The organism is Chryseobacterium sp. FW101-FHT12H09 (genome assembly GCF_058790395.1).
This window is the reverse complement of record NZ_JBYTCP010000001.1, coordinates 481,258-711,943: the sequence shown is the minus strand read 5'-3', so window position 1 is coordinate 711,943 and position 230,686 is coordinate 481,258. Positions and strand designations below refer to the sequence as shown.

Genomic DNA, 230,686 nt, shown 5'->3' with positions numbered 1-230,686 from the left:
CTTTCCATTTTGAAGAGGTGAAAGACAGCATTGGTACTAAGCCAGATTTATATGAGAGAAAGATCGAATTTGCTGTTTATGAAGAAGGGAAATTTACCATTCCTGAACTCGAATTTAAAGTAGGAGATAAAATATTAAAAACCATTCCTTATGAAATAGACGTCATTAATACGGCCCAAAAAGGGGATCAGATTAATGATATCATGAAGAATAAAGAAGTAAAACTGGGAACTAAAGATTATTGGGAGCTTTATAAATGGTATATTTTGGCTGCCTTATCGGTTATTGCCCTTATCATTGCAATCATTATGTATCTGAAGTGGGGAAGGAAATCAAAAAGCTCTCCTGTCGTAGCTACCAATCAGACACTGAAGGAACTGGACTCGCTTAAAAAGAAAAAATATATAGAAGAAGGAAATTATCGTTCTTTTTATGTTGAATTAATTGAAATTTCAAGAAAATTTATCACTAAACAATATCATTTACCGGCGGATGTATTGCTTACAGATGATCTTGTACATTTAATGAAAGAGAATAATACAATATCATTGGAGAATGAAAAGGTAGTTGAAGAGGTCTTTCTAAGGGGAGATTTAGTGAAGTTTGCCAAAACTTTCCCTGATCAGAAGACCATGGAAAATGACTTTGCAGATATCAGAGAGTTTGTAAAAAGATCATCAAAAGATCTGGAATTTGAAAACTTAAGAAAGGATGTTTAATTTCGAATTTTATAGCCCCTGGTTTTTTCTGCTTTTTCTGTTGTTTATTCCTCTTTTGTTTAGAGACATAAGCAAGCAGAAGAAAAAAGGTATAAAAGTACCTACAGTAAAAAGTATGGATAGCAGCAATGGAATTGTGGCTGTATTATTTTTACTTAAAATATCAAAGTATATTATACTTTCTGCACTTATTATTGCGATGGCAAGACCAAGAACCTTTACGATCTCTCAAGACAGAGATGATACAAAAGGAATTGATATTATGCTTTCTGTGGACGTATCTTTAAGTATGCTTGCTAAAGATTTAACACCCGACCGATTAACGGCTCTTAAAGATATTGCAATAAAATTTGTTGAAAAACGACCTAATGACAGATTAGGTTTGGTGACCTACTCAGGGGAGGCATTTACAAAGGTTCCTGTGACATCTGACCATCAGGTGGTGATAGATGAATTAAAGAATCTTAATCCACTGGAACTTCAGCCGGGAACAGCTATTGGCGAGGGACTTTCTGTAGCGGTAAACCATTTAAAGAATAGTAAAGCAAAAAGTAAAATTATTATCCTTATGACAGATGGTGTAAATACCATTGAAAATGCGATGCCTACTCAGGTGGGTGCAGAGCTGGCAAAGAATAATAACATCAAAGTATATTCTATTGGGATTGGAACAAATGGATACGCTCTAATGCCAACCCAAACCGATATTTTCGGAGATCTTGTCTTTACGGAAACAGAAGTTAAAATTGATGAGCCTATTTTAAGAGAAATTGCTCAGACAACGGGAGGTAAATATTTCAGGGCTACCTCAAACAGCAGTCTGGAAGAAGTATATGACGAAATAAACCAATTGGAAAAGTCTGATGTGAAAGTTTCCAAACTGTATAATTATCAGGAATATTTTAAAATTTTCCTGTGGATCGCTTTAGGGATGCTCGTTATTGATGCATTTCTAAGATGGTTTTTTTATAAATTTTTGAGTTGATGGATTGGTATTTAGGGAATTATTGGTATTTGTTGTTGCTGTTGCTTTTGCCGCTGCTCGGTTTTTTATTGGTTCGTTACCTGAACTGGAAGGATAAAAGAAAAGTGATTTTTGCGGATAATCAGTTTCATGAAGATCTTTTTGAAAAAAAATCAGGATTTACCAAAGTATTTCCCGTCTTATATCTTTTGGGAACCCTCTTTTTAATTTTTGCAATTATTGATTTATTAAATGGTTCTGAAGAAATTAAAACCAATCAAAAATTAAATAATGTCATTTTTATGCTTGATGTTTCCAATTCGATGAATGCGGAGGATATCAATCCAAATCGGTTGAATGAGGCAAAAAATCTAATGATCAATACGATGCAGAAGATGAAAAGTGATAAAATAGGAATTGTGATTTTTGCAGGTGAAGCTACTTCTATAATGCCTTTGACAACGGATTATACTTCCGCTGAAACGTATATCAACGCAATTGAAACGAATTCTATGCAAATCCAGGGAACCGATTTTCTTAAAGCCATGCAGGCAGCGGTCAGTAAGTTTAAAAATGTAAGCAAAGGAGCCCGGAAGGTTGTCTTATTAAGTGATGGAGAAGATAATGAAGGGAATGATAATGCAGCAATAAAACTTGCTAATAAGGAAGGTATTATGGTTACTTCTGTAGGAATAGGTTCGGATGAAGGAGCGCCAGTCCCGGAATATGTATTTGGCCAGTTAATGGGATATAAAACCGATAGAGCGGGAGAAACTGTTATTTCAAAAAGACAGACCGGAGCACTAAAAAAAATAGCAGAATCTACAGGTGGATCATACGTTGATGGTAATAATATCAATGAAACACCAGACCGAATTATTGATGCCTTAAATAAAAAGATGTCTACCTCAGAAACACTGGTAAAATCTCAAAACGCAAATCATTATTATCAATACTTTTTAGCAGTGTCCTTATTGTTTTTTTTCCTAATTTATATTTTCAATCCAAAAAGAGATTTTAATGTGTGATTTTTCTAGTTTTTTTCCTATTTTTTCACCAGATACTTTAACCCAATTTTAACAAATAAAAGCCTGTTTATTAACATATAAAGGAATAATTTTGCATATAATGAATACTAAAATCATTTTTTTATCGTTTATAATTGCTTTTCTAGTGTCAGGGACGTTGTTTGCTCAGGAAAACTACAAGACTTTGGTGTATGAAGGCAATCAAAAATTCAATGGTAAAAACTATGATGGCGCATCTTCTAAATATATGGAAGCTATAAAATCCAATGAAAAAGATTTTACAGCACATTACAATTTAGGAAATGCATTGTATAAAAATAAAAAATATGAAGAGGCCAGGGCTGAATTTGAAAAAGCACAAAAGCTATCTCAGACCTTGCCGGATAAAGCAGCGGCTCTTTATAATTTAGGGAATACTTATATGCAGATGAATCAACCTGATAAAGCTGCAGATTTTTATAAGCAATCCTTAAAACAGGATCCCTATAACGAAGCTACGAGAAAGAATTATGAAATTGCTAAGTTGAAGGAAAAAGAAAGCCAGCAAAAGAAAAACCAACAGAGTAAATCTGGAAAAGGTGGCGGTGGTAAAGACCAACAACAAAATGATGATCAAAAAGGCAATCCAAAAGATCAAAAACAAGATCAGGGCAAAGGCCAGCAAAATCAAGGTGAAAGTCAGCAGAACAATAATCCTGACCAAAACCAGAATAATGAAGGTAAAATGCCAAAAGATCTTGAAAATGCAATATTGAATAAAGTAAGCGAAAAAGAAAAAGAGACCGCCAAAAGAATTTTAAATAAAGATTCTTACTCAATGCCTGAAAGCAATGAGAAAGATTGGTGATGCAATATAAACTGTTTTACATACTGGTTATCCTTACTTCCGTAATTTCTTACGGACAGGTAAATATTTCCGTAACCCCAGATAAAACAGATTACAGCAGCAAGGACATTGTAAACCTTACCATTATTCTTGAATTGAATGGGAGTGAATATAATCAGCAAACACCACTTCGTTTACCCGATCTATCAAAATTTAATATGGTGGGTAGTGGATCTGTAAGCAGTGGCTATATGGATCCTGAAACCAATACTGTGATTACTCAATATGTAACCAGAGTAGCCCTTGAACCTAAACAGAAAGGAAAAGTAAAAATCGGGTCTGTACTTGTTACCATAAATAATAAAATTTATAAAACCGAACCTTTCGACATCTTTGTGAAAGATGTTGAAAAAAAATCTGTTGCTAATGCTTCAAATGATGTCTATCTTAATATGGAGATTGAAGACAGAGAGGTTTATCAGGATCAACCAACTATTGCCGTTTTAAAAGTTTATTCTAAAAATATAGACAACTTCAGAAAGGTGAAAAATATTCATCTTCCGGATCAGGATAATATCAATGTTCATCCCATTAATTTCAACAGATCAGAAATTGATCCTTCAGGTTACGGAAATATGGCTTCGCAGGTTTTAGCTATGTTCATGGTTTTTCCAAATGAAGCAGGATATGTCGAAGTTCCCTCTGTTTCAGCTTCTGTAAGTACATATGCGAACAAGAATAAAATTTTGTCAAATAAGGTTAAGCTTAATGTAAAAAAACTACCCGAAGGTTCACCAGAGTATTTTAAAAATGCAGTAGGAAATTTCAATGTGAGCGTTTACAATACTTCCAACGAAAAAGTAGAGGTTAAGAAACCATTGAATATCATTGTAAAGGTTTCCGGTGTAGGAAATTTAACAGATATGATTTTGCCAAAAATTGTTGAATCTCCGGATTATGATTTATTTGCACCTAAGATCACTTCGAAAGTAGTTCCTGATATGACTGGAATAAAAGGAGAGGTTTTAGCAAACTATGTTGTGATTCCCAAGAAAGCAGGTCCTATATCAATTAAAACTGAACAGTTTGCATTCTTTAATCCTAATAGTAAGGAATATATAGATCTGGGTCAGGAAACATTAGCCGTAAACGCTTTTTCACATGATCAGATTATGGAAGCCCGCTCTACGGTTGAAAGAGTAAATGAATATACCAATACTCTCCTGGAAACGGTAGATACTCCGGTATTAAAGACTACAACATTTAAAGTTAAAGAGAAAAACAAGTTCCATTGGAGTATCCTTTTAACGAATATTGGAATTCTTTTAGGCTTATTTATTGCATATATTCTATTTAAGACTTGGCAAAAAAAACGTAAATTAATTAAAGAAACTGTACCGATGAAACCTCTTGGATCAGTTGCTGAAACAGAAAATGAAATAAGACAAAGACTGAAAACTGATGTCAATGATTATTTCAGTTATTTAGAGAATCTTAAAGATAGTGAAGATTATCAAAAGTTCTTTCAGACGGTTGATGAATTAGATGAAGAAGTTAGAAAAGAGTATTTTCAGAGCTCTACAAAAGATTTTGGAAAATTTTTAGAAAGTTATAAAGGGATTGCTATTGCTGAAGAGTATAGAACACTTTCACAAAAGATTCAGATTGAAAAGTTCTCACCTGTGAAATCTTCAGAGGGAATTGATGAACTTTTAGTTGCTATTGTTAATTTGTATTCTAAGATTAGCAAATAGTCAATTTTTTTTCATATTTTTGCGAAATTTTTAATTACAAAAGATGGAAGTTTTTGATCATTTTTCTTTAAAAGAAGTTCTAACCTGTTTTATGGTTCTTTTTGCTGTAATCGATATTATAGGCTCTGTTCCCATTGTTGTTAGTTTGCAACAGAAATTCGGGCAAATAGAGGCTGGAAGGGCATCGATAACGGCAGGAGTAATTATGATGGTCTTTTTATTTGTGGGAAATAAAATTTTGAAATTCATCGGAGTGGATGTTAATTCTTTTGCTATTGCCGGTGCTTTTGTAATTTTTATTATTGCTTTGGAAATGATCTTAGGAATTGAAATTAATAAAACAACAGAGGCTAAATCGGCGTCTATTGTTCCTATTGCTTTTCCTCTTGTTGCCGGAGCAGGAACGCTAACTACCACATTATCGTTGAGAGCTGAATTTCATGATATTAATATTATTTGTGGAATTATTCTCAATACAATTTTCGTATATTTGGTGCTGAAATCAGCTAAATGGCTGGAAAGAAAAATGGGCGAGGCCACATTGGCAATTTTGCAGAAAGTTTTCGGAATCATCCTTTTAGCAATTTCAATTAAATTATTTACCGCTAACTTTGCCCAATTGGTGCAGAACTATATTAATTTTTAAGAATCATGCAGAAGTTTTATAAAGTATTTTTAGTACTATTTATCGTTTTCATCGCAATTAATCTTTATGCGTTAGACTGGCAGTCAGAAGTTTTATCAGAAGATAATCTGAAGTTTGTTTTTTCAATTGCTTCAGCGGTTATCGGATTGATCTTGCTTTTTGTATTGAATACCTGGAGTAAAATTGGAATAAAGAAGTAATCTTAATATTACAATCAATTATAAAACCTCTTTAAATTTTTTTGAAGAGGCTTTTTATTTTAAGATAATGAAAAATAAGACAGTAGAAATAAATAATTTTATTTAGATCATTCAAAGGGAAATAATTAGATTAACGGACATTTTTCCACCATTCCTTAAATGGCTGTTGAGGATTATCTAATTCTACCAACTCACCGATCATAGGGGTTGCTAAACGATAGGGTTGATTTTTAGACAGGGCAGAGATTTTTTCCAAAGGTTCTTTCCAGGGATGATTTGCCAGAGTGAATTTAGAATTATGTACAGGTAATAGGTTTTGTGCTTTAAGCTCTTTTGTAGCCAGAGCAACTTCTTCAGGGAGTTCATGTACCGACTGCCAGGCTTTGTTATATTGGCCACATTCCATAATTGCCCAATCTATTTTTCCATATTTTGAACCGATTGTTTTAAAGCGGTTATCACGTCCGCCATCACCGCTGTAATAAATATTCGTTGAGGGTGTCTGAATGAAATACGATAGCCACAAAGCCTGTCCGCTTGTAAAACCGCGACCGGAATCATGGTGGGTAGATTCTATCAGTATTTTAAATCCGGGTTTTACATCAACGGATTCATACCAGTCTTTCTCAATGATCTGCTTTGGTGTATAGCCCCAACGCTCAAAATGAGCCCCATTTCCAAGTCCGCAAACGACGAATTTTACTTTGTTTTGTAGTGCTTTTATAGTTTCAAAATCCAGATGATCATAGTGATCATGGGATAAAAGTAAATAATCGATGTCTGGTAAATCATTCACTGTGTAAATGTCACTTCCTTTATAGGCTTTTACACCGCCCGGTAAAGGGGAAGCTTTTCCACTGAATACAGGATCTGCAAGAATCTTTATGCCATCCAGTTGAAGGAAAAACGAAGAGTGTCCAAACCATACTAACACATTTTTTTGAGGATCAATTGTTTTTAAATCCGTTTTCACAGAAGGAAGGGAATCAATAGGATATCTATTGGGGAATTCTGTAAACAGTGTTTTATACAATACGCCCATCATGTTGTATCCTTTAGTAATTGTAGGTCTCTCCACCAAATTCCTGAATCGGCCATTTTTATAATGGGGTGAAGATTTCACGAGCTCCAAACGTTTTCCTTCAGGTAAAGATCCAAATTCCGCTCGCCTCATATAGAAAAAGATGGTTACACTAAGAACCACCAGGATAACTGCTAATACAACAAATATTCTCTTAAATATTTTAATCACTTTCTTCATTTTAATAAAGTGTTAATATTTTTTATTTCAGAAATGTTCTCAACCATGGAATCTTTATTGTCTTTGATGGCTTTGTTATTCTGTGGACATTCTGGCAAAAGATCTTTGTTTACCATGCTTTTTGCTCTGGCAATAATGCTATTCATATGGGTGTTTTTATAATTTCCAAGTTACAATATTCAATCAAGAAATGAAAGATCTTGGTCAAGTTGTTGTAGTGAATTGTATTGAACTAAGCTTTTTACAGTGGCCAGAATAGTATCTTCATTAGTCTGAGGTTGCCAACCCAATACCGTTTTAGTTTTTGCATTACTGGTCTTTCTATTGACTCCCGGTAAAGGAACAATTGCTTTAGCTTTCTGATACAAATTTCTGCCAAAATCTTAACATTCTATTTTGTTGAAAGGTTCAGACTAACTTTGTTTAAAAATCCTTTTCCTAATCTAAGAGATCGCGTATATACATAAAAAAGCCCCAAAAATGGGGCTTATGAGTGATTTGATATTATCTTATTGAAATATCTGGAAAACTATGCAAGTTTTACGTTTACTGCGTTTAATCCTTTTTCACCTTTTTGTACTTCAAAAGTCACTTTATCATTCTCACGAATGATTCTAGTGCTTAATCCTGAAGCGTGTACAAAAATATCCTCTCCTCCGTTTGATGGAGAAATAAATCCGAAACCTTTTGTTTCGTTAAAAAATTTTACTGTGCCTTCTTGCATTGTAATTGTATTAAAATTGTTGTTGTTATTATTATTTATTTGACCAATTGAATATCAATAGCAGAAAATCCTTTCGGAGATCTCTCTTTTTCAAATGATACTTTATTTCCTTTCTTTACTAGTTCCGTGCAGTTGTTGGTGTGGAAAAATACATTTTCCTTACTTTTATCTTCAGTAATAAAACCATAACCCTTATCACTGAAAAAAGTGATAATTCCTGTCTTACGGATTTCTTCTTCGGGAATAGGTGCAGCTCCTAACTGGATATCATCAAGATTGATTTCATGTGTTTCTTCAGGTGGAGTAGAGGTAAGTCTTCCATATGAGTCAACATATGTTAACATCTCATCAAGTCCTTTTCCCTTATTGTTATTAGTTTTACGGTCTTCACGACGTAAAGCCTTTTCTTTTTGTTTTTGAATTTTTTTCTTGAAATTTTCTTTTTTAGAGAAAGAATCTGCCATAAATTAATTTTATTATTTAGTTATTGTATTGAAATATTTTTTCGGACTGCAGGCATTATATAGCCTATCCGTTTTTTCTTTTTTTTCAACAAGAAATACTGATTGATCAACAATTTTCGCTGTAGAAGAAATAGGACTTGCCTTAATTTCTATAGGATTGTTTAAGAGCATGTCAGCAAATTTCCGAATATTTTCTGATATTGTTGAAGAAAAAAGTAAGGTCTGTCTTTTTTGAGGAATAAGTTTAAGAACTTTCTTCACATCATTTATAAAACCCATATCAAGCATTCTGTCTGCTTCATCCAAAACCAAAATTTCGATCTTGGAAAGATTAATATGTCTTTGGTTAATTAGATCGAGTAGTGCAGCAGGTGTTGTTATAAGAACGTCCACTCTTATCCTTAAAGCGGCAAGTTGATTTCCTTGTGAAGTTCCATCATGAATAGTAAGTTGGGACAATGGAAGGTATTTGCTGTACACTCTGAAGTTTTCTTCGATCTGAATACCCAGTTCCTGAGTAGGTGTTAATATAAGAGTTCGTACTTCTTTATGTTCAGGAGAACTTTTTTTCAGTAATTGAATAACCGGCATTGCAAATGCAGCCGTTTTTCCCGTTCCCTTCGGAGCATAACCAAGAATATCTCTACCAATCAGAATTTGTGGAATAGCACCACTCTGTATTTCTGTAGGTTTTGAATATCCTGCTTCTGTTGCAGCGCGGATAATGGGATTTATTAAATTTAAATTCTTGAAATTCATCTATAAGGGTTGCCGAATCTTCGACCTTTTATCAATTCTTTATCAGAAATTGAAATATTTATTTTACTATTGGTATATGGTTAAAATAAAGAATTAATTCTTCGTCTTTCCATTATTTTATTTTGCTTTGTTCACCAATAATCTGAATATATAAAGATCGTTGCTGAGTTTGCAATAGCGTGTCATGCCTCGTGTTAGTTGAGCACTTCTATACGCCCGTAAACCCTTGAGCCTGCGGAATGGTCTTCTTTTGTAATTTCTACTGAGAGTAAATCTCCTAAAGGAGTAAAAGGATGTTCAAATTGTTTTTCTATTGTTTGAGTTTTAAAGTTGCCGATATAAATATTCATTCATGAAATAAATAAGGGTTAATTTTTGGCAGCTGAAAAAGCAAAAACTGAAAGAAAAAAATAAGTATTCTAAACTGTAACAGAAAGCAAAGGCAGAGGCCTGTTTATTTATTATATGCAAATATACAAAAAAATATGGAATAAACTATGTTTTAAATGATTGATTTTCAAAAAATTGTTTGTAACTTTATATGTAATCTAAGTTGTTTGCAGGTGCAGATGATTTTAATCTTCTAACCATGCGACCATATCCCATCAACCAGCCCCAAGAACAATCTTTCAGAAGTCTTTCTCCGGAATCAGTGAAGATTGCTTACTTTATTATGGTTCATGATAAACCGGAAAGATTTGTTAACTTGTTTCACAAGATATATTCCAGGGATCAGTTTTATCTTATTCATATCGATCGAAAGGCTAGTGCAGAGGTAACTGAGGAAATTCAGTTGTTTCTGGTACAGTTTCCAAATGCCTATATTCTGGAAAGTATGAATATTACTTCCGGGGGATTCAGTATGATCCAGGCTGAGCTGGATGCAATGGAGTTTTTGTTGAATGTAAGTAAGGATTGGGATTATTTCATTAATTTAAGTGGTGAAGATTATCCTTTAAAATCACAACATATCATTCGTCAGTTTCTCAGTATCCGTAAAGGTAAAAACTATTTATTCTATTATGATCAAAAATTTTACAGACCGGATACCCTGCAGAGGATACAAAATCATTTCACAGAACTGGCGCACAAGATATCTTCTTTAATCTATAAAAGAGAATTTATGAAAGGAGTTGTTCCTTATATTGGGGGCAAGTGGGTCATTCTTACCAGAGACACTTGCGCTTTTTTAAGTAATAATAAGAAAGTAATGGATTTTGAAGATTATTATCTAAACACTCTTTTACCAGGAGATTCTTTTTTTCAAACTGTTCTAATGAATACTTCTTTTCATGATATTATCGTAAATGATGATAAGAGGGCTGTAATTGGAAAGAAATTTTGTACAACCGAAAGTCCGGAAGAATTTATTGAGTATTTAAAATCAAACAATCAACTTTTTATAAGGAAAATAGATGACGCCACGGATGAGAGTATTATCCAGTACATTCATGAAAGTTATCATATTCCATTACCTGATGTTAATGAGATCGAAAGGGAACTCAGAGCTGGTGGTTGGCAAAATAACTGAATCTAATGCATTAACAAAGCATCACATACTCTGGATCCCTGCACATTATTTACAGGGATTATTAAATTATCGTAAAAACATATTATGAAAAAGCCATCCAACTGCTTTTTTCATGGATATCATCCAATGCGTTAAGGTTTTTATGGTGGTGCATGGAAGCGAGAATACTTACAATTTCATGTCTTATCATCTGAATGGTATGATCTGTAAGGTCTTGATTAAATCCTGAATTATTTAATTCTAATAAATCATTTACAGTAATAATTCGCGCAATTACTTTTCCTAAATCGATCATTTTTCTCTGTGATATTACTGCATCGATCTTGAAATTCAACTCTTTGCTGTATAATTTAGAAGCATTTTGTGTTAACTCATTTACAGCCAGATAATCTCCGAAATGTTCCGTTTTCTTTTTCTTCATGTCTTTCAGAATTCCTTCTGATATCTGAGTGTATAGCATTTCATTGGAACCCTCAAAGATCTGAAAAGGACGACTGTCCATAATTCCTCGACCTCCAATATGGGAAGTTCTGTATCCTTTTGCTCCGGAAAGCTGAACATATATTTGAGCGGATTCCTGCATCATATCAGTGACCAGAGCTTTCATACTGTTGGCATGAATACCACTTCCGGAAACATCATTATCAATGCCACTTATTTTACAGCTTTTTGCACACATTGCAGAGCAAAGGGTAAAAAATGACTGCATTTTTGACAGCTGATACTGAACCTGATCCAGACAAAAAAGGTTAGAAGTTCCTACAATCCTATCTTTGCAGTGTTGGGTAGCCTCATCCAGCATTCTTTTCAGAAAACCCATTCCCATTCCTGGAAACTGAAACCGACTGCGGTGCAAAGTATCTAACATTATTTTTAAGCCCGTAGATTCCGGAATAAGCTTATAATGTTCCGGGACTTTAATATCAATCTTATTAAGGCCATAAGGAATCATGTATAATCCAGCATTGTCATAATATTCAAGAACCTGAATATTCTGATCTTTTTGATGAGTGTCTGCAATAAAGAAATCAACATCTCTTGACAATTTTCCTTCAGCATTTAAATTTCGTGAAGTAATCAGCCAGTAATCAGCCATTCCTGTTAATCCCTGCCAATGTTTTGTTCCTTTTACATGATAATAATCTCCTATCAGCTCATTCTGTGTCCTCATATTGAGTGCATCACTTCCATAATCAGGCTCTGTGATCATTAATCCTCCCATCGCCTTATGATTTAAAAAATCGTTGAAAACAGGGCCTTTTGCGGATTCACTGCCATATTTTGCCAGAGGCTCAAGAAAAAGGGCGATGTTGATTCCAAATGTTAAGGACAGAGAGAGTGATTCATAAGATGCAGCCGATAGGACTCCCAGACATTCTTTTACGTGTAATCCCCGTCCTCCAAATTCTTCCGGAATTGCAACAGAGAGTGGTTTTAAATTCATGATCTCCTTCCATACATTAGGAGGTAGACCCCGCGAAAGGCTAAGCTGATCTATATTTTCTTCCTGAAAAAGTGTATTTAATGAAGTTTTGAAATGGTCAAGAAATTCCGGGTATGTTTTTTGGGGTTTATCAAAAGCGAATCCATTCATAGTAGTATTGAAGTTTAAATGCTGCACGCCATCTATACAACAATATCATAAAGCGAAGCGAATGGCAACAGAACTTAAAAATCAAAATATCGGCAGCTCCACGTATATTTATGTAAGGTACAATTAATTAAATGGTTCTATTTAAACTGGGTGTGAATTATTCTTTTTTTAACGAAGTTCATCACACTGCCCTGAGACTGCTTTAAGTTTTCTTTATATCCAATTCGTAAATATGGCCAGGAAGGGAAAATGCTTTTAAAATGATATTTTCTTTAAAAATAAATCCATGATCCTTTAAAAATGAAATAATAGGGCTATTTTCAGCAATACTGATCCATATACTATCGGTAAATGTAATAGCTGATCTGCTTTTGCTCCACAATGACTGTCTTACCTCGGGTTGATCATATTCCGGAAGTATGGCAAAATCTATAATCTCCGTCATTCTTTTTCCTTCAGAAGAGCCGGAATAAGTGGAGCCACTTTTAAAAAGGCAGTAGCCAACGGGTTCATTGTCCGCAAATACCATGATAAGCTGAGTTGACAGATCGTTTAAAATATTGATCATTTTTCTATACTCAACATGTTCGCTAAGGTATTCTTCTATTTTTTCCGGTGAAATATTTTCGTGATAGGCATTTCTGATATAAGGTCTCATAACGGCAAAGAGATTGTCGATCCCCTGATCTGATCCTACTGTGAATTTTGAAATGATCTCCATTTAGATTCTTTTTTTATTCAAAGCTACAGGATTATTAAACTAAAATGTGGGTACAGTTCGCGACAATTGAGTCGGTACAGTTTATTATTTTATGCCAGTACATTTGTACATTTGTTCTGAAAAAGATGAATCCTTATGCAGACGTACAGATATGAGATTTTTACTTCTATCATTGAAAACAAAATAAAAAAAGGAATATTAAAACCGGGAACCCGATTACCTTCGGTCAGGGAAATTAAGGCGGACTATCATTTAAGTATAAGCTCCATTCAAAGCGGTTATGATCTTTTGGTTATTAAAGGATTGGTTAAAAACGTTCCTCGTTCCGGGTATTATGTCGCTTCGGATGTGCATCAAAGCATTTCTGAGCCTTTATTAGAACCATATGCTGTCGCGAAAAATGGGGCTTTCAATAAAAATATTGCGTTGACCTCTGTCAGAAATAAACCTTCTGAATATAGCTCTTTTAATGCAGCAACCCCAACCGATCTGTTGATACCACAAAAGCTTATTTTAAGAAAGATGCAGGAAGTCATTCGTGAAAAAGGAGCTTCTCTTCTTCGCTATTATCCATCCAATGGTCTACCAGAATTGAGGAGTCAGATAGCTGACAGAGCCTTACAATATGGATGTAGATTCAATCCTGAAGAATTGATCATCACAGATGGTGCATTGCAGGCACTTTATATTGCTTTGGCAAGTGTTACCAATGCGGGTGATCTTATTGCTGTTGAAAGCCCATGTGTTTTTTCTGTTCTGGAGGTGATCACTAATCTTAAGCTTAAAGTCCTGGAAATCCCTATTCATGGTGAAGACGGATTTGACACAGAATATTTGAAAAAGGTTTCTGCTGCCAATGATATCAAAGCACTTGTTGTTACCCCAAATTTCCATAATCCAACAGGGAGGTTAATGACTGATAATACCAAAAAGGAGCTGTTATCCATTGCCATGGATCATCAGTTTCCGATCATTGAAAATGATCTGTATGGAGATCTTTATTTTGGTGATGAACGTCCTTCCAGCATACGCAATTTTGATGAATATGGCTGGGTGATGACCTTTTCTTCTTTTTCTAAAACATTGGCACCGGGTATTCGTCTCGGTTGGTTACATTCAGGGAGGTACCATGCAAAGGCAGAGAGGCTGAGGTTTTCTCTGGGAAGATCGGTAGCTCCAATATATCAGGAGTTATTGCTTAAATTACTTGAAGATCACAGCTATAGTAAGCATTTACGTTCGTTTCGTAAACAATTGTATGATCAGGCTAGAGATGTTTTACAGGCGTTACGTACTTCTTTTCCAGAGGGTTCATATTTTGAGGATCCGCAAGGGGGATACAGCATTTGGGGAAGCTTATCAAAAGCAGTTGATATGAAGATGTTTTATAGGTATTGCGATGACCAGAGGATTTTATTTACCCCAGGAGAAATCTTTAGTTTGACAGATCAGTTTAGTCATCATTTTCGGATTGTTTTTGCTGACCGTATTACTTCTCACAGTTTAATATCTTTGAAAAATGCAGGCGAGAAAGTTAAAGAGCTTTTATAGCTGTTTTTTGCAATATAGTATACTTTTAACCTGACTTTTTTCAAAATGAAACAGGAAGAGGTGATTATGAATTTTAGTTTTCTCTCAATTCGCATGAGATCTTTTTTGATATTTATAGCATATGTTTTTTCTAAAAAACGTCCTTAGCATTCCTTTTCGACAATTTATTTTTATATGATTTTTGTCATTTAGTTATTTTTTTAAAATTTTGAATTACTTTTAATTGTCATATTTACAGGCTGTTGTAAAATCCTAACGCTTGTTCGTGAATTAATATATTAACGTTTCAATAAAATAGTTATATTTACCACCAAGGAGTTCATTTAAACTTCTTTATCAACCGAAACTGGTTACACTTAGCTGTGAATTAAAAGGGAATCGTGTGTAAATCACGAACTGTCGCGCAACTGTAAGTAACACTCAAAAGGTTTTTATCAATCAAGGTCCACTGTTCGCTCTTGTGAATGGGAAGGACGATAAAAATCGTTACAAGTCAGGAGACCTGCCTATTTCGAATTGACGATGCTTTCGCGATCTGAAGCTTATAGTCAGGTATGATACGTTTTGATAATCGTGCACAACTTTTTCTGGGTACATTATCATAATTTAGAGATAGTTTGTAGTATTAGCTTTTAAAGTTATGCTGTATCTATAACTCTGGCGTATCACCCCTTTCCATAATTTTCTCTCTTACAAAGTATTGTGAAGTTTATCACCCTCTTTTTATAATGATTTATAAACATTAAAAAGATGATTGTATACCCATTCAGCCGTTCGCTAAGGTTTATAGGTCGTTTGATTAATTTAACAGAATTTAAAAAAGATAATTTTTTAAATTGTTGATGGTATGTGAGTTAAATACATTAAAACGAACAATAATATTAAAGATGAGTAAAAATGTTAGTTTAGAGTCTGCCGGATTACGGTTTCGGGAGGCGATGCAAAAAGAAAGTCCTCTTCAGATTGTAGGAGCGATCAATGCTAATCATGCATTGTTGGCACAGCAGGCAGGTTTCAATGCCATTTATCTTTCAGGAGGAGGGGTTGCTGCAGGTTCTTTAGGAGTTCCCGATCTGGGAATAACAACCCTTGAAGATGTATTAATCGATATTCAACGGATAACCAACGTATGTGATCTGCCATTATTGGTGGACGTGGATACGGGCTTTGGTCCTTCAGCATTTAATGTGGCAAGAACTGTAAAATCCTTAATTAAAGCTGGAGCTGGGGCTTTACATATTGAAGATCAGGTAGGAGCAAAACGTTGTGGACACCGTCCTGGTAAAGAAGTAGTGAGTAAAGATGAAATGGTAGACCGCTTAAAAGCTGCGGTTGATGCAAGGACAGATGAAAATTTCGTTATCGGAGCAAGAACAGATGCTTTTGCGAATGAAGGATTAGAAAGAACATTGGAAAGAGCAGTTGCTTACAAAGAAGCCGGGGCAGATTTTATATTTGCGGAAGCTGTTCCTGATTTAAGCTATTACCAAAAATTTGTCGATGCAACAGGTATTCCCGTATTAGCCAATATCACCGAATTTGGAATGATCAGAATGTACACTGTTGATGAACTTAAAAATGCTGGAGTAGGTTTGATTTTATATCCACTTTCGGCCTTCCGTGCAGCGAATAAAGCTGCTCAGAATGTTTATGAACATATCCGAAAGGATGGCACTCAGGTTAATGTACTTGATACTATGCAAACCCGCGACGAGCTTTACAAAAGTATCGGCTATCACGACTATGAACAAAAATTAAATAACCTATTTCAAAAGAACAAAAATATCAATGAATAATGAACCTATTTTTAAGCCCAAAAAAAGCGTAGCGCTTTCGGGTGTAACAGCTGGTAATACTGCTCTCTGCAGTGTTGGTAAAAGCGGAAATGATCTCCATTACAGAGGTTATGATATTTTGGATCTTGCGGAAAAAGCACAATTTGAAGAGGTAGCTTACCTTCTTATTTATGGACAATTACCAACAGGAGCTCAATTAAAAAACTATAAAGCCAAATTAAAATCATTGAGAGGACTGCCTCACTCTGTAAGAAATATCTTAAAAAGTATTCCGGCAGCTGCACACCCGATGGATGTCATGCGTTCAATGGTTTCAGCGATTGGAAGCATTCAGCCTGAAAAAGATGATCATAATGTAGCAGGAGCAAGAGATATTGCTGACAAATTATTGGCATCATTCAGTTCCGGGCTTTTATATTGGTATCACTATACTCATAATGGGAAAGAGATTGATGTAGAAACTGATGATGATACTATTGGTGGACATTTCCTGCATTTGTTGCATGGTAAAAAGGCTCCTGATTCCTGGGTAAAAGCAATGGAGATATCCCTTAATCTCTATGCCGAGCATGAATTTAATGCTTCTACTTTTACTGCTCGTGTTATTGCTGGTACATCTTCGGATTTCTATTCCTGTATAACAGGAGCAATCGGAGCATTAAGAGGCCCTAAGCATGGCGGTGCTAATGAAGTTGCTTTTGAGATCCAAAGCCGTTATAATTCTCCTGATGAAGCGGAAGAAGATATTAAAAAACGGATTGCCAACAAGGAAGTAATTATTGGATTCGGACATCCGGTCTACACCATATCAGATCCAAGAAATGTAGTGATAAAAAAAGTAGCTAAAGAACTTTCCGAAGAAGCCGGAGATATGTTGCTTTATAATATTGCAGAAAGATTGGAAAAAATCATGTGGGACGAAAAGAAAATGTTCCCTAATCTGGATTGGTTTTCAGCGGTATCTTACCATTTAATGGGAGTTCCCACCTTAATGTTCACTCCATTATTTGTCGTTTCGAGGGTAACAGGATGGAGTGCTCATATCATCGAGCAGAGACAGGATGGAAAAATTATTCGTCCAAGTGCCAATTATACAGGGCCTGAAAACAAAGATTTCGTTCCTATCGGAAGCAGATAATAAATTCAATTCAAATAAATAATAATTAAAATCAAAATAATAAAGATGTCATCACACATTTCAAATGAAAGACCACAACCGGATCGTGTATTAACCGATATTGCAGATTACGTATTGAACTACGAAATTAAAAATGATTTAGCCTGGAAAACGGCTCATTACTGCCTTTTAGATACTATTGGATGTGGGCTGGAAGCTTTAACCTATCCTGCCTGTACCAAATTGTTGGGACCAATCGTAAAAGGAACTGTTGTTCCGAATGGCGCTAAGGTGCCGGGAACTCAATTTCAGTTAGATCCGGTTCAGGCTGCTTTTAATATTGGGGCCATTATTCGTTGGCTGGATTTTAATGATACCTGGTTAGCCGCAGAATGGGGGCATCCTTCAGATAACTTAGGCGGTATTTTAGCAACTGCAGACTGGTTATCAAGGACCAATATTGCGGAAGGAAAAGCACCTTTGAAAATGAAACAAGTGTTAGAGGCAATGATTATGGCTCATGAAATTCAGGGTGTTATAGCTCTTGAAAATTCATTTAACAGAGTAGGTCTTGATCATGTACTATTAGTAAAGCTTGCGTCTACTGCCGTTGTAGGGAAATTAATTGGACTAAGCCGTGATGAGTTGATCAATGCTATTTCTCTTGCCTTTGTAGATGGACAGTCTCTAAGAACCTACCGTCATGCTCCAAATACCGGAAGCCGTAAATCATGGGCTGCAGGAGATGCTACTTCAAGAGCGGTGCGTTTAGCATTAATTGCTAAAACAGGAGAAATGGGATATCCTTCAGTGCTTACTGCTAAAACATGGGGATTCTATGATGTTTCATTTAAAGGAAATGAATTTAAATTTCAGCGTGAATACAGTTCTTATGTGATGGAAAACGTATTATTCAAGATTTCTTTTCCAGCAGAATTCCATTCACAGACTGCAGTAGAGGCCGCTATGACCTTGCATCATAAATTAGAAAACTTGGGTAAAACTACAGACGATATCAAAAAAATTACCATTCGTACGCATGAAGCTGCGATCCGGATTATTGATAAAAAAGGACCATTAAACAATCCTGCTGACCGTGATCATGCGATTCAGTATATGGTAGCAGTGCCACTTATTTATGGAAGACTGACTGCAGCAGATTATGAAGATAACATTGCTTCAGACCCTAGAATTGATATACTCCGTGATAAAATAGAATGTGTTGAAGAAGTTCAATTTACTCAGGATTATCATGATCCTGAAAAACGTTCTATTGCTAATGCATTAACAGTTGAATTAAATGACGGAACTGTTTTGGATGAAATAGTGGTAGAATATCCTATCGGACATAAAAGAAGGAGAGATGAGGGTATTCCTGAGTTGATTAAAAAATATAAAGTTAATCTGGCTCGTATTTTCCCTGAGAAACAACAAAGACAAGTGTTAGAAAACTCTTTAGAATACGATAAACTAATCAGTCTCAATGTTAATGAGTTTGTAGATCTATTGGTTATTTAATTAATGCAAAGTTGAAAATTGAAAGTTGAAAAATGGAATCCAGTTCTCAACTTTCAATTTCTACCTCTCAATTCACTAAAATAGTATATCAGAAAAGTGAAAATATTAATCGATGGAGCTTTTATAGAAAGTAAAGCTATCGAACACTTACCTGTTGAACATCTAACTACACGAGAAGTACTGCTGAAGTACCTTTAACATGCTTATCAGAAATTGATGAAGCGATAGAGGCTGTAACATAGGTGTTTAAGACTCCAGCCAGGTTTGTCTTTTTGTGTAATTCTTTTTTTTGTTGCGGGAATAACACAGCTAATTGAAGAAGAAAAAGCAGGAAAGCCGCCAAGTGTAAAATCAGAATACTATTGAATAAATCATGATATTAAAATTTTATGGTTTTTTAAATAATAGAATCCACAGGACAGACAAATGATAACGGCGATTAGATGTGAAATTAAATGGCCTGTTTTAAAGTCGGGATGAGATAATACCACACAAAAATCCATTGCAGGAATTATTGTTCCCAAATGAGAATTAAGCCAAGGGCAAATAATTGTTTCTTCCATAAAAGAATGATAATAATTAATCCAAAGAAAAAATCCCGCACACCTTTAATATACTGAAAAGAAAAATCTCCATTGGTTACGGTATGAATGCCATAATCGATTTCTGCACCTATCGGGTTAATAAAAAAACGGATGCCGATGTAAAGAAGGCCAATCCCTGAAAGAAGGCTAAGCCAAAATGCTGTTTGTTGTTGTAAACGTTTCATAAGAATTTTGTTTTTGTTGATACAAAATTCTTCAACTCTTGATAAATATTAATGCACCTGGGTTAATAAATCAAAAAAGGGATATTCTTTTTCTGATCCGGCTTAGAGATTGTGGCTTTACACCTACATAAGAAGCAATGTAATATTGAGATAACCGTTGTTGCAAATCAGAGTGTTCTTTAAGAAACTTCTCATAACGGGATTTTGGAGAATCAGTATAGAATGAGTTTCTATCTTTTAATGTTTGAATGAAAACCTGCTCAATAACAATCCTTCCAAATCTTTCCCCGAGCTCTATTTCTTCATAAAATTTCTGCAGATTTTCATAAGAAATTGTCCAGATTTCAGTATCTTCTAAAGCCTGAATAATCTGATTTGATGGGGTTTGTGGGACAAAACTTTCATAATTACAGGTAAACTCATTTTCTTTTGAAAAGCCATAGGTTTTTTCCTCTCCATCATCATTGATGTAATAACGTACAATACCATTTTTGATAAAGCCCACATACTTACAAACTTCGCCTTCTTTAAGAAAGAAATCTCCTTTTTTATATTCTTTTAATTTGAATAAGTCTTGAATTATTTCTTCTTCATCCGAACTTATTTTTATTGTACTTTGTATGGCTAGAAGTAGTGTGTTATTCATTTTAAAAGCAAGTTAATTACAGCTTCTAAGGTACTGCTTTTACTAAAAAAGGAAGGAGATTACTCCTTTTGTATTTTACCTTTTCACTTTTTACTTTTTAGAGTGCCTTGTAATCATATTCAATATTACTCCATAAAACTTCATCACCTGGTTCGGTCATTTCAGATGGTGTAGTAAATGAACTATTTCCGAATATGGTGGTGTATTGAGAAATTCCAAAAGTACTATTACGAGAAACAAATAAAGGAGTAGAATTATTCCTGGGAACTTTTTTTACATATTGAAAAGTTCTTTTTAGAGTAAAAGATGACTCTTTTTGATTGAAAGTTCCTATATACTTCAGTTCATTATTGTTAATGATAAACAAAGAATCTTTTGAAACTTTAATCGGATACGATACATCTGCAGATGTCCCGGAAAGCAATTTTATCAAATTGCTTTTTGTATCTACACTGATCTTTTTCCAAATCGGCTCCTTATAAGAATTCCAGTAATTGTTTAGATATGACTCCCCGGGATCAGATTCATGAGCGATGGGTCCTTTGTAAAGGACAATATTTTTCAAATGGTAATTTTTATACTCGAAATTGTGTACATTCTTTTCTGCTGGCTGTGGATTTTCGGAAGTGTCATCATTTCCGCTGCATGAGACTGCTAATACAGAGGCTAAAAGGATCGTGAAAATAGTCTTCATTGTGCTGTTTAGATTTCTCAATCTGAGATTGGTTTTGTTTATAAATAATTCACTATAAAGGTACATATTATTGTTTGAAATCAGTGCTAATATAATGTAGAAAGGCGATTAGAAATATATTTATTGATGCAATGAGCTTGATTTTAGCTATTTAAAATTTATTTATTTTTATTAAATTTTGTTAATGAGGTTATGTTATTGAATGTTGAGTTGTTCTATTAATGAACGCTTAAGTTAGCACTACGATATATTATTAAACTATTTCCAAAAGAACATTTTATGAGAAGAACAGTCTCTACTTACATTTTTTGCTTGGTACCATTATTTATATTTTCTTTTATCTCTGGTCAAAGAAAGGATGTTGTCACATTTTTTAAAGAATTACACGCTGACCAACAATTTAATGGCAATGTATTAATTGCTGATAAAAACGGTATTGTTTATCAGCAGTCGCTGGGTTTTGCTAACTTAACAACGCAACTACCTCTTTCATCAGATTCTAAATTTCCAATAGCTTCTATTTCTAAAACCTTTACATCAACGGCTATATTGCAGCTTAAACAAAAAGGAAAGCTTAAACTTAGTGATCCTGTCCAGAAATATCTTGCCGATTTTCCATATAAAGAGGTTACTATAAAGCATCTGCTCAGTAATACTTCAGGTTTGGTAGATTATTATCACCTCTTTGATTCTGTAATGGAACAGAATCCTGATAAGATTATAACCAATAGTGATATTATTCCGACATTGATTCAGTATAAAGTTCCACTTAGCTTTGCTCCCGGAGAAAAATGGGAATATAACAACGTGAATTTCTGCATTGCGGCACTGATTGTTGAGAAAGTTTCAGGAATACCATATTCCAAATATTTACAGGAAAATATCTTTAAACCAGCTGGGATGAAAAACAGTATACAGCCCTTTGATAGAAGTGTTTTACAGGAAGGAGAGGTTGAGCGTTATAGTTTTAGAAATCTTTATACAACAAAGCTTGAGAATGTTCACAGCATGCCGGAAAATTTCAAAATAAGTGAGCATAGCAATTTTTATGGGAATGGAGGAATAGTAAGCACAGCGGAAGATCTTTATCTTTTTGACCAGAGTCTTTACAGTGGTGTGTTGCTGGGACAAGAGGAACTCGATGAAGCATTTACCCGGGTAAAACTTAATGATGGAAAAACAGCAGTATATAAACTTGATGAAAAAGAAGTAGGATATGGATTGGGATGGGAGATATATTTGGATGAAAGTAATGGAAAAATTGTTTTTCATGATGGGTCTATAACGGGTCTTACAAGTATATTAGTGAGAAATATTTCTCAAAAACAGTCCGTTATTCTACTGGAAAATAATGGAAGCAATGCTGTTTTTTCTGCATCAAATGCCATGATAGCATTATTGAATCAGAAACAATATGATCCGGTTCGACAGGCTTTTTCAAGGATATACGGAAGTACACTTGTAGATAAAGGAGTAAAAGAAGCCAATCAACTGTTGAACAAATACAATAAAAACCCTCAAAAATATAGGGTCACCGAAAGAGAATTGATTCGAATGGGTTATGAACTTGCCCGACAGAAAAAATTAGCTTCAGCACTTCATGTTTTTAAAACCACGACTCAAATATTCCCGGAAAGTTGGAATGCATTTGATAGTTATGGAGAAACTTTATTACTAAATAACGAAAAGGATGAGGCGATAAAAATGTACAAAAAATCAATAGAACTCAATCCTAAAAATGAAAATGGGAAAAAAGTTTTGAAGGGATTGGGTGAAATTTGATAGTGTAAAGAATAATATCTTAAAACGATACGAAAGTGTTTTTAAAAAAGGTGAAAAAAAAACCTCTGAATTTTTCAGAGGTTTTTTTGGGAGATTATACTAAGTAATGACTTAATCGAAAAAAGGTAATGACAGTATTTTTTAACAAATGGTAATTGTCAACTCAATGACAACCAGTAACTTTACAATTGTAAAACGGAGTACCTGTTCTCGAAATAGAACTTTTGTTATAATAATTTTAAAAAATAACAGTACGGAAATTTTATATACACGAAACTGGGAAACAAATGATTTAAAAATTATTTTGTATTCAATTAAAATATCATAAAAGAGATTGCTATTTTACTCTTTTTTGAAATTATTATTACTGTATTTCTAATGATAATGATTAGAGTTTTTCATTAAAACATTAAACATTAAAAAAAAGATCATGAACAATAAAAGAGTTTTATTAACAGGGGTGTCTGGCTTTTTAGGTCTACACACAGCAATCCAGCTTTTGGAAAAAGGATATACAGTTATCGGGACATTACGAAACCTCGAGAGGGCAGGTGCCATTAAAGCAATCATTGAAAAACATACCTCAAATGCTCAAAATATTTCTTTTGTTGAAGCAGATTTGAAATCGACAGATGTTTGGTTTCAATTGACAGAAAATATTGATTTTATTCAACATATTGCATCACCATTTCCTCGTGTTTTACCTAAAAAAGAAGAAGAACTCATAGAACCTGCAAAATCAGGTACTTTAAATATACTAAAAGCGGCATCAGCAAATGGTGTAAAGCGTGTGGTGATAACTTCGTCCCTAGCATCAGTAATGTATGGCAAAACAAAAAATGAACTTGCTTCAACATTAAATGAAAACCACTGGACCGATGAAAATAATAAAAAAGATACAACACCTTATATCAGAAGTAAGACAATTGCAGAAAAGTCAGCATGGAAATTTATTCAAAAAGATAGATCTGGTTTAGAATTAACTACTGTTTTACCAGGAGCTATATTAGGACCTGTATTAGAAGATGATTTCGGTACTTCTGCAAATATAGTGATCAAATTAATGGATGGAAGCACACCAGCATTACCTAAAATAGGATTTGATATCGTTGATGTTCGTTCTGTTGCAGACTTATTAATAAGGGCTATGGAATTGCCACAGGCAAAGAATCAGAGATATATAGCTTCATCAGGATATTTGACTTTTAAAGATATTGCAGCAATACTAAAATTACATAATCCAGACAGGAAAATACCATCTAAAGAGCTTCCAGATATATTTGTAAAATTACTTTCTAATTTTGATACCGCTTTAAAGCCAATTTTAATAGATTTGAGAATAAAAAGGAAAATAGATACTTCAAAAGCAATAAATGAACTACAGTGGAAACCATTATCTTTAGAAGAAGCTGTTTTATCCTGTGCAAAAAGTATCAGTGAATTGGGAATTATAAAATAAAAATGGAAAAGTTAAGATCATCTTTAAGTTTTGGAGGTATTTTATCACAAGAGAGCATAGATCATGTCTCATTGTTATTCAAAAAAAATGAACTCAAAGCTAATGAGCATTTTCAACAGATTGATGGAGTTTCAAATAAAATTGGGTTTGTAGAAAATGGGATAATAAGGGGTTATTCTATTGGTAAAAATGATACAGAGGTTACAAAATACTTTGTTCGTGAGAGTCAATTCTTTGTTGATCTGGAGAGTTATTATGCATCATTACCAAGCAAGGATGCTTTTCAGGCGGTTACAGACTCAACAATTTATTCGATCCAAAAATCGGTTATTGAAAAACTGAGTGAAGATCTTCCCAACTTTTATATTTACCTGAAAAGTATAACCGAAGCGCAACTTTTAAACAAATTAAAAGACAATGATTTTTTAAATTATGGTGATGCTAAAACGAAATATCTTGAATTTATTAGCCGTTATCCAATTTTAGCATTACAAGTACCACAACAATATATTGCTTCTTATTTAAAAATAACACCACAGTCTTTAAGTAGGATTAGAAATATAATTTCGAAAAAAAGCAAGTGACTTATTATATGTATAGCTTGTTATCATTTTCGGCTACTGCCTTTTTGCAATTGTGATTTCCTCATAGGTATCACCCATTACTGTATTGAATTGTGAAACGGTTAATTCATCTCCTTTAATTGAAGCATTATAAATAACCCCATTGAATATCATACTTCCATTGCCAAATGTTCCTTTTTGTGTAGTGTAATGATCACAGGTAGAGTAGGATACAAAAGTAGCATCACTAGGCTGAGTGATTTCATAATATGACTTTGCAGTGCAGGTGCCTTCATGTATCACAGTAAATGTTACGATATTATTTTTTCTGGTTAGTGATTTGTAAACAAAATATTTTGTAGATTTTTTGATTTCAGGAGGAGGAGCATCATAATCACCCAGGCATGAATTTAATAGGAGAATTGAAGATAAAATAAATACTAATAATTTCATTTTAAAACACTGATAATTGTCTTACGTTAGTTCGCTGATTTCTTTTTTTCCAGCCGTAAGTCTTTTAAGAAAAGCCCATTGTTTTAGAGTAGTGCGTGCTTCGGCAGCAGGATAACCAAGATAGGTTTTACCAGCAGGTACATCGCCTACAACACCAGACCCCGCACCTATAGTGGCGCCATCGCCAATAGTAGTATGGTCTTTAATAGAGGCGCTTCCACCAATAATAACACCATTACCCAGAGTAACACTCCCTGCAAGTCCACTGTTACCAGCCATAATACAAAACTTACCCAGTATACTGTTGTGACCGATTTGCACAAGATTATCGATCTTACATCCATCGCCAATAATGGTAGAGCTAAATTTACCACGGTCAACACAAGTACCGGCACCAATTTCTACCCAATCCCCAATGATAACATTACCAATTTGTGGGACTTTTGCCAATCCCCTTTCAGGGCATGGTCTAAACCCAAAACCATCTGCACCAATAGTTGCATTGGGATGAATTATTGTGTTTTTACCAATATGACAGTTTTCTCTAATAACAACACCGCTCCATATAGTACTGTTTTTACCAATAGTGCTTTTGTCTAAAATCGTAGCATTTGGGTAAATGGTTACATTGTCACCCAATTCTACATTAGGGCCAATATATGTACCTGCACCAATACGTACACCTACACCAATAATAGCAGAAGGGTGTACCGAAGCTGTAGTATGAATATCTGTATCGAATTGTGGATGAAGGGGTGCAAACAATTCCAGTATCTGCGACATGGCAAGGTCAGCATTATTAACCTTTATAAATGCTCTGTTTTCACCGGGCTCAATAGATATATCATTATTTACAACAGCTACCGATGCTTTACTGCATGCCCAAAGTTTTTCGTATTTTTTACTACCTATAAAAGTAATTTGATGATTTCCGGCGAGCTCTATTTGCTCAGGAGAGGAAACAGAATGCGACGTACCGCCTACTATGTAACCTTTTAATAACGTATTAATTTCTAATGCTGAAAATGATTTCATAAGTAGTTGTTTTTGCTGTTTTTGCAGTAATCAAATGTTAGTGAGGGGATTACCATAAACTAAAAAGGAAAGTAATGACATTTAATTGTTGGTTTATGGGCATATATTAGTAAAACGCAAAAAAAAGAAAATTATTTTAATAAACAAGTATTTTTATTGTTAAGTTTTTAATAACCAGTCGTCAATATAAATTATTTCGATAAAATTTATGATGAATTTTTCATTTTTTGTTAATTGGAGATGGTGGGAATCTTCCCTTCTGTACTGGTGTGAGAGTCACTTTAGGGATAAAAAATAATCCTGAAAAACTGATTGATAGGCTTTTACGGCTGTATTTTGTGAACTGATATACTATGTGACAGTTTGATAATTGGGTCATTTTTCCGAAGGAAATACAAGTTGTAAAGCTATTTATATTATTGCAGTATAATTTTATAGTATCCTTTTTCTTCTTTAACATCAAAACCTACTCCCGTAAATGTCAGTTTGTTTATTTGGAACCCATCACAGCCTCCTTTGAATTCGGACGACTGTATTGAAAAATTAAAAGTTTTGACTGAAGAATAGAATGTGTAATTTTTTGTGCCATTATATTCACCTACATTCTCTAAAATAATCTTGTCATCATCTGTTTTGGAAGCCTGTATCACAACTTGATTTTCGTCTTTGACTGAAAAGTTATTAAGAGTTCCGTTGGTAATTAGGTTTACATTATCAACATCAACGAATTCAAAAATGATAGGCAGAGGAGCATTATAACAATCGTTTCCACAGGCTGTCAAAACAAAAGTCATTAAAAGAAATAGTATTATTTTTTTCATGTGAGAGATTAATTCGGTGAAATGTGAAGTTAATCATTAAACGAATGTGGTCAAAATTATAAATAATATTCTTTACATCTCGGATCTGCAAAAATTGAGTGGTATAACGAATCACCAGAAGCAATGTTTTTCGGACGTATATTCTCTAAATTAACAATCGGTTACTAAAAAATAAAGCCGGAAAAGCATCGCTTTTCCGGTTGAGTACCATAACCGAAAATGTAGTTTGAAAAAAAACACTGTTAATCAGTGATAAGTCTTATTAACTTTCATTTTTGGAGTTGCGATTTTAAAAACCATACATACCACCCGAAACGGAAATTTGCTCACCCGTAATCCAGGCTGCATCATCTGAAGCCAGGAATACCGCAGCTTTTGCAATATCTGCGGGCTGTCCTCTGCGGCCAAGTGGTGTTTTTTCGATAAACATTTTTTCATACTCACTGCCGGCGGTAACGCCTGCACTGGTTGCACCTTCTGTTTCCGTAGCGCCGGGCAAAATAGAATTGATACGGATATTTTTTCCACCCAGTTCTTTAGATAATGCAATGGTGAACGCATCTATTGCGGCCTTGGTTGAAGAGTATAATGATGCATTTGGAAGTGGGTATTTACTTGCACCCGAACTAATATTGATGATGTTTCCGCCCTTATCTCCAAAAAGTTTCAGAGCTGCCTGGATAGTCAATACAGTTCCTAACACATTGACGTTGAAACTTTGGTGGAAATCCTTTACCGAAATTTCTTCAATAGATGCATATCCCTGAGATACCGCATTATTGACTAAAATATCCAGGGTGCCGAAAGCATTCTCGGTTTCTTTAAACAACCTGATCACATCTGCTTCGTTCGATACATCTGCTTGTACTGCAATGGCTATTCCACCATTATTTGTTATTGCTTTAACGACTTTGTCTGCTCCTTCTTTGCTGGAGGCATAATTTACAACAACCTTTGCACCTGCTGCTGCAAAATGTTTGGCAATAGCTGCACCAATTCCTTTGGAAGCACCGGTAACTATCGCTACCTTGTTTTCTAATTTACTCATGATTTCTATTATTAATTGCATTGAAATTCTTCAGGTTTTTTTCCTTCTGAAGTATATGCAAAGTTGCTGCATCATAACGAGCTGCACGTTGAGATGGATCATTGATTACAAGTGACAAATATCAATTCAAAGTGATGATTTAAATCAAATAGATATGTTAAAAGGTTGTAAAAAAGCGACTTATGGAAAATGTGAAAATGAAAAAAAGAGAATGCTAAAGGATCACAAAGGCATAAATTGCATCATTAAGTACTTTTTCATTGGGGGAAGGGACAAAATTGCATAATCCAAATTGGGGTATCCGGCGGAGGTAATTTACAAATTATACAAATCCGGGCATTGATTTATAGGATGTTTATGTCAGGTGGGTAGAAGATCCTTAGGTGATTCAATCTAACAGGCGTAAAATGATAGCGAATCCTAAGATAGTTAAAGGATCTATTTTAAAGCGTTTTTCTTTATCCTGCTCAGAGTTTCAGATGTTAATCCAAGATAAGAAGCGATCATGTTTTGCGGAAACCGCTGAAGAAAATAAGGATAATTTTTGACGAATTCCTCATAGCGCTCTTCAGCGGAATAGTTAATAGCCAGCATCCTTTTCTGAGCTGCAATAGTATTGTTTTGGCTAATCACGTTCGACATCGCAGAAAAAGCAGGGATATGCTTGAGAAATTCTTCAATTTCCGCGTTTGTTGATTGTAGGATCTCAAGTTCCTCCAACGCTTCAATATTAAAGCGGCTTGGTGTTAGAAGGTAAAAGCTTTCAAAATCTGTCAGCCACCAATTTTCTATAGACAATTTTAGTATATTTTCATGTCCTTTCTCATCTACTGTAAAGGTTCTGGCGGAGCCCTTTACAATAAATCCAATATATTTGCAAACGTCTCCTTCCTGTAAAAAATATTGTCGTTTTCGAAGTTTTTTGGGTTTGAAATGTACTGTCAATAATTGCTTATCATCTTCTGATAGCAATTTTCCTGATATTTCTTGAATGTAATCAAAAAACGTTTCAAAATTGGACATTATAAAAGTATCTTAATGGTTTGCAATTTACTCAATTTAAAACATATCTCTATAATGCAGAAAACATATATTAGGGTACTGCCTTTTGTAATTTGTTGATTATCAAAGTGTGTTAAATAAAATGGCACTAACTGTTTTTAGTTAGTGCCATTTTTCTTTTGTACCCAGTACCAGAATCGAACTGGTACATCTTTCGATACTAGAGTTTGAGTCTAGCGCGTCTACCAATTCCGCCAACTGGGCTTGTTTTAAATTGGTGTGCAAATATAGAAACTTTTCTGAAAATTTAAAAATTTTTTATGAACTTTTCTTTAAAATTTTATTTCCAAACCGTCGTAAGCAAGGTGCATTCCGGGTGGAAGTAGTTTATCTTCAACATCATGCAAACCTAGGTGATGGCTTATATGAGTAAGAAATAATTGTTTAGGTTTTAGTTCTTCATGGAGCTGAATAGCATCTGGAAGAATAAAATGAGCCGGATGGGGATCAAATTTTCGGATGACATTTAAAATTAAAACATCAAGATCTTTTAATTTTTCTTTTTCAGTTTCAGAAATAAAGCTGGCATCCGTGATGTAGGCCAGTTTTTTGAACTTATATCCAAAGATAGCTATTTGATGGTGCATTACCTCGATTGGAGTTATCTCTGCATCTAAAATATGAAAAGATTTATTTTCAATTTCATGAAGATCAAAAGCTGGGGCGCCGGGATATCTCACGTCGGCAAAAGCATAAGGAAAGCGCTCTCTAATTTCATTTCCTACTCTTTTATTACAGTAAATAGGCATGTTTTCGCCACTTTTGAAAATAAGTGGCCGCATATCATCTAGCCCGATGATATGATCATTATGCTCATGGGTAATTAGAGCGATATCTACTGTATTTTCGTGGTTTGCCAACATCTGCTGCCTGAAATCCGGGCCGCAGTCGATGAGTATTTTTCTGTTTTCTTCTGTAGAGATCATTACGGAAGATCGCAAGCGATTGTCTTTTGGATTATCCGAAGTACAGACCTCACAAGTACAGCCAATAACGGGTACGCCCTGAGAAGTACCAGTTCCTAAAAATTTCAACTTCATTTTGTTTTGAGGTTGGTATTATTTTGGTAAATTTACAAAAAATTTAATGTCCTAATGTATCAGAAACTAACTCCTAAACAAAAAGCATTAACAATTAATCTAGATCCTACTATTTATGGTACTTTCGCGGAAATTGGAGCAGGGCAGGAGACTGTTCGACATTTTTTTAGAGCAGGTGGGGCTTCCGGTACAATTGCTAAGGCGATGTCTGCATATGACAAAGATTTTAGTGATGCCATTTATGGGAAAGAGGCTAAAAACAGGTATGTTACTCAGAACCGACTTCGCAAAATGCTTCGATATGAAGTTGCATTGATAGAAGAAAGGATTTCCAGAGAAAACAGTCCAAACAGAAAGTTCTTTTCCTATGCTAATACGGTAACTACCATTAATTTTGATAAGACCCTTAAAGGGCACGGTTGGGTAGGAATCCGTTTTCAGGTAAAAGAAAATGAGGACTATAACGAAATTGTTATCCACGTAAAATTCAAAGAGAATGATGCTACTTTACAGCAGGAAACTCTTGGAAATTTAGGGGTAAATCTTATTTTCGGAGCCTTTACTTATTATGACAATCCACGAACATTAATTGAGTCTTTATATGATGATGTAGCGACTGACAATCTTGAAATTGATATGATCGATTTCAGTGGTCCTGCCTTCGACTATGTGGATAACAGATTGATGTCTTTACAACTGGTGAAAAATAACATGACTGATGCTGTTATTTTCAATAGCCAGGGTAATAATATGTTACCGGCAGATATTCTTTACAAAAAAAATATTTTTGCGGTAAGGGGAAGTTTCAGACCGGTAACCAAAGTAAATATTGACATGCTGCAAAATGGTATAGATATGTTTATGAAAGATGCTGCTTGTACCCAGGAACAAACCGAAATTTTAATTGAAATTACAATTTCCAACCTTCGGGCTGATGGTGATATCGATGAAAGGGATTTTATGGATAGGGTGGATATCTTAGGGAAATTAGGATATACGGTAATTGTTTCGAACTTCTCAGAATACTATCGATTGATCGATTATTTTGCTTCCTATACTACCGGAAATATTGGAGTGGCAATGGGAGTAAATAATCTGTTGATGGTGTTTGATGAGAAATACTATAAAAACCTGTCAGGTGGAATTCTCGAAGCCTTTGGTAAGTTTTTCCGTAACGGAATGAGAGTGTATCTTTATCCATATAAAGATCCGGAAACACACGAATTACTGGATGCTTCTACGCTTAAGGTAGAAGAAAATTTGAAAGAGCTTTACAAATACTTCAAATTGAACAATCGTATCGTAGACATTAAAAATTATAATCCGGAGTTCCTGGAAATTTATTCCAGAGAAATATTAAGAAAAATTGCTTGTAATATCAAAGGCTGGGAAACTCAGGTTCCTGAAGGTGTTGCGGAAATGATTAAAGAACGTGGGATGTTCGGATATAAAGAAGAATTTTCATTAAAACAACTCTCTTAAAACAACAATATAATGTCAGAATTAAAGAAAAGGCTTTCTTCTATTCTTGAAAGCCCAAAACATAATACAGAAGAAAAACTTCAGAAAGTTTGTCACCTGCTGGATCAGGAAATTTCCTATTTCAATTGGACGGGTTTCTATTTTAAAAATGGAGATAAGGAGGAATTGATTTTAGGTCCTTATGTAGGAGCTGAGACGGATCATACTATTATTCCATTTGGAAAAGGTATTTGTGGTCAGGTTGCAGTTTCTAATGAAACCTATGTAGTCCCTGATGTTAAGCAGGAAAGTAATTATTTGAGCTGTTCAATTGATACCAAGGCAGAAATCGTAGTTCCGATTTTTAAAAATGGAGAAAATGTTGGACAGATCGATATCGATTCTCATAAAATAGATCCTTTTACGGATGAAGACCGTGAATTATTAGAATGGCTTTGTAAAGAAGTTTCCAAAATTTTATAATCCATCTTAAAGAAAATACAACTCCGGTCACAAGCCGGAGTTTTTTTGTTTGTATGGTCTTAGCATTTATTCTAAAGTATCTGCGGGCAATAAAACATATTCATTTATTTAATAGAAATGGGCATAGTCATAAATTATTTAGAATCTGAATCTATCTCAGCAATCAATTCTTTAAAATAATCTTCACATTTTGCAATGTGTGTTCCATACCAGGAAAATGCTTCCCCATCAACAATCATCATTTTTTTATCGGGATAATATTCTTTTAACTCTGCAATATGTTTTTCTTTAAATGGAAAGGGTTCAGAAGAAAGCATGATAACATCAGTATCAGCAAGATCTTCAATGGTAACTTCCGGATATCGGGTTTTATCTTTAAAGCTATTCTCAAAACCAATTTCAGTTAAAATTCTATGGATAAAAGTATCAGAGCCAATAGTCATATAAGGGTTTTTCCAGATCAGGTAAGCTGCTTTTATTTTTGAATTGATTTTCGCTTGGTTTAGAACTTCATAGATCTTCAGATTGTAAGTTTTTGCTGTTTCTTCTTTATGGAAAATATTTCCTAAATTTTTTAATAGATAATAGTTGTCTTCAATGGTTTCGACGTTTGTTACAACAACTTTGAAATCTTCCATTAGAGCTTCTACCTGTTCTTTGATATTCTCTTCTTTATTGGCAAGAATAAGATCTGGTTTTAAGCTTTTAATCTTTTCAATATTCAGGTTTTTTGTTCCACCGATAATGGGAACATTTTTTACTTTTTCCTGGGGATGAATACAAAATTTTGTTCTTCCAATAATCTCATTTTCAGTTAACCCTAAATCAAATAATGCCTCCGTTATAGAGGGTACCAGAGAAATAACTTTCATTTTTAGACTTTGCCTAAAATTACAAAAGTTTTTTAAGTAATGAAATATTACAATATTTCATTACTTATTGTATTAATAAAAATTAAAGTTGCTGATTAAGTGATCAGTAAGGGATTTGTTACTATTTAATTCATTTAAAAGTGTGTTATTTTTTTCTCAATCTATATATTTGCAAACTTAAATAGTTTAATTTATGAAAAAGACATTAATTCTTTTAACTTCTTTGATGCTTATTACATCATGTTCTAATAACGATGATATAGTAGATGCAGTAGGGAACAATGCAAAAACAAATAATGATGGTTTAGCCGTAAAATCAAAATCAGGATTGGAAGCGAAAGGAGCTCCTATTGCACCTTGGATTGCTTTTAATGGTGACTTTGCAAGAGTAATAGACAATGGTAATGTGATGTATTATGTGAAGTTTACAGGTAAGTGGAGGCATATTGATAAACAAGCTACTTGGGATGGTCTTTTTATTGATAAGGTTTTTAAATATGATCGTCCATCAATAAAAAGCTTGGTTGAATATACTCAAACAGCGGTAGCAAATCCTATCTTTTTAGATAATGGGCTTTTGCAAAATCCAAATAACGGAAGGATATACTTTAGAGAAGGTAATACATTAAAATGGATTCCTTCAATGAATTTATTTGAACAATATCATTTTAATCCAAATGCTGTTGTTCAGTCAACAGAAACAGAGGATCCTTTTAAATATACTCAACTACCAGATTTGTCTAACGATCTATATTAATAATTTAAGCCTCATATTTTGAGGCTTTTTTATGCTTGTTAATTATAATAAATTACTTTAAAAATTCTATAAAAGTTTACCGGTTAAGAAAAGTCCAGCCACGGAAAAATATATAATTAATCCGGTAACATCCACCAGAGTTGCTACAAAAGGAGCAGATGATGTTGCAGGATCGAGTTTTAATTTCTTCAGGATAAATGGAACCATAGAACCTGAAAGAGTTCCCCAAAGTACGATTAGCACTAGAGAGACCGCGACACTTAAGCCTACATATACCCAATGTGCTCCATAGCTGAAGAAACCTGCTTCATGCCAGATCATAATTCTTAAGAAACCAATAATTCCCAGGATTCCTCCCAGAAATAATCCTGTAAAAATTTCCTTTTTCATGACATACCACCAGTCTTTTAGACCGATTTCCTGAAGTGCCATAGCTCTAATGATAAGCGTTGCAGCCTGTGATCCAGAATTTCCACCACTGGAAATAATTAAGGGAACAAATAACGCCAATACCACTGCCTTTTGGATCTCGTCTTCAAAATATCCCATAGCTGATGCGGTGAGCATTTCAGAAAAGAATAATATGATCAGCCACATTCCTCTCTTTTTTACCATTTCAATAAGAGAAGTTTGTGTATAAGGTAAATCTAATGCTTCAAGACCTCCAAACTTCTGAATGTCTTCCGTATTTTGTTGTTCAATCTGGTCAAGGATGTCATCAATCGTTACAATCCCTACAAGGACTCCTGATTCTGTAATAATAGGAAGTGCAGTACGGTCGTATTTTTCAAAATACGTAACAGCATCTTCTTTTGAGGTCATTGTGGTAATGGCAACAAAATGGTTATCTGTAAGATCAGATACTAAGGTGTCTTCTTCGGCTAATAATAAACTTCCGACTGCTAAGTCATCAATTAAACGGTTTCTTTCATCCACCACATAAAGATGGTTCATTGTTTCAACCCTTTTTCCAACCTTCTTGATCTGTTGCAGACATTTCTTTACTGTCCACTCCTTACGGATCTGGATGTAGTAGGGGGTCATTAATCGGGCAATGGAATCAGAATGGTATCCCAAAAGTTTCAATGCAATCCTTCTTTCCTGTGGGTTAAGATGATTGATGGAATATTTAATAAGTTCATCCGGAAAATCTTCAAACAGTGCCGTCCTGTCATCTGGAGTCATCGCATTCAGGATCTCTGAAACATCATCACTTCCAATACTTCTGATAGTTTCTTCCTGGAAGTCCGGATCGAGATGAGAGAATACCTCTGCTTTGTATTCTTTGGGAACTTTCAAAAATGCCAATAGCCTCTCATCAGCAGGAAGATCGCTAAGAGTTTCGGCAATGTCGGCAGGATTTAAGATAAGTTCGTCAGTATAATTCAAAACGTGAGATTTTTGGATACGCAAAAATAATTCAATTTTTTAGAATTGCCCAATGATGTGGCAAAATTAAGGATTTATTAAAGTTTTATTCTTGTGATCTGTGGTAATTAGCATTGATCTATAGGGGATATTAATGAAAAAACATCTGTGGGGGACAGATGTTTAAATTAGTTTTAAAAAAAATAAGTTTTTTATTCAAGCGGTTCGCAAACAGGAAAGGGAGATACCATACAAATTCCTCCACTGCAGCATTCTCCAGCCCAGCATTGAGTTGAATCTTTGCACTTTCTGATAAGCCCGCTGCCATTTATTTCTTTTTGCATCAGCCTGTCCAGTTTTTTTAAATTTACATTTTTCATGGTATTTGATTTAAATTAATCTTCAATACAAGCTTGCGGTACACAGATTCCATTGCAGCACCATGCTCCAAAACATTGTGCGTGGCTGGTGCATCTTTTAAGAGCTCCGCCATTAATTGCTTTTTGTTCTTGTCTGTTAAGTTTTTTTAGATTTTTCATAAGGTTTTAATATAAAGTTAAACTAATAGGTGTTATTAATCTTCAAAGCACGCATCCAGAACGCAAACCCTGTGGCAGCAAAATCCTCCAAAACACTGTGAGTTGTCAGTGCATTTTATAATTCCCCCTCCATTAATTGTTTTTTGTTCTTGTCTGTTGAGTTTTTTTAAATTTTTCATAGTGTAAAGTATTTGGTTTTAATGTGTTACTAAAATAATGAAAATATTTATATTATTCACTCATTTGTAGAGTTAATTGTTTCCTGCTAATCTTTATCAGATGAGAATTATGGTATAAAAAACAAAACACCCGCAAAAATTGCGGGTATAATAATGAATTTAAAAAATGAAGAGATTTATTTTGTTTAATTAAACTTCGGGTAGGTGGTGAGTACGATATACTCTTTTTCGACATGATCTATCAGTACATCTAAAATGCTTAGTTACATCTCAAGCTGTAACACTAGGGTTTCAATGCTTGCTTCGGGTTGGTTTTTGATTTTTCATGGTCATTAGTTTGTTAGTATGAAACTAAATTAATCAAAATATTTGAATTATTCACAAATAAATTGAATTATTTTTATCAAAATTTATTAAAATTTTGATTTCTAATGAGATGTGTGAAATGTAGTGATAGTGATGTAAAACTAAAAGCCAGATTCTGAAGAAGGTTTTAGTTTTCTTAATTTTTTCAGAATACTTTTTATTGCTCCGTTGGTTCCTATCTTGATAGAGTTCTCTGCTGAACCTAAAAGACGCATATTTTTACGGTAAGTATCATAATCCGATTCTGTAATAAAATTCCCCGATGCATCAAAAAGTTTCATACTTACAATAACCTGATTGGAGAAAACATACTTTCCAATTCCTACTTTGAAATATTTTACCTTAGGAACGATCGCAAAATCAGCATCATTGTTGATGCAGTAGTCAGCAATGGTTTGGGTATCTACACTATCAAAAGGGATCTGGACTTCAGTTCGAAGCATTTTATTTTTCTTATAGCCGCTTAAATGATCTGAGACAGCACTAAAAAATGCATGATTGGTAGGCTCTTTTATTTCTTCAATATCAGGTTCTACTTCAGGATTAAAGTATAGAACTTTTTTTATTTTGTCCTCTGAAGCACCTTTTTGTGCTTTTACTGAAGCGATACCGATCAGTAAAAGAGTAGAAGCCGTGGTAAAAAGTAAAATTTTTCTCATTTGTATTCGTTTGCAAAATTACTGTCTTTTAACGGGATGGCATAAAATTTATTAAGAAATTTTTAACATTTTTTTCTATCATTTTTGATATATGAAATCAATAATGTTTTGCTGACTTAAAAAATAGTTGTACTTTTGCACCCGTTACATAATAATCATTAAACAATATTGGAATGTACTTAACAACAGAAAAAAAGCAGGAAATTTTCTCAAAACACGGGAAATCTGCACAAGACACAGGAAGTGCTGAAGGACAAGTAGCTCTTTTCACTTTCAGAATCAATCACTTATCTCAGCATTTAAAGGCTAACCGTCACGATTTTGCAACGGAAAGATCTTTGGTGAAATTAGTAGGTAAAAGAAAAAGTTTATTAGATTACCTTAAAAATAAAGATATCGCAAGATATAGAGCAATTATTGCTGAACTAGGTTTAAGAAAATAATCTACAAAGATTTTCAAAATAAAAAGCAACTTCTTTCGAAGTTGCTTTTTTGTTGGTTTAATAGTAATTTGAAATTTAATTTAAATAATTATTAATTTATTGTGAATGAATGGTTAGATTTGCCAGTCTTTAAACTAAATTGATGTTTTTTAGGTATTTCTGTCTGATTGTACTTTCTTTAATTTTTGATTTTTGCATTGCGCAGGAAAAAGAAATCATAGTGCCATCTTCTTTGGCATTCTCTGGTGGAACGGAGTACGGAAATTTTTTTCGCACCAATGACCCCCTGAAAAGTTATCAACGAAGTGACTATATGGGATATTCTTTTCAGGTTTTAAAACAGACCAATGGTAAGAAGGATTGGGAAAAGGCTTATAATTATCCTCAATATGGTATTGGATTTTTCGCTTTTGACTTTCTCAAAAACAAGGAAATGGGAAGTCCATTTGGAATCTATGGTATTTATAATGGAAAGCTCAAGCAGTGGGGTAAGCTGAAATGGTATCATAGTGTTAACTTCGGAATTTCATTTAATTCTAATCCATTTGATGAAGATCATGGCTATTACAATACATCTGTAGGTTCTAAAACGAATATGTTTATCAGTTTAGGAACCGGAATGTATTATGAATTAGGAAAGCATTTTGATCTAGGATTAAATCTCAAGTTTAATCATCTTTCCAACGGATCATTAAAATTCCCGAATAAAGGTCTTAATACTTATGCTCCTCAGCTAAGTCTTGTTTATTATCCCGAGCGGGCAGTATCTCATGTACGAGATACCGTTTTTGTTGATCGTAAAAGGTATAATACACTGGAATTCTCAGTTTTTGGAGGACGGAAAAATATCTTTTATCGAGGTGGACAGCGTGATGAGTTAAGAAAACGGTATGATGGGTTTAATTACTCAGTATATGGTGCAGAAGCTTTTTATATGCGGCAATATTCTCCAAAATCAGCTTATGGAATCGGTATTGGTGTTACTCATGATGAGCAATATAATCACACCATGTATATATCAGATAGTACACTGTATCAGAAAAAACGTTTCTCGAATGATCGGTTGCTATTCAGTGTTATTCCTACTTATCGGTTAATGATTGGTAAATTGTATGTAAATATTGGTGCAGGATATTACATTTTTAGAAAAGAACGGAAATATGACAGTCCAGCTTTTTTTCAAAAAATAGGCTTGCATTATCAGATCACCGACCGGCTTTTTGCTTCATTTGGAATTAACGCGTATGATCTACATATTGCTGATTATCTTGAATGGAGATTAGGATATACATTTTCTAAAAAAGAAAGAAGATAGATCCGAAATCGAATTTTAAAAATTAAAGAGGCTTCATTAAAACCAGTTCTAATCATTCAGGTGATCGATTTTAATGAAGCCTAAGCTTTTATAATATAATAAATTAGTTTAATGTCCTGACTTGGCTTCTGTAGTTTCTACATGTCCCAGATATTTAGTGCAATAGGCTCCGAAGATCAGAATGACCAGATAACAAAATACTGGAATAATAAAGGAGTGCTGCACGCCAAACTGATCAGCAAGGAATCCCTGGAAAATAGGAACAATAGCACCACCTAAAATGGCCATAACCACTAGAGATGATCCCTGGCTCGTATATTTTCCTAATCCTGAAATAGCCAGTGTGTAGATATTAGAGAACATGATAGAATTGAAAATCCCGATTCCTAAAATACTGTACATGGCCAATTCACCATGATTCACCATAGCGGAAATCAGCAATACGACATTTACTGCAGCGAAAATAGACAATGTTCTTGCAGGAGCTGCCTTACCAATGAAGAAAGCAATAAAATTAAGTACGATAAATACAAGGAAAAAGCTAATCTGAGAAAAGGTAAGATTAACGATACTAAAGATGACTAGAAAGACAACAGTAGCAGCTCCAAGCATGTAAATAGCCTTTTTTCCCTGACTGATCGATTGGTTTAAAGAAATAGCTCCTAAAAAACGTCCGATCATAGCGCCACCCCAATATAAAGAAAGATAGTTCTTGCTGATGATTTCATTAAAGCCCATCACTTGTGGCTGCTCCAGGAAGCTGATGATAAAACTTCCAACAGCTACCTCCCCACCTACGTAACAGAACATAGCAAAAACGCCAAATTTCAAATGGCTGAATTCCAATGCTCCCCAACCTTTTATAATTTCTTCTTCATTAGTCTGAAAAGAGGGAAGTTTTACTCTTGAGATCAATAAAGCAACTAACAAAAGGATTCCTGCAAAGATTAAATAAGGGATTCTTGTTGCTACTGCACTGAATGATCCGTCTGGTGCTGAGAAAAATTCGAAAATTAAATGTCCGCCTAATACCGGAGCAATAGTTGTCCCAAAAGCATTGAACGCCTGAGTCATATTTAAACGGCTGGAAGCAGATTCTTCACTTCCTAATAAAGAAACATATGCATTCGCTGTAATCTGTAATACGGTGAATCCCAGGCCTAGAATAAACAGGGCACCCAGAAATAAAGGGTAGTAAGAAAAAGTAGCGGCTGGATAGAATAGAACACATCCAAAGGCAGCCAGGAAAATACCAAATATAATTCCTTTTTTATAACCAACTTTATTAATAGGATCTCCACTAGAAATAGAAATGAAAAAGTAAATTAATGAACCAATAAAATAAGCTCCGAAGAAACAGAACTGTACCAACATAGATTCGAAGAAGGTGAGATTGAAAAGCTGCTTGAGATAAGGGATCAAAATATCATTCATACAGGTAATAAATCCCCACATAAAAAATAACAAGGTGATGGTGATCAAAGGAACCGTATAATTCCTGCTTTGCGACTTTACTTCTTTATTTTTAATCATAAACATTTATTTAAAAGAAAGAGATGATGATATACTCTTTCAACGAGTTATAAAAGTTGGAACTTTAAAACTGTTTTATCATACATAAAACAGACTTTAAAAAGCAAGGCAAATATAGGGGAACAACTTTTTTTTCTGCAACTTTTCTTAACCTTTTTATGTTAATTTTATCCTTAAACACAATTATTATCTCTGATTGAGACAAAAATAGACCAAGAAAATTTTTATAGATAAATAAAAGAGTGAAAAAGTGGAGTTAACTTTAATAGATATACTTTTGAATTGCTCAATATGATAAGCTTCACAGTTTGAAATGGGCAGTGACTTTTAAAAGTCTGACTAAGTTGTTGCTAGATAGTTATTTAATGACTGGATCTCTTTTCTTTTTTATACTGGCAGTTACCGAGAAAATAGCTTATATTTGCAAACGAAATTTTAGACGAATTTATATCAATCACACTCAATACGGAGTGTTTAAACAAAAATTATTTATGAGTATACCTCAAGCGTTTACAGAAACGATTACTCTTGCAGACGGCAGAGAAATCACAATTGAAACAGGTAAATTAGCAAAACAGGCTGATGGTTCTGTAGTAGTAAAAATGGGTGGAACAATGCTTTTAGCAACTGTTGTAGCCAATAAAGAAGCTAATCCTGGAGTAGATTTCTTGCCATTAACAGTAGATTACAGAGAAAAATTCTATGCAGGAGGAAAGATTCCTGGAAACTTTTTCCGTAGAGAAGCAAGACCTTCAGATCAGGAAATTTTAACAATGCGTTTGGTGGACAGAGTTCTTCGTCCGCTTTTCCCTGAGGATTTTCATGCTGAAGTTCAGGTTATGATTTCCCTTATTTCTTATGATGGAAAATCTATTCCTGATGATTTAGCAGGTTTAGCTGCTTCTGCTGCAATTGCTATTACTGATATTCCTTTTAACGGACCAATGTCAGAAGTTAGAGTAGTAAGATTTGACGGAAAACTTTCTGTTAATCCAAGTTATGAAGATCTTAAGAACTCTGAGCTTGATATTATGGTTGGAGCTACTAAAGATTCAATTGTAATGGTAGAAGGAGAGATGAAGGAGATCTCTGAGCAGGAAATGCTGGAAGCGATCATCTTTGGACATGCCGAAATTAAAAAGCAGATTGAAGCTCAGGAAAGATTAGCTGAAAAAGTTGGTAAATCTTTACCTAAAAGAGAATATAACCACGAAAATCACGATGAAGCAATCCGTGAAAAAGTGTGGAAAGAAACTTACGATAAAGTTTATGAAGTTGCAAGAACTCCATCTGGTAAAGAAGAGAGAGGAGAAAAATTCAAAGCGCTTCGTGAAGAGTTTTTAGCTCAATATGTTGATAATGCTGAAGAATTAGAAAGAGTAACACCTTTCGTAAAAGTATATTATCATGATGTAGAGAAAGAAGCAATGCGTCAGATGATCTTAGAAGACAATATCCGTCTTGATGGTCGTGATCCTAAGACGATCCGTCCTATCTGGTCAGAAATTGATTACCTTCCGGGAGCTCATGGTTCAGCAGTTTTCACAAGAGGTGAAACTCAGTCTTTAACAGCTGTAACTTTAGGATCTGTAAAAGATGCTAATATGGTAGACAGCGTTATGGCAAACTATGATGAGAAATTCTTCTTACATTATAACTTCCCTCCATTCTCAACTGGTGAAGCAAGACCTTTAAGAGGAACTTCAAGAAGAGAAGTTGGACATGGAAACTTAGCTCAGAGAGCTTTACAGGCGGTTATTCCTGCTGAAAATCCATATACGATCAGAATTGTTTCTGATATTTTAGAATCTAACGGTTCTTCTTCTATGGCAACAGTTTGTGCTGGAACATTAGCATTAATGGATGCTGGGGTACAGATTACAAAACCAGTTTCTGGTATTGCAATGGGTCTTATTACAGATACAAAATCTGGAAAATTCACCGTACTTTCTGATATCTTAGGAGATGAAGATCACTTAGGAGATATGGACTTTAAAGTAACAGGAACTGCAGATGGTATCACAGCTTGTCAGATGGATATCAAAATCCAGGGACTTTCTATGGATATCATGGAGCAGGCTTTAATGCAAGCTAAAGACGGAAGATTACACATCTTAAATAAAATTACAGAAACTATTGCAGCACCAAGACCAGACGTGAAACCTCATGCTCCGAAAATGGTAGTGTTAGAAATTTCTAAAGACTTTATTGGTGCGGTAATCGGACCTGGTGGAAAAATCATTCAGCAGTTACAGAAAGATACAGATACAGTTATTGCGATTGAAGAAGTTGGTGAAATCGGACGTATTGAAATTGCAGGAACAGACAGAGAGAAGATCAATGCTGCTATTGCAAGAATCAACGAAATTACTTTCGTACCTGTAGTAGGTGAAGTATATAAAGGAAAAGTAGTGAAAGTAATGGATTTTGGAGCTTTCGTAGCAATTGCGAAAGGTACTGAAGGTTTACTTCACATTTCTGAGATCGAATGGTCTCGTTTGGATAAAGTTCCTTATGCAGAAGGTGATGAAGTGGAAGTGAAATTTATGGGTTATGATGACCGTAAGAAAATGAAGTTGTCTCGTAAAGTTTTGTTGCCAAGACCTCCAAGACCGGAGCAGAAGCCAAGACAGGAACAACAAGCAAGACCTGAAGGTGACAGACCTGCAGCTCAAGCTCCAACAGAAAATCAAAATCCTTCTTCTGAAGCATAAGATTTTAGTCTTACTAATATATAAAATCCCTCTTTATGAGGGATTTTTTTTTGGAATAGAGCTATTTCTTTTAATAGCTTTTCATAATGACTATACTTGCTATATCATTTTAAATAATCTATCGATTTCTTTTTTAGTAGAGTCATTTGGGCTCACTTTGTAAAATTCTTTAAGTAAATCTAAGCTTGTGGGCTTTTTCGGATATTGATTATTTAAAAGAAAGTTTTTCAAGGCTATATTTACCTTTTCTTCTCCAAGCAGTTCACTTAGTTTTACCATTGCGACGGCCCCTTTCGAATAGGCAATATGTGGGTTATCTCCTGATACCTTGTAAATAGGTTGGTTTTCGGATAAACCTTTTTCATTATCATAGATCTGCTGATGCATTTTTATTCGATCCAGCATTTTTTCTTTTCCATGCATTTTTTTATAAAGCATCATTTCAGTGTACATGGCAACTGTCTCTGTCAGCATTACTGAGCCTTCTCTGTCGTCAGGATCGATCTGGCTATTTCCCCACCAGAGATGGGAAAGTTCATGACCCGCCAGTTCATTGATAACATCCTGCTCTTTATCTGCATGAATATTAGCATGAAAAACCATGTCTTCGGGCATAAAGATCGCTGAAGGATAAGCAGTAGCAGCAAAGCCTTTAGTAAAAGAGGAAATTTCCGTAAAATTAATTGATTTAAAAGGATATTTTCCAAAATTCCTGATACAGTAATCTAAGGTGATTTTGGCATTTTCAATAAGATGATCTACGTTTTCAATATGTTTTTGATGGTAGTATAGATTGATAGCAATTCCTTTATAGTTAGTACTTTTATGCATATAGCTTGCTGAAGAAACGGCAAATCGGAATGGGATACTATTGACCTTATACTGAAAATAATTTCTATTGCCATTTGTCCATTGTTTTATTAAATCTCCAGTTCCGATCGCTGTTTGATCCTTCTCTGTTGAAACAGTCATATTTAAATTAATAAAATCCTTTTTAAATACTTCCTGAGCTTCAAGTCTTTTGAGCTTTGAAGCTTTTCCCAGTTTGAAGTCTTTTCTTCTTTTTTCATCCTCAATTTCATAACTTTTCTGATAGCCAATACTTGGATAATATCGGCTTATTCTCATAAAAGAACCATTTTCAATAATAGCATTAAAAGATTCATGGCCGTTTACAGCGACCCATTGATAGGATAATCTGAAATTTAAAGTTGCTGTCTCATTAGGTTGTAAAGATCGTTTTAAATGAATTTCTGTCACTTCCGCACTCATTTTCTTTGATTCGAAAGAGGTTGCAAAAACGGCTGATTGTATCTTTAAATTTGGATTAAAATTAATTAAAACCTTTTCCATCATTTTATCCGTATCATTGATAAGTGTATACTTTCCTTCAATTATATAAGAGTTTTCTGAAGGATGCAGCATAATTTCCGTAACAACATCCTTTATCGTAGGTTGAGGCAGATTTTCGTAAACTCTGAATTTTTTTTCATAATGAACCGCTTTTATAATCGTTTCTTCATCATCATGAGGAATAAAACCCCTCATAAAAAGAGATCCGCTGATCATTCCTGTGACTAACATGATGAAAGCGAAAATTGTTTTTTTAATCGTCCATTTTTTAGTTTTAATTAATGGAAGGATTATCCATAAAAATATGATCAAACCCGCTCCAAATAAGAGTCTCCCGGCAAAAGAGTTCTCATAGATCCCATAACCGTTGAAATCACTGTATACACCTTTGAAATCAGAAAATATTCTTAACAAAGGATAAGTGATGACTTTTTTTGATATTGGGCCGGTCAATAGGAAAACAGCCAAAACAGAAATTCCCAATGCTACAAACCTGTTTTTAATACTGTCATTGATGAGTAATAAAAAACCGGAAAAAAGAATTAATGGTAAAGTATTAAAAAGGATAGTACCAAGATATGCACTCCAATCAATATGAAAATAACGGTATCCCAACTGAAAGATCAATCCTTCAATAATATGGATCCCCGTGAAAAAGAAGATCAGAATACTTGCTGAAAGGAAATGTCCACCCAATTTATTACTTGAAAAATATGTGCTTTTTTCAATCATGTAAAATCCTGAAGACTGACTTCTCCAATAAAGATCGTTAATGAAATAGGTCATAATCAATAGACCTATAAAATGAAAATTTTCAGAAATAGTTGTTGCCATCAATCCCGAACTGGCATATTTTTGTGGCAGTCGGATTCCCTTTTCGATTTCAGCATACATTTCCATACCTACAGCAAATAGTAACAGGATAGAAATAGCTATGATGGTAATACTCTTAAAAAGGTAGATCAAATCAATTTTCGCAAATGATAAAACAGATTTAAAAGAGGTTATACTTCCGAAGTCTGATTGTGTAATATGATAATCTGATATAATCGTTTTAAGGGAAGCAAAGGATTCATTTTTCTTTTTGGATTTTTTGTTTGAAAGACCTCTAAAAGAAAAGAATCGATAGGAGAGTACTAGGAATAATATGGACAGGATGATGAAAATAGATCTGTTAATCAAAAGATATCCTGAGAATGGGACGACCAATTTGTTTTTCTGATGAATTGTATATTCTTTAGCATCAAAAAAGTAAGATGATATACCAAACGGATCAAGTAAAGCCGACAGTTGTTGTGCTTTTTCTGATTGGGGCAGACTTCCTGCCATAAAAGGGGAATTAGAAAATAGCAGGACTACCATATACAGAACATAAAGCAGTAAACCACCGACTACGACCAAAAGTTTTCTTTTAGTAGAAAAGGATATGAGGAATAAAAGACTACAGACTAAAAAACAATTGATAAAACCTAAAATAAATAGAGGATATATATAATACCAAAGATTAAAATAAGGCTGTATTTCTGTTCCTGTTCTTATATTTTGACCGATTATAAAGCCTGATATCAATAATACAAAACTGAGAAAAGTCTGTAGAAAATAGGATATAAATTTTCCTGTCAGGTAAGTCCATTTTGAGAATGGGAAAGAAAAAAGGATACTATCAAATTTTGAATCCCAGTCTTTAAAAAGCTGTTGGTTCGCGTAAATGATTGCCAAAAAAAGTATGGAAAGACTTAACATCCCAATCATAAAACCTATTGTATATGGTGAATTGAGATAAATCCCTTCCCCAACACTAAGATTGAACTGATTTCCACAAAAGACACCAAGCATTACGAGGGTTATGGCAACAAGATAACTTAGCCAATGCTTACTGCTGCGCTTGGCTTCGAATAAAAATAATGGATTCATGATTAAGGTTTTTGTCTGAGAGTATGGAAGTAAACGTGCTCCAATAAGGGAGAAACAGAGTTAAAGCCATTTGGCTGCTCTTCGGAAAATGTCGTGATATACAATTCCCTTTCAATCAGCTGCTGACTGATGATATGGTGGCTCAGCTGATAGGTTTCCCATTCATTTTTATCAATAGGTTTTGACCAGATTCTGTTTTCGAGTTCAGAAATAAGATCATTGGGTTTTCCTTTTCGGAGAACCTGACCCTTATCCATAATAGCCATTTCAGAACATAAATTTCTGACATCTTCTACAAGATGAGTAGAAAGGATCACGATAACCTCTTTACTGATGTCGTTTAATAAAGAATTAAAACGGTTACGCTCTTCCGGATCTAAGCCTGCTGTTGGCTCATCAACGATAATGATCTTAGGATTTCCCAGTAAGGCCTGAGCAACTCCAAAACGCTGTTTCATACCGCCGGAAAAAGTATGGACTTCTTTATTTCTGAAATCAGATAAATTAACTTTTTCCAATAAATTAAAGACCTGATCCTTACGCTCAGAATGCTCTTTAATCCCCTTTAGAATAGCTATATGATTCAATAGATCATAAGCTGAAATTTTTGGATAGACTCCAAAATCCTGTGGTAAAAATCCTAGATTCTGTTTTATGCAATCAGGGTTTTTAGAAATGTCGTTTCCATTAAAAAGGATATTTCCGGAACTGGGCTTCTGCAGACCGACAATTGTTTTCATTAAAGAAGATTTTCCGGCTCCATTCGGGCCAAGCAAACCGAACATGCCGTTTCCGATCTCCAATGAAATGTCTTTAATTGCCTGAGAGCCATTTTTATAGGTCAGGCTGAGATGGTTGATAGATAATGTGTTCATAATCTTGAGTTTGGGTAATAAAATAGCTGGCAATGTTTCCATTGCTTTTTGAAAATGATATGTGGTTGTGATTAGTTGATGATGATGTAGGAGGGATTTATGATTTTTAGAATAAAGAATAAAGAGAAATAAAACTTTAGAGGTTCAATTTTAAACTTTTATTCCAGATCCTTACTACTCTCTATACTCGAGAATATCTCCGGGTTGGCATTCCAGGATTTTGCATATTGCTTCCAGCGTATCGAAACGGACACCTTTGGCTTTTCCTGTTTTTAGAATAGATAAATTAACAGGTGTAATTCCTAATTTTTCTGCCAATTCTTTACTCTGCATTTTTCGTTTGGCAAGCATCACATCTAAGTTGACTATAATCGGCATATTATATAAATAGGTCTTGTTCGTTTTGCAAATGTAGTCCTTGCTTGAAGATATTAGCAAGAAACAGACAGAAAATTCCTAACATGAAATGGATAAAAACCAGTCCCCATATCATACTTTCCACTTCCACGAAAAAACTTGCTATAATCACAATAGGCAAAGGAAGGAAAATATTGTATATGTAAAATCTTTTAAGCTGTATGATATTTTTTTCGTTGAATAGCTTTGGTTGAAAAAAAACTTTAAAAACTCTCGCCGAAAACCAGAAGAAAATACCATATGTAATTAAAACTGTCATAAATGAAAATAAAATGTAAGGATAATTATTCTCAATATTGAGAAAAGGCTGATCCGTAAAAGGAAAATTGATATGAAGAAATTTGTTTTCCTTGTATGGAGTAGTAGCAAAGCCTGTAATAAGACAGAAAACAGAATATACTGCCGTCAACATATAACCTGCTGACAATACAAGGCACAGATAGTAAAGAATCCTTGAAATAATTTTAGTCTGGTTCATAGCACGATTAATATTAATAATGCAAATGTATAATTAATTATCGTAAAACAATAATTAATTTATTTTTTATTTTTTGCTAAAAAGATAAAAGCGAAAAAACCTCCGAGAAATAGGAGGTTTTTTCTAATTACTACAAATTAAAACGAACAACTTTTTATAAAGTTATTTTTGCGGTTGATGAATTTGGATTATCCTTTCCAAACAATATCTTTATAACATCTCAACATGTCAATTTAGCATTACTTAAGTGATCATTTTCTGTGCAGTTACTTTAGGGATTATAATTAAATAATCATAGCCACCCAGTAAATTTTTAAGAGTACCTGATTTAACAGAAGTATTTTGTTTCTTTATCTCTTCGTTAATTTTAGTGAGGTCAAATAAGAGCCATTGATTTTCCTTATTGACCAATCGATAAAAGGGTCTTAAGAATAAAACATATTCAGCGTCATTGCTTTCCGAAAGAAAAGAGCCGGTTTTACCAGATTTTTGTATAATAGCGATATGTAAAGATTTTTCCTTTTCTGAATCAGCTAAAGCAGAAGCTAGATTTCCAATATCAGAACTGTTTTGTAATAAGCTTTTATCTTTAGCAGCATGGTTTGCTCCAAACTTAAACAAATTTCTTTTGCCTTTAATTTTATCAAGATTTTCAAGAAAATTCTCTTTCATCGACGAGCTTCTCAAAAAGTTAGATTCTGCTTCTTTTTCTTTATTTTCGAGGATGTATATCTCGTTGCTGGTTTTCAGTTTATTGATAGCACGATATTCGTAGTCTGACAGTTTTAATTTTTGAAGCTCTGCAAGATTCTTACCCAGATCATCAGAAAACAGATAAGGGCGATTGGAACCATCCTTAAGCGGAACCAGGTTTGATTCTTTTTTATATCTATCCCATCGGGTTGTGGATTCTTTTAATAAAGCTTGATATTTTGTTTTTGCTACTTTATTGGTTGTTATTTTAATAAGTTCCTGGAAAATAACTGCATCAGAATTGTAATAAACCTGATCAAGACCTATCACAGTCTTATTGTTTTCGAAAAAATAATCTAATAGATTATGATCTTTATTAAATGAGAAAAAAGAAAATTTATCATTAGAGTTAGGTGCAATAGACTGGTGGTCTTTATTTTTTTTACAATCTTTTTTAAGGATATCAATAGTGAACTGATCAGTTTCTGTGATATAATTGTCGAAGTTGATATGATTAGTAAGGTAAGTTGTAAAATCCAGGACTTCATTATTAAGATGATCCTCACCAATTAGAACATATTTATGCTTTGCAATAGTCTGAGTAAGGTTTGTAATTCCTTCACCCGAAAAATGGTTATTCTCGAAATTTATAATTTGATAATGTTGTGACGCAATCTTAGTAACTAAAGAATCCTGTGCCTGGATGGTGAAGCTAAGCAAGAATGCAGTTAAAAAATATACTACTTTCATTATTTTTTTTACAAATTTAGATTACTATCAGCGCCAAAAATTGTAAAAATGTAAAGCATATCTATACACTAAATCTGTCATTGCGATGAATTAATCTCTAAGTCAACTCTTAGTACTTTCAATTTTAACCATACAATCTTTCTCTTATTTCAACCAATATCTTTGTTGTCTTTTCCAGATCCGGTTCTTCAGGAAGTGTAGAAACTGAGTGGTATTGATCAATAGACTTTACCAGATCTTCAGCTTTTTTCATTACCTCATCATAAGACCAGTTTCCAGCTTTAATATCTAATAATTCATCTCGATTTTCAACACGGATATGCATCGATCCAGTTTTAAAAATATGTTCACAAGACTGCAATAAACGGATGGTATGCATCATGTTTTTGCTGTCATAGTTTTGTCCATGATTTTGATTCACGTTATAACGGTCTTCATTTCGTTCTGAGACCCATTTCCAGTATTCTTTATAATCTTTACAATACACAGAGTAGGCATCAAGATTGCAAAAGAGATAGGCAGCGGTTTTTTCTCCTTTAGGAACAGAGGATACTGAAACCTGATTAGCTTCCTCATTCCGGATAATTCCTTTATAACCTAATGTGTGGGTATTATCATAAAATAAAGCAAACATTCCTTTAGTATGATCGATGCTGACCAATCCACATTTCTCCTGAACTTTTTCATTTCTGAAAAGCCATTCTTTCAACGGTACTGAGCGGTGATCTTCAAGAATAAAACAGAAATCAAGAAGGGATTTCCTTTCTTGATCTATAGGATTTAGGATTTTCTTATTTAATCCTTTAGCCTTTTTGATCTGTGAGATAGCATATCCTGCAAAGGTGTCTTTGCATAATTTTGACAGGAAATCTTCGGGTTTTAGAAGATCCATCAGAGGGTGTTTCTCTAAAATACAATCTTCCGGACTGGCCAGAATCTCAAGAATGTTCGGATTGTTTTTTTGCAGTAGCTCTATGAGCCTTCCGATTTCATAGTAGGTAATATCATTAGTCTCATTAGAGATTTGCGGAACATAATTCAGTCCAAAAAAATCTTCTTTCGGTATATAATATATCCCTCGGATATCGGTGTCAGAATTTTCCGTCGCCAATCCGAAAGCACGGCTTCCGGAAATGGCTTCGAAAAGGATTAGTTTTTTATTTTTAAGATCCTGGATCGTCATATTGAATTGTTATTATTACTGAAATTCTATGTTTTTCAAAAGCTTTAATATATTGAAATACTTATCATCTTTTATCTAGTCTGCTAATATTTCCCTAAATACTTTTTCCATCTCAACTTTATCCGCTTTTCCAGCAGATAAACTCTTTGCTCTATCCTCAGTCTCAGTAACTACACTTTCAAGAAATCCGAAAAGTTCCCAATCGTTGGCGTGATAATAAGATTCTCCTTTAGTCGCTTTTAGAGCAACAAGGTTTTCTATTTTAACTCTCGTAAAGTCATCTACTAAAACCAATAGATCACTGAATAAAACCGGAGGTACAGTTCCTTTTTCTAATATCCATTTTCCGGTAAGCGCCGTTCTAAGACAGTAGAAATAACTTTTTAATTTTACCTCATCATGTCTGCAGGCTTCCAGATATTTCTTACTCATACTTAAATAGTGATAAGAAACGGCTACGGGAGAAAAACACGCGTCTGCCAATGGTGTAAATAATTCCACAAATTTCTCGTTTTCCATATAAACGATAGGCGAGTAGGACCAGCTTAATAATGCAGCATTGGATTTCAACAAAAGATGAAAAGTCTTTCGGAGGTCCCAACCAGAACCATCTAGATCATCTTCTGTCATAAATTCTATCGTTTCATCTTTATCCCAGGGAGAAAGATACCAGTCTTTTTTATGTCGGTATATAAACCGTATATCATAATCACTGTCCGGAGAGGCAAAACCCCAGGCTCTGCTTCCTGATTCTACGGCAAGAAGTATTTCTATACCACGTTTTTCTTCAACTTCTTTTAGTTTTTCTAATATTCTATCTTTCATTGTTGTTGTTTTATGATACAAATTAATAAATGATTTGCGCAGTCTTTTTGCGCAGTAGATTTTATTTGCGGATTAGAATATTATTGAATAAAAAATTGGAGTTGTAAGATTTACAGTTTTAAATAATTTTAATGCATCAATGAATGTTTTTACCAAGGCGATTACATTTTTTGTAATATTGTAATTTAAACAAGAAATATGACATTAATAGGTGATCTGGGCAAAATTATTGCTTTTTTGTTTTTGCTGCTTGTGATCTTTTTGATAACAGCAAAAAGTAAAAGAAAATTACCTAATTATTTATTTGCTTCATTTCTTCTCGTTTCTTCCATTGATTTATCGGGTCTTTTTTGGTCTCCTTCCAGCACTTTTTTTAGAAGCTTTAAATCTGCCAGTGTCTTATTACAGATGCCTCTGTATTATCTGTATGTAAAATCAGCCTGTTATTATAATTTTAACTTAAACAAAAAACACCTTTTACATGCATTACTATTCTTACTTTCCTTTGTTTTATTTATTTCAACAGACATTTCAAAACAAGGCTATCGGTTATTTGATATGCTATTGACAGTACAATATTACTATTATATTGTTGCCGTATTTCTTGTGCTGAGAACATTTAAGAAACTATACCGGGAAAATTACTCGAGCAATCATCAACAAGTTTATCAATGGTTGTTAAGAACTACAATTTTATTTTTAATAGGTAATTTTTTTGTACTGCTCAGGGGTTTCATTAAGAATAACGACCTTCTGTTGTATTTGTATACATTTACAGGGTTCTTTGCATTATTTATGATCAGTTGGTTTGTGTTAAATTGCTTATACAGACCGGATTTATTTGCTGGAATAGATAAAGATTTAGTTCCGGTAAAGAAAGCTCCTGACTTTAAGGAGGAACCAGAACAGTTAAAAGATCTCCTGATTCTGATGGAGATGGAAAAGCCTTACTTAGATGATACGTTAACGTTACAAAAACTGGCAGAGAAAATCAACTTGCCGGAAAAACAACTATCATTGTTGATCAATCAGTCAGTGGGAAAACATTTTTTTGATTTCATTAATGAATTCAGAATTAACAGTGCTAAAACTCTTTTAAAGGAAAATCCACAGCTAACAGTCTTGGAAGTATTGTATCAGGTGGGTTTTAATTCTAAATCTTCATTTTATACAGCATTTAAAAAAGAAACGGGTGTTACCCCTACAGATTACAGAAAATCAATCAGTTAAATACTGTTCGACTTTAAGTCGGACTGATTTTTCTAAACAAAAGAGTCCGATTTTCGGTATCCGGATATTTATTTCAGCGCAAAGTTTCAGATTTGTTTCATTAAAAATTTAAAAATGAAATCACACATTAAACTTGCGTTATGTATTTTCTTTCTAATGGGCTTTGGATTATATTCCAGTCAATTCACTCCAAAAAATGAAATCAGAAAAGCCGATTCGCTATTAAATACATATGCTAAGGCGAATGCTCCCGGAATGGCCATAGGGATCATAAAAGATGGGAAAGTAATCTATAAGAAAACATATGGGCAGGCCAATCTGGAGGATCAAATTTCCGTAACAGATTCCACTGCTTTCAATATAGCATCAGTTTCCAAGCAGTTTACAGCGTTGGTTGCACTTATGGCCGTAAAGGAAGGAAAGCTTTCTTTAGATGATGATATCAGAAACTATCTTCCTGAGCTTAGCAGTTTACCTTATAAAATCAGCGTCCGCCAATTGGCGAATCATACCCATGGCTTACCCAATTTTACGGAAATTAATGAATTACAAGGTTTTGGTGATGAGTTCAGACTGACAAATAATGAAGCTGTACAGACCGTTTTAGGAATTAAAAGTATTAACTATACTCCGGGAGAACAGTATCAATATAATAATACAGGTTTCATGCTGCTTGCGGAAATCCTCCGCAGAGTATATAAGAAGGATTTTGCCCAGATACTAAAGGAATTCATTTTTAATCCACTTGGTATGAAGCATAGCGTAGCAATAGATGATCCTGAAAAAATAATCCCGAATAAGGCAGAACCATACCTGCAAAAAGGAAATATATTTTTAAAATTTCCAATCGGACAAATGGTTTATGGAGCATCTAATATTTATATTACTTTAAATGATTTATGTACATGGGCCATCAATTTTCAAAAGCCAACCGTTGGCAGTCGTGAACTTTTTAATACCATGCAGAAAAATACAATATTAAATAATGGAAGTCATATCGAATACGGTTTAGGACTGCAAACAGGAACGTATAAAGGGTTGAATTTAGTTTTTCATGGTGGTGGTACTGCAGGTTATTGCTCTTATATTCTTCATATTCCTTCTCAAAACTTCTCTCTGGTTGTATTAGGAAATAAGAGGGCTTTTGACGGTTTCTTAATTGCCTATCAGCTGATTGATTTATTTCTTGCCAATAAGCTAACTCCAGATATTAGACCACAAAAAACAACATATACACCATCAGAATTAAAGAACTTTGAAGGAGTGTATGAACTGAGTCCGGGAAACTATCTTGAAATTTCAGCAGATGGGAAAGATCTTTATGTAGGGACCTATAATCATAAAGGTAAAGAAGTTTTACCAGGAGTAGGGGACGGTAAATTTAATATTAATTCTATTCCTACCGCAAGTCTTACATTTAATGGAGGATTAGTGACCTTTAGAATTGGTGATTTTACATACACCGCAAAAAGAGTAACATTGAATCCGCCTAAAGCAGAGACCATGGATTTGAAACAGTTTGTTGGATTTTACAGAAATGACGAGTTTAATACAACTTATCAACTGGTTATTGAAAATAATAATCTGGTAGCAAAACACCCTATAAATGGTGATATTCCATTATTTCCTCTAAAACAGATGAGTTTTTATTCGACGCAATCCTATTTTGGACAGCTTGATTTTAAAGTGGGAAAAGGAGGTGATATAAGCGGATTTATGCTGTCGGGTTCCAATCTTGTCAATATAGAATTTAAAAAAATAAACTAACAGTTTTATTGTCTTAAATGATTAATACCCTTGTACTTATAAAGCGCAAGGGTATTTAAAAAATATACTTGTAATTGATTATAATTAAATTTTTTTGAATTACATAATTTAATCTCTTGCAGGTTTTACAATTGTGGCAGATTAATATTATAAAAAATCTACGTGATCTGCTTAATCTGCGAGAGTAAAATATATTCAATAATCAATCAGGCTTAGTATCAAGCCTTTTTAAATTTCCTTTTCTTTTTCCATGGGGCATTTTTTCCGACATCACCTGCCATGATACATCCGTAAGGCATCACCTCGTCCAGTACTTCACATAATCCATATTCCTCGATTTGAGCTCTTACGTTTTTAGCGCTCTTATAGGCGGTAGGTAATTCAGAAATGTCAATTTCATTCGAGAAGAATCGGATATCCAGCCCTTCGGTTTCTTCAGCAAAAACTTCTTCAATGGTTTTATGAGCCAATGATCTTTTATGCTGACTTCTGCTGAAATTTCTTCCTGCTCCGTGAGGGGCAAACCCGAGATTTCTCTCATTGGTTTTTCCCTGAACGATCAGAACGGGTTCTGCCATATTTAGTGGAATCAATCTTGGTCCCGTAATATCAGGCATAAATTTATCATCCAATGGAGTAGCCCCTTTTGCATGGTAGAATAAATCTCCATCCTTGAATACGAAATTATGCTCGTTCCAGAATCTGTTTTCTTTTTCAACTTCCATCTTATTTAAAACAGCATCATGAATAGATGTATGGTTTTCTTTCGTCCATGTTCTGATCAATTGAAGTGCTTCCCAATATGATTTTCCTTCTTCTGTATCATATGGGATCCAGGAATTCTCTTTTAAAGTTTCCGGTGAAATATCCTGTCTGAAACGGTTTGCAACTTTCATTCCTTTATCATACAAAGCAGCACCCGGAGCTCTTGATCCGTGATGGGTTACCAACATTGTATTTCCCGTATTTTTAGAAATTCCAACGAATAAAAAATGATTTCCATCTCCCTGGGTTCCCATATGAGAACGGGCAATACTGATCAGTCTTTCATCATTCAAAAAATAGTTTTCCCTGAACGCATCCATTAGTTCCTGAGACATTGGCATTTGCTCACCTCTTGGTCTTCCACCGTATCCGAAATGTGTTATTGAATGTGCAGCATCCAGTACTTCTTTAGGATTCGCCTTTCCAAAGTCTGTCAACATAACGGAACAACAGATATCTGCGCTATGAAATCCTGGATGGATAGCATTTTTAGCGACAACAACTCCGCCAACGGGAATATGACCTTCCGGACCAGTAGGGCAGGCATCAGGCATTAAAGCTCCATCCACTAATGTTGGTGTTTTCATTAAAACCTGCATTGTTCTGATTACTTTTTCTACATTGTCAAGTTCACTTTCGTTCTCAGCTCTGATGTTAATAATGAAATCTTTTGGAGTTTCATGCAACGGCATCTGATCCGGTTGTTCGAACTGTTCCAGATAAATTTTAATCTCAGATTCATCCAGATTGTTAATGTTGATATATTCGATTGCTTCTTTAAACCATTTTGCTGGTCTATAACCTAATTCTATTAAGTGATTTCCGTTAAATTCCATGTGTTCTCTCATTTTGATAATGCAAAGTAATTACGCAAGTGTGCAATGTTTTTGCGTAGATGATTTTTTTTTGATTATTTTTACATCAATCTTTTTAAAAAATAAATATTGTATGTTATTGGAACAATTAAAGAACTCACCTGAAGAGATTCATTTCAAGGACGTTATTACTTATATCGATGAGAATTATAACTTTACACCAACAAAATTTAAAAACGGAACTACAGCGAATGAAGCAGATCAAAATAATGGATCTTGTAAAGTATTTAGTTTTGCAAAGCTGAATGATCTGTCAAAAGGGGATGTTTTAAATCTTTTTGGAGAATTTTACAGAGAAGATGTTCTTAAAAATCCTGAAGGGGTTGATCATCAGAATATCAGAAACTTTATGGAGTTCGGATGGGACGGGATTGTTTTTGAAGGGGAAGCGTTAAGAAAGAAATAATTCTGGCACAGCGATAGTAAAATACGATGAATGAGATTGCTTCACCTTCGGTTTGCAATGACGATGCAGCATAAGCCAGCCAATACCCACTAAACACAAGAAAAATGTCATCCAATAAAAACGCTCTGATCCGCTATAAGACTCTGGATAAATGCCTTAAGAACAAATACCGCCAATACACATTAGAAGACCTGATCGATGAATGTTCCGAAGCGTTGTTTGAGTTTGAAGGAAAGGAATCCTTTGTAAGCAAACGTACCATACAGCTGGATCTGCAGAATATGCGCAGCGAAAAGTTCGGTTATGAGGCTCCTATTGAAGTTTATGAGAGGAAATATTACCGATACAGTGATCCTGAATACAGCATTCATAATATTTCGGTGAATGAAAGCGATCTGAAAGCAATGAACAATGCCGTTCAGATCTTGAAGCAGTTCAAAGATTTTTCTATGTTTAAAGATATGAATGGGGTGATCCAGAAACTGGAAGATTCAATTCATTCAACCAATCAGAAATCCATTATTCATCTCGATAAAAATGAACGGCTGAAAGGATTGGAACATATTGATATTTTATATGAAAGTATTTTAAACAGGAGGGTATTAAAGATTCTGTATAAAAGCTTTAAAGCAAGGGAATCTGACTATTACATCGTTCATCCGCAGTTACTGAAAGAATATAATAACCGTTGGTTTCTTATCTGTTGGTATAAAAATAAAATGTATAATCTGGCATTAGACAGGATGGAAGAAATCTCTATTGAAGAAGCTGTTACATACATCGATAAGGAGTTTGATTCTGATCGTTATTTTGGAGAAGTGATCGGGGTTACTGTTTCAGATGGGCAACGTCCTCAGAATGTTATTTTTAAAATCAATGCCAAGCACGCTCCGTATGTTAAAACAAAACCTTTTCATCATTCTCAGGAAATTATAAATGAAGATGATAGTGGGACAACATTTAAAATATGTGTGCAGCTTAATTTCGAATTAGAAAGGATGATCCTGGGATTGGGTGAGTTTATTACTGTTTTAAAACCGGAACGGCTTAAGAGAAGAATCCAGGCCAGCCTGAAAGAGGCTTTTCAGAATTATCAGAATCTTAATGAAGGGGTCTGATTTAATAAATGGCGCAAAAATTGTAATTGTTAATCAAAATAAATAAATATGAAATCAAGAATTCTTAAAGCAGTCATTGCTATAGTTGCCCCACTTGTTATCGAGTATATCGTAAAAAAAGTGAGTGAAAAATTAGATAAAAAGGATGAGGCTAAAAAAAAGCAGATTACAGCTTAAGTTAGACATCATTCACTATGATAAAAAGGCTGTCTGTTATGGACGGTCTTTTTTATATAAAATCATAGACACCGTTTTTCCAGCCCAATACTTTTGAAGAATCTGCTTTTAGCCAGTTCCTGAGGATCGTAGCATATACTTTCCTGAAATCTTCAGTATAGATCAGATCACCCTCATTCAGGTTTTGTAAATCGGGAAGGGTATTTAGAAATCCTTTCTTTTTAAGCCCACCACTGATAAAAAACATTTGATTTGCTGTTCCATGATCGGTTCCATTACTGGCATTCTGAGCAACACGACGTCCGAATTCTGAAAAGGTCATTAGAAGGATGTTGTCAAAGAGCCCGTTCTCCTTCATATCGGCCACAAAAGATTTTACTGCTTCATTGATATCTGTGAATAGCTTTTGTTGTCTTTCATTCTGATTAACATGGGTATCGAAACTTCCTACGGAAAGATAATAGACCTGTGTATTAATGTCTGATTTGATCAGTGATGCTATTGTTTTGAAGTCTTTACCCAATGTTGAATTTGGGTAGGTTTGATCCGTTTGTTTGGATTTGCTTTTTTCAAAAATGTAACTGGCATTATTGATCGTAGAACCTAAGGTCTGATAAAGATAAGAGACAGTTTCATCTTCGTGATGGTGGTCATAAAGTGATTTGAAATATTTTTCCTGACTGGTTTGATAGAGTCTCTTTGGATCTTTGAAAGCAAATGCCTTATTATTTTTACCTTTTAATGCCAGGCTCAGCATATCATCAACTTCCAGAGCCTGAGTAGGGTGTTCACAACGGTAACATTCTTCATCGAGAAAACGTCCCAACCAACCAGTTTCTAAGAACTCATCACTTTTACTTGCGGACTGCCAGATATCCATGCTTCTGAAATGTGATTTGTCAGGATTCGGATAGCCGACATTGTTCAAAATAGCCAATTCTCCATTGTCGAAAAGATCTTTGAAAGAAGAGAGAGCAGGATTGATTCCTGTTTCATCATTTAATCTTAGAGAATTATTGATCGCAATATTTTTTCTTTCCCTGAAGTACACATCATTTTTTATCGGAATAATTGTATTTAATCCGTCATTCCCTCCTGTAAACTGTAGCACGATCAAAATATTTTGACTGGGTTGTAACGCGTTATCCAACGTCATGGATCTCAGGAAGTTTGGAACTACCAGTGAAGCTGTCGCTAACGAACTTATCTTTAAAAATTCTCTTCTTTTAATTAACATCTTACTGCTTTTAAGGAGGTTACATCAATTGATACTCTGGTGTGGACATCAGATTAATTATATTCATTTTTACACTCTGATCAGAAAAGTTTTTCACAGAACTCATATCCAGGGATTTCGAGTTTTGGAGAAGATAGTCCTCCCCTTTTTTATTCTGAAAAACCTTTTCTACACGATTCCAGTCGATGGTGATATTTGGATTTTTAAACGCTTTATTTAATGCTGTTTCACGGGACTTCATTCCCATATCAATATCATCATCCTGTCGGGGGCTGTATTCTAAAGGTCTTAATCCGGACCAGATCTGAGGGATCTGAAGTCTTAGCATCAGTGTAGAACTGTCGATCCAGGATTTCCCACTCGGCCATCCCGCCACATTGGGTGGATAAAGAAGCATCTGTCCTAACAATTTTTGATAGACGATGAGATTTTCAGGAGCTTGAATATTCATAGGTAAAACTCTCATCATTCCTACCATGAGCTCAATAGGGGATTTTATTTTTGTTCCGATATTTTTTGGATCATAAAACCATGAACCTGAAAAAATGTGCTGCAAAAGCTTTTTTATATCGTAACCTGAATGGTAAAAATCCTCACTTAATCGATTGATAATGGTATTGTCAATGTTTTCGTTAACGAAAAATTTATAAATTTTAGTTGTTATGAATTTGGCCGTAGCCTTTTGTTCCAGAATAATATTTAAAATATCATCGCCTGTGAAATTTCCAGTTTTTCCTAAAAACGTTTTGGTTCCTGTATCGTGAAGTTTTTTTCTTTCATTAAAATTTCCATCCTTATCATATCCCCATCCTGTAAAGGCTCTGGCGGCTTCTCTGATATCTTTTTCATTATAATTTCCCCGTCCCATGGTAAATAATTCCATAACCTCGCGGGCGAAGTTTTCATTGGGATGGTCTTTTTTATTCTGTTGATTGTTGAGGAAACTCAACATAGCAGGAGAGCGGCTGACATCAAAAAGCAACTCTTTAAAATTACCCAATGCATTTTTTCTGATACTGTTTAATAACTGTCTGTTGAATTTTGAATTATTAATTCTTGTAGCGAAATGGCCATGCCAGAAAAAAGCCATTTTCTCTCTGAGTTGATCTGGACTGTTGATCATGCTATCGAGGAAATTGAGGTTAAGCTCATTATTCTGCTCCCTGTTGATCTTCTGATTTTCTTTTCTCTTTTCGGCAGGTGTTGGCGAGTTCATATAATCAACAGCAGCTACATCCGGGGTATTATAGGTCAGTTCAGTAAAAGCTTTTTCTTTAAACAATTCATCGATCAAAGTTTTATTTGATAGAGTTTGTATGTCTTCAAACTGGCTAATGCCGGGACCAAAGCCTGCACGCCAAAGTAAGTGCTTGTTATGAAGTATTACAGGAAATGCCATGAATAGATTTGTATTTTGGATATCATAAACTTAAAGAGGTTAAAAATTAGAACGTTTAATACGTTCATAGATTGTTTTTTTAACATTAATTAAACATTTATTTAAATTTTAACAAAAATTAACTATTTGATTTTCATGCGTTTGTGTTTCTTGTAGATGTTAAAACAGTGAAAAAGTGCTTGGTTGGCATGATTTTTACATCATACTGATTAGTAAAATTTAAAGATCAGAAATTATGAAAATGTTTAAACAAGCAGTTTTATTAGCTGGAATTTTAACAGCAGGTATTGCAAGTGCACAAAGCGTACAAATGAATAATATGCTTAAAGTAGGAGCAAATGTTGGATTAGCTGTTCCTTCAGATAATCTTTCCGCTGCTGTAGGGGTGGATGTGGCTTACCAAAATCTGATTACTCCGGGATTCGGATTAGGTATCGCAACTGGTTATTCCCATTATTTTGGAAAAGAAAACAATGGATATAAAAATAATGATGTGGGAGTAATTCCTGTTGCAGCATTAATAAGAATTTATCCAAAACAAACTGGTTTCTATTTTGGAACTGACTTAGGGTATGGTTTCTTGGTAGGTGATGATAAAGTAGCTTCAAATACTTTGGTTGACAGACCAAGTGGAGGTTTTTATATCAAACCTGAAATTGGATACCATAACAAAGACTGGAATTTCTTCGTACAATATCAGAAGGTATTTACAGGAAGTAAAGGCGATTTAGTGAATCAAGACTACAATGTGGGTAACATTGGTGTTGGATTTTCTTACAATATTGCGTTAGGAAAGTAGTTAGATTTATATATAAACAATTATTAGCCAAAACCTTTTCATTTTTTTGAAAAGGTTTTTTACTACCATATACGATTTCCGAAAACTATTATTATATTTGATAAAATTTGTGATTATGAACTTAAATCCAAAATTTCCCCTTTATTTACCGGGTGTAAAAGACAGTAATAATGATGATGTTTCTATCATTGGAGCAAACTTACGTGAAGATATTACTACATTGGGTTATTACATATCTGGCAACGGAGGACTCGATATAAAATTACAAACCAGCTATCCGACAAAAGAGTTTTCCTCTTTTTCGGCGATCCTGAAAAAGTTTATTCAGGAGAATCAGCTGAATAATGTAAAACGTTTAGGAATAGCTGTTCCGGGACCTGTCCTTAACGGGAAAAGTAGTCCTGTAAGATTGGGCTGGAATTTCGATGTTGAAGAATTTAAAAATGAATTCGGTTTCGAAAAAGTTGATATGCTTAACGATCTGGAGGCGTCTGCATATGGAATGGGACTTCTAGAGGATAGTGAACTGGACGCAATTTATACAAGCGGGCATCTGGAGAAAGGAAATGTAGCTATTTTAGCACCAGGAAATGGGCTTGGAGAAGCGGGGTATTTCTTTGATGGAAAGTATCTAAGACCATTTGCAACAGAAGGTGGTCATTCTGAATTTTCTCCAAGAACAAATGTTGAAGTGGAGTTTTATCAATTCTTAAATAATATTTATGGAATTGTAAGTTGGGAAAATGTTCTTTCTAAAACAGGATTATTTAATATTTACAGATTCTTAAGAGATGTAAAAAGACACCCTGAACCGGAGTGGCTGGCAGATCGTTTGGCAAATGGAAACTTCTTACAGGAAATTTATAAAGCCGCTGTAGAAGAAGATGTGCTGATCTGTAAAATTGCTTTGGATACATTCCTTGAGTTTCTTGCAAGGGAAGCTAATAACCTTACTTTAAAGGTTAAGGCTACCGGAGGTTTATTGATCTCAGGAGATATTCCTCAGATGCTGATCGACTATATGGATAAAACGAAATTCTATGAGAAGTTTAAGATAAGCGACAAAATGGAGGATATGCTCAGAAATATTCCAATCTACCTTATTAAAAGTAAGCTGACAGGATTACATGGCATAGCGCTTTATACCGCCTACTATGAATAAATAAATATCAACTCCGGAATTTCCGGAGTTTTTTTATGCCTGATATTATTCATGAAAATAATTGATTTTATTGATCTACATCAATAAAATCTATCGAATAAGATAGCTACATTTGTATCGTTAAATAAACAATTAAATAACTTTATTCAATGAAAAAAATATTATTATTAGCAGTTTTAGCTAGTGGATTGGTTTTCGGACAATCAAAAAAAGTAGTAGCATCTGATGTACACTGGTGGGGATACAAAGTAGCAAAGTCTGAGGCTAGTTCTCACGATGGTACTGTAAAAGTGAAGTCAGGAAATCTGGTAATGAAAGGAAATAACCTTGTAGGTGGATCTTTTGTTCTTGATATGACTTCTATTACTTCTACAGATCTTACCGGAGAATATCAGACTAAATTAAATGGTCACCTTAAAACAGGAGATTTCTTTGAGGTTGAAAAATATCCTACAGCTGCTTTTAAAATTACTTCTGTAAAGAAAAACGATGACAAAGTATATAACTCTTTAGTAACTGGAGATCTTACAGTAAAAGGAAAAACAAACAGTATTTCTTTCCCTGCAAAAATTGCTTACAGCAAAGGAGTAGCAAGTTTAGTATCTAACAAATTCTCTTTCGACAGACAAAAATTTGATATTGCTTACAAATCAACAATGCAAGATGTTTTTGTGAAAGATGACATTGATATGCTTGTAAAAGTGACTGCTAAATAATTTAATCAAAAAAAGATTGTTAAAAGTGTAGAAGTTCTACACTTTTTTTTATTTTTGTTGAATTGTAAATAAAAAAGAATGAAAAGATTACTATTGTTTGCTATGATGTGTGTGAGCATATCATTTGTTTCTGCTCAAAGAAAATTTGATAAGGTTTCTAAAGTTACTTCTTCTGAGATAAGATGGACTGGCTATAAGGTTGTAAAAACCGTGGCATCATCACATTCGGGTACCGTAAAACTGAAAAGCGGAAAATTCAATTTTGATAAAACAGTTTTGGTAGATGGTGAATTTGTAATTGATATGAGAAGTTTGATGGCTGGAGATGTTTCCGATGAGGATCAGATCAAGCTAACCAACGATCTTAAGAGTACTAATTTCTTTGAAGTTAAAAAATTCCCGATCGCTCTATTTCATTTAACCAAAATTATTCCTTTGGCAAACAGTGAGTACAATTCAACAGTATATGGAGATTTTACATTAAAAGGGGTTAGAAAGACAATTACTTTCCCGGCTAATGTTTATGTTACTCAGTTTACTGTTGTTGTAGAATCTGCTAAGTTCTCGCTAAACAGAAGAGACTTTAAAGTATTCTATCAGTCTTCATTAAAAGATTATTTCATTAAAGACGAAATGGACATTCAGTTCAAAGTTTCTACAGAGAAATTGGATAACGATAACAGAATTCCTGTAAAGAAAAAATAAAAGGAATTACTTTTAACAATAAATTAGATATGGGCAGCTTTAAATAGTTGCCCATATTTTTTATTTTAGCAATATGAAAATTTACATAGTAAGCGGACTCGGTGCAGATTTTAAAGTGTTGGAAAAATTACAGTTTCCAGATCACCTTGAAGTGGTGTTTATTGATTGGCTGATCCCGGGACTGAATGAGAGTTTTCCGGAGTATATCAACAGAATGGCATCTAAGATTAATGATTCTGAACCTTTTTACCTTTTAGGGTATTCGTTTGGTGGAATCATGGTACAGGAGATCAATAAAATAAAGCCTGCTGAAAAAGTAGTGATCCTGGGAAGTATAAAATCTGATAAAGAAAAATCCAAATTAATAAAAGCAGGACAGATTACCGGAATCCCCAAGATTCTGCCAGTTCGTTTCTTTAATGAAAGGAGCGCAACGGCTTATTCTGTTATGAGAAAATTTTTCGATCCTAAGAACCCGAAGGTGTTGCAGTATTTCAGAGTTAAAGATCCTTATTACCTAAAATGGTCTATAGAGAAGATATCAGATTGGAGTTTTGAAGAAAATCCTGATGTAATTCAGATATTGGGAGATCGAGATATTGTTTTTCCTGTGAAAAACTCAAAACCCAATTATATCATCAAAGGTGGGACGCACCTTTTTCCAGCCACAAAACCTAAAGAAGTTTCAAGAATTCTAAATGAAATATTTCAGTAAAATATTATTATTTTGATTTTGCCTTGAAATTTTTAGGGGTATTTTTGTTTTAAAATATGTTTTTATAAAATTTATCTCTATTTTTGATAGGGTTAAAATTAAATTTTATGAAAATTGGTTTAAAATGGAAGATCTCCTTTGCTGTGATCACAATTGTAGCGATTGGAGGTTTATTCTGGACTCCGGCAGCAGATCTGCCTAATTCGGGTGAATTTTTAAGCGAGGATAAAATCGTTGGCGCCGATGTCGCATGGATCTTAGCGGCCGCAGGTCTCGTCTTGCTTATGACGCCGGGATTATCATTCTTCTATGGTGGAATGGTAGGTAAGAAAAATGTTATTTCGACCATGCTGCAAAGTTTTATTGCTTTAGGAGTAATTTCTATTTTATGGGTGGTCGTTGGATTTTCGTTATCATTTGGTGACTCTCTGGGTTTTGAAATGAATGGAGAACATTATGGATTAATAGGTAATCCTTTAAGCTATCCATTTTTCAACCATGTCGGCGTTTTACCGCATAAGGCTATGGCTTCTACAATACCGTTTATTCTGTTTGCCTTATTTCAGATGAAATTTGCTGTTATAACCCCCGCGCTGATTACCGGTTCTTTTGCAGAAAGGGTGCGTTTTATTTCCTATCTGTTGTTCATGGTTCTTTTCAGCATCTGTATTTACACCCCACTTTGTCATATGGTCTGGCATCCAGATGGCCTTTTGAATAAATATTTTGGAGTCAAAGATTTTGCGGGTGGAACAGTCGTTCATATGAGTGCCGGATTTGCGGCATTAGCTGGTGCGATGGTTGTTGGAAACAGGAAGAATCCTCATCACGAACCTTCTAATATTCCTTATGTTCTCTTAGGTACAGGAATGCTTTGGTTCGGATGGTTTGGGTTCAATGCGGGATCTGCTTTAGGAGCTAATGCAACAGCTGCCACAGCCTTTGGAACCACTACCATAGCATCTGCTTCAGCAATGATGACCTGGATATTTTTTGACAGGATCAATGGACGGAGTGTTTCTGCATTAGGAGCATGTATCGGGGCAGTAGTTGGATTGGTAGCCATTACACCGGGTTGTGGTTTCGTCTCCATTTCGGAAAGTCTTTTCATAGGTTTTATAGCTGCGATCGTTTCCAATATGATGATGAACTGGAAAAAACTCAAAAAGATCGATGATACACTGGATGTGTTTGCCTGCCATGGAGTAGGGGGAATCATGGGAATGATCTTAACAGCTATTTTTGCTCATGGTGAAAAAGCCAGTCTTCTGCATGGTGGTATTGAGGTTTTCGCCCATCATATGATGGCTCTGGTTTTGGTTTCTGCATTTGCCTTTTTTGGATCTTTAATTTTGTATAAGATTACAGACATGATCATTACTCTAAGAGTATCAGAAGAATCGGAAAATATAGGTCTGGATATCTCTCAGCATGAAGAGAGTTTGAAGTGGTAGAGGGTGTTTAAATATTTATTTAATCCTTAGCTGAAGAGAAGTAAGATAAAGATTTATCATGTATCTTTGTTATGAGGAAAAATGATGAATCTTTTATGGAATCAATATCAGTATTTGAAATTATTAAAGTAGGGATAGGTCCGTCGAGTTCGCACACGATGGGACCTTGGAATGCAGCTTCTGCATTTATCAGAATTATAAAAAGGGAAAGATCAATCGCAGAGGTGAAGGAAGTTTTCCTTGAATTTTTTGGGTCTTTAGCGAAAACCGGGATTGGACATGGAACAGATATCGCCGGAATGCTGGGACTAAATGGTGAAGATTTTAAGACCATCAATACTTCAAAAATTGATGAAAAAATAGAGAAAATAAAAAAAGACCAGATTATTAACCTGGGTGGAGAAAAAGAAATTCCTTTTATCTATGGCTATCATTTGATTTTAAATATGCAGAAATCTCTGGATTTCCATCCCAACGGAATGATTTTTAGAGCTGTTTTTGAAGATGGAACCGAGCTTGTTCAGGATTTTTATTCTGTAGGCGGTGGGTTTATTGCAAGTCAGGAAAAAAACTCTATAGAAAAACACTGTATCCGAACGCTGTATCCATGTCATCATGGTTCAGATATTATAAAATATTGTGAAAAGTTGGGATTTCAGAAGTTTTCAGATCTGATCCTGATCAATGAAGAAAGCTGGAGAACTCAGGAGGAAACAAGACAAGAGGCACTGAATATCTGGAAACAGATCAAAGAATGCGTCTATAAAGGAGTAAACAAAGAAGGAATTCTGCCGGGTGGTTTAAATGTTACCAGAAGGGCAGCCGGGATCAACAGAAAACTTTTAGGAGATAAGATCTATAAAAATATCGATGAATGGTTTCAGCAGGTAGTTGACGCCGAAGAAAACTTCACCAATATCAATAAATGGATCGCCTGTTTTGCATTAGCCGTGAATGAGGAGAATGCGAGCTTCGGAAGAATTATCACAGCTCCTACGAATGGGGCAAGTGGTGTTATTCCTGCTGTTTTAATGTATGCTCAGGCTTTTACCCCTTTTACAAGTGAGGATGATATTGTAAGATTCCTATTGGTTGCCGGAGAGATCGGAACCTTATTTAAAAAGAATGCCACTATTTCCGCTGCAATGGGTGGATGTCAGGCTGAGGTAGGCGTTTCTTCTGCAATGGCAGCAGCGGGCTTAACTGAGATCTTGGGCGGAAGCATAGGCCAGGTATTGATGGCTGCTGAAATAGCAATGGAACATCATTTAGGTTTAACCTGTGACCCTATCAAAGGACTGGTACAGATTCCGTGTATTGAAAGAAATACAATGGGTGCTATGAAAGCCATTACTGCAGCCAATATCGCTCTTGAAAGTGATCCTGCAAAAGCAAAAGTAACTTTAGATGAAGTTATTCAGACCATGTGGGAAACCGCACAATCGATGAGTGACCGATTTAAGGAAACTTCTGAAGGTGGATTGGCTATTGCAGTGAATGTTCCTGAATGCTAGGTATATATATTGCTATTTTTCTCTGTCATTCCGACGAAGGAAGAATCTCAATAAATTATAAAATTAACATTTAGTAATTCCTTTTCTTTTGTCTTGAAACAAAAGAAACAAAAATTCAAGACTGGAAACTACGACTAAAAATAAGATTCTATTCTCTAAAAACTCTAAAACTCATGCGGATTTGAAGTATGTTTATTATTAACTATTTATCCCGCACTCAGACAGTAGAATTTTTTATACGTTCATAGAATTTATTTTTTTAACGTCTCCGCTTCCTAGGTCGTTATTTAAAAATATAAAATAAGAGGACTACTTATCAAGTATTCCTCTTATTTTATTAGCATTGGAAATTAATTCCGTCAAATATTCATAATTCTCTTTTTCTAACGCGGCTTTAAACTTTCGAAGCTGAGAAATATGTTCATTAAGGACATCCAATACATTTTCTTTATTCTGCTTGAAAATAGGAACCCACATTTCAGGATGTGATTTTGCCAATCTTACGGTACTGGAGAAGCCAGAACTCGCCAGCTGAAAAATAGTATCTTCCTCTCTTTCTTTCTCTAAAACCGTATTAGCCAAAGCATAAGACGTAATATGGGAGATATGGGAGATATAAGCAGTATGTACATCATGATCTTCAGCATTCATATAGATGAGGTGCATATCAAGACCCGCTACAATTTTTTGAACAAGCTCCAAAGCATCGGCTGCTGATTCTTCTTTATTGCAGATCACCCCGGCTTTTCCTGAAAAACTCTCGGCAATAGCGGATTTTGGACCACTATTCTCGGTACCCCACATCGGGTGAAAAGCTACAAATCTTGATCTTTTCGGATGGTCTTTTACACCATTCACAATTCCGGCCTTTGTAGATCCGGCATCCATTACGGTTTGATCATCAGAGATCAGATCCAAAACTGCAGGTAAGAGCTTTCTTGCCGAATCCACAGGAATAGCTATGATAACAAGATCTGAGTTTTTAATACCATACTCCAGATCTACCTTAGCATCAATGATCTTTAAGCTTAAGGCTTCATCAAGATGCCTGCTGCTGTTATCTATTCCATATATAAAATCAGCAATCCCTTTTTCTCTTAGTTTTAAAGCGATAGAACCTCCAATGAGTCCTACACCAATAATACTTATTTTCATCTTTTTAATATTTAAAATAAAAAACCCCGTCCTAGGACGAGGTTGTATATCATTTATAAGAATCCCTATCCCAGATCTGAGCTAAATATTCTATAGTAATATGTTCCGTTATTTGTAATCACGAAGCGAAGGTATAAAATATTTTTTAAATGATAAATATGATTTTTATGTAAAGTGACTGAATGTTGAGTTTCACTTCAAATAATGACCCTCTACTTATTCTTCCCCAGAACTTGCAGATAGCTTTCGAAAATGCCGGTCAGTTTTTCTTTAGATTCACTAAACGATTGCAAATTTTCTTTTTCTTTTGAAGCTATTTTGGGATTAGCAGTGAGTGATATGAATTGGTTCGGCATATCTCAGTGTGATGCACTCTCCGGTTTTTAATTCTTTGTTAAAAATAAATTTGTATCTGGCCATTCCAGTTTCTCCCATAACCTCACTTTCTAAAATAGAATCGTTAGTCTTTGTATTGACAAATAGTTTGACATTTTCCCCTTCTGAAGAACCTATGAAAAAGACAGTATCTTTTACCTCCTCCAATGAATTAATCTTCGTTTCAGCCGTTTTCTGATTTTTAGACTGATCTTTTTGAGATGTTTTAAATTCAGCTTTTTTTGCAGGAAGATAAATGAGGGTTGTGTTGGTGAATTTAAGGTTAGTCATTTTTTATTATTTCATTAATATCCATTTGTGATTGGTGGCTTCACCACCTATTCCTTTAATGTAAAATTTACTGTTTTCTTTTTTAATAATAAATTTAGGATTAATAGATACGCAAGGTAGTTGATCTCCTAAATAGTATACTTCTAATTGTTTACCATTTACAATACCGATATAGTTGCCTTCACAAATGGTAGGCTCTTTATAAGTGTTTAGTGATAGCAAAATATTTTCTCTATTAATTATGAAATCATAGAAAATAGACGCCATTCCTGTTGTTGTAGCTTCTGTTTCTACTGAAGTAGTATGTTGTCCTTCGTAAATTTTTAGATCATCTTTAAAATTTCTGAATAGTTTTTTTTGAATCAAATTAGTTTCGAAAGCCAATATATTCTCTGGTATATCTAAAGTTTTTTTTTCCCCAATTAGTTTCCAACTATTATTTTCCTTTAAATAGAAAAAAGTCGTAGCATTTTGTTTTGGCTCAAATTCTCTATCTTCTGCCTCAATATAATTAATAAACTTGCTGGGAATATAAGATGCTACAATGTAATAATCATCTTCACTAATTAAGCTTTTTATTACTCTTGAATTTTGTGCTGCACTTTCCAAATCAGTTTTTTTTGAAAAATAACCATCACGGTTATTAAAACTCCAGTAGTATTGAATTTCATTTCTTTTCCCAATAAAGTCAACACTGATCATTCCTATTTTTTTGTCCGAGAAAGAATATGTTGGATATGGGTTTGGATTATCTGGAATAAAGAAACCATTTATTTGGTATTTTTTATCCAGGAAATTGATTGACGTGTCATTCGTATTTTTATCTATGGCAATTTGAGATATTGTTATTACATCTGACTTTTTAGCTTTTCTATTTTCTTGTCCATTGCAATTTTGTACAGAAAGGAATACTAAAATGAAGATGACTATGTGTAAAAGTTTATGCATTTATTTTTCTTAATATAATTATGGAAGAATATTTTCAATTATTAAATTTCTTGAAAATATAAGGTGACCTTACTCTGATCCGTATTGCATTGCTCAAATTTTCTGACTCTGTAATATCATCAGATATACCATAAAATTTCTTTCCATTTTTATATAAAGTTAAAACTGGGCTAATGTTAATTCTATTCATTTCTTTTGGTTGTTTATCTGTATTATTAGTTTTCTCAAATAGACTTATCGTGTCTCCGGTGATTTTATAATTACATTTATAATTAATATATAATCCCCCTGGAGACTCTGTAGGGAATTCTGATTCCATTCTTTTATCACTTTCAAAAGTTATTTCATCTGCTTTTATGGTCAGTTTATACCAACCTACTCTTTTTATAATAGAAGCATATGATTCCATTTTTTCTATATCTGTATTTAAATATACACCATGCCATGCATTTAAGCTCTTTTGAATTTTAGAGGAATCATCAAAAAACAAAGTATATTCTTTTTTAAAATTAACTAAGTCTACATTTTTAAATTTTTTATTCTTGTATAATATTGAATACCAGCTACTATTAAATTTTGGGATAGTTTTTATTTTAAACCTATCTATATAAGCTATTGTTATGTTTTCATATTGGTTTGAATATTTTCCATGTAACGAATCCATAAATTCTATTGCATTGGCATAGTAGTAATTGGCATCATCTGCGATAATGTAAAAATCTTCTCCATGTTTTTTTTTCAATTCTTCAATTCTTTTGCTACTAGGTAATATAAACAAAACAGTGTTCTCTTTTAATAATAGAGTGTCTTTATTTGTAAGACTGATTTTGTCTACATTTTTTTTACAAGAAATTGGAAAAAAAAATATTGATATGAATATTATTATAAATATATTTTTCATAAATATTATTGTTTTATTTCGATGTGATAACAGCGATTTTCATCTAGTACTTTATACGCTTTTAAAGTAATCTCGTACTTGAAATCTTTTGGATTACTCATCGTTTGAGCTACGTCAAATACATTCATTATTTCTGGATCTTCACAATGTTTAGATACAGTTGTCGGACCCAATTCACGTATTTTAGCTTTCATTTCTTTTATTGTTCTTGAGTACAATCGATTTTAATTGATTCCATTTTTTTAATACTTTATCATTTTGATTTGCTTTTTCTATTAATTTTTCACTTCTTGAAATAGCTTTGCGAGTTATCGACATTGTAAAAATTATAATAATAAGTTATTAATATGCTTAAGTAGTTGTTCATTTCTAAATTTTCAAAATGTCATTTCTTAACGATTTTCAACCAACCTGGATTTTCAAATCTTTTACTTTTGATAAAATAACTTCCATCTGAATACTTAATATAAAAATCATTAATATTATCTTGGTCGCATTTTCCTTTAGCGTGAATTATATTATTTTCAATAGTTAAACTATAATTTCCTTCGCACCAATAATCTTCACTATGTTTTGCTTCAATACTTAGTACAGCAAAAGTTTCTGACTCAATATTGATATTATAATAAAGATTAAATTGTTTATTATCATAGTCACTAATAGCCTTTGTTGATATTTCATAACTCCCTTTCCAAGTATTTGGTTTTATGTTTTTGTTATTTTGATGTTTTTGTTTATCTATTTGATCCAATCCATTTTCTGTTTGATTTTCTTTTGAAAATACAATTACTATTTTTTGATCAGAAGTGGTTGTTATGTCAATAACTAATGATCTGTAATCTAAATCAGTCGCAAGATCATCTTCTAAATTGAGTGATCCTATTTTTGAAATAGGAATGTTTTTTATTCGACTGAAATTTAAGTAGTCTGATATGCAGCAATTTTTTAAATCATTTTCTGGGATGTTTTTGAAATAGTTTATATATGTATTATAAGCCAGCTTTTTTATGAATGCATTATTTTTATTTAAAAATTTATTTAGATGCTTGCTTTGCTTAATACTTTCAAAGTTGGGAAGTAAGTTTTGAGAGTTTAAACTTGTAGAGTAAATGTAATTGAAGTTCAAATATTTATTTTCCTTCTCTGTACCTTTAAAAACATAATCTATGATGTACTTAATCTTGATGTTTTTTATTTTATTTCTTTAATGTAATCTCTTTCCCATCAAAATCATCTGACTCCAAGAAGTTTTTAGTAATAAATAAGGTGTCTTTTTTTTTGAAAATATTATAATCTTCTTTTATATTTTCACTAATAGAATTTAATTTTCCTATAAATACACTGTTATTTTTTAAAGATATTTCAAGATAGTCTGTAATATATTTTTGTTGGCTACTTTTATTGTCCTGTTTTTTTTGGGAGCAAGAGAATAAAATTGAAAATATGCTAAAGGTAATATATGTTGAAAATTTCATTAGTTTATTATTTTTATATTTAACGATATAACAGTTTTTAAATTGATGTCTGATAATCCCAGATGGCCATGGTCATAATGTCCACCTATATTTGGATTAACGCCATATTTTTTGTAGACAATTATTCCAGAAGCATAGTTTTTGCGAAAACCATATTTGTATCCTAGTTCAAAAACTATTTCATTTTTGGTTTTATCAAAATTACTAGAGGTATTCAGCCCTTGAAAACTTATTCCATTATTATTCAAATATCTAAAGTCTAAATCTAAACCTTTCCTGGCTCCCATATGCCCATGCCCAGCATGATGTTTACTGCCATTTTGCCAAGGGTCACTGCCATTTTCAGATGACATATCTCCAAAGTGTATTTCCCAACCCCTATTATATAGTTCATTTACAATTCCAAATAATGAGGCAGCTGTTTTAGGTAATAAATAATGATCCCCTTTCCCTACAATTTCTTTTCTAGAATTTCCACCTTTGTCTATATTACCATATCTATTGAATCCCTTTCCTGAATCAGGAATCTTTACCATTCCATAGCTGTTTTTCTTTAGAGTGGTAAATTTTTTAAATTCGTTGCTATTTTCTTTAGCTTGTACATAGTAGTTTATATTATCCTCACATTCTATATACTTTATGCTACCATCAAGGTAAATGAAATATCCTGATTTAGGTTCAATTTTGTTTTGTAATGAATTTTCTAAACAACTAAATAAAATTGCTCTATTTGCTTCCCCCTCTTTTTTGCTGTCATAATATCTTTCTAATATTTCGGATCGTTGTATTTTGTTGTCTGCCTTATATTTACCAGTGCTTTTTGTATCAACACTTTTATTCGCATTGTAATTTTTTGTGCTATTTTTTTCTTGTGAATTGGTGGTGTTTTCATGTCTTTGATATAATATATAATCATTATCTTTTCCAATGCCTATTGGTGCAAAAACAGCTAAATAAATATCTTCAGCAGATTTTATATTATTCCTCTGCCTTTCGAAGTATTTTTTGACTTTATCTAATTGTTTTATTTCGCCCATCTGAGCGTATTGCAATTTTAATTCGTTTAATATGTCAAATCTTTCTTCAATGGGTAACTGAGGATTATTTTTATATTCATTTAAGTTATTTTGTAATGCATCTTGAGTAAATTGAATTAGACCAACAGCTCGTGATGATTTTCGATTTCCTTCTTTCCAAAAGTCTTTAATTACCATTTCTTTTGGTTCTTTAATAGATCTCCAGCCCTCTAGTTGTTGTGCTTTAAATGTTCCTCTTGTTTCCACATTTATAACAGTCATTAAGCCACTTGCCATTTCCATTTTTCTACTCTCACCCCAAAGTTCAGCACATATCTGCACAACTTTTTTTCTAAACTCACAATCAACCTTTGCTCCCCAAACCAGATCTTTATATTGCTCTTTACAGACACAAATCGTTTTATCTATTTTGCTATCCTCCTTCTTGACTGGCGATCTTCCTGTATCCAGTAGCTTCGGTTTTTCCAGTAACCCTACATCAATAATCTGTGATTTTGTAGAGATACTATGAAAGATTACTTCTGCAAAAATTTCCTGCCACCTTCCGGTCCAGTATTCACCGCTCTCTGGATTTTTTGGATCTTTACCTACTTCACCTATTTTACGCATTTCATCAGTTAGAGTAATTAGTACTTCTTGCTTATCTGCGTTAAAAATATGGGTATTATTGTATACCAGATCATTGTCTCCGGTGTTATCATGTTCCCAGAGTTTGAGAGTGTATTTCTTGCCAGTAACATCTTTACCTTCTATAATGAGTTTTATGGTTTCTCCGAAGTTCGGTTTTCTGGAAAAAGCTTTCCCGTTTTTATCTACGAGTTTTATGTTGTGGATATTTCCTTTTTGGTCAGGCTTATTATTTGTTGAATTTGGGTTAGTAGATCCTTTAGGGGTTTCAGGTTTGGGTTGAGGCTTTTTAACGGATGGGGGAGGAACTTTGTATTGTGGATTATTGGTATTTACGTTATCGGAAGCTTGTATCTTTCCATTGTATTCTGCGGTTACGTAATATTCCTGATATTTTTTATTGTCCTCTCTTTTAAGGGATAACGTTACAAAAGTTGGTATTAGATTGAAATTCCACCGGGCATAGCCTTTAGTATCGACCAAAATAGGTGGGGATTTAATAATCAGTTTGTTCTTTTTATTGTGACCATTACCTTTTTCATGATCTTCCCAAAGCCCTAAATTAATGAATTGTCCCTCTAAGTTTTTGCATTGTGCAATAGCACGAAGTCTATCCCTATAACTTAGTGGTTTGGTCACTCTCGAGCCATCTTGGTAAGTAATTTTCACTCCTGTAATGGCTTTTTCTTTTGACAATTTTTCGTTGCTTAGCTGAGGCTGAACGATAATCGCCATTGGTTCTTTACCTTCAGGTCTATGCAGGTAGCCTTCTACTTTGAAAGTAAATTGATGACTTTTTCTTCCAAAAGTAAATTCACCGATCCCTCTTTTTTTGATACCCGTTGTTATAAATCTGCCATCTTTATTTTTCCTGAATAACTCCCATACAATCATTGATTCTTTGCGATCGGAAGAAGGGGTATCAGGATACCATTCTGTAACTTTGTACAAAGTTTTATCTCCTGTTTTAGGTTTACTGTTGCCTGTGATTTTATAAACTCCTTTTTTAGCCATACCAGTTTGTATTAAGGTTACCAAGCATCGGCTTCATTTTCTTCCATTTCCTCTTTGAATTCATCAAAATTGACCACAGGATTGTAGATTTGTTGCTCTAGGCACTGGGCATTACCGATCTGCATATTGGTTACCTCACTTTGTTGTCCATGTTTAAAAATACTTATCTTTCCTCCTGTACAGCACGTCAGTTCAGAAATTTCAGTAAGGCAGCTTTTCCCCATTATTTTCACTTTTTCATATGTTTTCTGCCATTTTCCTGAAGGGATATAGGTGCAAGGTAAATATCCTCCAGAAGCTGGTTTTAATTTACATTGTCCAAATGGCTGTACACTAGGATCAAATTGCAGGTCATCTTCTGTAACAGCAAGATAATCGGCTTTACCTTCCGAATCATTCCAGTAGTGTTTTTGGTGGCTGGTTACTTTAAATTTTGGAAATTTAAAACCCTGATTGCATTGAACCAGTCCTTTTTGTACAATAAAATATTTGCTTTCATGAGAACTCTCTTTCTTTTCATCTTTTTCTAATGTCGTTTTTTCTTGTCCCGGATCATTATAGCGGCTATTCATATGATTAACAAGAAATGGAGAATTGTTTTTTACCCTTTTACTTTCTTCTAACAGGAACTGCGGATCTTGGGGGATGAGAATACTTTTACCGGGAATAGGTTCCTGCATGATATATTCCTGACGGCAATAAAGATTATGGTAGGTCTTTAATGTTCCTTCATTCTTGATTTTGAATAGTTTTGAAAGCGAACTGAAAGTATCACCTTTCCGGATAACATAATTTTTCATACGATTTGTGTTAGAATTAGATTGTGTTTTTGATATAGTATTCCTTCATGAGAGATCACCATAGTAGATTCTGCTTCAAGTAGGTTTTTATTTATTTTGTCGGTTTTATACTTTATGCATATTTCTGCATTTAAAGCTTCCTGGGAGTCTCTGTCGGGATCTCTTACTCCTCGTTTTAATTCCTGTAAACTGTAAGATTCTTGTAAATTTCCTTTAATCATTGTTTCTACAAAATCAGGATGATTATGATCTGTTTCAGTTTTTAATACAAATGGAACGGAAAATGAATTTTGGAAGAGATAAAAATTCTCTATCCAGGAATTTTTTCGATGGAACCAATCCATTTTTGGAAATAAGGTTTGAAAAAGAAAAGTGGATTGGAGTTGCTTAAAAAAATACTTTTCATCACAAATAGATTTTTCAAAAGAATCGATATAAATTTTCGAAGCTTCACCGGTATAAAACTCTTCTAAATCAAAACGTAGGTCTTTGAACCTCTTAAGAATCTGATCATAATCATGAAATCCTGCTATTTTCCCTGTAGGTGTTAAAATGATGGAAATAGGAGAGATGTTTCGCATACAAGCCAGAGAAAGATCACTCATTTTATCATCAGGTGATTCCCCATTGGTTTTAAAATCTTGTCGATCAAAATTTACAATCTGATATTCATTAATTTTATCAATCCCTAGCTTTACAATATAATTTATGAAAAAAAACTTTTTAAATGGATCTTCAATGGTTTCCTGAGCAGCATATTTCTTAGAATAAAAGGAATCAAACAATTCTAAATATGGAAGCTCATTCTTTCTATCACTTTCTTTTTGATTTTCTGTTTTAAAATGAAGTGGGATAAGAAGAAAATCAACATAATTGAGATTGGAAAACCAGATAACATCCATTTTTTCGCAATGGGTATTATGGAACAGCTTAAGTTCCTCTTCAGTAATGCCTAACCGAAGGGATATAGAGTTGAGTGTATCACCATTTTGTATTTTGTATTTTAAAAATTCCATTTCTTTTGAAAATGAATTCGAATAAATCTATAAAAAAAAATTAAAATGGATTTTTGGATGATTATAATAAGCTTTTGTATTGCTGCAGAATTATTTCCTTATAAAGATTTATAATACGACAATTTTTGTCGCATTAGAGGGATAACTTTGTAAAAATGAAAGAGATGAGGCTCATTATTTTTAATGATTTTTTTTTGCTGTGACGTAAAAAGAGTATTTTTGCGGAATTATAAAATAAAACTAAAACTCATTAAACATAAGGCATGAAAAAACTCTATATGAGTGCACTTTCCCCCTGCTGGCGCGAGCGTCACGCTCGTGTCCGAATAAAGAATAACTTCTAATTAGATCCTAGAAAATACATTTTCTCGAATCTTTATTTATGGTATTTAAAAGTTAAGTGGGTTTGAAAGTGGTTTTTATAACAGAACCATTATGAATGGAAATATAGTAGTGCAAGAAATTACTATAATGATGATCAGGAAATTTTGGAAACAGATTTAAATTTGTAATATGAGAATGGGCAACGAGCGTGACGCTCGCGCCAGCGTGGGGATACTAATAATAATACACAAACCAATAGAACCCAAATTAATGTTTATACAACTGACGGAATGCCTCAGGATGCAAATGGTAATTTACTCTTCGATAAAAGGGATAGTAAACAATTAGCTAAAACAGGGGCTCATGAAGACATCCATACGGCAGGACAGAAACATGACAGTAAAGTCACTTTAGCCTCACCTCCGGATAATTTAATGCGAGTGGGAGGTCCTGGTACAAAAATGACTCCAGAATAAAGGACGGAGTCCATAAAACTAATAGAAAAACAACAACCAAAAACAAGATAATGAAAGCTTTTAATAGAATAATAATTTGTTTTTCATTGGCTGTTATAAGCTGCTCTACTATAAAGACAAATGAAGTATATGGTAAAGAGATGGAGATTGTTGATAATGTACGATCAAGAGTTATGATTAAAAAATTTAATGCTCATGACCAAAACAAGTCGTTTTTAGATTTTGCATCGCAGTTTGATAATCTTATAACAGTTAAAAATGGAGATAGTATAATTCTCAATGAAAAAAGTAAAACATTGCCAATGTTAGGATATACAAACTCTTGTGTAATTTATAATAATAAAGATGTTAAAATTATTATTGATAATAAGCATAAAATAAAATTAAATAAAGAACAATTACCAAAATATAAGTTTATATATATATGGAAGGATAGAAATAATTACAAAATTGAATATACAAATGAAGCAAAGTCTTTTCTATAAAAGAAAACAATATATAATGTTTCCCCCTTGCTGGCGCATTCTATGACAAAAACAAGTAAAAGACTAAAGGCTAAGCTGCAAACTTATAAGTATTGATGAAACGGAGTATTGCATGATGTAAGATTAAAAAATAATGTAATGAAAAAAATATTTCAAATACAATTCCTATTAATATTATTGTTTAATATAAGTTGTAGTTCTCAAAAAATATTAAATCTTGGTCAAAAATCAGAAGTGCTGAATGTCGAATTGAATACTATCTATGAAAATGATAAATATTATATTTTTCTTACCAAAGAAAATGATATCATAGAATCTTCAAAATTAGGAACTTATAACTTAAAATGTGACAAAATTATTATTGGACAAAAATATAAATTTGAAGTTATTCCAGTTAGTGGTATGATCCAAGGGAATAATCATTTTGATCGAAGTTATGATGTTAATGATACATTAACATTAAATTATAGAGAATATTATTTTGCTAAGACGATAAAAAAATATTGCTATAAAAAATAACTCAAGCTAATCCCTGCTGGCGCATTTATGGTAAAAAAGCAAATAGAATATCAACATCTATAAATAGATCGGAGAGAATATATTTTCTCCGATCTTTCATTATAGTTTCGTTTAAATTTGTAATATGAGAATGGGCAACGAGCGTGACGCTCGCGCCAGCGTGGGGAATACCAAACAGTGCATTGCAAGAATTAATTCAAGCAAATAAAACAATGTACCCAAATGCATTTATGAAATAGTAATTATAAAAATATAAAATATGAAACCAGAGGAATTGGTGAAAATTCTCAATAGAGATGTTATTAATGGAAATTTACAACTATATGAAAACTTATTAGACACTACAAATGAAGCGACAGACCCTATTTGGAAAGGAATTTTACCTATCTACATAAATTTATCTAAAGAAGAAAAATATTTTTTTTTAAAGTTTTTGAAGATCGTAGAAATTAATACTTTGTCACATGTTCTTGGAGTACTAGACGGATCAACATTTGCTGATGGAATTGAAGAGGAATTTATTTTAAGCACTGAAAATAGTGGTATAAAAATTAATGAAGATTTACAGAGCTTATTCTTGGAATTAATAGAAGAAGAATAATTTCTGATTGTTATCATAGTAAGAGTATTGAAAATTTCTTTACTCTTACTTTTATTAAGTGAGTCCATATCCGAAGGGGCAAAAGGTTTAAACAAAAGTAGAGCAACAAGTTGGGAATTATTTCAGTTATACTCAAACCCCAATGCATTACAAAGAACTACTTTTTATTTTAATGGAAATGTGATACTATCTCCCCTGCTTGCGCGAGCGTCACGCTCGTGTCTGAATAAAGAATAATTTGAATTAGATCCGAGAAAGTATACTTTCTCGGATCTTTCATTATATTTTCGTTTAAATTTGCAATGAATGAATGGGCAACGAGCGTGACGCTCGCGCCAGCGGGGGGAGCCTGAAGCTATTGGATCAGCACTTGTTATGGTTGCGGCTGGGAAAGGTTTATCTAAAGCTGGAGGAGCGACAGCTGCTGCTGTTGAAACTGAAGGAGCCGCAATGAAAGGAGGCATTCAACTTTCGAGATCACAAATGAGCACTATTGTTGGAGAAGGTGCGATGGATGGCAAAAGACTTGGTCATACATTTACTAAACATGGAATTGAAAATACTGAACAATTGAAAATGCAGGCAGAAAATGGGAAAATGGCTCAAGGACAATGGACAGCAGACAATGCAACAGTAGAACAGATTATTTTTGATAATCTAGATAATTTAAAAAATGGAGCTATAAATGTCCCAATTCCAGAAGGAGTTGGAAGAGTAATAAATACTGATGGAACTTTTTCACCAGCATCTCACGCAAGGCTTGTGCCCAGTGGTTCAGGAGTAAAATCAGCCTATCCATTAAATCCAGAATAAATATAAACCTTTACAATGCAAAAATCAGAAATATTAAAACAAATTTCTTTAGAATTAAATTTAGCTTATGAACCCCAAGATTGGGGGATTATAAATGCGGATCCAAATAGAGTAAAAGAATTTATATCCTTTTATAATGACCTAAATTACCAGGACAGTATAAAATATGAATTATTTGAGCTAATAATAGCATCTTTTAATGACCTAATTTTGGAAAAAAAAAATGAAGAAGTGGAAAACAATCTATTTCTTAACTTCATAAAGAATAATTTAAGTTTACCCTTTATTAATATTTTGGATTATTGGAGTAAAATTTGTAATAATGATGAGTTTCCTGTAGCAAAATATTTTCCAAAATATTAAATTGAAATGTCTCCCCCGCTGGCGCATTCTATTACAAAAGCAAGCAAAAAGACTGAAATTTAAGATGCAAATTTATAAGTATTTACGAACGGAGTATTACGGCTTATTACAGCAGATGCTCGGCTTATAATTTTACACTTTATCTATGAACAGGAGGGAATTTTTCCTTCCTGTTTTTTCATTATAATATTTAAGGTGTATGTGGTTGATTATAAAGCAATATATTGATAAGCTAGAAATTTAGGGTATAAATTTTTGGAAGACAGTATTGTTGCTAAAATTCCTTTTATCAAATAAATTTATTAACAATAGTATTTTTTTGTTCTCTGTAGATTTTCGAATTAAAAGAAATTATAAAATAACATTAAAAGCAAAGAAGGAATTACTGCTTTTGTTTTTAATGTTATATCAATGAAAATATCAATGATAAGCAAAAACAGTTCTTTTAGATTTAGAAATAAATTTACCATCCAAACTTATGGTAGAGTAATTAATATAACGGAAAATGCGCTATTTTTCTTTTAATTTTTAACTATAGATTTAATGGCAGAACAGAATTTTAAAATCGTCGAAACAAATTATAACCTTAATGATTTTGAGTCAATAAGAAAAGATCTACTAAATTTTGAATTTTTTGAGCAAAATCTAAATACCCATAGAATTTGTACTAAACACAAGGCAAAAGATGAATATAGAGTTATGTCGGATGACAACAAGAAATTTTTTTTAATATTAGATAACAAGGAAAGTGCTCTAGCTTTTTTAAATGCCTATGAAAAACTTGATCATAGATTATTGGAAACAGACTTTCAAGAAGAGATAGAACAAATCACTTCAGAAAACATTGAGAAAAAAGCTGAAGAGTTTTTGGATAGATTTAACAAAAAATTCAATCTCGATGTAGTTTATAATCCAAGCGAAGCAGATATTGAGGAAATCGACAGGAGAGTAAAAAAAACTATTTGGGATAAGGAAAACCTTTTTCTATTGAATTTTTATATGATGGCGGTAACCAAAAGAAAGTTCAATTTTTCTGAATGGAAGTTTGAAAAAATAAATACTTTTAATCCTTTTTATGTTCCTCAATATGTTGGAAGGAATGACTCTGTTAACACTTATTACAGTATTTTAAATCCAAAGACCAGAAAACACTTTAATTTCAAACTGTATATAGGGCTATAAAGGATATTAATTGCCATAAAATATGGAATAATATATTACAGAAGAGTGGCGAGAGTTTTAAAGACAAACCGAAATTTAAAAGTATGTATATACAAAATACAGATAAGAAATATGAGGTAATTACTATTGATTAATGCAAAAAAAGGAGCCCACGCCGTTGTATATGCTATTAGAGTATTTAGTGAGTGTTCATGACCTCACCTTACGGGTGTACAAGCACCCTCGTTATTTTTTTTAGCTATCCAATGATCAATTCGATACCAGCTTTTTCTGCTTTGTATCTTATTTTGGTTTGCAATTCATAATAACTCCAGTTGCGTAGCACAAATTTCTGTTCTTTTGCAATACCAATTTTATCTTCCTGATTTTTAAGAATAAGTGTTCCCCCCCTTGCTGGCGCGAGCGTCACGCTCGTGTCCGAATAAAGAATAACTTCTAATTAGATCCGAGAAAATACATTTTCTCGGATCTTTATTTATGGTATTTAAAAGTTAAGTGGGTTTGAAAGTGGTTTTGTAACAGAACCATTATAAATGGAAATATAGTAGTGCAAGAAATTACTATAATGATGATCAGGAAATTTTGAAAATAGATTTAAATTTGTAATATGAGAATGAGCAACGAGAGTGACGCTCGCGCCAGCGTGGGAACATATGAAAAATACTAAAAAAGATAAAGATAACAAATATGACAGTAAAGAAGAAGAAAGAGCAATCACTAAGGGTAAGCAGGAAACAGCTGAAAAATTAGGATTGGTAAAAAAAGGACAAAAAACACGAACTAATCATAATGGAACTGATTATGATGCTAGTCATGTAAATCAACAAAATACTGAAAAAAAGAAAGAAGATGATGCATCTAAAAAGAAAAGTAGTTCAAATTAAAATTTCTTTAATTTTAATTCTGTTTGCAAATATATTATCAGGGCAAAAACTTAATACAATCTATATAGTTGATTCTTCTGTAAGTGTTTCAAGATCTGTTTCTTGTGATAATTTCGAATCTAGCTTTGTGGATATAGTAAATAAAATTGAGCTTAAAAAACAAAAAGTAAAAAAAATTTTTAATATCCTAAAATCACTACCCAAATTAGAAAAAAAACCTTTTGTTGATGTACGGTATAAAGGAGTTATTCAAAGTAAATCTGATACATTATCGTTTTGCGGTGACCAAGGTTCTATAAATATAAATGGAATTTTTTATGAGTCAACTCCTATCTTGAATAAGTATTTTAACAATTTAATAAGACGTAAAAATAAATAGTGATTTTTTTGTGTAGCAAATATTGGAGTAACCTTGCAGATTGCGAGGTTACTTACAATTACAAGTACAATGGTAAGGAGCTGCAAGAGACGGGAATGTATGATTATGGCGCTAGGATGTATATGGCTGATATTGGAAGATGGGGTGTTGTGGATCCGTTGGCGGAAACCTCTCGTCGTTGGTCGCCTTATACCTATGCTTTTAATAATCCTATCCGTTTTATAGATCCTGATGGAATGCAAAATAAGGATATAACATTTGGGAAAAGTATTTCAGTAGATACACAAAATAAAATTGTAGGTGATTTAGAGAAAGAAACTGGTTTAACTTTATCTGTTGGAGATGATGGGAAATTAAGTTATAAAGAATCTGCTGATGCAGGAGGAAGTAAAACAGCTCGCGATATGCTGAAAGGAGCTATTGATAACCATAGAACAGATTATCAGGTTAATTCTGATAACACAAAAAGTACATCAATTGATACTGTAGGTTCTCGTGGAGAAACAATTGATGGGGTTTATGGAGCAACCATAACATATGATTTAAATATTAATACTAATCAAATTGATAAATTTGTTGCAGGAACTAGCGAGGCTCTAAATCCACTAACTATGGGATATGGCATATCTACTTTACATGAAATAAGTCATAAATATAATAACTTGGAAGATCAAAATGTAATTTATGGTTCAGCTGGTCCGAATGAAAAAGTTGTTAATACTATTAGAAGAGAGCTAGATGCTTCTGGGCAATTTAACTTGCCATTTGGCCAAAGAAATTCATATAGTCCAATGGATGTCTTATATAAAGGAAAGGTGAATAATTTTACACCTTTTGAAAGAGAGCCTGCTGTTATGGATGGTAATTTTAATAAAATTAATATAAAGAAAAATTTATTTATGCTAACACCAAAAACTAAATAATGAAATATTTAATAATCATTTTATTCTTATGCTTTAATCTTTTAACATATGGACAATGTGTATGTGAGAGATATGAAAAAGGGATTGAATATATAAAACAAGATTTTAAAAATAAAGGGACGGAAAAGTATTATGAAGATATTTTAAATTCTGGAGCTTATGGAATATCAATTTATGAGAGTATTTTTCCATTATATAAGTCTGATAGTTATTTTAGTTGGTTAAATATTGAAAAAACTAAACCGATGAAAAAAAGTAACTGCTTATCTAAATTAAATAAAAAATATTGGGGTAAATCATGGAAATCATCGGATTACTATAAAAGCCAAAATGTTTTTACTAAGGATAAATTTAAAGGACCTTCCCATATAGCATTTTTTAATGAATTCAAAAATGATTCTTTAAGAGTTGATGTTATATCAAATTCGCGTGAAGGGTTAAAATATTGTGGCAGTATTAATAAATACTTATTGATTTTTGATAAAAAAAATAATATCAAAGAAACCAAAACCTGGACTGATCATTACGAGTGTCTGTAAATCCCCAGCTGGCGTGAGCGTCACGCTCGTGTTCGAATAAAGATTAACAATCTATAAATAAATCCGGGAAGGTATACTTTCTCGGATTTTTATTAGCTATGTTTTTAGAATTATACAAATACTATTTCTTTAGAATTAAGTAATATTAAAGGTTTTTGAACAAAAATTAAATTACACCCATCAGAATCCTATTGAACGTGGTTTTGTAACAGAGCCTTATGCATGGAAATATAGTAGTGCAAGAAATTACTATAATGATGATCAGGAAATTTTGGAAATAGAGTTAAATTTGTAATTAATGAATAGGCAACGAGCGTGACGCTCGCGCCAGCGTGGAGAAATTCTACTAATACAGATTTGATCAATGCCTATCCTCATAACACAGCTGGTCTGACTGGCTTGCCTAGCACTTATACTATTAAAAATGATTTTCCAAATTTAAAAACCAAGTAATGAAAAAATTAAAAATATATTATTGTTTATTATTCATAATAAGTTCTTGTATTGCAAAGAAAGATGTATATGGTAATTATCAATATAAAGGAGTTTCGTATGGATTCTCAAAAGAATATAATCTCTTAATAAAAAAAGATAGTTTTAGTATGTCATACAAATCGCAGGATGCTTCTCCAAAATGTATAGGGAAGTGGAACATTTTTCAAGATACTCTATACTTAAGATGTAATAAAGAAAAATTAGTCACTAATATGTTATCTAGAGGATATATGAATCAAAGAGATTATAAGCTTAAGATTATTGGAAGTAAAAGACTTAAAATGTTAAAAGAAAATATTATTTTAAGCAAAAAATAATTCCGCTGTGCAAAGTCTATTACTTTGATTGAATAAACAACAAACCCACTCCCTGAGGTTTTGTTGTTTATCTAAAAGCCTGTTTAGTTTTAAAATTTTGGATATAGGTATCAATAACATTAAAGAGAATACTTCTGTATCAGGATCCATTTTTTGGATATCGTTAATGCGCCCCTAGTTGGCGCGAGCATCTCGCTCGTGTACGAATAAAGTAGGTTGACAACTCATAAATAGATCCGAGAAAGCAAAATTTCTTGGATCTTTCATTATATTTTCGTTTAAATTTGTAATTAATGAATGGGCAACGAGCGTGACGCTCGCGCCAGCGTGGGGGGGTTCCAGATCAAGAAGAAGAATATACAACAACAAATTTAGGGAATCAAATGAATGTGAAACTTGGGGAAGATAAAAGAACTAATTATGGAATAATACCTTATATGGTAGAAAGTGTCACATCAACAAAAATTAAACCGCCTTCAACTCCAAAATAATCATGAAAATTAAATATTTATTACTAATGTTGTTGATTGTTGCTACATCGTGCAGTAATCAAGGGATTGCATTATTTTATTATAATGGCACGGCTAATAATGGCAAATATGTCTTAGGTTCTGATTTGAAATATTTCTTTCTAAAGGATAATGACATAACGAAAACTCTTATTGAAAGTAAAGGGATTAGTAAAGAATTTTCAAAAATTAAAGAAGAAATTATTGCAAAAAATAATATTGTCATTCCTGATGATAGCTATTATGTATTTGCATTTCTTACCAAGAAAGATACATTGTTTGCAGATAACAGATTAGAATTTTGGAGATATAAAGATAAAGGCATTTCATATAAGTTGAATGATTCTTCAAAAAAAGTCATATTGAAGCATTATAAGCTGAATCCTAACCAACAATAATACATTTCCTCGCTCCCGCACGATTTTATCGTGTAGCAGAAAATAAAAAAACCACTGCAATTTTGCAGTGGTTTTCCCCTCAGCTGGCGCGAGCGTCTCGCTCGTGTCCGAATAAAGTAGGTTGACAACTCATAAATAGATCCGAGAAAGCAAAATTTCTCGGATCTTTCATTATATCTTCGTTTAAATTGTAATATGTGAATGGGTAATGAGCGTGACGCTCATGCTAGCAAAAAAACTTATAAAGTTCATACAGAAAATAAAGGACGAAAGTATGAAAAAACAAAATTTTTGAAGCTGCTCAGTGAGAATCTTAATTAGGTATTTGAAAATGAGATAGAATAATTCTGTCTCCAATATTTACTAGAATAAATATCAATAGGAGCATATTCACGTAAGAGCTTAAGAGACAAAAGATGGATTCTAATTTTAGAATCCATCTTTTGCAGTTTTAATCTTCAAATACTTTTAAGTTCTTAGCTTGATGTTTTTATTGCTTTGTCAAAATAAAATCTTGAGGGATTAAAATTGCAGGATCATAACCCTGACCCGGCACGCTGACTTGCATCCCTGTTCTATTTTCAACTTTTACAAGTCTGATGTGTGTTGCATCGATGAATTCTATTACAGAGTTAATTGACTTTCTTTTTGATATATGTTTTATTCCTAAATCCAGAAGATTGGAATTTTCAGATGACCCCATTGTAAAAAGAGTATTGTTATGCGCAGAATAATTGTCATTAACATGTGACATGGAGCTTTCTAAAATAGCATTGTTCTTATTCTTTAATTCATGGTATCCATATAAAACATCTCCATGCAAATTTATGTTGATGGGTATTTGGATATTTTCTTTTCTAAGTACAATGGTTAGAGTCTTAACCCCTGATTCTCCTTGCCAGGTCCCAACAAATTTATCCAAATTGTTATTGGTTAGATTGTCTCCGTCATGTGGTATATTCTGAGCCTGACAATTGAATGACAGAAAGGATATTAGTATTATCAAGCAGGTTTTAATTATATTTTTCATAGATATTAAAATTTTTAGTTACAATTTTTGGCAGAAACAGTTCCATTGTCATTTTGCTGTAATACGCTCCAGTTATTAAATGTTGAGTCACCCTTCATCACTTTTAAACCTGTTTTATAGTGATCCAGATACTTAACAAAAGAAATTTCATTATTTGTAACGGTATTGTTTGGTCTGATGCCGAAAGAATTAAACATCATTTCATAGGACGTTAGTGCATCATTGCTATAAGAATCTCCTGTAAATAGCCCATTAGCAAATGTCTCAAATTTAGTAATGTCATCAATAACCATTAAATACTGTGTTCCTGAAGAAGTTACCACTCCAAAAACAAATGTATCCACATTTTTAATTTTACCCTTTTTATAGACTTTAGCCAGTGCAAATAGATCTGCTACGGAAAATACTGACAAAAGGCCCTGATAATGCGAATGGATTATTCCATCAATCGGTGCGTCAACACTGAAATTTAACTGCGGATTTGAATAATCTCCATGAATTTCTGTTTCTTCAATACCAGCCCCATTATCAGTAAGTAAATACCCGTTTTCAACCGACGTGCTTGTTGTCTTGCCTTTTAGGATTGAAAACAAATTCTTTGTTTTGTCGTTTTTTCCAATTTCCTGTATCTTATCACAAGGTTTTTTCTGTAAGTCTTCTGGTATCTCACCCCCACCTGGATAATCATAGCCGCCATCATCACTGCCGCCACCTTCACATGATCCATCCGGAAGCACTACTCCCAAACACGTTTCATAATCCGCAGGTTCATTTACGCATTCAGTAATATTGTGTGAGCCCCAATAACCAGGGCCATCTGGATTACTTTCACTATCAGGGTACCACATTGACTCTGTTCTAGTATGACATACAAGCTTTCCTGCTTGGGTCACCCCGTTGCTGGTTGCTTTTTTTCTATTGGAGGAAATTAAATCTTGAAAAAAACTAATATCTTCTCTTGAATTCGTGTAAATAAAATATACTTTTTTACCGTGTCTGGGTACCTTAAGAACAGAAATTACTTTTCCGCCTTCTACCACAGGTGCCATTAGGTATCTTTCATCAAAATAATCCATGGTCATTGAATAGTCCCAAAATGGGGTGCCATTTGTCTTTTTTATTTTAGCTTCATTTTTTTGATAAATGTCCATGACATTCTTAATGTATTTTTCATCTTCTTTCCAGAGGCTTTTGTTCGTGTAAGTGTTTGACTCGGATTTTACTCCCATATCATCATGAATACATGAGGATAAACTTAGAAAAAATAATAAAAGCAGCATAAGCTGCCAGCTTGTTTGTTTTTGCATCGGTTACTTAGTTTTTTACTGTTAATGTTGCATAATTAATAATATATCAATGTAATAAGTTAATTATAAATTTGTATTAATTCATTTGAAGTAGTGGTAAAATGAGGCTTACACCTATACTACACCTTCTTAAGCTCTTTATCAGTAGGCATCAAATAGTGTTAGGGTATCAGTTTCTATAAAATATTTAACAAGGTTGGGTTTGGGAGGTTCTATGATTAATTACAAAAAGTAAAGTATAGATGAACTCTTCATGAGTTTAAGTGCACTTTTTAAATACAAGTGATTTTGATAGATTAACATTTCGCATTGAGCTCATTAAAAAAGTCTTCAAACTCTTGAAGGTTTTCTTTATTGATCATTGATTTTGTAATTCTTAATATTTTACGTGGGGTTCGGTATATATATTGATCCACATAAAAGCTTACCCATAATATATCTTTAATATTGGTTTTATTTTTGGAAATGTTATTGATGATAATTTCTTCATTCGTGATTTCTATGTATTGGTTACTTAAGTATTTATTCTCATAGACATACGATGCAATAAGTAACAAAATCAAAAGTGTGCTGGCTATAAAGTACCAATAGGCATTTATCTTATATAAAAAAAAATACATGCCTAAGTTGATGCAAAAAATTTCTGCTAATAGTTTAGGTGCTAATTTTTGGTATTTATAATAGATTTTCATCGGGTAATTTTATCTAACAATGTGTGTTTTGCTTATTTCAAAAATACAAAATTGTTTTAATTAAAAAGCATTTATTTTAATAATAATATATTATTTTAATTTATTCACAACTAGGAATAGATATATTATTGATTTATTTATATTTTATATAGTTTTTAGTTGTTAATAATTTAATGTTGTGTTTATTTAGGGTAAAATAGTTTAACAGTTGCTCTACTGTAAAGACAACTGAAGTATATGGTAAAGAGATGGAGATTGTCAGTAATATACGATCAAGAGTTATGATTAAAAAATTTAATGCTCAGGATAAAAACAAGTCGTTTTTAGATTTTGCATCGCGGTTTGATAATCTTATAACAGTTAAAAATGGAGATAGTATCTGGCTCATAAATGGTAATAGCAAGGCGACTTTGCTATTGATAGAAGTTCGTCTTTCAGTAGGGAGAAAAAGAAAGATAAAACGACAAACCACAATTTTCTTTATATTTGTACAAAGCACATTTAAGATCACTATGGAAAAGCTAAAAAGTCTAAGAAAGCAAAGAGGATATACTCAGGAATACATGTCGAACATCTTATCAACAGATGTTTCTAATTACTGCAGAAAGGAAAATGGAGATGTGAAAATATATGATGATGAATGGGAAAAACTGGCTAAAGCTTTAGAAGTTCCAGTGGAAGAAATTAAGGAAGAAAGAACTCCTGCCGTAGTGCAGAATAATGACAACTTTAGTGATAATGCTGCAGGGATAAATTACAATTACTATAACGTTCCCAATCAGATCATGGATAACCTACAGGATTATATTAAAATGCTGAAAGAACAGGTTGAATTTCTGAAACAGGAATTGGAGAAATCGAGATCTGAAAAATAATTTGTTATTAAAATAACTGATCATAAAACAAATGCTGCTTCATCATGGAGTGGTATTTTTTGTTAACTATATTAATGTGTTTTAATTATAGCAAAATAAATCGATTCAAAAATTTTCCTCAATTTATTGCTCGGAATAATAAAACGTAAAGTTGGTAACAGTTCAAGAAGTCTTTAACCTCATTAAAGAAGAAAGAAAATTTCTAGGCAATTACGGATATTAAAAAAGCAACGTAAAAAACAAATAATTATGAAATATTCAATCTTTTTTTTACTGATTTTACTAATGAGTTCCTGTGCTTCATATGTAGATATATCAACGAACAGTATACATAACGACAGTATGATATTTGAGTATGGTAATAAAGAAAATAAGTTTAGGTATACAAGTAAGGTAAATGCTTCCACAGATAATGAAATATATTATACAACTAATTTTTCAATAATTTTACCCAAAGGGATAATAAATTGGACAATGAATAATAATAATTTTTTCTTTGAATATGATAATAAGCAAATCATATACATATATTCTGCTTATAAAAATGAAGGAAATGAATCTGATAATTGGAAATTATCAGAAGTTGAGTTAGGTGAATTGAAAAATTATTTAAGCGATTACTGGGATAAGAGAGGGTATAAAGAAAAATATCTATTGAAAGAGCACGTTGGAAGAATATCCAAAGTTTATACAAATAGGAAATATAAAATATTGCTTTATAATATAAAAAGTGAAAGATTCTCTATATTTATTCAGAGCGCAAAAACATTTACTACAAATTTATAAATATTAAGAAACAATCTCGTTTTAGAGCAATTCCTCTACGTCACTAAGCAGTCTATCATAACCAAACAAAAAAGACCAGCTTTCAAAGGCTGGTCTTTTAATACCTGTATTCTCATACAGGTAACGATCAAACAAATTATGGATTAGATATAATAAGAGCTGAAGGAATATCGGATAACCAGATACTTTTGGTATCAATCAATCCTTTCCAGCTTTTACTGCTGATGAGCATAAGATCCTGGGAATTTAAAAATTCTTTTTCGATCTTTTTCTCGTTATATAAAGTGATGTGATTGGGTGCAACCTGTTCGATGCTTCTGATGAGTTCTTTCACTTCAATATTATTGCGGATCTGTCCTGCTACATCCAGAATAATGATCTGTGAATTGTTATTGTTGATCAGTCTTTTAGCATATTCCAATAAATAGAAATCGCTAAGGTTGAAGATCGGAACAAATACTTTATCAGCGCTTTTGAAATCTTTTTCTACAAGGACACCGACTGGAATGTTGGTCTTGTCTAAAATCTGTAAAGTAAAATCGTCAAAAGGAGAGTTGTTGAAAATATAGCCTTTTCCTTTTACGGTATTCAATAACTTTTCAGGGTTAATGATTTTCGTTGTGAAACCTAATAACCTGCCCAATAAACTTCCTTCGTACATCGATTTCCCAAGCATGATCAGAAGAAGGTCATAATTGCCTTTGTTGGAGATGCTGGTAAGGTCATTTTCAATATCTGTAGAAGCTTTGAAAAGGGTAGTTACTTCCAATTTCAGGTCATGGGAGGTTTCTATGACATTTTTAAACTGTTCATTCTCATATTCATTGATCTCATAAGCGTGCATTTCTTCCACCGGAGCGATATTCATTGCGGTAATACTTTTGTTACCATTCATTTTATTGGTGAAATCGTGGGCAAGCTTCAGTAAAGTACTTCCTGATTCAGGATTATCGAAAGAGAGTAAAACACGATACTTGGAATCATTATGCTCCTGAGGTATTACTTCATCTTTTTTAGATTTAAAAACATAATTGATGAAATCCAATGCCGGACCAGTCATAAAAGTGGTAAATAATGCCATAATGACTAGCATAGCGAAGATCTCAGGACCTAATACCCCAAGGTCATATCCAATGTTCAGGACGATTAATTCCATCAATCCTCTGGTGTTCATTAATGCCCCGATCGTTAAACTTTCCTTCCAGTTGATGCCGAGGAATTTAGCAGCCAATGCACTTCCTGCAAACTTACCGGCAACGGCAATCAGAATAATAAATCCTGCAGTCATCCAAAGGTGACCATCGTTTAATAATCCTATTTGCGTACGAAGTCCCGTAAATACAAAGAATAAAGGCAGTAAAAGAACCAAAGCAACATCTTCTACTTTATCGATAAACATCGTACGGAATTTAGCATTTTCAGGCATGATCGCTCCCGCCATAAATGCTCCGAATAAAGCATGGATTCCAATAACTTCCGTCACATAGGCAGAAAGGATAAGGGTTAAAAAGAAGATGGCAACCATCGGCTTATTGATGGTGTTTTTACCGGCCTGTAAATCTCCTATCCTTTTAAGGAAAGGTCTTACGATTTTGATCATGAAAAATACATATCCGATCGCCATTAAGATCACATAGATGGAACTGGCAAAAGAACCAGCTTTTACAATTGCGATCACTGCGGCAAGGATACACCATGCGGTAATATCATCGGCTGCAGCACAGGTAATAACGATGGTTCCCAGTTTTGTTTTCTGAAGGTTTCTCTCCTGAACGATCCTTGCCAATACCGGAAAGGCCGTTATACTCATCGAAATAGCAATGAATAAGGCAAAAGAGGTAAACTGAATACCATCCGGAGCGAACTCCTGATAGATATAATAGGAAAGACCGATACCCAATGCAAACGGAATAATGATACTCGCATGACTGATCACAACAGCATCGTGAGCCTTTTTTCTCAGAACGCTAAGGTCAAGTTCCATTCCAACGATATACATAAACAGGATCAATCCGATCTGACTTAAAAACTGTAAGTTACCCAATGATTCTTTTGGGAAAAGGAAACCTGAAAAATCAGGAAAATACATTCCCAGTAATGAGGGGCCTAAAACAATACCTGCAATCATTTCTCCGATTACGGTAGGTTGTTTTATTTTCATACAGATCCATCCGAATAATCTGGCTACCAGGATAATGGTAACGATCTGAGCCAGCAGAAGGGCTAATGGATGATGAAGATTTGTTTTAAAGGCTTCTACAAAGTTATCCCAGGTAGATCCTGTATTGGTTTTTACAACAAGGTTTTCTTTTACCTCCAATGTCTGTCCTTCAATAATGAAGTAGTACATCAGGCAAGAGAAAACAGCAATCGTGGTTGCATAAAAAATTATATTTCTGTATTTCCCCCAATTCATAGTACCGTTATTTTAGTGTAAATTTCTAAAGAATATATGGATAGTAGATATTTTTTTTCGCAAAATGTAATAAATGCCATAAATAATGTAATGAAAAATCTATTTTAAAGAATATCCTAAGCCCATGCCCACTTTCCAGCTTCCATTTTGTGTGGAGGTCTTGGTGTTATAATACACAGGAATCTGAAGGGCTATTTTTTTATAGACAAAGGTAAGACCTGCTCCAAGATTGGGAGTGATCAAATTGTTTTTTGTGCCTTCTGACTTGTCTTCTTTTATTCTCAGGGATGGAAGCATTCCCAGGATAAATTTTGTGTTGCGCCAGGTAACATTGATATTAGGCCCTGTAAAGTTGATGAATGCCCCATGATCTACATATCCTGCTACTGCCACTCCGTCAAAAAATGCTGCTTTAACTTTAGGAGCAGATTCCTGAGAAAAGCAAAAGCCGGATATGAGAATTCCACATGCATAAAGAAGTCTTTTCATTATCAAATCATTTAATCAGATGCAAAAATACATCGACAAAACGTTTTAAATAGGGACTTGTAATGAAACGGCTGAATTCTGCAGTGAAAACCAAATTCTTTGAAAGATCTACTTTCCAAACATTTCCATTAAAGAATTTTTGTAGGTATCTCCAATTTGTAGCTTAAGGAAATTATCGTCTTCTGTTTGCATCGTTGTAATAATTTCGTTGGTTGAAAATACTTTTATGGCAGACAGTGCAATGATCTCTTTTTTGTTAACCTGGGCAAAACCTTTAGGGGGAAGCATTTCCAGGAGATTTTTGAAATTAAGGTTTTTCAAAACGATATTCGTACCGTCATTGAGGACAATATCCTTATCGCGGCTGTCAATCTCGGACGTTTTGATATAAGCGATCTGTTCCGTGAAAATAATGGTTTTCCCAATATTGGTATTCCATTCGATAAAGTCTTTTTTCTGTGGAGAGGCAACCAGTTCTTTTGCTTTTTCAAAAGCCTGTATCAGCCTTTCTTTTTTGATCGGTTTCCGTACATAGTCCACCACATTAAGGTCAAAGGCTTCAGCAGCATATTCCTTATAAGCAGTGGTAAAAATGATTTTTTTTGAATCAGAGATGAGTTCCGCTACCTGAAGACCTGTCATTCCAGGCATTTCAATATCTAAGATGCAAACATTGCAATCGATGGAGTTGATTTCACTGAGAAAGATCTTAGGGTCGTTGAACGCCTTTACGACCTCTACATTATCGATCTGTTCGCATAGAAGTTTTAAATAACTTATTGCCAGCAATTCATCATCAAGAATAACGCATTTTATCATAGAATTCTCCTAAATTGATTTGTAATTCTGCGGTGAAGATACCGTTTTTTGAACTTTTATGAAGCTGATAGTGGGTATTGTAAATCATTTTCAATCTCTGATCTAAAGACTGACTTCCAAAACCGCTTTTTTCTTTTTCTAAAACCGTTTTCAGGGAAGCTTTATTGCTTACCTTCATTGTATAGATACCATCTTGAAGCTCCAATTGAATGGATATAAATGAATCCTGAGCTAAGAAATCGGTGTGTTTAAAAGCGTTTTCAATAAGATCAACAGAAATGAGCGGGGCAAAAACCTTCTCCTCAAAAATACGATCCGATTTATCGATTTTAGATTTAATTCTAAAGTCAAAAAGAGGGTTGATTTTGATCTTATTGATTTCAATAAGGCTTAATGCAAAAGTGAGCTCTTCCTTCGGGCTTACAAATTTGTTGTTGCTTTCATATAAAATATAATCCAGGACGTTCGCCAACTTGTCCAGAGACATGTAGGTCTGATAAGCATGTGACTGAACTGAATTAAGGATGTTTTTAAACAGGTGCGGATTAAGCTTGGTGCCGATATGTTCCAGCTGGACCTCATTTAACCGTTGTTCGATTAATTTATTGGTTTCAGAAAGTTTGGTATTCCGCTGTTTGTATTTTTTATTCTGACCAAACAGATAAATGCTTACCGTAAGAAAAAAGAAAATGGCAAAAACTCCAATGAATATCAGATAATCATGAATCATATAGTAGTTGCCGTCCATTACCGTTTTCTTTGAATATAAATGTTTATTTCAATTTTTTCAGGCCGTTCAACATAAGGGTTTCCTCACATTTTTCGTACTCTATTTCGTAGGTAGGATTCGTTTCAGGATAAACCAAAATATAGCTCGGACAAGGTTTCTTCTGAGCGTGGCTTCTATCAAAATCCACCTTTCCTTTAGTGATGATGCTGTCTTTTAAAAACTTTTCATCAATCTTATAGGTTTTCATTTCAGTGGTGAAACTTTCAGAATACTTAAAATCCTTTGAAAGTGATTCAGCGATCACACGGCTGTTGGGTAGATAACCTGTACAGCTTGCGCCTTTCTTGTTTAAAATAAAAAATACAATGATAAGCCCCGGAATAAGGCCTACTAAATAGAACTTCAGTTTTTTCATTAGAAAATTAAAAGATTGATATCATGATAAGTAAGTCCGAAACGGTCGCAGATAATTTTTTTGGTGTGTCTTCCTTTATACATATAAAGACTCTGCTTCATTTCATTTTTGCGGATCAGCATGTTTTCGAAACCACCTTCTTCGTCGTAATTTAAAATATAAGACAGGAAGAAATTAGAAATAGCCTTTGTCGTTGTTCTGGGCATTTTTGAAGTCAGGTTAGGAAGTCCGCAATGGATAACACCATGTTTGATAATATAAGGCTCTTCCATAGTAGTAAGCTCTGATGTTTCGATTACTTTACCATTATCAATCGTAATATCAATGATCACACTCCCTTTTTTCATTTTCATCACCATATCTTCGGTAACGATAGGCTGCATATTTAATCTTGGAAGCGCTCCGATCACTACATCGGCACGTCTTAATGCTTTACCAAGTTCTTTAGGATCGATAATAGAGGTCGGAACTCTGCTGTCAACTATCGTGTGAAGTCTTCGTAATTTTGAAAGTGAGTTGTCAAAAACCCTTACACTTGCTCCAAGTCCGATGGCAGCTTTTGTAGCAAATTCACCTACGATTCCTGCACCAAGAATAAGAACCTCTGAAGGTCGCACCCCAGTAATTCCACCTAACATTAATCCATTGGACAATGCCAGTAATTCTGAAGCATATAATATAGAAACAGTTCCGGCAATTTCACCTACCAATCGTACCAAAGCAAGCTGTTTATATTCATCAATGATAAACTCGAAAGCTATAGCATTGATTTTTTTCTCAGCCAGTTTTAAGAAATATTCTTTTTCTCTTAAATTAATCTGAAGAGCAGAAACCAGATAGGTATTAGGCTTCATAAAATCAATTTCCTCCTCTGTAGGTGGATTGATTTTTAAAATTAAATCCTGTCCGAAAGCTTCTTTAGGATCCGTAGTGATCTTTGCCCCTGATTCAGAATACTGTAAATCTGTAAAAAAAGAACCTTCTCCGGCTCCGGCCTCAATGATGATCTCATGACCGTGATCTACCAATACCTGTACTGCATCTGGTGTTATACAGGTTCTTCTTTCGTGAAGACACGTTTCTTTAGGAATACCAATGCTAAATTGTTTGCCCTTTTTTATAACTTCCAATTTTTCCTCTTTCGGCATTAATTCTTCTTCAGTAAAAGGAGTGAAAATATTTGTAGTACTCATTCTTTACATTAATTATGTCTTACAGATAATTGTTTTACAATGAAATTTAGTAAGCAAAGATACATAATATTTACTCGAATGTAATTTCTCTGTTTTCTCCGGTATTCAGAATGCTCATACTATGATATTTTAAACCATACAGCTCTTCTTCATACACTTCAGGCCATTCTATAATACATAAAAAAGCATTGTCAAGATATTCTTCAATACCAATATCGTAAACCTCTTCAATATTTTTTAACCGGTAAAGATCGAAGTGATATACCTTACCTTTCGGTGTATTGTATTCATTAACGATAGAGTAAGTAGGGGAGTTAACCTCATCCTCACTTCCCAGGTTTTTAAGCAAAAACTGAGTGAACGTTGTTTTTCCGGCTCCCAGATTTCCTTTTAAAAGAAAGATGTTATGCTGCAACTGAGGGACGATCTTCTCGACAATGCCCTGCCAGTCTTCGAGACTTTTTATATGAAATTCCATGAAAGTAATTTGTTGCAAAAATAGGAATTTTTGGATTGTTTAGATGTGATAGAATGACAGCGTTTTAAGGTTTGAAAGCAGTAGATAATAATGGAAAGTTAATGACAGGGTTTAAAGATTGAATTTCGATTAAACTAAGTCTAACATCTAACTTCTGATACCTAACATCTACTTAAATTTCCTTATTTTTACATCATGATTTCCAAACAGACCATAGATAAGATATTTTCCACGATCAGGGTAGAAGAGATTGTAGGAGAATATGTGCAGTTGAAGAGGGCAGGGTCGAATTACAAGGGGCTCAGTCCCTTTCATGAAGAAAAATCTCCCAGTTTTGTCGTTTCTCCCAGTAAGCAGATCTGGAAAGATTTCTCAACCGGAAAAGGAGGAACTGCGATTTCTTTCCTTATGGAAATCGAAAACTTTACCTATCCTGAAGCACTTCGCCATGCAGCAAAGAAATATGGAATTGAAATTGAAGAAGATCAGCGGGAGTTTTCTGAAGAAGCTAAAAATGCACAGTCTGAAAGAGACCTGCTGTATAAAATTCATGAAGTTGCGAATGATTATTTTCAGAATTTTCTTTGGGAAGCTGAAGAAGGTAAATCAATTGGTTTTGCCTATTTTAAAGAGCGTGAGCTAAAGGATGATATCATCAAGAAATTCCAGCTTGGATATTCTCCGGAACAGAAAAATGCTTTTACAGCGTATGCTTTAGAAAAAGGATATGCTAAAGATATTTTAGAGAAATCAGGACTTTCAATTTTCCCTGAAAATGCTCCGAATGGTATTGACCGCTTTCGTGAAAGAGTAATTTTTCCTATTCATAGTTTTTCAGGCCGGGTACTGGGTTTTGGAGCAAGAATTCTTAAGAATAATGTTAAAACAGCCAAGTACCTCAACTCTCCGGAAACCGAGATCTATCACAAATCAAATGTTCTTTATGGTTTAAATCAAAGTAAACAGGCGATTTCCAGAAAAAATATCTGTCTTCTGGTAGAAGGATATATGGACGTGATCTCACTTCATATGTCGGGGATTGAAAATGTCGTGGCGAGCTCAGGAACTTCTTTGACGACGGAACAGATCAAACTGATCAAAAGGCTTACAGAAAATGTAACCATCCTTTTCGACGGAGATAACGCAGGGATTAAAGCCAGTTTCCGAAGCATCGATATGTTGCTTACGGAAGGAATGAATATTCGTGTGTTGTTATTCCCGGAAGGGGATGACCCCGATTCTTTTGCCAGAAAGCATCCGCAGGATTATGTGGAAAAGTTCATCGAGAATGAAGCGATGGATTTTATTGATTTTAAAGCTGAAATACTTTTAAAAGAAGCAGGAAACGATCCCATTAAAAAGGCTGAAGCAATCAGGAATATTGTAAAATCAGTAGGATTTGTTCAGAATGCTCTTAAAAGAGAAGTTTATTTAAAAGAGGTTTCCAATAAGTTCGGACTTTCTGAACAGAGTTTATTTAATGAGCTGGATGTTCAGCGTCAGATCACTCAGAATCAAACCCAGCACGTTCAGCAACAGAAGGAACATACTCCCATAAAGATGGATCTTGTGCCTCTTGATGAAGACAAAGGTGATCCCTTTTTATATGATGTCCTGTTTATGGAAAGTAAACTTGTTGATCATATGCTGATGTTTGGCGATATTGTTTTAAAACGAACTGATGACAAGGATCAGGAGTACCAGATTACAGTGATTGAAGAGATTCTTCATCATTTTGAGGAAGAACAATATGAGTTTTTAGTGAAGGGAAATGAAATCATCATTAATCAGGTAAGAGAGGGGATTCAGCAGGATGAGCTTAGAAGCGGAAACTTTTTTGTAACTTTTATGAACGAAGAAATTACGGCTAAGGTTGTAGATGCATTGATTCCTTTAGATGAGCTTGAAGATTGGGCCTCCAGAAATATTTTTCCACCCAATTATGGTGATAAAGTGGCAGAGCAGATCAAAGGAGACGTGTTATTACATAAATACAGATATATCGATTATCTGATCAAAGAAACAGCAAAGGAACTTGATCAGCATAGTGGCACTGATGAAGAGAAATATTTTGAGTTGATTAAAAAGATCACCTTACTGAAACAGGCTTCAATGAAACTCAGCGATATGATCGAGTATTCACCTATTAAAGGTATTTATAGAGACCGAAAGAAGTAATATTCAGACAAACTGTAGATGGATAGATGAGGTATTCCTGACAAAAAGTCCTATAAAATTTTAGGAATAAAAGTTGTAATTTAAACTTTAGAAAAATTTAAAATAATACCAATAGAAATATGGACATTAAAAAAGAATTCAGAGATTTCTCTGTAAAGCATTTAGGAAACAGCGGTTTGGTTACCGATCAGTATATGGGAATGTATGGTCCAACAAATCTTACACCTTATATTATGGAAGAGAGAAGATTAAACGTTGCTCAGATGGACGTTTTCTCTCGTTTGATGATGGACAGAATTATTTTCCTGGGAACTGGAATTGATGATCAGGTGGCTAACATCGTAACAGCACAGCTTTTATTCTTAGAAAGCGCTGATCCTTCAAAAGACATTCAGATCTACATCAACTCTCCTGGTGGTAGTGTATATGCCGGTTTAGGTATTTATGATACCATGCAGATCATTAAACCTGATGTAGCAACGATCTGTACAGGTATTGCTGCTTCAATGGGAGCTGTATTATTGGTTGCAGGAGAAAAAGGAAAGCGTTCTGCTCTTAAACACTCAAGAGTAATGATCCACCAGCCTTCAGGTGGCGCACAAGGTGTTGCTTCTGATATGGAGATCAACTTAAGAGAAATGTTGAAATTAAAGCAAGAGCTTTATGACATCATTGCCGAACATTCAGGACAAACGTATGAGTGGGTTGAAAAATCTTCTGACAGAGATTACTGGATGACTTCTGAAGAAGCTAAAAACTTCGGAATGGTAGATGAGGTTTTACAAAGATCTAAAGAGAAGAAATAATTTTCTTTAAAATACTAATGAAAGCGTGCCAATAGGTGCGCTTTTCTTTTTTAGGGTTTCAATTTACTGAGAGATATTCGATTTACCGTCAGTTCGAGTGTTTTTCGTAATACAGGATGTAATCCTGCGAACGTAGTTCAGGAGAAAAATATATCGAGAACATTATTCTACTCAAACCACCAAAGCCACAAAAGTTTTTAGAATCTTCTATTTTCACTGCAGAATACTGCATAAGAAGTATATACATAAGTTTCTAAAAAATCTTTGATTTCAAGACAAGGAAATTAAGCAATATTTAAAATACAATTATCATTCAATTCAAGATAAGTTTACACTTGCTGTTTACATTCGCAACCATAAAAAGTAAACATGAAAAAACTTCTTCTTTCATCTCTTATCCTTGGTGCTTTATGGTCTTGCAATGATAGTGACGATATTGTAAGCAATCAGGATATCAATTATTCTAAACTACCTCAGGAATTTCCTTTTACCACAGTAGCTACGGTAAATGGAGTAGCGGTTATTAACGGCGGTTTTGGTTCTGGTGCCACAGCCCACCCAACCAGAAAAGGAGAATTTTATGTGATTACGGATCGTGGTCCCAATACAGCCTATTTGGATGGGATAAAATTTCTGATTCCCAACTTTACACCAACAATAATGCATTTTAAGATCAATGCTGAAGGAAATATTGAGGTTATTAAATACATCAAACTTAAGAATCCTTCCGGGCAGCCTATCACCGGGCTTCCAAATCCTCAGGGAATGGGAAGTACAGGTGAAATTGCTTATGGTGTTAATGGTAATGTTTTAGGGACGGATAATTATGGATTAGACAGTGAAAGTATTGTGGCTGCGCCTGATGGTACATTCTGGGTTTCTGATGAATATGGTCCTCACATTGTGCATTACAATGCAGATGGTGTTGAAATGGAGCGAATCAGCCCGATCGGAGTGAATACAGGAAACAGAAAACTGCCTGCCGTATTTGCAAAAAGAAGACCCAACAGAGGGATGGAAGGCATGTGTATGACACCAGACGGAAAAATGTTGGTGGGCACTATGCAGTCAACGATGTATGTTCCTACAAAAGTTTTAGCGACCAATACTACTTTAACGAGAATCGTAACGTTTGATCTTGCAACGGGACAGACAAAACAATACTTATACAAACAGGATGGCGGAGCTTCTGATTCTGTATGCGACATTACAGCAATTAGCAATACTGAGTTTCTAGTCATCGAAAGAGATGGAAAATTTGGATCACAGGGCGGGTTGAAAAAAGTATACAAGATTAATCTGACAGGTGCATCAGATGTTAACGGACCTGATCTTGCAGCTGTTGATGGATTGAAAATTAATGGAAAAGCTCTAGAACAGTCAACGTGGGCTGAGATTGCATCTGCTGGATTGCAACCTGTTTCTAAAGCACTGGCGGTAGACCTGGTTACAAAAATAGGTTATGAACATGATAAATTTGAGGGAATAGTTTATTTGGGAGGAAACAAGCTTGCTGTTTTCAATGATGATGATTTCGGTGTTACCGATGATGGAAACGGAAATCCAAAAGCTAAGATTCTACCAAAAACAGGAAAAGTAGATAAAGGAACGATGTATGTTGTCGATATTCAATAATTAGATTTTTTAAAAAAGAAAAGCGGCGGAATGAAATTCCGCCGCTTTTTATTTCTGTGATATTTTTCAATAAGAGTGGGCTTTAGCCCTTTTTTAATTATATATTCCAATGGCTTTATTCAGGACATATAATCTTACCTAATATCTAATACTAGTTAAAAGCCTCAATAATTTTAGAGAAATCTTCTAGCTTTAAAGCGGCTCCACCAATTAATCCACCATCAATATCCGGTTGAGAGAAGATCTCTTTTGCATTATCAGGTTTTACAGAACCTCCGTAAAGGATAGAAACTTCATCAGCTACTTCCTGTCCATATTTTGCTGCAATAATACTTCTGATATGGGCGTGGATCTCCTGAGCCTGTTCAGGGCTTGCTGTTTCTCCTGTTCCAATTGCCCAAACAGGTTCGTAAGCGATGACTACTTTTTTGATTTCTTCAGCAGAAAGTGTAAACAAAGCAACTTCAGTCTGGTTTTTAACCACTTCAAAATGTTGTCCTGCTTTTCTTTGCTCAAGAGTTTCTCCGTTGCAGTATACAGGGATTAAACCTTTATCTAGTGCTAATTTTACTTTTCTGTTACAGTGTGAATCAGTTTCCCCATGGTATTGTCTTCTTTCAGAATGTCCGATCAAAGAACCGGTTACATCAATAGATTCCAACATATCCGCAGAGAGTTCTCCCGTGTAAGCGCCACTTTCATATTCACTCATATCCTGGGAGAAAACACCTATTTCATCCTTTTCATAGATGTCCTTTGCCATCATAAGATACAAAGATGGTGGTGCAATCCAAATCTCACAATTGGTCGTATTAGTGTTTTTATAGCTTAGTAATTGGATCATTAATTGCTGAGCATCAATTACATTTTTGTTCATTTTCCAGTTTCCTGCAACTATTTTTCTTCTCATAATTATTCTTATTTTAATCTTCTTCTATTTTAGTATCAGTGAATGTATAAGTAGTATCTTTTTTACCCATTAATTCGATTGATTGAAAGTTGACGTCACCATTATCCAGTACCTTATAATTATATACATCAGTGACATTGTCATATTTATGAAGCTCATAATATTTACCATCTTTAGTCCACCAGCTCCCATTTTCGGTCTCCTGAGTTACATTGCCATCTTTGTCAATGGCAACAAACATAAGTATACTTTTTCCTTTTTCAAGTCTGCATGAAACCCAATATTTTGAAAAACCTTCTACTTGTTGATTGCTCTCAGAACCTTTATAGCATCCTATCATGTTAGGATCAAAATCCTTTTGTTGGGCTGTTATCCCTATTCCCACTAAAAGTAGAGATAAGGTAATTAATTCTTTCATAAATTATTTGTTAATTCCTTCTAGTTTAAACATAAAAGCATAGACCAGAGCAGTATCCTTCAGGTAATCAAACCTTCCTGATGCACCACCATGACCATAAGCCATATCTGTTTTTAAGAACAGTATATTTTTATCGGTTTTCATATCCCTTAATTTAGCTACCCATTTTGCAGGCTCAAAATATTGTACCTGAGAATCATGCAAACCGGTTGTTACCAAAAGATTAGGGTAATTTTTCTTTTCTACATTTTCATATGGAGAATAAGATTTCATGTAGAAATAGGCTTCCTTATTGTTAGGATTTCCCCATTCATCATATTCATTGGTTGTCAATGGTATGCTTTCGTCAAGCATTGTGTTCACTACATCTACAAACGGAACATGAGCAATGACGCCATTCCATAAATTCGGACTCATATTAGCGATAGCTCCCATTAGCAAACCTCCTGCACTTCCTCCTTGAGCATACATATGTTTTGGAGAAGTGTATTTTTCTTTAACTAAATATTCTCCGGCATCAATGAAATCAGTAAAAGTATTTTTCTTTTTCATCATTTTACCGTCTTCATACCATTGTCTGCCCATTTCCTGACCTCCACGGATGTGTGCCATCACATAAACGAAACCTCTGTCTAAAAGACTTAGTCTGGGGCTGCTGAATGATGCATTCGAAGAGTTTCCATAAGAGCCATAAGCATAAAGCAATAAAGGACTGTTTCCGTCTTTCTTAAATCCTTTTTTGTAAACAATGGAAAGAGGGATCTTAGTGCCGTCTTTTGCTGTAGCGAAAAGTCTTTCAGTTACATAATTTTCTTTATTATAACCTCCCAGAACTTCCTGTTGTTTCAGTAATGTTCTTTTTCCGGTTTTAAGATCCTGCTCAAATTGAGAATTGGGTGTGATCATAGAGGTATATCCGAAACGGAAATTGTCTGTATTATATTCTGGATTTCCTGAAGGAGATACTGTATAAGTAGGCTCATCAAATTTCACAAACTCCTTTTTACCGGTTTTTCGGTCATGGATCACCAGTTGGGAAAGTCCATTCTGTCTTTCGCTGAAAACCAGATAGTTTTTGAATTCACTGATTCCCTGCATCAGTACATCTTTTCTGTGTGGGATGAAATCTTTCCAGTTTTCAACACCTGTTTTGTCTAAAGGTGTTTCTACGACTTTAAAGTTTAAAGCATCTTTATTCGTTGTGATCAGGAATTTATCTTCTAGAGGAGTTACATCATACAATACATCCTTTATTCTTGGCTGAAAAACTTTAAATGTTCCATTAGGATCATCAGCGTTCAGGTATCTTGTCTCAGATGAAGTGGTTGCTGCAGAGTAGATCATAATGAATTTTTCATTCTTTGATTTTCCTACTCCGATATAATTGGATTTGTCTTTTTCTTCATAAACCACGACGTCCTTGCCTGGATCCGTCCCCAATGTATGTCTTTTAATCTTTTCAGATAATAAGGTTACCGGATTGTTTTCAGTATAGTAAATGGTCTTATTGTCATTAGCCCATACGGCATCACCTTCGGTATTTTTAATGCCAAGATCTACAGTTTTTCCTGTTGAAAGGTCCTTTAAAAACAATTTATACTGTCTTCTTGAAACATCATCTACACCGTAAACTAATTTAGTGTTGTCCGGGCTTATACTAAAACCTGAAGCAGAATAATAAGGATGACCTTCTGCTAGCTGATCTACATCCAGTAGAACTTCCTCAGAGGCTTTTAGATTTCCTTTCTTTCGGCAATATTTGAAATACTGTTTTCCTTCTTCAGTACGGGTATAGTAATAATATCCGTTTTTGAAAGAGGGAACAGACTCATCTTTTTCTTTGATCCTAGATTTCATTTCCTGAAAAAGCTTATCCCTGAAAGGTTCTGTATCTTTCATCATCCCCTCCCAATAGGAATTTTCTGCCTTTAAATAATCAACAACTTTCGTTGAATCTTTTCCTTTCTTGAAATAGTCGATCATCCAGTAATACGGATCATTTACTTTATCACCATGTATAGTCCTAATATGTTCCTTTTTTTCGGCAATAGGAGCTTTAAGGTCAGGAAATTTTTGAGATTGAATTGTGGAAGCACTCATGATTAATAATCCTAGATAAAATTTTTTCATGTTAATATTTTGTTTTTTTTGTGTGTCTTGGTGCTTAGCTTAAATGCCACATATTCTTTAAAAGCTTATAGAAAGTATGCTCTTCGTCGGTTACTTTGTTGTCAGCTTTTATAAGTGTTTTGGCAAATTTCGCAAATTTTACGCGCTCCTCTTCCGTAGAATCATCATGAAAACAACGTGCGTGGAATTCGAAATGATCTTTCCATTCTTCAGGTTGAAGTAGAGCAATCGTTTCCAATTCATTGTCTAAATTCATTTTAAATGGAAATTCATCAGCTAAATATTGTTGAACAAGCATTCCTTCTTCAGGAGCAAATTCTCCGTCTACAGAAGATAGAATCATTAACAGGTGGTATCCGGCGATTGATTTATTTGATTTTTGCATTTGTTGAGTTAAAGTTTAGTGTTTAAAGTTGAATGTTGGTGATGAACACTTCATGTATTTCATTATTCATCATATTATTTATTTAATATAATCTTTTGCAGGCTGTTTGTCTACAATTTTTCCGTTTTCTAATATCAATACGAATGGATTACTTCTGGCAATCGTTTTGATGGCTGTTCCATCCATCATTACATTCTTAATTGTTTTGAATGTACTGGGCTCTGTTGAAACACCATAAATTAATGCGCCTTTTTGAGCGTTCACTTTGGCTTCAATTTTTTGAAGTAATTCCGAAGAAACTTCTTTTGGATGATAAGAGAATACTAAAATTGCTTTAGGAGCTTTAATAATTTCATCCGTAACCTCAAGTCCTGTCGGGTCTTCAATTTTAAATTTAACAATTTCAGATTTATAACCTTCTTTTACAAGAATAGATTCGTTCTTTCCTTCCTCAATTTTCCACGGCGAACCTTCAGCCCAATATTTTGTTTCTTTAATGTAATCATCCTGATTTACCTTTAAAACTTCTCCCGTCTTTTGGTTTTTAAGAGAGTAGAACGTTTTGTATTCAGAAGGGTTTTTATTGATTTTTTCTTTTTCACTCTTGAGATCTGTATCTATTTTATAATCCCGGAAATCGATCGTAGGCTCATGCATAAGTCCTTGTGCCATAATATAGATCATAACAAGAGCGAAAGCGCCTAAAATATAGTATTTATATTTTGCAGGAGATTTTTTTACAGTATTGCTATATTCATCTTTTTTAACGAACTCTTTTCTGTATAAAACAAACAGAATAATAAGTCCTACCAGAAGTACAACGTCCTTAACAAAGCTCTGCCAAGGAGTAAATTTTATAGCATCCCCAAAACATCCGCAATCTGTTACTACATTAAAGTAGGCTGAATAGAATGTAAGGAACCCAAAGAATATACAAAGTACAATTAATGCTGATAAAGTGAACTTGAGTTTTAATTTTATTAAAAGCATAAATCCAAGGAAAAGCTCCAGGACGACCACAATGATAGAAAAGAGTAAAGCAAACTTTTCCAGAAAAGGCATATTGAAAACAGAGGGTGAAAAGTATTCTTCCATTTTAAAGGAAAAACCTACCAGATCCACTGCTTTTACAAAACCTGAAAGGATGAAAATAACAGCAATAATAAAACGAAGTACACCTTTGATCATTTTAAATAGTTTTAGGTTCGAAATTGTTTTCTTTTTCAGAGAATTTTATAAGGCAGAAAACAGCATAATTCAACATGTCAAAATAGTTCGCATCCAAGCCTTCAGAAACAATCGTTTTTCCTTGATTGTCTTCAATCTGTTTAGTTCTTAAAACCTTTTGATAAATCAGATCCGTAATTGAAGAAATTCTCATATCTCTCCATGCTTCACCATAGTCATGGTTTTTTCTTTCCATTAATGCCTGAGACTCAGATGAATATTTATCATAAAGACTTAGAATTTCTTCATTGTTTTCGTTGAAATCATTAGAAAGACCTTTTTCAAGCTGAATAAGTCCGATAATGGAGTAGTTCACGATCGCGATAAATTCATCTTCTTCACTTTCCTCTATCATTTTTTTATCAGTCATCTGCAGGGTACGGATCCTATTGACTTTAATATAAATCTGATCCGTAATTGAACTTGGTCTTAAGACCCTCCATGCTGCACCGTAATCCTGTAGTTTTTTACTGAAAAGATCGCGACACTGACTGATAATTTTCCCGAACTGTACTGAAGTTTTTAACATAAATTCTCTTAATAGCCCAAATATACAAAATTAGGTATTAGGTTGCAGGAATTAGGTTTTAGTTTTTACTTTTGTACAACATAAAATAGTGTGTGATTATTAATGTTTAAAATATGAAATTTTAACAAAATACAACTGATAATCAGACATCATATCAACTATAACGTATCAATTATCATTTATGAACAATCACTCCATCAACTGTAACGGTAAACTTATAGATTTAACGAGCCCTAAGATTATGGGGATTTTAAATCTTACTCCAGATTCTTTTTCTGATGGCGGGAAATTTAATAATGAAAAATCGGCTTTAGAACATGCTGAGAAATTGCTAAAAGATGGTGCAGAATTAATTGATATAGGTCCTCAGTCGACTCGTCCAAATGCAGAGTTTCTTAGTAGTGATGAGGAGATTAAAAGATTAGGAAACCTGATTTCTAAGATCAAAAAAGAATTTCCGGAAGCATTGATCTCACTGGACACATTTTATTCTGAAACCGTAAAATTTGGCTTTAATGAAGGAATTGATTTGATCAACGATATTTCAGGAGGTCAGTTTGATGGGAGGATGTTCGACACCGTAGCAGAAACTCAACTTCCTTATCTACTAATGCACGTAAATCCTTCTTATGAAACAATGCATGACAAAAAGAAATTTGAGGATATTACATTGGAAGTCAATAGATATTTTAGTGAAAAGACAAATGAACTTCTACAAAAAGGGGTAAAAGATATTCTTTTGGATCCAGGTTTTGGTTTTGGGAAAACGGTAGCAGATCAAATGAAAATGCTTGATGAAGTAGAATTTCTTGGATTTGGAAAATTCCCTCTGTTAATTGGTATTTCAAGAAAGTCTTTTATTTATAAACCACTTGGAAAATCTCCTTTGGATATCAATGAAGAAACACAAAAACTACATTTAAAAGTTTTAAAACAGGGAGCTAAAATCCTCAGGGTACATGATGTTGCGGAAGCAAAGAAAACACTGGAGGTGTTCTTGCATGGAAATTACTGATAAAAGATTTGGTTAATCGCAAAGGTGCAAAAGTTTTTTTAAAGGCGCCAGAATTTTAGTGTCGTCATTGCGAGGAGTGAAGCGACGAAGCAATCTCTCACAAATTGAAGCCGTTATTGTAAGGGATTGCTTCGCCTTTAGCTCGCAATGACGAAATCTGAATGATCTATAGTTAAAAATAAAACCACAAAAGTCACAAAAGTTTTTAAACACTTGAGTTATTTTAAGTACCAGAATGCTGCATAAGAAGTATACCTAATTTTTTTTAAAATCTTTGATTTTTATGATTGCTTGAATTTTAAAAGGTGTTATAAAAAAAACTTTGCGTTGAAAAAAATCCAGCGCAAAGTTTTCAAGCTCTATTTTCAAGCCAGTATTTTATCTTTCCAGTGTAAAATTCGGGATAAGCTTAGGGCGTTCAGTTTCATTGGCAACTTTCCAAGAAGTTCTGTACATCCATTCCGTCATTTTATATAGTTTTTTGTAATTAATATTTTCCGATTCATCCTGTGGTGTGTGATACTGATCATGTAAAACACTCGTAAAGAATATAGCCGGAATTCCAACTTTAGCATACGGAAGATGATCACTCCTAAAATAGAAATATTCCGCATGGCTGGGAGAGTCCCAGTCTTTAAGATATCTGAATTTTGTGCTTTCATTATTGGCATCTTCAGCCATTTTTACCAATTCTTCAGAGTTTTTGTGTGGAGCATTTCCGCCTAATAAAGCAGCTTCTTCAAGGCTGTTTCTTCCGATCATATCACCATTTAATACAGCAACAATCTGCTCTTTTGGAACAACAAGATGCGATGCATGCCATCTCGATCCCAGCAAACCTCTTTCTTCGGCACCATGGAAAACAAAAAGAATACTTCTCTTACCAGGTTGTTTTTTATAAGCCCTTGCCATAGCTAATATAGCGACACACGTGCTGGCATTATCATCGGCGCCATTGTAAATGGAGTCGTTTTTTACAGGATGCCTGATTCCATCATGATCCTGATGTCCACTCATTAAAACATATTCATTTTTCAATTTAGGATCTGTTCCTTCAATTTTCCCGATTACATTAACGGAAGGGTATTTATAAGTTTCAGTGATCAGGTTTATGGAGATCTTAGGGTTGTTTTTCACCCAGTTTGCATTTTCTCTTTTGATCCATAGAACAGGAATATTATTAGTGATGGTTTCTCTCAACCCCTCAACTCCGTAGGAACCTCTCGTCATTTGAGGAAGAATTTCTACCCAACTTTTTTCCGAAGTATCATCAGTGATGAAGATAATGGCTTTAGCACCAAGGCTCAGTGCTGTGTTATAATATTTTGTTCTTACAAATCCGGGATACCTTCTTACAAAAAGGGTCATTTCCTTTTCAATATTTTTATCAGATGCATTTACAGCAAGAACTTTACCCTTAAGATCGAGTTTTGATAAATCTTCAGGTTCTGTATTTCCGGCATATACAATATCAGTATCCAAATTAGCATTTACGGGCTCAGCAACGAGGAAATCTTTCCATAATTTTAAAGTCGTGTTACCTATTTTTACAGTACTTTGAGGAATGACCTGATGTCTGTACATATCAAAATACTGGAAAAAAGTTCCATTGTCACCCGCAGGAGCCATTCCTGCCTCTTTAGCTTTGTCAGCAAGCCACATCGAAACTTTAAGCTCATTTAAAGTTCCTGCCTCACGTCCCCAAAATTGGTCAGCAGCCATTTCGTACATATCTTTTTTAATATCCGACTCTTTAATAGCTGATACCAAAGGTTTTTTGTAATTCTGGCCGTTTGTGAAACTGATGATAAATAAACCCAACAGTGAAAGAAGATAGTTCTTATTCATAACTTTTAATGTTAATTCAGATTGGATAATTTCTCAGAAAACTGCTTCGAAAATTCTTTTCTGTCCTCTTCCAGTTTCTCTTTTTCTGCAGGTAGAATATAGTTAAATAAGACCTTTTCTTCACGGTCGATAAAAATGATTTCTTTTTCTTCTCCATCGATCATTTGTAAGAATATCTCCCACATAGAAACGTCTTTTAATCGTAATAACTCAAAAAAATCGTCTGCTTTTATTTCTATTTTTTTCATGTCTTAATTATTAAAATTCCAATAGCTTTAATTTAAACTGTACCGCAAAATTTTGCTTAAAATTGGAAGTTGTATAATATCCAACTCTATAAAATACTCCTAAATTAAAATAACTCGAAAGGAAGTTATTCCATTCCAAACCTACTTCCTGATACAAATGGTCCAGCTTTTTGAATCTGAAATCATGATATTCAGGATGTTTCATATCTCCGATAGTTCCTCTTAATACAAAGTCGAAACTGGAAACATTTTGTCCGATACTTTTTAAATAAAACGGAAGTTTATGGGTAAAGTAATAGGCAATAAATTTATCGTTGTAATATTTTCCACCTTCCAATGTGGCAAAGCCCAGATATGAAGTAAGGTTAAAATTGATATCTCTGCTCGGAGAGGCAAGACCATTCATGGTGAAATTTTTCCAGATCGGAGCTTCTCCCAAAACCAATCCACCATATAACCTTACGCCAGTTGTTCCTAAAACAGTTTTAAAGTTGTGAACAAAAAGCGCATCAAAACGGGTGTAATTGAAGTCACCACCTAAAACTTTATAACTCTGTTCATAATTAAAATAAAGTTCAGGATATTTCTGATCGATAATAGATTTGCCTTGAGGCGTCATAATATTCGTGGAATTCGGAGAAAACTTTAAGGTAAATAAAGTATTGAAATTTTCAAACGAGGAACCGCTATTTCTGAATTGATAATCGAACATGGCCTGCTCAAAATTTCTTCTCGCGGCAAAAACCAGGGTAAGACCATTGGTGACGTCATTTAAGTAAGATAGGGAAGCTCCTCTAAAATGATAATACCTGTCATTATTAAGGTTGTTCCCGTAGTTCATCATTCTCATTTTGAAATTCCAGAGCCTTCTGTAGAATTCGCCTGAAGCTGTTACATCATTGTAGTATTCAATTCTGAAAAATGAGTTTTTTTCCAATGTGGTCTTCATATCAAGACCAATTCCGTATTTCCATTTATCATCCTTGAATCCATAGGCAAAATAATAATCCGGAGAAAAATAAGGATTAAAAGTTTCGTTCAATTTAGCTTTTAATCCCAGTCTGAAACCTTCATACAAGTTATAATTTACAATTTCGTCCACCGCAAAATCAACAATACCAACTCTGATTTGCCCATTGATAAGTCCTGTTAGTATTTTCGCTTTGTTATCGATATTATAAATTTTCCCCAGGCTGTCTATCGTCGTATAAGTATTCCTTTCCCGTTCTGTTAAAGGATCTGTCCTGTATTGATCCAATGATGTTCCGTCAGAATTTTTTACAGAGAAAGTATAACCTTTAAAATCTTTGGAATTTTCCTCAATAGGAGAGTTGAAGTCAAAATATTTTGAAGTCAGAAAAGCATACGTTCCAAAACTATTTTTAGATTTTTTGAGGGAATCATTATCATCATTTTCTTTACCTTCATCTTTCATCGCCATTTTACTCATTCGAAGTTTTACCTTTTCATGAGCTAAAAACCACTTGTTATTATAGAAGACCCATGTACTCGTAATAATCCCATCGTTTTTATTTTTACTGATATTTTCAATTTTCTTAATACCATATGTTTCGGTATCTACATAAATTGCTCCGTTATACTTTCGCTTTTTATCCGATTTCTTATAATTCACTTCACGAAAACGGATCACAAAATTCTTTCTGCCATCCAATTCGATCGTATCAGTAAGAAAATACCTGTATAAACCTCTGTTTTCCTGTTTGATCTGATTCGGAATACGGTCCCTGTTACTTTGTTGTAGGGCGATCATTTCATAAATAGGTTGCTTAAGGCCCGAGATCCTGTTATCCAGAATATTGATCTTCTCCCCATATTTTTTTGAATACATAAATTCCTGAGCCCTTTCCCAAAGGAACAGTTTGCTTTTTGAGAATATCTTTCTTGCAGAAATGTTGTTTAATGAATCTTTCTCCCTTTTCTTTTTGAAAAAATTGGTGTCATTAAAAAATTCATTAAACTGAGAAATGCTGTCTTCATCAATATCCAAAGAGACCTTCTCATAGGATTTGTAAGCATAGGAACTTAGACTTTTCGGAGAATTGTCTTTGAAATATTTATTGACCTTATTAAGGATTTCCAATGCCCTCGGATCACTCTTGTCTTGTAGAATAACGGTTTCAATAGCCGTAGTTTTTGAAGAAGTTTTAAGAAGTGAAACCTGCATACGATCTTCTACCAAAGCAATCTCATTCTGGTAGTGATTTGCCTGAATTTCGACACTCTTGCATTTAGTTTTAAATTCAAAGGTACCCTTTGAGTCTGTTTCTCCCAGAAGCTTATTGTCACAAAATACTTTTGCATTGGAAATAGGGAGTTTGTCTACTTCGTCTATGACCTGGATTTTTGATTGTGAGTAACCAAAAATAAACGTCCAGAAAAATATAATAAATAGAACCCTTTTCATGAAATAAATGTAATCCAAAATTAATGATATTTCTTGTTCCGAAAAAGTTTTGTTATAGTTATTAATATAATTTTCATCTTGATTTACAGGACTGTTTTAGTAGAAATGCAACTAAATAATATTATACAGGTTATAGCAAAATAAAAACTCCCAAAATTTTTGGGAGTTTTTATTATTATCTATAAAATATTGCTATTTAAATATTTTAAAGGATACTTAATTTTATCTTTATGCCAAAGTTGTCTTTAAATTGAGATGTTTGATAATGTCCTAATCTGTAGGATAGTCCTACACCGAAACTTGTGCCCAAAAATCTGTTCCAGATAAATCCAACTTCCTGATAATAATGATCGAGTACCTGAAAATCAAACTGATGGTCACCTCTGTTTTTAAAGTTTCCTATAGCAGATTGATATTCAATTTCTATGTTGGAATACTTTGTACCTAAAGTTTTGAATCGGAATGGCAGATATTGGGAAATTTTAAATGCAACAAATTTATCCGCAAAGAAAGTCCCTGAAGGCATTGTTGTAAATCCTAAATTAGATGGAGTATTAATATTTGAATACCACTTGTCAGAATTTTGATCTTTTTGCCCGGCTATTTCAAAATTCTTCCAGATAGGAGCAGTTCCCGAGGATATTCCCCCGAAAAGTTTAATGTTGGTATATCCTAATTTAGATCTGAACTGGTGAATAATCAACGCGTCTAACCGGTGATAATCCAGATCTCCACCTAAAGCATCAAATCCTTTTTCATAATTTACAAAAAACTGAGGGTAACTTTTTTCATAGGTGTATTTTCCACTGGGAGTCATGATGTTTTTGTCGTTGGGAGCATATTTTAAAGATAATGTTGTACTTACATTGTCAAAGCTATTACCCAGATTTTTATACTGATAGTCGAAAAGAGCCTGTTGTTTTTCTTTATTTACAGCAATTTTCATGCTTAATGAATTTGAAATATCATAAAGAAATGAAGCTCCCCATTTTTGGCTTTTATAAAAAGTTTCGTTATGAAGATCTAAATTGATATCTGAAACTTTCATCATCATATCCCACATATTGTTGCTAAATCTACCCGCTGCAAAGACATCATCTACATAATCAATACGGAAAACAGATGTCCTTTTGTGGGATAATTTCACATCCAGGCCTAATCCATATTTCCAGTGGTGATCTTTAAAACCATATCCGACATATCCATCAGGAGAAAATGTTTTGTTGAATTTTTCGTTGAGTTTTAGACCTGCTCCCAAACGTAAACCCTGGTACTTGTCATAACTCAAAAATTTAGTAAGATCAAAATCAATCATTTTGTAACGCAGATTTCCTCTCATTAACTGTGTTAAAAAACCTAGTTTCTTTTCAAAATCATGCTTTTGAACAAAACTATCGATTTTAGCATAGGTAGCACTTTCTCTTGTAGTAAGACTGTCGGTTCTGTATTTCTGAAGCAAACTTCCATCGGAACTTTTCATTTCAAGAGAGTAGCCTTTGAAGTCGGATGCTTTCTGCGCTTCGTTGATTTCAAAATCAAAAAATCGGTTTTTTACATACAGATAGCTGCCAAATCTCTTTTTGTTATATTTTACCTTTTCTCCTTCTTTTAAACTGTCTTTTTTAGACGTATTAAAGCTTTGGCTGCTCATTTTTAATTTAATGTCTTCATAATCTAAAAACCATTTGTTATTAATCGGTTTCCAGACAGAAACGATGTTTCCTTCGTTCTGTTTTTTATTAACACTTTCAAACTTTTTTAATGCAAAACTTTCCGCATCTACATATATTTTTCCGTTGAATTTTCTTGGATTCTGTTTTTTCTTATCAGTAATTTCTTTGAATTTGATGACATAGGTTTTTCTTCCATCAAGCTGTAAAGTGTCAGAAAGATAAAAATTAAACAATTCCCTGTTTTCCGGTCTCAGTTGTCTCGGGGTTCTGTCTAAGTTCGAAATATTAATTGCCAATGCTTCATAAATTGGATTTTTAAACCCTGACATTCTGTTGTCTATAATATTGGTTTTTTCGCCAAACTTCTTAGAATATTTGTATTCTGTAGCTTTTTCCCAAAGGAACATCTGACTTTCCTGGGATGCATTAAGGAAATCTTCGTTAATCAGCGAATCTTTCTTCTGACCTTCTTTCTGTTTAAAATTCTTATGATCTACCTTGGAAAGAGAATCTTTTCTTATCGCTAAGAAATTTTTAAAGGTTTCGACGGAGTCTCTATCGACATCAATAGAAGATTTACTATATGATTTAAAACTGTAAGAATCTAAAGACTTCGGAGCATTATCTTTAGCTCTCTTATTAACTTCATCCAGTATTTTTAGTGCTCTCGGATCACTTTTATCATTAATAACAACCCTGTCGATATTGTCCATTTTTTCAGACAAAGGCTGAAGTGATATCTCCATCGTTTTTTTTACGTCAACCGTAGCATCTTCAAAATTGCTGGCTAGAATTTCTACTTTTTTACATTTTGTTTTAAAAGATAATAAGCCTTCATGATTGGTTTTTCCAAGGAGATTATCATCACAGTAGACCGCCGCATTTTGAATAGGCTTATTATTGGTTTTACCAAATACCTTCAATTGTGTCTGACCGAAAATTAATACCGTAAAAAATAAAAATAATAGAGATGAAAATTTTGCCATTAGCTTTTTATAGATAAGACAACGCGATTGAAAAAAAGTTACAAAATGATGTAAGAAAATAATATTCGGTCAAAAATAAAGCAGCTGTTAAAAAACAGCTGCTTTATTATATTTTGATTTTAATTGTAAAATTAAATATTCAAAGCTTTTTGATAAGCATTTTCTAAACCATCAAGATTTTTCCCACCAGCCGTAGCAAAACCAGGGTTTCCGCCACCTCCGCCTTGGATCTCTTTAGCTAATTCTTTTACGATAGCTCCAGCCTGATAATGAGCAGCCAGGTCATCAGAAACACCTACAGTGATCATCGGTTTATCATCAGCATTGGAAAGAACGATCGTTACAGAAGTTGGGATCTCTTTTTTCAGCTGGAAAACAATATCTTTTACTGAACCCGCATCTAACGAAGTTTTCTTAACCAATAATTGCTTATCTCCTTTCTGTTCATAAGCACTTTTCCAATCACCAATCTCCCCTTTAGCTTTCTCTTTCTTCAATGATTCAACTTCAGATTTCAGAGACGTATTTTCTTCGATTAACTTTTCGATAGATCTTACAACATCTTTCGATTTTAATAATTGAGAAAGTTCTGTAATCTGTTGCTCCAGATTTTTAAAATATTCAGCAGATTTATCTCCGGATATCGCTTCAATTCTCCTGATCCCTGCAGCTGCAGAATTTTCAGAAGTAATCTTGAAATGACCAATTTCACTCGTGTTCTTAACGTGAGTTCCACCACATAGTTCCTTTGAACTTCCAAACTGGATCATTCTCACGCTGTCACCATACTTTTCACCAAATAAAGCCATCGCTCCTTTGTCAATCGCTTCCTGGATAGGAATATTTCTAAACTCCTGTAAAGCAATGCTGTCTTTGATCTTTTGATTTACTTTTTCTTCTATTACAGCCAATTCTTCTTCTGTCATCTTGTTGAAATGAGAGAAGTCAAAACGCAAATAATCGGGTCCTACATAAGAGCCTTTTTGTTCTACGTGAGTTCCCAAAACTTCTCTGAGAGCTTCATGCAAAAGGTGAGTAACAGAATGGTTTGCCTGAGAATTTTTTCTCTCTGTAGCATTTACCTTAGCATAAAAAACCGCTCCGGCATCTTTTGGAAGACCGTTGATCAGTGAAATGATCAATCCATTTTCCTTTTTCGTTTCTAATACTTCAAAACTTTCTGTAGCGTTTTCTAAAACACCTTTATCGCCGATTTGTCCACCTCCTTCAGGATAAAAAGGCGAGTTGCTTAAAACAACCTGATAGAATTCGCCATCCTTGTTTTCAACTTTTCGGTATCTTGTTATATAAGTTTCAGCTTCAAGCTCGTCGTATCCAACAAAAGTTTCAGGCTTTTCTTCCAAAACTACCCAATCGTAAACCTTAGAAGCAGAGTCTTTTTTAGAACGTTGCTTTTGTTTTGCCATTTCAGCTTTAAATCCTTCCTCATCAATAGTCAGCCCTTTTTCTTCAGCGATAATTCTTGTTAAATCGTCAGGAAAACCATAAGTGTCGTACAACTCAAAAACCTCAACGGAAGGTAATACCTTTGAATTGTCAGCGATAGTTTGCTGAATCAATCTTTCAACTCTTACCAGACCACTTTCAATGGTTTTTAAGAATGATTCTTCCTCACTTTTAATTACTTCGGTAACCAGATTTCCTTGTTTCTCCAATTCAGGGAAATAAGGTCCCATCTGATCTTTAAGTACCGAAACCAATTCGAAAAGGAAAGGTTCTTTCATTCCTAAAAATCGATAAGAATAAGAAATCGCTCTTCTTAAAATTCTTCTGATCACATATCCAGCACCTCCGTTTGAAGGTAATTGTCCGTCTGCAATAGCAAAAGAAACGGCTCTGATGTGATCTACCACCACACGGATAGCAATATCTTTTTCGTCTTCTAAAATTCCCGTATACTTCTTGCCTGAAAGTTCTTCAACTTTAGCAATAAGCGGAGTGAAAACGTCTGTATCATAGTTGGAAGATTTCCCCTGCAATGCCATACAAAGACGCTCAAATCCCATTCCCGTATCAACATGCTGTTGTGGGAGTTTTTCTAAGCTTTTATCCGCTTTCCTGTTGAATTCCATGAAAACCAGATTCCAGACCTCAACAACCTGCGGGTGGTCATTATTTACTAATTCCAGTCCTGAAACTCTCGCTTTTTCTTCAGGTGTTCTAAGGTCAACATGGATTTCTGAACATGGTCCGCATGGTCCACTTTCACCCATTTCCCAGAAATTATCTTTTTTATTTCCATTGATAATTCTATCTTCAGAAATGTGAGATTTCCAGAAGTCATAAGCATCCTGATCTCTTTCAAGATTTTCAGAAGCATCACCTTCAAAAATAGTTACATATAAATTTTCTTTAGGAATTCTATAAACTCCAGTCAACAATTCCCAGGCAAAAGCAATAGCATCTTTTTTAAAATAATCACCAAAAGACCAGTTTCCTAACATTTCAAACATGGTATGGTGGTAGGTATCTCTACCTACATCATCCAGATCATTGTGTTTCCCTGAAACCCTCAAACATTTTTGAGTATCGGCAATTCTAGGGGCTGTAGGTACTTTATAACCCAGGAAAAAATCCTTGAATTGAGTCATTCCCGAATTAGAGAACATGAGTGTAGGGTCGTCTTTCAACACAATAGGTGCTGAAGGAACGATAAGGTGGTCTTTACTTTTAAAATAATCTAAAAATTTTTGACGTATCTCTTGTGATGTCATAAGTATATGTATTGCTTTGCTTTTTTATGATAAGATGCAAATTTAAGATTTTTGAGTGATTTTCTACCAAATATTTGATAGTGTAGTTTGGGTGTATTAAAAAATAGTTGTGCTTCCGATTTTGTGTCGATCAAAAAGACACGAAGAATCTTTATCCTAATAAAACTTTGTGTCTTTCCATTTAACTTATTATCTTCGTTAGTATCTGGAAAGATAAAGATTACTATGACAAAAAATGAAGCGCTGAAAAACTGGGTTGAAAAATACTCAGAATCTCTTTTGAAAAGAGCAATGTATCTGCTTTCAGACAAAGATGATGCGAAGGATGTAGTTCAGGAAGTTTTTCTTTCGGCGTTGTCATCCTATGATTCATTTGAAGGAAAAAGCCAGCCACTTACATGGCTGAATGCGATTCTTCAAAGAAAAGTTGCTGATTTTTATCGCAAGAAATATAAGTCAGAACCTGAAATTAAGCTTGATCATTTTTTCGATGATACCGGTTCGTGGAAAAATAGTGATGTACTGAACGATTGGAATGTTTCAAACAGGGAATCCGAACTTTTGGATGATCAGGACTTTAATAAAACTTTGGAAAATTGTATTGAAGAACTGCCCTCCAGGTGGAAGATTCCATTAAAAATGTATTATCTTCAAGAAAAAAAAGCACCGGATGTGAGTCAGGAATTAGATATTTCTACGACTAACTTATGGAAGATTTTACAAAGAAGTAGAATGCAGCTGCGAGAATGTCTGGATTTTAATTGGTTTGCAAAATCATAAAGTATTTAAAAATGTTGAAAAAATTGATTCATTTGATATTCCTTCCATGCAGCACGGCCACATTGCTTATGGAAAAGAGAAACGCCGGATCCATTTCCCAGAAAGAGGACCGGAAGCTTTCTATGCATCTTAGAATTTGTAAATGGTGCAGGGCTTATCAAAAAAAGCTGGAGATCCTTGATGAGATTATGAAAAAAACTTTTGTACAAAAGGAAAATGATAAAATAAATGATTCTGATATTCAAGGATTTAAGAATGATGTGATTAAAAAGATAAATTTTTAATAAAAATTCTGTCAGGATTTTGAAGCTGTTCCGACTATACTTTTGAAAATAATAAAGTATATATTCAAAATCTTAAAAATATGAACGGAACATCACAAGTACTGACCAAGGAACAACCGACGTATAAACTTGGTTATTACATTTCACTTTTCGGAGCAGCGCTTATCCTACTATGGATAGGAATTTTCAAATTCACTCCTACCGAAGCGCAGGGAATAAAAAGCTTAGTCGAAAACCATTTCCTCACCTTTTTCGTATATAAAATAGCAAGTGTACAAACGGTGTCAAATGCTATCGGAGCGATAGAAATTATCATTGCATTATTACTGATATTTAGTGCGAAATTTGTATTTCTAAGACGATATGCAGGAATAGGTATGATCATTACTTTTCTAGTTACCTTAAGTTATTTATTTACAACACCGGGAATATGGAAAGTAGTGGATGGAATACCAATAACGGATTTTTTCATTCTGAAAGACCTAATGTTTTTGGGATTTGGATTGATGATATTTCAAAAAAATAAATAGTGAATAAAAAGATAAAAATGAAAAGTATATTAATATTACTCGGAATTATTCTGGGGATTGCAGTATTTGCAAGAAGTTGTGGAGATTCAAAGAAATCCACAGAAGTAAAAAAAGAAAATGAGACCATTATGGATAGTAAAAATGTAAAAGAAGTTTATTTTGCAGGTGGATGTTTCTGGGGAACAGAGCATTTTTTTCAACAAATTCGTGGAGTTGTAGGAACGGAAGTTGGTTATGCCAACGGAAACAAAACAAATCCTACCTATGAAGAAGTAGTAAGTCATTCTACAGGTTTTGCAGAAACGGTAAAAGTGAAGTATGATCCTGAGCAAGTGGATTTAAAACTATTAATTGACCTGTATTTCAAAACCATCGATCCTACAAGTTTAAACCAACAAGGAAACGATAGGGGAGACCAATACAGAACGGGGATTTATTCTACTGATAAGGCTACAGAAGCCATTATAAAAGAAGAGGTGCAAAAGCTAGCTAAGAGTTATAATAAACCTGTTGTAGTAGAAACAATTCCATTGAAAAATTTCTATAAGGCAGAGGATTATCATCAGGATTATTTGGATAAAAACCCAGGGGGATATTGCCATATAGAGCCAGGACTTTTTGAAATGGCTAAAAACGCGAATCCACTTCCAAAAGCTAAATATCAAAAACAGGATAAAAAGGTTTTAAAAGAAAAACTTACTGCTGAACAATACAGCGTAACGCAAGAAAATGCTACTGAAAGACCTTTTCAAAATGAATACGATAAAGAGTTTCGTGAAGGGATTTATGTAGATATTACAACAGGGGAACCGTTGTTTATCTCAACAGATAAATTTGAATCTGGTTGTGGATGGCCAAGTTTTTCCAAACCAATTACTAAAAATGTAATTGATGAGAAAATAGACAAATCTGTAGGAATGACCAGAGTTGAAGTTAGAAGTAAAACAGGGGATGCTCACCTCGGACATGTTTTCACAGATGGGCCTGCAGACAAAGGAGGATTACGTTACTGTATCAACAGTGCTTCATTAAAATTCATTCCCAAAGATGAAATGGAGAAAAAAGGATATGGTGAATATCTTCCTTTACTGGATAAAAAATAATTGACAAAAGGTTGCTGAAAAGCAGCCTTTTTTATTTTTGTGTCATTCGGAACAGAGCATAGTGAGGAATCTTTTTTTAATTTAAAATAGTTGATTTAGATTCCTACGGAATGACACGGTTAGTCGATTACTTTAGCTCAATTGATGTACTTGACGGGATTCTTGTTGATTTGAAAGTTTTCTTTAAAACTTAACATCGACATATGAAGTAAGATTAAAAATCCAAAAATAAGCAGGAAAGTTTGTTTGGGAAGTTTTATTAAGATATCAGTAAACTTATCATAACCTTTTGGTTCTATATATTTTAAGTAAGCTTCCCAATTATTTTCTACTCCTGAATCAATTGGAATTGCGATAACATCACCACATAAAAAGCATTCTTCTTTTTCTGGGTTTATGTAGGTATGAATAGCGAAAAAGTGTCCTGTTTTATTTAGGTCTAAAGCATATTCTTCATTTTTTGTAATATGCATGTCATTAAGTAAAGAAGCGAAATCTCCATATGTATTATGATCGTCCAGAATAAACTCAATTCCTGTTTCTTTTTCATTCCTTTTCTTAAGGTTTTGAATTTCCGATACATACAATTTTGAATTTTCCTTTGCAGTATTTGGAAGTACTCTTATTTTTTTATAATTCCAATTTCTTATCGATTCGAAAGAAGCTCTATTATTTTCATCTCCCGATTTGGCCTTGACAGGAAGGCCAATATCAATAACATTGAGGTTAATTTCTTCAAACTTTTGATTTCCATAATACCAAAACAAAAGCGGAATGAGAGCAGCGCTTATTAATCCGGGAACATAATATATCTTTTTCATATCAATACTTTTCTGTTGATTTGAAAATTTTCTTTAATACTCAACATTGAGATATTTAAAAATAGTAAAAAGCCGAAAATGATATAATATGCATTTTTTGGAAGCTTCGCCATATTGTTAAAGAAAAATTCAATATTTATTTCACGTATGAAATCCAGATTAAAGTTCCAACCTTTCTGATCATTGGGGTCTACACTTATTATATGATCGTTGCATAAATAACATTCTTCTATTGGACTTTTAGTAATAGGCGAGGTGTATGAAACAAAGAGGTGTCCGGTGTCATTGAGATCAAAACCGTAAGTGTCCACCTTTGCAATACTTAAATCATTTAAGAGAGAAACGAAATCGCCATAAGAGTTCTTTTTATTTAATATAAATTCGATTCCGGTTTCTTTTTCATTTCTTTCTTTGAGTTTCTTTATTTCTGAAACATAAAGATTTGAATTCTTTTTAGCTCTATTGGGGGGAACAATTAACTTTTTATAAGTCCAGTTTTTAGGAGGTATGAAACGTCCCATTTCACCACTGTTTTCGTTTCCTATTTTAGATGGTAACCAAACATCTATTACATTGATTACTGTTTTATCAATCCGAAGACCCGCATAGTACCAAAACAAAAGCGGAATAAGAATAGCGCTTATCAATCCGGGAACATAATATATTTTCTTCAAGACTGGCATTTTGATAAAATTAGAGAAAAATTGTCAAAGATTGATTGATGAAATGTTTTAATTATAGATCCACATCAAAACCGGTTTGGAAGAATTTTTCAGTAAAGGATCTATTGCTCTTAGGGCATCATTAGACACCGTTGGACATCCCCATCCCTCAGGAGAGCCATTGGGATATATTTCTTTATTACTCATTTTATTCCAGGAGTGGAAAACGATTGTTCTTTTCAATGCATTATCATTAGTTTCATCTAATCCATGCATTAAGTACTTGATATTAATTCCCCATTCACTGCTTCCTCTTTCTCCGATTCTGTATTTTCCCAATGAAGAAAGATGACTTCCGTCCTCATTGCTAAAAGTCGGATTGTCTTTTGATTCATCCGAACTCCACGAATTATTTCCACACCCATGACCAACCAAATACTTCTGAGTGACTTTTTTTTGATTAAAATCATACACGAAAAATCTGTTTAAACCAGAATGTAAACTCATGTCTATTAAAATACAAAAGTCTTTATTAAAGTTATTTTTCTTACAGAATAATTGAGCTTCTTCAGCCTTTCTATCTGTTTTTTCATCATCAGCGATAGGTGGTTTTGCTGTATTGATTGCAGGATTTGGAATAATGGGCTCTGTTTTTTTTGAACATGAAATACCTATGGATGTTGCCAGAAGTATACTCAGAATCAGTTTCATCATTGTTGATAAGGGGGAATTTTAATAAGAAAAAGTGATTCAAAAAATGAACCACTTTTAATATTTTAATTTTAAATCTTTTAATTAAAAAAACTACCAGTCTCTCTTTCGTAAGATCCAGTAAGAACCGAAAATAAAGATCCCACTCCAAACGATACAAGCAATTAAGCTTTCTGTAGGATAGGTAAACTCATACTTTAATCCCATCATTTTTGCCATATTTAGCCTCATCATGGGATTAGGAATAAGGTTGGACATACTGTCTAATGGTAAAAGGTGAGTAAAGAAGAAATCGTCTTTCAGGATTTTCATCCTTTCCAGTTCCTGTGTACCACGAACTTTTAAAAATACTTCGATGGCTGTTAATATTCCCTCTCCGATCCAATACACAAAGAAGCCAAGGAATACAAACATCGATTTTCTCAGTAGTATGGAAAGAAACATCAGGAAGCAGAAAAAAGCAAAGAGTTTAACAAAATAGTTTCCAATAAAGAACATTTCCTTAAAAACCATTTCAGAGCCGGTCACCTTAGAATAACTTTCTCCTAAAAGAAGTGTAATAATAAAGACAATAACGGTTGAAACAATAGTGAAAACACTTATCGTTAAGAGTTTAGAGGCAATAAATTCCTTTCTGCTTAATCCATCAATGGTATTTTGCTTGAACATTCTGTTACTGAATTCCTGAGAGATCGAAAATACAATGATCAGACCCAGGAAGATCTTTAATAATGCTACGATCCATGTGGTGAAATTCCAGATCTCCGGGAAGTTATAAATTCCCTGTTCTTTTAAATTGATGGTCGCTCCAAAAACATCCAGATCTACTAATCCAATAAAAAGGAGTGCCACCAGTATCGCAAAATATAATATCGTAAAAACCTTGAACGGTCTGTAATTCAGGTTTTTGTAGTACTCGAGTTTTAGTAATTTAAGCATTGGTATTGGTGTTTTTTACAAGTTCAAGGAATTGAGTTTCAAGAGATAGTTTTTTCTTAGATAAGTGAGACAAGAAAATACCTTTTTCTGCTAATTTTTGATTTAAATTAGAAGCAGAGATAGAAGCGTCTTCACGAATCTGAGCTTTTATGATATCATTTTCCAGGGTTACAGAAGTAAACCATTGAAGCTCTTCTAAGGCATTTAATAATGCAGTATTGTTGTCAGCTTTCAATTCGAAAAAGCCTTTGTTACTTGTAATTTCATCTACTCTTCCGCTATAAATTGAATTTCCCTCTTTTAAAACAATCACATGACTGCATATTTTTTCAATCTCATCCAGAAGGTGGCTTGCAATAATAATGGTAATACCTTGTTTGGCAATACTGGAGATGATATCCCTGATCTGAATGATACCTTCAGGATCAAGTCCGTTGGTAGGTTCATCTAAGATCATAACCTCAGGATTATTTAACATCGCTGAAGCTATAGCCAGACGTTGTTTCATTCCCAGGGAAAAGGTTTTAAAAGTATCTTTTTTTCTTTCGAAAAGATGAACGGTCTTTAAAACTTCATCTATCCTTTCGTAAGGAGCGCCCTTGATTTCGGCAACGATCTTTAAGTTCGTTTCAGCACTCAGATAAGGATAAAAATTAGGCTGTTCGATAATCGCGCCTATTTTTTTTAAAGTATCTGAATCAGTGCCTTTTTTTCCAAACCAATACCAGTCGCCACTTGTGGGATTTATGGTTGAAAGCAACATTCCGAATGTAGTGGATTTTCCACTTCCATTGGGGCCCAGAAGGCCATAAACATTACCTCTTTCTACATCAAATGAGATATTGTTTACTACGACTCTCTTGAATTTTTTAGTTAAATTCTTTACTGACAAAACTTTTTCCATGTAATTTGTTTTACATAGTAGTAGTCTTAGTTTTAAACAAAATGTTACAATATTTAATCAAATTGTCTGATATTTTATGAGATTAAAATATTAAATTTGATCGTACAATTCGTGAATATGAAGTTAATTGAACTTGCCAAAGAATTAAATATTTCCGCAGAAGCGATCAAACAATTTATACAGGATTTTGATCTGGAATTAGGAGTGTGTATGAGTACTAATTTTGAGATCAAACAGGATTTTGAAAAATTTGCCCGGGAAAACATAGATTTTTTAAGACGCTATGAAAAAGATCTGGATAAGAATAAGACACTCGAACAGATTGCTGAAACCATCAACCAACCTAAGGAAAAGATAGAAAAAGCAATACAGGATACCACGCCTAATATTTTTGATAACGGATTATTCCGTTCTTCGATTTCAAGTTATGGAATTGATAATAAATTGGGTGGAAACTATCAGTTTGTATATGATTACTTTGGACAGAAGACGAGTCTTCAGCATCGTGATTTTATAGGCTATCGTGATTTATTTTTTTATATATCTAGTGTTTTAGAACCTTTTTTAAATAAACAACAGATTAAGGACTGGGGGATTAATAAGCCTGCAGGAATTATTCTTTATGGACCTCCTGGAAGCGGTAAGATTTTCTGGGCGAATAAAATTGCCGAAATTATCAGCTATAAGTTTAAGGAAGTTAAAAAACATTATCTGGGAACTTCTTTAATAGATGGGAATAAAACCAACTTCAATGATTTTCTCATGAATATGATGAAAGAAGATAAGGTGCTTCTTTTTATGGATGATTTTGATGATATCATGATGGAAAGGAGTGCGGAAAATAATGTAGCATCCTGTAATCTGGAAACCCAGGAAATTATTCTCCATTATATAGGAAAGTTCCAAAAAGAAGATATTCTGATGGTAGGATCAGCTAATTCTGTTTCTGAAATTGATGAAGAGATATTGGCTCCGGGGAGATTTGATGTGATGATCCCAGTATTTCCACCCAATGCAGCAGAGCGTTCAGAAATTATTCTGTATGGGATGACAAAAGGATTGGAAAGTGATTCCTTATTGTATAAGATCCTTAAAAATAACAAAGCAGATAAAATCCCTTTCTGGAATGAGAGTGCTTCTAAAATGAAAGCCTTTAGCAATACCATGTTAATGGATTTTACACAGAGTCTGAAAAAAAGAATCAAAAATCTATACCAACGAACAAAGAATGAAAAGCTTATTATTGATCAGACTCTTTTAAGTGGAGCTCTGAGAGATGCAGCTGGTAAACTTACAGAAGAATATTTAGAGCAAGTTGAACGATTTTTAAATGATGCTATTATCAATAATTTCGATGATTTTCAGTACAGAATAAAATCTTTAAGAACCGAACTTGAAACTTATAAAGTAGTGGAAGAACCAACCAGAGAGATCGGTTTTCATCATAATGGGGAAGAAGGAAACGGAAAAGACAAAGGATAGTCACTTTAGTCGTCAGTCTTTGGATATGTTTTAATAATTCATTACTTATCAACGATAATTATCCACCATATGATCAATTCTAGCATTTGGGAACTTGAAACTTTTTATAGAAAAAGAGATGTCATCATTATTGGTGCTGGTTTCACCGGACTATGGACAGCTATTTCTATTAAAGAAAAATATCCCGAACGATCTGTTTTGATCCTTGAAAGGAATTCTATTCCTTTGGGAGCTTCGACGAGAAATGCAGGTTTTGCCTGTTTTGGAAGTCTAACGGAGATTATTGCAGATCAGGAAAAGATGGGTTGGAATAAGACCTTAGAATTAGTTAAAATGAGGTTTGAGGGGCTTCAGAAAATTCAGACTTATTTTAAGAGTTCAGAAATTGATTTCGAACTGAGTGGGGGATATGAAATATTGAATAATGATCATCCTTTGCAAAAATTGGATGAGGTGAATGAAAATCTTACATGTATCACCGGAATCCCAAATACCTATTCTTTACAACAAAATAAAATACAGGATTTTGGATTAGGGAAATCTAATTTTCTCATTGAGAATCCATGTGAAGGAAGTTTACACTCTGGAAAACTTCTGCATAAGCTACTTGAAAAATGTTATGAACTTAAAGTGGAGTTCCTTTTTGGAACAGAAGTAACAAATGTTGATGAAAATGCTGATGTGATTCTGGTTCAATTATCAGATGAATTATCTATTCAGGCTCATCAAATTATATACTGTACCAACGCTTTTAGTTCGAAATTTTTAGAGAATGAAGAAATTATTCCGGCACGTGGTCAGATTTTGCTAACGGAACCTATTGAAAATTTGAAATTAAAAGGAACTTTCCACTACGATGAAGGGTTTTATTATTTCAGAAACCTGGCAGATAGAATTTTACTGGGCGGGGGGAGAAATCAGGATTTTAAAACTGAAGAAACAACTGATTTTCAAACCACAGAATTCCTACAGATTCACCTCGAAAACTTTTTAAGAGAAGTGATTTTACCCAATCAGGAATTTCGAATAGCTCTTCGCTGGTCTGGGATCATGGCAATGGGTTCCGAAAAAACTCCGGTTGTAAAGCAACTTTCAGAAAGGCAATTTTGTGCTGTAAGATTGTCTGGAATGGGGGTGGCACTTGCTCCGAAAATTGGTGAGATTGTAGCAGATATGATTAAATGATATAATAAGATGTAGATATTCTAATTACTCATCTCTTATAACTCATCACCTATAACTATTCCTAAAACTTTTATCCTTATTTTTGCAAAAAGAAAATTTCGTGATTAACAACGACCATATAAAAGATGTTCAGTCGAGAATTGAAGATCTACACAGATACCTTCAGATTGAAAAGAAAAAAATAGAAATTTCCAATGATGATGAGAAAACGGCAGCTCCTGAATTTTGGGATCAACCGAAAGAAGCTGAAGTATTTTTAAGGCAGCTTCGTTCTAAGAAAAGATGGGTGGAAGATTATGAAGAGATCACTACTCAGTTTGAAGATTTACAGGTTTTAATGGAATTTGCAAAAGAAGATCCAGATTCTGAAAAAGAACTGGATGAGGCATTTCCAAAATTAGTAGAGAAAATCGAAGATCTGGAGTTTAAAAATATGCTTTCTAATGAAGGGGATGAACTTTCTGCGGTTATTCAAATCACTGCAGGAGCAGGAGGCACGGAAAGTTGTGACTGGGCTGCCATGTTGATGAGGATGTATACGATGTGGGCAGAGAAGCAAGGTTATAAGATCCGTGAGCTCAATTACCAGGAAGGGGAGGTTGCAGGTGTGAAAACGGTAACCCTGGAAATGGATGGTGAATATGCTTTTGGATATCTTAAGGGGGAAAACGGTGTTCATCGATTGGTAAGAATTTCTCCTTTTGACAGTAATGCAAAAAGACATACAAGTTTCGTGTCTGTATATGTATATCCTTTGGTTGATGATACTATTGAAATCAATATTAATCCCGCAGATATTTCATTTGAAACCATGCGAAGTTCAGGAGCAGGAGGACAGAATGTAAATAAAGTGGAAACAGCTGTCCGTCTTCGTCATGCACCAACAGGAATTATCATTGAAAACTCAGAATCACGTTCACAGCTTCAGAACAAAGAAAAAGCAATGCAGTTGCTTCGTTCCAGATTATATGAAATGGAGCTTGAAGAACGTTTAAAGGCCCGAACCGAGATCGAAGCCAATAAGATGAAGATTGAGTGGGGAAGTCAGATCAGAAATTACGTAATGCATCCTTACAAATTGGTAAAAGATGTACGTTCAGGACATGAAACTTCAGATGTTGATTCGGTGATGAACGGAAATCTTACTCCATTCCTAAAAGCATTTCTAATGGCTGATGGAACGGCAGTTTCCGGTGATGACCTCGACCTCTAGGATATAATCTTAGTTTTTTAGTTAAAATCTTATAATTAATTTCCTATTCAGACTTTTTAGACTTATTTTTGTTACTTATCAATATGTATGGAAGATTTCAATAGCTGGAAAGATTTATTAAACCCAGAGTTTTATATAAAAATGGGTGGGTTTTGGCTTATACTGTTTATTATTTTTGCTGAAACGGGACTTTTTGTAGGATTTTTTTTACCGGGTGACTCGTTACTGTTTGTTTCAGGAATTTATGCTGTTGAAATTATCAAAGAGACTTTTGGCTCCACAGGGAGCGATCTGCTTGATACAACTATTCTTGCTACTTCCGTTGCTCTAGCTGCTATTGTCGGTAATGAAGTTGGATATTATTTCGGCGTAAAAGCCGGTCCTGCATTATATAAAAAACAGGATACCTTCTTATTCAAGAAAAAATATCTGTACCAGGCTCATGACTTTTTCGAAAAACATGGTGCTTTGGCTATAATTATGGCGAGATTTTTACCTGTTGTCAGAACTTTTACGCCTATCGTTGCAGGTATTGTAAAGATGGATAAAAAAGAGTTTTTGAGAGATAATATTATAGGAGCTGTATTGTGGTCATTTATTTTGATCTTTGCAGGACATTATCTGGATAAGTTATTTCAGGAACAATTTGGAATCAATCTTAAAGAAAAGCTGGAGTTAATAATCATTGTTATTGTTCTTATTACAACACTTCCAATAATTATTAAGTTTTTATTTGGTAAGAAAGTTGATCATTCTAAATACGAAGACAATTCACCTGAATAAGATCAAAGAATTTAAAATATAAATAACCTGCTTTTGGCGGGTTATTTTTTTATCCATTCCAGAATGTTGGGATAGATAATGCTGTCTCTTTTTCGTTTACTGAAAAATCTGGGTGCATGACCTGTATTTTTCATAAAAACTAATTTATGAGGGATATTTTGGCTCGCTAAAGCTGAGTCTAATGCCAACCCTTGATTTTTATTAACAAGGAAATCTTGGTTTCCCTGAAATAGCAGAGTCGGAACATTGGTAATATTTGCAATTGGGCTCGCTTTTTTAAACTCTTCAGACAGATGATGACGATCGAATTTTATGCCTATCACCTTTTGTACAGTTGGTGAAGAATATTTTGAATAAAATGAATCCAGGTATTCCGGGGAGTAAAAATCGGTTGGGCCACTCAAAGAGATTATTTTTTTTATCTGATCAGGATGCTGATATCCATATAATAAAGTTAAATGACCGCCAGCACTTTCCCCCAACAGAATATAATTGTTCGGTTGTAATTCTGCTTTTCCTGCTAAAGAATTGAATTTATTAATAACAGAACTAATATCTTCCAGCTGCTCTCTGTAAGTGATCTTTTTGGACTTTGATACCAGTCGGTAATTCATATTGATACTTGGAACTTTATTCTTAAAAAGCATTTTCTGAATCTGGATCATGTGCTCTTTTCTTCCATATTTCCATGCACCTCCATGTACAATGAGAACTACGGGAGAATCTTCGGAATATCCGGATGGAAGAAAAATATCCATCTTTTGTCTTTTATGTTCACCGTATTTTAAGTTGTAAATTTTCTGCTGATTGTTATCCCCCATCCAAACTCTGAACCTTGAATTACAAGAATTTAATAAAAAGCCAATACACCCTAAAACAAAAAAATGATATCTGAGTATGAGCTTTTTCATACCTCAAATGTAAGAAAAATATAGTGATTTTATAGCTGACAGAAACCTGTGTTGTATCAGCTTTTCTCTGCTAATTCTTTTAGCTTCTGATTCATATTTTTGAAACCGGTTACAGTATTATCAAGATTAAAAAATGGGACAAGAAAGCCTGAGAATTGTTCTGACTGAATGAACCGGGTTGTACCGTTTTTATTATCAATTAATTCAAACTTATGCTCTCCATCGAATATTCCTTTAAACATTAGCTTTCCCAGCCAACTGAATTCATTATTTTCCTTTTTTGATAATATCACAGGCTTGAAAACCATTCCTTTTCCACCTTGTGGTTCAATCTTTACCTGTATTTGATTACCTTCTTCTACAGATCCCTGAATATTGGTAATGAATGGATTCCATACAGGATAGTTTTCAAAATCAGTTAATATTTTCCAGATCTTTTCAGGGCTTGCGTGAATGGTAATTTCTGTTTCAATTTTCTTTGACATGTTATAATAATTTATACCACAAAGTTCGGGCAGAATAAAAAAATACCACTTGATAAAAATCAAAGATTTCCGTTTGCTATTTTATTTCTTATGCGACTGAAAGTTTCAGAGGTCATCCCAAGCATTGAAGCGATATATTGTAAAGGAACCTGATTAAATAATTTAGGGTTTTCATTAAAAAAGCATTGGTATCTTTCCTCAGCAGTCATCGATAAATGACCGTAAATTCTTGTTTCTATTGTTGTGAAGCAGTGAACAATAAATGCTTTTTCTAAAATATGCCATTGAGGAACTTTATCCTGTAGTCTTTCGTAATCAGCTTTCTCAATCGTAAACAATTCTGTATCTGTAAGAGCCTGAATGGACCATCGTGCAGGGATATCTGATATAAAGCTCGATAGATCGGTTACAAAATATCCTTTTGTTGAAATCCACTGTGTAATCTCTTTCTTTTTGGTTTCACAAAAGATCCTTAAAAATCCGGATCGGATAAAACTTAGCTTTGTACTTTTCTTTCCAGCTTCCAAGAAAAATTCATTTTTCTTAATAAGTTCCGGCTTAAAAAAAGAGACAATTGTTTTCAGATCATCAGCTTCAATATCTTTAAAATAAGAAGTAAGATTCTGTTCCAGATCAGTGGTGGTCATGTTCATTGATTTATCGTTTCTAAATTTTCAGCATATCTGTACAATGAATTGTTATATCTGGGCAGATGCTGTGATAATGCTTTTAATGCTAAACATAATGCTTCTTTGTTTTCTCCCGCAGAATAAAGAGAAAGAGCTAAAAAAGAGTCTACAGCATCATTTAACTCATCGGATTCATTTAATTTTTCTTCTCTGAGGATTTGAATGCTTTCGTCAATTTTCCCATTGTTTCGTAAAGTACTGGCCAACTGAATTCTCGCCCTCCTTCTTCGTAAACCCGATAATCCATGATCTAAAGCAGATCTATACAATGGTTCTGCTTCTTTTTCATGTCCTGTAGAGTCAAAAGCACATGCCCGTTCAAAATCAGCAATAGCTTTTGCATCATGAAGAAGGCTCGTATGATCTTTTATCAGTTGAATAAAATCCTTATTGCTTATTTTTCCCAGCTGTAGCCAAATAGATTGCAGCTTACTTTCCCAATTCTCTGTTTCATTCATATGGTTGATTATCTTATAAGAATACAAATATGAGAAGATCAGTGCACTTTAAAAAATTAAAATGATGCAGTAGCTGTAAATTAAAATGGAAGAGTGAACTTTCTATGCATACAAATTATTATTTTGACCTAAAATGTTTATAAATTCATTCTTATTTTTTAAAACCGGAATTAAATATTATTTTTGTTCAACTTAACAAATATTAAAAAAAATTAAATGGCGTCTGGTTTTTTTGCAATTTTAGATGATCTTGCTGCCTTGATGGATGATGTAGCTGTTACGAGTAAAATAGCTACTCAGAAGACGGCTGGGATTTTGGGTGATGATTTAGCAGTAAATGCAGAAAAAGCTACAGGTTTCATCTCATCCCGTGAAATACCTGTTTTATGGGCAATTACCAAGGGTTCATTTATTAATAAATTAATTATTCTTCCCATCGCATTTTTGCTTAACTGGCTTTATAAACCGGCTATAGAAATTATACTGGTTTTAGGAGGTTTTTATCTGGCATTTGAAGGAGTAGAGAAAATTATTGAATTTTTATTCCATCGCGATAAAAAAGGACATGAAGTAGTGGAAGAGAGCGTAATAGATGAAGATGAAGAGAATTCTGAAAAATCTAAAATAAGATCTGCCATTACAACAGATTTTATTCTTTCTATAGAAATTGTAATTATTGCATTGGGAACTGTTCTTGAAGAGCAGCATCCATTATTAACTCAAATCGTTACGGTGACTCTTGTTTCATTTCTGGCAACAGTAGGAGTTTATGGTATTGTAGCGCTGATCGTAAGAATGGATGATGCAGGTTTTAAACTGATTAAAAAAAGCAAGGATAAAGGTTTGTTTTCCAAGTTGGGCCACTTATTGGTAAAGGCATTGCCTGTAATTATTAAAATTTTAGCGATTGTTGGAACGATAGCTTTGATCTTTGTTTCAGGTGGTATTTTCGCACATAATATTTCTTATTTACATCATTTTCTTCCAACCTGGCCTTCTGCTCTTAAAGAATTGATCTTTGGATTGAGTGGTGGATTGCTTGCTGTCGCATTATTTACGATAGGCAAAAAGATTTATACATCGGCAATACGCAAATAATTGAGGAAAGTTTGCTTCTGAAATTTAAAATACGACGTCAGGATAATTTTACACAAACAACTATAACAATATATCAGGTTCATTGATTATTATGAGAAATTTATCGATTGATATATTAAAAATTATCCTCGCATTCTTTGTCGTTTTTTTACATATGCACCTTCTTAGGGATTCTTATCCTGAATTGAGTTTTGTACTTGTTAATGGAGTTTTCAGAATGGCAGTACCTACTTTTTTGATTATCACAGGATATTATTTTTATTATGTAGATAACACGGATAAACTCAAAAAATGGTTAGTAAGAACCTTTTCTCTTTATGTGATCTGGTCTATAGTATATTTGCCTTTTTGGAAAGAAGAAGATACTTGGATGAACATCCTATTTGGCTACCATCATTTGTGGTATTTAATTGGAACCTTCTTTTCAGGTATTATTTTGTTTTTTATAAGAAAGAAGTCAGTGAGTTTACTGGTCACTCTTATTCTTCTGCTGTCTAGTCTCGGATATGGGATGCAATCTTTAGGTAATCTTCATTACTTTAAAAATGAAACGGATTCAATAATCAATCTGTTTCCATCTTACAGAAATTTTCTCCTGGTCTGTTTCCCTTTTTTGACCATCGGATACCTGATTAATAGACTGAACCTGGACACCAAATACAAGCCTTCGTTAATAACTGTACTAGCTGTAGTGGGACTTGTTGTTTTAGAATCATTTCTCAACTATAAAATGATTAGTCCGAATGAAAATATTGACCTTTTGTTTTCTTTACTGATAGCATGTCCTTTGGTATTTATGTATTGCAAGAATATATCAGTAATGGTAGATACTAAAATTTTAGCAAGTTTATCGACAGCTATTTACCTAGTACACCCATTGCTTATGAAGTGGATTCTAGGTAGATATCTTCCATATGAAACGATCATATTTATAATTCTATTGTTGGTTTCCAGTTTTATTCTGGTCTTCTTAAATAGAAAACTAAAATACCTCTTATAATTAAAACTTAGGGTCTGATTAATTATTGGTGATTTTTAGACCATTTATAAAGGCAAGCTTAATCTTGTTTGCACCTATAAACTCTGAATAATTGAGATTAATATTTTTCTCCAGTTCCAACTGTTGATAGAGATTGAAAATTTTACCTTTATAGGGACAATGATCTATAAAATGATTGAAAAATTTTTCAGCAACCTCTTTTTCTGAGAAACATAGTAAGAAATCTAGAGGTAAAAGAGAATGTTCAGACCATTCGTTGAACTTTGTTCCATTCTTTTTTAAAAACTCAATAGCTTGATCTTTAGAATTGAAAATATCAAAAATGGGGAAGATGTACTGTTCGATTTGTTCTGCTATTTCATTAGTGTTTTTCTTATAAACACAATCTGCCAGATTCCATTCTTGCCACTTTTTGGATGGTGTTAAATATCCTAATTGCTCCCCGAAAATAAGACCCTGCGAATATTCGCTGTTCGTATGCTCTACTTGCCACTTTTTCAGATTTTTTGAGAATATATGAATGTGAGGAAGAATCTGAATGTAAGAAGAATTATTCTTGGCACTGGATTGAAAATAAATTTCAAAATAAAGATCTTTATCGGGAGAATATTTTCTTATTCTCTGCCCCTTTTCAAAGTCCTTGAAACCTTCTAATTTATTAAAAATCTCATTACAGGCTTGTAAGAATGTATTTCTGGAGTCCATTTATGAATTATTCATATGTTGAATTAGCGGTCAACAAATATAATGAAACAAATAAAAAGAGACCTTTTAACAAGGTCTCAATTATATTTTAGTTGAATAGATCTTTTACTTTATCAAAGAACGTTTTTTCCTTTCCGGATGGTTCTGCAACCATTTCTCCACTTGCCATTTGCTTTTCAAAGAAGTCTTTCTGATCTTTAGTAAGCTTTTGTGGAGTCCATACATTGATGTGTATAAACATATCGCCTTTTCCATAGCTATCAATACTAGGAAGACCTTTTCCTGCCAATCTTAAGATTTTTCCAGACTGAGTACCTGGATCAATCGTAATTTTCACTTTTCCGCCTACGGTTGATACTTCTTTTTTAGTTCCTAAAGAAGCCTCTGCAAAAGAGATATATAATTCCTGGTGAAGATTATCACCCTCTCTCTTGATTGTTTTATCTACCTCTTCCTCTACAATAACAAGTAAATCTCCCGGAATACCTCCGAAAGGAGCATCGTTACCTTTTCCTCTTACATTAAGCTGAATTCCATCTCTTGCTCCAGCAGGAATGTTGATTGAGATTTCCTCTTCATCTTTTATTAACCCCTGTGCATTGGCTCCTGCAGGTATTTTATCAGCGACTTTTCCGATACCCTGACAAGTTCCACAAGTGGTTTGTGTTTGCATTTGCCCAAACATGGTGTTCATTACTTTTAGCTGAACTCCAGATCCGTTACATGTAGGACATGTTTTCGAAGTGGCACCTTCTGCCATCTTCATCTTTTTAACTTTAAGAGTCTTTTGGGTTCCATTTACCATTTCTTCAAGATTCAGCTTGATTCTGATTCTTAAATTAGAACCTTTCACCTGCTGACGCCCGCCGCCGCCAAAACCACCGCCACCGAAGTGACCACCAAAAATATCTCCAAACTGACTGAAAATATCTTCCATGTTCATTCCGCCTCCGAATCCGCCACCTCCGAATCCGCCGTTACCACCAACACCGGCATGACCAAACTGGTCGTATCTTGCACGCTTTTGGTCGTCGCTTAATATTTCGTAAGCTTCAGCAGCTTCTTTGAATTTTTCCTCAGCTTCAGTATCACCCGGATTTTTATCAGGGTGAAATTTGATAGCCATTTTACGGTATGCTTTCTTTATTTCGTCGGCTGAAGCAGATTTGCTTATTTCAAGAACCTCGTAATAATCTCTTTTTGACATGACAATTGTATAATTGATTAGATAAATGACAATAGATATTCAGAGTGTATAAGTGAAATAGATCAATTATCACTCACCATTTATCACTTATTAATATTAGTTTCCTGTTACTACTTTAGCAAAACGAATTACTTTATCACCTAAAGTATAACCTGTTTCGATAACGTCTACGATTTTACCTTTTAGATCATCAGATGGAGCAGGAATTTGAGTAATTGCTTCGTGAAGATCTACATTAAAAGAATCTCCGGCTCTTACCTCCATTGTTTTCAATCCTTTTTCGGTTAATTTATTCTTGAATTTCTGATAAATAAGTTCAACACCTTGTAAGTCTGTAGGATTTCCATTTTTGGCGATTTCTTTTAAAGCTCTTTCAAAGTCATCCAGTACTCCAAGCATAGAAACCATCATGTCCTGATTAGCATATTGGAAGAACTCCATTTTTTCTTTAGAAGTTCTCTTTTTATAATTTTCAAATTCAGCATAAAGACGAATATAACGGTCTTTTTCCTCTGCCAAAAGTTCTTCTGCGGTTGGAGTATTTGTCACATTTTCTTCAGAAATATTTTCATTCTGAATGTTGTCTTCTTGTTGCTTATTGATGTTTTCTTCGTTGATATCCTGATTTTCCATATTCAATAACTATTTTACAGAGATGTTTGTCAAAGATTCTGCCAAATAGTAAATATGGACATTAAGGCAGAAAAATTATTCTCCAGAAAATGTCTGATACAGTAAGTAAAGATTTAAAATAATAATGATGATTGAAATAAACCATACACAAACTTTCATCATTGGTTTATTTACGAATTGTCCCATTTTAGCTTTGTCATTCGTGAACATAACCAGCGGGACCACAGCAAAGCTGAGCTGCATGGATAAGATGACCTGACTTAATACCAACAGATCTGTTGTTCCTTTTTCACCATACAAAATGGCGACGATTAAAGCGGGAATCACAGCAATAAGTCTTGTTATTAATCTTCGTAACCAAGGTTTTAATCTGATATTTAAGAAACCCTCCATGACGATTTGTCCTGCCAGAGTACCTGTTAATGTTGAATTTTGACCGGAAGCCAGTAATGCTATTGCAAAAGCTATACTTGCCATAGAAGCTCCCAAAATTGGGGTTAACATTTTGTAGGCATCATGAATATCTGCAACATGTTTATTTCCTGTTATATGAAAGGTCGCTGCGGCTAAAATAAGAATAGCAGCATTAATAAAAAAAGCAAGCATTAAAGAAACTGTACTATCCAGAGTAGCAAATTTTATAGCCTCTTTTTTTCCTTCATTATCTCTTGTATAATCTCTTGTCTGTACAATACTGCTATGCAGATAAAGATTATGAGGCATAACGGTGGCTCCTAAGATTCCGATTGCTATATAAAGCATGGCCGGATTCTGAATAATTTCTTTTTGCGGAACCAGCCCTCCTAAAATTTCATTAATGGCAGGTTTGGAAATTATAATTTCATAGATAAAACAGGCTAAAATAATAAAGATCAGTCCACCAACGATACTTTCTATCCATCTGAATCCTTTAGCCTGTAAGAGAAGGATAATAAGTACATCTACGGTTGTGATAACAATTCCCCAGGTTAATGGGATGTGAAAAAGGAGATTAAGAGCAATTGCAGAACCGATAACCTCGGCGAGATCACAGGCCGCAATTGCAATTTCACAGAGTATCCACAAAATGAAATTGGTAGTAGGATTGAAGTGGTCCCTACAAGCCTGAGCTAGATCCCTTTCTGTGGCAACTCCCAATTTTACAGATAAATGCTGCAAAACCATAGCAAAAATATTAGAAATAAGGATTACTGATAGTAGGGTATAGCCAAATTGAGCTCCACCGGCAATGTCAGTAGCCCAATTCCCAGGATCCATATATCCTACGGCAATCATTAAACCAGGTCCAGCAAATGCAAGATATTTTCTCCAGAAAGAGCCGTTTTTCGGAACCTTAATTGATGAATAAACTTCTGGTAATGAGTGGAGTGTTTTATCTTTTCGCCAAGGGGCTTTTGTATTTAAGTTCATAAATGTTAGAAATGACTAACAAATTTAATTAAATAAATGAAAATAGAAAATTTATAAACAAAAAATCCCGAAAAAAACTTTCGGGATTCATTTTAATGTATGGTTAAAGATTATTTTGCAAACCTTATAGACATTTTTCTGTCTGCTGCTCTTTCAGCATCAGAAGCTTTTGCATCTACTGTAGCAAATTTACTTCCATATCCTTCAGCACCTAAAACCTGTGTTCCAAGGTTTTGTTTTCCAAGCCAATCTTTAATGAAGTTAGCTCTTGCTGTAGAAAGTTTAACATTAGAAGCTTCATTACCTGTTTTATCAGTATAACCTCCGATTTTGATCTTTGCATCAGGATAAGCTTTTAAGATAGCAGCTAAATTATCAAGTTGTCCTTGAGAACCTGCTTCCAGCTCCGTAGAACTTCCCATTTTGAAGTTTACATGGTCAAAATCATACCAGGTGTTTTTCAATGCAGCGTCATCAGCAGCGTTTTTATAACCGTCAGATTTTAAGAAAGCAATCATTTTATCTTCCATTCCGCCTTTATAACCTTTAAGAGCAGTACCGTTCAAGTCGATGTTCTCATCAGTTTTTGTAGTCGCAGGTGTCGTTGCAGCTGTATCTGTAGGAGATACTGCTGTTGCCGTATCAGAATGTGTTCCTGTAGAATCTGCTCCCATTGTTGTGGTAGTAGTTTGTTTTTTCTCACACTGCTTCCATAAGAAATATCCTGCAGCAATTAACAATAAAAGCGGAAGTAACCATTTCCAGATTGATCCACCACCATCATTTCTTTCCGGAGTTGTTCCTGTAGGAGTTGTACTTCTCGTTACTTCTATTTTAGGCTCGTCTTGTACAGGCGTTTTTATAGCGTCATTGTCATTATCAAATTTGTATCCTTTAGCCCAATCACCAATGTTTAGTGAAGCTAAAGAAAGTCCAGCCGGTAATAAACTTGAAATAATACCTTTCTGATCATTCAATAAACCAGAAATTCCTGATTTATCTAAATTATTATCAGCCGCGTATTTTCCTACTGTTCCTACTGTTGCTCCTGTTACCAAGTTCAGTAAAGAGCTTGAAGAATTATTGCTAATTCCTGCAAAAGAAGCAATAGAATTAACCAAGCCGCCAAGTTTGTCACCAAAGAGAGAAGACAATAAACCTGTGATTACAGAATTGTTAGAAGAACCACCCAATAAATTACTTAAAATTCCACTGGATGAAGCACCGCTAATTGCATCTAAAACCCCAGGGTTATCAGCGTTATTAGCTAATCCACCAACAACGGCAGGCAATAGCCCTCCGATTGCTTTTGAAATACCAGACTCACTTTCTCCAAACTGCGAAGCAGCTTGAGAAACTAATGCGGGACCCAATTGTCCTTTAATTAAATCAATAACGTTTAAAGACATAATAAATTATTTTTTAGATTAATGTTGACATAAAATTAAACAAAAATCTGTCCAAATGTCAATTTTTTTAAATATTTATTTGAATTTCAACGCTTTTTTTGCAAATGATTTAAATTATTAGTATGCTTTAGCGAACAGTACCCGTCTTTTTGATGGCTTTCCAGAAATCAACGAAACGCCTTCTTCTATATCGTCATCTTGAGGAATACATCTGATAGTAGCCTTCGTTTCTTCCTTTATTTGTTCTTCTTCTTCCTCTGTTCCATCCCAATGCGCATAGATAAATCCACCTTTTTCTTCAAGAACCTTTTTAAACTCTTCATAAGAATCTACTTTAGTTAAATTATTCTCTCTGAAACTAAGAGCTTTAGTATAAAGATCCTTCTGAATGGTTTTTAATAAATCGTCAATATAAGAATCTAATCCTTCAATAGAATGAGCTTCTTTGGTAAGATTGTCTCTTCTTGCTATTTCAACGGATTTGTTTTCTAAATCTTTTGGACCAATTGCAATTCTGATAGGAACACCTTTTAATTCGTATTCAGCAAATTTCCAACCTGGTTTATTTTGAGTATCATTATCAAATTTAACGGAAATACCCTTTGCCTTCAGTTTAGCCTGGATATCCAAAGCCACTTCACTGATCTGTTCTAATTGCTCTTCTCCTTTAAAGATAGGAACAATAACAACCTGAATAGGCGCTAAAGTAGGAGGTAATACCAATCCGAAATCATCAGAGTGAGTCATGATAAGAGCTCCCATCAAACGGGTAGATGTTCCCCAAGATGTTGCCCATGCATGTTCTATTTTTCCTTCTTTATTCGTGAATTTTACGTCAAATGCTTTTGCAAAATTTTGACCTAAAAAGTGGGAAGTACCTGCCTGAAGAGCTTTTCCATCTTGCATTAATGCCTCAATACAATATGTCTCATCAGCTCCTGCAAATCTCTCAGATGGTGTTTTTAATCCCTGAACTACAGGCATAGCCATAAAGTTCTCTGCAAAATCTGCATATACTTTATTCATTTTTTCTGCCTCCTCTACTGCTTCGTCTTTTGTAGCGTGAGCAGTGTGCCCTTCCTGCCACAAGAATTCAGAGGTTCTCAAAAATAAACGGGTTCTCATTTCCCATCGTACAACATTTGCCCATTGGTTGATCAGTAATGGTAAATCTCTGTAAGATTGAATCCAGCTTTTATAGGTGTTCCAAATAATCGCTTCTGAAGTTGGGCGAACAATAAGTTCTTCCTCTAACTTAGCATCAGGATCTACAATCAGCTTATGAGGATTATCAGGGTCAGTTTTTAACCTGTAGTGAGTAACAACGGCACATTCTTTTGCAAAACCTTCTGCATTTTTCTCTTCAGCTTCAAATAAGCTTTTGGGTATAAATAGAGGGAAATAAGCATTAACGTGACCTGTTTCTTTGAATTTTCTATCCATTTCATCACGCATTTTTTCCCAGATTGCATATCCATATGGTTTAATAACCATACTTCCACGCACCCCTGAGTTTTCAGCCAAATCTGCTTTCACAACTAACTCGTTATACCACTTGCTGTAATCTTCGCTTCTTGAGGTTAATTTTGCCATTATTTTTTTTAAATTTTTTTAACTTTTTAACATTATTGTTATCTAAAAATAAAAATCTATTTTTGATAGATTTTTAAGCCGATGTTTGGTACATTTTTGGTACACATTGCAAATATAATTTAATTTAAAAATTTTTACGTTATCATGAAAAAAAATATACATAAAAATTTATTTGGTATGCTAAAATCCAAAGGCGTTTTAGCAATATCAAGTGGATTACTACTGATGTCTTGTGGTGCTCAAATGGGTGGGTACAGCGAGACCGATGGGGTTTATTATGATCCCAATAAAGACACACTTCCAGAAGGAGTAATCATTAATGGCGGAAATAGAGTAGGAGAAGATTATGACTACTACCAGGATTCAAACGTTATCCAAAATGCAGAAACGAATTCTAAAGATCAGGATAACAGGTACAGCACTTGGGGTGGAGATTCATGGAACACCAATGCAACAGACTCTGACTGGGGTGCTTTTGCAGGAGCTCAAACCAATTACTATGACAACTCTTGGGGTTCACCTTGGGGTTGGTATGGTGGTTATAGCCCATACTGGGGCTGGAACAGAGGTTTCGGTATGTCCTTTGGCTGGGGAGGCTCATGGGGTTGGGGAGGCTCATGGGGATGGGGCGGTTATCCTTATTGGGGATATGGCGGATTCTATGACCCTTTCTGGGGTGGCGGCTATTATGGCGGTTACTACGGAAACCCTTATTGGGGTTGGGGTGGCGGATACTGGGGTAGTGGATACTACAACAGACCTGCTTATAGAAGAAGTGGCGCCAATGGAAGACTTGGATATGGACTTACTAACGGATATAACGGAAGTAATGGATCAGCATATAGAAATAATATAGCTAATTCAGCTTTTAGAAATAACAGCTCAGGATTTAGAAACAATAATTCAGGGTTCAGAAATAATACGAATGGTAACAGTGGCGGATTCAGAAATAATAATTCAGGATTTAGAAGCGGAAATACGAACGGTAACAATGGCGGATTTAGAAATAATAACTCAGGTTTCCGTAATCCAAATATGAATACTCAGAATAATCCTAGACCAAATTATAATAACCAACCTAGAAATGATAGTGGCTTTAGATCCAATGATAACGGATTTAGATCCGGAGGATTTAATTCCGGTTCAAGCGGAGGTGGATTTAGAGGTGGATCTTCTGGCGGCGGAGGCGGATTTAGATCTGGCGGCGGCGGAGGCGGCGGTTTCAGATCTGGTGGTAGGTAATTTCAACTTAATAAACTATTCAAAAAATAATGTTAAAAAAATCGTTAGTAGTAATGAGTATTGCTGTAGCCTATTTTGCACAGGCGCAGGATATCTCTACGATCAGAAATTCAATTGATGTTTATTCTAATACTCCAATGATTGGTTCATCAAAGTTCAATGCGATGGCTGGTTCCAACGGAGCTTTAGGAGGTGATGCTACTTCATTGATGACCAACCCAGCGGGATTAGGTGTTGCTATTGCAGGTGACGTTTCAGCAACTTTGTTTCTTAGTAATAATAAGAATACAAGTTCTCTGAATGGATCTTCAATAAATTATAAGATAGATAAATTTACCCTTGGTAATGCTGGTGGTGTGGCAACAATCCCATTGATGACTGAATCAGCTTGGAAATTTATTAATATCGGAGCCAATATCTCTACGCAATCTATTGAAGATTATGTTGAGAGCCCCGGGAATGGGAATATTATAATTCCTAAGAATCTGGTCGATTCTAATGGAAATGCAGTTATTGGAAATATGTCTTACCAAGGACATGCTTATAACAGATATGGAAATCAGACCAAATTCAATCTTGGTGTTGGTGCGAACTATAACAATTCATTGTATGTAGGAGCGAGTATCAATATGCATTATGCTGAGATAGATCAATATGACAGTGCGCTATTTGGTCTTAATTTAGATAATTCCGTAAATTCATTTGATAAGCAGTATAGTCCTTTTTCTGAAAAATCGAGTGGTTTTTCAGCGACAGTAGGGGTTATAGGAAAACTAAGCAACCAGTTTAGATTGGGAGCAGCAATTGAAACACCAACATGGTGGAATATTGATAGAGTTTTCCGTGAATATTCTGATGGAAATGATGGAATTTACTATGACAACTATGTTGAAGACAGAAATTTCAGATCACCAATGAAAGCAACAGTGAGTGGAGCTTTTGTTCCAAATAAAAACTTTGCGATCAACGTAGACTATACTTTAGGTTTAACGAAACCTAAATATGAAGTACAAGGTGCTGCAGAAAGAGAGCTAAATTCTTTCTTTAATGATAACTATAAAAATCTATCAGAGGTAAAAGTTGGAGCAGAATACAGAATCAAAGCATTTAGACTGAGAGGTGGATATTCATATGCCTCAAGTCCTTTTGATGCGATCACAATTAATTCTTATTCCAATGCCGGAGTTGCAGGAGATAATAATTATAGTAATTTGATCTTAGGTGAGAGAAATACTATCGGAGCAGGTATAGGATATGATTTTGGCAACATTTATGTAGATGCGGCTTACCAAAATGTAAGTTCTAAATACAATAATCCTTTCTTAAGAGGCAGTGCAGATAATGGAACAGGATACTACTCAGGAGACTTCGATGTTAGTACACCAACATCTGTGGTTTCTAATGTAAAAAATACCAGAAGTAACTTCTTTCTAACAGTCGGCTGGAAATTCTAATTTCCGGATTGTGTAGTGAGTGATTAAATTGAGGCTCCGAATTTTTAATTCGGAGCTTATTTTTTACATATAAATTCTCAATTAATGAGTATGAGAATGGGAGAGATGCATGATAAGGGCTAAAGAAACACCCACAATCACCAAGCCTATTTTTGTCCAGTCAATATTGTGATTTTTGTTACTCTCAAAAATAATCACTGACGAAATATGTAGAAATATACCACCTACAATAGCCAGAAAATAAGGCTGTAGATCAGGATTGAAATAATTACCTAATAACATTCCCAGGGGTGAAGCAAGAGCGAATAGTGCTATAATCAGGTATGTAGGATACAATGACTTGCTCTGACCTTCTTTTCTGTTAAATAAAAAGGCACCTAAAATAAAAGAAATAGGGATATTGTGAAAAACAATACCTAAAAGATAGGGTGATAAAACAACCTTTTCATTAGCTAAAGGAATTCCTTCTATAAAAGCATGAACAAATAACCCAACCATTAATGCTACAGGAAGTATATTATGCTCACTATGATGATGAAAATGACCATGTTCGAAGCCTTTAGTTAAAGCTTCAAGGACCATTTGTAATAAAACTCCTAGGATAACGAAAATACCAATACTACTGCTTTTTTCGGAAGTATAAACTTGTGGAAATACCTCATTCAGACAAATGGTAATCAGAAACCCGGCACTTAAAATCAAAAGATTTTTTGCCAGTTTTTCTTTTTTACCAAAATGCTTTCCAAGGAATACCCCAGCAATTACACTTAAAATCAGTAAGAAAACTATAATCATGCTTTTTTCTTAAATAAATTGATACAACGTGGTGAAACTTCTTTATTAAAATCATTAAGCTGATAATCGCCCCATATTTTTATTCTCTCAAATCCACATTCCGAAGCATAAGAATTGATAGCATCCAACGTATGCAATTTTACTTTTTCAAAGAAATGATATGGCTTTCCATCAGCCTCAAAGCGGATGTCTTTAATGATATGTCTGCCCTCAATTTTCTTGAGAATTTTAAAATCAATGTCTCCCCGATTGATTAAAGATTCCGGAACTATTTTATTCCTTACATATTGCTCATTTAAATAATCTAAAACGAAATAACCTCCGGGTTTTAAAATAGAATATACGGATTGAAATACCTTTTTATCATCATTCTCCTGATCAAAATATCCGAAACTTGTAAATAAATTGAAAACGGCATCCATAGGATCAGCATCAATAGGGTTTCTCATGTCGTGAACGTCAAAAAGAAGGGTTTGATTTTCAAATTGTTTATCGAATTCTATACTTTGTCGGGATAGGTCAAGTCCCAAAACATCATATCCTAATTTATTAAGAAAAACAGAATGCCTTCCTTTTCCACAAGCTAAGTCAATAATTTTAGCAGAAGGTGGCAGCTGAAGACTCTCTGTGAGCTTCGTTATAAAGTTTTCTGCTTCTGTATAGTCCCTGTTACTATAGAGCAAATGATAATAAGGGGTATCAAACCAAGATTCAAACCATTCCATAATGCAAAAATAACTAAATTTGCAGTCTAAAAAACAATTAAGTCCTTTTATTAAAGTAAATGTTTAATTTTAAAGGAGTTATAAATTGAAACGAAATAATAGAGAAAAACGATCTTGTCCACTTGCTCATTTGAGGTGCCAAAGATTATCGGTTCTTTAATGAAAAAGAGAGAGAGACAGTGCATTTACTTTAATACTAAATGATAAAATCTTGAGCTCCAGCTATGATGGTTGGTAATCAGGTTGATAATAATATATGGATACAGAAAATATAAAAATTCAGATAAAAACTTTCTTCGGATTGGAGCAGATCTTAGCTGAAGAAATTAAAAAATTAGGCGGGAGAAATGTTGAGGTTAAAAACCGTGCAGTAAACTGTGAAGGAGATTTAGGGTTCCTTTATAAGATCAATTATTCAGCAAGAACGGCATTAAAAATCTTAGTACCTGTTTTGGAATTTAAAGCTTTTAATCAACACCAGTTCTATGATAAGCTTTTTAAAATAGAATGGGAGCAGTTTATGGATGTAGATCAATCATTTGCAATTGATTCAACGGTAAATTCTGAAACATTTAAGCATTCACAGTTTGTCACCCTGAAGATGAAAGATGCTATTGTGGATTACTTTCAGGAAAAATTTAAAAAACGTCCCAATATAGAAACGAAAAGCCCGGATATTAAATTTCACCTGCATATTGACAGAGAATTGGTTACCATTTCTCTGGATTCTTCTGGTGATCCTTTATTCAAAAGAGGATATAGAAAAGAACAGGGTGAAGCACCTATCAATGAGGTATTGGCCAGTGGAATGCTTCAACTTGCAGGTTGGGATGGGAAAGGAAATTTCCTTGATCCGATGTGTGGTTCCGGAACCCTTTTGATTGAAGCTGCAATGATTGCTTTAGATCTTCCTGCACAGATCTTCAGAAGAAGATTTGCATTCCAAAACTGGAGTAACTACGATGCTGATTTATTTACAAAGATCAGAGAGTTCAGAGTAAACAGAGTAAGGGAATTTCATGGAAAAATTGTAGGGTACGATATTGATGGTAGAATGTTAAATGCTGCCGCTGTAAATATTGAAGCCGCTGAAATGGAAGATGTTATTGAGGTTAAAAGACAAGATTTTTTCGAATCTAAGAAAGAGCTTTTCCCTTTACTAATGGTTTTCAATCCGCCTTATGATGAAAGGATCTCGATTAATGATGATGATTTCTATAAGAAGATAGGAGATACCTTTAAGACCCATTATCCAAATACTTTAGCATGGCTGATTTCTTCGGATCTTGAGGCTGTGAAGAAAATAGGTCTTCGCCCATCCAGAAAAATCAAGCTATACAATGGAAAATTGGAAACGAGATTTTTACAGTATGAGATGTATGAAGGAACTAAAAAAGTACATAAACTGGAAAATAATAATGATTAAAAAAAGCCTTCCAAATTTTGGAAGGCTTTTTAATTATTCAATTTTCTTATCTTCTTCTAGAAGGTTTCCATTCTCGTAAACGTTCATTTTTATAACCTTATTTTTTTCCTTTATAAATTCGAAAATAAGGTCTCTTTCTTTAGCGAAAAATTTGTTTGGGGTTTCGGGATAAAGTACAAGTGTTTTACCTCCGGCAACCAGATTTAAAACGGAATTTTGAGTTTCTATAGAAATAACACCGTTTTTAGCACTGTTGTATTTTCCGTTATATATTTTTAAAATCTCGGAACTTAATTTCACTTCTTTTCTTTCATTTAGATAAGGAGCGGGACCATGGTTATAGCTTAAGACCCGTGACATTTTCCAAGTTCCATTTTCCAATATCCACAGATCAGTAAATTTTGCTAAACCATCGCGAAATTCTTTTTTACCAGTTTCATTGATATAGAAATAATGGTCACCAGAAATAATCAAGCCGTAAAGTTTATCATCTTTTTTCATTGGAAAAGTCTGAACCGTTTTATCAATAGCCTCCCTTCTTAATCGGAAGTCTTTATTACCACATAGATTTCTTTGAAAAGTGATCTCTAAATTAGAAGCCCCTTTCGTTATACCGCCTTTATCGTGATAAAATTCTACATCATTGGGAATGAAACGCATCATTTCACTAACATTACATTTGTTGTAAGCTGTCCAGAATAAACTGTCACTTTTTATTGCTTCTTTTATGAGGGCTTCATTGTTTTGAGCAGATAAAATTTGGAATGGTGAAATTAAGATGAACAGCGTGAAGATATAGTTTTTCATTATTTAAGATTGAATATTCTGATTACGAATATGAGGATTTTTTTTTGAACTAAAATTTCTATTTTTGTTGAAATTCACTTGATTTAAAATTAATCTATGTCTTGGAATATTTTTGAAGTTGTAGAGGTTGTTCTTGATGCGCTGAATCTATTGAGTGATTCATCAGTTCCAGAATGGAAAGACGAGAAAAGCATTATAAAAAGGAAAAAAACTGAATTTGCAATAGAATGAATAAGCACTGGTTTAGCTTTAGCCGGTTTTCTATTATTGTTTATTGTTTTTAGCAATTCCTTATCTTATGAGAATACTTTTCAAGTTACTGTCATTGCTACTCTGATTGCTGTTTTAATGACGTCTGCATGTTGTTTCATCTTGCATGTGTTGACTTTGTTTTATTTCAGAAGTTTCTTTTCTATGTTATTTTTCTGCTTCTCTTTGATCCTTTTTTCAACGGCTTTACTATTGGTTGTCTACTTTAAATCAGGTTTATTTTGATAACTACCTTATCATGGATGGTGCATAACCATATTGCTTTTTAAAAGCATAAGAGAAATGTGATAAATCTTCGAAACCGACTTCCATAAAAACATCCGTTGGTTTTTTATTCTTTTCGGCAAGGTGATAATGAGCCAATTCTAAGCGTTTATGGGTAAGCCAACGTTGAGGTGTGGTTTTAAAGGTCTTTCTGAAATCCCGATTGAAGGTTGATAAGCTTCTACCCGTGAGATATCCGAATCTTTCAAGTGGCATGTTGAACATGTAATTTTTCTCCATAAAGTCAACCAGATTGATCTTTCCAGGTTCCTCAAAATTGGCTAACACGGTGTCAATATCTGGATTGATTTCCCTTAGGATACTAATCGATTCCATGATTTTTAATGACGCAATATTTTCCGGAAAAGGCTGTGTCATCTCAAAATAAGGAATAAGAGAAGCCAGGCAGCTTTCTAATAAGGGATGATTGCTGAAACTGAAAATTTGAGGTTCTTTTCTGATAATAGATTGTTCTGTATCAATTGATGAGTAGAACTGTTTTAAGCGTTCTGTAGTGAGATGCATGACCACAGCTTTATGAGGACGTCCATCTTTTGGATAGTTAATAATCGTAGCTAATTGATTTCTTGGAATAAGAAAGATATCTCCTGATGTAAAGTGATAAGAGCGATCAGCCTGGATAATTTTTGTTTCACCGGATATAAACCATACTAGCATATGAAACTCAAAAACGGTTTCCGTTTTGAAGAGCTTATCTTCATAAGAAGAAAGTTTGATATCCGGTGTAATATACTTAATATGAAAATCCATTGATTTTAGTTTTCACTAACAAAATTATTCATAAAAAAAATATTAATCAACATTAAACTGAATTCCAATCATTTCTTCGCTGAGTTCCCACAATCGTTTTGCATTTTCTTGATCCAGAGAATAGTATTGAACTCCTCTAATTGTTGAAGGTTCATCAAATCTGTGTTCAATCTGTCCATGGTCTATTTCTGCAATATCACAATTTTCACAGTATACACCGCCAATGTTATCTAGTAAGGGACTTGTTGCACACCAAATGGTAGTCGCCGCTCCCTGTGGAATGGTTTTTAATTTGGCTTCAACTTCAGGTTTTATATTTCCATCAGCATCATGAGTTCCCATTTGTTTATAAAGTTCAATAGGCTCTTCTCTGCCCAAATCAGTTCCATAAACAGATCCAGGATGTAAAGAATAGGCTCTTACATTATAGGCTTTACCTCTTGAATCCAGCTCTACAGCAAAAAGATTACTTGCCGTTTTTGATTGTCCATATCCCAGTAATGTTTGGTATTCGCGGTTTTCAAAGTTTGGATCTTCAAAATTAAAAGGTGACATTTGGTGTCCATAAGATGAGACATTAATTACTCTTGCCCCATTAGCCTTTTTAAGTGCTGGCCATAATTTTGCTGTAAGATGAAATTGTCCTAAATAGTTTGTAGCTAGTTGTGACTCTATTCCACGGCTGTCTCTGCGTAATGGAACCCACATAATTCCTGCATTATTGATCAACAGATCGAGCTTCCTCCCTGAAGAAATGAATTTCTCTGCAAATGCATCAATAGAATTGGGATCTATTAAGTCCAATAATTCTATTTCAATATTTTGTATTCCAGCTAAGTTTTTTGTAGCTTTTTCAATGTCTCTCGCTGGAACGATTACCCTGGCACCGGCCAAAACCAATATCTTTGTTGTTTCTAAACCAATACCGGCATAGCCACCTGTAATAATAACTGTTTTTTCGGAAAGATCAATTCCTTTAATCACATCCTCACTGGTAGATTTTGCATTGAAGCCTGAATAGATTGGATTCTGTAGATTTTTGTTTTGTATCATTTTTTTATCTTTAATTGTTGATACAAATTTAGATCAGGCACATGATCTTTGTTTTGTTTAAACTGTCAATTTACTTTGTTTAAAATTTCATATCTAAGAATTTAAAAAATTAAAAGACCCCGTTATATTGAGAATACGGTTATAATTAAAGGTTATTTTGCCTTAAAGTGTTAATTTCGGTGAATACCTGTTAAACTGTTTGTAAATTCTTTTATGAATGGTTAATTTTGACAAATTTTCAACTTGAAACCTACAATTTCCATCGTTATCGCCATATTCAATCGAAAAGATGAACTTTTTGAATTGTTAAACTCCTTGACTCAGCAAACTGATAGAGCGTTTGAAATTATTGTTGTCGATGATGGCTCTTTAATAGATCTCAAGCCAACCATAAGGAATTTCGAAGAAATGTTATTGATCAAATATTTCAGAAAAGACAACTCTGGACCTGGTTTGTCGAGAAATTTTGGCGCAAAAAGAGCAGAAAATGAGTGGCTGGTTTTTGTTGATAGTGATGTTATTGTTGAAAAGGAATATATAGAAAATATTAAGAAAGATATCCTGGAGATTCCTTGTGATGCATTTGGTGGTGCTGACAAAGCGCATAAAGGGTTTAATCTAATGCAAAAAGCTATTTCATATTCTATGACCTCTGTTTTTACAACAGGTGGTATTCGTGGAAATAAAAAAGCCGTTTCCAAGTTCCAGCCTCGCAGTTTCAATATGGGAGTGAAAAAAGAGGTGTTTGATAAAGTTGGTGGTTTCTCTGAAATGAGAATAGGAGAGGATCCGGATCTTTCAATGACACTTTGGGAAAATGGTTTTACAACAGCTTTCTTTGATAATATTGCAGTGTATCATAAACGTAGAGTAGATTTTGGAAAATTTTCCAAGCAGGTATTTCAGTTTGGTTGCGCAAGACCCATTCTTAATCAGAGACATCCTAATTACGTGAAAATTTCATTTGCTTTTCCAAGTCTATTTTTATTAGGTTATATTTTTGGATTTATCGAATATTTTTTACTCGGAAGAGGAATTATTCTTGCCTTTTATGGTTTATATACTTTTTTGGTTTTCTTCCATGCACTATTGGTTACAAAAAATATAAGTATTGCAGGAATGGCAGTAATTTCTACTTATGTTCAGATGTTTTCATATGGATATGGATTTTTAAAATCCTGGATTCTATTGAATATTTTCAGAATGAAACCGGAAGACGCATTTCCAAAACATTATCATAAAAAATAAATGCTGTTGAAATTCAACAGCACTTATTACGATAATTAGTATATGGATGTGTTTTCATGGTGGTGTAGAACGCCTGTTTTTAGCATACATTCTTTCATTTTTTGATATGTTCTTTCAATATCATGATCCAGGCCAATTGAGAATCTGATTAATCCATCAGAGATTCCCATTGCAGTACGTTCTTCTTCTGGAATTTCAGAAGAAGTCGAACTACCTGAGCATGAGAATAATGTTTTGTAGAACCCTAAACTAACTGCTAAATAACCAAGATTTTCCTGTTGCATGAGTTCCATCAATTCGTTTGCTTTATCAGTAGTTCCAGCATCTAAAGTCATCAGTCCTCCAAATCCGTATTCTTCATACATCATGCTTTTCATCAGTTCATGGTTTTTATGAGAAGGTAATCCAGGATAAGAAACTTTTAATCCATCCTTTTCGAATCTTTCAGCCAGATATTGGGCATTATAACTATGCTGCTTCATTCGGATATGAAGCGTCCTCAGATTTTTTAAAATACTTGCCGAACGGAAACTGTCCATTGTGGGACCGAGAAGCATACACGCACCGTTATTTACGTTTTTCGTGTCATTAATGAATTCCTGTGTTCCACAATAAACACCACCTACGGTATCACTGCTTCCGTTGATAAATTTAGTTAAACTGTGAATCACTATATCAGCACCAAGTAAAGTTGGAGAAATTGAAAGCGGTGAAAAAGTGTTATCAACGATCAGTTTTAGGTTGTGTTTTTTACAGATTTCGGAAAGTTTTCTCAAATCTGCAACCTCAAGAAGCGGATTGCTTACACTTTCACAATAGATAACTTTAGTGTTTGGCTGTATAGAATTTTCAATAGATTCAAAATTATTGATATCTAAAAAGGTAGTTTCGATATTAAAAGGTGGAAGAAAATTTTTGAGAAATGCATAAGTCCCACCATATATAGTTCTGCTGGAAATAATATGATCACCACTTTTACATATCTGTAAAAGAACAGAAGTAATAGCTCCCATACCGGAAGCAGTAACATTAGCAGCTTCGGTATTTTCCAATTTAGCTAAAGCTTGTGCCAGGTAGAGATTCATCGGAGAAGAATGTCTTGAATATAAATAGCATCCTTCTGCATTCCCTTCGAAAGTATCGAACATCGTTTTAGCGGAAAGAAATGTATATGTAGAACTGTCAGAAATTGAAGGATTTACTCCACCAAATTCCCCAAAGTACTGCAAATCCTGTATCTCATTTGCTGCATTAAAATCTTTCATATTTTTTGTTTTTAAATTTGAACTATTTTAAGTTTTATTACAATGAAATATTTAAATATTAGAATATAAATCTATTATTTATTATTATATTAGAAAATATGTTTGTTATATTTGAATAATATAAACTTTTTCCAAAAAAAAATCTATGAGCTTTGATGAAATTGATAGAAAACTGTTGCTGTTTTTACAGGAAGATTCCAAGCAAACGACCAAAGAGCTGTCCTATAAACTAGGTTTATCAGTTACTGCAGTGTATGAGCGTATTCGAAAACTTGAAAATACAGGTGTTATTTCCAAATATGTAGCATTACTTGATAAGCATAAAATTGAGCGCGATTTTATGGTATTATGCCATGTAAAACTTATTCAGCATAAAAAAGAATATGTTTTACAATTTGAAAAAGAGGTAATGGACTTGCAGGAAGTTACAGAATGCTTTCACGTAAGTGGTGACTACGATTATATTCTTAAAATTTGTGTACAGGATATGGCGGATTACCGCAACTTTATGTTGACAAAACTGACCACTTTACAGCACATAGCAAGTACACACAGCTCCTTTATGATTTCTGAAGTGAAAAATACAACAGCCGTTATTCTTTAGACTAAAACTCCTTGTTTTGATAAGATAGGATCTGGAAGATCTTCTTCACCCATCATTTGTAGTAGATCGATTTCTATTGTTCGGCAAATGGAAAGCATTGGAATATCAAACATCAGTCCGGCAAAAGGGTTTTCAGAATAGTCTCCCACTAATTCCATAACAATATAAAGCCATCCGACAACAACACAGAAAGGGATACAGGTCCATAGTCCCCAAACACCTAATCTTGCAAATTCATTTACTAAACCCAATGGAAGGAGTATAATAAAAATAACAATAAGGATAAATCCCGTATTTGCAAATTGTCTTGGTGATGGAAATTTTTTTATTCTCTCCGCTCTCCCTTGATGTTCATAAAATTCATTAAGGCAGGTCTGAAGCTGCATCTGGTTAAAATCCGAAATGTAATTGTTATTCTTTAAATCATTAATTTCTTTTGCCTGTTTTGAAATGAGGTAGGTTGCAAAATTTTTATACTCTGATTGTAAATTGAACTCTTCTTCAGACAGGTATTTCCTTTGAAAAAGTAAAGTTCTGCCATAATCAGGAAATCCTGCTTTTATAAGCCTGTGACGTTTTTGATTAACGGCTCCGAAATGTCTGGTCAGGCTAATGTGTTCCCATTCTGTAGGAACTAACAACTGTTCACGGAAAGTGTAAAGCCATGCAATATGGCGGTACACTATTTCCTTTCTTTTTATATTCAAACGGTCTGAGTCTCCATTTTCAGTAGTAAAAGCATACATCATAGAACTAAATGATCGGCTGGAATTCACAATGCTTCCCCATATTTTTCTGGCTTCCCAAAGCCTATCATAAGCCTGATTGTTTTTGAAACCAACAAAAAAAGCTACTGCAGTTCCTACTAAAGCTACCGGAATCCATGGAATGACCATCCATTCCCAGTCAAAAAAATAAAAAAGCGCTACCACTAAGGTACACCAGCATGTAAGCCATATCAAATGGGCACCTGCCAAATGTAAAACTTGTTTATAATTAAAATACTTTGTTGTGATCATAAAAGGGATGTGTTTTTACTGAGGGTGTCTGGAGCAAAATAAATACCAAGTTGCATAAGGTATTGACTTATTTATTGATGTTAAAATAGAATTAAATGGTATTTATTAAATTTTTTTCTGTTTTAATGCTTCATAATTAAATAATATGCATAAATATATATTAAAATTATTAAAAAAATGCATAAAAAAACCTCTAAATATTTAGAGGTTATATATTGTAGATAAAATTTAATGTTGTAACATTTCTTCAATTTTCTTCGCTAACTTTTCGGCGTTTGGAAGCATTTCTTTTTCCAAGATAAGATTAATAGGCACTGCTGGGGTGTTTAAAGATCCCATTGTTTCTACAGGGGCATCAAGATATTTAAAGCAATTTTTAGAAATACGATGTGCAAAAGCTTCTGCAAATGAATTGTTGATCTGCTCTTCAGTAAGAACAATACACTTTCCATGGGCTTTTACTCTTTCAAAAACAAGCTCTTCATCGAGAGGAATTATTGTTCTCAGATCGATTACTTCAATTCTTCCGTTAAAGTTTTTAGCAGCTTCTTTAGCCCAATAAACTCCCATTCCATAGGTTACAACTAATAATGTTCTGCCTTTAGATATTTCGTCTTTCTCAGCTTCAATAATTACTTTTCCTTTTCCAAATGGTAAGATATAGTCTTCTGCAGGTTCTATCGTTTTTGCATCTTCAGTTCCCGGAACTTTACTCCAGTATAAACCTTTATGCTCCAACATGATTACTGGATTCGGATCATAATAAGCTGCTTTTAATAAACCTTTAAAATCAGCTGCATTACTTGGATAGGCTATTTTAATTCCTTTAATATTGGCTAATATACTTTCAACACTTCCACTGTGGTAAGGTCCACCACCGCCATAAGCTCCAATCGGAACACGAATGATGTTGCTTACAGGAAATTTTCCGTTACTTAAATAATTAGATTTTGAAATTTCTGTAATCAATTGGTTGATTCCAGGATAAATATAATCTGCAAACTGAACTTCAACAATTGGTTTTAAACCAACCGCACTCATTCCAACTGTGGAACCTATAATATATGCTTCCTGAATAGCCGTGTTAAAAACTCTTTTACTTCCGAATTTTTTTCCTAATGTCACCGTCTCACGGAAAACACCACCGATTCTTTCTCCAACATCCTGCCCATAAAGTAATGCTTCGGGGTGTTTCCACATCAATTCCTGGATAGCATGAATAGCAGCATCTACCATTACGATTTTTTCTCCTCCCGCAGGCTCACGTATTCCCACTTCTTCCACGATTGGTGTTGGAGCAAAGATATGCTGCATTACCGTTTCAGGTTTCGGATCTTCTGCTTTTTGAGCTCTTTCAAAAGCTTCTTCAGCTTCTAACCTTGTTTTCTTGGTAATTTGTTTTAATAATTCTTCATCAGCTCCAGTTTCCAGCAATTGTTTTCTAAGGATTTCTCCCGGATCTTTTGCTCTGTGTTTTTCTAGATCTTCATCATCTCTATAAAATTCTCTTCTAACTCCTGAAGTATGATGTCCGATAAGTACCGTTTTTGCACAAACCACTAATGGTTTTCTTTCAGTTCTTACAAAGTCTACGGCTTTCTTCATTACCTCGAAACTTTCTGCAAAGTCAGTCCCATCCACTCTCATTCTGCTTAAACCTGTAAATCCTGCAACAAAATCATAGGCATCACACGTTCTTGCCTCTTCTTTGGTTACTGAAATTCCCCATTCATTATCCTGTACCAGAAATATGATAGGAAGTTGATGTAAAGCAGCAAACTGTAAGGCTTCACTTACTTCACCTTCTGTTACTGAATTGTCTCCCAGACTGCATACCACAACAGGGTTGTTTTCAAAATTTTGTAAATTAAAATCCTGAATATATTTTATTCCCTGCGCTACTCCTGTCGTTGGAATGGTCTGCATTCCCGTAGCGGAGCTTTGATGAATAATTCTAGGCATTTTTTCATCTCTACTCGAAGGGTGTGAGTAATAAGATCTACCTCCGGAAAAAGGATCATCAGCTTTCGCTAATAGCTGTAGCATTAGCTGGTAAGGTTCAAAACCAATACCAAGTAGAATACTTTCATCTCTGTAATAAGGAGATACCCAGTCTTCTTTTTTTAACTGATAAGCTGTCGCTAACTGGATTGCTTCATGACCTCTTGAAGTACTATGAACATATTTACAAACATTTCTGTTTTCTTCGTAGATGTCTGCCATCGCTTTGGCAAGCATCATATGGGTATAAGCTTTAAGTAAAATATCCTGAGAAACTTTCTCGTGAAGTGTATTTTCCATAGGAAGCAAATATACATAAAAATTCAAAATACTAACAATCGTTAGTATTTTGTAATTGTCTATTTATTTCATGTGTTATTCTTTAATAACTTTCTTGGAAATACTTTCCTTTCCGGTTTTTATCTCAATGATGTAAATACCTTTCACATAGATTGATAGATCTATATTGGTTTCTATATTGTTAATTTTACCATTCTGTAACCTCTTCCCTGATAAATCATAAACAGTAAAAGTTGAGCCTTTAGATGCTTTTATTACCTTAACAATATCCTTTGTAATTGTAGGGGCTATTACTATTTTGTCCTGGAATTTTCTTTCATCTTTTGTTACTAAGAATTGATTATTGCTATATCCGGTTGCAATAATGCTATAATTTTGAGGAGCGCTTTGATTGGTATCATTAATTAAATTTCCCTTATTTGAAATTTCAATTCTATAAGTTCTTCCTGCAACAGGAGTGTCAATTACTACCTGTTCCACATTATCTACTGTATTATCAGCTTTGGTAGCTGGTGTCATTGGGGAATTGGCATCGAGCCTCCAGGGATAATAAACAGTGTTGGTAGCTGTATCAATAATTCTAAGATCGAGATCGTTTATTAATCTCGATGTTCTGTTGTTATAATAAGCGGCCGCATTAGTGGTGGTGGGGAGATTTGTGAAAGCCGGATCAATCCAGGAAATGGTAACTTTTAGAGGTTCATTACCTGAAGCTACAACATTTCTTTTGTTGACAACTCCACTATTTAGAGTTTCAATATCAAATAGAACACTATTATTCGCTTTCCCAACCAATAGTTCTGCTCCTTTTTTTGAATTGATATATCCCCAGCCATACCATGGGTCAGGACCAATGTTTCCAGCTTCGGATGCAGCATGAATCATCAGTGTTTTTGCAGACGCTGCATTGAGTTCAGTGTTGAATAATTGCTTATTGATTTGAGTCCAAAGCCCAATAATTCCTGTTACGATTGGAGCTGCATAAGAAGTTCCACTACCAATGGTTGTAGAATTACTACCTATTGTATCCTCATTTGTTGAAGCGCTGGCAACACTTGTTCCAGTGGTTGTGATATCTGGTTTTATAGCGCCGTCGTCTCTAGGACCAGCACTGCTATAACTAGATTTTAGAACATCTGTTGCGGTTGCATATCTTCCTCCATTTGTTGTGATAATGTTGGTGGCCCCTACTGCAATAATGTTTTTAGCCAAAGACCCGGCATTGACGCAGTCATAACCTAATGCGCAATTATTTTGAGGTAAAATATCTGTTGCAGCGAATGGTATTTGATTGTTTGACGAATCGGTATAATATTTAGGTATTGTAGTTCCTGTAGGGCCCATTCCGTAATAATTACCGGTAGACTTTACAATAATATAAGAAGGGTTATTGTAAACGATTTGGTCATAATTTCGGTCATTAGACAAATAAGTTCCCTGTAAGTCAGAAGAAACTCCTGAATTATATTCGCCCTTCCAGAGCCATGAAGAGGTCCCGTTAATCGTTGTTCTGCTCCATCCAAAATTGGTGCCATATGAATGATTGGATATCTTAGGCTCTGCAATTATGATTTTTTGATAAATGGTACTGGTTGTTGTATTGCCGGGTAGAGTTGTTGTGGTAAAAGTGTAATTGTCAAAAGTAGCATTTTGAGCAATTCCTCTAAAATTAACATCACGGGTAGTTCCATTTGTAAAGGTAAAGGTGTAAGGGTAATTTTTTGCACCAATAAATCCCGTTACTGCAGTAGAATGTGAACTGTAATTCAAGTTGCTGTTTTCTTTATTAGTGACTCTGCCGGTTGAATTGTTAAACAGGAAATGATCAGCATAGGCTCGACCACCATCAAAAACTGTGTATTTAATATTTTCTCCATTAAAAGAACCTGTTAGTCCAATTACGGTTCCACCTTGCAGATGATCAGAATTAGAATTCAGGATTTGATCCACATCTTCGGATTCATAAAAATAGGGTTTGCCAGCAGGAGTGAACCCTGCTAAATTCATTCTTAGCTCTTCAATCTCTTTTTGATATTCAATTGTTTTATTGGTTTTGTATTGATTGGAAATATAAAAATCAAATTCTTCATTGTTTGTTCGGTTTTGTTGTTCAAATTCTTTTTTTAAAGTTTCATTGTTTTGGGCACTCAATAGAAAAAATAAAAATGTGTTTGCAAAAATTAAAGTTTTTCTCATATCAAAAATGTTTTCTTTATACATGTATAAAATTATACATAAAAATCCTTAATTTTAATAAATGGGATATTATTAATTAATTGTTTATCAGTCGTTTAAAATGTATTGTGTGATAGTTTTTATTTGAAAGTGAATTAATAAGATTGAGAGTTTTACTTGAAAAAAATATTGACTCTTTTGGTTATTAGTTCTTTGGGTATTTAAAATTTTATTTTATTATAAATTAACTGTAGATGATTTAAATTATAATTATTGACTATTAATAAAAACTAATTAAAGACAAAAAAAATTGGAGTAACTTTACATTCTCTTTTTTAATTAAAAAGCTAGAAAATACATGTATTTAGTTTTTGACACAGAAACCACAGGGTTACCAAAGAATTTCAATGCTCCACTTTCAGATTCAGATAACTGGCCAAGAATGGTACAGATCGCATGGCAATTGCATGATAATGATGGAACATTAATTGAAAATCAGGATTATATCATTAAACCTGAAGGTTATGATATTCCCTTTAATGCAGCCCGGATCCACGGGATTACTACAAAGATAGCAAATGAAGAAGGTAGGGATCTTGAGGGAATTCTTATGGAGTTTTCTAAGGTTCTGGAAAAAGTAAGGGTAGTTTCGGGACACAATGTAGAGTTTGATTACAATATAGTAGGTGCGGAATTTTTCAGAAAAAATATAAATGACCATCTTCAGGAGAAGCCGAAGGCTGATACCATGATCCTTGGGACCAATTTTTGTCAGCTTGGAGGAGGAAGAGGAGGGAGGTTTAAACCTCCGAAATTGGAAGAGCTTTATGAAAAATTATATGGAAATAAATTTGATGAAGCTCACAATGCTGCTGCCGACGTAAATGCTACAGCTCAGGTTTTCTTTGAAATGATGAGGATAGGAATTGTTCCTGCGGAGGTTTTGAAAATTTCTGAAGATCAGCTTTCCTATTTTAAATCATTATATCCAAATCCTATTAAGCCTTTCGGAATTGTAATCAGAAGGCAGGTTGCAGATTTTCATAATAAGAAAAAACAAACCGATTTTGGAAGTATTGATGAAATTGACCTTGGAAAATATTTCAACTTTGATAATCATAGTGTTTTCTCTACATTATCAGCAACATCCAGTATTTCAGATCTGATCAAAAAGGCGACCGATGATAATTTCCCAGCCGTAGGAATGGTGGATCTTGGAAATATGATGGGAGCCTTTAAATTTGTTTCAGCTGTAGAATCCACGAATTCAGATCGATCAAAAAAGCATAAAGAATATCTTGCTAAAAAGCAGGAAGCCGAAGAACAGGGAGAAGCCTTTAATGAAGAGGAACCTGTTTCAGAACCTTTGATCCCGGTTGTAGGTTGTGAATTTTATATCTCTGATCGATACGAACAAAAGCAGTTTACGAAAGATGATCCAGATAGAAGAACGCAAGTTGTGTTGCTTGCTAAAGATTTTAATGGGTATAAAAATTTAGCGAAACTTTCCAGTATTGGTTTTCTAAAAGGATTTTATTTTGGGGTTCCAAGGATAAGCCGCGAATTGATAGCTGAATATAAAGAGGGTTTAATTGCTCTTACTTCCGGTATTCTAGGAGATGTTCCAAATGCTATTTTAAGTACAGGGGAGCAAAAAGGAGAAGAGCTTTTTAAATGGTGGAAAGATACTTTTGAAGATGATTTTTATGTTCAGGTTCAAAATCACAACCTTCCTGAGGAGGAGCATTTAAATGAAGTCTTATTATATTTTGCAGATAAATATAATGTGAAAATTTTAGCGCAAAATGAAACTTTCTATACTAATAATGATGATTCTAATATTCAGGATATTGTAAGTTGTATCAAAGATGGGGAGAAGCTGTCAACGCCTGTTGGAAAGGGTTTCGGGAAAAGAAGGGGTCTTGCTACTGGTGAATATTATATAAAGAATAGTGATGAAATAAAGGAAACATTTCTAGCTTATCCGGATGCTTTTGAAGCGTATGAAGAGTTTTTCGCGAAATTCAGCCCCTATACTTTAAAAAGAGATGTACTACTTCCGAAGTTTGATATCCCACAAGAGTTTATACATGCTGAAGATGAGATAGATGGAGGAAAGCGTGGTGAGATGGCTTATTTAACGCATCTTACTTATGAAGGAGCAAGAAAGAGATATGGTGAGGATGGGATTACAGCAGATGTGAAAGAGCGTCTTGATTTTGAATTGGATGTAATTGCCAATACAGGATATCCGGGATATTTCCTTATTGTACAGGATTTTTGTAACGAAGCACGGAATATGGGAGTTTGGGTAGGTCCTGGAAGGGGATCTGCGGCAGGATCTGCTGTTGCTTATACAATCGGAATTACCAATGTAGACCCCATTAAGTATGATCTCCTTTTTGAGAGATTCCTGAATCCTGAAAGGGTTTCGATGCCCGATATTGATATTGACTTTGATGATGAAGGAAGGGACAGGGTTATTAAATGGGTAATTGAGAAGTATGGCCAGAGTCAGGTCGCCCAGATTATTACCTATTCAGTTCTTGGAGGTAAATCGGCTATTAAAGATGCCGGTAGAGTATTGGATGTTTCAATTCCAGAAACCAATAATATTGCAAAGCTAATTCCTTCAACACCAGGAATGAATATCGCTAAAGCTTTAGCAAAATATGATAAATTAAAGCCTGAAGAACAAATGCTCGTTGACGAGATGAGATATATTCTTGACAGCCCTGAAGATTCTCGTTTCGATGTTCTTGCGAGTGCAAAAAAAATGGAAGGCTGTATCAGGAACACTGGGATTCATGCTTGTGGTGTTATCATTACGCCGGAAGATGTAAGTAACCTGGTTCCGGTAACGATTGCTGCAAAAGATGCTGATATCTTAGTTTCACAGTTTGATAACTCGGTTGCAGAGAGCGCAGGATTGTTAAAAATGGACTTCCTGGGTCTTCGTACTTTAACGATTATTAAGGATGCTGTAAAATTGGTTAAAGAGCGACATAATGTAGATATTGATCCTGATACCATTCCTTTGGATGATGCTAAGACCTATCAGTTATTTAAAGAAGGTAGAACGATCGGTATTTTCCAGTATGAAAGTGCCGGAATGCAAAAGTATATGCGCGAATTAAAGCCTACTGTTTTTGCCGATCTTATTGCAATGAACGCTTTATATCGTCCGGGTCCTATTAAATATATACCTAACTTTATTAATAGAAAGCATGGTATTGAAGAGATTGTTTATGATTTACCGGAGACTGAAGAATATTTAAAAGAAACATACGGAATTACCGTATATCAGGAGCAGGTAATGCTTCTGTCTCAGAAATTGGCGAACTTTACCAAGGGTGAAGCAGATACACTGAGAAAAGCAATGGGTAAAAAGCAAATCGATGTACTTAATAAAATGTATCCCAAGTTCATTGAAGGCGGAAAGATTAATAACCTTGATGAGGACAGGCTGAATAAAATCTGGAATGACTGGAAAGCTTTTGCAGAATATGCCTTTAACAAATCTCACTCGACCTGTTATGCTCTAATTGCTTATCATACTGCTTATTTAAAGGCGAATTATCCGGCGGAGTATATGGCGAGTGTGATGAGTAATAACATTAATAACACGGATTCAATTACGCTGTTTATGGAAGACTGTAAGAGTATTGGGGTTGATGTTTTGGGTCCTGACGTTAATGAATCTCAGTATAAATTTTCAGTAAATGAAAAAGGTCAGATCCGTTTTGGTTTAGGAGCGATTAAAGGGATCGGAGAGGGACCAAGTGAAGGAATTACAAAGGAAAGAGAAAACGGGAGGTTTAAAAATATATACGATTTCTTTGAAAGAATATTGCCATCTCAAATGAACAAAAGAGTTGCAGAAAGTTTAGTATTGGCAGGTGCTTTTGATGAATTGAGCTCTTTTCACAGAGGTCAGTATTTTGATATAGATATGGCTGGAAGGACAAATCTTGAAAGATTAATAAGATATGGACAAAGCTTTCAGGAAGGTAAAAATGAAATGGAAAATTCTCTTTTTGCTGATTTTGCCGAAGAAGTTCAGATCGAGCAACCGAAATTGGCACCTTGCCCGGAATGGCCTAATATGCACAAGTTAAATAAGGAGAAAGAAATTATAGGATTCTATCTTTCGGCACATCCTTTAGATGAATTTAAATATCAGTTCCAGTTTATACAGGGGCAGCTTTCTAAAAAAGCGGTATTGGAAAAAGATGAAGGCGAAAAATTAGTCGTAGATGAAGTTCCTATTCTTGAGGTAGATACACCAGATGAAATAGTAGATGTTGCAGAAATTATTTCTGATGAATTACTGACTGGAGAAGAAGAATTAATTGAGGAAGTCGTTAAAAAAGCTGAACCAAAAGGTAATTTTGGATTTTTAAATCTCGATGAGGTGGATGCTTTTAAAGAGCAGGCCTTTGCTAATAAACCTGAAGAATTATTTGAAGAAAAGAAAAAAGACTGGAAAACTTTACAAAAGGAGAGAGAGAATGGTGGTGCCGGAAAAGAATATACAGTTGCCGGTTTGATCACAGAATATAGAGTTCAGGATGGTTTTAGGAGTGGTGAAAAAGTAGCTTTCGTTACTTTGGAAGATTACTCGGGATCTTATTCTTTTAGGTTAGGGGATAGGGATTATATGAAATTGAAAGAAAAACTGGAAGTCCAACGCTTTGTTATCTTTAAAATAAAATTTGCTCAGGTAAAAGACGGAAGGGTTTTTGTAAATGTAAATGATGTTATTGAGCTTCAGGAGGCTTTTGAAAGATTTGCAAAAAGTATCTCTTTGGTAATGGATGTAATGGATTTCAGGCCGGAAGATTTGGAGTTTTTCAGAAACGTTCTTGATAAAAATAGGGGTGATCAGAAGTTTAAATTTTACATTAAGGATATGGATGATGATTCACAGATTGAAGTACAGTCGATGAAACATTCTGTTGACCTCAATGGAGACCTTATCAAGGAAATTCAATTACTCAATAAATATGAATTTTATTTGAACTAATTTATTAGAATTATATAATATAAAAAAGTGGCTTTTGGTCACTTTTTTTTGTTTGCAGTAAAAATATTAAAAAAATATTTCTAAAAATAAATTCTGCATTTTTGATGTTTTGTAGAAAAAAATTATGTGCAATAAGGGATGGGTTTTGTTTTTAAATGAATGATTATCAATTGTTTGAAATTAATTCCACAATTATTGATTTTTTAAGTAAAATCAAATGTTTGTTTAGTTTTGTTTAATAAAATTGGTTAAAAAACTTATTAATTGATAATGATTTTAATTAATAGTTAAATTTAATTGAAATATTTCATACTTTTATCGTCCAATTTAATTTTTTTACTACATATGAAAAAACTTCTACTATCGTGTATGTTAGCTCTCGGTATCGGGGCATCAGCACAAATTTTAGTCAATGAAAGCTTTGAGGGGTCAAGCTTACCTTCGGGATGGACAAGCAGTACGACCGGAACAGGGTCAACTAGTTCCCCCAGTGGATATGGAACAAGCGCGGGAACGCCTTGTGCTGGTAGTAAAGCGGTATATAAAAATATTTACGGGACAACTTATACAGGTTGGAATGTAACATATACTTCTACTGCTTCTAATGCAACAGCTCTTACTTATTCTTTTAAATACCTTGCAACAGGTTATGGAAGCACAGGTCCAATCAGCGGAAGCGTTGCTGCAGATTATTCTGTGGATGGCGGTACGAATTGGGTTGATTTGCTTAGTACTGTAACATTAGACAGTCCAAATGGTACTCCAATACCTTGTACTGCCGTTTCAGGAATAATCCCTGCGGGAACAATTCCAACCGGAGCCAGTTTTAAGCTGAGACTTAAAAGCACAAGTACGGCTACCGGAGATTTTTATATGGGTTTTGATGATGTTCAATTGTCACAAACTGTAACAAGTGCTCCTGTATGTACTACAATTTCTGCTCCTGCAAATGCTGCGACGGGAATTTCTATAACGCCTACTATAACTTGGGCAGTAGCTGGGGGTGCAACAAGCTACACCCTGAATGTAGGAACTACTGCTGGAGGAACTGATATCATCAACGGACTTGATGTAGGAAGTGTTACTTCATACACGATGCCTTCTGCAACACCTTTGGCTTATTCTACCCAGTATTATGTAACCATAATACCTAAGAATAGTATAGGGTCTGCAACGGGTTGTACTGGAAATTCATTTACGACGATAACAATGCCTTGTCCAAGTGTTAGCTCGCCTCCTGGTACTGCAACCGGAGTTTCAACCATACCTACTTTTGCTTGGAGTTCTGTTACTGGAGCTACCGGGTATAAAATTACACTGGGAACTACATCTGGAGGTACGGATATTTTAAACAATACAGATTTAGGTAATGTTACTTCGTATACAATGCTTACCTCTTTAAATCCATCAACGGTATATTATTATACAATTACTTCTTATAATGCAGTTACAAATTCAGGAACTTGTACTGAAAGGTCATTTACGACTACTTCAGTTGCTCCGCCAATTAATGATAACTGTGGAAATGCAACTGTATTAACTGTGAATGCTGATTTAGCATGTGGCGTTGTTACGGCAGGTAAGACATTGGGGGCTTCTCTATCTATGGCGGCAACACCTTGTAACGGAAATCCTGATGATGATGTTTGGTTTAGCTTCGTTGCTAGTGGTCCTGTACATGTTGTTAAACTTTCTGATGTTGTTTCAACAGGTACAACGTCAACCACAGATATGTATTTCCAGGTATTAAGTGGTGTGTGTGGTTCTCAGACAAGTGTTTTATGTTCTGATCCTAATTCAGCTACTGTAAGTGGTTTAACGGCAGGTGAGACTTATTATGTGAGAGTGTATACTTATTCAGGATCTGGATACAATGCTAGTTTCAATATCTGTGTTGGAACACCTCCGCCACCGCCATCAAATGATAACTGTGCTAATCCTATACCTTTAACAGTAGGAGGTACATTTGATACTAATTTTATTACAACTACAAACGTTGGTGCAACAGCAGATGGTACAGCTCAATCTTGCCAAACAAGTGCAACAAACAATGTATGGTACTCTGTAGTGGTTCCGGCTTCTGGAACATTGAAGATTGAAACCAATTCAGTTGCAGGCTCTACCTTTAGTGATTCAGTTATAAATGTATTTAGCGGTACATGTGGTTCATTAACAAATGTTTCTTGTGATGATGATTCTTCAGCAGATGGTAACTTCTCGCTTGTTTCATTAACTGGTCAAACTCCAGGAGCAACATTGTTGGTAAGTGTTTGGAGATATTCTTCAGGTACAGGAACTGATGGGGAGTTTAAGATTTCTGCTTATGATGCTTCTTTATTAGGAACTAATGAGGTTTCTAATAATAAGAATAATCTTAAAGTTTATCCGAACCCATTTGCTGATGTATTGAATATTTCTGATGTATCTAAAGTGAAATCTATTTCAGTTTCAGATGTTGCAGGAAGATTGGTGAAAACAGTCATAAATCCAAGTTCAACCCTTCAGTTAGGAGAGTTAAAATCAGGAATGTATCTGGTAACACTTGAAATGAAAGATGGTTCTAAACAAACGATTAAAACAATCAAAAAATAAAATTCGATTTAATTTATAAATAATGATGGCAGCTAAAATATTAGCTGCCATTTTTGTATTGTATTTGTTATTTTATTAGTAAATTAGTTCCTTAAACACTATATACTTGAATTTATGACAAAATTTTTACTTTCATGCTTTTTCTTTGTAAGCATGGCCTTAAGCGCCCAGATTGATTTGGGTACAGGAAGTACTGATGTTGGAGTTGCTCCAATAAGTACCTATTACGGATACTCTTATGTACAACAGATTTACCCTAAACAGGAAATCAACGCAAATGCTGCCGGAAATATCACCGGTCTTAAATTTTATCTGGACCCAACGATGTCTTTGGCAAACTCATCAGATTGGGTAGTGTATTTGGGACATACTACAAAGACGAATTTTATTTCTGATACAGATTGGATTCCTGTTGCTCAGCTCACACAGGTTTATGCGGGAACGATTACCAATGCAAACGGAGTGGTAGAAATTACTTTTGCGACACCATTTCCGTATAATAATGTAGATAATTTAGTGATAGCTGCCGAAGAGAACTCTGCAGGTTATGATGATAATGATAATGATGAGGCGATGTATGTATATCCTTCAGCCCCTAATTCTCTACTTTTTTATAAAAATGATAGTACTAATCCAGATCCGACTACTCCTCCGGCAGGAAATTTAGAAGGATATAAGTCGGTGATAACTATTACCGGATTAACGATGAGTGCAATTCCAGCTTGTCCATTGATTACTTATCCAATGAACAACGCGACATTTGTTCCACTATCGCCAACAATTACCTGGAATGCCACTTCGGGAGCCACTAGCTATAAAGTGTCAATAGGTACAACACCAGGAGGAACTGATGTAGTTAATCAACAATCTGTAACAACCAACAGCTTTGCTCCGCCCACTGCATTAACTCCTAATACAATGTATTATTTACGAGTGGTGTCTGTGGCAGCTGCCGGTGAATCATCAGGCTGTTCTGAAATTGCGTTTACATCTGCACCACCATTACCTACAAATGATGACTGTGCAGCAGCAATTACTTTAACGGTAAACCCTGATCTAAATTGTGGTACTGTAACCTCTGGTTATACATTAGGAGCCACCGACTCAGGATTAATTCCTGATCCGTGTTATGGTGAACCGGATGATGATGTTTGGTTTAAATTTGTAGCGACCGGTACAACTCATAAAATTTCTCTTTTGAATGTGGCCTCAATTGGAACAGTTGATGATACTGATACTTATTTTCAGGTATTTAGCGGAGCATGTGGTACTTTATCAAGTATTTTATGTTCAGATGCGACTTCTTCTGTAGTTTCAGGACTTACTGCAGGTGAGACTTATTACGTAAGAGTATATAGTTATTCTGATGCAGGAAGTAATCAAAGTTTTGATATCTGTGTTGGAAGTATTCCACCACCACCAGTGAACGATGAATGTTCCGGAGCGTTAGTTGCTTCTACTTTCCCTTATACCTATGTACAAGCTGATGGAGGTGGTGCTACGAATAACGGCGGTTTTGTTAATGCTTGTTCTAATACAATGAATGATGGAACATGGTTTACATTTGTAGGCGATGGAGGAGTTTTTGATATTACAGTTACCATGCCGGCAAATAGTGATTTTGATTCACAAATAGGTGTCTATAGTGGTACTTGTGGAAGCCTATCATGTGAGGACACCGTTGATGATACGGGTTCAGGAGAATCAGAGACCATATCAATACCTACACTGTCAGGAAATACTTATTATGTAAATATTGGTAATTTCAGTGGATTTACAGATAATCTTGAGGGTGCATTTACGATCACTATTAGTAAAAATAATTTAGGAACTTCTGAGGTATCAGGAAATAAAAATGGTCTGAAAGTTTATCCAAATCCATTTAATGATGTCTTAAATATATCGGATATTGCTAAAGTTAAAACAATAACAATTTCTGATTTTTCAGGAAGATTGGTGAAAACTATTGATAATCCTGGTTCTGTACTTCATCTGAATGATATTAAATCTGGAATGTATTTAGTAACAATGACCATGAAAGATGGTACTAAACAGACAGTTAAAGTAATCAAAAAATAAAATAAAAAATTAACTTGTAAATAATGATGGCAGCTAAGTTTTTAGCTGTCATTTTTTTTTATTTATATGCTGTTTTATTGGTAAATTAGTGTCTAAATAACAAAAACTTTAATTCATGAAAAAAATTTTACTCTCATGCTTATTGATGATAAGCATGGCTTTAAACGCCCAGATCAATTTGGGTATGGGAAGTATTGATGTTGGAGCAGCTCCAATAAGTACCTATTACGGGTACTCTTATGTACAGCAGATTTTTTCAAAACAGGAAATTAATGCTGATGCAGCTGGGAATATTACAGGGCTTTCATTCTATCTGGATCCTACGAAACCTATTGTAAATTCGTTAGATTGGGTAGTATATTTAGGCCATACAACAAAATCGAGTTTTGTTTCTGATTCGGATTGGTTACCAGTTTCGCAACTTACACAGGTGTATGCGGGAACTGTAACAAATATTAATGGAGTGGTAACAGTAACTTTTCCTACTCCGTTTCCTTATAATAATATTGATAATTTAGTTGTAGCTGTTGATGAAAATTCTCAGGACTATGATGATAATAGCGATGAGGTGATGAATGTATATCCTTCAGCACCTAATTCAACTCTTTATTTTAGAAATGATGGGACTAATCCGAATCCTTCTTTCCCTCCTATAGGAAATTTAGCTTCATATAAATCGGTGATTACCATTAATGGATTAACAAAAAAACCAATTCCGGCTTGTCCTTTAATTGTTTATCCAACGAATAATACAGTTTTTGTTCCATTATTACCGACCATTATCTGGAATGCCGTTGCCGGAGCTACAGGGTATAAAGTGTCAATAGGAACAACACCAGGAGGAACTGATATTGTTAATCAGCAGTCTGTAACAAGTGGTAGCTTTGCTCTGCCTACTTTACTAAGTCCTGATACAATGTATTATTTACGAGTAGTTTCTGTAGCAGCTGCCGGTGAATCATCAGGCTGTTCTGAAATTACATTTAAATCTGCACCACCATTACCGATAAATGATAATTGTATAGGAGCGAAGACCCTAACAGTGAATTCTGATCTGGATTGTAGTGTTGTAACCTCCGGTTATACATTAGGAGCCACACCTTCAGGATTAACTGCAGCTCCATGTTACGGTGATCCTGATGATGATGTTTGGTTTAAATTTGTAGCGACAAAGACAAGTCATAAAATTTCCCTTTTGAATGTGACCTCTATTGGTACATTTGACGATGATGATATCTATTTTCAGGTTCTTAGCGGAACGTGTGGTGTCTTGTCCAGTGTTCTGTGTTCAGATGCTACTTCATCTATAGTTTCCGGACTTACAATAGGCCAGACTTATTATGTAAGAGTATACAGTTATTATGATACGGGTAGTAATCAAAGTTTTGATATCTGTGTTGGAAGTATTCCACCACCACCGGTAAACGATGAATGTTCCGGAGCGTTAGTTGCTTCTGCTTTTCCTTATAATTATGTGCAGTCTGATGGGGGAGGAGCTACTAATAATGCTGGATTTATTACTGCATGTGATAACGGAATGAACGATGGAACATGGTTTACATTTGTAGGTGATGGGGACATATTTAATATTGCTGTTAGTATGCCGCCAGGTAGTGATTTTGATCCTCAGGTAGACGTTTACAGTGGTACTTGTGGTAATTTATCATGTGAAGGTACTGTGGACAGTATGGCTTCGGGAGAATCAGAATATATATCGGTAGCAACAGTACCGGGAACTACTTATTATATTAATGTGGGGCATTATAGCCAATTTACAGATGAATTGGAAGGCACATTCACTATTGATATAAGCAAAGGAACTTCTCAGTCTGACAAAAATGCTTTGGGAGCTTCTAAGGTTATACCAGTTACAAAAGGTAATGGAGTTTATCCAAATCCATTTACTGATGTTTTAAATATTTCAGATAGTGAAAATGTTAAGTCAGTTATGGTTTCTGACTTTGCTGGAAGAGTAGTGAAGACTATAGATAACCCCGATTCTGTAATTCATTTGAACGGTATTCAATCAGGATTGTATTTGGTGACAATGACTATGAAAAACGGTTCTAAACAAACAGTAAAAGTGATCAAAAAATAAATTTGATTCACGTATAAATAAAAAAGGTGGCCAGTGGCCACCTTTTTTATTTATAGATTTCATTATTTAGCAGGGACAGGCTGTATATCTCCTGTACTCATATGTTCGAAAATGGTCGGAAAAAACATCACTAATATAAAATAAATGATGATCATTAAAGCAACTAAGGCGAAAAGGATAATTACTAAACTGTTTGGCTTATTTTTCTTTTGTGGTTCCATGATATTGTGATATTGGGTTAATAGATTAGTTTGATAATTAATATTAAGCTAATTTCTTGCCACATTGTTTGCAATACCTTGCATCATCATCAATATCTTCATTTCCACACCGATCACAGATCATTTCAAGATTTTGTCTTTTATTTCGCATTTCTGCTGTCACGATTCCCGTAGGAACAGCAATAATAGAATAACCAGCGAGCATCAGTATAACTGCAAAAAATTTCCCCATTGGCGTAATAGGAGATACATCACCATAGCCAACTGTGGTTACGGTAACAACAGCCCAATAGATAGATTGTGGGATCGTTTCAAAGCCTTGTCTTCCACCTTCTACCATAAACATCAGAGAGCCTACGATTACTGAGAAAATAATTAAGAATAAGAGAAAGATATAAATTTTTCTTGAACTGTTTTTGAGTGCCCGTACGATGAGATAACCGTCATTCATAAAATCCAGTAAATTGAAAATTCTGAAAACCCTCAACATTCTCAGCATTCTGAATATCAGGAAATACTTTGTGATTGGAAAGAAAAAACTTAGGTAAAAAGGAACCAGAGCCAGGAAATCTATAATGCCAAAGAAACTGAAAATGTAATTTTTTTTATTCTTGACAACTGTAATTCGCATCAGGTATTCAACAGAGAAAAACAAGGATATGATCCATTCCAGGATGATAAAAGTAATATGAAATCTTTTATCTAATTGTGGGACACTTTCCATCATGATAATAAGGGTGCTCCCAAGAATTAATGCTAATAGGACAATGTCAAAGAGTTTTCCCAGTTTTGTGTCGGATCGGTAAATAATACGGTACAGAAATCTTTTCCATAGGGTATCTTCAGGAACAAGATTGTGTTCTCTTTCCATAATAGGAGTTTTTTTAAATTTAAGAAATTATCCTTATTTTCGTAGCAAACATACATAATAAATGACAATTCGTGAAGTAATTTCAGAAATAGAAAAACGCATTCCAATACAGCAGGCAGAAGATTTTGACAATGTAGGTTTGTTATGTGGGTTTCCTGACCGTGAGGTAAATGGAATTCTGGTTTGCCATGATGCTCTGGAGAACGTCATAGGTGAAGCTATTGAAAAGAATTTGAACCTTATTGTTTGTTTTCATCCTATTATTTTTTCAGGATTAAAATCTTTAACCGGAAAAAACTATGTAGAAAGGGTTGTTTTAAAGGCAATTGAAAATAAGATTGCCATCTATGCAATTCATACCGCTTTTGACAATGATTTCTTTGGTGTAAACGCAGGAATATGTAATCAATTAGGATTAAAGGATCTAAAGATTCTTCAGCCTAAAAAGAATAGTTTGAAACAACTTACAGTTTTTGTCCCGAAAGATCATTCTGAGCAGATGAAAGAATCTCTTTTTTCTGCAGGGGCCGGAAATATTGGATTTTATGACGAATGCAGTTTCAGTATTAAAGGTAATGGTACTTTCAGACCCATCGCAGGATCAAATCCTTATTCAGGACAGCATGATGTACGGGAGAATGCAGATGAAAATATGATTTCGGTCATTTTTGAAAGCTATAAGCAAAATCAGATTATTTCGGCTATGAAATCTTCACACCCCTATGAAGAAGTTGCCTATCAGATTTATAGTCTGGATAATGAAAATCAATATTCAGGATTAGGGATGTATGGAGAATTTGAAGAAGAAATGGATCAGAAAGATTTTTTACAATTTGTAAAAGAGAAATTTAACCTTGAAGTGATAAGACATTCCGGGTTCAATGATAAGAAAATCAAAAGAGTAGGCGTTTTAGGAGGTTCCGGAGCGAGTGGGATAAAATCTGCCTTATCTAAAAAATGCGATGCATACCTCACTGGAGACGTTAAATATCATGACTTTTTTCTGGCAGAATCAAAAATGTTGGTTTGTGATATAGGTCATTATGAATCAGAACAATGGGTTGTGCAACAATTATTTGAAATTTTGTCACAAAAATTTAGTACATTTGCAATCTCAAAATCCAACGAAAAAACAAACCCAGTAAATTATTTCCTTTAGATATGGCAAAAACCAACGATATTTCAGTTGAAGAGAAATTAAGAGCTTTATACGATTTACAAATCATAGATTCAAGATTGGATGAAATCCGAAATACAAGAGGAGAATTGCCAATTGAGGTTGAAGATCTTGAAATCGAAATTGAAGGGCTTGAAAAAAGAGCTGAAAAATTTCATGCAGAAATTAAAGATCAGGACGATCAGATCAAAACAAAGCATGAAGTAATTAACCATGCTAAAACTTTAATTGATAAATACAAGTCTCAACAAGATAACGTAAGAAACAATAAAGAGTTTGAAGCTTTAGGTAAGGAGATTGAATTCCAAGATCTTGAAATCCAGCTTGCTGAGAAAAGAATTAAAGAATTTGGTGTTAAAATCACTCATAAAAATGAGACGGTAGACGAACTAAATTTAAAAATCAACGATTTGAAGAACCACTTAAAATTCAAAAAAGAAGAATTGGAAGGTTTGGTTTCTGAAACTCAGAAAGAAGAAGATTATTTGATAGAACAATCTAAAGAATATGCAGGTAAAATTGACGAGAGATTACTAGCTTCTTATAACAGAATCAGAACAAACTCTATAAATGGTTTAGCAGTTGTAGGATTAGAAAGAGGTGCTCCAAAAGGATCATTCTTTACAATTCCACCACAAAAGCAAATGGAGATTGCTCAAAGAAAGAAAATTATTATTGATGAACATTCAGGAAAAATCTTAGTGGATGATGAATTGGTAATGGAAGAAAACGAAAGAATGAAATCTGTAATTAAGTTTTAATTACCGTTTTTTTAAATATAAAAGCTGTTTCAGAAATGAGACAGCTTTTTTTATTTATAGTTTCTTTATATTCTTTTTAAACCACAAAAGCCACAAAAAGTTTTAAACACTTCAGTCATCATGAAAGTCCTCGAATATTGCATATAAAGAACATATAAGTATCTTAAACCTTTGATCTTAGTAGATCAGGATAGTCAGGATTAGTGTCATATTCTACGTATAAAAATAGTCATTCCATTTGTCAGAAAACGAAATTCAAATTGACTCTGGTCTAAACCTGAATATATAAGATACAAAAAAACCGCTTCAATAAAGAAGCGGCTGATATTTTTATTCATGATGCTCATACATCTTATTGTATAAGTCTATAAACTTCTCTTTAATTGCTTTTCTTTTTAATTTTAAAGTAGGAGTCAGGAGTCCGGCATCAATACTCCAGACTTCTGGAGTTAGCTCGATTTTTTTAATTTTTTCCCAATTTCCGAGATGTTCATTAATACCATCGATCTCTTTTTCTATTCTTTCTTTTAACTCTGGACTTTTAGCGATCTCCTGTGGAGTAGAACCTAATTTTATGTTATTTCGCATTGCCCAGCTTTTGGCAAATTCAAAGTCAGGCTGAATAAGTGCACAAGGCATTTTTTCACCATCACCAACCACCATAATTTGTTCAATGAACTTGGAAGCTTTTGCCTGGTTTTCGATAATTTGTGGTGCGATATACTTACCTCCGGATGTTTTAAACATTTCTTTCTTACGATCAGTGATTTGTAAGAAGCCATCAGCATCAATATTTCCGATATCTCCGGTTTTGAAATACCCGTCATCCGTGAAAACTTCTTTTGTCATTTCTTCATTTTTAAAATAACCTTTAAAAATAGAAGGACCTTTTACTGTTATTTCACCGTCTTCCTGAATTTTTACATGTAAGTTATCTAAAGGCAAACCAACAGTTCCGATTTTCATTTTGTCGAAGCTGTTTACAGAAATTACCGGAGAGGTTTCCGTTAATCCATATCCTTCCAGAATTGGAATTCCGGCATTTTGAAACATCAAATTTAATCTTGTAGATAGTGCTGCAGAACCTGAAACAAGAGTTACGATTTCACCACCCAATCCTTCTCTCCATTTTGAGAATACCAGTTTATCAGCAATGATCTCGAAAAGTCCTGATGGTTTTGAAACCTCTTTCTTTTTAGAAATAAGGTTTAAAGCCCAAAAGAATATTTTTGTTTTTAATCCACCGGCAGAAGATCCTGTACTATAGATTTTATCATATACTTTCTCCACTAATCTTGGGACAACACTCATATAGTGAGGCTTAACTTCTTTTACATTCTCACCCATTTTATCAATGCTCTCGGCAAAATAAACTGAAAAACCATTGTATTGGAACAGGTAGAAAAGCATTCTTTCAAAAATATGACAGATCGGTAGAAAGCTTAAGATCCTGGTATCCTTATAATCAAGGCCTTTTTTCTTAGGAATTCTAGGAACTGATCCCAGAACATTAGAAACAATATTATGATGCGTAAGCATTACTCCTTTAGGCCTTCCTGTGGTTCCTGATGTATAAATAATCGTTGCCAGATCCTCGGAATTGATTGCGTTAGAAAGCTCTTCTACTTCAATTTGTGTAGAATCATCTTCACCCAGATCCAAAATTTCGCGCCAATTGGCAGCACCACTTATGGTGTCAAAAGTGAAAACTCCCTGCAAAGATGGTATATTGTGTTTCACTTTCATTACTTTAGTAAGCAATTCTTTATCGGAAACAAAGCAGTATTTTATTTCAGCATTACCAAAAATGAATTCATAGTCTTCATGAGATATGCTTGGGTAGACAGGCACAGAAACCACTCCGATCTGAGAAAGTCCCAAATCCATGATAGCCCATTCTGTACGCGTATTAGTTGTAATTAGAGCAATTTTGTCCCCGGGTTTAATTCCAAGTTTTAAAAGACCTCTGGATATTTTATTTCCTTGATTGATAAATTCTTGCGTAGATGTTTTTTTCCATTCACCCTGATGCTTTGTCACAAACATATCCGTTTTAGGAAATTTATCCAAAGCATGATGAGGTATATCGAATAATCTTTTGATCGTCATAATTTTTTATGTAATTTTTAAAGAAATTTAAATATAAGCATTTTTGTGAAAACAGCATAAATCTACTCGCAATTTTCGGATATCAAATATTTTTTCAGGTTTGCTTAAAAAGTGTAAATTTACGACCATCTAATTATTAATTTTTATGGACTTTAATTTATCGGAAGAACAGCTGATGATTCAGCAGGCAGCAAGAGATTTTGCACAAAACGAACTATTACCAGGGGTTATTGAAAGAGATCGCGATCAAAAATTCCCAACTGAACAAGTGAAGATGATGGGTGAAATGGGACTTTTAGGAATGATGGTAGATCCTAAATATGGTGGAGCAGGTATGGATAGCGTTTCTTACGTTTTGGCTATGGAGGAGATTGCAAAAGTGGATGCCTCTGCAGCAGTTGTAATGTCTGTAAACAATTCATTAGTTTGTGCTGGTCTTGAAAAGTTTGCTTCTGAAGAACAAAAACAAAAATATCTTACACCTTTAGCGAGTGGGAAGGTAATCGGTGCATTTGCTTTATCTGAGCCTGAGGCAGGATCTGATGCAACTTCGCAAAAAACAACTGCAGAAGATAAAGGGGATTATTATCTTTTAAATGGAATTAAAAACTGGATCACAAATGGAGGAACTGCTTCTTACTACGTTGTAATTGCTCAGACTGATCCTGAGAAAAAGCATAAAGGAATCAATGCATTTATCGTAGAAAGAGGTTGGGAAGGTTTTGAGATCGGACCAAAAGAAGATAAATTAGGAATCAGAGGGAGTGATACACACTCTTTAATGTTCAATAATGTAAAAGTACCTAAAGAAAACAGAATTGGAGAAGATGGTTTTGGTTTCAATTTTGCAATGGCTGTATTGAATGGAGGTAGAATAGGAATTGCTTCTCAAGCTTTAGGAATTGCTGCAGGAGCTTATGAATTGGCGCTTAAATATGCTAAGACAAGAAAGGCTTTTAAAACTGAAATTATCAATCATCAGGCTATTGCTTTTAAATTAGCAGATATGGCGACGCAGATTACTGCTGCAAGAATGCTTTGTTTCAAGGCTGCAACAGAGAAAGATGCTGGAAAAGATATTTCTGAAAGTGGGGCTATGGCAAAATTATACGCTTCTCAGGTAGCTATGGACACTTCTATTGAAGCGGTACAAATCCATGGTGGATATGGATACGTGAAAGAATACCACGTTGAAAGATTTATGCGTGATGCTAAGATCACTCAGATTTATGAAGGAACTTCTGAAATCCAGAAAATCGTGATTTCCAGAAGTATTTCAAAATAAAAACATAAACAAACACAACTACTTATGAAAAAAACTTGGTGGATCACTCTGGGAATCGTTTTACTTCTAATAGGAGTATTCGTATGGTATAAGTTTTTCTTCGTTTTTGGCGAAGGAGTAAAGTCAGGTTATCTGAACTATGCTATTAAAAAAGGCTATGTATTTAAAACCTATGAAGGTAAATTGATTCAGGAAGGTTTTGGAAGAGGAAAGACTGGAAGTATTACAAGCTATGAGTTTGAATTTTCTGTGAATGATCCCGAAGTTTTTAAACAATTGGAAACAAACAGTGGTAAAACCTTTGATCTTCATTACAAAGAATACAAAGGCACATTACCTTGGAGAGGAAACACAAAATATGTGGTAGATAAAGTAGTAAATATGAAATAGTAAAAGGCTCTCAATTTGAGAGCCTTTTACATTCACGCACCACAAAATATTAAGATATAATATTATTTTTTTTCTTTTTAATACAGTAGCTAAAAAGCAGATTAAAGTTTATTTGATGATCAGTTGACCTGATTTTGGAAATTGATCGATGATATCATCGCCCACACCAAAATTACCTTTTAAAATATCTCTCGGATTTCCACCAATCCAGCTGCTTAAATCAATAGCTTCGTATAAACCATTATTAAAACCAAGCAATACAATAAGTTTTTCAGTACCTACATTTTTGATGTAATGTCCGGCTCCCATTGGAACATAGCCAACATCACCTTTTTCAAATTTGTCTTTCACAAATTGTCCTTCTGCCAGAAAAACACCCATTTCCGCTTTTCCTTGAATGTAATATTGCCATTCGTCAGCATTTGGATGCCAATGCATTTCACGCAGTCCACCGGGTTCAATTTCAAATATACTTCCGGTAATGGTTTTAGCAATGTGAAATTCTTTCTGGGTAACAACTCTCTGGATGCCACCACCTGGTATAACAATGGGCTGTTGTGATCCTAGTGGATATCGGTGCTTTGAAACTAGACTTACTTCATTTCTTGGAGAAGCCAGACCAGAATAAATATCAGGAAGCTCACACTGGGCAAAATAGGCTTCACCCTGATAAAGCTGTTTTACTTCTTCCTGAGTTATTCCTAAATTTTGTGCGGCAATTTCTACCGGAACACTAGAAATAAAATCTGTAATACTGAAGGTATGATCCTCAGAAAAATCTCCATTATCAAATATGAGTATAAAATGACAGCTTTCACTGCTGATACACTGTAAAACATGGCCAAAACCTCTTGGGAAGTACCAAACATCACCGGGATTGAAAATGTCTGTAGAAACCTCTCCCTTGGGATCAATTACTGTCGTCCGCATTTGACCTTTCAAAACATATCCCCATTCTGCAGCGTTGGCATGCCAATGAAGTTCGCGAATGGCTCCCGGCTCTAAATGCATACTTACCCCGGCAAGATTTTCTGAAGCTTTAAATTCTTTTACCGAAACACCTCTTGTAATACCACCCGGTCCAAGTCGTGGTTCTTTTTTTTCGAGCTCATATTTGAAGTTAGGAAGGTGGTTCATTGGTGTTAGTCTTTAAGTTTTAATTTGGTATTATAAAGTTAACGAAGAATATTTTCCTTAAGTACCTGCAGATGATTAAAATATTATTAAAAATAAAAAATCCATCAGCGATGATGGATTAGAATATTAGTTAGACTGGTTATTAGGGATGTTTTTATTTTTCTTTTTGTAGAAATAATATCCGATTCCTATAATTAAAAATAAAGGCCAAAAGGGAAGCATAAACAAAAAGATACCTGTAATTACACTCCAGCCAGAAGAGATCGCATCAAAAGATTCATCTCCGAAACTTTTAGGTTTATCGATTCCTGTATAACCTTCAGTAGTTCCATAAAGTGTAATTTCTAAATCAGACATTGTATTTTCAACATAATTCTGTCCGGATATTTCAGTTCCCTTATTTTCAATAACACCAATCCTGCTTATATCATCCATTAGATAGTCAAGCTTCTGAATAGGAACCTTTGCTTTTAGATAGGCAATTTTTTTTTCATTGTTATTTAGAGAAATATTTTCACTTTGTATAAAACCATCATATTTTTTCACTTCCTGAGTTACGATGTCTTTTGCGGTTTCAGTATTTTCAACATTTAATTCTAGTGTTCCGGTCTTTAGCATTTTGTTTTTAGGAGGATTCAATTCATCATTTTCTTTCTTTTTTTTATCCTTATAAATCACTTTAGTTTCTTTAATGATCTTTGGAGAAGGTACATTGATCACAATTTTTTCAGAGCCTTTTTTAGTTGAGTCCTTTTTTTCTATTTTAGATTCTAATTTAGTAGAAGCTATTTTATTAGATAAGGAATCTACACTTTTTGAGGTCGCTTCAATTTTTTCTTTGATCACATTTTTTGTGTCATCAAATTCTTTGATTTTTACATTGGCCGAATCAAAAACGGCTTCCGCTGTATTGGTTATATCACTGATCTTATCAGATGTGGCTGTAACGGTACTATCGGCAGATTGTACTGCTCCTTCAAGCTGAGATTTTGTTGCTTCACTTTTTTTACACATGATGAAAGTGCTGGATACTGCAACTAGTAAGATGAACTTTTTCATAAGATTAATTTTTTTGATGAAGTAAAATTAGCAGGGCTATCAAAGTTGTTTTTGTAAATGAGGCGTATTGTTTTGGTAAATCTGTAAATATTTAATATCTAGTGGATTAAAATGATTTACAATTTTTTTACAAGAATTTTTACAGGTGTATTTGATTTCTTGGAAGAATTAAAGGAATGATTGTAATTAAGATTTTACAGAATAATTGTGTGAGGGATAATTAAAAAATATCACCATATCAATTGGTAATCAAAAATAGTGGAGATCGTATGAAAGTGAATTGTTCAGACAAATCTGGATTTTTTTAATGAAGAGAATGCCTATTGTCTCGTGGTGAATGTTTAATTAGTTGATTTTTAAAAGGTTTTAAGTTTTTTATGTAAGAATATTTTTCTATTTTTGACTATGAATATATTAGTAAAATTTTCAATTATTTCTATTTTTTTGTTTTTGTTGGTGTTTTCCTGCGCCAATTATAAAAGGAATATAACTCCAGGTAAGAATGCTGAAAAAGTAGAATTTACTGAAATAAGAAGGTTGAATGCTGAAATTAATTTAAAAGAATATACTCTGATAAATTCAACAAAGGGGATTAAAGAACTATACAGACAGTTAGATAATTCCAAATTTTCAAGATCAGCACCTATACCAGTATTAGAAGAATCGGGTGCATACTTTTTAGTCTTAAAGCCTCAGTTAAAGAATAAAAAATACGGAGATATTGAAATTGAAAAATTGGAAATGAATAATTCTATTCTATTAGTTAATTATAAAGAGATTGAAAATAGGGAATATGCAGAAGAAAAACAATCAAATCCTATTGTAATACTTAAGGTATTCAATAAACCAACTGAAATAAAGCTAAATTTAATTAAATAAATGTATATGAAAAAAAGATTACTAATTCTTGCAGGTTTTCTCGTAATATCATCTATGGGATTTGCACAGCAAAATCAATGGACAAAGCTTTCGAAGCAAAGTATCAAAGAAACAAAGGAATCATCTGTTAGAGTATCTGACTATGAATTGTTAAGACTGAATACAGATGAACTTAAACAACAACTATCGAATGCGCCCGACAGAAATAAAACGCCTTTGGCAAAGGGTGTTTTAATAAAATTTCCTAATGACCAGGGAGCATTTGACACTTATGAAATATTGGAAGCATCAACAATGCATCCTGATCTTCAATCAAGATATTCTGATATCAAATCATACACAGGACATAGAGTAGGCGATCCAGCTACTAAAATAAAATTCTCATTAGATCCTTATTTTGGTTTAAATGCGGTAATCAGGGGCTCTAAAGGAATGTATTATATAGATTCATACTCACCTGATAATAAGGTTTACAGATTGTATGACAGGAAAAATGCTCAATCAGCCAGTAAATTTGAGTGTCTTTTTAAAGATGATAATTCATTGAAACAAATTGGTTCCGGATTGGAAGGAAAAACAGTTGTTGATGGATTATTGCGTAAATACAGGCTTGCGATTTCTACCACGATAGAGTATACAGCTTATATTGCCCTGCAGGCCGGGGTAAGTACGGGGACTGATGCTCAGAAAAAAGCTGCTGTTTTAGCTGCTGTTAATTTAGTTGTAGCGCGCCTTAATGAAGTTTTTGAAAATGATATTTCTGTAACATTGCAGTTAATTGCTAATACAGATGTTTTGTTTTTTACCAGTGTAGATACTTACGACCCGCTTGATGCTTATCAAATGATTGACGAGAATGTAGTGGTAACAAATAATGCTATTGGAGCGGCAAATTATGATATAGGTCATGTCTTTTTTCAAGCAAACCAAGGAAACGATAATGGTTTAGCTTATACACCTGCCGTTTGTAGCAATACGGTGAAAGCAGGAGGTGTTACTGGATCTGCTGTTCCTGTAGGTGATCCTTTTGTTATCGATTTTGTAGCACATGAAATGGGACATCAGTTTGGGGCAAATCATACACAGAATAACGCATGTAACAGAAACGATGCAACTTCGATTGAACCTGGAAGCGCAAGTTCAATTATGGGATATGCAGGAATCTGTCCTCCTAATGTTCAGAATAACAGTGATGCTTATTTCCATGCGGTTAGCATTCGTGAAATGTATACAACGATCACTTCTCCTTCAAGAAACTGTAGCGTGAATACAGCAACAGGTAATAATGAACCCACTGCAAATGCAGGACCTGATAAAACGATACCAAAACAAACTCCATTCATGCTAACAGGGGTTGGAAATGATCCGGATGGTGATGCTATCACTTATAACTGGGAACAAATTGATTTTGGAGCGGCTCAAATGCCTCCAAGACCGGCAAATGCAGTAGGACCAATGTTCAGATCTTTATGGGCTACCACCTCACCATCAAGATATTTTCCGAGATTATCTACAATTATAGAAGGTTATAATCCAACAATAATTACAGCAAGTAATTACAGAGCCTGGGAAAAATTATCTTCTGTTGCCAGAACATTGAATTTTTCATTATTGGTAAGAGATAATAATCCGGCTGGCGGACAAACAGGTCGCGATGATATTCAATTAACAGTATCAGATGCGGCAGGACCTTTTGTTGTTACTTCTCAAAATCTTCCGGGAGCAGTTTGGAATACAGGCGAGTCTAAAACGATAACCTGGGATGTTGCCAATACAAATGCAGCTCCTGTAAACACTGCAAATGTAAGTATTCTACTTTCGACAGATGGTGGACTTACATTCCCTCACGTATTGGTTGCAAGTACCCCGAATAATGGATCTTATACCTTCAATGTTCCTGGTGGATTAGGTACAGCAAGTAATGCAAGATTAATGATCAAGGCAATTGATAATGTCTTTTTAAACGTAAATACAACAAACTTTACCATCAATTCGACATTAGGAGTAAGTGACTCAGAAAAATCGGAAGCCGGATTTGCTATTTATCCAAATCCTTCTAAAGGTATTTTTACTATCGAAACTAATACGAAAAAAGGAATATCTTATACTGTTTTTGCTATGGATGGAAAATTAGTAAGTCCGAAAAAAGATATTAATAAAACAGGTAAAATCTCCGAACGCGTTAATTTATCTGAACTTCCTACTGGAGTTTATATCATTCAGGTAGATAAAGACGACCAAAGAATTTCTAAGAAATTAATCATTAATAAATAATCAATATCTGTTTAATCCATAAAAAAAAACGTTCAGTGTTACACTGAACGTTTTTTTATTTTTAAGATACATGATCTTACTGGTTAAATTCACTGATGAAATGTAATTTCACATTCGGGAATTTTTCCTGTGTCATATGTATTGTAAAGGAAGAATCTGCCAGAAATACCAGTTGATTGTATTTATCTCGGGCTAAGAATCTCTGTTTTAGTCTTGCAAATTCTTTGAATTCCTCAGATTTCTCATCAGCCTCTATCCAACACGCCTTGTGCATAGAAAGTGGTTCGTAAGTACATTTTGCCCCATATTCATGTTCCAGACGATACTGGATAACCTCATATTGAAGTGCACCCACAGTTCCGATAATTTTTCTGTTGTTCATTTCAAGGGTAAATAACTGGGCAACACCTTCATCCATCAGCTGATCAATACCTTTAGCAAGTTGTTTCGCTTTAAGTGGATCATTGTTGTTGATATATCGGAAATGTTCCGGAGAGAAACTAGGAACTCCTTTAAAGCTCAATTTTTCACCACCTGTTAACGTATCACCGATTCTGAAACTTCCTGTATCATGTAAACCAACAATATCGCCAGGAAAACTTTCATCTACAACTTCTTTTTTATCTGCAAAAAAAGCATTTGGAGAAGAAAACTTCATCTTTTTGCCCTCCCTTACCAATAGGTAATTTTCGTTTCTTTTAAAGGTTCCAGAAACAATTTTAACGAATGCCAATCGGTCTCTGTGTTTAGGATCCATATTCGCATGAATCTTGAAAACAAATCCAGTGAAAGTATTTTCTTCGGGTTTTACGATACGGGTATCACTTTCTTTTGGTTGGGGCATTGGTGCAATTTCAATAAATGCATCCAATAATTCACGAACTCCAAAATTATTTAATGCAGAACCAAAGAAAACGGGCTGCAAATCTCCTTTCATGTAATCCTCACGGCTAAATTCGGGATAAACAGACTGTACCAGTTCAAGTTCATCACGTAAAGACTTAGCTGCTTTCTCTCCAATCAATTCATCGATTGCCGGATCATTGATATTATCAAACTTAACGGTGTCACCAACTCTTTGTTTCTTCTCTTCCAGGAATAATTGGATATTATTTTCCCAGATATTATAAATACCCTGAAAATCACTTCCCATTCCGATAGGTAAAGAAAGAGGAACTACACTTAATCCTAATTTTTGTTCAACTTCATCCAGTAAATCAAAAGCATCTTTACCTTCACGGTCAAGCTTATTAATGAAAACCAGCATGGGGATGTTTCTCATTCTACAAACCTGAACTAATTTTTCAGTTTGCTCCTCAACCCCTTTTGCAACGTCTATTACGACGATTACGGAATCTACGGCTGTTAATGTTCTATAGGTATCTTCTGCGAAATCCTTGTGACCAGGAGTGTCCAGAATATTAATTTTGTGTCCTTTATATTCAAAAGCTAATACGGAAGTGGCTACAGAGATCCCTCTCTGTCTTTCAATTTCCATAAAGTCGGAGGTTGCTCCTTTTTTTATTTTATTGGATTTTACAGCACCTGCTTCCTGAATTGCACCCCCGAAAAGCAGAAGTTTTTCTGTAAGAGTAGTTTTTCCGGCATCCGGGTGAGAAATAATTCCAAATGTTTTTCTTTTTTGTATTTCTTTGATTAAGTCTGACATAGTGTATTTTGAAGTTGCAAAAATCGTGATTTTTTATGAGGATTCAAATAAATTAATAAACAAAAAGAAAACACGGTATCTACTTTTTAGATTGGAGGTATCAATATTTGAACAGGTGTCAGCTTGAAAAGTAAAGAAATAGATTTTATAAGAACTTTTTTATTTGCCTATTATAAAACCTGTAAAGGCTTTTTCCGACAAGTAGATGAATGAAGAATTTTCTTTTTTAGTTGTTTGGGGCTTTTAAAAAAATTACCTTTGTTTATTAAATTTTTACAAAGAAAAAACATGGAAAGCAGCAAATATCCACAGTTTACTTTTACATGGATCGGAGGCGTTGTTTTATTAGGCGGGTTGTTTGTAGGAACAATGTTCGTCTCCTTTTTTAATATTTTTTGGATGTTTGTTTTTAAAGAAAACCTGCAATTCAAAGATTGGTTTTTTATGCTTTCAAATGCTGCAGGATTCTTGACGGCAATTGCTTTTTTTGATTTTTTTATCGTCAGGCCAACCACAAAAAGAAAACTTAATTTTAATTTTTCTCCTACCAATTTTTATACCTATTTCCTGATTTTCCCTTTGATGATAGGCATGATGTTTATTTCAGAATTTATAACTGCTCAGATTCCTACTACAGGTCCTTTCTTTGGTAAGTATTATGAGTTTTTCAGTGAACTGATGAATCAACTGACGGATGATCCTGTTGTAATGATCATCACAGCCGTGATTATGGCCCCGATTTTTGAGGAGATTATTTTTAGAGGGATTATTCAAAAAGGATTAATTAATAAAGGAGTAAAACCATGGAAAGCAATTGTATATGCTTCCATTATTTTTGGATTGGTGCATGGTAATCCCTGGCAGTTAGTAGGTGCCGTTTTATTGGGATGTGTTTTAGGGCTTGTTTATTTTAAAACTAAATCTTTGTTATTACCAATGCTTCTGCATGGGTTCAATAATTTATGCTCATCATTATTGATCACCTATACGAAAAATGAAAGTTTTTCAGAAGCTCTTAAAGTTTCTGAATGGATATTACTGGCAGTAGGACTTGTACTTTTCTCTTTATTCTATTATCTTTTTATGAAAAAGTATAAAGTACATTATTCGGAAATTTAATTTAAAAAAATGAAAAAGGATATGGAATTATTAGTTGCAACACACAATCAACATAAAAAAGAAGAGATCCAGCAAATATTAGGAGCTGATTATCTTGTTAAGAGTCTCACGGATTATGATATTCACGAAGAGATCGTAGAGGATGGAGATTCTTTTAATGCTAATGCTTTAATAAAAGCAAAATACTGTTTCGAGAAAACCGGGATTCCAAGTTTAGGCGATGATAGCGGATTGGTTGTTGAAGCGTTGGATGGCAGGCCGGGTATTTTTTCAGCCCGCTATGCCGGGGATCATGACTTCGGTAAAAATATTGAAAAGGTATTAAGTGAGATGGAAGGTGTTGAAAACCGGAAAGCCTACTTTATTACTGTTTTATGCTATTATGATGAACAGGGAGCTCAGTATTTTGAAGGCAGAGCTTATGGAAATTTATTAACAGAGAATAAAGGTTTTAAAGGTTTTGGATATGATCCGATTTTTGTGCCACAAGGGTATGACAGAACATTTGCAGAAATGAACCCGGAAGATAAAAATGAAATTAGCCACCGTAAGCAGGCTTTAGATCTGTTTTTGAACAATTTAAAAATTGTAGATGGACAGTAATAATAATTTAGGATGTAAGTATATCCAAAATTTCTGTTGTACATTTGTTATAATAAACTATTGATTTGAGTACTTATTTAACGATATTAGGTTTTAACTCAGCGATTCCTACAATTAATACTTCTCCGACAGCGCAATTGTTAGAAATGGAAGAACGACATTTTCTTATTGATTGTGGAGAAGGAACCCAGGTACAGCTAAGAAAAGCAAAAGCAAGATTTTCGAAAATTAATCATATTTTTATTTCCCACCTTCATGGGGACCACTGCTTTGGACTTCCCGGCCTTATTGCATCCTTTCGGTTATTGGGACGTGATACTCCTTTACATGTATATGGTCCGAAAGGAATTAAGAAGATGCTAGAGACTATTTTTACAATCACTGAAACGCATCGGGGATTTGAGATTGTTTATCATGAGCTGGATAAAGATTATTCTGAAAAAATTTATGAGGACAATAGGGTAGAAGTTTATACTATTCCTTTAGACCACAGGATTTATTGTAATGGCTATCTTTTTAAAGAAAAACCAAAAGACAGACATATCAATATGAAGGAGATTGCCAAATATGACGAGATTGAGGTTTGTGATTATCATCATATTAAAGCAGGAAAAGATTTTGTACTTAGTGATGGATATGTTCTGAAAAATGAGATCTTAACCGTTGATCCTATACCGTCAGTTTCCTATGCCTTCTGTAGTGATACCCGGTATCTTGAAAGTGTTATTCCTATTATTAAAAATGTAACGGTTTTGTATCATGAATCAACATTCTTACATGATCTAAAAGAAATGGCCGATTATACAGGACATGCGACAGCTTTGGAAGCCGCTACAATAGCGCAAAAAGCAGAAGTGGGGAAATTAATTTTGGGACATTTTTCCAATAGATATGGAGACCTTACCGTATTTACTGATGAAGCCAGAAATGTTTTTCCTAATACTTTTTTACCAAAAGCACTGGAAAGTGTGAAAATCTAAGTGGAGTTATGAAATTTGATGAATTAAAAGATTTTTTAAATGAGAAATCTGATCAATATAATAATTATGATTTTATTGAATATGATCCCATACAGATTCCGCATCGTTTTTCTTTAAAACAGGATATTGAAATTGCTGGTTTTTTATCAGCAACAATATCATGGGGAAATAGAAAAGCCATTATTAAATCTGCTGAAAAGATGTTAGATATTATGGGAAATTCTCCTTATGATTTTGTAATGAATTTTTCAGAAAAAGATCTGCATTCAATTCAAGATAAAAGTATCCACAGAACTTTTAATGGTGAGGATTTTACTTATTTCATTAAGCAGTTCAATAAAATCTATAAGGAGAATGAAAGTTTAGAAAGCTTATTTAAGATTGAAGATGCTGAAACTAATTTTTTACACGCTATTGAGAGATTCAGGGTTTCTTTTTTAGAAACCGGAAAGCATAGAAGTCACAAACATGTAAGTTCACCCTATAAAAATTCATCTTCAAAAAGAATTATCATGTTCTTGCGCTGGATGGTAAGAAAAGACAAACGAAGTGTCGATTTTGGAATTTGGGAGAATATAGATCAGAAACATTTATCTATTCCATTAGATGTTCATACAGGGAATATTTCCAGAAAATTGGGGTTAATTACAAGAACTCAGAATGATTGGAAAACGGTAGAAGAGTTAGATAAAGTGATAAGGCAATTTGACGATAAAGACCCGGCAAAATATGATTTTGCTTTGTTTGGATTAGGAGTTAGTAAAGAATTTTTATAAAATTAAAAGTGATGAAAACGCAGACCGAAAAAACAGAAATTCTGGAAAAGATTGCTACTGGTATTACCTGGTGGATTGGTTCTATCCCGTCACTCATTGTTCATACCCTATTTTTTATAATTTCATTTCTCCTCCCGTTACTACATATTGTAGAGTTCGATAAAATGCTTTTGATTCTAACCACAGTGGTATCTCTGGAGGCAATTTATCTTGCTATATTTATTCAGATGTCTGTTAATAGAAGTCACGAAAAAATTGAAGATATTCAGGAAGATATAGAAGACATTCAGGAAGATATCGAAGAGATTAGCGAAGACATTGAAGAAATCAGTGAGGATATAGAGGAAATCAGTGAAGATATAGAAGAGATTAATGAAGATATTGAAGATATTCAGGAAGATATAGAAGAGATTAATGAAGATGAAGATGATGAGGATCATAATGAAAGGGCAAAAAAAGTGATATTAAAAAGCAGTGTGAACTCGAATAAAAATGAGATCAAAGCTTTAAAAGATCAAATTCTCCTTCTTCAAAATGAAATAAATAATTTAAAGAAAGAATGATAAATGAAATTGATCAAAAATCACTTTTTTTAGTTCAATAAGGATTTCTTAATCATTTTTTAATATAGCTTTTTTCTAATTTTAAGCTAAATATTAAATTTTTTATTGCTAAAAACTGCCCAACTAATTGTTTAATTATGGTGAAATATTAAAATAGTATTTATTTTATCTAATACTGTTTTGATTCATAAAAAACGAACATCATATCTTTATTTTTATTATTTTTGGACAAACAATACCAAAATGTTAAATTATAGATTGAAAAACTACTTTTTCTTTTTAATATTACTATTAGCTCCCCTATTTTTATTTTCTCAGAATACGAAGAAAATGCCTCAGCGGAAAGTGAAAAAGGAGAAGTTTACGGCAGCAAGTATGAAAACTGGAGCATTTATTGATGTAAATGTAGCTTCCTATGCTCCTTCTGCTTTTACTCCGGCACAGCTTGTTAAAGACATCCTTATTAATGGAGGGACGAATTGCTCAACACCTAATGTAACGAATGTAACAGTTAGCCCTAATCATGATGTTGGGAATAATGACAGATTTTGGGGGTACTTTCATAAAGGAACAACCAGTTTCCCTTTTACAGATGGAATCGTTTTAACGACAGGATATGCAAGAGAGGCGGGAAATACCTTGTATACCGGAGGAAGTTTGTCTGGGACAATTTCATCACAAGGTGATCCTGACCTTGCTGCGGCTACTGGTACTAGCCAAGGTAGTCAGCGTGATGCAGTTGCTTTAGAGTTCGATTTTGTTCCTAATTCTAATCAGGTTAAATTTAATTATTTGTTTGCATCTGAAGAATATTCCGGAGGGTATCCATGTAATTACTCAGATGCCTTTGCATTGCTTATAAAACCTGTAGCCGGAGGACCTTATGTCAACGTAGCGATTCTTCCTGGAACGGCAGGTGCAGTAAGTGTTACCAATATACGTCCTGCAAATGAAGATAACGGAGATCCTTTAACTTGTGGGGCTCTTAATGAAGCATATTTTGCAGGATATAATACAGCTAATATAGAGACGAATTATAATGGAAGAACAATTCCTTTAACAGCGATTGCAGATGTTACTCCCGGTGTTGCTTATCATTTTAAAATGGTTTTATCAGATTATAATGATCAGAGTTTAGATTCAGCTGTTTTTTTGGAAGGAGGATCTTTCGATATAGGAATAAAAATTGTAGATGGAACGGGTGCTATTTTACCAGATACCATCCATATGTGTGATAATACACCACAGATATTAAAAGCGCAAGTAAGCGCTGTACCGGGAATGACTTTCCAGTGGTTTAAAGATGGGGCTCCTATTCCGGGAGCTACAAATGTCCAGTATATTGCAACACAGCCTGGTGTATATGAAGTAAAAGTTTCTGTACCTGGAAATCAGTGTCCGGGATCAGCAACAATAACAATTATAGGGGGAACGACACCAACAGCACATGATGCTATATTGAAGATTTGCACGACTCCAAATGCACTTAATTTTGATCTAAATACAGCAACCCCATTAATTAGCACAACGACAGGTGCTGTATTTCATTTCTATGTAAATCAGGCAGATGCTGTTGCTCAGAATAATAGCTTTATCACTAATTTATCTAGTTATGATGGTACAGATGGTCAGATTTTATACGTAGTGGTTTCCAATGGAGCATTTTGTAGCAAAATGATTAAGCTAACCCTTAAAAAAGAAGCTACTCCGATCGCTCAGGTCGTTTCTTCAAAAATGAAAATCTGTTCAGGTGAATCTGCTATACTTACAGCTTCCGGTGGTGTTACCTATTTATGGAGTGATGCGTCAACGACTGGAGCAGTAAGAACCGTAAGCCCTACTCAAACAACAACGTACACAGTATATGCTATCGGAGCACAAGGATGTAAATCATTGCTGCCTGCTACTGTAACGGTAGAAGTGGTTCCAGCTATTGTTTCTTCTCTTAAGGGGGGAATGATTTGTACTGGTGACCAAATTACCTTAGATGCAGGATCAGGACCTAATTATACTTATTCCTGGAATACAGGTGCAACTACTCAAACCATTACTGCAGCTACACCGGGTACCTATACCGTAACGATCGACAATGGTGTTTGTTCTAAGATATTTACTACAGAAGTAATTCAGGCTATTCCTCCAGTTGTGATTAAGGTAGATTACAATGCTAGTGGAACTATGGTTATTACTGCTAGTAATCCAAGTAACGGACCACTGGAGTATTCTGTTGATAACGGATTAACATGGCAGCCTTCTAATGTATTCAATAATGTTCCTAAAAATAAAGTTATAGCAATCAGGGTTCGAGTGAAAAATACAAGTTGCGTAGGATACCTGGAATATTTTACTTTTATAATGAAAAATGTAATTACACCTAATGGAGATAATGTAAATGATATTATTGACTTTAGAGGAATTAACGAGTATAAAGATTTTACAGCAAGTATATTCGACCGTTATGGACGTGAGGTTTATAAAGCTGAAAAAGTAAGACCTTATTGGGACGGTTATTTCCAGGGCAAACGTTTACCTTCATCATCATATTGGTATCAGGTAACTTTTGAAGATCCTGCAAGTAAAGAAAAAGCGGTAAAAACTGGTTGGATATTATTGAAGAACTTTGAATAATTTGAATAATGTATTAATCATACTTATAAAAAGACTAACGTATCGTTAGTCTTTTTTTGTTTTTTAATTAAATTTAAATGGATAGTTTAATATAAATAAGTTTATATTATTAATAATACAATTTGCTTTGATATGAATTTCAATCAAAAAAAATAGTATTTTTGTTGAAAACAATATAAAATGTTAAATAGGAGGACAGGAAGTTTATTTTTGGCTTTATTTTTAGTTCTTGTAGGTACTCTGGTTTTCTCTCAAAGCAGAGGGAAGGTTGTTCCATCGAAACCACCTAGAGCTGAAAGTATGAAAGCCGGAGTATTTATTGATGTAAATGCGCCCGGATATCCAGAATCGAACTATAACATTACTCAATTGGTTAAGGATGTCTTGATAACAGGAGGTTCTACATGTACCACAGCAAATGTAAGTAATGTTTCCGTATCTCCTAATTTAGCAATAAGTGATCAGAATAGAAGTTGGGGTTATTTTAATAAGGCAACTACCAACTTTCCTTTTGCAAAAGGAATTGTCCTTGTAACAGGATTTGCAAGAAAGGCCGGGAATAATTTTCAGGGTACTTTAAGTGATGGCTTACCATCAGGTGGAGATAGCGATTTAGCAAATGCCATTGGTGTCAATAATTCTAATTTAAAAGATGCAACTTTTATAGAGTTTGATTTTGTTCCAAGCTCTACAGAGGTTTCATTTAGATATATATTTGCCTCTAAAGAATATAATAGTCAGAACCAATTTGCATGTAGTATTTCAGATGGTTTTGCCTTATTATTAAAGAAAGTAGGTGATCCAAATTATACCAATCTGGCAGTGCTTCCTAATGGCGCCGGACCTGTAAGTGTTACAAATATACATCCATTAATTCCTCCTAGCAGCACTTTTCCAGGTTGCGGTCCTGTCAATCAGCAATATTTTGCAGGAATGAATAACCCACAAATTGAAACCAATTTCGATGGACGAACTGTTCCATTAATTGCAAAAGGAACTGTGATTCCTGGCCAGACTTATCATTTTAAAATGGTTTTAGCGGATTTCCAGGATGTTAATTTTGATTCTGCAGTTTTTTTAGAAGCCGGATCTTTTGATATAGGAGTTCAGATTTTGGGACCTGCAGGGGTAGCACTTCCACCATCTATTAATGTTTGTGATAATACACCACAAGTACTTACTGCTTCAGTTCAGAATTCAACCGCTTCTTATCAGTGGTTTTTAAATAATGCTCCTATTCCCGGAGCAACAAGTGCTACTTATACAGCAACACAACCAGGAGTTTACACTCTTCATGTTCTGCTTGCTGGAAATACGTGCCCCGGAATAGCTACTGTTACTATTGTTGGTGGAACTTCTCCTACAGTTCAGAATTCAACATTAACAGCTTGTTATGCTCAAGGAAACGCAATTTTTAATTTGCCGGCTGCGCAAGCATCGATCAGTGGAACACCAGGAGCTACTTTTTCTTATTATGCAAGTTTAGCTGATGCTAACGCCGGAAATGCTAATACTATTGCTACACCGACTGCGTATTCTAGCCCCGGAGGACAAACAGTATATGTTTTGGTGAAAAGTGGTTTTTGTTCAAAAGTAGCCCAGCTGCAATTGATCAAAGCACCACAGATGACAGGGACTATAGCACCGCCAACAGCCTTAACATGCGCTAACTCACAAATAACACTGAATGCTTCAACATCAGTATATCCACCTGGATCTACATTCAACTGGACTACGACTGGTGGAAATATAGTTTCCGGAGGGAATACATTAACTCCTGTAGTAAACACTGCAGGAACTTATACACTAACAATTTCTAATACCTATCAGCCAGGAAATATAACCTGTACGGCTACTGCTAATGTTACCGTGGTAGGAGACAGTGCACCACCTACAACAACGGTGGTAGCGACAAAAGTATTGATCTGTGCTGGAGAAACAGTTACATTAACAGCTTCTGGAGGTGCTACTTATAATTGGGTTGGACTACCTGGAACGGGAAATACACAAACCGTTACACCTGCAGCTACCACAACTTATACGGTAACAGCAGTAGGAGCAAATGGCTGTGTTTCTCAAACTGCAGCAACAATAACAATTGAAGTTTCCCAACCTATTACGGTTCAAAATGCCACATTATTAAAATGTTATCAGGCTGGTAATATAACCTATGATCTGACCTCTGCTCAACCACAAATAACTAGTGTGGCAACAGCTACATTTGCTTATTATGTACTTTTGGCAGATGCCAATGCTGGAAATGGAAATACAATTGCAACGCCTGCCACTTATTCAAGTCCAGGAAATCAGACTGTATATGTTTTAGTGAGAAACGGTGGTTGTAGCTATGTTGTTACACTGCAATTGCTAAAAACAGCAGAAACTACTCTAACAATTGCAGCACCACAAAGTATTACTTGTACAACGCCACAATTAACATTAAACGCTTCAGCTTCAATAATTCCTGCTGGTTCTTCAATATTATGGACCACTACCGGAGGTACTATCGTTTCGGGAGCTAATACGTTAACTCCTGTTGTGAATGCTGGTGGAGTTTATACTCTAACAGTACAAAATACCACACAGCCAGGAAATTTAAGCTGTACCTATACAGCAAATGTTACCGTAATAGAAGATAAAACACCTCCCGTTGCCACGGTAATCTCTTCTCATGCACAAATTTGTTTAGGAGAATCAGTTACTTTAACTGCAAGTGGAGGAGTAACTTATAATTGGGTTGGATTAACTGGTAACGGTAGTACGCAGGTTGTCTCTCCAGCACTAACAACTACTTATACTGTTTTCGCAGTAGGAGCAAATGGATGTATTTCAACAAATCCAGCAACTGTTACGGTTGTAGTGGGGCCTCCTGTAGCAACAGTTTCTGCTTCAAAACTAAAAATATGTGTTGGTGAATCAGTCACTTTAACTGCTTCCGGAGGTATTACATACAATTGGGTAGGATTAACGGGTAATGGAAATACACAAGTTGTTTCCCCAACTGTTACCACCACCTATTCGGTGTATGCATTGGGAGGAAACGGATGTACTTCTGTTAATCCGGCTAAAGTAACCATTGAAGTAGTTCCTGCTATTACTTCTACTTTAGAAGATGTGTATGTGTGTGTAGGTGAAACTGGAGTTTTAGATGCCGGAAGCGGTCCTAATTACACTTATATCTGGAGTAATGGCGCAACAACCCAAACTATTTCAACAAATGTCACCGGGACTTATACAGTGACAATTAGTAACGGAACCTGTACGAAAGCTTTTACAGCTCAATTATTGAATCCTAATTTGCCTCAGTTTACCAATATTGTCTTTGAAAATCATGTTCTTACGCTAAGTGCAACGAATCCTACAGGGGGTATTTTAGAATATTCTATCGATGGAGGAGTTACCTGGCAAAATTCCAATATATTTTATAATGTTTTAAATAACAACAATTATAATTTAGTGGTAAGAGTAAAAGATGCCAAATGTAGTACAACTTTAAGTTATTACACTTTTGTAATCAATAATGCAATTACTCCTAATTCTGATGGGTTAAATGATACCATTGATTTCTCTGGAATAAGTAGTTATAATAATTTTGCAGCTTCTATTTTTAATAGATATGGACAGGAACTCTTTAAAGCTACAAAGCTTGAACCTGTCTGGAGAGGAAATGTAAAAGGACTTAATCTACCTACTGCTACCTATTGGTATAGAGTGCAATGGGAGAATCCTGCAAGCAAAAAGTTAGAATTACGAACAGGTTGGATATTATTGAAAAATAGGAATTAATATTCAAAAATATGCGATAAAAGTAAAGTCTTCCATAAACGGAAGACTTTACTTTTTTAACATAATAATGTTAAATATGTATGTGGTATGTTTAAAAAAAAATTAAATTTGTTGAAACAAAAATATTATGAAGAGATATCTCCTATTGTTTTCTTTTTTTTTAATCTCATTGAATTTTTATCATTCACAAACTACACCAGCCAGAAAGCCCCAAGTAAAAAAACTTTCGGCTTCGGCAGCCAAAGCAGGTACTCTTATTGATGTAAATGCTCCTGGGTATAATGAGTCGAATTTTACAATGGATCAATTAGTGAGGGATGTGTTAATATCATCAGGAACTAATTCATGTGTTACACCGAGTGTGACAAATGTTGTAGTAACTCCTAATTTACCAGCTAGCGACGTGGATAGGGCTTGGGGATATTTTCATAGATCCACAAGTAGCTTTCCTTTTAAAGATGGAATTGTATTAGTCACAGGAAAGGCTAATCGTACAGGGAATACACCGGACACAGGGCTTAGTGATGTGGTCGGGACGGGTAGTGATCCTGATCTAGTAGCAGCAACAAATCCAAGTAAACCACTATTTGATGCCGTAATCTTGGAATTTGATTTCGTTCCTACGTCATCTCAGGTTAAATTTAATTATTTAATGGCTTCTGAAGAATATACAGGTAGCTATCCATGTGGATTCGCGGATTCATTTGCTTTACTAATCAGACCATCTACGGGTGGACCTTACACTAACATGGCAGTATTGCCTAGTGGAGGAGGTCCTGTAAGTATTACAAATATTCACCCCGAAATTACAGGTTTTGGAGGATGTCCTGCTATAAACGAAACATTTTTTGCAGGTTATAATCCGCCCATTAGTGATACAAACATTAATGGGAGAACAATTCCCCTTACTGCAACAGCAACCGTAGTTGCTGGTCAGCAATATCATTTTAAGATGGTAATTGCAGATGCTGGAGATACTTCTTTTGACTCAGCGGTATTCTTAGAAGGAGGATCTTTTAATATTGGTGTAGATTTGTTAGATCCTTCGGGAGCTACTTTACCATCGGATATTAATGTTTGTGACAACGTACCACAAGTGATCACAGCGTCTGTGAGTGATCCTAATTTATTATATCAATGGTTTTTTAACGGAACACCTGTTACAGGTGCAACTACTAACACGATCACGGCTATTCAACCTGGAACATATACTATTGAAGTAAGTGTCCCGGGGAATCCATGTCCGGGTAAGGCATCTATCCAAATTCATGGTGGAACAACTCCTAATGCAAATGATGCTACATTATTACTCTGTACTACTCCTGATATTACAACATTTGATCTGGTTGCTGCAATGCCAACAATGAGTACAACACCAAATGCGGTATTTCATTTTTATGAAAATCAGGCTGATGCTATAGCTCAAAACGACAATTATATTACTACTCCATTAAGCTATAATGGAAATGATGGTCAGATACTTTATGTAGTCGTTTCTAATGGGGGCTTCTGCAGTAGAATGGTTGAACTTAAACTATTTAAAGAAGCTTCTCCTACTGCGCATGTTGTTTCTACAAAATTAAAAATATGTCCAGGTGATTCTGTAAATCTTACTGCGACTGGTGGGGTAACCTATCAATGGAGTAATTTTACAGGTACTGGTAACACTCAAACGGTAACTTTATACAATACAACAACATTTACAGTATATGCAGTCGGTGCAAAAGGATGTAAATCTTTGCAACCTGCAACAGTTACTGTAGAGGTAGTACCAGAAATTGTTTCTCCTTTAAAGGATGTTGAAATGTGTATTGGGGACAGAGTGACATTAGATGCAGGAGCCGGTCCTAATTATAAATACTTATGGAGTACAGGTGCAACTACACAGACTATTTTTGTAGATCAATTAGGAATCTATTCTGTAACGATCGATAACGGATACTGTACAAAGGTGTTTACGTCTAAAGTAATGGCAGCTACATTACCTTTTATTACAGGATTAGATTATAATAATAGCAATACATTAACAATTACTGCTGTAAATCCATCAATTAACAATAATCCTGGAGTACTGGAGTATTCTGCTGATGGTGGAGTTTCATGGCAGACCTCTAATGTATTTCCTGGTTTAATAGATAATACAACGTATAATCTACAGGTAAGAATACAAGGAACACATTGTGTAGGAACCCTTGACTTCTTTACATTAAAGATATCGAATGTTATTACTCCTAATCAGGATGGAATCAATGATGTTCTTGATCTTAAATCGCTCGGTGATTTTGATAATTTCACAGGATCTATTTATGATAGATATGGTGTTGAAATGTTCAGGTTCACCAAACAGAATCCAGTCTGGGATGGAACAGTAGGAGGTAAGAGATTATCGACTGCTACATATTGGTACAAGTTCAACTTCCAATATCCTAAATCAAAAGCTCAGATGAACTGGTCGGGTTGGATCATGCTTAAAAACAGAGAATAAATAGATTATCAATCATATAATTCATAAAAAAGCCTTTCAGATTTTGAAAGGCTTTTTATATTCTTATCTTTTTCAGTTATAGATTCTCTTTCCATTGCTTGGTGAAAGCTATAAAATCATGAATGCTAAGTTCTTCAGCTCTTTTGTCTAAAAATTCATGAGTTTTTAATACTTCAGGAATATTCAGTATTTTAAGTGAATTAGATAATTTCTTTCTCCTTTGGTTGAATCCCGCTTTTACGATCTGCTTAAAAAGAACTTCGTTACCAGCTAATCCTTCCTTGGGATTTCGGGTCAATTTGATAACTCCGGATTTCACTTTTGGAGGTGGGTTAAAAACATTTTCATGAACCGTGAACAGATAAGAGACATCGTAATAGGCCTGAATAAGTACCGATAAAATTCCATAATCTTTTGTTCTGGGAACCGCTGCAGTCCTTTCAGCAACTTCCTTTTGGAACATCCCTACCATTTCTGGTACCAGTTCGTAATGATCTATTATTTTAAATAAAATCTGTGAAGATATATTATAAGGGAAATTTCCAATAATAGCAATTTGCTCATTGTTTATAGAGGCGAAATCCTGTTTTAGAAAGTCTCCTACAAAGTTTTTCTCTGTAATTTTAGAATAGTGCTTTTTGAGATATTCTATAGATTCATTATCTATTTCTGCCAGATAAATATATTGATCTTTTTCTAAAAGATATTTTGTGAGGACTCCCATTCCTGGTCCCACTTCCATGATATTATTGTAATTTTCAAAGCTTAGGCCCTCTACAATTTTTCTCGCGATATTTTCATCTGTCAAAAAGTGTTGACCAAGATGTTTTTTTGCTTTTACACTCAAAGTTTTTTATGATTTCGTTAACAATGATTTTCTCCTTTTCGTCCCAAATTTCGGAAGATTTTTTCTATTTTAGCCAAAAAATTTAATATTAATGGCGAAATCTGTAGATGAATTTAATAAGAAAAGACTTAGGTCTAGCAATATTACAGTAGTAATAAGTATTGCCTTAGTGTTATTTTTATTAGGGTTAATGGGATTGATCTTAATTAATGCCCAGAAATATTCTGACTATATCAAGGAGCAATTAGTTGTGAATGCGTACTTTGACGAAAATTATGATGCTAAAGATTCTGTAAAGATTGCAAAACTCGAAGAAGAAACTTTTAAAAAAGTACAGACCTTAGCTCCTGTAAAGAGAGCAACTTATATTTCAAGAGAGATGGCAGCCAAAGAGGCGAAAGCGAGTATGGGAATAGATAGTGATGCACTATTTGAAGACAATATCTTCCCCTCATCTATCGAAGTAGCCTTAAAACCTGAATATGTAGATCCTGCTAAAATTGATGCGGCAATAAAAACACTAAAATCTGTTCCGGGTATTATAGATGTGAAAAATAACAGTACCTTGATGGTCGATGTTTACAATAATTTGAACCGGATTTTAAAATGGATCTTAGGGTTTTCGATCTTATTCCTTGTTTTAGCGGTCGTTTTAATTAACAACTCAATTCGTCTGAAGATATTTTCGAAAAGATTCATTATTAAAACAATGCAGCTTGTAGGAGCAAAAAGAAGATTTATCCTCAAACCTTTTATTATTGAAGCCCTGATTTTAGGATGTATAGGATCTGTTATTGGCCTTCTTGCATTATTTGGGGTATGGTATTACTTTACGAGTCAGATCGGGTCCGCTTTTGTACAGGATAATAATCAATATTTCTGGTTGGTTCTACTTGTATTCGGAGTGGGAATTTTTATTACCGTTTTAAGTACTATTGTGGCTACTTGGAGATTCTTAAGAACAAACGTTGACGACTTATATTACTCTTAAAAAAATGAGCAAAAAAACAAATAAATTTTCCGCAGCAGAATTTGGTACTGATACCAAAGCTCCACAGGAAAACACTTTTTACTTCGGGCAACAAAACTTTAAATGGATGTTAATAGGATTAGCATTTATTGTAGTTGGTTTTCTGTTGATGATGGGTGCAGATGCTAACACTGTCGATGGGAAATATGATCCTAATTCCTGGAATGATGGTATTTTCTCTATTCGAAGAATCAGAATAGCTCCATTGTTCGTAGTCATAGGTTTCGCTATCGAAGTATATGCGATTTTAAAAAGAAAATAATTTTTTATTAAAGATTAAGAAGTTGAGAAGTTTAGATTTTTCTGAATTTCAAAATCTCTTAATCTTTTAATTTTATAGATATGGATTTATTCAAAGCAATTATTATTGCCATTATAGAAGGTCTTACGGAGTATCTTCCAATTTCTTCTACTGCACACATGGGCTTTACAGCCAATTTAATGGGTTTGAAAGAGGATGAATTTTTAAAGATGTTTCAGGTCTCTATTCAGTTTGGTGCTATTTTATCTGTTGTAGTTGCTTACTGGAAAAAATTCTTTGATTTTAATAATATTAAATTTTACTATAAACTGGCATTTGCTGTAGTACCAGCTTTAGTTTTAGGATATCTTTTTGATGATAAAATAGAAGCTATTCTTGGTAATCAGATTGCCATTTCGTCTGTCCTTGTTTTAGGTGGAGTTGTACTTTTATTTGCTGATACATGGTTTAAAAATCCGGTTATTGATGACGAAAAAGGGATAACAATAAAAAAAGCTGTAACAATAGGTTTTTGGCAGTGTCTGGCAATGATGCCTGGAACCAGTAGGAGTGCTGCTTCCATCATTGGAGGAATGACACAGGGATTAACCCGAAAAGCAGCGGCTGAATTTTCTTTTTTCTTAGCTGTTCCTACCATGTTAGCTGTTACTGTATATTCTGTTTTTGTTAAAACATGGGGAAAAGAAACCCCTCATCCTCAAAAAGGATATGAGATGATTTTATCATCACAGGATCATCTTACTATTTTCATAGTTGGGAACGTGGTAGCATTTATTGTAGCATTAATTGCTATAAAGGCATTTATCGGAGTACTCAATAAGTATGGTTTCAAACCTTGGGGATGGTATCGTATCTTTGTTGGAGTAGCTTTGCTTATTTATTTTTACTTTTTTAAATAAAACTTATTCCTTTATTGATTTATTTATCATTCATCACTAATTTATGACTGCTGAAAACGTATTAGAAGGCCATATATTTTTACTTGATAAACCATTGGATTGGACTTCTTTTCAAGCGGTAAATAAAATGAAATATAAACTCAAAAGTGAGTTTAACCTTCCCAAAAAATTTAAAATAGGACATGCCGGGACCTTAGATCCAAGGGCAACCGGTTTGCTTATCGTATGTACTGGGAAATTTACAAAGAGGATTCCTGAAATACAGGATGCTCCTAAAGAATATTGGACAGAGATCAAAATAGGAGTTCAAACAGAATCTTATGACACCGAAAAACCTGAAATCCTTCACCAGGATATTTCAAATATTTCTGAAGAGCAGATAAAAGAGGCTTTACAAAAATTTATTGGTGAGATCGATCAGAAGCCTCCTGTTTTCTCAGCAATAAAAATTGATGGTAAAAGAGCTTATAATCTGGCCAGGGCAGGTGAGGAAGTAGAAATGAAGTCCAGAAAGACAACCGTTTTTTATATTGAGAATATTGAAATCAATCTTCCTTTAGTGAGTTTTACGGTAGGCTGTTCAAAAGGAACTTATATCAGAAGCCTGGCACACGATATTGGACAGGAGTTAAATGTAGGTGCTTATCTAACGCAGCTGAGGAGAACAAAAATAGGGGAGTATAAAATTGAAGATGCTACTGATCAGTTTTTAGAAAACGATTATAAATTTGAAACTATATGAAAAAAGCTCTCTCTTTGTTTATAAGCTTGTTTTCAATATCTCTAGCATATTCCCAAAATACAGAAGGTAAAAAACCAAAAATGGATTTTTATATTAATCCTTCTCTTAATCTCGGTTATAATCTGGGAAATAGTATCAAGGATAATCAGAATTCAGACTCTCCTTATTATCAGCAAAACATAGCTCCTTATGTGCCAAACAAAATTACTTACGGAATGACCGTAGTTGGAGGATACAATTTTCTTCCTAATTTTGCACTTGGAACTGGACTAAAGTATAGTTTTATTGATAGTAATTTTCATTTATTGTATTGGGTTATTCAGCCTAAATTTATTTTTGCCCCGGGAGATGAGCCTTTTTTTATAGATGTTAATTATGCAAAACAAATCAATAATTCTGTGGTTTCAAACGCCGAAATGTGGGGACTGAAACTGGGGAAACAGATCTCATATTCAAAAAGATTAAGCCAGGAAGGAGGAATTGTTCTTGAAAATCTTAAATTTGATCAATCAAGTGCCTTTTTTATCGGTTTGAGTTATGGCATAACAATTTTCAGCAATAAAAATTATACTGGTTACGGAGAAGATTAATGGAAAAAACACGTATTAATAAATATTTATCAGAAGTTGGTTTCTGCTCGAGAAGAGCAGCAGATAAGTTATTGGAAGAGGGTAGGATAAAGATCAACGGGAAAATCCCAGAATTAGGAACAAAAGTTTCCGATGAAGATGTAGTAGAAGTTGATGGTAAGCCTATCAGAGAGTCTGAAGAAAAGCCTGTTTATATTGCTTTTAACAAACCTGTGGGTATTGTTTGTACAACTGATGCCAAAAGAGAAAAAAATAATATTGTCGATTATATAAATCACCCCAAAAGAATTTTTCCTATTGGGAGATTAGATAAACCCAGTGAGGGTTTAATCCTATTAACTAATGATGGTGATATTGTAAATAAGATTTTAAGAGCAAGAAATAACCACGAAAAAGAATACCTTGTTAGAGTTGATAAGCCTGTTAATCCAAGATTTTTGGATAAAATGAGGAATGGTGTTCCGATCTTAGATACAGTAACGAAAAAATGTGAAGTAGAGAAAGTGGATGATATGACTTTCAGGATTATTCTTACTCAGGGTCTCAACAGACAGATCCGTAGAATGTGCGAATACCTTGGCTATGAAGTAAAAAAGCTTAAAAGAATTCGTATTATGAATATTAAATTAGATCTTCCAATGGGTAAGTGGAGAGATTTGACCGATGAAGAATTAGCAGAGCTGAATATGCTTCTTGAAGATTCCAGTAAAACCTTTGACTAGTTTTTTAATCTTATAAAGTATAAACTACTAAACCTCTAAAAAATAATCCGGAACTGTAAACTTATATCTCGTACCGGGAATTTTACCTATTTCATGTACAATTTCATCCTTGCCTCATACTCGGGTTTTAGTTTAAGCAACTTCCATATTTTTTTATCATCTGGATCACTTATCCGATAGTAGATGATCTTATCTGCTGAATACTTAAAATAAGGGTGGTTCTTTAACCATTCCTCAGGAGCATCAACCAATGTGTATTTTGTGATAATAGAGGACTCTAATTTGCAGGTAGATGTTAATTTTTGAACCAGGTTAATATCGATATTGTAGGTATCTAGAATTTGTTGTTTATTAATAAAACCGCCTAATTTTTTTCTAAAACCGATAATAGATCCAGCACTTTTTTCATCCAGACCAAATTCCAGAAGCTGCTTAAAGGTAATTAAATTCAGATCTATGGTTGCAAAGTCAGTTTTCTGCTGCGTAATTTCAGCTTTCCTTTCTACATTTTGTGAAACATTTATCTTAATATAGGGGCGTAATTCCTCAAACTTTTCTGGGGAAATGACAAAACACTTTTTAATATCATCTAGGTTTGTAAAATTCCCTTTTAAATTTTTGTCTCGATAATTAACAATTGTCCGGGCTTGATTCTGTGAAAATCCTAAAGATTGCCAACCCTCAATATTTAAAGTATTGGGATCAAAAGAATGAAGCTTTATTAAAGGCTTAGACTCTTTGTTGCTTACGGAGTTTTTATAGTTGTCAGGAGTCTTTTCCGGTAATATTAAATATGGAGATAGTTGCTGATAATTTTCATCAGTAATGATAAAGCAATCTTTGAACTTTTCCTTACTGACAAAACTACCCCCTAAATAAGCTTTGTATTTTAAAATTGCTTGTGCCTGTTTCTCACTAAAGCCTATTTCTTCCCATTGTCTTTCTGATAAGTGATCGGGATTGAATTTTCCGGATACTGAGATCGATTTTCTTTCTGAATATTGAGAATGAAAAGTTTCCCCCTTGTTTTTGCTTTCGGGAAGTAAAATATAGGAACTGATCTCTGCAAATTTTTCTTCTGAAATGGCATAGCATTTCTTTAATTGCTCCTTAGACGTGAATTTCCCACCTACAATTTTTTTATAATTTAATATGGTTGATATTTGCTTTGATGAAAAACCTAAGCTTTGCCATTGCTTCTCATCAAAATCGTTAGGATTAAATTCGGCTAATAATATCTGAGATGCCTCTTCCGAAACAAATTGTACATCAGGAAAATTTTCTTTTTCTCTACTTATGTATTCTTGAAAGGCGAGCAAAATTAAGAGCAAGATACCTAAAAATGCAACCTTCTGGTAATAGCCTCTTTTCATCATAAAGTAAACTTATTAATAAACCAGAACTAACCAAAATAGAATATGGTTAATTTGATTAAGAGTAGGTAATCAATTGTTTTTGTCGTTTTTTTGAATGAAAAATAAGTCAGAATTGTATTTAAACCTAATTATTTTAATGTTGCTTGTAAACACTTCTTATCATAGTAGACAAAAAAATCCTCAAAATTACTTTGAGGACTCTATTTAATTGATAATCGAGTGTACTTATTGGCGCACTAAATTATATTCTGTTCCTTTGGTTTCTTTAGTCCATGCGCTACCACTATGCATTTGAATTGTTTTATCATTAATGACTGAAAATGTGGTTACTCGGTCTGCAATATTTAAGTAGATCAGAATTATCTTATTCAAATTTTTATCATATTTCCAGGTTCCCGTACTCGACATTGGATCAGTGCTGCCAGGAAGTGTTTCAGCCAATGTAAAAGTATTATCGTTCTTAAAAATAATTTCAACATTTTGTTTAGAGTCCCCCAAAGGGATTGTTCCACTGTAAGTTCCGATAAAAAAGGTTGAAGTTTTTGAAGTTGAAGCATCTTCTTTTGATTTTTTCATTGTACTACAAGAAGTAAATCCAATTAATGACACACAAAGTGCTGCTACAAATATTTTTTTCATAATATGTTTTTTAAAGATGTCTTCTTATTTGCTAAAATAGTGCCAAAAATAAGCGGGAATAGTGGAGCATACCTAAGTAAGAATGCTTAGATATAAGAAAGGGAAATCTTAATTAACCTGCTCTGTAAATGTTGAAACAGATTGTAGTAAGTTATTTTGCGTGAATTTAACTAAAGAGTTATAGATTAAGAAAGATACAATGTTGGATCGTCTTTATTCGCTGTCTTTTTCTACCAAAGATTCTTTTAGCTTTAGTAATTCTGCCTTTACAAATTCTAAGCGATCTATTATAGTAACTGTTTCAGAAATTTTGCTGTTTGTAGTAAGTGCGATCTTTGCACCATCTAAAGTGTAGCCTTTTTCTTTAACCAGATGATAGATAATCTGTAAGTTCTTAATGTCTTCAGGAGTAAAGTATCGGTTGCCCTTTTTGTTTTTTTTAGGTTTGATGATAGGGAATTCCTGCTCCCAATAACGTATTAATGAAGTGTTTACATCAAATGCTTTGGCAACTTCTCCTATAGAATAATATAGCTTGTCTGGTAAATTTATCTTCATTTTACGAATCCTAAACATCAAAGATAATTTTTTTTAAAATTTGTTACAAATATAGGCTCCAAATTATGCTGTTTATCGTCTCTTTTTTTATTCAGTTAGTTTATGTAACTGAATAACTAGGGATTTTAATCTTTTTTAATCTATTTAACGAAAATGCAAAATTGACGTAAAGTGCCTTGTTTGTTTTGATTTTTGATAAATAATTCCCTTTTGGATTAATAAAATGACAATTTAAGTGATTCTGAATTTTGTTTATTCTAAATTTTTATAGTAATTTAGAAAGCATATAATTCATAACAAGAGGCAGTTATGAAATTTTTTGTAGGATGAAGAGGCCATTTAATGTAGAAGATAAAAAGAGAAGAAAATTATCATTAAAATTATATTAATATGAAGCGTATTTTATTAATTTTTTTACTGCTAACTCCTTTTTTAGGATTTTCGCAGTGGTCCAGAACTGAGTTAGGGACCCAAAGAGTCAAGAAATCTCAGGAGAAACTAAAATTTTCTTCTCTGTATGTATTGGATGCTAATCAATTAAAAGAAAGCTTAGCACAAGCTCCTTCACGTTCTTTGAACAGTAAGGGAATTATTATTTCAATTCCTGGTGTAAGTGGTAAAATTGAAAAATTTCAGGTTTGGGAATTTTCTAATATGGCTCCCGAATTACAAGCAAAACATCCTGACATACGATCCTATGTCGGAAGCAGTGTTGATGATCCAAGCGCGTATTTAAGATTTAGTTTATCTCCAGTAGGTTTCTCGGCAATGGTTATCCGGTCTGGAGTTTCAGAATTTATAGAGCCTTATACTGAAGATAGAACAGTATATGCTGTTTTTGATTCAAAATCAAGATCAAATCAGGATTCTGAGCCATTTCAATGTTCTACCATAGATGATGTGGATAAAAGTGCAGTTCTGAAAAATACAAATTCAGTCACAAATAAATTAGCTGGTTTTAATACATTCAGAATGGCATTGTCCTGTACGGGAGAATATGCTCAATATCATCTGACGGTAGCCGGAATCCCTGCGACCGCTACGGATGCCCAAAAGAAAGCGGTGATCCTTGCCGCAATGAATGCTTCTATGACGCGATTAAATGGAGTTTTTGAAAAAGATCTATCCTTACATTTTAATTTGATCGCCAACAATGAAGCAATCATTTTTCTTGATCCTGCAGCTGATCCCTATACTGGTGGAGGCCCTAGTCAAGGGCAAGCAGGAATAGCTGGAGTAATTCCTTCAACAGATTATGATATGGGACATTTGATAGATAAGCAAGATGCCAATGGTGCTGCCGGATTAGGGGTTATATGTAGTAATGGTCAAAAAGCAAGAGGATGGACTGCCCACAATTTCCCGGAGGGAGATAAATTTGACATCGATTATGTTGCTCATGAAATGGGACATCAATTGGGAGCCGGACATACCTACACTTCACATAGCGGCCAGGCTGATCAGACTGTGGAGCCGGCAAGTGGAAATACTATAATGGCATACACAGGGATTATAGGAGGGAATCTGGATGTTCAGTTTAATTCCAACGATTATTATCATATTAATAGTGTCAATCAGATTAAGAATAAAATTAATGCTGTAACGTGTGGAACGAATGTGGCATTTACCAATCCTGCGCCTACGATTACGCTTGGAGCTGGCTATACGATTCCAAAATCGACTCCTTTTGTTCTAAGAGGAACAACAACAGATCCCAATACGGCTTCCTATACCTATACGGTTGAGCAAACAGATCAGGCTGCAACTGCACAGATCGGGACTAATTCATATGCATACCCAACAAAACCGACAGGTCCTACCTTCAGATCTCTGGCACCAACAAATATTCCGGCAAGATATTTTCCTGACTTTAATAAAGTGTTGGCAGGTGTATTAACTACAAGATGGGAATCTGTATCCAGTGTGGCAAGAGCACTTAATTTTAGTATGTCTGTTAGAAATAATAGCCCTTTGCAACCTCAGATTGGACAAAGCTCGACAGTAGTAACAGTTGATGCTGTCTCTGGACCTTTTCAGGTTACAGCTCCAACATTTGGACAATCCGCAAGTTCCGGTAGCACTACTACTGTAACATGGGATGTGGCGGGTACCACTTTAGCTCCTGTAAGTACTGCTAATGTTAATATTAAATTATCTATAGATGGGGGGCTTACTTTCACAAATCTTATAACAAATACACCTAATGACGGAAGTGAACAGGTAACAATTCCTGCAGGTTCTACTTCTTCTAATGCATTTATATTAATTGAAGCAGCCAATAATATTTATTATGCGGTAAGCCCAAGTTTTGTTATTGATTATTCTGTAACAGGAGAGACGTGCGCCACTTATGCTTATACAGGAAGTCCAGTGAATATTACTGATGGTCCTGGTGGATTAAATATTTCTTCACCTAAAATAACGATTCCTCTAATGGTAAATAATCCTGGAATTATTACTAAAATTAAAGTAACACCATCTATTACACATACCAATGTGAGACATTTAGCAATTGGTATTGAAAGTCCTGAAGGGTCTTCAGCGCTTATCTGGAATCGTGCCTGTAATGGAAGTTCTGGAATCACAGCCTCTTTTACTGATATTGGAAATGCTGTTACTTGTGCTTCTCCTGTTCAGGGTGAAACAAAATCTTATGAATCTCTGGGAATTTTCAAAGGACATAAAGCACAGGGTGAATGGAAGTTATTTGCATCGGACAATAACTTAGGTTCAGCTGGAAGTGTTACAGCATGGTCACTTGAAGTTTGTACCCGACAAACACAAACATTGGGTGTTAAAGATGTTTCTTCTGCCTTAGGAGATGATATCAAAATATACCCTAACCCAAATAATGGTAACTTCTTTATAAAGTCGAGAAACCTACCTGGAGAATTGAAAGTAAATCTGTTCGATTCTAGTGGTAGATTAATTTATTCTTCTGGAGCATACCAAAGCAATGGAGATAATACCAAAGAGTTTAGTGTAAATGCACCTAAGGGAGTTTATATTATCAATGTAAATTCATCAAAAGGAGATTACAATCAAAAATTAATTATAAAATAATATCTCAAAGTATATTTAAATAAGGGGTCGGCTTATGCTGACCCTTTTTGTTGAAAAGACTAATATTGCTTTAATTCATTTTATCTTTAAACGTTGCTAGGATTAAATAAACTCTTTCTTTATTTTTGAATTAAATTAAAAAGTTTGGATTCCATATCAGTACTTCATATTGATCTTTTTCAACCCGGAAAGAATCCGTCAGATTTTTATTTCAATACGATGAAAGATCATCTGGTTTCCAGCCATAAACACATAGAGAAGCCGCACCGTCACGATTTTTATGTTACTGTTCTTTTCACAAAGGGAAAGGGGATGCATGAGATCGATTTTCAGAAATATGATGTTTCTGAAGGGAGTCTTTTCTTTCTATCGCCGGGACAGGTGCACAGTTGGGAGCTTTCAGATGATACAGATGGATACATCTTTTTTTTCTCCCAGGAATTTTATGATATGCATTATGTCAATCAGCATCTCAGAAATTTTCCCTTTTTCAATTCTGTTGTTTTTTCCAGAAAACTTCAGCTTGAAACAGCGGATCTAAAGAAAACGGTCATGGTATGTAAGGAAATTGAAAATGAATATCATTCCCAGAACCTGATGAAGGAAGAGCTGATACTCTCTCTTATTACTAAAATGTATATCAATTCGGCAAGACAGTTTTCTAAAGATTATAATACCCTGAATTCATCGGCCAGCGTTTCTTATTTTAAGCATTATCAGGATTTCGAAAATTTACTCGAAAAATACTTTACTATCCAGAAATCAATTTCTCATTATGCTTCCCTAATGGATATTTCGTCAAAACATTTGAACAGAATTACACAGACAATAGTTCAAAAAACAGCTACTGAAGTGATTACGGAAAGAGTGATGCTTGAAGCCAAGCGGATGCTGATGTATCTTAATGAGAGCCTTGTTGAGATTGCTTTTAGATTAGGCTATGAGGAATATTCGTATTTTGTAAGAGTATTCCGGAAAAGCTCCGGAATAACTCCCACACAATTCATAAAAAAATATAAATCTTAGTTTCTGACTTTATAACAAAAGCTTAAATGGGCCTTCAAAAGTGGTTTCAAAAGAATCCAACATTTCTCCTTTCTCATCATAAACTGCAATGATCATATTTTGTTTTGAAAATTTGATCTCTTCCTCAGGGAATGTGATATTGATATTTCCTTTCAGAATTTGATTTTCTTTTAAAACAATTCGATCCGAACCAAAGAAGTTGATCTCTCCATTTCTGGGACTTATCACTTTAATAGTTAATGTTTTTTTCTGATTGGTTTTATTCAGGAAAGTATAGATAAATGTATTTGTTATTTTGCCGTCTTTAATGAAAAAGGTAGATCCGGCAGGTTTAATAAACTTTGCTTCCATAGATCCGCGGTCATACATTAAAAACCCAAGGAACCCAATCAATAATGCCAAAAATACTGTTGTTACTTTCATCCTTGAGGTAAAAGTAAATTTCGATTGGTTCTCAATTTCAGCTTCAGTGGCGTAGCGAACCAATCCTTTCGGAAGGCCAACTTTTTCCATCACCTCGTCGCAAGCATCAATACAGGCAGTACAGTTGATGCATTCCAGCTGTTGACCATTTCTAATGTCAATCCCTGTAGGGCATACGACTACACACTGCTGGCAGTCAATACAGTCTCCTTTTCCTTCTGCTTTTCGATCTTCGCCATTTCTCCACTTGGATCGATTTTCTCCTCTCTTAAAATCATAATACACATTAATTGTTTGCTTATCGATCAGGACTCCCTGCAGTCTTCCGTAAGGACATACCAATGTACAGACCTGCTCCCTAAGCCACGCGAATGTAAAATAGAAAACTGCAGTGAAAGAAAGCATGACAATGAATTTTAATGAATGTTCAGCAGGTCCTTCACTCATAATCTTAAAAACCTGCTTATATCCAACAATGTACATGAACATAAAATGACTGATAATTAAGGAAATCAATATAAACACTGACCATTTCAGTCCTTTTTTTCTGATCTTCTCAGCATCCCATTCCTGGCGGTCGAGTTTCATCTGCTTATTACGGTCACCTTCAATCCAGTATTCTATCTTTCTGAAAATCATTTCCATGAAAAGGGTTTGAGGACAAAGCCATCCGCAGAATATACGTCCGAAAACTACCGTAAAAAGCATAACAAAAATAACTGAAGTCACCGCACCTAAAGCTAAAATGAAAAAATCCTGCAGATAAAAAGGCTGACCAACAATAAAAAACTTTCTGTCTATAACATTAATGAGAAGGAAAGGATTACTGTTTATGGTGACAAACGGTAAACCAAAAAATAAAGATAGCAGAAGGTAACTTGTATAGTTTCTGTAATTAGTATATTTCCCTTTTGGTTTTCGAGGAAACACCCACTTTCTTTTTCCGGTATCATCCATTGTTCCGACCGAATTTCTAAAAGCTTCATTTTCTAAAACGGGATCTTTTATGGGATTGGTTTCTATGCTCATTATTTTAATTTAAATGATCAACTTTAATAATTTCTTATTATGATGGTATTTCAAACAAAAAATATCTGTTGATTTTCCTATTGCAAAGCTCTTAATTAAAAGGGTTTATTACTAATAATATATACTTACAAAATAGGATAATTCGGACATTTTATTTTTTTTGTATTGATTAGAAGAGACATTTTTAGTTTATATTGAAATGAAATACTTTATGATTATTATTGTATCAAATTGAGATAATATTTCTTGAATTTTATTGTTTCATGTCGTACATTGTGGGCATTAAATGAAAAAGAAATGAAGAATGTCTTTAAGATGAGCTGGATTGGTTTGGTTTTAGTACTACTTAATTGTAAATCAGTTAACGGTAGTAATATGTTTTATCACGATATTAAGCCTGAGAGGGTTTCAGATAAATTTAGTTTTACTGAAGGTCCTTCTTCAGATAAAGAAGGGAATGTATATTTTACAGACCAGCCAAATGATAAAATTTATTATTGGGATTGGAAAAGTAAGGAGATCAAAGAGTTTTTAAGTAAAACGGGAAGGGCAAATGGAACTCATTTTGATAAAGATGATAATCTAATTACCTGCTCTGATGATCAGGGGGAAATCTGGAAAATATCGAAGGATAAAAAGGTTCAGGTCTTGTTAAAGGGTTTTGAAGGGAAAAGACTCAACGGTCCCAATGATGTTTGGGGAGATTCTTTTGGAGGAATGTACTTCACAGATCCTTTGTATAAAAGAGATTACTGGGTGAATTTCAAACAGGAGATCTCTCATAAAAGTCTTTATTACAGAACTAAAGAAGGAGTGGTTAATAAGATAGATACTTTTACGCAACCCAATGGAATTGCGGGAAGTGAAAAATATAAAAAATTATATGTTTCAGATATAGATGCTGGAAAGACCTATGTTTATGATATTTTAGAAGCGGGGAAACTTTCAGAAAAGAAATTGTTTTGTGAAATGGGCTCAGATGGAATGACACTTGACAAGCATGGAAATCTTTATTTAACAGGTAAAGGTGTAACCGTATTCAATCGTGACGGTAAAAAGATCTATCATATTCCAATAGAAGAAGAGTGGACTTCCAATGTCACATTTGGAGGGCAGCATAATGAAGTTCTGTTTATTACTGCTTCAAAGTCAGTTTATACTTTACCTACAAGAGTAAAAGGAACAAAATAATTGTTTTCTCTTAAGATGTCATTGCGGAAAGCTATGAAGCGATCTCGGTTCGCAATGACATTTTAAGGGTTTTATGCACATTAATAAGCCACCTCCATTTTTATTTTTTTGCCCTTCAGTTTCTCGTTGGCCAGTTTTTTTAATAAAGCATTGACCATTTTCCTTGAAACAGCAACGTAAGAAGTGGTGTCTTTTACTTCGATCAGGCCAATATCTTCTTTTTGTAATTCACCTTTTTTGATCAGGTAACCTACAATATCCACTTTGTTTACCTTATCTTTCTTTCCAGCACTGATGTAGATGGTTTGAAAAGGTGTTTTTTCAGGAACTTTGTCGTATCCGGAAACACTTTCTTCAGGGGTATCGCTTTTAATGAAGGGGAACTTTTCTTCCGCAGTCATAATCAAATAAGCGAAACCTTTAGCATTCATTCTGGCAGTACGCCCATTTCTATGGATGAAAGCATCTTCTTGTGAAGGAAGCTGATAATGAACAATAGATTCTACTTCAGGAACATCCAATCCACGGGAAGCCAAATCTGTAGTGATCAGGATCCTTGCAGAGTCATTTCTGAACTTTAACAAAGCGCGTTCTCTTTCATCCTGTTCCATTCCGCCATGAAATGTCTCTCTGTCAATTCCTTTTTCATATAAAAGATCTGAAATACGGTCTACGGCTTCACGGTGGTTACAGAAGATCAACGTTCTTTTGTTTCCTATCTTACAGATCAGATTAAAAAGAGTATCCAGTTTTTCCTCAGAAATAGTCATTACTTTTCTTAATTGAATATCAGGTTTTACTTCAGCTAATTTTAAAAAATCAATAACCTTTTCATTTTTTAAACCAGTAAAATCAGGAATTTGATCCATTGCTGTGGCTGAAGTTAAAATACGCTGGGAAAGGGCTACTTGTGAATTAATAATATATTCCATGTCATCATGAAAGCCTAATTCCAATGCTTTATCAAATTCGTCCAGAACCAATGTCTGGATCGTTTTAGCAGTGAAATTTTTATTTCTAAGGTGGTAGGCAACCCTCCCTGGAGTTCCTATTAACACGGCTGGAGCTTCAATTAGATTATTTACTTCAATTTTTTTATCGTGACCTCCATAGCAGACAGAAACTTTAAAATCAGTTCCCATCGCCTTGAAAACCTGTTCGATCTGTAAAGCTAATTCTCGTGCTGGAACTAAAATCAATGCCTGAATTCCTGAAGCCTCTTTTTTAAGATTACGAAGAACAGGGAACAAAAAGGCTAAAGTCTTTCCTGATCCGGTAGGAGACAGTAGGACAACATCAGTATTGTTTTCAGTAGTTTTATAAGTAGATTTCTGCATCTGATTCATATCCTGAATCTGCAGCTTTTGATAAATTGATTCTAATTCCATTTTGCAAAGATAGTGATTTTAGGCGGTTGGGATTCGAGTTTCGGGTTTCGAGTTTCGGGATTAGGAACTACGCTGTGAATGAATGTTATTGTCATTGGCTACGTCTAATCTTCGATTTCTGAACGGATTGAAGAATCTGTTTTTATTAGTATGCCTCATCAATTATCAATTACCATCTGTATTTTTTTCTGGAGCTGTTTCCCGCTTTTCGCTACAATCTTTTTTTTCAAAAAAGGATTTCTACTACAATCGGGGCTAGGTTCACTCCTGTCATTGCGAGGAGCGCAGCGACGAAGCAATCTCATTAAAACTTCATACAGCAGACGGAGTTACTGGAACCAAGACAAGGACCCTAGCCCCGATAGAAACGGTTACCCCGCAGTAAGCCTTGGGAAAGATCAGGCGCGAGGAGTATGAGTGGATAGCGGGAAGCAGCTTCTAAAAAGGAAGAAGTTAGAAGATGGATGTTGTATCTGACTTTCCAATCTTTTAATTTTTAAATTCCTGAATCTTTTAATGTTGACTATCAGTTATTTATGGATGTAATTTCTGTGCTTGGAAATGTTGGTTATATAAAATAAACTTCGTATATTTGCAGCCACTTTTTGTGGTCAAGGTTTGAAAAGGTAAAATATTAAAAATTAATTACTTCCGTATTTTTTAAATCCACATTTATTCAAACCATTAAAAAAGAAGGAATACAAATTTTATTAGAAAATGTCAAAAGAGACAAATTCAGCAGAGGTTTTATTAAACCAAAACGTAGCACCAGAACAATTTGATTGGGATTCTTTCGAATCAGGTCTTGATGCAGATGCGAGAAAAGAAAAAAGTGATTTAGAAGAAATCTACAACGGATCTCTAAACAGCCTAAACGATAACGACGTTTTAGTGGGTAGAGTTGTAAGATTAACTGATAAAGAAGCTATCGTAGACATCAACTTCAAATCTGAAGGTGTTATTTCTCTTAACGAATTCCGTTACAACCAAGGCCTACAAGTAGGTGATGAGGTAGAAGTAATGGTTGACAGAAGAGAAGACAAAACTGGACAATTACAATTATCTCACAGAAAAGCTAGAACGCTTAAAGCTTGGGATAGAGTAAACGAACTTCACGAAACTGGAGAAATCGTTAACGGTTTTGTGAAATCAAGAACTAAAGGAGGTATGATCGTTGACGTACACGGAATCGAAGCATTCTTACCAGGTTCTCAAATTGATGTTAAGCCAATTAAAGACTACGATCAGTTCGTAGGTAAAACTATGGAGTTCAAAGTTGTGAAAATCAACCCTGAGTTCAAAAACGTAGTAGTATCTCACAAAGCATTGATCGAAGCAGATATCGAAGGTCAGAAAAAAGAAATCATCGCTCAGCTTGAAAAAGGTCAGGTTCTTGAAGGTACTGTTAAGAATATTACTTCTTATGGTGTATTCATTGACTTAGGTGGTGTAGATGGATTAATTCACATTACAGATCTTTCTTGGTCTAGAGTGAACCACCCATCTGAAATCTTAGAAGATGGACAAACTGTAAAAGTTGTTATCCTTGATTTTGATGACGAGAAAACAAGAATCCAATTAGGTATGAAGCAATTAGAAGCTCATCCTTGGGATGCTCTTTCTGCTGATATGAAAGTTGGTGATAAAGTAAAAGGAAAAGTAGTAGTTCTTGCTGACTATGGTGCATTCGTAGAAATCGCTCCAGGTGTAGAAGGATTAATTCACGTTTCTGAAATGTCTTGGTCTACTCACTTAAGATCTGCAGGTGATTTCGTGAAAGTAGGTGATGAAGTTGAAGCTGAAGTACTTACTTTAGATAGAGAAGACAGAAAAATCTCTTTAGGTATGAAACAATTATCTAAAGATCCTTGGGAAAATATCGAAGCTAAGTATCCGGTAGGATCTCAGCATGTAGGAACTGTAAGAAACTTCACTAACTTTGGTGTATTCGTAGAGCTAGAAGAAGGTATCGACGGTTTAATCTACATTTCTGATCTTTCTTGGACTAAGAAAATCAAGCATCCATCTGAATTCTGCGCTGTAGGAGACAAATTAGATGTTATTGTATTAGAATTAGATATCCAAGCTAGAAGATTATCTTTAGGTCACAAACAATTGACTGAAAACCCTTGGGATAAATTCGAAACTAAATATGCTGAAGGAACTGTACACGCTGGTAAAGCTGTAGAAGTACACGATAAAGGTGCTTCTGTACAATTCGAAGATGCTGAGGTTGAAGCATTCTGTCCTTCAAGATTATTAGAGAAAGAAGATGGATCTAAAATCAAAAAAGGTGAAGACGCTCAATTCAAAGTGATCGAATTCAACAAAGAATTCAAGAGAGTAGTAGTATCTCATACAGGGATCTTCAGAGACGAAGAAAAGAAAAATGTAAAAGAATCTAGCAATAGATCTAATACATCTTCTTCATCATCTTCTAACGAAGAAAGATCAACACTTGGAGATATTGATGCATTAGCAGAATTGAAAAGAAAAATGGAAGAAGGTAAATAATCTTTAACCATTATGAATAATGAAGCCACTCGAAAGAGTGGCTTTTTTTATTTGCTGATATTTTGTTTTCAATAGATGTAGCTTATCGTTTTATATAATTTAATTATAAAAAACAAATAATGTAAATGATTAAAACACTGATGGATAAAAGAAGAATAAATATATAATTATTTTTGTGTAATAAAATTAAACAAAATGATTTTTGATTAGCAAATATTTGTAAATTAGCGGCTTTATTAATGTATATGAAAAAGATAACTCTACCTATTTTATTTGCTGTATTCGCAGTATTTCAATCTTCCAGTTTATTTTCTCAGGATAATGAAAGACTTATCAAAGATTATATTTCACAAAATAAGATCAGAGAATATAAAAAGTCAGATTTAACGAACTTCAGTATTGATGTTAAAGATCATTCTGAAAGTATGAATGCGGATGTTATTAAGATACAACAAGTATTTAATGATATTCCGGTATATGGATCTCTTGGATCTGTATTGTTGAAGAACGGGCAAATTATTCTTTTTAATGATAACTTTGAAAAAGATTATCAAAGAGCAGATTCTTCTTCACCTCAACTTTCTAAAGAAAAAGCCTTTGCATTTGCAGCTAAAGGAACAAGTATCGAGGACGCCAGTAAAATAAAGCTTTTAAACTTTTCTGATGCCGATACGAAAGATATGCTATTTGCAAAATCAAGATTAGTATATGCTAAAAAAGATCAGGAACTTATACTCTGTTATGAATTTGTATTTCCTGAAAAGAAATCAGCAAATTATTGGAATGTATTAATAAATGCATCTACAGGAGAAATTGTAGAAAAGAACAACTTAAATGTAAGCTGTAATTTTACAGATCATCCGTACGAACATTCGCATGAAAATAATTCAATAGTATTTCCTTTAGCTAATGATAGCCATAAACAGGTTAGTGCAAATCTTTTTCTTTCTCCGGATAATGCGTCTTATAACATATTTCCATTTCCTATAGAGGCACCAACATTTGGTGCAAGATCTGTGGTTTCAAATCCATGGATTTTAGCTTCTTCGCCAGAAGGATGGCATTCGGATGGTACTACCCATTATACAACTACCAGAGGTAATAACGTTTTTGCGTATCAGGATCTAAATGATGACGATGATTCTTCTGTTGGAGTAACAGTAGATGGTGGTGCAAGCAGAAATTTCAATTTTCCGTATGACCCAAATGCACATGCATTAAATAATAAAGATGCTGCAATCACCAATTTGTTTTATGCAAATAACATGGTCCATGATGTCTTTTATAAATTTGGTCTTAAGGAGAATACAAGAAATTTTCAAAAAAATAATTTTGGATTAGGTGGGGTAGCAAACGATTTTGTAAATGCTGAAGCTCAGGATGGAGCAGCAACACCTGTTACACCTACGGTTTCTAACTATAATAATGCAAATTTTGCAACACCACCAGATGGAAGTAGCGGAAGAATGCAGATGTATTTATGGATTAATAATGCTCAAAAACTATTTTATACTGCTCCTGCTTCTGCTGTTACAAGAACACCTGCTTCTTTTATTGCCCAATTTGGACAACAAATAACTGGGGTGCCTGTAACAGGGACGGTAAAATTATCACCTGTTTTAGATGCCTGTACAGCTCTTCCTGCCGGATCTTTGACTGGATTCATAGGTTTAGCTGAAAGAGGAACCTGTGATTTCAATGTTAAAGTTGAAAACATGCAAAATGCAGGTGCGACTGGAGCTATTATCTATAATGCGGTGAGCTCCGCAGCACCAGGTAATATGGGAGGAGCTAATCCTAATGTTTTTATTCTTTCTGAATTAATTGATAATGCAGAAGGTGAATATATTAAATCTCTATTAGCAAATAATACACCTGTGAATGTTTCAATGAGTTACAATGTGAAACAGGATGGAAGCTTTGATAATGGAGTGATGATCCATGAATATGGACATGGAATCTCCAATCGATTGACTGGAGATGGATATAGCTGCTTAAATGCGATGCCATTTACTGGAAATTTAACGTATTCTAAAGAACAGATGGGTGAGGGCTGGTCGGATTTCTTTGCTTTAATGTTAACAAATAAGCCAGGAGATAACGCATCTGTAGCCAGAGGTATTGGTACATATGTTTCTGGACAGGCTATTACTGGAGCTGGTATCAGGCCAGCAAAATACTCTCCTGATTTCTTAATCAATGATTTCACCTATGGTGATACCAACGGGATGGAATTTAATAACGGTTCTGCTATTGTTCCTGATGTACATTCAATAGGATTTGTATGGGCAACAATGCTTTGGGATCTTAATTGGCAGTATGTTGCTAAATATGGATATTCTTCTGATGTAACTGCGAATACAACTAACGGAAGTTCAAGAGTATTACAGCTTATTACCGATGCATTAAAAATTCAGGCATGTGATCCAACGTTTATCGATGGAAGAAATGCTATACTAGCGGCAGAACAAGCAACTACAGGAGGAGAAGATAAATGTATGATCTGGAAAGTTTTTGCTAAAAGAGGTCTTGGAGTTAATGCAAGTGCAGGAGTTAAGACCAATATCAATGACCAGGTTCAGGATTTTACTACGCCCCCAGAATGTCCTTTATTAGCGACTGATGAGGTGAAATCTGTGAAAAACAACACAATTTCTATTTATCCGAATCCTGCTAAGAATGAATTCTATATCAATTTCCCAAGCAAAACAATGGGTAAATTCAGTGTTGAGATTTATGATATGTCAGGGAAATTAATTTCTTCTGAAGATAAAATTTCTCCGGATGCCAAAAAAGCAATTTCAACAGATAAAATGATCAACGGAACTTATATGGTAAAAGTAAAAGGCTTAGGCTTTGATGCAGTATCTAAAGTAATCGTTAAAAAATAACTATTATAGTTAATGATCAATAAATGAAAATAAAGTAATCGCCTAATAAAGCGGTTACTTTATTTATTTTAATAATCATAAATAGAATCTAAATTTTATTAAGTATACATGAAAAAAATAAGACTACCTCTTATGGTCGCTGCATTTGCAGTTATTCCATCATTACAGTTATTTTCGCAAGAGAATACACAACTTATCAAAGATTATATTTCTCAAAATAAGATCAGGGAGTATAAAAAATCTGATCTTACCAATTTTATTATTGATAATACAGATACTTCAAGATCATTAAATGGGGATGTTGTTAAGTTTCAACAAACTTACAATGGAATTCCTGTATATAGTTCTGTAGGAACAGCACTTATCAAGGATAATAAGATTGTTTATTATACTGATAATTTTGTAAAAAACTACACTCAGTCTTCTTCCAGCTCTGCTCAAATCACAAAGTCTGCTGCTCTTGAAAAAATAGCTGGTGAACTTGGAAATCCTGAGATCTCTTCATTTTCTATTCAAGGTTTTTTTGAGAAAAGCCCAAATAATGTAAAGACAGCAAAACAACGATTGGTATATGCCAATGATGTAAATGGAGATTTACGTTTGGCTTATGAATATATTGTAAGAGAACCGAAATCCTCAAATTACTGGAATATTTTAATAGATGCTCATAACGGAGGTATTATTGAAAAGAATAATTTAACATTATCTTGTAATTTTAAACCCGATTCTTACGCCTCCGATGCATTAGATATTAATAATATTAATCAATGGGTTGGTCCTGAGAATAATACTCAGCAAAATTTTGTTTTAGTGGCTGATCCTGCCAGTTATAATATATTTGCAACACCACTGGAAGCTCCTACCTTCGGATCAAGATCAGTGGTATCCAATCCTTGGATTTTAACTTCTTCACCAGAAGGATGGCATTCGGATGGTACAACACATTACACGAACACCAGAGGTAATAATGTGTACGCATATGAAGATACTGCTCACACAAATACACCAGGATTTTCTCCTGATGGAGGAGCATCAAGAAATTTCAACTTCCCATTTAATTTAAATGGTACTCCAGCTAATAATCAAAGTGCAGCTATTACTAATTTATTCTACATTAGTAACAGAGTGCATGACGTCTTCTATAAATTTGGATTTACCGAATCTGCAAAAAATTTCCAACAAAATAATTTTGGACTAGGTGGATTGGATGATGATTCTGTTTTTGCAGAAGCTCAAGATGGTGGAGGTACTAATAATGCCAATTTTTCAAGCCCGCCGGATAATTATAATCCAGTGATGCAGATGTATCTTTGGTCAGCCACCAACAGACTTTTCTTTTATAATGCTCCAGGCACAGCAGTGCCTCGTCAACCAGCTGTGGGAGTTGCTCAATATGGTTCTGTATTAAATGCTGCCGGAGTTACTGGAAATGTACAATTATCATCTGTATTGGATGGATGTACTGCATTACCAGCAGGTTCGCTTACAGGGAAAATAGGTTTAGTTGAGCGTGGAACCTGTTCTTTTGTAGTTAAAACGAAGAATTTGCAAACTGCAGGAGCAACAGCTGCTATTATTTATAATGGAGCAGCAAATGGAGATATTATAGGAAATATGTCCGGAACTGATGCTACTGTTACTATTCCATCAGTATTAATTACAAATACAGAGGGAGAATACATTAAGGGTCAGCTTTCTGCTGCGGCAACTGTAAATGTAACTTTGAAAAATGATCCGGCAACAACTGTAATTCCAGATGGTAGCTTTGATAATGGAATTGTAACCCATGAATATGGTCACGGAATTTCTAACCGATTAACGGGTGCCGGATATGGATGCTTGAGTTCTTCGGCAGATAAAGAACAGATGGGAGAAGGTTGGTCCGATTTCTTTGCTTTAATGTTAACAAATAAACCAGGAGATAATGCCTTAGTACCAAGAGGAATGGCAACATATGCAGCAGGAGAACCTACAAACGGAGAAGGGATACGTCCTGCAAAATATTCTCCTGATTTCTCCATCAATGATTTTACATATGGAGATACTAACGGTATGGAATATACTAATCAAAATGGGATTATTGTTCCTGATGTACATTCGATAGGATTTGTATGGGCAACAATGCTTTGGGATCTTCACTGGCAATATGTTGCTAAATATGGTTACTCGTCAGATGTTACAGCAAATGCTACCAACGGTAGTTCCAGAGTATTACAGTTAGTTACCAATGCTCTAAAACTTCAGGCATGTAATCCAACGTTTATTGATGGAAGGAATGCAATACTTGCAGCAGAACAAGCGACTACGGGTGGAGAAGACAAATGTATGATCTGGAGGGTCTTTGCGAAAAGAGGTCTTGGAGTAGGTGCAACAGCTGGAAGTAAAACAAATATTAATGACCAGGTTGAAAGTCTGGTTGTTCCAGATGAATGTCCTTTATTAGCAACTGATGAGGTGAAATCTGTAAAAAACAACACGATTTCTATCTATCCTAATCCTGCTAAGAATGAATTCTATATCAATTTCCCAAGCAAAACAATGGGTAAATTCAGTGTTGAGATTTATGATATGTCAGGGAAATTAATTTCTTCTGAGGATAAAATTTCTCCGGAAGCTAAGAAAGCAATTTCAACCGACAGAATGATCAATGGAACTTATATGGTAAAAGTAAAAGGCCTTGGCTTTGATGCTGTTTCTAAAGTGATCGTTAAAAAATAGACTATTTTATTATTTTTTTTATATCACCCCAGGCTTGCTTGGGGTGATTTTATTTATCTATATGAGCTATTACCTTAAGGTGAATTAAATTATTATATTGTAACTTTGCCGGCTGTTAAAAAGATTATGAAGAAGAAAAATTTATTGAAAGGAGTGTTATTTGTCGGTATTGGAGCAAGTGTATACGGTATGTTGGCCACATTTGTTAAAATGTCTTATCAGGAAGGATACACTACATCTGAGGTTACTACATCTCAGTTTATGTTAGGATTGATCGGGCTTTTAATGCTCAATTTCATCCAGACTGTCACCTCAAAATCAAAATTACCATCGCCTACCCGTAAAGAGGTTAAAATGCTTTTGGTAGCGGGTACATCTTTAGGTTGTACAAGTTTATTTTACTATATCGCAGTTCAGTATATCAATGTTTCAATAGCCATTGTATTACTTATGCAGTCTGTATGGTTCAGTGTTGTTGTAGAAAGTTTTTTGACCAAAAAATTTCCTAATGCAAGAAAAGTAATAGCTACAATCATTGTTCTATTGGGAACCGTATTAGCAACCAATCTTATCAATGTCGATATAGAGCTAGACTGGCATGGTGTCTTTTGGGGATTAATGGCAGCCTCATCATATACATTAACGATGTTTACATCAAATACGCTGGCGACTCATTTACCTGTTCTCAGAAAAAGTATGATTATGCTTACGGGAGGTTCTATTGTGGTTCTGGCATTTTTATTCTTTGCTCAGATTGGGCCACTTTATTTTGATGGATTAAGATCAGTTTATTTAAACTTCACTGAAAACACGCAACATATCCATTCATTTGACTATTCTATATTTTGGACCTACGGATTTATTCTTGCCGTGTTTGGAACTATTATTCCACCTATTTTATTTAATATGGGATTTCCGAATACAGGATTGGGATTGGGAAGTATTATTTCTTCATTAGAGCTTCCGGTATCCGTAACCATGGCTTATGTTTTATTGGGTGAAAAAGTAATTTTGGTTCAGTGGGCAGGAATTGCACTCATTCTTTTTGCTATTGTCTTGATGAATTTACCAGCCAAAAAGGAATTGAAAGTGGCTGAACAATTATCTTAAGCTTATAATTAAAATAAAAAAATAAAAAACCGTTTCTTTTGGAACGGTTTTTTTAATTTTAATACACAAATAAGATTTCATGATGTATTTTAAAAATGTAATCACGCTTATGCTGTTTTTGATAGCACCAACTTTAGTATTTTCCCAGTTGAAGCCCTTGGATGGAATGCTTACTAATTATCAGTATCCCTATGAAGTTCATTTTGTTGATTTGAATTCTCAGAATCAGAATTTGAAAATGGCTTATATGGATGTACAGCCAAAAAATCCCAATGGAAAGATCATTATGCTTCTTCATGGGAAAAATTTTAATGGAGCTTATTGGGAACAGACTGCAAAAGATCTTTCAGATAAAGGGTTTAGAATAATTATTCCTGACCAGATCGGATTTGGAAAATCTTCAAAGCCCAAAAGTTATCAGTTTTCTTTTGCACAGCTCGCTGTCAATACAAAGGCTATTTTGGATGGACTTAAGATTAATAAACTAATTGTTCTGGGGCATTCTATGGGTGGAATGGTTGCAACGAGATTTACACTGATGTATCCTGAAGTAGTAGAGAAGTTAATTCTTGAAAATCCTATAGGTCTTGAGGATTATAAAGTTTTGGCAAAATATCAGACAATCGATGCAGCTTACCAGTCTGAATTGAAAAATACTTATCAAAGCTATAAAGACTATCAGTTGAAGTTTTATTACGATAACCAATGGAAACCTGAATATGATAAATGGCTGGATCTGTTAGCAGGCTGGACATTAAGTAAAGATTATCCTTCAGTCGCATGGAATGCAGCATTAACCACCGATATTGTATTCAACCAACCCGTAGTATATGAATTTAAAAATATTAAAGTGCCCACGCTATTAATTATAGGAACAAGAGATCGAACGGCAATAGGAAAGGACAGAGCTCCCAAAGAAGTTCAGGCAAAAATGGGACAGTATCAGGAATTAGGAAAGAAAACCCAACGTGAAATTATAGGATCAAAATTGGTTGAACTTGATAATGTAGGACACCTTCCTCATATTGAAGTGTATCCAAAGTTTTTTGATGCTTTGTATAACTTTATTAAATGAGAATAAAAATAAGGTTGTTTCGAATTTAACAGTCATTATTTCTAAATCTTACATTTTTTAAAGATATGAATAAATAAAAAGAGGCTTTCTAAATTTAGAAAGCCTCTTTTTGTATGTATTGTTGTCTGAATTATTTCTTTTTGTAAGCAGCGTCTTTGATTCTAGCTTTCTTACCTCTAAGATCTCTGAAGTAATAAATTCTAGATCTTCTAACTCTACCTTTTCTGTCAACTTCAATTTTTTGAAGAGCTGGCATATTGATAGGAAATACTCTTTCTACACCTACATCACCACTCATTTTTCTGATAGTGAAAGTTTTTGTAGAACCTGTACCTCTTAATTGGATAACTGTTCCTTTGAAGAACTGAGTTCTTGTTTTTTGTCCTTCTTTAATTTCGTAATACACTGTAATTGTATCACCTGCTTTGAATTCCGGGAATTCTTTTTTTGCAATGTACTTCTCTTGTACGTACTTTAATAAATCCATTATTAATGATAATATAATGTTAAGGCTAAGCAACTTACACGTTTTTCGTCAGAGGTTGAATAACAGGTTGCAAATGTACAAAATTACTTTTATATAATCCAAATAATTTTATATTATGAAACAAGATATTTTCAGTGGGTTTCCGGTCTAAAACTTAACACAGCGTTTACTTTCCCATGAGCCTGAGTTTACATAGGAAATCTACTTTTGCAAAAAAGTAAAAATAACGGGATATTTCTTTTCAGATTTATCGGAATACAGTAATAACCCATTCAACACCACCTAAAATTAATCCATTATGAGAATTTGTTTATTTCTTCTTTGTTTTGTCGTCCAGATGGCATTTGGACAGGCATTATTTCCCTATTTACAAAATCCGACACCCAATTCAATGATCGTCAATTGGAAAACCGGATCGAACAGTGAAACGACAGTGCTTTATGGTACTTCATCAACAAATTTAAATGTTACCGTAACCGGAACGACCAATATTTTTTCAGATACAGGTTATAATAACAATTATTTTTATCACACCGCTAAGATTACCAGCCTGCAACCTAATACCAAGTATTATTATAAAATAAAAACGGGTACAAGTGAATCTGCGATATATAATTTCAGAACCCTTCCTTTACCAGGACAAGCTACTACTGCAGATGGTAAAATACGCTTCCTGATTATGGGAGATAACCAGATCAAAGCAGAACCAAGATATGATACCCTTACCTTAAATGCATTTAAAAAATTAAAGCAAAAGTTTGGTGCGAACTCAGATCCCTCAGATAATGTGGCTCTTACTTTTATGGTAGGAGATCAGGTAGACGTCGGGACGTTAGATCATTATGAGAATGTTCATTTTAAAAAGAATATTAAACTATCACCATACCTTCCTATTCAGACAACAGTCGGAAATCATGAAACATATGGAACATTAGGGATGAATTCTTACTATGCTCACTTTTATATTGATGAAATTAAATACAATAATATAAGCTCAGGAAATGAAAATTATTATGCTCAGCAAGCTGGAAATGTATTATTTGTAAGTTTAAGCTCTGAACATACGGGTGCAGCACAACAAACGTGGTTGCAACAAATTTTAACAGAAGCCAATAATGACCCTAATATAGATTGGATTATTTCTCTAAGTCACAGACCCTATCAGGCAGAACAATATGTAGGTGATATTTCAACATGGGTGCGAAACAATGCAGTTCCTCTTTTAACTTCATCAAGCAAATATTTAATGCATGTTGGAGCGCATCATCATTTGTATCACAGAGGACAGTTAAAAGATACTCCGAATTATCAGATTATTTCAGGTGGAACTGCCTGGGATCAGTATTGGGGAATGTCTACAGAACAGGATTTTGATGATGTTCAGAAAACACTAACAGACTGGACCTATCAGATCGTAGAAGTAGATGTAACCAATGGTAAAGTAGATGTAGAATGCTATTCTATTGGTGGTGTTTATACTAAGAAATATAATGAACTTGTAGATTCTTTTCACAGATATAAAAATCAGCCGAAACCAACAAAACCAAGTATCACCAATACTTTTTCAGGTCCTATAACATTACCACTAACCCTAAACGGAAGTGCTTTTGCATCACCTAATGGCGAACTTTTAAATACCACACAGTTTCTAATCAGTAAAGCAGCAGATTTTTCTGTCATTGAAAAAGAATTTTATCGTGATTATGAAAACTGGTTTGGAAAAGATGGAACACCGGATAAGGCTAAGAACCTTAATGCGGGAGTGGATATTACAAAAGTTACTTTCCCTGCCAATTCAATTTCTAATGGAATTTATTATGTAAAAGCCCGTTACAGAGATAGAAATTTAGAATGGAGTGACTGGAGTGATGTAAAACAATTCCAAGTTTCTGGAAGTGTAGTTTCAAATCCTACATTTACTTTAAATGCCACAGAATACCTGCAAAATACTCCAATTATCGCTACCTATACTGGTGGACCTGGAAATCAAACAGATTGGGTCGGAATTTATAAAAAAGGGCAGGTTCCTGCTACTGTAACTTCTCAGACATACCTTTATACCAATGGTCAAACTGCAGGAACTGCGACTTTCAATAATGGATTAGCTGTAAAAGGGCAATATTTTGCTGGATTTTTTGCTAATGATGGGTATACCGAAATTACACCGAGGAAAAATTTCTATGTTGGACCAAAAGTAGTATTACAGGCAACAGCAGATACTTATCCTGTAGGCGGAACTGTGAAAATTAACTTCACGAACGGACCAAATTTAGTAAAAGACTGGATTGGGATTTACAAAATGGGACAAAGCCCGGGAACTAATACTTCAGCAACTTATCAATATGTAACAACTGCTGCAGGAAGCCTTAACTTTACAGGACTTCCAAAAGGATATTATTTTGCACAGTATTTCCTTGAAGATGGGTACACCGCGATTGGTGAGAAAGTTTTCTTTAAAGTAGGAGATATTGTCACCGAATTATGGATCAATAAACCTGTTTATACTTTAGGGGAAAATATTACTGCTTCATGGACCGATTCTCCGGGAATCATCAAAGATTGGTTGGGAATCTATCCTCAGAGTGTTCAGACACCAGACGACAACTTTGTTTCCTATACCTATTTTGACGGAATAACTCAGGGAACAAAAACATTAAGCGGTGCAGCATTACCTACAACTCCCGGAAATTATTATATGGTTATGTTTACCAATGATTCTTATACTGAAGTTTCAAACAGAAAGCAATTTCAGGTTACTTCATCAACTTTAGGAACTGATGATGTGCAAAAAAGCACTGAAAAAAATGTAGTATTATATCCAAATCCTACAAAACCAGGTGAACCTACATTTATTAAGAGTGATTATCCAATTGATAAGATTGAATTATTATCCGCAACAGGCGATTTATTGTATGAATCTAAAAACGTACATAATCAGCGTTTCTCTTTAGTGAATGAAAACCTTCCAAAAGGAGTGTATTTTGTGAAAGTTCACACCAGAAAACTATTTACATTAAAACTTATTATACAATAATAGTTCTATTACACTAATAAAAACCGCCACTTAAATTTTAAGTGGCGGTTTTTTATTTTTCTGAAACTCTTATTTAAAAGACTATTTATATTTAAAAAATATTATACAATAAATTATCTTCCGATATACCGGTCTGGGGGCTATAATTTGTTTCATCCTGTTCCGAATCGGCTAAAATTTTCGAATCCTGAGTAAGTTTTCCATTGGAATCATAAATCTTTAATAATATCCATTTTCCACTGCGTTCTATTTCTTTTGTGCCAGAATCTATTTTAAATTTAATCTTTCCACTTTGAAGAATTCCATTTTTTACAACAGCTTTGTTGGCCGGTTTACCATTGATATATTGTGCAATTTGTGCCGTAAAAAGATAGCTTTCATCCACTGGTTGATTATAAACGTAAAGAATAGCTCCCTTATCATTATAAACAGTTGCTTCATATGTGTTTTTATCAGCGTTTAATTTCTTTTCGTATTGCAGTTTAGTTCCTTCAAAAAATGTCTTCGAATGCACTAAAACCCCATCTTTATAAAGTTGTTCATTATGGTCATCATATGAAGTGCCATTATAAGGCAGATCGTTTTTGTAGGTAATATTGGATTTTAAAGTGCCACTATCATTATAGTATTTCATTTCCTGTACAGAATCATCTTTAAGAATTTTCTCTGAGTATAACTTTCCATTATCACTAAAGCTTTTATTTAATACAAGTGACCCGTTTTTATAAACATCAATGGTAGAAATTTGCAAATAATCATAAGTAAATTGATAATCTTCACCTTCGTAAGGTGTAAGATATTCAGCTTCTGTATTTGATTTATATACTAAATTTCCTATTTTTTTTCCGGATTCATCGTAGGTTGTTTTGTATCCGTCTTTTTTGTTTTTTTTCTCTTCTTGTAAAAGATTTCCATTTTTGCCAAATACAGTACTCTCAATTACATTTCCATTTTTATATTTTTCAATTTTAGAAACCCGCATTGGATTATAATAATATTCTACAACAGTACCACTATTGGTTGTGGATGAAGAATAGCTGTTACTACCAAGTGATTTACCTTTATCCCCGTAGTATTTAGTTTCAGAATCTCCATTTTTCTCAATGCTCGTCTCATATCTGATTCCTTTGATGTCTTCATCGTAAATTATTGTTTTATATACTTCAGGACTTTCATATATGGTTAGAGAATTAAAATAAGATGAATTTTCAACATCTTTGTAAGCGTAGCTCTTTCCCTTATAGCCGCCATCTGAATTATAGGTGAAATCCTCAAGTATTCTTCCTTTCTCATCAAATGATTGAGCTGGACCCAATTGTTTTCCTTTAGAAAAAGTGGTAGAATTGATTACTTTTCCTTCTTTTGTATACCAGGTCACTTTTCCTTCATATACTTCATTTTGTGGAGTTATATCTGAAGCTAAGCCTTCCATTTGAAGAGTTCCGTTTTTGTAATAATCTTTTATTAAGGTAAACTTACCTTTTGGTTCAGTTTCCCGATAATATTCCATTTTATTTTGAGTGGTCTTTTCCCAGTTTTCATCAAAATAGATTTTCTCTTGTGAATAGACCTTTATTGTAAATAGTAGCGCTAATAGCGTTAGGGTAAATAATTTTTTCATGTATACATTAATTTTTGTAAAGGTGAAGTTTAAAAATTGATCTCGATGAATTTCTTCATCTTAAGTCATATATTCTTTGGAATTAAATAAGAAGATATTTTTATCTGTGATTAGATATAGAGTAGGAGAAACGGCTAAGCTGCAGTTAGGTATTTTTTTTCTCATGGAATTAATTTGTGTTTGCTAAATAATTAATATACTAACTATATTAACAGGTCTGAATATGTGGTAAATAATTTTCACCAAATATAGACCAATTTTAGAAAAAAAATAAGGAAAAAGTTCTGGTTATTGGCTTTCTAAAAAATATTTAATCCTTTGTAGATTTTAGTGCCCATGCTATCAATGGAGCCTGCATGAAAAGCCTTGCCAATCTCTGACTATCTGTATTAAGACCAAAAGAATCCCTTCTGTTCCTATATTGAGCAATATTTCCGGGAAGAACGGCCACAAAGAATCCAGCGAGAACTTTTCCCATTGTTTTCCTATACTTTTGAGGAGTCACAATCGCTGCTGTTCCTAAAAGGATTTCTGCGATTCCTGAATATACTACAGTATCATCTTTTTTTAAAGGAACCCACTCCGGAACCTGAGCCTGAAATTCCTTTCTCGCAAACGTAAGGTGACCTATTCCTGCTGAGATGAGAAATGCACCAAGTGCTACCCTTGATATATCTTTTGTTTCCATAATACTGTTTTTTTGAGGCGCTTGTCAGTTGAACCTTATAATTACTTATTGTATTAGTTCCAAAATCTAGACCATTAAAAAAAGTAAATAATTTTTTAATATGTAATCTTAATATACTCAGTTAGATAGGATTGTCGTTATAAGACCTGGACGGAACTTTTTTTTGTACCTAAAGAAAATTTGGTCTGCAAATTGTCGCATTAATTCTAATTACCGGATTTTATGATGTTAATTATAAATGTTTTTTCTGCTTAAAATAAAATGATTTTAAAAAGAAAAAAATAAAATAGTTTGATATTCAATATTTGGATTGATAAAAACGTTCAATTTTAAATTTGATATAATGAAGCCAAAAAAAATTCCTGGAATACCACTACAAAAAGAAGGCGGATTTCATGACACTGAAAGTCAAAAGTATTATAATGATGCCGTATTGGCAGCAGAAAAGTTTAGTATTTTAAAAGAAAGATTCTTCTCGGTCAATCAATGGCAACAATTTAGCGGAGAAAATACATCAGATTTTAAACTTTTTGATTCCAACAGAAAGCCTCTCGACCGTTCTCCTGAAATAGGAGATTTTATTAGGATTAATATACCTGGTCCCGGTGAAGCAGAAGCAAAAGGATATGATTGGGTAGAAATTGTTAATATATTTCATCAGGTTGCTGATGAGTTTGAGAGTTTTTTAGTAACCTGCAGCCCATCGAAAATCCCTGGGAATGACCAAAATGATCATGTTGCACATTTTTACAGTGATAAAGCGACATCAACTTTTCTTATTTCAAGAAATGGCAAAG

204 protein-coding genes, 1 tRNA gene, 1 pseudogene and 1 riboswitch (2 of these 207 running past the window's edge) are annotated in these 230,686 nt (G+C 34.2%); of the genes and pseudogenes, 102 read left to right on the top strand and 104 right to left on the bottom strand.

The genetic code is table 11. From position 1 onward, the window contains the following. From AC3WRL_RS03205 to AC3WRL_RS03175, 7 genes are all read left to right on the top strand, one after another. On the top strand, positions 1-719 hold the 3' portion of the coding sequence (locus AC3WRL_RS03205; protein ID WP_215174881.1) for a BatD family protein. It extends 178 nt beyond the left edge of the window; 719 of the gene's 897 nt are visible here — the last part of the coding sequence; its start codon lies off the left edge, out of view; its stop codon occupies positions 717-719. Next, entirely contained in the window at positions 712-1,704 is a 993-nt protein-coding gene (locus tag AC3WRL_RS03200; RefSeq protein WP_261511275.1) for a VWA domain-containing protein, read from the top strand. Before AC3WRL_RS03205 ends, AC3WRL_RS03200 begins: the two co-directional genes overlap by 8 nt. Further along, positions 1,704-2,711 carry a vWA domain-containing protein gene (locus AC3WRL_RS03195; protein ID WP_492329718.1) on the top strand — a complete coding sequence of 336 codons (1,008 nt, stop codon included), beginning with the start codon at positions 1,704-1,706 and terminating at the stop codon, positions 2,709-2,711. The genes AC3WRL_RS03200 and AC3WRL_RS03195 overlap by 1 nt, the downstream gene beginning before the upstream one ends. 100 nt (positions 2,712-2,811) lie before the next feature. Further along, the gene (locus AC3WRL_RS03190; protein ID WP_492329717.1) at positions 2,812-3,558 is read left to right on the top strand and encodes a tetratricopeptide repeat protein; all 747 of its coding nucleotides are present in this window, start codon (positions 2,812-2,814) and stop codon (positions 3,556-3,558) included. After that, positions 3,558-5,291 (top strand): BatD family protein, encoded by a 1,734-nt coding sequence (locus AC3WRL_RS03185; protein WP_492329716.1) that lies wholly within the window; start codon positions 3,558-3,560, stop codon positions 5,289-5,291. The genes AC3WRL_RS03190 and AC3WRL_RS03185 overlap by 1 nt, the downstream gene beginning before the upstream one ends. Before the next feature lie 43 nt (positions 5,292-5,334). Beyond that, a complete protein-coding gene (locus AC3WRL_RS03180) occupies positions 5,335-5,937 on the top strand; it encodes a MarC family protein (RefSeq protein ID WP_214832040.1) in 603 nt (200 codons plus the stop codon). Between the two features lie 5 nt (positions 5,938-5,942). Further along, a complete protein-coding gene (locus tag AC3WRL_RS03175; protein ID WP_214832038.1) occupies positions 5,943-6,137 on the top strand; it encodes a hypothetical protein in 195 nt (64 codons plus the stop codon). A 130-nt stretch (positions 6,138-6,267) separates the two neighbouring features. Here AC3WRL_RS03175 and AC3WRL_RS03170 read toward each other — a convergent pair whose 3' ends face one another. From AC3WRL_RS03170 to AC3WRL_RS03145, 6 genes are all read right to left on the bottom strand, one after another. Then, on the bottom strand, positions 6,268-7,398 hold the full coding sequence (locus AC3WRL_RS03170; protein ID WP_492329715.1) for an MBL fold metallo-hydrolase: 1,131 nt from the start codon (positions 7,396-7,398) through the stop codon (positions 6,268-6,270). Further along, positions 7,395-7,544, bottom strand: a complete 150-nt coding sequence (locus AC3WRL_RS03165) for a hypothetical protein (RefSeq protein ID WP_492329714.1) — start codon at positions 7,542-7,544, stop codon at positions 7,395-7,397. The genes AC3WRL_RS03170 and AC3WRL_RS03165 overlap by 4 nt, the downstream gene beginning before the upstream one ends. 33 nt (positions 7,545-7,577) lie before the next feature. Further along, complete coding sequence (locus AC3WRL_RS03160) at positions 7,578-7,766, bottom strand: hypothetical protein (RefSeq protein WP_492329713.1); 189 nt, start codon at positions 7,764-7,766, stop codon at positions 7,578-7,580. A gap of 161 nt (positions 7,767-7,927) precedes the next feature. Next, complete coding sequence (locus tag AC3WRL_RS03155; protein ID WP_214832027.1) at positions 7,928-8,122, bottom strand: cold-shock protein; 195 nt, start codon at positions 8,120-8,122, stop codon at positions 7,928-7,930. A 35-nt stretch (positions 8,123-8,157) separates the two neighbouring features. Continuing rightward, positions 8,158-8,586 (bottom strand): cold shock domain-containing protein, encoded by a 429-nt coding sequence (locus AC3WRL_RS03150; RefSeq protein ID WP_214832026.1) that lies wholly within the window; start codon positions 8,584-8,586, stop codon positions 8,158-8,160. 12 nt (positions 8,587-8,598) lie between these two features. Next, complete coding sequence (locus AC3WRL_RS03145) at positions 8,599-9,345, bottom strand: DEAD/DEAH box helicase (protein WP_214832024.1); 747 nt, start codon at positions 9,343-9,345, stop codon at positions 8,599-8,601. A 589-nt stretch (positions 9,346-9,934) separates the two neighbouring features. Between AC3WRL_RS03145 and AC3WRL_RS03140 the strand changes: the two genes are divergently transcribed. Continuing rightward, positions 9,935-10,876: a beta-1,6-N-acetylglucosaminyltransferase gene (locus tag AC3WRL_RS03140; protein WP_261511283.1), complete on the top strand. Its 942-nt coding sequence runs from the start codon at positions 9,935-9,937 to the stop codon at positions 10,874-10,876. Positions 10,877-10,958: 82 nt separating this feature from the next. Here the strand turns inward: AC3WRL_RS03140 and AC3WRL_RS03135 are convergent, their stop codons facing one another. Further along, positions 10,959-12,470 carry an acyl-CoA dehydrogenase family protein gene (locus tag AC3WRL_RS03135; protein WP_214832019.1) on the bottom strand — a complete coding sequence of 504 codons (1,512 nt, stop codon included), beginning with the start codon at positions 12,468-12,470 and terminating at the stop codon, positions 10,959-10,961. A 202-nt stretch (positions 12,471-12,672) separates the two neighbouring features. Then, complete coding sequence (locus AC3WRL_RS03130; protein ID WP_214832017.1) at positions 12,673-13,191, bottom strand: hypothetical protein; 519 nt, start codon at positions 13,189-13,191, stop codon at positions 12,673-12,675. A gap of 135 nt (positions 13,192-13,326) precedes the next feature. Here AC3WRL_RS03130 and AC3WRL_RS03125 point away from each other — a divergent pair, with 135 nt between their 5' ends. From AC3WRL_RS03125 to AC3WRL_RS03110, 4 genes are all read left to right on the top strand, one after another. Further along, the gene (locus AC3WRL_RS03125) at positions 13,327-14,742 is read left to right on the top strand and encodes an aminotransferase-like domain-containing protein (protein ID WP_261511284.1); all 1,416 of its coding nucleotides are present in this window, start codon (positions 13,327-13,329) and stop codon (positions 14,740-14,742) included. Positions 14,743-15,072: 330 nt separating this feature from the next. After that, a riboswitch (cobalamin riboswitch) is annotated at positions 15,073-15,266 on the top strand. 363 nt (positions 15,267-15,629) lie between these two features. Next, on the top strand, positions 15,630-16,538 hold the full coding sequence (gene prpB / locus AC3WRL_RS03120) for a methylisocitrate lyase (protein WP_492329712.1): 909 nt from the start codon (positions 15,630-15,632) through the stop codon (positions 16,536-16,538). Further along, a complete protein-coding gene (prpC, locus tag AC3WRL_RS03115; RefSeq protein WP_492329711.1) occupies positions 16,531-17,676 on the top strand; it encodes a bifunctional 2-methylcitrate synthase/citrate synthase in 1,146 nt (381 codons plus the stop codon). Before prpB ends, prpC begins: the two co-directional genes overlap by 8 nt. Before the next feature lie 45 nt (positions 17,677-17,721). Next, entirely contained in the window at positions 17,722-19,173 is a 1,452-nt protein-coding gene (locus AC3WRL_RS03110; protein ID WP_492329710.1) for a bifunctional 2-methylcitrate dehydratase/aconitate hydratase, read from the top strand. A gap of 511 nt (positions 19,174-19,684) precedes the next feature. Here the strand turns inward: AC3WRL_RS03110 and AC3WRL_RS03105 are convergent. The 3 genes from AC3WRL_RS03105 to AC3WRL_RS03095 all read right to left on the bottom strand — a co-directional run bounded on the left by AC3WRL_RS03105 (position 19,685) and on the right by AC3WRL_RS03095 (position 21,282). Further along, the gene (locus AC3WRL_RS03105) at positions 19,685-19,942 is read right to left on the bottom strand and encodes a DUF4267 domain-containing protein (RefSeq protein WP_492329709.1); all 258 of its coding nucleotides are present in this window, start codon (positions 19,940-19,942) and stop codon (positions 19,685-19,687) included. Positions 19,943-20,012: 70 nt separating this feature from the next. Next, a complete protein-coding gene (locus AC3WRL_RS03100; RefSeq protein ID WP_214831994.1) occupies positions 20,013-20,588 on the bottom strand; it encodes a Crp/Fnr family transcriptional regulator in 576 nt (191 codons plus the stop codon). A 97-nt stretch (positions 20,589-20,685) separates the two neighbouring features. Continuing rightward, a complete protein-coding gene (locus AC3WRL_RS03095; RefSeq protein ID WP_492329708.1) occupies positions 20,686-21,282 on the bottom strand; it encodes a hypothetical protein in 597 nt (198 codons plus the stop codon). A 279-nt stretch (positions 21,283-21,561) separates the two neighbouring features. Here AC3WRL_RS03095 and AC3WRL_RS03090 point away from each other — a divergent pair, with 279 nt between their 5' ends. From AC3WRL_RS03090 to AC3WRL_RS03080, 3 genes are all read left to right on the top strand, one after another. Continuing rightward, entirely contained in the window at positions 21,562-23,064 is a 1,503-nt protein-coding gene (locus AC3WRL_RS03090; protein ID WP_492329707.1) for a serine hydrolase, read from the top strand. Positions 23,065-23,494: 430 nt separating this feature from the next. After that, positions 23,495-24,523 carry an SDR family oxidoreductase gene (locus AC3WRL_RS03085; RefSeq protein WP_261511290.1) on the top strand — a complete coding sequence of 343 codons (1,029 nt, stop codon included), beginning with the start codon at positions 23,495-23,497 and terminating at the stop codon, positions 24,521-24,523. 2 nt (positions 24,524-24,525) lie between these two features. Beyond that, positions 24,526-25,107 carry a Crp/Fnr family transcriptional regulator gene (locus AC3WRL_RS03080; protein WP_261511291.1) on the top strand — a complete coding sequence of 194 codons (582 nt, stop codon included), beginning with the start codon at positions 24,526-24,528 and terminating at the stop codon, positions 25,105-25,107. A 33-nt stretch (positions 25,108-25,140) separates the two neighbouring features. Here AC3WRL_RS03080 and AC3WRL_RS03075 read toward each other — a convergent pair whose 3' ends face one another. From AC3WRL_RS03075 to AC3WRL_RS03045, 7 genes are all read right to left on the bottom strand, one after another. After that, positions 25,141-25,539 (bottom strand): hypothetical protein, encoded by a 399-nt coding sequence (locus AC3WRL_RS03075; protein WP_261511292.1) that lies wholly within the window; start codon positions 25,537-25,539, stop codon positions 25,141-25,143. 21 nt (positions 25,540-25,560) lie between these two features. Then, entirely contained in the window at positions 25,561-26,574 is a 1,014-nt protein-coding gene (gene lpxD, locus AC3WRL_RS03070; RefSeq protein WP_214831982.1) for a UDP-3-O-(3-hydroxymyristoyl)glucosamine N-acyltransferase, read from the bottom strand. A gap of 416 nt (positions 26,575-26,990) precedes the next feature. Continuing rightward, complete coding sequence (locus AC3WRL_RS03065; RefSeq protein ID WP_214831972.1) at positions 26,991-27,395, bottom strand: membrane lipoprotein lipid attachment site-containing protein; 405 nt, start codon at positions 27,393-27,395, stop codon at positions 26,991-26,993. A 289-nt stretch (positions 27,396-27,684) separates the two neighbouring features. Next, complete coding sequence (locus tag AC3WRL_RS03060) at positions 27,685-28,443, bottom strand: SDR family NAD(P)-dependent oxidoreductase (protein WP_492329706.1); 759 nt, start codon at positions 28,441-28,443, stop codon at positions 27,685-27,687. 438 nt (positions 28,444-28,881) lie between these two features. Continuing rightward, positions 28,882-29,466, bottom strand: coding sequence for a Crp/Fnr family transcriptional regulator (locus tag AC3WRL_RS03055; protein ID WP_214831961.1), 585 nt, complete (start codon positions 29,464-29,466; stop codon positions 28,882-28,884). A 161-nt stretch (positions 29,467-29,627) separates the two neighbouring features. Further along, a tRNA-Leu gene (locus AC3WRL_RS03050) sits at positions 29,628-29,709 on the bottom strand. 68 nt (positions 29,710-29,777) lie between these two features. After that, positions 29,778-30,545, bottom strand: a complete 768-nt coding sequence (locus AC3WRL_RS03045) for an MBL fold metallo-hydrolase (RefSeq protein WP_261511293.1) — start codon at positions 30,543-30,545, stop codon at positions 29,778-29,780. A 54-nt stretch (positions 30,546-30,599) separates the two neighbouring features. On the opposite strand from AC3WRL_RS03045, the gene AC3WRL_RS03040 reads away from it, so the two are divergent. Further along, positions 30,600-32,027, top strand: a complete 1,428-nt coding sequence (locus AC3WRL_RS03040) for a TonB-dependent receptor (RefSeq protein ID WP_214826580.1) — start codon at positions 30,600-30,602, stop codon at positions 32,025-32,027. A gap of 12 nt (positions 32,028-32,039) precedes the next feature. Beyond that, a complete protein-coding gene (locus tag AC3WRL_RS03035) occupies positions 32,040-32,489 on the top strand; it encodes a GAF domain-containing protein (RefSeq protein WP_214826577.1) in 450 nt (149 codons plus the stop codon). Between the two features lie 134 nt (positions 32,490-32,623). On the opposite strand, the gene AC3WRL_RS03030 is transcribed toward AC3WRL_RS03035, so the two are convergent. After that, the gene (locus AC3WRL_RS03030) at positions 32,624-33,361 is read right to left on the bottom strand and encodes an ABC transporter substrate-binding protein (protein ID WP_492329705.1); all 738 of its coding nucleotides are present in this window, start codon (positions 33,359-33,361) and stop codon (positions 32,624-32,626) included. A gap of 193 nt (positions 33,362-33,554) precedes the next feature. Between AC3WRL_RS03030 and AC3WRL_RS03025 the strand changes: the two genes are divergently transcribed. Continuing rightward, a complete protein-coding gene (locus tag AC3WRL_RS03025; protein ID WP_492329704.1) occupies positions 33,555-34,118 on the top strand; it encodes a hypothetical protein in 564 nt (187 codons plus the stop codon). Between the two features lie 66 nt (positions 34,119-34,184). Here AC3WRL_RS03025 and mgtE read toward each other — a convergent pair whose 3' ends face one another. From mgtE to AC3WRL_RS03005, 4 genes are all read right to left on the bottom strand, one after another. Next, positions 34,185-35,507 (bottom strand): magnesium transporter, encoded by a 1,323-nt coding sequence (gene mgtE / locus AC3WRL_RS03020; RefSeq protein ID WP_214826570.1) that lies wholly within the window; start codon positions 35,505-35,507, stop codon positions 34,185-34,187. Positions 35,508-35,881: 374 nt separating this feature from the next. Then, positions 35,882-36,025: a bacteriocin-like protein gene (locus AC3WRL_RS03015; RefSeq protein WP_449243611.1), complete on the bottom strand. Its 144-nt coding sequence runs from the start codon at positions 36,023-36,025 to the stop codon at positions 35,882-35,884. 35 nt (positions 36,026-36,060) lie between these two features. Next, positions 36,061-36,204 (bottom strand): bacteriocin-like protein, encoded by a 144-nt coding sequence (locus AC3WRL_RS03010; protein WP_449243612.1) that lies wholly within the window; start codon positions 36,202-36,204, stop codon positions 36,061-36,063. Positions 36,205-36,671: 467 nt separating this feature from the next. Continuing rightward, positions 36,672-37,229 (bottom strand): pyruvate decarboxylase, encoded by a 558-nt coding sequence (locus AC3WRL_RS03005; protein ID WP_214826567.1) that lies wholly within the window; start codon positions 37,227-37,229, stop codon positions 36,672-36,674. 173 nt (positions 37,230-37,402) lie between these two features. On the opposite strand from AC3WRL_RS03005, the gene rpsO reads away from it, so the two are divergent. Together rpsO and AC3WRL_RS02995 are read left to right on the top strand one after the other, a co-directional pair. Beyond that, on the top strand, positions 37,403-37,672 hold the full coding sequence (gene rpsO, locus AC3WRL_RS03000; RefSeq protein WP_214826564.1) for a 30S ribosomal protein S15: 270 nt from the start codon (positions 37,403-37,405) through the stop codon (positions 37,670-37,672). Positions 37,673-37,814: 142 nt separating this feature from the next. Continuing rightward, positions 37,815-38,987: an acyloxyacyl hydrolase gene (locus AC3WRL_RS02995; protein WP_492329703.1), complete on the top strand. Its 1,173-nt coding sequence runs from the start codon at positions 37,815-37,817 to the stop codon at positions 38,985-38,987. A gap of 108 nt (positions 38,988-39,095) precedes the next feature. On the opposite strand, the gene AC3WRL_RS02990 is transcribed toward AC3WRL_RS02995, so the two are convergent. After that, positions 39,096-40,520: a sugar MFS transporter gene (locus tag AC3WRL_RS02990; protein ID WP_251040502.1), complete on the bottom strand. Its 1,425-nt coding sequence runs from the start codon at positions 40,518-40,520 to the stop codon at positions 39,096-39,098. A gap of 491 nt (positions 40,521-41,011) precedes the next feature. On the opposite strand from AC3WRL_RS02990, the gene AC3WRL_RS02985 reads away from it, so the two are divergent. Next, positions 41,012-43,234, top strand: a complete 2,223-nt coding sequence (locus tag AC3WRL_RS02985; RefSeq protein WP_492329702.1) for a polyribonucleotide nucleotidyltransferase — start codon at positions 41,012-41,014, stop codon at positions 43,232-43,234. Between the two features lie 99 nt (positions 43,235-43,333). Here AC3WRL_RS02985 and AC3WRL_RS02980 read toward each other — a convergent pair whose 3' ends face one another. From AC3WRL_RS02980 to AC3WRL_RS02950, 7 genes are all read right to left on the bottom strand, one after another. Then, positions 43,334-46,501 (bottom strand): ABC transporter permease/M1 family aminopeptidase, encoded by a 3,168-nt coding sequence (locus AC3WRL_RS02980; protein ID WP_492329701.1) that lies wholly within the window; start codon positions 46,499-46,501, stop codon positions 43,334-43,336. Between the two features lie 2 nt (positions 46,502-46,503). Next, complete coding sequence (locus AC3WRL_RS02975) at positions 46,504-47,376, bottom strand: ABC transporter ATP-binding protein (protein WP_261511299.1); 873 nt, start codon at positions 47,374-47,376, stop codon at positions 46,504-46,506. Between the two features lie 174 nt (positions 47,377-47,550). Then, on the bottom strand, positions 47,551-47,754 hold the full coding sequence (locus tag AC3WRL_RS02970; protein WP_040995723.1) for a helix-turn-helix domain-containing protein: 204 nt from the start codon (positions 47,752-47,754) through the stop codon (positions 47,551-47,553). A gap of 1 nt (position 47,755) precedes the next feature. Then, a complete protein-coding gene (locus AC3WRL_RS02965; protein ID WP_214826543.1) occupies positions 47,756-48,271 on the bottom strand; it encodes a DUF2975 domain-containing protein in 516 nt (171 codons plus the stop codon). A 243-nt stretch (positions 48,272-48,514) separates the two neighbouring features. Beyond that, positions 48,515-49,714: a hypothetical protein gene (locus AC3WRL_RS02960; RefSeq protein WP_214826540.1), complete on the bottom strand. Its 1,200-nt coding sequence runs from the start codon at positions 49,712-49,714 to the stop codon at positions 48,515-48,517. A gap of 124 nt (positions 49,715-49,838) precedes the next feature. Next, entirely contained in the window at positions 49,839-50,897 is a 1,059-nt protein-coding gene (locus AC3WRL_RS02955) for a nucleotidyltransferase domain-containing protein (RefSeq protein WP_492329700.1), read from the bottom strand. A 75-nt stretch (positions 50,898-50,972) separates the two neighbouring features. Continuing rightward, a complete protein-coding gene (locus AC3WRL_RS02950) occupies positions 50,973-51,722 on the bottom strand; it encodes a nucleotidyltransferase domain-containing protein (RefSeq protein WP_492329699.1) in 750 nt (249 codons plus the stop codon). A gap of 198 nt (positions 51,723-51,920) precedes the next feature. On the opposite strand from AC3WRL_RS02950, the gene AC3WRL_RS02945 reads away from it, so the two are divergent. Beyond that, positions 51,921-52,952: a helix-turn-helix domain-containing protein gene (locus tag AC3WRL_RS02945; RefSeq protein ID WP_492329698.1), complete on the top strand. Its 1,032-nt coding sequence runs from the start codon at positions 51,921-51,923 to the stop codon at positions 52,950-52,952. Between the two features lie 114 nt (positions 52,953-53,066). Next, entirely contained in the window at positions 53,067-54,719 is a 1,653-nt protein-coding gene (locus tag AC3WRL_RS02940) for a serine hydrolase domain-containing protein (RefSeq protein WP_492329697.1), read from the top strand. Between the two features lie 218 nt (positions 54,720-54,937). Here the strand turns inward: AC3WRL_RS02940 and AC3WRL_RS02935 are convergent, their stop codons facing one another. Further along, positions 54,938-56,320, bottom strand: coding sequence for an RtcB family protein (locus tag AC3WRL_RS02935; RefSeq protein ID WP_492329696.1), 1,383 nt, complete (start codon positions 56,318-56,320; stop codon positions 54,938-54,940). A gap of 112 nt (positions 56,321-56,432) precedes the next feature. On the opposite strand from AC3WRL_RS02935, the gene AC3WRL_RS02930 reads away from it, so the two are divergent. The 3 genes from AC3WRL_RS02930 (at position 56,433) to AC3WRL_RS02920 (ending at position 58,060) form a co-directional block, all read left to right on the top strand. After that, positions 56,433-56,765, top strand: coding sequence for a HopJ type III effector protein (locus tag AC3WRL_RS02930; protein ID WP_492329695.1), 333 nt, complete (start codon positions 56,433-56,435; stop codon positions 56,763-56,765). A gap of 104 nt (positions 56,766-56,869) precedes the next feature. Beyond that, positions 56,870-57,883 carry a helix-turn-helix transcriptional regulator gene (locus tag AC3WRL_RS02925; RefSeq protein WP_214826520.1) on the top strand — a complete coding sequence of 338 codons (1,014 nt, stop codon included), beginning with the start codon at positions 56,870-56,872 and terminating at the stop codon, positions 57,881-57,883. Between the two features lie 48 nt (positions 57,884-57,931). After that, on the top strand, positions 57,932-58,060 hold the full coding sequence (locus AC3WRL_RS02920) for a hypothetical protein (RefSeq protein ID WP_261511306.1): 129 nt from the start codon (positions 57,932-57,934) through the stop codon (positions 58,058-58,060). 52 nt (positions 58,061-58,112) lie between these two features. Here AC3WRL_RS02920 and AC3WRL_RS02915 read toward each other — a convergent pair whose 3' ends face one another. Beyond that, the gene (locus AC3WRL_RS02915) at positions 58,113-59,297 is read right to left on the bottom strand and encodes a DUF1501 domain-containing protein (RefSeq protein ID WP_492329694.1); all 1,185 of its coding nucleotides are present in this window, start codon (positions 59,295-59,297) and stop codon (positions 58,113-58,115) included. 19 nt (positions 59,298-59,316) lie between these two features. Further along, on the bottom strand, positions 59,317-60,696 hold the full coding sequence (locus tag AC3WRL_RS02910) for a DUF1800 domain-containing protein (RefSeq protein WP_492329693.1): 1,380 nt from the start codon (positions 60,694-60,696) through the stop codon (positions 59,317-59,319). 235 nt (positions 60,697-60,931) lie between these two features. Here AC3WRL_RS02910 and AC3WRL_RS02905 point away from each other — a divergent pair, with 235 nt between their 5' ends. The 7 genes from AC3WRL_RS02905 to AC3WRL_RS02875 all read left to right on the top strand — a co-directional run bounded on the left by AC3WRL_RS02905 (position 60,932) and on the right by AC3WRL_RS02875 (position 67,761). Further along, on the top strand, positions 60,932-61,495 hold the full coding sequence (locus tag AC3WRL_RS02905) for a transporter (RefSeq protein ID WP_214826511.1): 564 nt from the start codon (positions 60,932-60,934) through the stop codon (positions 61,493-61,495). 115 nt (positions 61,496-61,610) lie between these two features. Then, positions 61,611-62,657, top strand: a complete 1,047-nt coding sequence (locus AC3WRL_RS02900; protein ID WP_214826508.1) for a glucokinase — start codon at positions 61,611-61,613, stop codon at positions 62,655-62,657. Between the two features lie 149 nt (positions 62,658-62,806). Continuing rightward, positions 62,807-63,373 (top strand): YceI family protein, encoded by a 567-nt coding sequence (locus AC3WRL_RS02895; protein ID WP_261511309.1) that lies wholly within the window; start codon positions 62,807-62,809, stop codon positions 63,371-63,373. 78 nt (positions 63,374-63,451) lie between these two features. Then, positions 63,452-64,078, top strand: coding sequence for a YceI family protein (locus AC3WRL_RS02890; protein WP_214826502.1), 627 nt, complete (start codon positions 63,452-63,454; stop codon positions 64,076-64,078). 73 nt (positions 64,079-64,151) lie between these two features. Next, on the top strand, positions 64,152-64,793 hold the full coding sequence (locus AC3WRL_RS02885) for an alpha/beta hydrolase (RefSeq protein WP_492329692.1): 642 nt from the start codon (positions 64,152-64,154) through the stop codon (positions 64,791-64,793). A 107-nt stretch (positions 64,794-64,900) separates the two neighbouring features. Beyond that, on the top strand, positions 64,901-66,247 hold the full coding sequence (locus AC3WRL_RS02880) for an ammonium transporter (protein WP_492329691.1): 1,347 nt from the start codon (positions 64,901-64,903) through the stop codon (positions 66,245-66,247). A 95-nt stretch (positions 66,248-66,342) separates the two neighbouring features. Next, entirely contained in the window at positions 66,343-67,761 is a 1,419-nt protein-coding gene (locus AC3WRL_RS02875; RefSeq protein ID WP_261511311.1) for an L-serine ammonia-lyase, read from the top strand. A gap of 309 nt (positions 67,762-68,070) precedes the next feature. Here AC3WRL_RS02875 and AC3WRL_RS02870 read toward each other — a convergent pair whose 3' ends face one another. The 9 genes from AC3WRL_RS02870 to AC3WRL_RS02830 all read right to left on the bottom strand — a co-directional run bounded on the left by AC3WRL_RS02870 (position 68,071) and on the right by AC3WRL_RS02830 (position 77,400). Then, positions 68,071-68,916, bottom strand: a complete 846-nt coding sequence (locus AC3WRL_RS02870; protein WP_214826497.1) for a prephenate dehydrogenase — start codon at positions 68,914-68,916, stop codon at positions 68,071-68,073. A gap of 324 nt (positions 68,917-69,240) precedes the next feature. Further along, a complete protein-coding gene (locus AC3WRL_RS02865; RefSeq protein WP_492329690.1) occupies positions 69,241-69,582 on the bottom strand; it encodes a hypothetical protein in 342 nt (113 codons plus the stop codon). A 6-nt stretch (positions 69,583-69,588) separates the two neighbouring features. After that, positions 69,589-70,530: a hypothetical protein gene (locus AC3WRL_RS02860; protein ID WP_492329689.1), complete on the bottom strand. Its 942-nt coding sequence runs from the start codon at positions 70,528-70,530 to the stop codon at positions 69,589-69,591. Positions 70,531-70,564: 34 nt separating this feature from the next. Continuing rightward, complete coding sequence (locus tag AC3WRL_RS02855) at positions 70,565-71,431, bottom strand: hypothetical protein (RefSeq protein ID WP_492329688.1); 867 nt, start codon at positions 71,429-71,431, stop codon at positions 70,565-70,567. 385 nt (positions 71,432-71,816) lie between these two features. Further along, positions 71,817-72,557: a hypothetical protein gene (locus AC3WRL_RS02850; RefSeq protein ID WP_492329687.1), complete on the bottom strand. Its 741-nt coding sequence runs from the start codon at positions 72,555-72,557 to the stop codon at positions 71,817-71,819. 70 nt (positions 72,558-72,627) lie between these two features. Then, positions 72,628-72,906: a hypothetical protein gene (locus AC3WRL_RS02845; RefSeq protein ID WP_492329686.1), complete on the bottom strand. Its 279-nt coding sequence runs from the start codon at positions 72,904-72,906 to the stop codon at positions 72,628-72,630. After that, complete coding sequence (locus tag AC3WRL_RS02840) at positions 72,906-75,584, bottom strand: hypothetical protein (protein WP_492329685.1); 2,679 nt, start codon at positions 75,582-75,584, stop codon at positions 72,906-72,908. The genes AC3WRL_RS02845 and AC3WRL_RS02840 overlap by 1 nt, the downstream gene beginning before the upstream one ends. A gap of 17 nt (positions 75,585-75,601) precedes the next feature. Continuing rightward, complete coding sequence (locus tag AC3WRL_RS02835; RefSeq protein ID WP_492329684.1) at positions 75,602-76,384, bottom strand: DUF4280 domain-containing protein; 783 nt, start codon at positions 76,382-76,384, stop codon at positions 75,602-75,604. Beyond that, positions 76,381-77,400, bottom strand: a complete 1,020-nt coding sequence (locus AC3WRL_RS02830; RefSeq protein ID WP_492329683.1) for a LysM peptidoglycan-binding domain-containing protein — start codon at positions 77,398-77,400, stop codon at positions 76,381-76,383. Before AC3WRL_RS02830 ends, AC3WRL_RS02835 begins: the two co-directional genes overlap by 4 nt. Before the next feature lie 614 nt (positions 77,401-78,014). Here AC3WRL_RS02830 and AC3WRL_RS02825 point away from each other — a divergent pair. From AC3WRL_RS02825 to AC3WRL_RS02795, 7 genes are all read left to right on the top strand, one after another. Continuing rightward, complete coding sequence (locus tag AC3WRL_RS02825) at positions 78,015-78,200, top strand: hypothetical protein (RefSeq protein ID WP_492329682.1); 186 nt, start codon at positions 78,015-78,017, stop codon at positions 78,198-78,200. Between the two features lie 50 nt (positions 78,201-78,250). Next, entirely contained in the window at positions 78,251-78,685 is a 435-nt protein-coding gene (locus tag AC3WRL_RS02820; RefSeq protein WP_492329681.1) for a hypothetical protein, read from the top strand. 138 nt (positions 78,686-78,823) lie between these two features. Further along, positions 78,824-79,204 carry a hypothetical protein gene (locus AC3WRL_RS02815; RefSeq protein WP_492329680.1) on the top strand — a complete coding sequence of 127 codons (381 nt, stop codon included), beginning with the start codon at positions 78,824-78,826 and terminating at the stop codon, positions 79,202-79,204. Between the two features lie 259 nt (positions 79,205-79,463). After that, a complete protein-coding gene (locus tag AC3WRL_RS02810) occupies positions 79,464-79,805 on the top strand; it encodes a hypothetical protein (protein WP_492329679.1) in 342 nt (113 codons plus the stop codon). A 375-nt stretch (positions 79,806-80,180) separates the two neighbouring features. Continuing rightward, positions 80,181-80,618 (top strand): hypothetical protein, encoded by a 438-nt coding sequence (locus AC3WRL_RS02805; RefSeq protein ID WP_492329678.1) that lies wholly within the window; start codon positions 80,181-80,183, stop codon positions 80,616-80,618. Positions 80,619-80,633: 15 nt separating this feature from the next. Next, positions 80,634-80,981, top strand: a complete 348-nt coding sequence (locus AC3WRL_RS02800; protein ID WP_492329677.1) for a hypothetical protein — start codon at positions 80,634-80,636, stop codon at positions 80,979-80,981. Between the two features lie 543 nt (positions 80,982-81,524). Beyond that, the gene (locus tag AC3WRL_RS02795; protein WP_492329676.1) at positions 81,525-82,163 is read left to right on the top strand and encodes a hypothetical protein; all 639 of its coding nucleotides are present in this window, start codon (positions 81,525-81,527) and stop codon (positions 82,161-82,163) included. Positions 82,164-82,401: 238 nt separating this feature from the next. On the opposite strand, the gene AC3WRL_RS02790 is transcribed toward AC3WRL_RS02795, so the two are convergent. Continuing rightward, positions 82,402-82,572 (bottom strand): hypothetical protein, encoded by a 171-nt coding sequence (locus AC3WRL_RS02790; protein ID WP_492329894.1) that lies wholly within the window; start codon positions 82,570-82,572, stop codon positions 82,402-82,404. A gap of 244 nt (positions 82,573-82,816) precedes the next feature. On the opposite strand from AC3WRL_RS02790, the gene AC3WRL_RS02785 reads away from it, so the two are divergent. The 6 genes and pseudogenes from AC3WRL_RS02785 to AC3WRL_RS02760 all read left to right on the top strand — a co-directional run bounded on the left by AC3WRL_RS02785 (position 82,817) and on the right by AC3WRL_RS02760 (position 86,607). Then, positions 82,817-83,047, top strand: a complete 231-nt coding sequence (locus AC3WRL_RS02785; protein ID WP_492329675.1) for a hypothetical protein — start codon at positions 82,817-82,819, stop codon at positions 83,045-83,047. After that, on the top strand, positions 83,013-83,426 hold the full coding sequence (locus tag AC3WRL_RS02780; RefSeq protein WP_492329674.1) for a hypothetical protein: 414 nt from the start codon (positions 83,013-83,015) through the stop codon (positions 83,424-83,426). Before AC3WRL_RS02785 ends, AC3WRL_RS02780 begins: the two co-directional genes overlap by 35 nt. A gap of 53 nt (positions 83,427-83,479) precedes the next feature. Continuing rightward, a pseudogene (locus tag AC3WRL_RS02775) lies at positions 83,480-83,665 on the top strand (RHS repeat-associated core domain-containing protein); the annotation flags it as partial. A 683-nt stretch (positions 83,666-84,348) separates the two neighbouring features. Then, entirely contained in the window at positions 84,349-84,888 is a 540-nt protein-coding gene (locus tag AC3WRL_RS02770) for a hypothetical protein (protein WP_492329673.1), read from the top strand. Between the two features lie 452 nt (positions 84,889-85,340). After that, the gene (locus tag AC3WRL_RS02765) at positions 85,341-85,700 is read left to right on the top strand and encodes a hypothetical protein (protein WP_214826496.1); all 360 of its coding nucleotides are present in this window, start codon (positions 85,341-85,343) and stop codon (positions 85,698-85,700) included. 517 nt (positions 85,701-86,217) lie between these two features. Further along, complete coding sequence (locus AC3WRL_RS02760) at positions 86,218-86,607, top strand: hypothetical protein (RefSeq protein WP_492329672.1); 390 nt, start codon at positions 86,218-86,220, stop codon at positions 86,605-86,607. A gap of 490 nt (positions 86,608-87,097) precedes the next feature. Here the strand turns inward: AC3WRL_RS02760 and AC3WRL_RS02755 are convergent, their stop codons facing one another. The 3 genes from AC3WRL_RS02755 to AC3WRL_RS02745 form a co-directional block, all read right to left on the bottom strand. Then, on the bottom strand, positions 87,098-87,637 hold the full coding sequence (locus AC3WRL_RS02755) for a DUF6705 family protein (RefSeq protein WP_492329671.1): 540 nt from the start codon (positions 87,635-87,637) through the stop codon (positions 87,098-87,100). Between the two features lie 14 nt (positions 87,638-87,651). Beyond that, complete coding sequence (locus tag AC3WRL_RS02750; RefSeq protein WP_492329670.1) at positions 87,652-88,944, bottom strand: hypothetical protein; 1,293 nt, start codon at positions 88,942-88,944, stop codon at positions 87,652-87,654. A gap of 296 nt (positions 88,945-89,240) precedes the next feature. Next, positions 89,241-89,636: a hypothetical protein gene (locus tag AC3WRL_RS02745; protein WP_492329669.1), complete on the bottom strand. Its 396-nt coding sequence runs from the start codon at positions 89,634-89,636 to the stop codon at positions 89,241-89,243. A 281-nt stretch (positions 89,637-89,917) separates the two neighbouring features. Here AC3WRL_RS02745 and AC3WRL_RS02740 point away from each other — a divergent pair, with 281 nt between their 5' ends. Both AC3WRL_RS02740 and AC3WRL_RS02735 read left to right on the top strand, forming a co-directional pair. Next, a complete protein-coding gene (locus AC3WRL_RS02740) occupies positions 89,918-90,511 on the top strand; it encodes a helix-turn-helix domain-containing protein (RefSeq protein ID WP_492329668.1) in 594 nt (197 codons plus the stop codon). A 249-nt stretch (positions 90,512-90,760) separates the two neighbouring features. Beyond that, positions 90,761-91,297, top strand: a complete 537-nt coding sequence (locus tag AC3WRL_RS02735) for a hypothetical protein (protein WP_492329667.1) — start codon at positions 90,761-90,763, stop codon at positions 91,295-91,297. Positions 91,298-91,433: 136 nt separating this feature from the next. Here AC3WRL_RS02735 and AC3WRL_RS02730 read toward each other — a convergent pair whose 3' ends face one another. From AC3WRL_RS02730 to tsaE, 7 genes are all read right to left on the bottom strand, one after another. After that, complete coding sequence (locus tag AC3WRL_RS02730; protein ID WP_214826461.1) at positions 91,434-93,713, bottom strand: cation:proton antiporter; 2,280 nt, start codon at positions 93,711-93,713, stop codon at positions 91,434-91,436. Between the two features lie 99 nt (positions 93,714-93,812). Further along, the gene (locus AC3WRL_RS02725) at positions 93,813-94,202 is read right to left on the bottom strand and encodes a hypothetical protein (RefSeq protein ID WP_492329666.1); all 390 of its coding nucleotides are present in this window, start codon (positions 94,200-94,202) and stop codon (positions 93,813-93,815) included. Positions 94,203-94,310: 108 nt separating this feature from the next. Further along, complete coding sequence (locus AC3WRL_RS02720; protein ID WP_492329665.1) at positions 94,311-95,021, bottom strand: LytR/AlgR family response regulator transcription factor; 711 nt, start codon at positions 95,019-95,021, stop codon at positions 94,311-94,313. Beyond that, entirely contained in the window at positions 94,999-95,769 is a 771-nt protein-coding gene (locus AC3WRL_RS02715) for a histidine kinase (RefSeq protein WP_214826458.1), read from the bottom strand. Before AC3WRL_RS02715 ends, AC3WRL_RS02720 begins: the two co-directional genes overlap by 23 nt. 25 nt (positions 95,770-95,794) lie before the next feature. After that, positions 95,795-96,166, bottom strand: coding sequence for a hypothetical protein (locus tag AC3WRL_RS02710; protein WP_261511332.1), 372 nt, complete (start codon positions 96,164-96,166; stop codon positions 95,795-95,797). Further along, positions 96,166-97,359: an alanine dehydrogenase gene (locus tag AC3WRL_RS02705; RefSeq protein WP_214826454.1), complete on the bottom strand. Its 1,194-nt coding sequence runs from the start codon at positions 97,357-97,359 to the stop codon at positions 96,166-96,168. Before AC3WRL_RS02705 ends, AC3WRL_RS02710 begins: the two co-directional genes overlap by 1 nt. A 70-nt stretch (positions 97,360-97,429) precedes the next feature. After that, on the bottom strand, positions 97,430-97,837 hold the full coding sequence (gene tsaE / locus AC3WRL_RS02700; protein WP_492329664.1) for a tRNA (adenosine(37)-N6)-threonylcarbamoyltransferase complex ATPase subunit type 1 TsaE: 408 nt from the start codon (positions 97,835-97,837) through the stop codon (positions 97,430-97,432). Between the two features lie 195 nt (positions 97,838-98,032). On the opposite strand from tsaE, the gene dnaG reads away from it, so the two are divergent. The 3 genes from dnaG to AC3WRL_RS02685 all read left to right on the top strand — a co-directional run bounded on the left by dnaG (position 98,033) and on the right by AC3WRL_RS02685 (position 102,456). Next, positions 98,033-100,015, top strand: coding sequence for a DNA primase (gene dnaG, locus AC3WRL_RS02695; protein WP_214826450.1), 1,983 nt, complete (start codon positions 98,033-98,035; stop codon positions 100,013-100,015). A gap of 119 nt (positions 100,016-100,134) precedes the next feature. Further along, complete coding sequence (gene clpP / locus AC3WRL_RS02690) at positions 100,135-100,821, top strand: ATP-dependent Clp endopeptidase proteolytic subunit ClpP (RefSeq protein WP_214826448.1); 687 nt, start codon at positions 100,135-100,137, stop codon at positions 100,819-100,821. A 369-nt stretch (positions 100,822-101,190) separates the two neighbouring features. Beyond that, positions 101,191-102,456 (top strand): esterase-like activity of phytase family protein, encoded by a 1,266-nt coding sequence (locus tag AC3WRL_RS02685; protein ID WP_492329663.1) that lies wholly within the window; start codon positions 101,191-101,193, stop codon positions 102,454-102,456. A gap of 151 nt (positions 102,457-102,607) precedes the next feature. On the opposite strand, the gene tpiA is transcribed toward AC3WRL_RS02685, so the two are convergent. The 6 genes from tpiA to AC3WRL_RS02655 all read right to left on the bottom strand — a co-directional run bounded on the left by tpiA (position 102,608) and on the right by AC3WRL_RS02655 (position 108,055). Further along, the gene (gene tpiA / locus AC3WRL_RS02680) at positions 102,608-103,366 is read right to left on the bottom strand and encodes a triose-phosphate isomerase (RefSeq protein ID WP_214826444.1); all 759 of its coding nucleotides are present in this window, start codon (positions 103,364-103,366) and stop codon (positions 102,608-102,610) included. Between the two features lie 13 nt (positions 103,367-103,379). Then, on the bottom strand, positions 103,380-103,784 hold the full coding sequence (locus AC3WRL_RS02675; protein ID WP_261511335.1) for a hypothetical protein: 405 nt from the start codon (positions 103,782-103,784) through the stop codon (positions 103,380-103,382). Between the two features lie 3 nt (positions 103,785-103,787). Beyond that, complete coding sequence (locus AC3WRL_RS02670) at positions 103,788-105,914, bottom strand: S9 family peptidase (RefSeq protein WP_492329662.1); 2,127 nt, start codon at positions 105,912-105,914, stop codon at positions 103,788-103,790. Positions 105,915-105,948: 34 nt separating this feature from the next. Beyond that, the gene (locus tag AC3WRL_RS02665; protein ID WP_214826438.1) at positions 105,949-106,299 is read right to left on the bottom strand and encodes a TerB family tellurite resistance protein; all 351 of its coding nucleotides are present in this window, start codon (positions 106,297-106,299) and stop codon (positions 105,949-105,951) included. A gap of 78 nt (positions 106,300-106,377) precedes the next feature. After that, positions 106,378-107,487 (bottom strand): BT_3928 family protein, encoded by a 1,110-nt coding sequence (locus tag AC3WRL_RS02660; protein ID WP_261511337.1) that lies wholly within the window; start codon positions 107,485-107,487, stop codon positions 106,378-106,380. Position 107,488: 1 nt separating this feature from the next. Beyond that, a complete protein-coding gene (locus AC3WRL_RS02655) occupies positions 107,489-108,055 on the bottom strand; it encodes a DUF1599 domain-containing protein (protein WP_492329661.1) in 567 nt (188 codons plus the stop codon). A gap of 181 nt (positions 108,056-108,236) precedes the next feature. Here AC3WRL_RS02655 and folP point away from each other — a divergent pair, with 181 nt between their 5' ends. Further along, on the top strand, positions 108,237-109,070 hold the full coding sequence (folP, locus tag AC3WRL_RS02650; RefSeq protein ID WP_492329660.1) for a dihydropteroate synthase: 834 nt from the start codon (positions 108,237-108,239) through the stop codon (positions 109,068-109,070). A 378-nt stretch (positions 109,071-109,448) separates the two neighbouring features. On the opposite strand, the gene AC3WRL_RS02645 is transcribed toward folP, so the two are convergent. The 5 genes from AC3WRL_RS02645 to alaS form a co-directional block, all read right to left on the bottom strand. Then, complete coding sequence (locus AC3WRL_RS02645) at positions 109,449-110,918, bottom strand: M20/M25/M40 family metallo-hydrolase (RefSeq protein ID WP_492329659.1); 1,470 nt, start codon at positions 110,916-110,918, stop codon at positions 109,449-109,451. An 11-nt stretch (positions 110,919-110,929) separates the two neighbouring features. Further along, positions 110,930-111,166, bottom strand: coding sequence for a hypothetical protein (locus AC3WRL_RS02640; RefSeq protein ID WP_214826429.1), 237 nt, complete (start codon positions 111,164-111,166; stop codon positions 110,930-110,932). A 10-nt stretch (positions 111,167-111,176) separates the two neighbouring features. Next, positions 111,177-113,591 carry a hypothetical protein gene (locus AC3WRL_RS02635; protein WP_261511341.1) on the bottom strand — a complete coding sequence of 805 codons (2,415 nt, stop codon included), beginning with the start codon at positions 113,589-113,591 and terminating at the stop codon, positions 111,177-111,179. A 205-nt stretch (positions 113,592-113,796) separates the two neighbouring features. Then, positions 113,797-116,250, bottom strand: coding sequence for a DUF5686 family protein (locus AC3WRL_RS02630; RefSeq protein ID WP_261511342.1), 2,454 nt, complete (start codon positions 116,248-116,250; stop codon positions 113,797-113,799). Positions 116,251-116,381: 131 nt separating this feature from the next. Next, complete coding sequence (gene alaS, locus AC3WRL_RS02625; RefSeq protein WP_492329658.1) at positions 116,382-118,985, bottom strand: alanine--tRNA ligase; 2,604 nt, start codon at positions 118,983-118,985, stop codon at positions 116,382-116,384. Between the two features lie 225 nt (positions 118,986-119,210). Between alaS and AC3WRL_RS02620 the strand changes: the two genes are divergently transcribed. The 4 genes from AC3WRL_RS02620 (at position 119,211) to msrB (ending at position 121,682) form a co-directional block, all read left to right on the top strand. Next, on the top strand, positions 119,211-119,765 hold the full coding sequence (locus tag AC3WRL_RS02620) for a sigma-70 family RNA polymerase sigma factor (protein WP_214826422.1): 555 nt from the start codon (positions 119,211-119,213) through the stop codon (positions 119,763-119,765). A gap of 68 nt (positions 119,766-119,833) precedes the next feature. Continuing rightward, positions 119,834-120,049 carry a hypothetical protein gene (locus tag AC3WRL_RS02615; RefSeq protein WP_261511345.1) on the top strand — a complete coding sequence of 72 codons (216 nt, stop codon included), beginning with the start codon at positions 119,834-119,836 and terminating at the stop codon, positions 120,047-120,049. An 80-nt stretch (positions 120,050-120,129) separates the two neighbouring features. Further along, the gene (locus AC3WRL_RS02610) at positions 120,130-120,579 is read left to right on the top strand and encodes a DUF417 family protein (RefSeq protein ID WP_214826420.1); all 450 of its coding nucleotides are present in this window, start codon (positions 120,130-120,132) and stop codon (positions 120,577-120,579) included. Between the two features lie 17 nt (positions 120,580-120,596). Then, entirely contained in the window at positions 120,597-121,682 is a 1,086-nt protein-coding gene (msrB, locus tag AC3WRL_RS02605) for a peptide-methionine (R)-S-oxide reductase MsrB (protein WP_492329657.1), read from the top strand. A gap of 137 nt (positions 121,683-121,819) precedes the next feature. Here the strand turns inward: msrB and AC3WRL_RS02600 are convergent, their stop codons facing one another. From AC3WRL_RS02600 to AC3WRL_RS02580, 5 genes are all read right to left on the bottom strand, one after another. Continuing rightward, complete coding sequence (locus tag AC3WRL_RS02600; protein ID WP_492329656.1) at positions 121,820-122,503, bottom strand: hypothetical protein; 684 nt, start codon at positions 122,501-122,503, stop codon at positions 121,820-121,822. Next, positions 122,500-123,186: a hypothetical protein gene (locus tag AC3WRL_RS02595; protein ID WP_492329655.1), complete on the bottom strand. Its 687-nt coding sequence runs from the start codon at positions 123,184-123,186 to the stop codon at positions 122,500-122,502. The genes AC3WRL_RS02600 and AC3WRL_RS02595 overlap by 4 nt, the downstream gene beginning before the upstream one ends. A 48-nt stretch (positions 123,187-123,234) precedes the next feature. Continuing rightward, positions 123,235-123,879, bottom strand: a complete 645-nt coding sequence (locus AC3WRL_RS02590) for a murein L,D-transpeptidase catalytic domain-containing protein (protein WP_492329654.1) — start codon at positions 123,877-123,879, stop codon at positions 123,235-123,237. Positions 123,880-123,969: 90 nt separating this feature from the next. Beyond that, entirely contained in the window at positions 123,970-124,815 is an 846-nt protein-coding gene (locus AC3WRL_RS02585; protein ID WP_261511350.1) for an ABC transporter permease, read from the bottom strand. Continuing rightward, positions 124,808-125,719 (bottom strand): ABC transporter ATP-binding protein, encoded by a 912-nt coding sequence (locus AC3WRL_RS02580; RefSeq protein WP_214826413.1) that lies wholly within the window; start codon positions 125,717-125,719, stop codon positions 124,808-124,810. The genes AC3WRL_RS02585 and AC3WRL_RS02580 overlap by 8 nt, the downstream gene beginning before the upstream one ends. Before the next feature lie 117 nt (positions 125,720-125,836). Here AC3WRL_RS02580 and AC3WRL_RS02575 point away from each other — a divergent pair, with 117 nt between their 5' ends. The 4 genes from AC3WRL_RS02575 (at position 125,837) to AC3WRL_RS02560 (ending at position 130,382) form a co-directional block, all read left to right on the top strand. Next, positions 125,837-127,201: an ATP-binding protein gene (locus AC3WRL_RS02575; RefSeq protein ID WP_214826412.1), complete on the top strand. Its 1,365-nt coding sequence runs from the start codon at positions 125,837-125,839 to the stop codon at positions 127,199-127,201. A gap of 69 nt (positions 127,202-127,270) precedes the next feature. Further along, entirely contained in the window at positions 127,271-128,386 is a 1,116-nt protein-coding gene (locus AC3WRL_RS02570; RefSeq protein WP_492329653.1) for an NAD(P)/FAD-dependent oxidoreductase, read from the top strand. Positions 128,387-128,486: 100 nt separating this feature from the next. Next, on the top strand, positions 128,487-129,599 hold the full coding sequence (prfB, locus tag AC3WRL_RS02565; RefSeq protein WP_492329652.1) for a peptide chain release factor 2: 1,113 nt from the start codon (positions 128,487-128,489) through the stop codon (positions 129,597-129,599). Between the two features lie 87 nt (positions 129,600-129,686). Then, positions 129,687-130,382 carry a DedA family protein gene (locus AC3WRL_RS02560; RefSeq protein WP_214826409.1) on the top strand — a complete coding sequence of 232 codons (696 nt, stop codon included), beginning with the start codon at positions 129,687-129,689 and terminating at the stop codon, positions 130,380-130,382. Between the two features lie 41 nt (positions 130,383-130,423). Here the strand turns inward: AC3WRL_RS02560 and AC3WRL_RS02555 are convergent, their stop codons facing one another. From AC3WRL_RS02555 to AC3WRL_RS02540, 4 genes are read right to left on the bottom strand one after another with little or no spacing between them, the layout of a single operon-like run. Continuing rightward, positions 130,424-131,293: an alpha/beta hydrolase gene (locus AC3WRL_RS02555; protein WP_492329651.1), complete on the bottom strand. Its 870-nt coding sequence runs from the start codon at positions 131,291-131,293 to the stop codon at positions 130,424-130,426. Between the two features lie 56 nt (positions 131,294-131,349). Beyond that, the gene (locus AC3WRL_RS02550) at positions 131,350-131,778 is read right to left on the bottom strand and encodes an SRPBCC family protein (RefSeq protein WP_492329650.1); all 429 of its coding nucleotides are present in this window, start codon (positions 131,776-131,778) and stop codon (positions 131,350-131,352) included. A gap of 59 nt (positions 131,779-131,837) precedes the next feature. Beyond that, a complete protein-coding gene (locus AC3WRL_RS02545; RefSeq protein WP_492329649.1) occupies positions 131,838-132,431 on the bottom strand; it encodes a Crp/Fnr family transcriptional regulator in 594 nt (197 codons plus the stop codon). Then, positions 132,428-132,925, bottom strand: a complete 498-nt coding sequence (locus AC3WRL_RS02540) for a tetratricopeptide repeat protein (RefSeq protein ID WP_492329648.1) — start codon at positions 132,923-132,925, stop codon at positions 132,428-132,430. The genes AC3WRL_RS02545 and AC3WRL_RS02540 overlap by 4 nt, the downstream gene beginning before the upstream one ends. Before the next feature lie 216 nt (positions 132,926-133,141). Here AC3WRL_RS02540 and AC3WRL_RS02535 point away from each other — a divergent pair, with 216 nt between their 5' ends. Both AC3WRL_RS02535 and AC3WRL_RS02530 read left to right on the top strand, forming a co-directional pair. Then, positions 133,142-134,023, top strand: a complete 882-nt coding sequence (locus tag AC3WRL_RS02535) for a DUF808 domain-containing protein (protein ID WP_214826405.1) — start codon at positions 133,142-133,144, stop codon at positions 134,021-134,023. A gap of 91 nt (positions 134,024-134,114) precedes the next feature. Then, the gene (locus AC3WRL_RS02530) at positions 134,115-135,023 is read left to right on the top strand and encodes an acyltransferase family protein (RefSeq protein WP_492329647.1); all 909 of its coding nucleotides are present in this window, start codon (positions 134,115-134,117) and stop codon (positions 135,021-135,023) included. 18 nt (positions 135,024-135,041) lie between these two features. On the opposite strand, the gene AC3WRL_RS02525 is transcribed toward AC3WRL_RS02530, so the two are convergent. The 6 genes from AC3WRL_RS02525 to proS all read right to left on the bottom strand — a co-directional run bounded on the left by AC3WRL_RS02525 (position 135,042) and on the right by proS (position 141,980). After that, positions 135,042-135,728 carry a DUF4304 domain-containing protein gene (locus tag AC3WRL_RS02525; protein WP_492329646.1) on the bottom strand — a complete coding sequence of 229 codons (687 nt, stop codon included), beginning with the start codon at positions 135,726-135,728 and terminating at the stop codon, positions 135,042-135,044. An 88-nt stretch (positions 135,729-135,816) separates the two neighbouring features. Further along, positions 135,817-136,935, bottom strand: coding sequence for a molecular chaperone DnaJ (gene dnaJ, locus AC3WRL_RS02520; protein ID WP_214826403.1), 1,119 nt, complete (start codon positions 136,933-136,935; stop codon positions 135,817-135,819). A gap of 96 nt (positions 136,936-137,031) precedes the next feature. Beyond that, positions 137,032-137,568, bottom strand: a complete 537-nt coding sequence (locus AC3WRL_RS02515) for a nucleotide exchange factor GrpE (protein WP_214826401.1) — start codon at positions 137,566-137,568, stop codon at positions 137,032-137,034. 75 nt (positions 137,569-137,643) lie between these two features. Continuing rightward, the gene (locus tag AC3WRL_RS02510) at positions 137,644-138,978 is read right to left on the bottom strand and encodes an Nramp family divalent metal transporter (protein WP_214826399.1); all 1,335 of its coding nucleotides are present in this window, start codon (positions 138,976-138,978) and stop codon (positions 137,644-137,646) included. Positions 138,979-139,088: 110 nt separating this feature from the next. Continuing rightward, positions 139,089-140,387 carry an OmpA family protein gene (locus tag AC3WRL_RS02505; protein ID WP_214826397.1) on the bottom strand — a complete coding sequence of 433 codons (1,299 nt, stop codon included), beginning with the start codon at positions 140,385-140,387 and terminating at the stop codon, positions 139,089-139,091. A 117-nt stretch (positions 140,388-140,504) separates the two neighbouring features. Further along, positions 140,505-141,980 (bottom strand): proline--tRNA ligase, encoded by a 1,476-nt coding sequence (proS, locus tag AC3WRL_RS02500; RefSeq protein WP_214826394.1) that lies wholly within the window; start codon positions 141,978-141,980, stop codon positions 140,505-140,507. Between the two features lie 177 nt (positions 141,981-142,157). On the opposite strand from proS, the gene AC3WRL_RS02495 reads away from it, so the two are divergent. Both AC3WRL_RS02495 and AC3WRL_RS02490 read left to right on the top strand, forming a co-directional pair. Further along, the gene (locus AC3WRL_RS02495) at positions 142,158-143,222 is read left to right on the top strand and encodes a prolyl-tRNA synthetase (protein WP_251040499.1); all 1,065 of its coding nucleotides are present in this window, start codon (positions 142,158-142,160) and stop codon (positions 143,220-143,222) included. 29 nt (positions 143,223-143,251) lie between these two features. Next, positions 143,252-144,676 (top strand): OmpP1/FadL family transporter, encoded by a 1,425-nt coding sequence (locus AC3WRL_RS02490; RefSeq protein WP_214826392.1) that lies wholly within the window; start codon positions 143,252-143,254, stop codon positions 144,674-144,676. Between the two features lie 81 nt (positions 144,677-144,757). Here AC3WRL_RS02490 and AC3WRL_RS02485 read toward each other — a convergent pair whose 3' ends face one another. Continuing rightward, positions 144,758-145,468 carry a ZIP family metal transporter gene (locus AC3WRL_RS02485; protein ID WP_214826648.1) on the bottom strand — a complete coding sequence of 237 codons (711 nt, stop codon included), beginning with the start codon at positions 145,466-145,468 and terminating at the stop codon, positions 144,758-144,760. Next, positions 145,468-146,196, bottom strand: a complete 729-nt coding sequence (locus AC3WRL_RS02480) for an SAM-dependent methyltransferase (protein ID WP_214826391.1) — start codon at positions 146,194-146,196, stop codon at positions 145,468-145,470. The genes AC3WRL_RS02485 and AC3WRL_RS02480 overlap by 1 nt, the downstream gene beginning before the upstream one ends. A gap of 256 nt (positions 146,197-146,452) precedes the next feature. Between AC3WRL_RS02480 and AC3WRL_RS02475 the strand changes: the two genes are divergently transcribed. Beyond that, positions 146,453-147,622, top strand: a complete 1,170-nt coding sequence (locus AC3WRL_RS02475) for a THUMP domain-containing class I SAM-dependent RNA methyltransferase (RefSeq protein WP_214826390.1) — start codon at positions 146,453-146,455, stop codon at positions 147,620-147,622. Between the two features lie 33 nt (positions 147,623-147,655). Here the strand turns inward: AC3WRL_RS02475 and AC3WRL_RS02470 are convergent, their stop codons facing one another. Beyond that, positions 147,656-148,429: a nuclear transport factor 2 family protein gene (locus AC3WRL_RS02470; RefSeq protein WP_492329645.1), complete on the bottom strand. Its 774-nt coding sequence runs from the start codon at positions 148,427-148,429 to the stop codon at positions 147,656-147,658. A 96-nt stretch (positions 148,430-148,525) separates the two neighbouring features. Between AC3WRL_RS02470 and AC3WRL_RS02465 the strand changes: the two genes are divergently transcribed. Continuing rightward, positions 148,526-148,660 (top strand): hypothetical protein, encoded by a 135-nt coding sequence (locus tag AC3WRL_RS02465; RefSeq protein WP_492329644.1) that lies wholly within the window; start codon positions 148,526-148,528, stop codon positions 148,658-148,660. Positions 148,661-148,927: 267 nt separating this feature from the next. Here AC3WRL_RS02465 and AC3WRL_RS02460 read toward each other — a convergent pair whose 3' ends face one another. Then, positions 148,928-149,734 (bottom strand): helix-turn-helix domain-containing protein, encoded by an 807-nt coding sequence (locus AC3WRL_RS02460; RefSeq protein WP_492329643.1) that lies wholly within the window; start codon positions 149,732-149,734, stop codon positions 148,928-148,930. Positions 149,735-149,776: 42 nt separating this feature from the next. Further along, positions 149,777-150,787 (bottom strand): SDR family NAD(P)-dependent oxidoreductase, encoded by a 1,011-nt coding sequence (locus AC3WRL_RS02455; protein WP_214826385.1) that lies wholly within the window; start codon positions 150,785-150,787, stop codon positions 149,777-149,779. A 243-nt stretch (positions 150,788-151,030) separates the two neighbouring features. Here AC3WRL_RS02455 and AC3WRL_RS02450 point away from each other — a divergent pair, with 243 nt between their 5' ends. Beyond that, entirely contained in the window at positions 151,031-152,035 is a 1,005-nt protein-coding gene (locus AC3WRL_RS02450) for a glycosyltransferase family 2 protein (RefSeq protein ID WP_214826383.1), read from the top strand. Positions 152,036-152,070: 35 nt separating this feature from the next. On the opposite strand, the gene AC3WRL_RS02445 is transcribed toward AC3WRL_RS02450, so the two are convergent. After that, entirely contained in the window at positions 152,071-153,300 is a 1,230-nt protein-coding gene (locus AC3WRL_RS02445) for an aminotransferase class I/II-fold pyridoxal phosphate-dependent enzyme (RefSeq protein WP_214826382.1), read from the bottom strand. Positions 153,301-153,445: 145 nt separating this feature from the next. Between AC3WRL_RS02445 and AC3WRL_RS02440 the strand changes: the two genes are divergently transcribed. After that, positions 153,446-153,904 (top strand): Lrp/AsnC family transcriptional regulator, encoded by a 459-nt coding sequence (locus AC3WRL_RS02440; RefSeq protein ID WP_214826381.1) that lies wholly within the window; start codon positions 153,446-153,448, stop codon positions 153,902-153,904. On the opposite strand, the gene AC3WRL_RS02435 is transcribed toward AC3WRL_RS02440, so the two are convergent. The 3 genes from AC3WRL_RS02435 to AC3WRL_RS02425 form a co-directional block, all read right to left on the bottom strand. After that, positions 153,901-154,923, bottom strand: a complete 1,023-nt coding sequence (locus tag AC3WRL_RS02435; RefSeq protein WP_214826380.1) for a bestrophin family protein — start codon at positions 154,921-154,923, stop codon at positions 153,901-153,903. The genes AC3WRL_RS02440 and AC3WRL_RS02435 overlap by 4 nt on opposite strands. A gap of 228 nt (positions 154,924-155,151) precedes the next feature. After that, positions 155,152-157,224, bottom strand: coding sequence for an alpha-ketoacid dehydrogenase subunit alpha/beta (locus AC3WRL_RS02430; protein ID WP_214826379.1), 2,073 nt, complete (start codon positions 157,222-157,224; stop codon positions 155,152-155,154). Positions 157,225-157,299: 75 nt separating this feature from the next. After that, a complete protein-coding gene (locus tag AC3WRL_RS02425) occupies positions 157,300-159,420 on the bottom strand; it encodes a S8 family peptidase (RefSeq protein WP_492329642.1) in 2,121 nt (706 codons plus the stop codon). A 337-nt stretch (positions 159,421-159,757) separates the two neighbouring features. On the opposite strand from AC3WRL_RS02425, the gene dnaE reads away from it, so the two are divergent. The 4 genes from dnaE (at position 159,758) to AC3WRL_RS02405 (ending at position 171,194) form a co-directional block, all read left to right on the top strand. After that, the gene (dnaE, locus tag AC3WRL_RS02420; protein ID WP_492329641.1) at positions 159,758-164,425 is read left to right on the top strand and encodes a DNA polymerase III subunit alpha; all 4,668 of its coding nucleotides are present in this window, start codon (positions 159,758-159,760) and stop codon (positions 164,423-164,425) included. 345 nt (positions 164,426-164,770) lie between these two features. Beyond that, on the top strand, positions 164,771-167,017 hold the full coding sequence (locus AC3WRL_RS02415; RefSeq protein ID WP_492329640.1) for a T9SS type A sorting domain-containing protein: 2,247 nt from the start codon (positions 164,771-164,773) through the stop codon (positions 167,015-167,017). Positions 167,018-167,131: 114 nt separating this feature from the next. After that, a complete protein-coding gene (locus AC3WRL_RS02410) occupies positions 167,132-169,096 on the top strand; it encodes a T9SS type A sorting domain-containing protein (RefSeq protein WP_261511369.1) in 1,965 nt (654 codons plus the stop codon). Positions 169,097-169,211: 115 nt separating this feature from the next. After that, a complete protein-coding gene (locus AC3WRL_RS02405) occupies positions 169,212-171,194 on the top strand; it encodes a T9SS type A sorting domain-containing protein (RefSeq protein ID WP_492329639.1) in 1,983 nt (660 codons plus the stop codon). A gap of 62 nt (positions 171,195-171,256) precedes the next feature. Here AC3WRL_RS02405 and AC3WRL_RS02400 read toward each other — a convergent pair whose 3' ends face one another. Continuing rightward, the gene (locus AC3WRL_RS02400; RefSeq protein WP_214826372.1) at positions 171,257-171,415 is read right to left on the bottom strand and encodes a hypothetical protein; all 159 of its coding nucleotides are present in this window, start codon (positions 171,413-171,415) and stop codon (positions 171,257-171,259) included. 43 nt (positions 171,416-171,458) lie between these two features. After that, positions 171,459-172,286 carry an ion transporter gene (locus AC3WRL_RS02395; RefSeq protein ID WP_214826371.1) on the bottom strand — a complete coding sequence of 276 codons (828 nt, stop codon included), beginning with the start codon at positions 172,284-172,286 and terminating at the stop codon, positions 171,459-171,461. Positions 172,287-172,347: 61 nt separating this feature from the next. On the opposite strand from AC3WRL_RS02395, the gene AC3WRL_RS02390 reads away from it, so the two are divergent. Continuing rightward, the gene (locus AC3WRL_RS02390) at positions 172,348-173,445 is read left to right on the top strand and encodes a Nif3-like dinuclear metal center hexameric protein (RefSeq protein WP_261511371.1); all 1,098 of its coding nucleotides are present in this window, start codon (positions 172,348-172,350) and stop codon (positions 173,443-173,445) included. A 2-nt stretch (positions 173,446-173,447) separates the two neighbouring features. After that, complete coding sequence (locus tag AC3WRL_RS02385; protein ID WP_214826367.1) at positions 173,448-174,224, top strand: zinc ribbon domain-containing protein; 777 nt, start codon at positions 173,448-173,450, stop codon at positions 174,222-174,224. A 330-nt stretch (positions 174,225-174,554) separates the two neighbouring features. On the opposite strand, the gene AC3WRL_RS02380 is transcribed toward AC3WRL_RS02385, so the two are convergent. Then, entirely contained in the window at positions 174,555-176,333 is a 1,779-nt protein-coding gene (locus AC3WRL_RS02380) for an AMP-dependent synthetase/ligase (RefSeq protein ID WP_492329638.1), read from the bottom strand. A gap of 145 nt (positions 176,334-176,478) precedes the next feature. Here AC3WRL_RS02380 and AC3WRL_RS02375 point away from each other — a divergent pair, with 145 nt between their 5' ends. Further along, on the top strand, positions 176,479-177,618 hold the full coding sequence (locus tag AC3WRL_RS02375; protein WP_214826363.1) for an acyl-CoA dehydrogenase: 1,140 nt from the start codon (positions 176,479-176,481) through the stop codon (positions 177,616-177,618). A 24-nt stretch (positions 177,619-177,642) separates the two neighbouring features. Further along, positions 177,643-178,008 carry a hypothetical protein gene (locus tag AC3WRL_RS02370; RefSeq protein ID WP_214826361.1) on the top strand — a complete coding sequence of 122 codons (366 nt, stop codon included), beginning with the start codon at positions 177,643-177,645 and terminating at the stop codon, positions 178,006-178,008. 108 nt (positions 178,009-178,116) lie between these two features. Here AC3WRL_RS02370 and AC3WRL_RS02365 read toward each other — a convergent pair whose 3' ends face one another. Both AC3WRL_RS02365 and AC3WRL_RS02360 read right to left on the bottom strand, forming a co-directional pair. Beyond that, positions 178,117-179,145, bottom strand: coding sequence for a cupin domain-containing protein (locus tag AC3WRL_RS02365; protein WP_261511372.1), 1,029 nt, complete (start codon positions 179,143-179,145; stop codon positions 178,117-178,119). A gap of 126 nt (positions 179,146-179,271) precedes the next feature. After that, the gene (locus AC3WRL_RS02360; RefSeq protein WP_492329637.1) at positions 179,272-180,204 is read right to left on the bottom strand and encodes a DUF4349 domain-containing protein; all 933 of its coding nucleotides are present in this window, start codon (positions 180,202-180,204) and stop codon (positions 179,272-179,274) included. A gap of 405 nt (positions 180,205-180,609) precedes the next feature. Here AC3WRL_RS02360 and AC3WRL_RS02355 point away from each other — a divergent pair, with 405 nt between their 5' ends. Then, entirely contained in the window at positions 180,610-181,083 is a 474-nt protein-coding gene (locus tag AC3WRL_RS02355) for a hypothetical protein (protein WP_214826357.1), read from the top strand. A 6-nt stretch (positions 181,084-181,089) separates the two neighbouring features. Beyond that, on the top strand, positions 181,090-183,357 hold the full coding sequence (locus AC3WRL_RS02350; protein WP_261511375.1) for a zinc-dependent metalloprotease: 2,268 nt from the start codon (positions 181,090-181,092) through the stop codon (positions 183,355-183,357). A gap of 76 nt (positions 183,358-183,433) precedes the next feature. On the opposite strand, the gene AC3WRL_RS02345 is transcribed toward AC3WRL_RS02350, so the two are convergent. Continuing rightward, a complete protein-coding gene (locus AC3WRL_RS02345) occupies positions 183,434-185,026 on the bottom strand; it encodes a peptide chain release factor 3 (RefSeq protein WP_214826355.1) in 1,593 nt (530 codons plus the stop codon). Between the two features lie 288 nt (positions 185,027-185,314). Here AC3WRL_RS02345 and AC3WRL_RS02340 point away from each other — a divergent pair, with 288 nt between their 5' ends. The 8 genes from AC3WRL_RS02340 (at position 185,315) to AC3WRL_RS02305 (ending at position 197,966) form a co-directional block, all read left to right on the top strand. Next, positions 185,315-186,145: a CPBP family intramembrane glutamic endopeptidase gene (locus AC3WRL_RS02340; RefSeq protein WP_492329636.1), complete on the top strand. Its 831-nt coding sequence runs from the start codon at positions 185,315-185,317 to the stop codon at positions 186,143-186,145. Between the two features lie 9 nt (positions 186,146-186,154). After that, entirely contained in the window at positions 186,155-186,748 is a 594-nt protein-coding gene (gene rdgB, locus AC3WRL_RS02335; protein ID WP_492329635.1) for an RdgB/HAM1 family non-canonical purine NTP pyrophosphatase, read from the top strand. Between the two features lie 65 nt (positions 186,749-186,813). Next, on the top strand, positions 186,814-187,728 hold the full coding sequence (locus AC3WRL_RS02330; RefSeq protein ID WP_214826349.1) for a ribonuclease Z: 915 nt from the start codon (positions 186,814-186,816) through the stop codon (positions 187,726-187,728). Positions 187,729-187,736: 8 nt separating this feature from the next. Further along, positions 187,737-188,504 (top strand): TIGR02757 family protein, encoded by a 768-nt coding sequence (locus AC3WRL_RS02325; RefSeq protein WP_261511378.1) that lies wholly within the window; start codon positions 187,737-187,739, stop codon positions 188,502-188,504. 11 nt (positions 188,505-188,515) lie between these two features. Further along, on the top strand, positions 188,516-189,067 hold the full coding sequence (locus tag AC3WRL_RS02320; RefSeq protein WP_214826345.1) for a DUF1003 domain-containing protein: 552 nt from the start codon (positions 188,516-188,518) through the stop codon (positions 189,065-189,067). Between the two features lie 243 nt (positions 189,068-189,310). Next, positions 189,311-191,695, top strand: a complete 2,385-nt coding sequence (locus tag AC3WRL_RS02315) for a choice-of-anchor L domain-containing protein (protein ID WP_214826343.1) — start codon at positions 189,311-189,313, stop codon at positions 191,693-191,695. A 180-nt stretch (positions 191,696-191,875) separates the two neighbouring features. After that, positions 191,876-195,481, top strand: coding sequence for a choice-of-anchor L domain-containing protein (locus AC3WRL_RS02310; RefSeq protein WP_492329634.1), 3,606 nt, complete (start codon positions 191,876-191,878; stop codon positions 195,479-195,481). Between the two features lie 127 nt (positions 195,482-195,608). Next, entirely contained in the window at positions 195,609-197,966 is a 2,358-nt protein-coding gene (locus tag AC3WRL_RS02305) for a choice-of-anchor L domain-containing protein (protein ID WP_214826339.1), read from the top strand. Between the two features lie 76 nt (positions 197,967-198,042). Here AC3WRL_RS02305 and rsmA read toward each other — a convergent pair whose 3' ends face one another. Further along, entirely contained in the window at positions 198,043-198,813 is a 771-nt protein-coding gene (gene rsmA, locus AC3WRL_RS02300; protein WP_214826337.1) for a 16S rRNA (adenine(1518)-N(6)/adenine(1519)-N(6))-dimethyltransferase RsmA, read from the bottom strand. Between the two features lie 91 nt (positions 198,814-198,904). Between rsmA and AC3WRL_RS02295 the strand changes: the two genes are divergently transcribed. From AC3WRL_RS02295 to rluF, 6 genes are all read left to right on the top strand, one after another. Next, entirely contained in the window at positions 198,905-199,804 is a 900-nt protein-coding gene (locus tag AC3WRL_RS02295; RefSeq protein WP_214826335.1) for a cell division protein FtsX, read from the top strand. Positions 199,805-199,808: 4 nt separating this feature from the next. Continuing rightward, on the top strand, positions 199,809-200,105 hold the full coding sequence (locus tag AC3WRL_RS02290) for a DUF3098 domain-containing protein (RefSeq protein WP_214826333.1): 297 nt from the start codon (positions 199,809-199,811) through the stop codon (positions 200,103-200,105). Positions 200,106-200,185: 80 nt separating this feature from the next. Then, entirely contained in the window at positions 200,186-201,004 is an 819-nt protein-coding gene (locus AC3WRL_RS02285; RefSeq protein WP_214826331.1) for an undecaprenyl-diphosphate phosphatase, read from the top strand. A gap of 43 nt (positions 201,005-201,047) precedes the next feature. Then, a complete protein-coding gene (gene truB, locus AC3WRL_RS02280) occupies positions 201,048-201,746 on the top strand; it encodes a tRNA pseudouridine(55) synthase TruB (RefSeq protein WP_214826329.1) in 699 nt (232 codons plus the stop codon). Next, a complete protein-coding gene (locus tag AC3WRL_RS02275) occupies positions 201,743-202,336 on the top strand; it encodes a hypothetical protein (protein ID WP_492329633.1) in 594 nt (197 codons plus the stop codon). Before truB ends, AC3WRL_RS02275 begins: the two co-directional genes overlap by 4 nt. Next, complete coding sequence (gene rluF, locus AC3WRL_RS02270; RefSeq protein WP_214826325.1) at positions 202,336-203,058, top strand: 23S rRNA pseudouridine(2604) synthase RluF; 723 nt, start codon at positions 202,336-202,338, stop codon at positions 203,056-203,058. The genes AC3WRL_RS02275 and rluF overlap by 1 nt, the downstream gene beginning before the upstream one ends. An 86-nt stretch (positions 203,059-203,144) precedes the next feature. Here the strand turns inward: rluF and AC3WRL_RS02265 are convergent, their stop codons facing one another. From AC3WRL_RS02265 to AC3WRL_RS02255, 3 genes are all read right to left on the bottom strand, one after another. Next, the gene (locus tag AC3WRL_RS02265; RefSeq protein WP_492329632.1) at positions 203,145-204,434 is read right to left on the bottom strand and encodes a helix-hairpin-helix domain-containing protein; all 1,290 of its coding nucleotides are present in this window, start codon (positions 204,432-204,434) and stop codon (positions 203,145-203,147) included. A 225-nt stretch (positions 204,435-204,659) separates the two neighbouring features. Continuing rightward, a complete protein-coding gene (locus AC3WRL_RS02260) occupies positions 204,660-205,073 on the bottom strand; it encodes a copper resistance protein NlpE (RefSeq protein ID WP_261511383.1) in 414 nt (137 codons plus the stop codon). A gap of 213 nt (positions 205,074-205,286) precedes the next feature. After that, positions 205,287-205,631, bottom strand: a complete 345-nt coding sequence (locus AC3WRL_RS02255; protein ID WP_214826320.1) for a MerR family transcriptional regulator — start codon at positions 205,629-205,631, stop codon at positions 205,287-205,289. Positions 205,632-206,021: 390 nt separating this feature from the next. On the opposite strand from AC3WRL_RS02255, the gene AC3WRL_RS02250 reads away from it, so the two are divergent. Both AC3WRL_RS02250 and AC3WRL_RS02245 read left to right on the top strand, forming a co-directional pair. Next, positions 206,022-208,694: a reprolysin-like metallopeptidase gene (locus AC3WRL_RS02250; protein ID WP_492329631.1), complete on the top strand. Its 2,673-nt coding sequence runs from the start codon at positions 206,022-206,024 to the stop codon at positions 208,692-208,694. Between the two features lie 144 nt (positions 208,695-208,838). Beyond that, entirely contained in the window at positions 208,839-209,720 is an 882-nt protein-coding gene (locus AC3WRL_RS02245) for an AraC family transcriptional regulator (protein ID WP_492329630.1), read from the top strand. 9 nt (positions 209,721-209,729) lie between these two features. Here the strand turns inward: AC3WRL_RS02245 and ccoG are convergent, their stop codons facing one another. Then, positions 209,730-211,172: a cytochrome c oxidase accessory protein CcoG gene (gene ccoG / locus AC3WRL_RS02240; RefSeq protein WP_492329629.1), complete on the bottom strand. Its 1,443-nt coding sequence runs from the start codon at positions 211,170-211,172 to the stop codon at positions 209,730-209,732. A 297-nt stretch (positions 211,173-211,469) separates the two neighbouring features. Between ccoG and AC3WRL_RS02235 the strand changes: the two genes are divergently transcribed. Next, the gene (locus tag AC3WRL_RS02235) at positions 211,470-212,363 is read left to right on the top strand and encodes an SMP-30/gluconolactonase/LRE family protein (RefSeq protein WP_214826312.1); all 894 of its coding nucleotides are present in this window, start codon (positions 211,470-211,472) and stop codon (positions 212,361-212,363) included. A gap of 80 nt (positions 212,364-212,443) precedes the next feature. On the opposite strand, the gene AC3WRL_RS02230 is transcribed toward AC3WRL_RS02235, so the two are convergent. After that, on the bottom strand, positions 212,444-213,751 hold the full coding sequence (locus tag AC3WRL_RS02230; protein WP_214826310.1) for a DEAD/DEAH box helicase: 1,308 nt from the start codon (positions 213,749-213,751) through the stop codon (positions 212,444-212,446). A 717-nt stretch (positions 213,752-214,468) separates the two neighbouring features. On the opposite strand from AC3WRL_RS02230, the gene rpsA reads away from it, so the two are divergent. The 5 genes from rpsA (at position 214,469) to AC3WRL_RS02205 (ending at position 224,059) form a co-directional block, all read left to right on the top strand. Further along, on the top strand, positions 214,469-216,265 hold the full coding sequence (rpsA, locus tag AC3WRL_RS02225; protein ID WP_214826308.1) for a 30S ribosomal protein S1: 1,797 nt from the start codon (positions 214,469-214,471) through the stop codon (positions 216,263-216,265). Positions 216,266-216,510: 245 nt separating this feature from the next. Next, entirely contained in the window at positions 216,511-219,156 is a 2,646-nt protein-coding gene (locus tag AC3WRL_RS02220; protein WP_492329628.1) for a T9SS-dependent M36 family metallopeptidase, read from the top strand. A 108-nt stretch (positions 219,157-219,264) separates the two neighbouring features. Continuing rightward, positions 219,265-221,874 carry a T9SS-dependent M36 family metallopeptidase gene (locus AC3WRL_RS02215; RefSeq protein WP_492329627.1) on the top strand — a complete coding sequence of 870 codons (2,610 nt, stop codon included), beginning with the start codon at positions 219,265-219,267 and terminating at the stop codon, positions 221,872-221,874. A 126-nt stretch (positions 221,875-222,000) separates the two neighbouring features. Continuing rightward, positions 222,001-222,984, top strand: coding sequence for an EamA family transporter (locus AC3WRL_RS02210; RefSeq protein ID WP_261511388.1), 984 nt, complete (start codon positions 222,001-222,003; stop codon positions 222,982-222,984). Positions 222,985-223,063: 79 nt separating this feature from the next. Next, complete coding sequence (locus AC3WRL_RS02205; RefSeq protein WP_214826302.1) at positions 223,064-224,059, top strand: alpha/beta fold hydrolase; 996 nt, start codon at positions 223,064-223,066, stop codon at positions 224,057-224,059. Between the two features lie 130 nt (positions 224,060-224,189). Here AC3WRL_RS02205 and rplS read toward each other — a convergent pair whose 3' ends face one another. Further along, positions 224,190-224,546: a 50S ribosomal protein L19 gene (gene rplS / locus AC3WRL_RS02200; RefSeq protein WP_214826301.1), complete on the bottom strand. Its 357-nt coding sequence runs from the start codon at positions 224,544-224,546 to the stop codon at positions 224,190-224,192. A 298-nt stretch (positions 224,547-224,844) separates the two neighbouring features. Here rplS and AC3WRL_RS02195 point away from each other — a divergent pair, with 298 nt between their 5' ends. Then, positions 224,845-227,580, top strand: a complete 2,736-nt coding sequence (locus AC3WRL_RS02195; RefSeq protein ID WP_214826300.1) for a fibronectin type III domain-containing protein — start codon at positions 224,845-224,847, stop codon at positions 227,578-227,580. 91 nt (positions 227,581-227,671) lie between these two features. Here the strand turns inward: AC3WRL_RS02195 and AC3WRL_RS02190 are convergent, their stop codons facing one another. Both AC3WRL_RS02190 and AC3WRL_RS02185 read right to left on the bottom strand, forming a co-directional pair. Further along, positions 227,672-229,201 carry a membrane-binding protein gene (locus tag AC3WRL_RS02190; RefSeq protein ID WP_261511391.1) on the bottom strand — a complete coding sequence of 510 codons (1,530 nt, stop codon included), beginning with the start codon at positions 229,199-229,201 and terminating at the stop codon, positions 227,672-227,674. Between the two features lie 310 nt (positions 229,202-229,511). Further along, entirely contained in the window at positions 229,512-229,889 is a 378-nt protein-coding gene (locus tag AC3WRL_RS02185) for a DoxX family protein (protein WP_492329626.1), read from the bottom strand. A 343-nt stretch (positions 229,890-230,232) separates the two neighbouring features. Between AC3WRL_RS02185 and AC3WRL_RS02180 the strand changes: the two genes are divergently transcribed. Further along, a protein-coding gene (locus AC3WRL_RS02180; RefSeq protein WP_261511393.1) for a hypothetical protein crosses the window boundary here: on the top strand, positions 230,233-230,686 show its 5' portion. Its footprint extends 158 nt past the window's final position; only the first 454 of its 612 coding nucleotides appear in the window; its start codon is at positions 230,233-230,235; its stop codon lies beyond the right edge, outside the window.

Excerpts from the sequence above, each read along its gene's own strand:
- AC3WRL_RS03200 (WP_261511275.1), top strand. The coding sequence starts at position 712 with ATGTTTAATTTCGAATTTTATAGCCCCTGGTTTTTTCTGCTTTTTCTG.
- AC3WRL_RS03195 (WP_492329718.1), top strand. The coding sequence starts at position 1,704 with ATGGATTGGTATTTAGGGAATTATTGGTATTTGTTGTTGCTGTTGCTT.
- AC3WRL_RS03190 (WP_492329717.1), top strand. The coding sequence starts at position 2,812 with ATGAATACTAAAATCATTTTTTTATCGTTTATAATTGCTTTTCTAGTG.
- AC3WRL_RS03185 (WP_492329716.1), top strand. The coding sequence starts at position 3,558 with ATGCAATATAAACTGTTTTACATACTGGTTATCCTTACTTCCGTAATT.
- AC3WRL_RS03180 (WP_214832040.1), top strand. The coding sequence starts at position 5,335 with ATGGAAGTTTTTGATCATTTTTCTTTAAAAGAAGTTCTAACCTGTTTT.
- AC3WRL_RS03175 (WP_214832038.1), top strand. The coding sequence starts at position 5,943 with ATGCAGAAGTTTTATAAAGTATTTTTAGTACTATTTATCGTTTTCATC.
- AC3WRL_RS03170 (WP_492329715.1), bottom strand. The coding sequence starts at position 7,398 with ATGAAGAAAGTGATTAAAATATTTAAGAGAATATTTGTTGTATTAGCA.
- AC3WRL_RS03165 (WP_492329714.1), bottom strand. The coding sequence starts at position 7,544 with ATGAATAGCATTATTGCCAGAGCAAAAAGCATGGTAAACAAAGATCTT.
- AC3WRL_RS03155 (WP_214832027.1), bottom strand. The coding sequence starts at position 8,122 with ATGCAAGAAGGCACAGTAAAATTTTTTAACGAAACAAAAGGTTTCGGA.
- AC3WRL_RS03150 (WP_214832026.1), bottom strand. The coding sequence starts at position 8,586 with ATGGCAGATTCTTTCTCTAAAAAAGAAAATTTCAAGAAAAAAATTCAA.
- AC3WRL_RS03145 (WP_214832024.1), bottom strand. The coding sequence starts at position 9,345 with ATGAATTTCAAGAATTTAAATTTAATAAATCCCATTATCCGCGCTGCA.
- AC3WRL_RS03140 (WP_261511283.1), top strand. The coding sequence starts at position 9,935 with ATGCGACCATATCCCATCAACCAGCCCCAAGAACAATCTTTCAGAAGT.
- AC3WRL_RS03135 (WP_214832019.1), bottom strand. The coding sequence starts at position 12,470 with ATGAATGGATTCGCTTTTGATAAACCCCAAAAAACATACCCGGAATTT.
- AC3WRL_RS03130 (WP_214832017.1), bottom strand. The coding sequence starts at position 13,191 with ATGGAGATCATTTCAAAATTCACAGTAGGATCAGATCAGGGGATCGAC.
- AC3WRL_RS03125 (WP_261511284.1), top strand. The coding sequence starts at position 13,327 with ATGCAGACGTACAGATATGAGATTTTTACTTCTATCATTGAAAACAAA.
- prpB (WP_492329712.1), top strand. The coding sequence starts at position 15,630 with ATGAGTAAAAATGTTAGTTTAGAGTCTGCCGGATTACGGTTTCGGGAG.
- prpC (WP_492329711.1), top strand. The coding sequence starts at position 16,531 with ATGAATAATGAACCTATTTTTAAGCCCAAAAAAAGCGTAGCGCTTTCG.
- AC3WRL_RS03110 (WP_492329710.1), top strand. The coding sequence starts at position 17,722 with ATGTCATCACACATTTCAAATGAAAGACCACAACCGGATCGTGTATTA.
- AC3WRL_RS03105 (WP_492329709.1), bottom strand. The coding sequence starts at position 19,942 with ATGAAACGTTTACAACAACAAACAGCATTTTGGCTTAGCCTTCTTTCA.
- AC3WRL_RS03100 (WP_214831994.1), bottom strand. The coding sequence starts at position 20,588 with ATGAATAACACACTACTTCTAGCCATACAAAGTACAATAAAAATAAGT.
- AC3WRL_RS03095 (WP_492329708.1), bottom strand. The coding sequence starts at position 21,282 with ATGAAGACTATTTTCACGATCCTTTTAGCCTCTGTATTAGCAGTCTCA.
- AC3WRL_RS03090 (WP_492329707.1), top strand. The coding sequence starts at position 21,562 with ATGAGAAGAACAGTCTCTACTTACATTTTTTGCTTGGTACCATTATTT.
- AC3WRL_RS03085 (WP_261511290.1), top strand. The coding sequence starts at position 23,495 with ATGAACAATAAAAGAGTTTTATTAACAGGGGTGTCTGGCTTTTTAGGT.
- AC3WRL_RS03080 (WP_261511291.1), top strand. The coding sequence starts at position 24,526 with ATGGAAAAGTTAAGATCATCTTTAAGTTTTGGAGGTATTTTATCACAA.
- AC3WRL_RS03075 (WP_261511292.1), bottom strand. The coding sequence starts at position 25,539 with ATGAAATTATTAGTATTTATTTTATCTTCAATTCTCCTATTAAATTCA.
- lpxD (WP_214831982.1), bottom strand. The coding sequence starts at position 26,574 with ATGAAATCATTTTCAGCATTAGAAATTAATACGTTATTAAAAGGTTAC.
- AC3WRL_RS03065 (WP_214831972.1), bottom strand. The coding sequence starts at position 27,395 with ATGAAAAAAATAATACTATTTCTTTTAATGACTTTTGTTTTGACAGCC.
- AC3WRL_RS03060 (WP_492329706.1), bottom strand. The coding sequence starts at position 28,443 with ATGAGTAAATTAGAAAACAAGGTAGCGATAGTTACCGGTGCTTCCAAA.
- AC3WRL_RS03055 (WP_214831961.1), bottom strand. The coding sequence starts at position 29,466 with ATGTCCAATTTTGAAACGTTTTTTGATTACATTCAAGAAATATCAGGA.
- AC3WRL_RS03045 (WP_261511293.1), bottom strand. The coding sequence starts at position 30,545 with ATGAAGTTGAAATTTTTAGGAACTGGTACTTCTCAGGGCGTACCCGTT.
- AC3WRL_RS03040 (WP_214826580.1), top strand. The coding sequence starts at position 30,600 with ATGTATCAGAAACTAACTCCTAAACAAAAAGCATTAACAATTAATCTA.
- AC3WRL_RS03035 (WP_214826577.1), top strand. The coding sequence starts at position 32,040 with ATGTCAGAATTAAAGAAAAGGCTTTCTTCTATTCTTGAAAGCCCAAAA.
- AC3WRL_RS03030 (WP_492329705.1), bottom strand. The coding sequence starts at position 33,361 with ATGAAAGTTATTTCTCTGGTACCCTCTATAACGGAGGCATTATTTGAT.
- AC3WRL_RS03025 (WP_492329704.1), top strand. The coding sequence starts at position 33,555 with ATGAAAAAGACATTAATTCTTTTAACTTCTTTGATGCTTATTACATCA.
- AC3WRL_RS03015 (WP_449243611.1), bottom strand. The coding sequence starts at position 36,025 with ATGAAAAATCTAAAAAAACTTAACAGACAAGAACAAAAAGCAATTAAT.
- AC3WRL_RS03010 (WP_449243612.1), bottom strand. The coding sequence starts at position 36,204 with ATGAAAAATTTAAAAAAACTCAACAGACAAGAACAAAAAACAATTAAT.
- AC3WRL_RS03005 (WP_214826567.1), bottom strand. The coding sequence starts at position 37,229 with ATGAGAAAAATTTTACTTTTTACCACGGCTTCTACTCTTTTACTGATC.
- rpsO (WP_214826564.1), top strand. The coding sequence starts at position 37,403 with ATGTACTTAACAACAGAAAAAAAGCAGGAAATTTTCTCAAAACACGGG.
- AC3WRL_RS02995 (WP_492329703.1), top strand. The coding sequence starts at position 37,815 with ATGTTTTTTAGGTATTTCTGTCTGATTGTACTTTCTTTAATTTTTGAT.
- AC3WRL_RS02990 (WP_251040502.1), bottom strand. The coding sequence starts at position 40,520 with ATGATTAAAAATAAAGAAGTAAAGTCGCAAAGCAGGAATTATACGGTT.
- AC3WRL_RS02985 (WP_492329702.1), top strand. The coding sequence starts at position 41,012 with ATGAGTATACCTCAAGCGTTTACAGAAACGATTACTCTTGCAGACGGC.
- AC3WRL_RS02980 (WP_492329701.1), bottom strand. The coding sequence starts at position 46,501 with ATGAATCCATTATTTTTATTCGAAGCCAAGCGCAGCAGTAAGCATTGG.
- AC3WRL_RS02975 (WP_261511299.1), bottom strand. The coding sequence starts at position 47,376 with ATGAACACATTATCTATCAACCATCTCAGCCTGACCTATAAAAATGGC.
- AC3WRL_RS02970 (WP_040995723.1), bottom strand. The coding sequence starts at position 47,754 with ATGCCGATTATAGTCAACTTAGATGTGATGCTTGCCAAACGAAAAATG.
- AC3WRL_RS02965 (WP_214826543.1), bottom strand. The coding sequence starts at position 48,271 with ATGAACCAGACTAAAATTATTTCAAGGATTCTTTACTATCTGTGCCTT.
- AC3WRL_RS02960 (WP_214826540.1), bottom strand. The coding sequence starts at position 49,714 with ATGAAAGTAGTATATTTTTTAACTGCATTCTTGCTTAGCTTCACCATC.
- AC3WRL_RS02955 (WP_492329700.1), bottom strand. The coding sequence starts at position 50,897 with ATGACGATCCAGGATCTTAAAAATAAAAAACTAATCCTTTTCGAAGCC.
- AC3WRL_RS02950 (WP_492329699.1), bottom strand. The coding sequence starts at position 51,722 with ATGAAAGATAGAATATTAGAAAAACTAAAAGAAGTTGAAGAAAAACGT.
- AC3WRL_RS02945 (WP_492329698.1), top strand. The coding sequence starts at position 51,921 with ATGACATTAATAGGTGATCTGGGCAAAATTATTGCTTTTTTGTTTTTG.
- AC3WRL_RS02940 (WP_492329697.1), top strand. The coding sequence starts at position 53,067 with ATGAAATCACACATTAAACTTGCGTTATGTATTTTCTTTCTAATGGGC.
- AC3WRL_RS02935 (WP_492329696.1), bottom strand. The coding sequence starts at position 56,320 with ATGGAATTTAACGGAAATCACTTAATAGAATTAGGTTATAGACCAGCA.
- AC3WRL_RS02930 (WP_492329695.1), top strand. The coding sequence starts at position 56,433 with ATGTTATTGGAACAATTAAAGAACTCACCTGAAGAGATTCATTTCAAG.
- AC3WRL_RS02925 (WP_214826520.1), top strand. The coding sequence starts at position 56,870 with ATGTCATCCAATAAAAACGCTCTGATCCGCTATAAGACTCTGGATAAA.
- AC3WRL_RS02920 (WP_261511306.1), top strand. The coding sequence starts at position 57,932 with ATGAAATCAAGAATTCTTAAAGCAGTCATTGCTATAGTTGCCCCACTT.
- AC3WRL_RS02915 (WP_492329694.1), bottom strand. The coding sequence starts at position 59,297 with ATGTTAATTAAAAGAAGAGAATTTTTAAAGATAAGTTCGTTAGCGACA.
- AC3WRL_RS02910 (WP_492329693.1), bottom strand. The coding sequence starts at position 60,696 with ATGGCATTTCCTGTAATACTTCATAACAAGCACTTACTTTGGCGTGCA.
- AC3WRL_RS02905 (WP_214826511.1), top strand. The coding sequence starts at position 60,932 with ATGAAAATGTTTAAACAAGCAGTTTTATTAGCTGGAATTTTAACAGCA.
- AC3WRL_RS02900 (WP_214826508.1), top strand. The coding sequence starts at position 61,611 with ATGAACTTAAATCCAAAATTTCCCCTTTATTTACCGGGTGTAAAAGAC.
- AC3WRL_RS02895 (WP_261511309.1), top strand. The coding sequence starts at position 62,807 with ATGAAAAAAATATTATTATTAGCAGTTTTAGCTAGTGGATTGGTTTTC.
- AC3WRL_RS02890 (WP_214826502.1), top strand. The coding sequence starts at position 63,452 with ATGAAAAGATTACTATTGTTTGCTATGATGTGTGTGAGCATATCATTT.
- AC3WRL_RS02885 (WP_492329692.1), top strand. The coding sequence starts at position 64,152 with ATGAAAATTTACATAGTAAGCGGACTCGGTGCAGATTTTAAAGTGTTG.
- AC3WRL_RS02880 (WP_492329691.1), top strand. The coding sequence starts at position 64,901 with ATGAAAATTGGTTTAAAATGGAAGATCTCCTTTGCTGTGATCACAATT.
- AC3WRL_RS02875 (WP_261511311.1), top strand. The coding sequence starts at position 66,343 with ATGGAATCAATATCAGTATTTGAAATTATTAAAGTAGGGATAGGTCCG.
- AC3WRL_RS02870 (WP_214826497.1), bottom strand. The coding sequence starts at position 68,916 with ATGAAAATAAGTATTATTGGTGTAGGACTCATTGGAGGTTCTATCGCT.
- AC3WRL_RS02865 (WP_492329690.1), bottom strand. The coding sequence starts at position 69,582 with ATGACTAACCTTAAATTCACCAACACAACCCTCATTTATCTTCCTGCA.
- AC3WRL_RS02860 (WP_492329689.1), bottom strand. The coding sequence starts at position 70,530 with ATGCATAAACTTTTACACATAGTCATCTTCATTTTAGTATTCCTTTCT.
- AC3WRL_RS02855 (WP_492329688.1), bottom strand. The coding sequence starts at position 71,431 with ATGAAAAATATATTTATAATAATATTCATATCAATATTTTTTTTTCCA.
- AC3WRL_RS02845 (WP_492329686.1), bottom strand. The coding sequence starts at position 72,906 with ATGAAATTTTCAACATATATTACCTTTAGCATATTTTCAATTTTATTC.
- AC3WRL_RS02840 (WP_492329685.1), bottom strand. The coding sequence starts at position 75,584 with ATGGCTAAAAAAGGAGTTTATAAAATCACAGGCAACAGTAAACCTAAA.
- AC3WRL_RS02835 (WP_492329684.1), bottom strand. The coding sequence starts at position 76,384 with ATGAAAAATTATGTTATCCGGAAAGGTGATACTTTCAGTTCGCTTTCA.
- AC3WRL_RS02830 (WP_492329683.1), bottom strand. The coding sequence starts at position 77,400 with ATGGAATTTTTAAAATACAAAATACAAAATGGTGATACACTCAACTCT.
- AC3WRL_RS02825 (WP_492329682.1), top strand. The coding sequence starts at position 78,015 with ATGCCTCAGGATGCAAATGGTAATTTACTCTTCGATAAAAGGGATAGT.
- AC3WRL_RS02820 (WP_492329681.1), top strand. The coding sequence starts at position 78,251 with ATGAAAGCTTTTAATAGAATAATAATTTGTTTTTCATTGGCTGTTATA.
- AC3WRL_RS02815 (WP_492329680.1), top strand. The coding sequence starts at position 78,824 with ATGAAAAAAATATTTCAAATACAATTCCTATTAATATTATTGTTTAAT.
- AC3WRL_RS02810 (WP_492329679.1), top strand. The coding sequence starts at position 79,464 with ATGAAACCAGAGGAATTGGTGAAAATTCTCAATAGAGATGTTATTAAT.
- AC3WRL_RS02805 (WP_492329678.1), top strand. The coding sequence starts at position 80,181 with ATGGTTGCGGCTGGGAAAGGTTTATCTAAAGCTGGAGGAGCGACAGCT.
- AC3WRL_RS02800 (WP_492329677.1), top strand. The coding sequence starts at position 80,634 with ATGCAAAAATCAGAAATATTAAAACAAATTTCTTTAGAATTAAATTTA.
- AC3WRL_RS02795 (WP_492329676.1), top strand. The coding sequence starts at position 81,525 with ATGGCAGAACAGAATTTTAAAATCGTCGAAACAAATTATAACCTTAAT.
- AC3WRL_RS02785 (WP_492329675.1), top strand. The coding sequence starts at position 82,817 with ATGAAAAATACTAAAAAAGATAAAGATAACAAATATGACAGTAAAGAA.
- AC3WRL_RS02780 (WP_492329674.1), top strand. The coding sequence starts at position 83,013 with ATGATGCATCTAAAAAGAAAAGTAGTTCAAATTAAAATTTCTTTAATT.
- AC3WRL_RS02770 (WP_492329673.1), top strand. The coding sequence starts at position 84,349 with ATGAAATATTTAATAATCATTTTATTCTTATGCTTTAATCTTTTAACA.
- AC3WRL_RS02765 (WP_214826496.1), top strand. The coding sequence starts at position 85,341 with ATGAAAAAATTAAAAATATATTATTGTTTATTATTCATAATAAGTTCT.
- AC3WRL_RS02760 (WP_492329672.1), top strand. The coding sequence starts at position 86,218 with ATGTTGTTGATTGTTGCTACATCGTGCAGTAATCAAGGGATTGCATTA.
- AC3WRL_RS02755 (WP_492329671.1), bottom strand. The coding sequence starts at position 87,637 with ATGAAAAATATAATTAAAACCTGCTTGATAATACTAATATCCTTTCTG.
- AC3WRL_RS02750 (WP_492329670.1), bottom strand. The coding sequence starts at position 88,944 with ATGCAAAAACAAACAAGCTGGCAGCTTATGCTGCTTTTATTATTTTTT.
- AC3WRL_RS02745 (WP_492329669.1), bottom strand. The coding sequence starts at position 89,636 with ATGAAAATCTATTATAAATACCAAAAATTAGCACCTAAACTATTAGCA.
- AC3WRL_RS02740 (WP_492329668.1), top strand. The coding sequence starts at position 89,918 with ATGATTAAAAAATTTAATGCTCAGGATAAAAACAAGTCGTTTTTAGAT.
- AC3WRL_RS02735 (WP_492329667.1), top strand. The coding sequence starts at position 90,761 with ATGAAATATTCAATCTTTTTTTTACTGATTTTACTAATGAGTTCCTGT.
- AC3WRL_RS02730 (WP_214826461.1), bottom strand. The coding sequence starts at position 93,713 with ATGAATTGGGGGAAATACAGAAATATAATTTTTTATGCAACCACGATT.
- AC3WRL_RS02725 (WP_492329666.1), bottom strand. The coding sequence starts at position 94,202 with ATGAAAAGACTTCTTTATGCATGTGGAATTCTCATATCCGGCTTTTGC.
- AC3WRL_RS02720 (WP_492329665.1), bottom strand. The coding sequence starts at position 95,021 with ATGATAAAATGCGTTATTCTTGATGATGAATTGCTGGCAATAAGTTAT.
- AC3WRL_RS02715 (WP_214826458.1), bottom strand. The coding sequence starts at position 95,769 with ATGGACGGCAACTACTATATGATTCATGATTATCTGATATTCATTGGA.
- AC3WRL_RS02710 (WP_261511332.1), bottom strand. The coding sequence starts at position 96,166 with ATGAAAAAACTGAAGTTCTATTTAGTAGGCCTTATTCCGGGGCTTATC.
- AC3WRL_RS02705 (WP_214826454.1), bottom strand. The coding sequence starts at position 97,359 with ATGAGTACTACAAATATTTTCACTCCTTTTACTGAAGAAGAATTAATG.
- tsaE (WP_492329664.1), bottom strand. The coding sequence starts at position 97,837 with ATGGAATTTCATATAAAAAGTCTCGAAGACTGGCAGGGCATTGTCGAG.
- dnaG (WP_214826450.1), top strand. The coding sequence starts at position 98,033 with ATGATTTCCAAACAGACCATAGATAAGATATTTTCCACGATCAGGGTA.
- clpP (WP_214826448.1), top strand. The coding sequence starts at position 100,135 with ATGGACATTAAAAAAGAATTCAGAGATTTCTCTGTAAAGCATTTAGGA.
- AC3WRL_RS02685 (WP_492329663.1), top strand. The coding sequence starts at position 101,191 with ATGAAAAAACTTCTTCTTTCATCTCTTATCCTTGGTGCTTTATGGTCT.
- tpiA (WP_214826444.1), bottom strand. The coding sequence starts at position 103,366 with ATGAGAAGAAAAATAGTTGCAGGAAACTGGAAAATGAACAAAAATGTA.
- AC3WRL_RS02675 (WP_261511335.1), bottom strand. The coding sequence starts at position 103,784 with ATGAAAGAATTAATTACCTTATCTCTACTTTTAGTGGGAATAGGGATA.
- AC3WRL_RS02670 (WP_492329662.1), bottom strand. The coding sequence starts at position 105,914 with ATGAAAAAATTTTATCTAGGATTATTAATCATGAGTGCTTCCACAATT.
- AC3WRL_RS02665 (WP_214826438.1), bottom strand. The coding sequence starts at position 106,299 with ATGCAAAAATCAAATAAATCAATCGCCGGATACCACCTGTTAATGATT.
- AC3WRL_RS02660 (WP_261511337.1), bottom strand. The coding sequence starts at position 107,487 with ATGATCAAAGGTGTACTTCGTTTTATTATTGCTGTTATTTTCATCCTT.
- AC3WRL_RS02655 (WP_492329661.1), bottom strand. The coding sequence starts at position 108,055 with ATGTTAAAAACTTCAGTACAGTTCGGGAAAATTATCAGTCAGTGTCGC.
- folP (WP_492329660.1), top strand. The coding sequence starts at position 108,237 with ATGAACAATCACTCCATCAACTGTAACGGTAAACTTATAGATTTAACG.
- AC3WRL_RS02645 (WP_492329659.1), bottom strand. The coding sequence starts at position 110,918 with ATGAATAAGAACTATCTTCTTTCACTGTTGGGTTTATTTATCATCAGT.
- AC3WRL_RS02640 (WP_214826429.1), bottom strand. The coding sequence starts at position 111,166 with ATGAAAAAAATAGAAATAAAAGCAGACGATTTTTTTGAGTTATTACGA.
- AC3WRL_RS02635 (WP_261511341.1), bottom strand. The coding sequence starts at position 113,591 with ATGAAAAGGGTTCTATTTATTATATTTTTCTGGACGTTTATTTTTGGT.
- AC3WRL_RS02630 (WP_261511342.1), bottom strand. The coding sequence starts at position 116,250 with ATGGCAAAATTTTCATCTCTATTATTTTTATTTTTTACGGTATTAATT.
- alaS (WP_492329658.1), bottom strand. The coding sequence starts at position 118,985 with ATGACATCACAAGAGATACGTCAAAAATTTTTAGATTATTTTAAAAGT.
- AC3WRL_RS02620 (WP_214826422.1), top strand. The coding sequence starts at position 119,211 with ATGACAAAAAATGAAGCGCTGAAAAACTGGGTTGAAAAATACTCAGAA.
- AC3WRL_RS02615 (WP_261511345.1), top strand. The coding sequence starts at position 119,834 with ATGGAAAAGAGAAACGCCGGATCCATTTCCCAGAAAGAGGACCGGAAG.
- AC3WRL_RS02610 (WP_214826420.1), top strand. The coding sequence starts at position 120,130 with ATGAACGGAACATCACAAGTACTGACCAAGGAACAACCGACGTATAAA.
- msrB (WP_492329657.1), top strand. The coding sequence starts at position 120,597 with ATGAAAAGTATATTAATATTACTCGGAATTATTCTGGGGATTGCAGTA.
- AC3WRL_RS02600 (WP_492329656.1), bottom strand. The coding sequence starts at position 122,503 with ATGAAAAAGATATATTATGTTCCCGGATTAATAAGCGCTGCTCTCATT.
- AC3WRL_RS02595 (WP_492329655.1), bottom strand. The coding sequence starts at position 123,186 with ATGCCAGTCTTGAAGAAAATATATTATGTTCCCGGATTGATAAGCGCT.
- AC3WRL_RS02590 (WP_492329654.1), bottom strand. The coding sequence starts at position 123,879 with ATGATGAAACTGATTCTGAGTATACTTCTGGCAACATCCATAGGTATT.
- AC3WRL_RS02585 (WP_261511350.1), bottom strand. The coding sequence starts at position 124,815 with ATGCTTAAATTACTAAAACTCGAGTACTACAAAAACCTGAATTACAGA.
- AC3WRL_RS02580 (WP_214826413.1), bottom strand. The coding sequence starts at position 125,719 with ATGGAAAAAGTTTTGTCAGTAAAGAATTTAACTAAAAAATTCAAGAGA.
- AC3WRL_RS02575 (WP_214826412.1), top strand. The coding sequence starts at position 125,837 with ATGAAGTTAATTGAACTTGCCAAAGAATTAAATATTTCCGCAGAAGCG.
- AC3WRL_RS02570 (WP_492329653.1), top strand. The coding sequence starts at position 127,271 with ATGATCAATTCTAGCATTTGGGAACTTGAAACTTTTTATAGAAAAAGA.
- AC3WRL_RS02560 (WP_214826409.1), top strand. The coding sequence starts at position 129,687 with ATGGAAGATTTCAATAGCTGGAAAGATTTATTAAACCCAGAGTTTTAT.
- AC3WRL_RS02555 (WP_492329651.1), bottom strand. The coding sequence starts at position 131,293 with ATGAAAAAGCTCATACTCAGATATCATTTTTTTGTTTTAGGGTGTATT.
- AC3WRL_RS02550 (WP_492329650.1), bottom strand. The coding sequence starts at position 131,778 with ATGTCAAAGAAAATTGAAACAGAAATTACCATTCACGCAAGCCCTGAA.
- AC3WRL_RS02545 (WP_492329649.1), bottom strand. The coding sequence starts at position 132,431 with ATGAACATGACCACCACTGATCTGGAACAGAATCTTACTTCTTATTTT.
- AC3WRL_RS02540 (WP_492329648.1), bottom strand. The coding sequence starts at position 132,925 with ATGAATGAAACAGAGAATTGGGAAAGTAAGCTGCAATCTATTTGGCTA.
- AC3WRL_RS02535 (WP_214826405.1), top strand. The coding sequence starts at position 133,142 with ATGGCGTCTGGTTTTTTTGCAATTTTAGATGATCTTGCTGCCTTGATG.
- AC3WRL_RS02530 (WP_492329647.1), top strand. The coding sequence starts at position 134,115 with ATGAGAAATTTATCGATTGATATATTAAAAATTATCCTCGCATTCTTT.
- AC3WRL_RS02525 (WP_492329646.1), bottom strand. The coding sequence starts at position 135,728 with ATGGACTCCAGAAATACATTCTTACAAGCCTGTAATGAGATTTTTAAT.
- dnaJ (WP_214826403.1), bottom strand. The coding sequence starts at position 136,935 with ATGTCAAAAAGAGATTATTACGAGGTTCTTGAAATAAGCAAATCTGCT.
- AC3WRL_RS02515 (WP_214826401.1), bottom strand. The coding sequence starts at position 137,568 with ATGGAAAATCAGGATATCAACGAAGAAAACATCAATAAGCAACAAGAA.
- AC3WRL_RS02510 (WP_214826399.1), bottom strand. The coding sequence starts at position 138,978 with ATGAACTTAAATACAAAAGCCCCTTGGCGAAAAGATAAAACACTCCAC.
- AC3WRL_RS02505 (WP_214826397.1), bottom strand. The coding sequence starts at position 140,387 with ATGTCTTTAAACGTTATTGATTTAATTAAAGGACAATTGGGTCCCGCA.
- proS (WP_214826394.1), bottom strand. The coding sequence starts at position 141,980 with ATGGCAAAATTAACCTCAAGAAGCGAAGATTACAGCAAGTGGTATAAC.
- AC3WRL_RS02495 (WP_251040499.1), top strand. The coding sequence starts at position 142,158 with ATGCTAAAATCCAAAGGCGTTTTAGCAATATCAAGTGGATTACTACTG.
- AC3WRL_RS02490 (WP_214826392.1), top strand. The coding sequence starts at position 143,252 with ATGTTAAAAAAATCGTTAGTAGTAATGAGTATTGCTGTAGCCTATTTT.
- AC3WRL_RS02480 (WP_214826391.1), bottom strand. The coding sequence starts at position 146,196 with ATGGAATGGTTTGAATCTTGGTTTGATACCCCTTATTATCATTTGCTC.
- AC3WRL_RS02475 (WP_214826390.1), top strand. The coding sequence starts at position 146,453 with ATGGATACAGAAAATATAAAAATTCAGATAAAAACTTTCTTCGGATTG.
- AC3WRL_RS02470 (WP_492329645.1), bottom strand. The coding sequence starts at position 148,429 with ATGAAAAACTATATCTTCACGCTGTTCATCTTAATTTCACCATTCCAA.
- AC3WRL_RS02465 (WP_492329644.1), top strand. The coding sequence starts at position 148,526 with ATGTCTTGGAATATTTTTGAAGTTGTAGAGGTTGTTCTTGATGCGCTG.
- AC3WRL_RS02460 (WP_492329643.1), bottom strand. The coding sequence starts at position 149,734 with ATGGATTTTCATATTAAGTATATTACACCGGATATCAAACTTTCTTCT.
- AC3WRL_RS02455 (WP_214826385.1), bottom strand. The coding sequence starts at position 150,787 with ATGATACAAAACAAAAATCTACAGAATCCAATCTATTCAGGCTTCAAT.
- AC3WRL_RS02445 (WP_214826382.1), bottom strand. The coding sequence starts at position 153,300 with ATGAAAGATTTTAATGCAGCAAATGAGATACAGGATTTGCAGTACTTT.
- AC3WRL_RS02440 (WP_214826381.1), top strand. The coding sequence starts at position 153,446 with ATGAGCTTTGATGAAATTGATAGAAAACTGTTGCTGTTTTTACAGGAA.
- AC3WRL_RS02435 (WP_214826380.1), bottom strand. The coding sequence starts at position 154,923 with ATGATCACAACAAAGTATTTTAATTATAAACAAGTTTTACATTTGGCA.
- AC3WRL_RS02430 (WP_214826379.1), bottom strand. The coding sequence starts at position 157,224 with ATGGAAAATACACTTCACGAGAAAGTTTCTCAGGATATTTTACTTAAA.
- AC3WRL_RS02425 (WP_492329642.1), bottom strand. The coding sequence starts at position 159,420 with ATGAGAAAAACTTTAATTTTTGCAAACACATTTTTATTTTTTCTATTG.
- dnaE (WP_492329641.1), top strand. The coding sequence starts at position 159,758 with ATGTATTTAGTTTTTGACACAGAAACCACAGGGTTACCAAAGAATTTC.
- AC3WRL_RS02415 (WP_492329640.1), top strand. The coding sequence starts at position 164,771 with ATGAAAAAACTTCTACTATCGTGTATGTTAGCTCTCGGTATCGGGGCA.
- AC3WRL_RS02410 (WP_261511369.1), top strand. The coding sequence starts at position 167,132 with ATGACAAAATTTTTACTTTCATGCTTTTTCTTTGTAAGCATGGCCTTA.
- AC3WRL_RS02405 (WP_492329639.1), top strand. The coding sequence starts at position 169,212 with ATGAAAAAAATTTTACTCTCATGCTTATTGATGATAAGCATGGCTTTA.
- AC3WRL_RS02400 (WP_214826372.1), bottom strand. The coding sequence starts at position 171,415 with ATGGAACCACAAAAGAAAAATAAGCCAAACAGTTTAGTAATTATCCTT.
- AC3WRL_RS02395 (WP_214826371.1), bottom strand. The coding sequence starts at position 172,286 with ATGGAAAGAGAACACAATCTTGTTCCTGAAGATACCCTATGGAAAAGA.
- AC3WRL_RS02390 (WP_261511371.1), top strand. The coding sequence starts at position 172,348 with ATGACAATTCGTGAAGTAATTTCAGAAATAGAAAAACGCATTCCAATA.
- AC3WRL_RS02385 (WP_214826367.1), top strand. The coding sequence starts at position 173,448 with ATGGCAAAAACCAACGATATTTCAGTTGAAGAGAAATTAAGAGCTTTA.
- AC3WRL_RS02380 (WP_492329638.1), bottom strand. The coding sequence starts at position 176,333 with ATGACGATCAAAAGATTATTCGATATACCTCATCATGCTTTGGATAAA.
- AC3WRL_RS02375 (WP_214826363.1), top strand. The coding sequence starts at position 176,479 with ATGGACTTTAATTTATCGGAAGAACAGCTGATGATTCAGCAGGCAGCA.
- AC3WRL_RS02370 (WP_214826361.1), top strand. The coding sequence starts at position 177,643 with ATGAAAAAAACTTGGTGGATCACTCTGGGAATCGTTTTACTTCTAATA.
- AC3WRL_RS02365 (WP_261511372.1), bottom strand. The coding sequence starts at position 179,145 with ATGAACCACCTTCCTAACTTCAAATATGAGCTCGAAAAAAAAGAACCA.
- AC3WRL_RS02360 (WP_492329637.1), bottom strand. The coding sequence starts at position 180,204 with ATGAAAAAGTTCATCTTACTAGTTGCAGTATCCAGCACTTTCATCATG.
- AC3WRL_RS02355 (WP_214826357.1), top strand. The coding sequence starts at position 180,610 with ATGAATATATTAGTAAAATTTTCAATTATTTCTATTTTTTTGTTTTTG.
- AC3WRL_RS02350 (WP_261511375.1), top strand. The coding sequence starts at position 181,090 with ATGAAAAAAAGATTACTAATTCTTGCAGGTTTTCTCGTAATATCATCT.
- AC3WRL_RS02345 (WP_214826355.1), bottom strand. The coding sequence starts at position 185,026 with ATGTCAGACTTAATCAAAGAAATACAAAAAAGAAAAACATTTGGAATT.
- AC3WRL_RS02340 (WP_492329636.1), top strand. The coding sequence starts at position 185,315 with ATGGAAAGCAGCAAATATCCACAGTTTACTTTTACATGGATCGGAGGC.
- rdgB (WP_492329635.1), top strand. The coding sequence starts at position 186,155 with ATGAAAAAGGATATGGAATTATTAGTTGCAACACACAATCAACATAAA.
- AC3WRL_RS02325 (WP_261511378.1), top strand. The coding sequence starts at position 187,737 with ATGAAATTTGATGAATTAAAAGATTTTTTAAATGAGAAATCTGATCAA.
- AC3WRL_RS02320 (WP_214826345.1), top strand. The coding sequence starts at position 188,516 with ATGAAAACGCAGACCGAAAAAACAGAAATTCTGGAAAAGATTGCTACT.
- AC3WRL_RS02315 (WP_214826343.1), top strand. The coding sequence starts at position 189,311 with ATGTTAAATTATAGATTGAAAAACTACTTTTTCTTTTTAATATTACTA.
- AC3WRL_RS02310 (WP_492329634.1), top strand. The coding sequence starts at position 191,876 with ATGTTAAATAGGAGGACAGGAAGTTTATTTTTGGCTTTATTTTTAGTT.
- AC3WRL_RS02305 (WP_214826339.1), top strand. The coding sequence starts at position 195,609 with ATGAAGAGATATCTCCTATTGTTTTCTTTTTTTTTAATCTCATTGAAT.
- AC3WRL_RS02295 (WP_214826335.1), top strand. The coding sequence starts at position 198,905 with ATGGCGAAATCTGTAGATGAATTTAATAAGAAAAGACTTAGGTCTAGC.
- AC3WRL_RS02290 (WP_214826333.1), top strand. The coding sequence starts at position 199,809 with ATGAGCAAAAAAACAAATAAATTTTCCGCAGCAGAATTTGGTACTGAT.
- AC3WRL_RS02285 (WP_214826331.1), top strand. The coding sequence starts at position 200,186 with ATGGATTTATTCAAAGCAATTATTATTGCCATTATAGAAGGTCTTACG.
- truB (WP_214826329.1), top strand. The coding sequence starts at position 201,048 with ATGACTGCTGAAAACGTATTAGAAGGCCATATATTTTTACTTGATAAA.
- AC3WRL_RS02275 (WP_492329633.1), top strand. The coding sequence starts at position 201,743 with ATGAAAAAAGCTCTCTCTTTGTTTATAAGCTTGTTTTCAATATCTCTA.
- rluF (WP_214826325.1), top strand. The coding sequence starts at position 202,336 with ATGGAAAAAACACGTATTAATAAATATTTATCAGAAGTTGGTTTCTGC.
- AC3WRL_RS02265 (WP_492329632.1), bottom strand. The coding sequence starts at position 204,434 with ATGATGAAAAGAGGCTATTACCAGAAGGTTGCATTTTTAGGTATCTTG.
- AC3WRL_RS02260 (WP_261511383.1), bottom strand. The coding sequence starts at position 205,073 with ATGAAAAAAATATTTGTAGCAGCACTTTGTGTGTCATTAATTGGATTT.
- AC3WRL_RS02255 (WP_214826320.1), bottom strand. The coding sequence starts at position 205,631 with ATGAAGATAAATTTACCAGACAAGCTATATTATTCTATAGGAGAAGTT.
- AC3WRL_RS02250 (WP_492329631.1), top strand. The coding sequence starts at position 206,022 with ATGAAGCGTATTTTATTAATTTTTTTACTGCTAACTCCTTTTTTAGGA.
- ccoG (WP_492329629.1), bottom strand. The coding sequence starts at position 211,172 with ATGAGCATAGAAACCAATCCCATAAAAGATCCCGTTTTAGAAAATGAA.
- AC3WRL_RS02235 (WP_214826312.1), top strand. The coding sequence starts at position 211,470 with ATGAAGAATGTCTTTAAGATGAGCTGGATTGGTTTGGTTTTAGTACTA.
- AC3WRL_RS02230 (WP_214826310.1), bottom strand. The coding sequence starts at position 213,751 with ATGGAATTAGAATCAATTTATCAAAAGCTGCAGATTCAGGATATGAAT.
- rpsA (WP_214826308.1), top strand. The coding sequence starts at position 214,469 with ATGTCAAAAGAGACAAATTCAGCAGAGGTTTTATTAAACCAAAACGTA.
- AC3WRL_RS02220 (WP_492329628.1), top strand. The coding sequence starts at position 216,511 with ATGAAAAAGATAACTCTACCTATTTTATTTGCTGTATTCGCAGTATTT.
- AC3WRL_RS02215 (WP_492329627.1), top strand. The coding sequence starts at position 219,265 with ATGAAAAAAATAAGACTACCTCTTATGGTCGCTGCATTTGCAGTTATT.
- AC3WRL_RS02210 (WP_261511388.1), top strand. The coding sequence starts at position 222,001 with ATGAAGAAGAAAAATTTATTGAAAGGAGTGTTATTTGTCGGTATTGGA.
- AC3WRL_RS02205 (WP_214826302.1), top strand. The coding sequence starts at position 223,064 with ATGATGTATTTTAAAAATGTAATCACGCTTATGCTGTTTTTGATAGCA.
- rplS (WP_214826301.1), bottom strand. The coding sequence starts at position 224,546 with ATGGATTTATTAAAGTACGTACAAGAGAAGTACATTGCAAAAAAAGAA.
- AC3WRL_RS02195 (WP_214826300.1), top strand. The coding sequence starts at position 224,845 with ATGAGAATTTGTTTATTTCTTCTTTGTTTTGTCGTCCAGATGGCATTT.
- AC3WRL_RS02190 (WP_261511391.1), bottom strand. The coding sequence starts at position 229,201 with ATGAAAAAATTATTTACCCTAACGCTATTAGCGCTACTATTTACAATA.
- AC3WRL_RS02185 (WP_492329626.1), bottom strand. The coding sequence starts at position 229,889 with ATGGAAACAAAAGATATATCAAGGGTAGCACTTGGTGCATTTCTCATC.